The 230,686-nt window shown below is 30.6% G+C and carries 233 protein-coding genes, 3 tRNA genes, 2 pseudogenes and 1 riboswitch (1 of these 239 cut by a window edge); of the genes and pseudogenes, 97 read left to right on the top strand and 141 right to left on the bottom strand.

Annotated features, from left to right (window positions below; genetic code table 11):
* The 5 genes from IFB02_RS01190 to IFB02_RS01170 form a co-directional block, all read right to left on the bottom strand.
* Positions 1-155, bottom strand: partial view of a hypothetical protein gene (locus tag IFB02_RS01190; RefSeq protein WP_106689190.1) — the start only. It extends 469 nt beyond the left edge of the window; 155 of the gene's 624 nt are visible here — the first part of the coding sequence; its start codon is at positions 153-155; its stop codon lies beyond the left edge, outside the window.
* Positions 152-1,057 (bottom strand): hypothetical protein, encoded by a 906-nt coding sequence (locus tag IFB02_RS01185; RefSeq protein ID WP_106689189.1) that lies wholly within the window; start codon positions 1,055-1,057, stop codon positions 152-154. Before IFB02_RS01185 ends, IFB02_RS01190 begins: the two co-directional genes overlap by 4 nt.
* A 189-nt stretch (positions 1,058-1,246) precedes the next feature.
* The gene (locus tag IFB02_RS01180; protein WP_106689188.1) at positions 1,247-2,434 is read right to left on the bottom strand and encodes a peptidylprolyl isomerase; all 1,188 of its coding nucleotides are present in this window, start codon (positions 2,432-2,434) and stop codon (positions 1,247-1,249) included.
* A 37-nt stretch (positions 2,435-2,471) separates the two neighbouring features.
* Positions 2,472-3,014, bottom strand: a complete 543-nt coding sequence (gldI, locus tag IFB02_RS01175) for a gliding motility-associated peptidyl-prolyl isomerase GldI (RefSeq protein WP_106689187.1) — start codon at positions 3,012-3,014, stop codon at positions 2,472-2,474.
* Positions 3,004-4,023, bottom strand: coding sequence for a DHH family phosphoesterase (locus IFB02_RS01170; protein ID WP_106689186.1), 1,020 nt, complete (start codon positions 4,021-4,023; stop codon positions 3,004-3,006). The genes gldI and IFB02_RS01170 overlap by 11 nt, the downstream gene beginning before the upstream one ends.
* A 135-nt stretch (positions 4,024-4,158) precedes the next feature.
* Between IFB02_RS01170 and IFB02_RS01165 the strand changes: the two genes are divergently transcribed.
* Entirely contained in the window at positions 4,159-4,578 is a 420-nt protein-coding gene (locus IFB02_RS01165; protein ID WP_106689185.1) for a nucleoside-diphosphate kinase, read from the top strand.
* 91 nt (positions 4,579-4,669) lie between these two features.
* Positions 4,670-7,207: a M4 family metallopeptidase gene (locus IFB02_RS01160; RefSeq protein WP_106689184.1), complete on the top strand. Its 2,538-nt coding sequence runs from the start codon at positions 4,670-4,672 to the stop codon at positions 7,205-7,207.
* 85 nt (positions 7,208-7,292) lie between these two features.
* Here IFB02_RS01160 and IFB02_RS01155 read toward each other — a convergent pair whose 3' ends face one another.
* From IFB02_RS01155 to recF, 4 genes are all read right to left on the bottom strand, one after another.
* The gene (locus IFB02_RS01155) at positions 7,293-7,484 is read right to left on the bottom strand and encodes a cold-shock protein (RefSeq protein WP_106689183.1); all 192 of its coding nucleotides are present in this window, start codon (positions 7,482-7,484) and stop codon (positions 7,293-7,295) included.
* A 110-nt stretch (positions 7,485-7,594) separates the two neighbouring features.
* Positions 7,595-7,891 (bottom strand): DUF721 domain-containing protein, encoded by a 297-nt coding sequence (locus IFB02_RS01150; protein ID WP_191072941.1) that lies wholly within the window; start codon positions 7,889-7,891, stop codon positions 7,595-7,597.
* Entirely contained in the window at positions 7,891-8,316 is a 426-nt protein-coding gene (locus IFB02_RS01145) for a lipocalin family protein (protein WP_191072940.1), read from the bottom strand. Before IFB02_RS01145 ends, IFB02_RS01150 begins: the two co-directional genes overlap by 1 nt.
* Positions 8,316-9,395, bottom strand: coding sequence for a DNA replication/repair protein RecF (gene recF / locus IFB02_RS01140; protein WP_191072939.1), 1,080 nt, complete (start codon positions 9,393-9,395; stop codon positions 8,316-8,318). The genes IFB02_RS01145 and recF overlap by 1 nt, the downstream gene beginning before the upstream one ends.
* Positions 9,396-9,529: 134 nt before the next feature.
* Between recF and IFB02_RS01135 the strand changes: the two genes are divergently transcribed.
* The 8 genes from IFB02_RS01135 to IFB02_RS01100 all read left to right on the top strand — a co-directional run bounded on the left by IFB02_RS01135 (position 9,530) and on the right by IFB02_RS01100 (position 16,053).
* A complete protein-coding gene (locus IFB02_RS01135) occupies positions 9,530-10,309 on the top strand; it encodes a tetratricopeptide repeat protein (RefSeq protein WP_191072938.1) in 780 nt (259 codons plus the stop codon).
* A gap of 6 nt (positions 10,310-10,315) precedes the next feature.
* Complete coding sequence (gene ribH, locus IFB02_RS01130) at positions 10,316-10,795, top strand: 6,7-dimethyl-8-ribityllumazine synthase (protein ID WP_191072937.1); 480 nt, start codon at positions 10,316-10,318, stop codon at positions 10,793-10,795.
* Between the two features lie 222 nt (positions 10,796-11,017).
* Complete coding sequence (locus tag IFB02_RS01125; protein ID WP_191072936.1) at positions 11,018-11,236, top strand: hypothetical protein; 219 nt, start codon at positions 11,018-11,020, stop codon at positions 11,234-11,236.
* Positions 11,237-11,238: 2 nt separating this feature from the next.
* Entirely contained in the window at positions 11,239-11,520 is a 282-nt protein-coding gene (locus tag IFB02_RS01120; RefSeq protein WP_191072935.1) for a riboflavin synthase subunit beta, read from the top strand.
* A gap of 3 nt (positions 11,521-11,523) precedes the next feature.
* Entirely contained in the window at positions 11,524-13,395 is a 1,872-nt protein-coding gene (gene mutL, locus IFB02_RS01115) for a DNA mismatch repair endonuclease MutL (protein ID WP_191072934.1), read from the top strand.
* 3 nt (positions 13,396-13,398) lie between these two features.
* Positions 13,399-14,151, top strand: a complete 753-nt coding sequence (locus IFB02_RS01110) for a rhomboid family intramembrane serine protease (RefSeq protein WP_191072933.1) — start codon at positions 13,399-13,401, stop codon at positions 14,149-14,151.
* Positions 14,152-15,009, top strand: a complete 858-nt coding sequence (locus tag IFB02_RS01105; protein ID WP_191072932.1) for a rhomboid family intramembrane serine protease — start codon at positions 14,152-14,154, stop codon at positions 15,007-15,009.
* A 21-nt stretch (positions 15,010-15,030) separates the two neighbouring features.
* Entirely contained in the window at positions 15,031-16,053 is a 1,023-nt protein-coding gene (locus tag IFB02_RS01100) for an endonuclease/exonuclease/phosphatase family protein (protein WP_191072931.1), read from the top strand.
* 1 nt (position 16,054) lies between these two features.
* Here IFB02_RS01100 and IFB02_RS01095 read toward each other — a convergent pair whose 3' ends face one another.
* The 16 genes from IFB02_RS01095 to IFB02_RS01020 form a co-directional block, all read right to left on the bottom strand.
* Complete coding sequence (locus tag IFB02_RS01095; RefSeq protein WP_191072930.1) at positions 16,055-16,360, bottom strand: DUF6122 family protein; 306 nt, start codon at positions 16,358-16,360, stop codon at positions 16,055-16,057.
* Entirely contained in the window at positions 16,353-16,979 is a 627-nt protein-coding gene (locus IFB02_RS01090) for a WbqC family protein (protein ID WP_191072929.1), read from the bottom strand. Before IFB02_RS01090 ends, IFB02_RS01095 begins: the two co-directional genes overlap by 8 nt.
* 20 nt (positions 16,980-16,999) lie before the next feature.
* Positions 17,000-18,691 carry a signal peptidase I gene (lepB, locus tag IFB02_RS01085; RefSeq protein WP_191072928.1) on the bottom strand — a complete coding sequence of 564 codons (1,692 nt, stop codon included), beginning with the start codon at positions 18,689-18,691 and terminating at the stop codon, positions 17,000-17,002.
* A 31-nt stretch (positions 18,692-18,722) separates the two neighbouring features.
* Positions 18,723-19,085 carry a four helix bundle protein gene (locus IFB02_RS01080; protein WP_191072927.1) on the bottom strand — a complete coding sequence of 121 codons (363 nt, stop codon included), beginning with the start codon at positions 19,083-19,085 and terminating at the stop codon, positions 18,723-18,725.
* Between the two features lie 20 nt (positions 19,086-19,105).
* The gene (gene dapB / locus IFB02_RS01075) at positions 19,106-19,804 is read right to left on the bottom strand and encodes a 4-hydroxy-tetrahydrodipicolinate reductase (protein WP_191072926.1); all 699 of its coding nucleotides are present in this window, start codon (positions 19,802-19,804) and stop codon (positions 19,106-19,108) included.
* A gap of 47 nt (positions 19,805-19,851) precedes the next feature.
* On the bottom strand, positions 19,852-20,490 hold the full coding sequence (locus IFB02_RS01070; protein WP_223878861.1) for a DUF5683 domain-containing protein: 639 nt from the start codon (positions 20,488-20,490) through the stop codon (positions 19,852-19,854).
* Positions 20,480-21,388, bottom strand: a complete 909-nt coding sequence (locus tag IFB02_RS01065; RefSeq protein WP_106689166.1) for a ParB/RepB/Spo0J family partition protein — start codon at positions 21,386-21,388, stop codon at positions 20,480-20,482. The genes IFB02_RS01070 and IFB02_RS01065 overlap by 11 nt, the downstream gene beginning before the upstream one ends.
* Positions 21,389-21,391: 3 nt before the next feature.
* The gene (locus IFB02_RS01060) at positions 21,392-22,156 is read right to left on the bottom strand and encodes a ParA family protein (RefSeq protein WP_106689165.1); all 765 of its coding nucleotides are present in this window, start codon (positions 22,154-22,156) and stop codon (positions 21,392-21,394) included.
* 131 nt (positions 22,157-22,287) lie between these two features.
* A complete protein-coding gene (locus IFB02_RS01055; protein ID WP_106689164.1) occupies positions 22,288-25,146 on the bottom strand; it encodes a M16 family metallopeptidase in 2,859 nt (952 codons plus the stop codon).
* Positions 25,147-25,319: 173 nt separating this feature from the next.
* A complete protein-coding gene (gene scpA, locus IFB02_RS01050; RefSeq protein WP_106689163.1) occupies positions 25,320-27,443 on the bottom strand; it encodes a methylmalonyl-CoA mutase in 2,124 nt (707 codons plus the stop codon).
* Between the two features lie 10 nt (positions 27,444-27,453).
* The gene (locus IFB02_RS01045; RefSeq protein WP_106689162.1) at positions 27,454-28,146 is read right to left on the bottom strand and encodes a hypothetical protein; all 693 of its coding nucleotides are present in this window, start codon (positions 28,144-28,146) and stop codon (positions 27,454-27,456) included.
* A 12-nt stretch (positions 28,147-28,158) separates the two neighbouring features.
* Entirely contained in the window at positions 28,159-29,487 is a 1,329-nt protein-coding gene (locus tag IFB02_RS01040) for a methylmalonyl-CoA mutase subunit beta (RefSeq protein WP_106689161.1), read from the bottom strand.
* Positions 29,480-29,734, bottom strand: coding sequence for an FtsB family cell division protein (locus IFB02_RS01035; protein ID WP_106689160.1), 255 nt, complete (start codon positions 29,732-29,734; stop codon positions 29,480-29,482). The genes IFB02_RS01040 and IFB02_RS01035 overlap by 8 nt, the downstream gene beginning before the upstream one ends.
* A 47-nt stretch (positions 29,735-29,781) precedes the next feature.
* Entirely contained in the window at positions 29,782-30,387 is a 606-nt protein-coding gene (gene udk, locus IFB02_RS01030; RefSeq protein ID WP_106689159.1) for a uridine kinase, read from the bottom strand.
* Positions 30,388-30,435: 48 nt separating this feature from the next.
* A complete protein-coding gene (locus tag IFB02_RS01025; RefSeq protein ID WP_106689158.1) occupies positions 30,436-30,846 on the bottom strand; it encodes a c-type cytochrome in 411 nt (136 codons plus the stop codon).
* A gap of 3 nt (positions 30,847-30,849) precedes the next feature.
* Complete coding sequence (locus IFB02_RS01020) at positions 30,850-31,950, bottom strand: PQQ-dependent sugar dehydrogenase (RefSeq protein ID WP_106689157.1); 1,101 nt, start codon at positions 31,948-31,950, stop codon at positions 30,850-30,852.
* A gap of 114 nt (positions 31,951-32,064) precedes the next feature.
* Between IFB02_RS01020 and IFB02_RS01015 the strand changes: the two genes are divergently transcribed.
* A tRNA-Pro gene (locus tag IFB02_RS01015) sits at positions 32,065-32,139 on the top strand.
* Positions 32,140-32,171: 32 nt separating this feature from the next.
* Here IFB02_RS01015 and IFB02_RS01010 read toward each other — a convergent pair.
* The 3 genes from IFB02_RS01010 to IFB02_RS01000 are packed head-to-tail and all read right to left on the bottom strand — an operon-like array spanning position 32,172 to position 34,349.
* Positions 32,172-32,804 carry a transglutaminase-like domain-containing protein gene (locus IFB02_RS01010; protein WP_106689156.1) on the bottom strand — a complete coding sequence of 211 codons (633 nt, stop codon included), beginning with the start codon at positions 32,802-32,804 and terminating at the stop codon, positions 32,172-32,174.
* A gap of 29 nt (positions 32,805-32,833) precedes the next feature.
* A complete protein-coding gene (locus tag IFB02_RS01005) occupies positions 32,834-32,986 on the bottom strand; it encodes a hypothetical protein (RefSeq protein WP_165569178.1) in 153 nt (50 codons plus the stop codon).
* Positions 32,987-32,993: 7 nt separating this feature from the next.
* Positions 32,994-34,349, bottom strand: a complete 1,356-nt coding sequence (locus tag IFB02_RS01000; RefSeq protein ID WP_106689155.1) for an NAD-dependent succinate-semialdehyde dehydrogenase — start codon at positions 34,347-34,349, stop codon at positions 32,994-32,996.
* A gap of 194 nt (positions 34,350-34,543) precedes the next feature.
* On the opposite strand from IFB02_RS01000, the gene IFB02_RS00995 reads away from it, so the two are divergent.
* The 7 genes from IFB02_RS00995 (at position 34,544) to IFB02_RS00965 (ending at position 37,759) form a co-directional block, all read left to right on the top strand.
* On the top strand, positions 34,544-34,870 hold the full coding sequence (locus IFB02_RS00995) for a YtxH domain-containing protein (RefSeq protein WP_106689154.1): 327 nt from the start codon (positions 34,544-34,546) through the stop codon (positions 34,868-34,870).
* Positions 34,871-34,873: 3 nt separating this feature from the next.
* Positions 34,874-35,221 carry a hypothetical protein gene (locus IFB02_RS00990; protein WP_106689153.1) on the top strand — a complete coding sequence of 116 codons (348 nt, stop codon included), beginning with the start codon at positions 34,874-34,876 and terminating at the stop codon, positions 35,219-35,221.
* A 2-nt stretch (positions 35,222-35,223) separates the two neighbouring features.
* Entirely contained in the window at positions 35,224-35,424 is a 201-nt protein-coding gene (locus IFB02_RS00985; RefSeq protein ID WP_106689152.1) for a hypothetical protein, read from the top strand.
* 18 nt (positions 35,425-35,442) lie between these two features.
* Positions 35,443-35,877: a hemerythrin domain-containing protein gene (locus tag IFB02_RS00980; RefSeq protein ID WP_106689151.1), complete on the top strand. Its 435-nt coding sequence runs from the start codon at positions 35,443-35,445 to the stop codon at positions 35,875-35,877.
* Positions 35,878-36,966, top strand: a complete 1,089-nt coding sequence (locus tag IFB02_RS00975; protein ID WP_223878860.1) for a DNA topoisomerase IB — start codon at positions 35,878-35,880, stop codon at positions 36,964-36,966.
* 163 nt (positions 36,967-37,129) lie between these two features.
* The gene (locus tag IFB02_RS00970) at positions 37,130-37,291 is read left to right on the top strand and encodes a DUF1328 domain-containing protein (protein WP_106689150.1); all 162 of its coding nucleotides are present in this window, start codon (positions 37,130-37,132) and stop codon (positions 37,289-37,291) included.
* Between the two features lie 18 nt (positions 37,292-37,309).
* Positions 37,310-37,759: a ferritin-like domain-containing protein gene (locus tag IFB02_RS00965; RefSeq protein WP_106689149.1), complete on the top strand. Its 450-nt coding sequence runs from the start codon at positions 37,310-37,312 to the stop codon at positions 37,757-37,759.
* A 67-nt stretch (positions 37,760-37,826) separates the two neighbouring features.
* On the opposite strand, the gene IFB02_RS00960 is transcribed toward IFB02_RS00965, so the two are convergent.
* Positions 37,827-38,255 carry an arsenate reductase family protein gene (locus IFB02_RS00960; RefSeq protein ID WP_223878859.1) on the bottom strand — a complete coding sequence of 143 codons (429 nt, stop codon included), beginning with the start codon at positions 38,253-38,255 and terminating at the stop codon, positions 37,827-37,829.
* A gap of 158 nt (positions 38,256-38,413) precedes the next feature.
* Between IFB02_RS00960 and trxB the strand changes: the two genes are divergently transcribed.
* Positions 38,414-39,394: a thioredoxin-disulfide reductase gene (gene trxB / locus IFB02_RS00955; RefSeq protein WP_106689148.1), complete on the top strand. Its 981-nt coding sequence runs from the start codon at positions 38,414-38,416 to the stop codon at positions 39,392-39,394.
* Between the two features lie 65 nt (positions 39,395-39,459).
* Here the strand turns inward: trxB and IFB02_RS00950 are convergent, their stop codons facing one another.
* The 4 genes from IFB02_RS00950 to IFB02_RS00935 form a co-directional block, all read right to left on the bottom strand.
* Complete coding sequence (locus IFB02_RS00950; RefSeq protein ID WP_106689147.1) at positions 39,460-40,284, bottom strand: GIN domain-containing protein; 825 nt, start codon at positions 40,282-40,284, stop codon at positions 39,460-39,462.
* 190 nt (positions 40,285-40,474) lie between these two features.
* Positions 40,475-42,337 (bottom strand): PspC domain-containing protein, encoded by a 1,863-nt coding sequence (locus tag IFB02_RS00945; RefSeq protein ID WP_191072925.1) that lies wholly within the window; start codon positions 42,335-42,337, stop codon positions 40,475-40,477.
* Entirely contained in the window at positions 42,330-42,674 is a 345-nt protein-coding gene (locus tag IFB02_RS00940; protein WP_106689145.1) for a PadR family transcriptional regulator, read from the bottom strand. Before IFB02_RS00940 ends, IFB02_RS00945 begins: the two co-directional genes overlap by 8 nt.
* Positions 42,675-42,762: 88 nt before the next feature.
* The gene (locus IFB02_RS00935) at positions 42,763-43,209 is read right to left on the bottom strand and encodes a DUF4870 domain-containing protein (protein WP_106689144.1); all 447 of its coding nucleotides are present in this window, start codon (positions 43,207-43,209) and stop codon (positions 42,763-42,765) included.
* Between the two features lie 143 nt (positions 43,210-43,352).
* Between IFB02_RS00935 and IFB02_RS00930 the strand changes: the two genes are divergently transcribed.
* The 7 genes from IFB02_RS00930 to IFB02_RS00900 all read left to right on the top strand — a co-directional run bounded on the left by IFB02_RS00930 (position 43,353) and on the right by IFB02_RS00900 (position 48,348).
* Positions 43,353-43,811, top strand: coding sequence for a DUF4442 domain-containing protein (locus IFB02_RS00930; RefSeq protein ID WP_106689143.1), 459 nt, complete (start codon positions 43,353-43,355; stop codon positions 43,809-43,811).
* A gap of 58 nt (positions 43,812-43,869) precedes the next feature.
* Positions 43,870-44,667 (top strand): TIGR00266 family protein, encoded by a 798-nt coding sequence (locus IFB02_RS00925; protein WP_106689142.1) that lies wholly within the window; start codon positions 43,870-43,872, stop codon positions 44,665-44,667.
* A gap of 145 nt (positions 44,668-44,812) precedes the next feature.
* A complete protein-coding gene (locus tag IFB02_RS00920) occupies positions 44,813-45,010 on the top strand; it encodes a hypothetical protein (RefSeq protein ID WP_106689141.1) in 198 nt (65 codons plus the stop codon).
* 83 nt (positions 45,011-45,093) lie between these two features.
* Positions 45,094-45,465: a hypothetical protein gene (locus IFB02_RS00915; RefSeq protein ID WP_106689140.1), complete on the top strand. Its 372-nt coding sequence runs from the start codon at positions 45,094-45,096 to the stop codon at positions 45,463-45,465.
* A 56-nt stretch (positions 45,466-45,521) separates the two neighbouring features.
* Positions 45,522-46,316 (top strand): MbnP family protein, encoded by a 795-nt coding sequence (locus IFB02_RS00910; RefSeq protein WP_106689139.1) that lies wholly within the window; start codon positions 45,522-45,524, stop codon positions 46,314-46,316.
* 21 nt (positions 46,317-46,337) lie between these two features.
* Positions 46,338-47,384 (top strand): cytochrome-c peroxidase, encoded by a 1,047-nt coding sequence (locus tag IFB02_RS00905; protein ID WP_106689138.1) that lies wholly within the window; start codon positions 46,338-46,340, stop codon positions 47,382-47,384.
* Between the two features lie 22 nt (positions 47,385-47,406).
* The gene (locus IFB02_RS00900) at positions 47,407-48,348 is read left to right on the top strand and encodes a hypothetical protein (protein ID WP_223878858.1); all 942 of its coding nucleotides are present in this window, start codon (positions 47,407-47,409) and stop codon (positions 48,346-48,348) included.
* A 30-nt stretch (positions 48,349-48,378) separates the two neighbouring features.
* Here IFB02_RS00900 and IFB02_RS00895 read toward each other — a convergent pair whose 3' ends face one another.
* Entirely contained in the window at positions 48,379-49,317 is a 939-nt protein-coding gene (locus IFB02_RS00895; RefSeq protein ID WP_106689137.1) for a hydrogen peroxide-inducible genes activator, read from the bottom strand.
* A 102-nt stretch (positions 49,318-49,419) separates the two neighbouring features.
* Here IFB02_RS00895 and IFB02_RS00890 point away from each other — a divergent pair, with 102 nt between their 5' ends.
* Positions 49,420-49,899, top strand: coding sequence for a Dps family protein (locus IFB02_RS00890; protein ID WP_106689136.1), 480 nt, complete (start codon positions 49,420-49,422; stop codon positions 49,897-49,899).
* Between the two features lie 54 nt (positions 49,900-49,953).
* On the opposite strand, the gene IFB02_RS00885 is transcribed toward IFB02_RS00890, so the two are convergent.
* Together IFB02_RS00885 and IFB02_RS00880 are read right to left on the bottom strand one after the other, a co-directional pair.
* Positions 49,954-50,634, bottom strand: coding sequence for a DUF2490 domain-containing protein (locus IFB02_RS00885; protein ID WP_106689135.1), 681 nt, complete (start codon positions 50,632-50,634; stop codon positions 49,954-49,956).
* 1 nt (position 50,635) lies between these two features.
* On the bottom strand, positions 50,636-51,202 hold the full coding sequence (locus IFB02_RS00880; protein ID WP_106689134.1) for a hypothetical protein: 567 nt from the start codon (positions 51,200-51,202) through the stop codon (positions 50,636-50,638).
* 50 nt (positions 51,203-51,252) lie between these two features.
* Here IFB02_RS00880 and IFB02_RS00875 point away from each other — a divergent pair, with 50 nt between their 5' ends.
* Positions 51,253-51,588 (top strand): tRNA-binding protein, encoded by a 336-nt coding sequence (locus tag IFB02_RS00875; RefSeq protein ID WP_191072924.1) that lies wholly within the window; start codon positions 51,253-51,255, stop codon positions 51,586-51,588.
* Between the two features lie 62 nt (positions 51,589-51,650).
* Here the strand turns inward: IFB02_RS00875 and IFB02_RS00870 are convergent, their stop codons facing one another.
* The gene (locus tag IFB02_RS00870) at positions 51,651-52,043 is read right to left on the bottom strand and encodes a PUR family DNA/RNA-binding protein (protein WP_191072923.1); all 393 of its coding nucleotides are present in this window, start codon (positions 52,041-52,043) and stop codon (positions 51,651-51,653) included.
* Between the two features lie 83 nt (positions 52,044-52,126).
* Positions 52,127-53,869, bottom strand: coding sequence for an ABC transporter ATP-binding protein (locus IFB02_RS00865; RefSeq protein WP_191072922.1), 1,743 nt, complete (start codon positions 53,867-53,869; stop codon positions 52,127-52,129).
* A 151-nt stretch (positions 53,870-54,020) separates the two neighbouring features.
* On the opposite strand from IFB02_RS00865, the gene IFB02_RS00860 reads away from it, so the two are divergent.
* The 4 genes from IFB02_RS00860 (at position 54,021) to yajC (ending at position 57,065) form a co-directional block, all read left to right on the top strand.
* The gene (locus IFB02_RS00860) at positions 54,021-55,124 is read left to right on the top strand and encodes a Glu/Leu/Phe/Val family dehydrogenase (protein WP_106689130.1); all 1,104 of its coding nucleotides are present in this window, start codon (positions 54,021-54,023) and stop codon (positions 55,122-55,124) included.
* A gap of 130 nt (positions 55,125-55,254) precedes the next feature.
* Positions 55,255-56,199 (top strand): transcription antitermination factor NusB, encoded by a 945-nt coding sequence (gene nusB, locus IFB02_RS00855; RefSeq protein ID WP_106689231.1) that lies wholly within the window; start codon positions 55,255-55,257, stop codon positions 56,197-56,199.
* An 84-nt stretch (positions 56,200-56,283) separates the two neighbouring features.
* Positions 56,284-56,769 (top strand): DUF1573 domain-containing protein, encoded by a 486-nt coding sequence (locus IFB02_RS00850; RefSeq protein WP_106689129.1) that lies wholly within the window; start codon positions 56,284-56,286, stop codon positions 56,767-56,769.
* Between the two features lie 2 nt (positions 56,770-56,771).
* Positions 56,772-57,065, top strand: a complete 294-nt coding sequence (gene yajC / locus IFB02_RS00845) for a preprotein translocase subunit YajC (RefSeq protein ID WP_106689128.1) — start codon at positions 56,772-56,774, stop codon at positions 57,063-57,065.
* A 58-nt stretch (positions 57,066-57,123) separates the two neighbouring features.
* On the opposite strand, the gene IFB02_RS00840 is transcribed toward yajC, so the two are convergent.
* Positions 57,124-57,726: a YdeI/OmpD-associated family protein gene (locus tag IFB02_RS00840; protein ID WP_106689127.1), complete on the bottom strand. Its 603-nt coding sequence runs from the start codon at positions 57,724-57,726 to the stop codon at positions 57,124-57,126.
* A 176-nt stretch (positions 57,727-57,902) separates the two neighbouring features.
* Between IFB02_RS00840 and IFB02_RS00835 the strand changes: the two genes are divergently transcribed.
* Positions 57,903-60,281: a TonB-dependent receptor gene (locus tag IFB02_RS00835; protein ID WP_106689126.1), complete on the top strand. Its 2,379-nt coding sequence runs from the start codon at positions 57,903-57,905 to the stop codon at positions 60,279-60,281.
* Positions 60,282-60,468: 187 nt separating this feature from the next.
* Positions 60,469-60,550, top strand: a tRNA-Tyr gene (locus IFB02_RS00830).
* A gap of 36 nt (positions 60,551-60,586) precedes the next feature.
* On the opposite strand, the gene IFB02_RS00825 is transcribed toward IFB02_RS00830, so the two are convergent.
* From IFB02_RS00825 to IFB02_RS00780, 10 genes are all read right to left on the bottom strand, one after another.
* Positions 60,587-62,626, bottom strand: a complete 2,040-nt coding sequence (locus tag IFB02_RS00825) for a glycosyl hydrolase family 95 catalytic domain-containing protein (protein ID WP_106689125.1) — start codon at positions 62,624-62,626, stop codon at positions 60,587-60,589.
* Positions 62,627-62,721: 95 nt separating this feature from the next.
* Positions 62,722-63,168, bottom strand: a complete 447-nt coding sequence (locus IFB02_RS00820; protein WP_106689124.1) for a DUF2141 domain-containing protein — start codon at positions 63,166-63,168, stop codon at positions 62,722-62,724.
* A gap of 101 nt (positions 63,169-63,269) precedes the next feature.
* Positions 63,270-64,514 (bottom strand): OmpA family protein, encoded by a 1,245-nt coding sequence (locus IFB02_RS00815; protein ID WP_106689123.1) that lies wholly within the window; start codon positions 64,512-64,514, stop codon positions 63,270-63,272.
* A 97-nt stretch (positions 64,515-64,611) separates the two neighbouring features.
* Positions 64,612-65,943, bottom strand: a complete 1,332-nt coding sequence (locus IFB02_RS00810) for a DUF58 domain-containing protein (RefSeq protein WP_106689122.1) — start codon at positions 65,941-65,943, stop codon at positions 64,612-64,614.
* Between the two features lie 50 nt (positions 65,944-65,993).
* The gene (locus tag IFB02_RS00805) at positions 65,994-66,305 is read right to left on the bottom strand and encodes a DUF805 domain-containing protein (RefSeq protein WP_106689121.1); all 312 of its coding nucleotides are present in this window, start codon (positions 66,303-66,305) and stop codon (positions 65,994-65,996) included.
* A 5-nt stretch (positions 66,306-66,310) separates the two neighbouring features.
* On the bottom strand, positions 66,311-67,360 hold the full coding sequence (locus IFB02_RS00800; protein ID WP_106689120.1) for an AAA family ATPase: 1,050 nt from the start codon (positions 67,358-67,360) through the stop codon (positions 66,311-66,313).
* Positions 67,361-67,362: 2 nt separating this feature from the next.
* A complete protein-coding gene (locus IFB02_RS00795) occupies positions 67,363-68,559 on the bottom strand; it encodes a DUF4350 domain-containing protein (RefSeq protein WP_106689119.1) in 1,197 nt (398 codons plus the stop codon).
* Complete coding sequence (locus IFB02_RS00790; protein WP_146131266.1) at positions 68,556-69,326, bottom strand: DUF4129 domain-containing protein; 771 nt, start codon at positions 69,324-69,326, stop codon at positions 68,556-68,558. Before IFB02_RS00790 ends, IFB02_RS00795 begins: the two co-directional genes overlap by 4 nt.
* Entirely contained in the window at positions 69,319-70,260 is a 942-nt protein-coding gene (locus IFB02_RS00785; protein ID WP_106689117.1) for a hypothetical protein, read from the bottom strand. Before IFB02_RS00785 ends, IFB02_RS00790 begins: the two co-directional genes overlap by 8 nt.
* Entirely contained in the window at positions 70,241-71,224 is a 984-nt protein-coding gene (locus IFB02_RS00780) for a stage II sporulation protein M (protein ID WP_106689230.1), read from the bottom strand. Before IFB02_RS00780 ends, IFB02_RS00785 begins: the two co-directional genes overlap by 20 nt.
* A gap of 78 nt (positions 71,225-71,302) precedes the next feature.
* On the opposite strand from IFB02_RS00780, the gene IFB02_RS00775 reads away from it, so the two are divergent.
* Positions 71,303-72,049 carry an RDD family protein gene (locus IFB02_RS00775; protein WP_106689116.1) on the top strand — a complete coding sequence of 249 codons (747 nt, stop codon included), beginning with the start codon at positions 71,303-71,305 and terminating at the stop codon, positions 72,047-72,049.
* A 48-nt stretch (positions 72,050-72,097) separates the two neighbouring features.
* The gene (locus tag IFB02_RS00770; RefSeq protein WP_106689115.1) at positions 72,098-72,700 is read left to right on the top strand and encodes a trimeric intracellular cation channel family protein; all 603 of its coding nucleotides are present in this window, start codon (positions 72,098-72,100) and stop codon (positions 72,698-72,700) included.
* Positions 72,701-72,702: 2 nt separating this feature from the next.
* Here IFB02_RS00770 and IFB02_RS00765 read toward each other — a convergent pair whose 3' ends face one another.
* Positions 72,703-73,410, bottom strand: a complete 708-nt coding sequence (locus IFB02_RS00765) for a peptidylprolyl isomerase (RefSeq protein ID WP_106689229.1) — start codon at positions 73,408-73,410, stop codon at positions 72,703-72,705.
* A 7-nt stretch (positions 73,411-73,417) separates the two neighbouring features.
* Between IFB02_RS00765 and IFB02_RS00760 the strand changes: the two genes are divergently transcribed.
* Together IFB02_RS00760 and IFB02_RS00755 are read left to right on the top strand one after the other, a co-directional pair.
* Positions 73,418-74,065: an NUDIX hydrolase gene (locus IFB02_RS00760; RefSeq protein ID WP_106689114.1), complete on the top strand. Its 648-nt coding sequence runs from the start codon at positions 73,418-73,420 to the stop codon at positions 74,063-74,065.
* 40 nt (positions 74,066-74,105) lie between these two features.
* The gene (locus tag IFB02_RS00755; protein WP_191072921.1) at positions 74,106-74,909 is read left to right on the top strand and encodes a lysophospholipid acyltransferase family protein; all 804 of its coding nucleotides are present in this window, start codon (positions 74,106-74,108) and stop codon (positions 74,907-74,909) included.
* A 16-nt stretch (positions 74,910-74,925) separates the two neighbouring features.
* Here IFB02_RS00755 and IFB02_RS00750 read toward each other — a convergent pair whose 3' ends face one another.
* From IFB02_RS00750 to IFB02_RS00740, 3 genes are read right to left on the bottom strand one after another with little or no spacing between them, the layout of a single operon-like run.
* Positions 74,926-75,321, bottom strand: a complete 396-nt coding sequence (locus tag IFB02_RS00750; protein WP_106689112.1) for a lysozyme inhibitor LprI family protein — start codon at positions 75,319-75,321, stop codon at positions 74,926-74,928.
* A gap of 17 nt (positions 75,322-75,338) precedes the next feature.
* Positions 75,339-75,971 (bottom strand): hypothetical protein, encoded by a 633-nt coding sequence (locus IFB02_RS00745; RefSeq protein ID WP_106689111.1) that lies wholly within the window; start codon positions 75,969-75,971, stop codon positions 75,339-75,341.
* 2 nt (positions 75,972-75,973) lie between these two features.
* Entirely contained in the window at positions 75,974-76,468 is a 495-nt protein-coding gene (locus IFB02_RS00740) for an RNA polymerase sigma factor (protein WP_106689110.1), read from the bottom strand.
* A gap of 337 nt (positions 76,469-76,805) precedes the next feature.
* On the opposite strand from IFB02_RS00740, the gene IFB02_RS00735 reads away from it, so the two are divergent.
* The 3 genes from IFB02_RS00735 to IFB02_RS00725 all read left to right on the top strand — a co-directional run bounded on the left by IFB02_RS00735 (position 76,806) and on the right by IFB02_RS00725 (position 79,370).
* Positions 76,806-78,164 (top strand): histidine kinase, encoded by a 1,359-nt coding sequence (locus tag IFB02_RS00735; protein WP_106689109.1) that lies wholly within the window; start codon positions 76,806-76,808, stop codon positions 78,162-78,164.
* Between the two features lie 20 nt (positions 78,165-78,184).
* On the top strand, positions 78,185-78,526 hold the full coding sequence (locus IFB02_RS00730) for a 2TM domain-containing protein (protein ID WP_106689228.1): 342 nt from the start codon (positions 78,185-78,187) through the stop codon (positions 78,524-78,526).
* Between the two features lie 88 nt (positions 78,527-78,614).
* Complete coding sequence (locus IFB02_RS00725) at positions 78,615-79,370, top strand: LytR/AlgR family response regulator transcription factor (protein WP_106689108.1); 756 nt, start codon at positions 78,615-78,617, stop codon at positions 79,368-79,370.
* Here the strand turns inward: IFB02_RS00725 and IFB02_RS00720 are convergent, their stop codons facing one another.
* A complete protein-coding gene (locus IFB02_RS00720) occupies positions 79,371-80,558 on the bottom strand; it encodes an LETM1-related biofilm-associated protein (protein WP_106689107.1) in 1,188 nt (395 codons plus the stop codon). It lies immediately after the preceding gene.
* Positions 80,559-80,713: 155 nt separating this feature from the next.
* Here IFB02_RS00720 and IFB02_RS13925 point away from each other — a divergent pair.
* From IFB02_RS13925 to IFB02_RS00700, 4 genes and pseudogenes are all read left to right on the top strand, one after another.
* Positions 80,714-80,986 (top strand): annotated as a pseudogene (locus IFB02_RS13925) (DUF4331 family protein); the annotation flags it as partial.
* A gap of 33 nt (positions 80,987-81,019) precedes the next feature.
* Positions 81,020-81,958, top strand: a pseudogene (locus tag IFB02_RS13920) (DUF4331 family protein).
* Between the two features lie 107 nt (positions 81,959-82,065).
* Positions 82,066-83,349 carry a tetratricopeptide repeat protein gene (locus IFB02_RS00705; RefSeq protein WP_191072920.1) on the top strand — a complete coding sequence of 428 codons (1,284 nt, stop codon included), beginning with the start codon at positions 82,066-82,068 and terminating at the stop codon, positions 83,347-83,349.
* A 31-nt stretch (positions 83,350-83,380) separates the two neighbouring features.
* Complete coding sequence (locus IFB02_RS00700; RefSeq protein WP_191072919.1) at positions 83,381-85,603, top strand: TonB-dependent receptor; 2,223 nt, start codon at positions 83,381-83,383, stop codon at positions 85,601-85,603.
* A gap of 240 nt (positions 85,604-85,843) precedes the next feature.
* On the opposite strand, the gene IFB02_RS00695 is transcribed toward IFB02_RS00700, so the two are convergent.
* The 4 genes from IFB02_RS00695 to IFB02_RS00680 form a co-directional block, all read right to left on the bottom strand.
* Entirely contained in the window at positions 85,844-86,635 is a 792-nt protein-coding gene (locus tag IFB02_RS00695) for an anti-sigma factor (RefSeq protein WP_191072918.1), read from the bottom strand.
* A 1-nt stretch (position 86,636) separates the two neighbouring features.
* Complete coding sequence (locus tag IFB02_RS00690) at positions 86,637-87,164, bottom strand: RNA polymerase sigma factor (RefSeq protein ID WP_191072917.1); 528 nt, start codon at positions 87,162-87,164, stop codon at positions 86,637-86,639.
* Positions 87,165-87,259: 95 nt separating this feature from the next.
* Positions 87,260-87,814: a superoxide dismutase family protein gene (locus IFB02_RS00685; protein WP_106689100.1), complete on the bottom strand. Its 555-nt coding sequence runs from the start codon at positions 87,812-87,814 to the stop codon at positions 87,260-87,262.
* A 102-nt stretch (positions 87,815-87,916) separates the two neighbouring features.
* Positions 87,917-91,135, bottom strand: coding sequence for a WD40/YVTN/BNR-like repeat-containing protein (locus IFB02_RS00680; protein WP_191072916.1), 3,219 nt, complete (start codon positions 91,133-91,135; stop codon positions 87,917-87,919).
* A 98-nt stretch (positions 91,136-91,233) separates the two neighbouring features.
* Here IFB02_RS00680 and IFB02_RS00675 point away from each other — a divergent pair, with 98 nt between their 5' ends.
* Complete coding sequence (locus IFB02_RS00675) at positions 91,234-92,361, top strand: vWA domain-containing protein (protein WP_106689098.1); 1,128 nt, start codon at positions 91,234-91,236, stop codon at positions 92,359-92,361.
* A gap of 8 nt (positions 92,362-92,369) precedes the next feature.
* Positions 92,370-93,836, top strand: coding sequence for a MoxR family ATPase (locus IFB02_RS00670; RefSeq protein ID WP_106689097.1), 1,467 nt, complete (start codon positions 92,370-92,372; stop codon positions 93,834-93,836).
* A gap of 5 nt (positions 93,837-93,841) precedes the next feature.
* Here IFB02_RS00670 and IFB02_RS00665 read toward each other — a convergent pair whose 3' ends face one another.
* From IFB02_RS00665 to IFB02_RS00655, 3 genes are read right to left on the bottom strand one after another with little or no spacing between them, the layout of a single operon-like run.
* Positions 93,842-94,408, bottom strand: a complete 567-nt coding sequence (locus IFB02_RS00665; RefSeq protein WP_223878857.1) for a YdeI/OmpD-associated family protein — start codon at positions 94,406-94,408, stop codon at positions 93,842-93,844.
* An 8-nt stretch (positions 94,409-94,416) separates the two neighbouring features.
* Positions 94,417-96,057, bottom strand: coding sequence for a M1 family metallopeptidase (locus IFB02_RS00660; RefSeq protein ID WP_106689095.1), 1,641 nt, complete (start codon positions 96,055-96,057; stop codon positions 94,417-94,419).
* A gap of 8 nt (positions 96,058-96,065) precedes the next feature.
* On the bottom strand, positions 96,066-98,276 hold the full coding sequence (locus tag IFB02_RS00655) for a bifunctional alpha,alpha-trehalose-phosphate synthase (UDP-forming)/trehalose-phosphatase (protein ID WP_106689094.1): 2,211 nt from the start codon (positions 98,274-98,276) through the stop codon (positions 96,066-96,068).
* Between the two features lie 79 nt (positions 98,277-98,355).
* On the opposite strand from IFB02_RS00655, the gene IFB02_RS00650 reads away from it, so the two are divergent.
* Positions 98,356-100,161 carry a glycoside hydrolase family 15 protein gene (locus IFB02_RS00650; RefSeq protein ID WP_106689093.1) on the top strand — a complete coding sequence of 602 codons (1,806 nt, stop codon included), beginning with the start codon at positions 98,356-98,358 and terminating at the stop codon, positions 100,159-100,161.
* A gap of 36 nt (positions 100,162-100,197) precedes the next feature.
* Here IFB02_RS00650 and IFB02_RS00645 read toward each other — a convergent pair whose 3' ends face one another.
* The 10 genes from IFB02_RS00645 to IFB02_RS00600 form a co-directional block, all read right to left on the bottom strand.
* Positions 100,198-101,529, bottom strand: coding sequence for a M28 family peptidase (locus tag IFB02_RS00645; protein ID WP_106689092.1), 1,332 nt, complete (start codon positions 101,527-101,529; stop codon positions 100,198-100,200).
* A gap of 92 nt (positions 101,530-101,621) precedes the next feature.
* Positions 101,622-103,430: an acyl-CoA dehydrogenase family protein gene (locus tag IFB02_RS00640; RefSeq protein WP_106689091.1), complete on the bottom strand. Its 1,809-nt coding sequence runs from the start codon at positions 103,428-103,430 to the stop codon at positions 101,622-101,624.
* A gap of 24 nt (positions 103,431-103,454) precedes the next feature.
* On the bottom strand, positions 103,455-104,645 hold the full coding sequence (locus IFB02_RS00635; RefSeq protein WP_106689090.1) for an acetyl-CoA C-acyltransferase: 1,191 nt from the start codon (positions 104,643-104,645) through the stop codon (positions 103,455-103,457).
* Positions 104,646-104,658: 13 nt separating this feature from the next.
* Positions 104,659-107,067, bottom strand: a complete 2,409-nt coding sequence (locus tag IFB02_RS00630) for a 3-hydroxyacyl-CoA dehydrogenase/enoyl-CoA hydratase family protein (RefSeq protein WP_191072915.1) — start codon at positions 107,065-107,067, stop codon at positions 104,659-104,661.
* A gap of 2 nt (positions 107,068-107,069) precedes the next feature.
* The gene (locus IFB02_RS00625) at positions 107,070-107,519 is read right to left on the bottom strand and encodes a MarR family winged helix-turn-helix transcriptional regulator (RefSeq protein ID WP_106689088.1); all 450 of its coding nucleotides are present in this window, start codon (positions 107,517-107,519) and stop codon (positions 107,070-107,072) included.
* 144 nt (positions 107,520-107,663) lie between these two features.
* Positions 107,664-109,433, bottom strand: coding sequence for an AMP-dependent synthetase/ligase (locus IFB02_RS00620; protein WP_106689087.1), 1,770 nt, complete (start codon positions 109,431-109,433; stop codon positions 107,664-107,666).
* A 257-nt stretch (positions 109,434-109,690) separates the two neighbouring features.
* Positions 109,691-110,497: a helix-turn-helix domain-containing protein gene (locus IFB02_RS00615; protein ID WP_191072914.1), complete on the bottom strand. Its 807-nt coding sequence runs from the start codon at positions 110,495-110,497 to the stop codon at positions 109,691-109,693.
* Positions 110,498-110,563: 66 nt separating this feature from the next.
* Entirely contained in the window at positions 110,564-114,238 is a 3,675-nt protein-coding gene (gene purL / locus IFB02_RS00610) for a phosphoribosylformylglycinamidine synthase (protein ID WP_191072913.1), read from the bottom strand.
* A gap of 161 nt (positions 114,239-114,399) precedes the next feature.
* Positions 114,400-116,205, bottom strand: a complete 1,806-nt coding sequence (locus IFB02_RS00605) for an endonuclease (protein WP_191072912.1) — start codon at positions 116,203-116,205, stop codon at positions 114,400-114,402.
* A 118-nt stretch (positions 116,206-116,323) separates the two neighbouring features.
* On the bottom strand, positions 116,324-117,535 hold the full coding sequence (locus IFB02_RS00600; RefSeq protein ID WP_191072911.1) for an RsmB/NOP family class I SAM-dependent RNA methyltransferase: 1,212 nt from the start codon (positions 117,533-117,535) through the stop codon (positions 116,324-116,326).
* 103 nt (positions 117,536-117,638) lie between these two features.
* On the opposite strand from IFB02_RS00600, the gene IFB02_RS00595 reads away from it, so the two are divergent.
* A complete protein-coding gene (locus IFB02_RS00595; RefSeq protein ID WP_106689082.1) occupies positions 117,639-118,745 on the top strand; it encodes a WD40/YVTN/BNR-like repeat-containing protein in 1,107 nt (368 codons plus the stop codon).
* A gap of 30 nt (positions 118,746-118,775) precedes the next feature.
* Here the strand turns inward: IFB02_RS00595 and IFB02_RS00590 are convergent, their stop codons facing one another.
* The 7 genes from IFB02_RS00590 to IFB02_RS00560 all read right to left on the bottom strand — a co-directional run bounded on the left by IFB02_RS00590 (position 118,776) and on the right by IFB02_RS00560 (position 125,726).
* Complete coding sequence (locus tag IFB02_RS00590) at positions 118,776-119,213, bottom strand: sensor of ECF-type sigma factor (RefSeq protein ID WP_106689081.1); 438 nt, start codon at positions 119,211-119,213, stop codon at positions 118,776-118,778.
* 17 nt (positions 119,214-119,230) lie between these two features.
* Positions 119,231-119,707, bottom strand: a complete 477-nt coding sequence (locus IFB02_RS00585) for a hypothetical protein (protein WP_106689080.1) — start codon at positions 119,705-119,707, stop codon at positions 119,231-119,233.
* Positions 119,708-119,739: 32 nt separating this feature from the next.
* Positions 119,740-120,285 carry an RNA polymerase sigma factor gene (locus IFB02_RS00580; protein WP_106689079.1) on the bottom strand — a complete coding sequence of 182 codons (546 nt, stop codon included), beginning with the start codon at positions 120,283-120,285 and terminating at the stop codon, positions 119,740-119,742.
* A 267-nt stretch (positions 120,286-120,552) separates the two neighbouring features.
* Entirely contained in the window at positions 120,553-122,403 is a 1,851-nt protein-coding gene (locus IFB02_RS00575) for an ABC transporter ATP-binding protein (protein ID WP_106689078.1), read from the bottom strand.
* Positions 122,404-124,134: a phospho-sugar mutase gene (locus tag IFB02_RS00570; protein ID WP_106689077.1), complete on the bottom strand. Its 1,731-nt coding sequence runs from the start codon at positions 124,132-124,134 to the stop codon at positions 122,404-122,406.
* 72 nt (positions 124,135-124,206) lie between these two features.
* On the bottom strand, positions 124,207-125,160 hold the full coding sequence (locus IFB02_RS00565) for a glycosyltransferase family 2 protein (protein WP_106689076.1): 954 nt from the start codon (positions 125,158-125,160) through the stop codon (positions 124,207-124,209).
* A gap of 35 nt (positions 125,161-125,195) precedes the next feature.
* Positions 125,196-125,726: a DUF4199 domain-containing protein gene (locus IFB02_RS00560; RefSeq protein ID WP_106689075.1), complete on the bottom strand. Its 531-nt coding sequence runs from the start codon at positions 125,724-125,726 to the stop codon at positions 125,196-125,198.
* A 158-nt stretch (positions 125,727-125,884) separates the two neighbouring features.
* Between IFB02_RS00560 and IFB02_RS00555 the strand changes: the two genes are divergently transcribed.
* From IFB02_RS00555 to IFB02_RS00535, 5 genes are all read left to right on the top strand, one after another.
* On the top strand, positions 125,885-126,136 hold the full coding sequence (locus IFB02_RS00555) for a type B 50S ribosomal protein L31 (RefSeq protein ID WP_106689074.1): 252 nt from the start codon (positions 125,885-125,887) through the stop codon (positions 126,134-126,136).
* Between the two features lie 106 nt (positions 126,137-126,242).
* A complete protein-coding gene (locus IFB02_RS00550) occupies positions 126,243-127,418 on the top strand; it encodes a GlmU family protein (protein ID WP_191072910.1) in 1,176 nt (391 codons plus the stop codon).
* Positions 127,419-127,522: 104 nt separating this feature from the next.
* Positions 127,523-128,254, top strand: a complete 732-nt coding sequence (locus IFB02_RS00545; RefSeq protein WP_191072909.1) for a lysoplasmalogenase — start codon at positions 127,523-127,525, stop codon at positions 128,252-128,254.
* A 28-nt stretch (positions 128,255-128,282) separates the two neighbouring features.
* A complete protein-coding gene (locus IFB02_RS00540; protein WP_191072908.1) occupies positions 128,283-128,879 on the top strand; it encodes a lysoplasmalogenase in 597 nt (198 codons plus the stop codon).
* A 55-nt stretch (positions 128,880-128,934) separates the two neighbouring features.
* Positions 128,935-129,642 carry a lysoplasmalogenase gene (locus tag IFB02_RS00535; RefSeq protein WP_191072907.1) on the top strand — a complete coding sequence of 236 codons (708 nt, stop codon included), beginning with the start codon at positions 128,935-128,937 and terminating at the stop codon, positions 129,640-129,642.
* Here IFB02_RS00535 and IFB02_RS00530 read toward each other — a convergent pair.
* Genes IFB02_RS00530 through IFB02_RS00520 form a run of 3 tightly spaced genes read right to left on the bottom strand, consistent with a single transcriptional unit; the run spans position 129,626 to position 134,144 of the window.
* Positions 129,626-131,227 (bottom strand): ABC transporter substrate-binding protein, encoded by a 1,602-nt coding sequence (locus IFB02_RS00530; protein ID WP_191072906.1) that lies wholly within the window; start codon positions 131,225-131,227, stop codon positions 129,626-129,628. The two genes, IFB02_RS00535 and IFB02_RS00530, sit on opposite strands and share 17 nt — an antisense overlap.
* A 1-nt stretch (position 131,228) precedes the next feature.
* Positions 131,229-132,971 (bottom strand): hypothetical protein, encoded by a 1,743-nt coding sequence (locus tag IFB02_RS00525; protein ID WP_191072905.1) that lies wholly within the window; start codon positions 132,969-132,971, stop codon positions 131,229-131,231.
* Between the two features lie 15 nt (positions 132,972-132,986).
* Positions 132,987-134,144, bottom strand: a complete 1,158-nt coding sequence (locus tag IFB02_RS00520; protein WP_191072904.1) for an ATP-binding cassette domain-containing protein — start codon at positions 134,142-134,144, stop codon at positions 132,987-132,989.
* Between the two features lie 122 nt (positions 134,145-134,266).
* Here IFB02_RS00520 and mtaB point away from each other — a divergent pair, with 122 nt between their 5' ends.
* Positions 134,267-135,598, top strand: a complete 1,332-nt coding sequence (gene mtaB, locus IFB02_RS00515; RefSeq protein ID WP_191072903.1) for a tRNA (N(6)-L-threonylcarbamoyladenosine(37)-C(2))-methylthiotransferase MtaB — start codon at positions 134,267-134,269, stop codon at positions 135,596-135,598.
* A gap of 49 nt (positions 135,599-135,647) precedes the next feature.
* Here the strand turns inward: mtaB and IFB02_RS00510 are convergent, their stop codons facing one another.
* Positions 135,648-135,944 (bottom strand): GNAT family N-acetyltransferase, encoded by a 297-nt coding sequence (locus tag IFB02_RS00510; protein ID WP_191072902.1) that lies wholly within the window; start codon positions 135,942-135,944, stop codon positions 135,648-135,650.
* 123 nt (positions 135,945-136,067) lie between these two features.
* Here IFB02_RS00510 and IFB02_RS00505 point away from each other — a divergent pair, with 123 nt between their 5' ends.
* From IFB02_RS00505 to cls, 3 genes are read left to right on the top strand one after another with little or no spacing between them, the layout of a single operon-like run.
* Positions 136,068-136,733: an alpha/beta hydrolase family protein gene (locus IFB02_RS00505; protein ID WP_106689065.1), complete on the top strand. Its 666-nt coding sequence runs from the start codon at positions 136,068-136,070 to the stop codon at positions 136,731-136,733.
* A 47-nt stretch (positions 136,734-136,780) separates the two neighbouring features.
* A complete protein-coding gene (locus IFB02_RS00500; RefSeq protein WP_191072901.1) occupies positions 136,781-137,704 on the top strand; it encodes a lytic transglycosylase domain-containing protein in 924 nt (307 codons plus the stop codon).
* Between the two features lie 7 nt (positions 137,705-137,711).
* Positions 137,712-139,169, top strand: coding sequence for a cardiolipin synthase (gene cls / locus IFB02_RS00495; RefSeq protein WP_106689063.1), 1,458 nt, complete (start codon positions 137,712-137,714; stop codon positions 139,167-139,169).
* 37 nt (positions 139,170-139,206) lie between these two features.
* Here the strand turns inward: cls and IFB02_RS00490 are convergent, their stop codons facing one another.
* Together IFB02_RS00490 and IFB02_RS00485 are read right to left on the bottom strand one after the other, a co-directional pair.
* Positions 139,207-139,785 carry a tetratricopeptide repeat protein gene (locus tag IFB02_RS00490; RefSeq protein WP_106689062.1) on the bottom strand — a complete coding sequence of 193 codons (579 nt, stop codon included), beginning with the start codon at positions 139,783-139,785 and terminating at the stop codon, positions 139,207-139,209.
* Positions 139,786-139,788: 3 nt separating this feature from the next.
* Positions 139,789-140,673: a DUF6263 family protein gene (locus IFB02_RS00485; RefSeq protein ID WP_191072900.1), complete on the bottom strand. Its 885-nt coding sequence runs from the start codon at positions 140,671-140,673 to the stop codon at positions 139,789-139,791.
* 168 nt (positions 140,674-140,841) lie between these two features.
* Between IFB02_RS00485 and rpmH the strand changes: the two genes are divergently transcribed.
* The 4 genes from rpmH to IFB02_RS00465 all read left to right on the top strand — a co-directional run bounded on the left by rpmH (position 140,842) and on the right by IFB02_RS00465 (position 145,451).
* Entirely contained in the window at positions 140,842-141,003 is a 162-nt protein-coding gene (gene rpmH / locus IFB02_RS00480) for a 50S ribosomal protein L34 (protein WP_106689060.1), read from the top strand.
* Between the two features lie 104 nt (positions 141,004-141,107).
* A complete protein-coding gene (carB, locus tag IFB02_RS00475) occupies positions 141,108-143,960 on the top strand; it encodes a carbamoyl-phosphate synthase large subunit (protein ID WP_106689059.1) in 2,853 nt (950 codons plus the stop codon).
* Between the two features lie 133 nt (positions 143,961-144,093).
* The gene (locus IFB02_RS00470) at positions 144,094-144,669 is read left to right on the top strand and encodes an ankyrin repeat domain-containing protein (RefSeq protein WP_106689058.1); all 576 of its coding nucleotides are present in this window, start codon (positions 144,094-144,096) and stop codon (positions 144,667-144,669) included.
* A 2-nt stretch (positions 144,670-144,671) separates the two neighbouring features.
* Complete coding sequence (locus IFB02_RS00465; protein WP_106689057.1) at positions 144,672-145,451, top strand: T9SS type A sorting domain-containing protein; 780 nt, start codon at positions 144,672-144,674, stop codon at positions 145,449-145,451.
* Between the two features lie 45 nt (positions 145,452-145,496).
* Here the strand turns inward: IFB02_RS00465 and IFB02_RS00460 are convergent, their stop codons facing one another.
* From IFB02_RS00460 to IFB02_RS00410, 11 genes are all read right to left on the bottom strand, one after another.
* The gene (locus IFB02_RS00460; protein ID WP_106689056.1) at positions 145,497-146,051 is read right to left on the bottom strand and encodes a YceI family protein; all 555 of its coding nucleotides are present in this window, start codon (positions 146,049-146,051) and stop codon (positions 145,497-145,499) included.
* A gap of 39 nt (positions 146,052-146,090) precedes the next feature.
* Positions 146,091-146,462 carry a hypothetical protein gene (locus IFB02_RS00455; RefSeq protein ID WP_106689055.1) on the bottom strand — a complete coding sequence of 124 codons (372 nt, stop codon included), beginning with the start codon at positions 146,460-146,462 and terminating at the stop codon, positions 146,091-146,093.
* 21 nt (positions 146,463-146,483) lie between these two features.
* On the bottom strand, positions 146,484-147,326 hold the full coding sequence (locus IFB02_RS00450) for a DUF5777 family beta-barrel protein (protein ID WP_106689054.1): 843 nt from the start codon (positions 147,324-147,326) through the stop codon (positions 146,484-146,486).
* A gap of 10 nt (positions 147,327-147,336) precedes the next feature.
* A complete protein-coding gene (locus tag IFB02_RS00445; RefSeq protein WP_106689053.1) occupies positions 147,337-147,714 on the bottom strand; it encodes an OB-fold protein in 378 nt (125 codons plus the stop codon).
* A gap of 70 nt (positions 147,715-147,784) precedes the next feature.
* A complete protein-coding gene (locus tag IFB02_RS00440; RefSeq protein WP_106689052.1) occupies positions 147,785-148,342 on the bottom strand; it encodes an acyl-CoA thioesterase in 558 nt (185 codons plus the stop codon).
* Positions 148,339-148,590, bottom strand: a complete 252-nt coding sequence (locus tag IFB02_RS00435) for a hypothetical protein (protein ID WP_106689051.1) — start codon at positions 148,588-148,590, stop codon at positions 148,339-148,341. Before IFB02_RS00435 ends, IFB02_RS00440 begins: the two co-directional genes overlap by 4 nt.
* A gap of 7 nt (positions 148,591-148,597) precedes the next feature.
* On the bottom strand, positions 148,598-148,948 hold the full coding sequence (locus IFB02_RS00430; protein ID WP_106689050.1) for a 6-phosphogluconate dehydrogenase: 351 nt from the start codon (positions 148,946-148,948) through the stop codon (positions 148,598-148,600).
* A gap of 10 nt (positions 148,949-148,958) precedes the next feature.
* Positions 148,959-150,344, bottom strand: a complete 1,386-nt coding sequence (rmuC, locus tag IFB02_RS00425) for a DNA recombination protein RmuC (RefSeq protein WP_191072899.1) — start codon at positions 150,342-150,344, stop codon at positions 148,959-148,961.
* Positions 150,345-150,416: 72 nt separating this feature from the next.
* Entirely contained in the window at positions 150,417-151,211 is a 795-nt protein-coding gene (locus IFB02_RS00420; RefSeq protein ID WP_191072898.1) for an ABC transporter ATP-binding protein, read from the bottom strand.
* Between the two features lie 84 nt (positions 151,212-151,295).
* Positions 151,296-152,321, bottom strand: coding sequence for a FecCD family ABC transporter permease (locus tag IFB02_RS00415; protein ID WP_191072897.1), 1,026 nt, complete (start codon positions 152,319-152,321; stop codon positions 151,296-151,298).
* A gap of 54 nt (positions 152,322-152,375) precedes the next feature.
* A complete protein-coding gene (locus IFB02_RS00410; RefSeq protein ID WP_191072896.1) occupies positions 152,376-153,533 on the bottom strand; it encodes an ABC transporter substrate-binding protein in 1,158 nt (385 codons plus the stop codon).
* Between the two features lie 179 nt (positions 153,534-153,712).
* A riboswitch (cobalamin riboswitch) is annotated at positions 153,713-153,998 on the top strand.
* Between the two features lie 34 nt (positions 153,999-154,032).
* Between IFB02_RS00410 and IFB02_RS00405 the strand changes: the two genes are divergently transcribed.
* Complete coding sequence (locus tag IFB02_RS00405; RefSeq protein WP_191072895.1) at positions 154,033-155,883, top strand: TonB-dependent receptor plug domain-containing protein; 1,851 nt, start codon at positions 154,033-154,035, stop codon at positions 155,881-155,883.
* Positions 155,884-155,892: 9 nt separating this feature from the next.
* Positions 155,893-156,942: a YncE family protein gene (locus tag IFB02_RS00400; protein WP_191072894.1), complete on the top strand. Its 1,050-nt coding sequence runs from the start codon at positions 155,893-155,895 to the stop codon at positions 156,940-156,942.
* A gap of 57 nt (positions 156,943-156,999) precedes the next feature.
* On the opposite strand, the gene IFB02_RS00395 is transcribed toward IFB02_RS00400, so the two are convergent.
* Entirely contained in the window at positions 157,000-158,451 is a 1,452-nt protein-coding gene (locus IFB02_RS00395) for a S41 family peptidase (RefSeq protein WP_191072893.1), read from the bottom strand.
* Between the two features lie 109 nt (positions 158,452-158,560).
* Between IFB02_RS00395 and IFB02_RS00390 the strand changes: the two genes are divergently transcribed.
* From IFB02_RS00390 to IFB02_RS00375, 4 genes are read left to right on the top strand one after another with little or no spacing between them, the layout of a single operon-like run.
* Positions 158,561-159,070 (top strand): RNA polymerase sigma factor, encoded by a 510-nt coding sequence (locus IFB02_RS00390; RefSeq protein WP_191072892.1) that lies wholly within the window; start codon positions 158,561-158,563, stop codon positions 159,068-159,070.
* Positions 159,057-159,512: a hypothetical protein gene (locus IFB02_RS00385; RefSeq protein WP_106689041.1), complete on the top strand. Its 456-nt coding sequence runs from the start codon at positions 159,057-159,059 to the stop codon at positions 159,510-159,512. The genes IFB02_RS00390 and IFB02_RS00385 overlap by 14 nt, the downstream gene beginning before the upstream one ends.
* Before the next feature lies 1 nt (position 159,513).
* Positions 159,514-160,110 (top strand): DUF4252 domain-containing protein, encoded by a 597-nt coding sequence (locus IFB02_RS00380; protein ID WP_223878856.1) that lies wholly within the window; start codon positions 159,514-159,516, stop codon positions 160,108-160,110.
* Positions 160,111-160,115: 5 nt separating this feature from the next.
* Positions 160,116-160,658, top strand: a complete 543-nt coding sequence (locus IFB02_RS00375; RefSeq protein ID WP_191072891.1) for a DUF4252 domain-containing protein — start codon at positions 160,116-160,118, stop codon at positions 160,656-160,658.
* Positions 160,659-160,718: 60 nt separating this feature from the next.
* Here the strand turns inward: IFB02_RS00375 and IFB02_RS00370 are convergent, their stop codons facing one another.
* Together IFB02_RS00370 and purB are read right to left on the bottom strand one after the other, a co-directional pair.
* The gene (locus IFB02_RS00370) at positions 160,719-160,886 is read right to left on the bottom strand and encodes a hypothetical protein (RefSeq protein WP_158256272.1); all 168 of its coding nucleotides are present in this window, start codon (positions 160,884-160,886) and stop codon (positions 160,719-160,721) included.
* 2 nt (positions 160,887-160,888) lie between these two features.
* Complete coding sequence (gene purB / locus IFB02_RS00365) at positions 160,889-162,232, bottom strand: adenylosuccinate lyase (RefSeq protein WP_191072890.1); 1,344 nt, start codon at positions 162,230-162,232, stop codon at positions 160,889-160,891.
* Positions 162,233-162,361: 129 nt separating this feature from the next.
* Here purB and IFB02_RS00360 point away from each other — a divergent pair, with 129 nt between their 5' ends.
* Complete coding sequence (locus tag IFB02_RS00360; protein ID WP_106689038.1) at positions 162,362-163,342, top strand: DUF1028 domain-containing protein; 981 nt, start codon at positions 162,362-162,364, stop codon at positions 163,340-163,342.
* On the opposite strand, the gene IFB02_RS00355 is transcribed toward IFB02_RS00360, so the two are convergent.
* Positions 163,337-163,906: an adenylosuccinate lyase gene (locus tag IFB02_RS00355; RefSeq protein ID WP_106689037.1), complete on the bottom strand. Its 570-nt coding sequence runs from the start codon at positions 163,904-163,906 to the stop codon at positions 163,337-163,339. The two genes, IFB02_RS00360 and IFB02_RS00355, sit on opposite strands and share 6 nt — an antisense overlap.
* Before the next feature lie 36 nt (positions 163,907-163,942).
* Between IFB02_RS00355 and IFB02_RS00350 the strand changes: the two genes are divergently transcribed.
* The 3 genes from IFB02_RS00350 (at position 163,943) to IFB02_RS00340 (ending at position 167,379) form a co-directional block, all read left to right on the top strand.
* A complete protein-coding gene (locus IFB02_RS00350) occupies positions 163,943-164,416 on the top strand; it encodes a heme-binding domain-containing protein (protein ID WP_106689036.1) in 474 nt (157 codons plus the stop codon).
* A gap of 25 nt (positions 164,417-164,441) precedes the next feature.
* Positions 164,442-165,677: a glycosyltransferase gene (locus IFB02_RS00345; protein WP_223878855.1), complete on the top strand. Its 1,236-nt coding sequence runs from the start codon at positions 164,442-164,444 to the stop codon at positions 165,675-165,677.
* Between the two features lie 64 nt (positions 165,678-165,741).
* On the top strand, positions 165,742-167,379 hold the full coding sequence (locus IFB02_RS00340) for an ABC-F family ATP-binding cassette domain-containing protein (protein ID WP_191072889.1): 1,638 nt from the start codon (positions 165,742-165,744) through the stop codon (positions 167,377-167,379).
* Here IFB02_RS00340 and IFB02_RS00335 read toward each other — a convergent pair whose 3' ends face one another.
* On the bottom strand, positions 167,380-168,057 hold the full coding sequence (locus IFB02_RS00335; protein WP_106689033.1) for a Sir2 family NAD-dependent protein deacetylase: 678 nt from the start codon (positions 168,055-168,057) through the stop codon (positions 167,380-167,382).
* 37 nt (positions 168,058-168,094) lie between these two features.
* On the opposite strand from IFB02_RS00335, the gene IFB02_RS00330 reads away from it, so the two are divergent.
* Positions 168,095-168,748 carry a TrmH family RNA methyltransferase gene (locus IFB02_RS00330; protein ID WP_106689032.1) on the top strand — a complete coding sequence of 218 codons (654 nt, stop codon included), beginning with the start codon at positions 168,095-168,097 and terminating at the stop codon, positions 168,746-168,748.
* 98 nt (positions 168,749-168,846) lie between these two features.
* Here IFB02_RS00330 and IFB02_RS00325 read toward each other — a convergent pair whose 3' ends face one another.
* The 3 genes from IFB02_RS00325 to IFB02_RS00315 form a co-directional block, all read right to left on the bottom strand.
* Complete coding sequence (locus IFB02_RS00325) at positions 168,847-169,677, bottom strand: carboxypeptidase-like regulatory domain-containing protein (protein ID WP_106689031.1); 831 nt, start codon at positions 169,675-169,677, stop codon at positions 168,847-168,849.
* Between the two features lie 87 nt (positions 169,678-169,764).
* Positions 169,765-171,558 carry a DEAD/DEAH box helicase gene (locus tag IFB02_RS00320; protein WP_106689030.1) on the bottom strand — a complete coding sequence of 598 codons (1,794 nt, stop codon included), beginning with the start codon at positions 171,556-171,558 and terminating at the stop codon, positions 169,765-169,767.
* A gap of 211 nt (positions 171,559-171,769) precedes the next feature.
* Positions 171,770-172,351, bottom strand: coding sequence for a non-canonical purine NTP diphosphatase (locus tag IFB02_RS00315; RefSeq protein WP_106689029.1), 582 nt, complete (start codon positions 172,349-172,351; stop codon positions 171,770-171,772).
* Positions 172,352-172,484: 133 nt separating this feature from the next.
* Between IFB02_RS00315 and hpf the strand changes: the two genes are divergently transcribed.
* Both hpf and IFB02_RS00305 read left to right on the top strand, forming a co-directional pair.
* Positions 172,485-172,781, top strand: a complete 297-nt coding sequence (gene hpf, locus IFB02_RS00310; RefSeq protein WP_106689028.1) for a ribosome hibernation-promoting factor, HPF/YfiA family — start codon at positions 172,485-172,487, stop codon at positions 172,779-172,781.
* Between the two features lie 85 nt (positions 172,782-172,866).
* Positions 172,867-173,046 carry a hypothetical protein gene (locus tag IFB02_RS00305; RefSeq protein WP_106689027.1) on the top strand — a complete coding sequence of 60 codons (180 nt, stop codon included), beginning with the start codon at positions 172,867-172,869 and terminating at the stop codon, positions 173,044-173,046.
* A gap of 2 nt (positions 173,047-173,048) precedes the next feature.
* Here IFB02_RS00305 and rlmH read toward each other — a convergent pair whose 3' ends face one another.
* The gene (gene rlmH / locus IFB02_RS00300) at positions 173,049-173,522 is read right to left on the bottom strand and encodes a 23S rRNA (pseudouridine(1915)-N(3))-methyltransferase RlmH (RefSeq protein ID WP_106689026.1); all 474 of its coding nucleotides are present in this window, start codon (positions 173,520-173,522) and stop codon (positions 173,049-173,051) included.
* Between the two features lie 112 nt (positions 173,523-173,634).
* On the opposite strand from rlmH, the gene nadC reads away from it, so the two are divergent.
* From nadC to priA, 4 genes are read left to right on the top strand one after another with little or no spacing between them, the layout of a single operon-like run.
* Positions 173,635-174,495 (top strand): carboxylating nicotinate-nucleotide diphosphorylase, encoded by an 861-nt coding sequence (gene nadC, locus IFB02_RS00295; RefSeq protein WP_106689025.1) that lies wholly within the window; start codon positions 173,635-173,637, stop codon positions 174,493-174,495.
* A gap of 45 nt (positions 174,496-174,540) precedes the next feature.
* Positions 174,541-175,473 (top strand): YihY/virulence factor BrkB family protein, encoded by a 933-nt coding sequence (locus tag IFB02_RS00290; RefSeq protein ID WP_106689024.1) that lies wholly within the window; start codon positions 174,541-174,543, stop codon positions 175,471-175,473.
* Between the two features lies 1 nt (position 175,474).
* Positions 175,475-175,888 carry a DUF2147 domain-containing protein gene (locus IFB02_RS00285; RefSeq protein ID WP_106689023.1) on the top strand — a complete coding sequence of 138 codons (414 nt, stop codon included), beginning with the start codon at positions 175,475-175,477 and terminating at the stop codon, positions 175,886-175,888.
* A 20-nt stretch (positions 175,889-175,908) separates the two neighbouring features.
* Positions 175,909-178,362, top strand: a complete 2,454-nt coding sequence (priA, locus tag IFB02_RS00280; RefSeq protein WP_370215076.1) for a replication restart helicase PriA — start codon at positions 175,909-175,911, stop codon at positions 178,360-178,362.
* A 67-nt stretch (positions 178,363-178,429) separates the two neighbouring features.
* Here the strand turns inward: priA and IFB02_RS00275 are convergent, their stop codons facing one another.
* Positions 178,430-179,125, bottom strand: coding sequence for a LytR/AlgR family response regulator transcription factor (locus IFB02_RS00275; protein ID WP_106689021.1), 696 nt, complete (start codon positions 179,123-179,125; stop codon positions 178,430-178,432).
* Between the two features lie 219 nt (positions 179,126-179,344).
* On the opposite strand from IFB02_RS00275, the gene rpsF reads away from it, so the two are divergent.
* The 7 genes from rpsF to IFB02_RS00240 all read left to right on the top strand — a co-directional run bounded on the left by rpsF (position 179,345) and on the right by IFB02_RS00240 (position 185,801).
* The gene (gene rpsF / locus IFB02_RS00270; protein ID WP_106689020.1) at positions 179,345-179,683 is read left to right on the top strand and encodes a 30S ribosomal protein S6; all 339 of its coding nucleotides are present in this window, start codon (positions 179,345-179,347) and stop codon (positions 179,681-179,683) included.
* 5 nt (positions 179,684-179,688) lie between these two features.
* Positions 179,689-179,985 (top strand): 30S ribosomal protein S18, encoded by a 297-nt coding sequence (rpsR, locus tag IFB02_RS00265; protein WP_027878687.1) that lies wholly within the window; start codon positions 179,689-179,691, stop codon positions 179,983-179,985.
* A gap of 13 nt (positions 179,986-179,998) precedes the next feature.
* Positions 179,999-180,451, top strand: coding sequence for a 50S ribosomal protein L9 (rplI, locus tag IFB02_RS00260; RefSeq protein ID WP_106689019.1), 453 nt, complete (start codon positions 179,999-180,001; stop codon positions 180,449-180,451).
* A gap of 82 nt (positions 180,452-180,533) precedes the next feature.
* Positions 180,534-181,418, top strand: a complete 885-nt coding sequence (locus tag IFB02_RS00255) for a glycerophosphodiester phosphodiesterase family protein (RefSeq protein ID WP_223878854.1) — start codon at positions 180,534-180,536, stop codon at positions 181,416-181,418.
* Between the two features lie 12 nt (positions 181,419-181,430).
* Positions 181,431-181,901, top strand: a complete 471-nt coding sequence (locus tag IFB02_RS00250; RefSeq protein WP_106689018.1) for a DUF6495 family protein — start codon at positions 181,431-181,433, stop codon at positions 181,899-181,901.
* A gap of 183 nt (positions 181,902-182,084) precedes the next feature.
* The gene (gene hisS / locus IFB02_RS00245) at positions 182,085-183,452 is read left to right on the top strand and encodes a histidine--tRNA ligase (protein WP_106689017.1); all 1,368 of its coding nucleotides are present in this window, start codon (positions 182,085-182,087) and stop codon (positions 183,450-183,452) included.
* Positions 183,453-183,482: 30 nt separating this feature from the next.
* Positions 183,483-185,801: a T9SS type B sorting domain-containing protein gene (locus tag IFB02_RS00240; protein ID WP_106689016.1), complete on the top strand. Its 2,319-nt coding sequence runs from the start codon at positions 183,483-183,485 to the stop codon at positions 185,799-185,801.
* A 60-nt stretch (positions 185,802-185,861) separates the two neighbouring features.
* Here the strand turns inward: IFB02_RS00240 and IFB02_RS00235 are convergent, their stop codons facing one another.
* The 3 genes from IFB02_RS00235 to IFB02_RS00225 form a co-directional block, all read right to left on the bottom strand.
* Positions 185,862-191,222, bottom strand: coding sequence for a LamG-like jellyroll fold domain-containing protein (locus tag IFB02_RS00235; RefSeq protein ID WP_106689015.1), 5,361 nt, complete (start codon positions 191,220-191,222; stop codon positions 185,862-185,864).
* A gap of 210 nt (positions 191,223-191,432) precedes the next feature.
* Positions 191,433-194,084 carry a M14 family zinc carboxypeptidase gene (locus IFB02_RS00230; protein ID WP_191072888.1) on the bottom strand — a complete coding sequence of 884 codons (2,652 nt, stop codon included), beginning with the start codon at positions 194,082-194,084 and terminating at the stop codon, positions 191,433-191,435.
* 168 nt (positions 194,085-194,252) lie between these two features.
* Positions 194,253-194,326, bottom strand: a tRNA-Met gene (locus IFB02_RS00225).
* Between the two features lie 138 nt (positions 194,327-194,464).
* Here IFB02_RS00225 and IFB02_RS00220 point away from each other — a divergent pair.
* Together IFB02_RS00220 and IFB02_RS00215 are read left to right on the top strand one after the other, a co-directional pair.
* Positions 194,465-194,851 (top strand): START-like domain-containing protein, encoded by a 387-nt coding sequence (locus IFB02_RS00220; protein ID WP_106689013.1) that lies wholly within the window; start codon positions 194,465-194,467, stop codon positions 194,849-194,851.
* Positions 194,852-194,901: 50 nt separating this feature from the next.
* Positions 194,902-195,744 (top strand): aminotransferase class IV, encoded by an 843-nt coding sequence (locus IFB02_RS00215; RefSeq protein WP_191072887.1) that lies wholly within the window; start codon positions 194,902-194,904, stop codon positions 195,742-195,744.
* On the opposite strand, the gene IFB02_RS00210 is transcribed toward IFB02_RS00215, so the two are convergent.
* The 5 genes from IFB02_RS00210 to IFB02_RS00190 all read right to left on the bottom strand — a co-directional run bounded on the left by IFB02_RS00210 (position 195,741) and on the right by IFB02_RS00190 (position 200,289).
* Positions 195,741-196,301, bottom strand: a complete 561-nt coding sequence (locus IFB02_RS00210; protein WP_106689011.1) for a YqgE/AlgH family protein — start codon at positions 196,299-196,301, stop codon at positions 195,741-195,743. The genes IFB02_RS00215 and IFB02_RS00210 overlap by 4 nt on opposite strands.
* Before the next feature lie 124 nt (positions 196,302-196,425).
* Complete coding sequence (locus IFB02_RS00205) at positions 196,426-196,698, bottom strand: HU family DNA-binding protein (protein WP_027878698.1); 273 nt, start codon at positions 196,696-196,698, stop codon at positions 196,426-196,428.
* A gap of 195 nt (positions 196,699-196,893) precedes the next feature.
* Positions 196,894-197,841, bottom strand: coding sequence for a methionyl-tRNA formyltransferase (gene fmt, locus IFB02_RS00200; RefSeq protein ID WP_191072886.1), 948 nt, complete (start codon positions 197,839-197,841; stop codon positions 196,894-196,896).
* A gap of 1 nt (position 197,842) precedes the next feature.
* Positions 197,843-199,747 carry a RecQ family ATP-dependent DNA helicase gene (locus IFB02_RS00195; RefSeq protein ID WP_191072885.1) on the bottom strand — a complete coding sequence of 635 codons (1,905 nt, stop codon included), beginning with the start codon at positions 199,745-199,747 and terminating at the stop codon, positions 197,843-197,845.
* The gene (locus IFB02_RS00190; RefSeq protein WP_191072884.1) at positions 199,747-200,289 is read right to left on the bottom strand and encodes an AAA family ATPase; all 543 of its coding nucleotides are present in this window, start codon (positions 200,287-200,289) and stop codon (positions 199,747-199,749) included. The genes IFB02_RS00195 and IFB02_RS00190 overlap by 1 nt, the downstream gene beginning before the upstream one ends.
* A gap of 89 nt (positions 200,290-200,378) precedes the next feature.
* Here IFB02_RS00190 and IFB02_RS00185 point away from each other — a divergent pair, with 89 nt between their 5' ends.
* From IFB02_RS00185 to murA, 3 genes are all read left to right on the top strand, one after another.
* Positions 200,379-200,672, top strand: coding sequence for a DUF493 family protein (locus IFB02_RS00185; RefSeq protein WP_191072883.1), 294 nt, complete (start codon positions 200,379-200,381; stop codon positions 200,670-200,672).
* Between the two features lie 72 nt (positions 200,673-200,744).
* Complete coding sequence (locus IFB02_RS00180; protein WP_106689006.1) at positions 200,745-201,386, top strand: DUF4290 domain-containing protein; 642 nt, start codon at positions 200,745-200,747, stop codon at positions 201,384-201,386.
* A gap of 8 nt (positions 201,387-201,394) precedes the next feature.
* Entirely contained in the window at positions 201,395-202,711 is a 1,317-nt protein-coding gene (gene murA / locus IFB02_RS00175; RefSeq protein WP_191072882.1) for a UDP-N-acetylglucosamine 1-carboxyvinyltransferase, read from the top strand.
* 72 nt (positions 202,712-202,783) lie between these two features.
* Here murA and IFB02_RS00170 read toward each other — a convergent pair whose 3' ends face one another.
* From IFB02_RS00170 to IFB02_RS00065, 22 genes are all read right to left on the bottom strand, one after another.
* Positions 202,784-204,088 carry a cryptochrome/photolyase family protein gene (locus IFB02_RS00170; protein ID WP_106689004.1) on the bottom strand — a complete coding sequence of 435 codons (1,305 nt, stop codon included), beginning with the start codon at positions 204,086-204,088 and terminating at the stop codon, positions 202,784-202,786.
* 80 nt (positions 204,089-204,168) lie between these two features.
* On the bottom strand, positions 204,169-204,630 hold the full coding sequence (locus IFB02_RS00165; RefSeq protein ID WP_106689003.1) for an SRPBCC family protein: 462 nt from the start codon (positions 204,628-204,630) through the stop codon (positions 204,169-204,171).
* A gap of 30 nt (positions 204,631-204,660) precedes the next feature.
* Positions 204,661-205,122, bottom strand: coding sequence for a TspO/MBR family protein (locus tag IFB02_RS00160; RefSeq protein ID WP_106689002.1), 462 nt, complete (start codon positions 205,120-205,122; stop codon positions 204,661-204,663).
* Positions 205,119-205,286, bottom strand: a complete 168-nt coding sequence (locus IFB02_RS00155) for a Lacal_2735 family protein (RefSeq protein ID WP_106689001.1) — start codon at positions 205,284-205,286, stop codon at positions 205,119-205,121. The genes IFB02_RS00160 and IFB02_RS00155 overlap by 4 nt, the downstream gene beginning before the upstream one ends.
* Positions 205,287-205,823, bottom strand: a complete 537-nt coding sequence (locus IFB02_RS00150; RefSeq protein WP_370214443.1) for a glutathione peroxidase — start codon at positions 205,821-205,823, stop codon at positions 205,287-205,289.
* A gap of 3 nt (positions 205,824-205,826) precedes the next feature.
* Positions 205,827-206,513, bottom strand: a complete 687-nt coding sequence (locus IFB02_RS00145) for an SDR family NAD(P)-dependent oxidoreductase (RefSeq protein ID WP_106689000.1) — start codon at positions 206,511-206,513, stop codon at positions 205,827-205,829.
* Between the two features lies 1 nt (position 206,514).
* The gene (locus IFB02_RS00140) at positions 206,515-206,736 is read right to left on the bottom strand and encodes a hypothetical protein (RefSeq protein ID WP_106688999.1); all 222 of its coding nucleotides are present in this window, start codon (positions 206,734-206,736) and stop codon (positions 206,515-206,517) included.
* 3 nt (positions 206,737-206,739) lie between these two features.
* Positions 206,740-207,435 carry a GTP cyclohydrolase I FolE gene (gene folE / locus IFB02_RS00135; RefSeq protein ID WP_106688998.1) on the bottom strand — a complete coding sequence of 232 codons (696 nt, stop codon included), beginning with the start codon at positions 207,433-207,435 and terminating at the stop codon, positions 206,740-206,742.
* A gap of 53 nt (positions 207,436-207,488) precedes the next feature.
* Positions 207,489-207,767, bottom strand: a complete 279-nt coding sequence (locus IFB02_RS00130; RefSeq protein ID WP_106688997.1) for a TIGR03643 family protein — start codon at positions 207,765-207,767, stop codon at positions 207,489-207,491.
* The gene (locus IFB02_RS00125; protein ID WP_223878853.1) at positions 207,760-208,215 is read right to left on the bottom strand and encodes a hypothetical protein; all 456 of its coding nucleotides are present in this window, start codon (positions 208,213-208,215) and stop codon (positions 207,760-207,762) included. The genes IFB02_RS00130 and IFB02_RS00125 overlap by 8 nt, the downstream gene beginning before the upstream one ends.
* Before the next feature lie 74 nt (positions 208,216-208,289).
* Positions 208,290-209,780 (bottom strand): cryptochrome/deoxyribodipyrimidine photo-lyase family protein, encoded by a 1,491-nt coding sequence (locus IFB02_RS00120; protein WP_106688996.1) that lies wholly within the window; start codon positions 209,778-209,780, stop codon positions 208,290-208,292.
* Complete coding sequence (locus IFB02_RS00115) at positions 209,780-211,312, bottom strand: cryptochrome/photolyase family protein (RefSeq protein ID WP_106688995.1); 1,533 nt, start codon at positions 211,310-211,312, stop codon at positions 209,780-209,782. Before IFB02_RS00115 ends, IFB02_RS00120 begins: the two co-directional genes overlap by 1 nt.
* A gap of 48 nt (positions 211,313-211,360) precedes the next feature.
* The gene (locus IFB02_RS00110) at positions 211,361-212,671 is read right to left on the bottom strand and encodes a DASH family cryptochrome (RefSeq protein WP_106688994.1); all 1,311 of its coding nucleotides are present in this window, start codon (positions 212,669-212,671) and stop codon (positions 211,361-211,363) included.
* Entirely contained in the window at positions 212,644-212,781 is a 138-nt protein-coding gene (locus tag IFB02_RS00105; RefSeq protein ID WP_206078159.1) for a DUF2256 domain-containing protein, read from the bottom strand. Before IFB02_RS00105 ends, IFB02_RS00110 begins: the two co-directional genes overlap by 28 nt.
* Positions 212,782-212,785: 4 nt before the next feature.
* A complete protein-coding gene (locus tag IFB02_RS00100) occupies positions 212,786-214,210 on the bottom strand; it encodes an SDR family oxidoreductase (RefSeq protein WP_106688992.1) in 1,425 nt (474 codons plus the stop codon).
* 38 nt (positions 214,211-214,248) lie between these two features.
* The gene (locus tag IFB02_RS00095) at positions 214,249-214,881 is read right to left on the bottom strand and encodes a flavin reductase family protein (RefSeq protein ID WP_106688991.1); all 633 of its coding nucleotides are present in this window, start codon (positions 214,879-214,881) and stop codon (positions 214,249-214,251) included.
* Entirely contained in the window at positions 214,881-216,194 is a 1,314-nt protein-coding gene (locus tag IFB02_RS00090) for an ABC1 kinase family protein (protein WP_106688990.1), read from the bottom strand. The genes IFB02_RS00095 and IFB02_RS00090 overlap by 1 nt, the downstream gene beginning before the upstream one ends.
* Positions 216,195-216,203: 9 nt before the next feature.
* A complete protein-coding gene (locus IFB02_RS00085) occupies positions 216,204-216,866 on the bottom strand; it encodes a TetR family transcriptional regulator C-terminal domain-containing protein (protein WP_106688989.1) in 663 nt (220 codons plus the stop codon).
* A gap of 86 nt (positions 216,867-216,952) precedes the next feature.
* A complete protein-coding gene (locus IFB02_RS00080; RefSeq protein ID WP_106688988.1) occupies positions 216,953-217,603 on the bottom strand; it encodes an MIP/aquaporin family protein in 651 nt (216 codons plus the stop codon).
* Position 217,604: 1 nt separating this feature from the next.
* On the bottom strand, positions 217,605-218,216 hold the full coding sequence (locus IFB02_RS00075) for an arsenate-mycothiol transferase ArsC (protein ID WP_106688987.1): 612 nt from the start codon (positions 218,214-218,216) through the stop codon (positions 217,605-217,607).
* 12 nt (positions 218,217-218,228) lie between these two features.
* Positions 218,229-218,708: a DUF6428 family protein gene (locus IFB02_RS00070; RefSeq protein WP_106688986.1), complete on the bottom strand. Its 480-nt coding sequence runs from the start codon at positions 218,706-218,708 to the stop codon at positions 218,229-218,231.
* A 10-nt stretch (positions 218,709-218,718) separates the two neighbouring features.
* On the bottom strand, positions 218,719-219,048 hold the full coding sequence (locus IFB02_RS00065; RefSeq protein WP_106688985.1) for an ArsR/SmtB family transcription factor: 330 nt from the start codon (positions 219,046-219,048) through the stop codon (positions 218,719-218,721).
* Positions 219,049-219,189: 141 nt separating this feature from the next.
* Between IFB02_RS00065 and IFB02_RS00060 the strand changes: the two genes are divergently transcribed.
* Positions 219,190-220,038, top strand: coding sequence for a DUF2911 domain-containing protein (locus IFB02_RS00060; RefSeq protein WP_106688984.1), 849 nt, complete (start codon positions 219,190-219,192; stop codon positions 220,036-220,038).
* A gap of 90 nt (positions 220,039-220,128) precedes the next feature.
* Here IFB02_RS00060 and IFB02_RS00055 read toward each other — a convergent pair whose 3' ends face one another.
* From IFB02_RS00055 to IFB02_RS00045, 3 genes are all read right to left on the bottom strand, one after another.
* Entirely contained in the window at positions 220,129-220,755 is a 627-nt protein-coding gene (locus IFB02_RS00055) for a tRNA (guanine-N1)-methyltransferase (protein ID WP_106688983.1), read from the bottom strand.
* A gap of 132 nt (positions 220,756-220,887) precedes the next feature.
* Positions 220,888-222,336: a glyceraldehyde-3-phosphate dehydrogenase gene (locus IFB02_RS00050; protein ID WP_106688982.1), complete on the bottom strand. Its 1,449-nt coding sequence runs from the start codon at positions 222,334-222,336 to the stop codon at positions 220,888-220,890.
* A gap of 184 nt (positions 222,337-222,520) precedes the next feature.
* On the bottom strand, positions 222,521-223,933 hold the full coding sequence (locus IFB02_RS00045) for a trypsin-like peptidase domain-containing protein (protein ID WP_106688981.1): 1,413 nt from the start codon (positions 223,931-223,933) through the stop codon (positions 222,521-222,523).
* Positions 223,934-224,061: 128 nt separating this feature from the next.
* Between IFB02_RS00045 and dapF the strand changes: the two genes are divergently transcribed.
* The 5 genes from dapF to IFB02_RS00020 all read left to right on the top strand — a co-directional run bounded on the left by dapF (position 224,062) and on the right by IFB02_RS00020 (position 228,071).
* On the top strand, positions 224,062-224,841 hold the full coding sequence (dapF, locus tag IFB02_RS00040) for a diaminopimelate epimerase (RefSeq protein ID WP_106688980.1): 780 nt from the start codon (positions 224,062-224,064) through the stop codon (positions 224,839-224,841).
* A complete protein-coding gene (locus IFB02_RS00035) occupies positions 224,835-225,368 on the top strand; it encodes a GNAT family N-acetyltransferase (RefSeq protein WP_106688979.1) in 534 nt (177 codons plus the stop codon). The genes dapF and IFB02_RS00035 overlap by 7 nt, the downstream gene beginning before the upstream one ends.
* Positions 225,358-226,401 carry an endolytic transglycosylase MltG gene (gene mltG / locus IFB02_RS00030; RefSeq protein WP_191072881.1) on the top strand — a complete coding sequence of 348 codons (1,044 nt, stop codon included), beginning with the start codon at positions 225,358-225,360 and terminating at the stop codon, positions 226,399-226,401. The genes IFB02_RS00035 and mltG overlap by 11 nt, the downstream gene beginning before the upstream one ends.
* A 67-nt stretch (positions 226,402-226,468) precedes the next feature.
* Entirely contained in the window at positions 226,469-227,305 is an 837-nt protein-coding gene (locus IFB02_RS00025) for a DUF2279 domain-containing protein (RefSeq protein ID WP_223878852.1), read from the top strand.
* A 106-nt stretch (positions 227,306-227,411) separates the two neighbouring features.
* On the top strand, positions 227,412-228,071 hold the full coding sequence (locus IFB02_RS00020) for a peptidoglycan-binding protein LysM (RefSeq protein ID WP_191072879.1): 660 nt from the start codon (positions 227,412-227,414) through the stop codon (positions 228,069-228,071).
* Positions 228,072-228,077: 6 nt separating this feature from the next.
* Here IFB02_RS00020 and IFB02_RS00015 read toward each other — a convergent pair whose 3' ends face one another.
* From IFB02_RS00015 to dnaA, 3 genes are read right to left on the bottom strand one after another with little or no spacing between them, the layout of a single operon-like run.
* Positions 228,078-228,788, bottom strand: a complete 711-nt coding sequence (locus IFB02_RS00015; RefSeq protein ID WP_106688975.1) for an SAM-dependent methyltransferase — start codon at positions 228,786-228,788, stop codon at positions 228,078-228,080.
* Positions 228,789-228,790: 2 nt separating this feature from the next.
* Positions 228,791-229,246: a low molecular weight protein-tyrosine-phosphatase gene (locus IFB02_RS00010; protein ID WP_106688974.1), complete on the bottom strand. Its 456-nt coding sequence runs from the start codon at positions 229,244-229,246 to the stop codon at positions 228,791-228,793.
* 12 nt (positions 229,247-229,258) lie between these two features.
* A complete protein-coding gene (gene dnaA / locus IFB02_RS00005; protein ID WP_106688973.1) occupies positions 229,259-230,686 on the bottom strand; it encodes a chromosomal replication initiator protein DnaA in 1,428 nt (475 codons plus the stop codon).

Genomic DNA, 230,686 nt, shown 5'->3' with positions numbered 1-230,686 from the left:
TCTAATTCAAGTATAATTTTTTTGAACAAAGGATTTTTAATGACTTCATCCTGTAAGTTGATAGCCTTTTTTACAGTTTCGTTTTTTATTCCTTTGGTAACAGAACAACCAAAGAATAGACCAGAAATAATTATGAATAAAAATACTCTTTTCATTTTTTAAACTGTATGTTATCGATAAAGTTAATCTCATCTTCATTTGGTAACAGTAATTTTTCAACAAATTCTGTTTTGACGTCTGAATTGAATATATCAATTCCTTTTATTTCGGAATTTCTCAAAGTGAGAAAATTATCAATATCAGTCGTGGCAATTTGAGATTTTGCTAAACTAACTGTTGGTTGTTTCAAAATATCTGTCTTATTTGGTATAGGAATTCTTTGATACGAAAGTCCAAATCTCATATCTAATGAGTAGTCCTCCGTGCTTGTATAAAGATTCCCATTAACACTTAATCCATAAGCTCCACCTTTAGCTTTGACTTCAAACTTTTTATATTTCTTTCTGATTATGTTTTTCTGAACCATTCCGGTTACCACGAGTAAGTGGCATATTTCAGGGTCATTAATGATATTGTCATTTTGTTGTATCCATATTCTCATACCGGATAAATAACTCGGGTCTTGAATATTTAATAGACCAACAGCTTGGTCATATACGATGACACTAAAAAGGGATTCGTTATCGAGTTTTGAGTTTAAGAAACTTAAAAACGCAACTTCTGTGCTCAACTTTTTGTCAACAATGAAAGATTTTGTTTTTAACGGTTGCTTGATTTTAGAATTTTCGTTGACCGTTACACCTGGAATAGGGAAAGCCGAAAATTCGGCGTATCCATTATTCACGTCTTTATCACATTTACCATTTTTACTTCTGACTTCTATCACTCGTCCCAGTAGAGAATAAGGGTCGCCAATAAATGAGTCATCTTCAATAAATATTTGATTCCTCTTGATTTGAAGTAATTTATTAGCCTCTGCGATTGCTGGTGGTGTTTCAGTTTTTGCAACTGTTTCGTTCATTACTTCATTGATGTGTTTTGTTGATTTTTGTCCCATTTTGTTTTTGTTTTAGAGTTGGTTTTAATTGGTGGCAATGTAAAGATAAATCGAGTTTTCAATTCATGCTATCTATTGTTAATCACGAAGTTAGCGTTTTTAAGTAAGAAAATCAATACGTAGGTTTACGTATATTTATAAAAAAAACCACCTAAAAAAGGTGGTTTTGTAATCTTTAAAAGCGATATGTTATTCTATACCTACTAACTCTAAATCAAAAACAAGATTAGTATTTGGCGGTATACGTGGTCTACGACCGCTTGGTCCGTAACCTAAATAACTTGGTACAAATATTCTTGCTTTATCGCCAACATTCATTTTTAACATTGCTTCTCTAAAACCTGGAACTAGAGTTGCAGACTCGTTGTATATCATAGCAAATGGTTTGTAAGCGCCATTTTTTTCTGCATTTTCATTGTATTGGTTAAATTTTTTGGCAACATCTACTTGTGTTGTATAAAATAAATCACCGTTTACAAAATAACCTGTACTGTGTATTAATACTTTTTCGGTGTTTTTTGGTGTTTTACCGTTTTTCGCCTTGTTTAAAATCATAACTAATCCTGTAGGAGATTCTATAAGTTCTCCTTCAAGATCTTTATTTTCGGTTTTAAATACCTCGGCTGCTTTTTTAGCTTCTTCTTTAACACGACTTTCAGCTTCGGTTTTTAAAGCATCAAATTTTTCGCTTAGTAAAGGTTCTTCTGTAGTAAATACTTTTACAACGTCAAAAGCTTTTGCATCTGCACCTTTTCTAATAATATTAACTTGGTTAATAATTACATCTTCTAAAGGTTTATTGCCTGTTCCAACTTTTACGTTAGAGATACTGTCTTGCACTTCGATACCTTTAACTAATTCACCAAAAACGCCATGACAGCTAACTCTTGGTTGATCGCAAGCTTTTACATTTCCGTTGGCGTCAAACGCGTCAAGACTAGGGTAAGGTACTTCGGTTATAAAAAATTGTGTTCCGTTAGTTGCTAATCCGCCGGAATTAGCCATAGATAAAATACCAGGTTTGTTGTGTCTTAAGTCCTTGTAAAATTCGCTATGAAATCTGTAACCAGCGCTTCCACGACCAGTTCCTGTTGGATCGCCACCTTGTATCATAAATTTATCCATTACTCTATGAAAAGTAATACCGTTGTAAAAAGGTTTTCCTTTTAAAGAGTCTGGTAATTGTGGATGTGTTCCTTCTGCTAATCCTACAAAATTAGCAACTGTAACTGGTACTTTGTCGTAAAAAAGTTGAGCAACCATTGTGCCTTTTGTTGTAACAATCTCGGCATATAGTCCATCTTGTAAGTCTGGATATTTATCCTGACATGAAGTAGCCGAAAGGCTTGCTATTAAAGCAATAAAAAGTAATTTCATGTGTGATTTAATTAGATTCATTATACTATTATAGGTTTTAATTTTGGGTGATTTTATTTATAGTGACTTCACAAATTATTGGTGTGTTTATACCTATTTTATGTTCGTCTCCGTAATAGCCATAAGCTTTTTGTGAAGGGAAAAGAAATGTTGCTGTTTCGCCTTCTTTTAATAGTTTTAACCCTTCTCTTAAGCCAGTAAAAATTTCTTCTTGATCCATAGCGTAATTTTGGGTTTTTATTTCTTTTTTAGAATAAATGGTGTCGTTATTTAAATGCCTAACATCATAATTGAAGTTTACGATATCTCCAAAATTAGGTGTAGTTAAGCTATCGCTTTCAACTTTTGTATTGTAATAATACCAAAATCCATTTCCTGAATTAATATATTCTTTGTCTGGGTTTTTGGCTATAATGTTTTCGATTTTTTTAATTTGTTCTTGGTTTAACACCTTATTTCTAGCAACAGACTCGTCTATAAAACTACCTGTACTAACAGTAATAGGTTTTCTAGCTTCTGGACTTTTGCAGCTTGCAAAAGCAATAGTAAATATTATATAAAAGATATGATTAAACTTCATGTAAAGCAGCTTTGTATTGCGGTAATATACTAATAAATTTTTCTACGGTTTCAGAGATATTTAAATCACTTTTTCCGCCAGCAGCATTTGTATGTCCGCCACCATTAAAATGGTGTCTAGACATTAAATTTACAGAAAAATCACCTTTAGACCTCAAGGAAATTTTTATAATTCCTTGTTGTAAATCTTCTATAAATATAGCAGCTAATACTACGTTTTCTAGAGATAGTGCATAATTAACAAATCCTTCTGTATCGCCTTTTTTGTAATCAAAATTTTGAAGTTCGGCTTGAGTTAAAGTTATATACGCTGCTCTAAATTCTGGTAAGATTTTTAAGTTACTTAATGCGCAACCAAGTAATTGTAGGCGATTATAACTGTTTGTATCGTAAACTTGATTATGAATATAGGTGTTGTCTGCACCTTTATCAATTAAATTTGCAATGACTTGATGCGTACGACTAGTTGTTGAGTTAAATCTAAACGAGCCAGTATCTGTCATGATACCTAAATAAATAGCAGTTGCGATATTACTGTCTATTAAATTACAATCATCAAGCATTTCTATAAAATTATAAATCATCTCGCAGGTAGAACTCATACTAACATCGCTGTAGGTATATTTAGCATATCCATCTGGTTGTTGGTGATGATCTATCATTATTTTTAAAGCAGAGCTAGTGTTTAATATTTGTTCCATATCACCAGCACGATGAAACGCATTAAAATCTAATGTAAAAATTATATCGGCTTGCTTGATGGCTTTAGAACTTTGATCATTTTGAAGATCAAATTTTAAAATTAAATCTTCACCAGGAACCCATTTTAAAAAACTAGGATAATCATTTGGAGTTACAACGGTTACTAAATGATTGAGCTTAGTTAAATAATGAAACAGTGCTAAACTAGAGCCAATAGCATCTCCATCAGGGTTTTTATGAGTAACAATTACAATCTTTTTTGATGAAGATAGTAACGCTTTTATGTCTTTAATATCATGATTTGTCATAGCGTACGAATATACAATTTTTTAATAATTGAAATTGTTGTTTTTCTTAATAAATCCCTTACTTTTGCACAAAATTAACACGCAGGTTATTGCTGGTTAGATTTTTACAAATTTGAAAATAAACTAAATATTAAAATGGCAACTAATAGAACATTTACAATGCTTAAGCCTGATGCTGTAGAAAAAGGACACATTGGCGCAATCTTAGAAAAAATTAATGCTTCAGGATTTAGAATCGTAGCAATGAAGTTAACTCAAATGACAAAGCAAGATGCTGAAACATTTTATGCTATACACAAAGAAAGACCATTCTTTGGAGAGTTAGTAGAGTATATGACTCGTGGTCCTATCGTTGCTGCTATTTTAGAAAAAGATAATGCAGTAGAAGATTTTAGAACTTTAATTGGTGCTACTAATCCTGCAGAAGCTGCAGAAGGAACAATTCGTAAAATGTACGCTGCTTCTATAGGTGAGAATGCTGTTCATGGAAGTGACAGTGATGATAATGCAGCTATCGAAGGTGCATTTCATTTTTCTGGAAGAGAAATGTTTTAATTAGATAAAAAATTAAACATATTAACATAAAAGCCTGAGAAATTCTCAGGCTTTTATGTTATCTTGCTTTCCCAAATTTACACACCTAAAAATGAAAACAAGATTACTACTATTACTTTTTATTGTAAGTAATGCAATTTATGCGCAAACAAACAATAATACTTTAAAAAAGTTCATAGATGCGACCAATGCTTCTGTAACTTTAAACACCACTAACAACACACCAGAATTTATTATTTTTCCTTTTGATCAACCATTGGTGGTTAATGGAAATTCTGTTAAAGAAAAATCTCAGAATTTTATTAATTTAAATGCAGATCTTTTAGGGATACATCCTAATAATTTAATACTTAAAGAGACTAGAGTAGATAATTATGGAATGCAACATGTTATTTTTGATCAACTTCATAACGGAGTAAAAGTTTTTGATGGACAGTTAAGGTTTCATTTTAATTCAGATCAAAAAGTTACATCGATAAACGGGACATTAATTAGCGGGTTAAAAGTAAACTCTCAACCTCAAATTACAGCAAGTCAGGCTTCAGGAATGGCTTTACAGTATGTTTCAAATCAAAATTTAAGCTCGTCTAATGTCCCATTAATGGTTATTAAAACCAATTTATATGTTTTTCAAAAAGGATTAATAGAAAACAAAAATTTTGGCGATTACTTAGTTTATGAAGTTGAAGTTAGAAATAATAACGATGTAAGAGAATATTTATTTATAGATGCTTTTACTGGTGAAATTGTTCAACAGTTCACAGGTATGGCTCATATTAATAGACAAGTATACGAGAATAATACATTTAATTTTGTTTGGCAAGAAGGAGATGCGTTTCCAGGATCTCTAACTAATTGGCAACAAAATGAGGTTGTAGCATCAGAAGATGTTTACAATTTTTTTGAAAACGCATTTGGATACGTTTCTTATGACAACCAAGATGCAACTATGGTAACAATTAATAATAATCCAAATATATCTTGTCCCAACGCTAACTGGAATGGTGTATCCGCTAATTATTGCGATGGTACAGCAGCAGATGATGTGATTGCTCATGAATGGGGACATGCTTATACCGAGTATACAAGTGGATTAATTTATTATTACCAATCTGGTGCATTAAATGAATCTTTCTCTGATGTATGGGGAGAAACAGTAGATTTATTAAATAATTATGAGGATTTTGGTGAAGACTTATCCATTAGAACAGGTATTTCTTGTACACCTTCTTTAAGATGGAAAGTAGGAGAAGATGCAACAGCTTTTGGAGGAGCAATTAGAGATATGTATAATCCACCTTGTAATAATGATCCAGGAAGAGTTGGAGCAAACAACTATTGGTGTAGTCCAGGTGATTCTGGAGGAGTACATATAAACTCTGGTATTCCTAATCATGCGTATGCTCTATTAGTAGATGGTGGTAGTTATAATGGATATATAGTTACGGGAATAGGGTTTACAAAAGCAGCGCATATCTTTTGGAGAGCTCAAAGTCAATATTTAACACCAACATCAGATTTTTCTGTTTTTGCAGATGCATTAGAAGCTTCAGCTAATGATTTATTAGGTATTAATTTAACAGGGTTATCTACAGATGCACCAGTTGGTCCATCTGGAGAGATTATAACAGCAGCAGATATTACGCAGTTAAATAATGCATTATTAGCAGTAGAATTAAGAATGAATCCTGATCAATGTGGATTTACACCTTTGCTTTCTGAAACAACTACTTTATGTAACAATGCTACATCTGGAGCGCTTTATACTCAAGATTGGGAAAATGGTTTAGATGGATGGACTGTAAGTAATGTTCCTTCAAACCCTTCATCTTGGGAACCAAGAGATTGGGTTTTAGAACCAAATTTACCAAAAAGTAGACCAGGTACAGGTGTATTTGGAGCAGATCCTATAATTGGGGATTGTGGCGCTGATTTAGAAAATGGTATTTTAAGATTAGAAAGTCCAGTTATTAATTTACCATCAGGTGTAGCTGGAGATTTTGAATTAGCTTTTAATCATAATGTCTCTACTGAGTTTCAATGGGATGGAACAAATGTAAAGTATAGTAAAAATGGAGGCGTTTGGAAAATTGTACCTGCATCTGCTTTTACAACCAATGCTTATAATGATGTTATAAATCCTGCTTCTTCAGGTAACGATAACCCTCTTCAGGGACAAGCAGCTTTTACAGGTTATGATGAAGGTGGTTTAACTGGAAGTTGGGTAACAAGTGTTGTAAACTTTGCTAATATGAACGTTAATGCAGGTGATAGTATTCAATTACGTTTTGAAGTAGGAACAGATGGTTGTAATGGTACAGTTGGTTGGTACTTAGATGAAATTTATGTGTACAATTGTTCTGTAGATTTACTTAGTGTACAAAATTTTGAAACATTAGATAAATCTATAAGAATTTATCCTAATCCTTCAAATGGGATATTTAATATTCAAAATAATGGAAATATTAATCTTACTAGTATTGAAGTTATTGATATTAATGGAAGAGTTATTAAATCTAATACATCAACGTTTAATCAAGTAGATTTAAATGACGTTTCTAACGGAATATATTTTGTTAAGCTAAAATCAAACTCCACTACAATTACTAAAAAAGTAATTAAGAATTAAAAAGATTTAACCTTATAAACTAAAAAAGCCTTTCTAAATAGAAAGGCTTTTTTTGTAATGATTTAAATAAAATAAATATATAGAATTAAATTACTTTTACATTTACTGCGTTCAAACCTTTACGTCCTTCTTGTAGATCATATTCTACATTGTCTCCTTCTCTTACTTCATCAATAAGTCCAGAGATGTGTACGAAATGGTCTGTGTTAGATCCTTCTTCGGTAATAAAACCAAATCCTTTAGAATCGTTAAAAAATTTTACTTTGCCTTGAGCCATTGTAATAAAAAAAAATGTTAATAATAGCTCAAAGATAGAATTAATAATGTTAAGTAAAGATTATTTTTAAAATTTTTCAATAAAATTATATTTATGATGAAATTTTTTAATTATCTCAATACTATTTTATTAACTATTTCTTTTCCTATCTCTTCATTTAATAATTCTATAATTTTTTGTTTGCCATAGCTTAGTTCTTCTCTTAAAGCGCTAGAACTTAGTTGTACATAAAGTGTGTCGTTTTTTAACTCTATAGCAGTTGTGTAATTATTTATACCATTACCCATTAATTTTGCCCAGGCATTTCTAACTTGTACTTTATCTAAACCTTTTTCAAGATTATTTTCGTTTACAAAATCTTTTAAAACGTCTTGTAAGTTTAGTATGTCGTTATTTCTTTTTGCCATTAATCTAATTTAATAGGTTGGTATCTTTTATATAAATATACGTCTTTATTGTCGTTTACTACCGTCATTTCCGATTTTGAAATAGATTGTATCGTTTCTTTCCAACTGTAATACGGTGTTTTGTAGTTTAATTCTAATCCGTTTTCTGATAAATTAAAAGTGAATTTTTCTTGAAAATTTGTAGTACTATAAGTACCATCAAATTTAGGTTTCATCTTTTTTCTAACGCCAACCGAATCGTTTAATATTTGAATATAATCTACAGTTTCGTTTATTTTATAAGATTTTTCTGTACCGTTATTTAAAGTCACATGCTTTATTTCCCAATATCCATTTAGATATTGCGTATAATCCTCCTTTTTTTTACTACAATTAAAGAATGTAATTAAGCTGATTAATAATAAAATATGTTTTAAATTTTGCATTATAATTTAAAAATTTTGTAAGATTGATGTACTTGTTTTACGGCAGCTTCTGTACGATCTGCATGTGTATCACTTATAAAAATTTGACCAAAATTTTCGTCGTCTACTAATTTTATAATTTGAGCAACACGGTTTTCGTCTAATTTATCAAAAATATCATCTAATAGCAATATAGGATTAGTTCCGCTTTGCGATTTTAAACAGTCAAATTGCGCTAACTTTAAAGCTATTAAAAATGATTTTTGTTGTCCTTGACTACCAAATTTTTTAATTGGATGGTCATCTATTGTAAAAATCAAATCGTCTTTATGTACGCCAACACTTGTATATTGTAGTGCTTTATCTTTATTAATATTTTGTTTTAAAAGCGTAATTAAATCATCTTTAAAAAGATTACTGTTGTATGTTAAATTAATATTTTCGGTAGTGTTACTAATGGCTTTATAGCGCGCTTTAAAAAGCGGTACAAATGTGTCTAGAAAAGCTTTTCTTATTTCAAAAATCTCTGTACCATATTGAGACAATTGCTCATTGTAAACATCTATAGTATCTTGATTGTAGGTATGATTTGCAGCAAAATATTTTAATAAAGAATTGCGTTGCGATAGCACCTTGTTGTAATTAATAAGGTAAGCTAAATAGCTTTTGTTACTTTGGCTAATAACACTATCTATAAATTTGCGTCTAGTATCACTACCTTCAATAATTAAGTCTCGATCTGCAGGAGATATTATAACTAACGGTAAAAAACCTATATGATCGCTAAATTTATCATATACCTTACTATTGCGTTTAATTACCTTTTTTTGCCCTTTTTTTAAACTAACAACAATATTTTCTATTTCATCATTTTTAAGATATTCGCCATTTAAAACAAAAAAATCTTCATCGTGTTTTATGTTTTGAGATGCTACCGGATTAAAATAACTTTTGCCAAACGATAAATGATAAATAGCATCTAGAACATTTGTTTTTCCTACACCATTGTTACCAACAAAGCAATTTATGGTTTGGTCAAACTCGAAAGTTTTAGAGTCAAAATTTTTATAGTTTAAAAGCGAAAGCGTTTTTAAAATCATAGAAAAAAAGAAGAATTTTGTGCGATAAATAAGGTTACTTCAAAAGGTTGTGCAAATTATTGAAAAATAACAAATAAATAGGCTTTTTTTTTAAGAAGAAAATTATATTTTTGTGCGCATTAATAAATCGAAGTATGGCAACTTACAAGAAAAGAGGATACAAACCAAAGACAAAAGTTGAAAAAGAAAAAGAGGAAGTTTTTGTAGAAGAAGAATCTACAACTGCTGAAGTATTTAACACTTTAGATGAATCTGCGAACAAAGCGGAAGAGTTTGTAGAAAAAAATCAAAAAAACATCTTTTTAGCAATTGGAGTAATTGCAGCATTAGTGTTAGGATATTTAGGATACCAACAATTTATCGTAAAGCCTAAACAAGCTACTGCAATGAATGACATGTATCAAGCAAAAAAATACTTTAACGATGCAGTTACTGCAACAGTTGGGCAAGACTCTTTATACAATCTAGCTTTAACTGGCGGCGAAGGAAAATTTGGATTAACAGATATAGCAGATAATTATAGCGGTACAGATGCTGGTAATTTAGCTAACTATTATGCAGGAATGGCTTACTTAAATTTAAAAAATTATGAGCAAGCAATAGCATATTTAGATAAATTTAAAAGTGAAGATGATGCTTTAGCTCCTATGGCTAAAGGTGCTATTGGAGATGCTTTTATGCAATTAAATCAAGAAGATCAAGCTTTAGATTACTATTTACAAGCTGCTAATCTTCGTCAAAACGAATTTACAACACCAACATTTTTATACAAAGCAGGTGTTACTGCATTAAACTCTGGTAATGCATCTAAAGCATTAGAATTATTTAATAAAATTAAAGACAATTACCCAAAATCACCAGAAGCTACTAATGCAGAAGTGTTTATAGGTAAAGCTCAAGCGATGTCAAAATAATTTATTATGGCAACAACAAATTTATCTGCATACGATAAAGCAACAATCCCAAACGGAAAGCAATTTCGGTTTGGGATTGTTGTTTCAGAATGGAATGACAACATCACAGAAGGACTTTTACAAGGCGCAAAAGACACGTTATTAGAACATGGTGTAAAACCAGAAAACATTGTAATTTGGCATGTACCTGGTAGTTATGAGTTAATCTACGGAAGCAAAAAAATGCAAGAACAAATGGTCAATGCAGTTATTGCAATTGGTAGTGTTATTCAAGGAGAAACCAAACATTTTGATTTTGTTTGCGATGCTGTAGCACAAGGTATTAAAGATCTTAATGTAATGCGCGAAACACCAGTTATATTCTGTGTGCTTACCGATAATACGATGCAGCAAGCAATAGACCGTTCTGGTGGTAAACATGGTAATAAAGGTGTGGAAGCTGCTGTAGCTGCCTTAAAAATGGCTCAATTAAGAAAAGAAGCTTAGATTCTAGTCTTAGCTTACAGTCTCAGTTTACAGTCACAGTTTATAGTTTGTAATAGTTTAGTTAATATTGCTAAAAGCTAAAAGCTAAAAGCTAAAAGCTAAAAGCTAAAAGCTAAAAGCTAAAAGCAACTATTCCTTTTTGTTAACAATTTTTAGCATTCTGTAGCCAGCAATCTCTTGTAAATTCAGTATTTTTGAAATTATAAGAAATACACTTCAATATTGTTTGGTCAAAGAAAAAATAAAACATTTGCATATAAAAAGCGTTATTCTAAAGAAGATAATCATGCAACTCAATTAAAAGAAAGTATGAAATCTAGTTGGAATGAGGCAAGACCTTCTTTGTCTAGCAGAAAGAATGGAAACACCTTATTTTTATTAATAGGGTTGTTAGTATTTATTGCTATCTTAATGTATTATTTAGACTCAAAAATAAAATAGTTATGGGACTTTTATCACGACGTAAAAATAAAAAGTTTAGTTACACACCAAGATATTACAAAGGTGAAGGTAGTCCTTATGAAATAAAGCACAAATTTGACGACTTTAGAACAACAGTTGGCGATAACAAAAACCTGAAACAAAAATTTAATAATGCTGTAGAAGAACTAAAGCATAATCCAGATGAAGCAGCAAATAGAAGAATTTTAATTATTGTTGCTGTCTTGGTATTTTTATTTTTATTAATTATTGGTTTTGACCTTTCAATTTTCTTCCCTAATTAAAATATGGCAGATATAATTCAATTATTACCAGATCATGTTGCTAATCAAATTGCAGCAGGAGAAGTTGTTCAACGTCCAGCATCTGTAGTAAAAGAACTTTTAGAAAATGCTATAGATGCAGATTCTACAAACATAAAATTAATAGTAAAAGACGCAGGTAAAACTCTAATACAAGTTATAGATAACGGTAAAGGAATGAGTCCTACCGATGCTAGATTAAGCTTTGAACGTCATGCTACTTCTAAAATTAGAAATGCCGAAGATCTTTTTCAATTAAACACTAAAGGGTTTCGTGGTGAAGCTTTAGCCAGTATTGCTGCGATTGCTCATGTAGAGTTAAAGACAAAACAAGATGGTAAAGAATTAGGAACTTGTATAGAAATTGAAGGTAGCGAAGTTAAACATCAAGACGTTGTTGTTACTCCTAAAGGTACATCTTTAGCAGTAAAAAACTTATTTTTTAATATACCTGCAAGACGAAACTTTTTAAAATCTAATGCGGTCGAGTTACGCCATGTAATAGACGAGTTTCATCGTGTAGCATTAGCGCATCCAAGCATTACATTTTCTATGTATCACAACGGAAGCGAAACATTTAATCTTCCAGAAAGCAATTACAGACAACGAATTGTTAATGTTTTTGGTGTAAAAACTAACGAAAAATTAGTACCAGTTGAAGAAGCTACAGAAGTGCTAACCATTTCTGGATTTGTTGGTAAACCAGAATTTGCGAAAAAGAGTCGTAACGAGCAGTTTTTCTTCGTTAACAACCGTTTTATTAAAAGCGCTTATTTAAATCATGCTATAAATTCAGCATTTGAAGGTTTACTTAAAGATGGTGCACAACCAAGTTATTTTTTAAACTTAACGGTAAATCCGCAAACTATAGATATTAATATTCACCCAACAAAAACCGAAATTAAATTTGATGACGAACATACTTTATATGCCATCTTAAGATCGGCTGTAAAACATAGTTTGGGCCAATTTAATATTGCACCAGTTTTAGATTTTGAACGTGATGCAAATCTAGATACGCCATACAATTACCAACAAAAAAACGCTCCAAGCGTAGAAGTAGATAGGACTTTTAATCCTTTTGAAGAAGAAGTAAAGCCAATTAACACAACATCAAGTAGTAATAGTTTTTCTGGCGCAAAAACATTTAAAAAAGAAAAAGTTGCAAATTGGGAAGGATTGTACGTTGGATTAGAGTCTAATACAAATGCAATCGAAACAGATTTTAGTGAAGTTACTTTTGAAAGTGAACCTGAAACGACTTCAATTTTTGATAATGACAAGGATGTAGAGCATAAGCAAACAACCTATCAATTAAACAATAAGTTTATAATAAGTACGATAAAATCTGGAATGTTAGTAATAGATCAACATAGAGCACATCAACGTGTATTGTATGAAGATTATTTAAAACACATAACTGTAAAAGAAGGAGTAAGCCAGCAGTTATTGTTTCCTTTAGAATTACATTTTTCTAAACAAGATATTGAAATTATACAGCAATTAAAAGAAGATTTAGAAGCAACAGGATTTGTTTTTACGCATATAAAAAATGAAATTGTAGTCATTACTGGTGTACCTGTTAATGTTCCAGAAAGTGAAGTGTCAATTATCTTAGAACAATTAATTAGTGATGTAGAAAACGAAGTGCCAGATACACACTTTTCGGCAGCAGATTTATTAGCAAAATCTATGGCTAAAAGTTTGGCAATTAAAACAGGACAATCGTTAACAAATACAGAGCAAGAACACTTAGTAAATAGGTTGTTTGCATGTAAAGAACCAAGTGTATCGCCGACCAATAAAACCACATTTATTACAATGACTGTGGATGAATTAGAAAAGAAATTTATGTAAGCTATGATGAGGATTTCAGAAACTGTAAAACATCTTATAATTATTAATGTAATTATGTTTATCGGAACCGTTACTGTTGGTGGCGGAGAAGCATTTTACAATTGGTTTGCATTACATTTTCCTGCAAATGAATCTTTCAAACCTTGGCAAATCGTAACCCATATGTTTATGCATGGTAATTTTATGCATTTACTATTCAATATGTTTGCTTTATGGATGTTTGGTTCTCCAGTAGAGTATCGTTTAGGAAGCAAAAAGTTTTTGTTTATTTACTTTTCTGCAGGATTAGGCGCAGTATTATTCCAACTTGCAGGATATTACTTTAATTATATTCCAGCTTATGAAGATTTAATAGCTTCTGGAGTTACTTCAGATCAATTCATGGAAATGATGAATACAGGTAGAGTTTATAATTCTGTCTCAGCAGACTTGATTCCTAGTTTACAATCTGCTTATAATGCTTACAACAGCACTATGGTTGGAGCATCTGGTTGTATAATGGGTATACTTGCAGCATTTGGGATGATGAATCCTAATGCCGAGCTAATGCTAATCTTTTTACCAATACCTATAAAAGCAAAGTATTTTATACCAGGAATAATAATATTAGATGTAATCTCTGCATTTACTGGTCAGTCGTTTTTTAGCCCAAGTAATACAGCTTATTTAGCGCATGTTGGTGGCGCAATTGTTGGTTTTATAATTATGTGGTATTGGAAAAAAAATCAATTTAATCAAAACCGTTGGGATAGATAAATGAGTCAATTAGATCAATTAAAATATAAATATGCTAGACTAAATGTGCTAGAAAAAATAATTGTCATTAATGTGATATTATTTTTTGTGGCATTACTTTTTAGAAAAGTTATTCCTGTATTTTTTAATTGGCTTAGATTACCAAGTGACTTTTTTGAGGTAATCTATAAACCTTGGACACTTCTTACTTATGGTTTTTTACATTACGACTTTATACACTTGCTATTTAATATGATTTGGTTGTATGCTTTAGGTCGTATTTTTATGAATTTATTTAATCCAAAAATGGCTTTAAATATCTATTTTTTAGGTATAATAGTTGGAGGATTAACCTTTTTATTTGGTTACAATGTTTTTCCTAAAATATTTAATTCTAATGCTTTTTTAATTGGCGCATCTGCTGGAGTAAGTGCGTTATTAATTTTTTTATGTACTTATATGCCAAATAAAGAGATTAGGTTTTTCACCTTTAATCTAAAACTTTGGTGGATTGGAGCAGTATTTATTGCTTTTGATGTATTAGGATTGTTTAGTGCAAATTCTGGTGGAAAATTAGCACATTTAGGTGGTGCATTTTTAGGTTTTATGTATGCTAAACAACTAGTAAAAGGTAATGATATAGGTTCTGGTTTTGGAAGTTTTATGGATAAAATTGTGGCTTTTTTTACACCAAAAGAAAAATCTAAATTAAAGACCGTACACAAGCGAAAAGGTAAAGTTGCAGGTTATGAGAAAAAAGAATTTGACCAATTTAACACACAAAAAAAGATAGACTCAATTCTAGATAAGATAAGTAAAAGTGGTTATGATAGCCTAACTAAAGAAGAAAAAGATTTTCTGTTTAGAGCAGGAAAATAGTAAGTTAGAATTTTTGCAGTTATGAAAAAATTAAATTTTATCGAAAAAATAGTTTTCTTTTTCAATTCTATTGCTGCATTTTTATTGCTTTTATCTTACGTGTTACCTAAAGTACCACCAAAAACTTTTGCACCATTATCTGTATTAAGTTTAGGTGTACCACTACTAATTTTATTAAACGTTTTATTTTTTGTGTACTGGTTGCTTAAAGTAAAAAAGCAACTCATCTTATCTCTTTTTGTAATCGTAATTGGTTACTTGTTATTTGGTTCGTTATATAAGTTTTCTAATACAAGTAAAACAAACACCGTTTCTTCATTATCTATAATGAATTATAACGTTAGATTATTTAATTTATACGATTGGATTCCAGAAAAAAATATTCAATCCAAATTAACAACGTTTATTAAAGAAGAATCACCAGATGTATTATGCATTCAAGAATATCATCCGCATAAGAATATAGACTTGTCCTTTTACAAGTATAAATTTGAAAAATTAGAAGGTAAAAAAATACAATACGGTCAAGCTATTTTTTCTAAGTTTCCAATTATTAATTCAGGCTCTATAAATTTTCCAAATACAGCTAATAATGCGATTTATGCAGATATAGTAAAAGACTTGGATACAATAAGAGTTTATAATTTACACTTACAATCGTTACGTTTAGATCCTAAAGTCCAGAATTTAAGTCAAGAAGAAGGCGAAAAAATATTTTTCGGTATTGGTGAAACCTTCAAACTTCAGCAAGAACAAACAGAATTATTTTTAAGTCATAAAGCAAAATGTCCTTATAAAATGGTAGTTTCTGGAGACTTTAATAATTCGGCATTTTCTTATGTATATAATCAAGTAAAAGGCGATTTAAAGGATGCTTTTAAAGAACAAGGTAATGGCTTTGGAAGATCTTATAATTTTAAATTTTTCCCATTACGAATAGATTTTCTTTTAGTAGATCCAAGTTATAATGTTGATAGTTTTAAAACATTTGATGTACAATACTCGGACCATTATCCCATAATGACTAAGTTAAGCGTCAAATAATTTATAACAAGCAATCTACGCTATCTGCTAAAATATGTATAGTTAATCCTAATCCAATTAGCCGAGTTTTTTGAGGAATTAGCAAGAGACAATACAACACAATTGCATAATAGGAGTGAAGTGGATGAAAATTAATACTACATCTGTTAGGCGAAAAAATAGGCGTTGCTAATAAATGGTCTAAATCAATTAGCATACCTGAAATCATAATGAGATAGGCTTTTTTCCATTGGTTTTTAAACAGAAAAAGCGCAACGATAAATGGTAATATAAAATGAATTCCGTAATGTATAATTGGTTTATACATGCGTTGGTAATTCTTGATTTTCTAAATAAGTTAAAGCGTTTGTTCCTTCATTAAACAATAAGTCTAAAACACTTAAATTATCTATATATCCACATTTATCAAAAAAGACTTGTCTGTAGTTTTCAAAGTTGAAATTAGGCTCTTTTCTTGCGTTAACAAGTGATCTAAAGTCTTTTAAATTATCATGTTCTGTTTGATAACTTTCAGTAAAAGAAATATCCAAATCTAACTGAAGGCAATCGCTAACAACTTCAAAACATTTTAGATTGAAATCATAAATAAACTCGTGACGTTTTTCGAAAAGCGTAATAAATTCATCTTCATAATACTCAAAAAAAGGCGACGTACGATAAGCAGCTTCAAGACTTTTCCAGTGTATTTGTTGCCATTTTTCGGTATTACTAATTTTTACATCCTTGTATAATTGTCTGTTTTTATGACTGTGAATTATAGGAATGCTTAATTGTAATTTACCATTTGCACCATAAATGTAAGTACGATTACGGTATGTTTGTTTTTGAAAATTATCATGTTTTTCAAACACTAAATATTCAGCTTTAGCAATTGCAACACATTGTGCAATACTAGGGAAATATGTAGGATGAAGTAGAGCTTTCATTTTAAATTAAAATCAATAACCTAAGCTGTTTTCTTCTTGCGTTTTCTAAATTTATTAAATGCAAAAATACCTGCTAATACCACTAAAAATGGAATAAAATAAGAAGTTGGTTTACCTTCGCCACCAACAGTAGTAAATAATCTGTTCCAACGTATTTTGTCCAATCCTTTACCGTTGCTGTCCCAACTCATCCAAACAAAAACAGGTTTTCCAACCACGTGGTCAAAAGGTACATATCCCCACATTCTTGCATCCTGACTATTGTGTCTGTTATCACCCATCATCCAATAGTAATCTTGCTTAAAAGTATAGGTGTTCGCAACTTCACCATTAATTAAAATTTGATTGCCTTTTACATCAACAGTGTTCCCTTCGTAAGCAGTAATTATGCGTTTGTAAAGCGGTAAAACCTCTAAATTTAAGTCGACTGTCTTTCCTGCTTGTGGTATATAAATTGGGCCAAATTCATCTTTATTCCAACTGTATTCTGGAGAACGCGGGAAAATATCATTTTCAGGTTGTGCAGATAAATCTTTTTTAAGTGAAATTACATTAGGATTGCTCTTTATTTTAGCTGCTAAATCTTCGGTTAAGTTGATATTTAAAGCTTTATCTGAAAAGCCTATTTTTAATTTATCGTACATGTCTTGAGACACATTACCTTTAAATCCAATCATTTCACCATCATCTGAAACCACAGTTAAGTTAATCCCATTTTCTTTGATGTATTCTTGAATTTTTTCGTTTTCAAAAATTGATTTTTTAAGTTGAAATACTCTTGTGTATTCTGTAATTCCGTACTGATCTAAGAATTCTTGAGAGACGTTATTCTTCAATATCACAGTATAAAAAAACTGAAGTTTAGCTCTGTCCGGTAATTCGTTTTTCTTTCCGTTTATATACACATAACCTTCTTTGATAGACAAAGAGTCACCAGGTAAACCAACACAACGTTTTACGTAATTAGTCTTTTTATCTACAGGTTTGTGTCTAACTTCTCCGTAAGGATTATTAATATCTACCAACGTGTCTACCGGCCAGTTAAAAACAACTATATCATTATGCTCTATTTCTTCTAAAGCAGGTAATCTAAAATATGGTAATTGTGGTTTTTTGATGTATGAAGGAACTGTTGTTCCTGGTACAGCATCGTGTATCATCGGAACTGCAACTGTAGTTTGCGGTGTACGTGCACCATAATTTACCTTACTAACAAATAAGAAATCACCAACCAATAAAGTTTTTTCTAAAGAAGAAGTTGGTATAACAAAAGGTTGAATAAAATAAGTGTGAACAATTGTAGCAGCCACAACAGCAAATAAAATAGAACTTACCCAATCACCAAACTCGGTTAAAGGATGTAGACTTCTATTTTCTCTGTATTTTAAGTCCTTTGCGCCATAACTTAAATAGAAGTTATAAAAACCTAATAAAATAATGGCAAGGAATGTATCCTGTGAACTGTTTTTACCAAAACTTCTAGCAGTTTCTACCCAAACTACAGGAAATAGGATTAGATTAACAATTGGTAAAAATAAAAGGATAGTCCACCACCAAGGTCTGTTTATAATTTTCATTAAAACAACAGCATTGTAAACTGGCACAAATGCTTCCCAAGCTTTTCTTCCTGCTTTAACGTATAATTTCCAAGTTGCTAATCCATGTAAAAGTTGAATGACAAAGAAAAATATAATCCACTGAGTTCCACTCATAATTTTAGTTTTATTGACTAATGTCTAATTATTATTGATTAGTATTAATGTTCAAATTTGCAGTTTTTCTAGATGAAATAAAAATTCTTGTTAGCTCATCAGACTCTTTTAACAAAGATTTACATTTTTCTAAAGTAATTAAATTTTCATCTATAGAAAATTGTATCCAAAAATTACTTTCATCTATTTCCTCTATAACAATACTAATTTTTGATATAAAAGCTTTTTTTGATTGAGCTATACAGGTAGCTCTGTAATTCGCAGCTACAGATGTAGAGCATCTTATCAACTGTTTTTTAATGTGATTTCCTAAATAGCTATCAGGTAGACTTAAAGATAGTTTAATGCATCTATGTGCAAAGTTTTTTGTTCTTTCTTTTAAATCTTTAGTCATTATTCAATCAGCATTAATCATTATAGAGAAAGCACATCTTTCATAGTAAAAACACCTGTTTTGCCAATAATCCATTCGGCAGCGATTACAGCGCCTAAAGCAAAACCTTGTCTGCTGTGCGCTTCGTGTTCGATTTTTATGGTGTCTATATCGCTTTTGTAAGTAATAATGTGTGTTCCAGGAACATCAGGAATACGTTTTGCAGATATTGGTAATGTGTTTTCTGCACTTTCATCTAATTTCCAATTGGAATATTGACTATGGTTTTTTATAACACCTTCTGCTAATGTTATTGCTGTACCACTTGGCGCATCTAGTTTTTTTGTATGATGAATTTCTTCTATATCTACTTTATAATCTTCAAGCTTAGTCATCATTTTTGCTAATATTTCATTTAGTTCAAAAAAGATGTTTACACCTAAACTATAGTTAGAAGCATATATAAATGCACCTTTATTTTTTTCGCAAAGCGAAACAGCATCGTTGTATTTATCTAACCAACCTGTCGTACCAGAAATTACAGGAACGTTATTATTTAGGCAGTTTGAAATATTGTTAAAAGCAGCATTTGGTATGCTAAAATCTATAGCTACATCTGCATCTTTAATATTGTAACCGTTATCTTGACTGGTTTTTATTACAATATCATGTCCACGGTTTATGGCAATTTGTTCAATAGCTTGACCCATTCTACCATAACCTAATAATGCAATTTTCATTTTTTAATTATTTTAAAGAAGCCTAATCGCTTCAATATTTTGAGAAGTTAAAATTTAAAATTAACGGTTAGTCCAACATCACCTTGATTATCTATTTCGTTAATTTTATAATGTGGTTTTAAACTTAAATTTTCGTCTACATTATATTGTAGTAAATGCGCATCTATATTGGCATCTATTATATTTAATGCGTAAAGACCAAAGGTTACTAGAAGTGAAAGTTCTTTATTACGTCTAAAGGTTTTTTGGGCTTCGATTAATCCGTCGTCATTTATTCTTCCAAAAAACTCGTCGTCTGTATAACCAGCAAGTCTTCTTTTGTAAGCGTCTCTAACACGATTATAGTTTTTGTTGTTATAATCGTAAATAAGTATTCCTCCTGTAATGGCTCCAACCACTATAGGAATTTTCCAGTATTTTTTATTGTAAGCTTGACCTAATCCTGGTAAGATAGCAGAGTAGAAGGCTGCTTTAGAAGGTGCTAAAGGATCATACTCTTTAGGTAATTTTACTTTTTTTACTTTAGAAGAATCTTTTAAAACAACTTTATCCTTTTTTTTTAATCCGTCGGGTAGATTTTTTTGTATTGTATCGCTAGAAGTTGTATTTGCTTTATCTTCTTGAGACCAAGAAAAGCTAGATACAATCAAGCAAAAAATAGTAATGATAAAGTGTTTAGTTATCACCTTGTACAAGTTTTTTTATTCTATTAAAATCTTCTTCAGAATGAAACGGAATTGTAATTTTTCCTTTTCCGTTGCTAGAGACTTTAACGTCTATTTTATGTCCAAAGTATTCTGAAAATACACTTATTCCTTTTTTAACATACTTAGGAAGTTCTTCTTTTGTAGGTTTTGCAGGTACTTTTACTTCGCTAGTTTGGTTGTAATTACGAACTAAATTTTCGGTTTGTCTAACCGATAGTTTGTCGTTTAATATTTTTTCGTAAATCTCTAACTGTATGTCTTGATCTTCGATATTTATTATGGCACGACCATGTCCCATAGATAAAAATCCGTCACGCATTCCGGTTTGGATAATTGGATCTAATTTTAAAAGACGAAGGTAGTTAGCTATTGTACTACGTTTTTTTCCAACACGTTCGCTCATTTGCTCTTGTGTTAGATTAATTTCGTCTATTAATCTTTGATAAGAAAGTGCAATTTCTATTGGATCTAAGTCTTGACGTTGGATATTTTCTACCAATGCCATTTCTAGACTTTCTTGATCGTTTGCTATTCTTATGTAAGCAGGTACGGTTTCTAATCCAACTAATTTTGATGCTCTAAAACGTCTTTCTCCAGAAACTAATTGGTATTTTTCAAAGCCTAATTTTCTTACCGTGATTGGTTGTATTACACCTAATTCTCTAATGGAAGAGGCTAGTTCGCGCAGCGATTCTTCATTAAAATTAGTTCGTGGTTGAAATGGATTCATTTCAATTTGATCTAATTCTAACTCGACAATATTACCTATTACTTTGTCTGCATTTTTGTCTTTTGCAGATTGAATGTCGTTTTCTGGATCTTTCAGTAAAGCTGAAAGTCCGCGTCCTAAAGCCTGTTTCTTAGTTGCTTTCGCCATATATTAGGAGTTTTTTGTAATAATTTCTTTTGCTAAACTTAAATAATTACTTGCACCTTTACTAGACGCATCGTAATTAATTATGTTTTCTCCATAACTTGGTGCTTCACTTAATTTTACATTACGTTGTATAATTGTTGTAAATACCATATCGTTAAAGTGTTTTTGCACTTCGTCTACGACTTGATTAGACAGTCTTAAACGCGAATCGTACATAGTTAATAATAATCCTTCTATGTCTAGATTTTGATTATGTATTTTTTGAACACTTTTAATTGTGTTTAATAATTTTCCTAATCCTTCTAATGCAAAATACTCACATTGTATAGGAATTATCACTGCATCTGCAGCTGTTAACGCATTTAAGGTTAGCAATCCTAAAGAAGGTGCACAATCTATCAAAATGTAATCGTAGTTGTCTTTTACTTCTTCTATTGCTTTTTTTAGCATGTATTCACGTTGATCTTTATCTACTAATTCTATTTCTATTGCGACAAGATCTATGTGTGCAGGTATTACATCTAAATTAGGTGTATTGGTGTTTACAATTGCATCTTTAGCGCTATTTGTATGTTCTAATAATTGGTATGTACCAATTTCTACAGACTCTACATCTATACCTAATCCAGAAGTTGCATTAGCTTGCGGATCTGCATCTATAAGTAATACTTTTTTCTCTAAAACACCTAAAGAGGCAGCTAAATTAACAGATGTAGTGGTTTTACCAACACCACCTTTTTGATTGGCAATTGCTATAATTTTACCCATTAATTGATTTGGTTTTAATAACGGTAAAAATACAATTATTTATGAGGAAATGAAATGGAATTTGTTAACATATATAAAAAAGAGGCTTTACTATTATGTAAAAGCCTCTTTTAAAATATTGTAGCTAAATTCTATTGTTTTTCTGGGTTATGTATTCCTAAAATATAACCTTTTGTTAGAAATTTTTTAGCTGTTTTTTGAATGTCTGCTTTTGTTAAGTTATTAACTGATGTTTCAAATTCTAATAATTTGTTAGCATCATGACCTTCGTAATCTGCATTTTTTAACGTGTTTAACCAGAATCTATTTTCTTTTAAATCTTCTTTTCTTTCTAATAACTGCGCTTCTTTAATTTTTGCTAAATCTTCATCTGTTGGTCCATTTTTAATAATTTGTTCTACCTCTGCAATTGCTGCATCTTTTAATTTATCTACGTTTTCTGGTCCGCATGGAAAACTAATTGTAAAATTATACCAACCATAAGGAATTTTGTTTAAGTTGCCTCTTGCGCCAACACCATAAACGCCACCTTCTTCTTCACGAAGTTTTTCAATTAATTTAATGGTTAAAATTTCGGCAAGACTATTTAGATAGTATTCGTCTTTTTGACTATAATCTGTTTCACCTTGATAAACAATTCTAACCGAACTTTTTGGATCTGTACCTTTTTCTACAATTTTTGTATGTGATCCAGATAATGGTCTAAAATTAAACGTTTTATAATCTTCTTTTGTGTTAGTAGAAGGTAAGTTGGCTAAATATTTTTTAGCGAAAGATTTTAGTTTTTGGTCGTCTATATTTCCTACAAAATAAAAATGAAAATCTCCTGCATTGGCAAAGCGTTCTTGATACTTTTTGTAAGCTAAATCGTAATCTGCATTTTCTAACTTTTCTGTATTTGGAAAGCCTGTATATCTTGGGTTACCACCGTAAACAAATTGCGAATATTGATCCTGAAAATAAAATTGAGGACTAGCTAACATATTACCTATAAACGCTTTTTGCTTATTTATGTAAGAATTAAATGCAGATTGGTCCTTATTTAAAGCTGTAAAGTATAAATAAGTAAGCTGAAATAATTCTTCCAAATCTTTTGGCGAACATGATCCTGATATATTTTCTGTTAAGCCAGTTAATCTAGGTCTTACGTTTACTATTTTTCCAGAAAGCATTTTGCCAAGTTCTACTTTATCAAAACCATTTACACCAGCTTCTGTTAGTCCATTATTGGCAAAAACGGTTGCTTTGTAATCTTGGTCAGAGTATAACGAAGTACCACCAAAACTGAAACCGTCAAAAAGAATTTCGTCATTCTTAAAGTCGGTTTTTTTGTAAGTTACAGTAGCGCCATTACTTAAAGTTAAAGTAGTAGTATTAAGAGTAGCGTTGGTTTCTTCTTTAACAATAGTACCTTCTGGTAATAACGTTGTGATTAAAGATGAAGCAACTTCTTTGTCTTCGTATGGTTTAAGATCTGTGTTTTTTACAGATGCTAAAAGGTCTAAAACCTCTTGTTCTGTTACAGTTTTAAGGTCTTCTTTATCAGGTCCTGTTAAAACTATAACTCTGTTAGTATCTTTTATGTAAGATGAAATTAGTTGATTTACTTCTTCTAAAGTAATAGTTGGTAATTGAGCTTTGTAAAAGTTAAATTCCCATTCTATACCAGGCATAGGCTCGTTAACCAAGAAGTTTCTTATGTATTCACCTAAAAGTCTGTTAGATTCTGTTTTGTCTTTATCTTTAAAAGACTTTTCAAATCTTGCTAGAATGTCTTTTTTCGCTCTATTAAATTCGGCTTCACCAAAGCCAAATTTTCTAACTCTTTCATTTTCTTCTAACAAGGTTTTTAAGGCTTTTAATTGTCCATCTGGACTAGTCATAGCAAAAGATTGATAGGCATCTTTTGTGTCTGCCCAAGTACCACCATGAAAACTGTAACCATATACAAATGGAGGATTTTCACTATTTCTTAATTCATCTAATCTATTGTTAAGCATTTGTGAGAAAAGCGACTCTGTTATAGAATGTCTAAACTCTTCTAAAGTTGTATCTTCTTTACTGTTGTCTTTGTCCTTAAATAAAACTCTTACTTGAGAAAATGGTGCTTCTTTATCTTTTTCTATTGCTATAAAAGTTTCGTCATGATTTGGTACGTAATAAATGTCTCTATTTCTAGGATTGGTTGCTTTTGGTATTTTACCAAAATGAGATTTTATTTTTGCTTCTAAAGTAGCTACATCTATATCACCAACAGCAATTACAGCCATTAGATCTGGTCTGTACCAATCTTTATAATATCGTCTTAAACTCTCGTAAGTAAAGTTTTCTAAATTGTCTTTAGTACCAATTGGTAATCTTTCGGCATATTTAGAACCGTACATGACTTTAGGTAAATAGTTTTGCATCATACGTTCATCTGCGCCTTGTCCTAATCTATATTCTTCTAGAACAACACCACGTTCTTCATCTATGTCTTTTTCAGTAAGTAACGCATTGTGTGCCCAATCTTCTAGAATTTGAAATCCTTTTTCTAGTTTTTCTGGATCATCACTAGGAATTGGTAACATATAAACAGTCTCGTCAAAGCTAGTATATGCATTAAGATGCGCGCCAAATTTTACACCTATACTTTGAAGATAATCAACAAGTTCGTTCTTTTTAAAATTTTTGGTTCCGTTAAAGTTCATGTGCTCCATAAAGTGAGCTAAACCAAGTTGATCTTGATCTTCTAATATAGAACCAGCTTTTACTACTAGTCTTAATTCTACCTTGTTTTCAGGTTTACCGTTATTTTTTATGTAATACGTTAAGCCATTACTTAAAACGCCTTTTGTTACTTCTGGATTAAAAGGAATTTTTTCTGCGGAATTAAATGTTGAGGTTTGATTTGTTTTATGTGAAGTTTTAGTAACAGTTTGCCCATTTAATTTAAAGGTACCTGTTAACACAAACAACACCAATGTTAAGATTGATAGTGATTTCTTCATTTTTGGTTGTTTTAATTAATAATATGTAAGAAATGGTTTATAAAAATATAATTTATGTTTAATTAAATATTGAAATTAATGTTAAAATGAAAATTCATTCAATAATCTAACGAGAAGAATATTAAATTATTATAAAAAAAAAGAGCCACTTTTGAAGTGGCTCTTCTTTATAATTAATCTATCAAGATTTCTAAAATTTTAATAGCTGCATCGCTAATTTTGGTTCCTGGACCAAACACAGCAACTGCGCCAGCATCAAATAAATATTGGTAATCTTGTTTTGGTATAACACCACCAACAATAACCATTATATCTTCACGACCATATTTTTTTAATTCTTCAATAACTTGCGGTACCAATGTTTTATGTCCAGCAGCTAAACTAGATACACCTAGAATATGCACATCGTTTTCTACAGCTTGTTTTGCAGCTTCTTGTGGCGTTTGAAATAATGGTCCAATATCTACATCAAAACCAACATCTGCATAACCTGTTGCTACAACTTTTGCACCGCGATCATGACCATCTTGTCCCATTTTTGCAATCATAATTCGAGGTCTACGACCATCTTGTTCTGCAAATTTATCTGCTAATTCTCTAGCTTTATTAAAACTACTATCGTCTTTTATTTCTTTACTATACACGCCAGAAAATGATTTTATTTGAGCTTTATACCTACCAAAAATAGTTTCTAGAGCATCGCTAATTTCACCTAAAGTAGCACGTTCTCTTGCTGCTATTACTGCTAAAGCTAGTAAATTTTCTTGACCTGTTTTTGCTGCATTAGTTAAATTTTCTAAAGCTTCTTTTACTTTTTCAGTATTACGAGTTGCTTTAATTTTATTTATACTTTCTATTTGTTGTAGCCTTACCGTTTGATTGTCTACTTCTAATATGTGTAATGGATCTTCTTGTTCTAATTGGTATTTGTTTACGCCAACTATTATGTCTTGACCAGAATCTATTCTTGCTTGTTTACGTGCTGCAGCTTCTTCTATACGAAGTTTAGGAATACCAGCTTCTATAGCTTTTGTCATTCCACCAAGATCTTCTACTTCTTGTATTAAATCCCAAGCTTTTTCGGCTATATCATTAGTTAGTTTTTCAACGTAATAACTTCCTGCCCAAGGATCTACAGTTTTTGTAATGTGTGTTTCTTCTTGTAAGAAAATCTGCGTGTTACGTGCAATTCTTGCAGAAAAATCTGTTGGTAATGCTATTGCTTCATCTAACGCATTAGTATGTAAACTTTGAGTGCCACCAAAAGCAGCAGCTGCAGCTTCGATAGTTGTTCTTGCTACATTATTAAAAGGATCTTGTTCTGTAAGACTCCAACCACTTGTTTGACAATGTGTACGTAATGCTAAAGATTTAGCATTTTTTGGATTGAATTGCTTTACTAATTTTGCCCAAAGCATTCTAGCAGCTCTCATTTTGGCAATTTCCATAAAATGATTCATGCCAATTGCCCAAAAGAATGATAATCTTGGCGCAAAGGTGTCAATGTCCATTCCGGCAGCCAATCCTTTTCTAATATATTCTAATCCGTCTGCAAGCGTGTATGCTAACTCGATATCACAAGTTGCACCAGCTTCTTGCATGTGGTAACCAGAAATACTAATACTGTTAAATTTTGGCATGTTCTGGCTAGTGTATTCAAAAATATCTGAAATGATTTTCATTGAAGGTGTTGGTGGATAAATGTAAGTGTTACGCACCATAAATTCCTTTAAAATATCATTTTGAATAGTTCCTGCTAATTGTTCTGGTTTTACGCCTTGTTCTTCGGCAGCAACTATATAGAACGCCATAATTGGTAATACGGCACCATTCATAGTCATAGATACAGACATTTTATCTAACGGAATTTGGTCAAATAAAACCTTCATGTCTTCTACGCTATCTATAGCTACACCAGCTTTACCAACGTCACCAACAACACGTTCGTGATCAGAATCGTAACCGCGATGCGTCGCTAAATCAAACGCGACAGATAATCCTTTTTGTCCCGCTGCAAGGTTACGTCTGTAAAACGCATTACTTTCTTCAGCAGTACTAAATCCCGCATATTGGCGAATAGTCCATGGTCTACGTACATACATTGTACTGTATGGACCGCGTAAATTAGGTGCTATTCCTGCTACAAAATTTAAATGTTCTAAATCTTTAATATCCGATTTAGAATAAGTTTGTTTTACAGGAATATCTTCTGCGGTATTAAATGTAGAAGTTGATAAGCGTTGCTCATTTTCTTCTTTATAATTTAGTTGTATATGCTGAAGGTTTTGTCTTGACATAAGAGTTTGTTTAGTGATTATGTCCTGCGTGATCGTCTACTTTTACAGGTTGTTTTGGCTGTATAGTTGGTCTTTTATTAAAATCTATTTTGTTGTTAGATTGTTGCTTTTGGTCGTTGGCGTTAACGTCTAAAGTTGAAAAATCTAATGCATTCATTTTTGCGTAATAGTAATCTAATGCAATAAATGTTTGTAAGTAAGGATCTCTAGTGTAAGATGTGTTACTTCTTAATGCTGGACCAAATAATTGTTGGCTCATACTATTTGTGCTAACTAATGCATTAAAGGTTGTTTTTAGTGATTGATCTTTAATGTTAGTAGATAAACAATTAACAAGTTTGTTGTCATAGTTTAGTTGTGTGCCATCAAATAAATTTTTCTTGGTTTTTAAAGCCTCGAAAATGGTTTTTGTGTGTGAAGAAACCATTGATTCTAATGTTACACGATTTGCTATTGCATTATTTACAAAAGCTCTGTAAGCTCTTAGTTTATTTTTGCCTTGCGGATCATAAGTGTTTATAATATCGTTTTCAAAACTATATAGCGCTTCTTTTAGAAGCTTATCATCTTCTGTATTGCATGTTACAGTTTCTGGTTGATCTGCATATTTGTATTTAATTAATGCTGTGGTATTTTCTTCTTTACAATTGAAAATTAATGTTATTAAAAGAATATATACAAGTTTTAAAATACGTGTGTTCATTTTTTGTGGTTTTTATTCGGTTTTTAATCGTTCTTGTTCTAGTTTTTCGGCTAATCTTTTTTCTACTATTGGAGCAATTAATGTTTTTACTGGATTAGACTTTACAAAAGGGTAAAGCTCTAAATTGTCTTTCATTTTATCATTTGCGTTAGGATGTTTGTTAGTTCCTAAAAGAATTAATTCTTGATCATTAAATTGCTGTTGTTCTTTGTCTGCACTTTCTTTTATTTTTTTCTGAATTGTGCCTTCTTTTAATTGGCTTAAAAACGTACCATTAGCTTCTATATCTTTAAATAGCGTTAATGCTTTTTCTGCTAATTGTTGTGTTATACTTTCTATATAATAACTACCTTCTGCAGGATTATTTACCAGATTAAAGTAACTTTCGTTTTTTAATACAAGTAATTGGTTTCTTGCAATGCGTTGTCCAAATTGGTTTTCTTTATGATAAATAGCATCGTAAGGTAAATTAAAAACAGTGTTTGCTCCACCAAGAATAGCGCTCATACACTCGGTTGTTGTACGAAGCATATTGGTATTATAATCGTATAATGTTTTATTTCTTTTTGTAGGTATTGCATTAATTTTGCAGGTTGCATTTATATTATATGCATTACTTATGGTATTAAATAAAGCTCTTAGTGCTCTTAGTTTACTTATTTCAAAAAAGTAATTTGTACCTACCGAAACGTTGAAAACTACAGTTTTTAAATTGTTAGTATCTATTTCATTTAAATATTCATTAAGATGAGATAGGGCATAGGCTAACTGTTGTACATTATTTGCTCCTGCATTTTGATATGTAGTTGCATCTATGGTTAATGTGTTAGTTGTTTCAACAATTTTATTTATTGTCTTTAAGTCTTGTTTACCATTAATAAACCAATTTCCTGTTTTTATTAGGTGATGTATAGGATCTACTTGAAGGTTTATTTGTCGTGGTATTGCGCTTATGTAGTCGAAATCTAAAAATTGTAATTTAAACTGAATTGCTGTTGTGTTTAAATCTATATCTTTTATTAAACTTGATACATTAACGTCTTTGTTGGGTATTATAAATTGTAATGTTTCGGCACCTTTTTTTATAGCTTGAATAGCGTTTTTGTTGGCTGCTTCAGCTTGTTGAGCAAATATTACTTGACCAATTGACCATTGTTGAGGTTGTATATTTAATACCTTGTCTAAGGTGTCTTGATGGTAAAATGGTTTTACTTGTATATCGTCATTTGTTTGCCAAATTAAAGTGTCGTTGTAATCTGCACCTTTTAAGTCTGCTTGAATTTTTTGTTTCCAAGCTTTGGCGGTAATTGGTTCAAATTCAGAAAAAAGTGATTTACTCATTTGTATTAGTTTTTAGACTGTCTTGATATTCTATAATGTAAATATCTTCGTTGTCTTTTTTCATGTAATATTGTTCTCTAGCAAAAGTTTCTAGGCCATCTTCTTGGCTTAATTCTTCTATTGCTTTTTTATCTTTTTCAATTTCTTTGTAATAGTAGTCTTTTTCGTTTTCTAAATCTTCAATTTCTGAATTGTATTGGCTATGTATGATTAACGAATTTGTATCGAAAAAAGCCATCCAAATCATAAATATGATTAGAATTATTACGTATATGTTTTTAAGAAATTTCAATATTATAAACGCTCGTTAATTATAGTTTTAACAATATCTATAGCTACAGTATTATATTTATTGTTTGGAATAATAATATCTGCATATTCTTTCATTGGTTCTATAAACTGTTGGTGCATAGGTTTAAGTGTGTTTTGGTACCTGTTTAACACTTCGTCTATGTCTCTTCCACGTTCTTTTATATCTCTTTTTAAGCGTCTTATTAATCGCTCGTCACTATCTGCATGCACAAAAATTTTGATATCAAAAAGGTCTCTAATTTCAGGATGCGATAGTATTAAAATACCTTCTACAATCATCACTTTTCTTGGCTTAGTTACGATAACATCTCCAGTTCTGTTGTGTTTAATGAAGGAATATACAGGTTGATTAATTTCTTTACCAGCTTTAAGATCGATTAGGTGTTTTTCTAATAGTTCAAAATCTATAGATCTAGGATGATCAAAATTAATTTTTACACGCTCGTCAAACGATAAGTGAGTAGTGTCTTTATAATATGAGTCTTGAGACAAAATACCAACTTCACCTTCTGGTAGTTCTTTTAAAATTTGATTTACCACTGTTGTTTTACCGCAACCAGTTCCTCCAGCAATTCCTATTATTAGCATTTTAATGATTTAAAATTTTTTGAGCTTCAAATTTAAGAATTTAGTAAGTTATTTAGGTAGTATTTTTAAAACTTCTTGTTCGGTTATCAATGTATCACTATTATTTCCCCAAGAATTTAAAATATAGTTTGTAACGTCTGCAACTTCTTTATTAGTTAATCCCATTGGAGGCATTACATTATCGTAAGTTTTACCGTTAACTGTAATTTGCTTATTCATTCCTAATTTAATACCAATAATACTTTGATTTAAATTTGTTTTTAAATAATCTGAATTTGCTAATGGCGGAAACACTTCTTTAACGCCTAAACCGTCTGCCATATGACAGTTTATGCAGAAATTTTGATAGATTTCGGCACCAAAATTTATAGACGATTGTAACTCAGGACTTATTTTTCTTTCTGAAGTTTTACAGCTTACAAATAACGTGACTGTAAATATAATTACAATGAATTTCATGCGTTATTGTTTAATTAACTTGACTATTCCTAGGTTTTCTATTCCTACATAAATGTAACCATCTGGACCTTGAACAATAGATCTAACACGTCCTAAACCATCTAATAATTTTTCTTCACTAATCACTTTGTTATCTTTTATTTTACAAAGATTTAAGTATTGAAATTTAAGAGAACCAACTAAAAGGTGTCCATTCCAATCTCCGTATTTTTCACTATTAATAAATACCATTCCCGAAGGTGCAATAGAAGGATCCCAATAATGTATTGGTTGTTCCATACCTTTTTTAGAGGTTTTGTCTGTAATTTTTGTTCCAGAATAGTTTACACCATAAGTAATTATTGGCCAACCATAGTTAGCACCTTTTTTAATAATATTTATTTCATCGCCACCACGTGGACCGTGTTCGTGTGACCAAATTTGATTAGTTATTGGATGGATAGTTAAGCCTTGTGGATTTCTATGCCCATACGACCAAATAGCATGTTTTGCATTTTTTTTATTTATAAAAGGGTTGTCTTTAGGTATAGATCCATCTTTATTTATTCTGTAAATTTTACCACCATCCTTATTGATGTCTTGAGGATTTATATCTCTTTCACCGCGTTCTCCAATACTAAAAAATAATTTATCCTCTTTAAATATAATTCTAGATCCAAAATGCTGTCCTTTAGTAGTATTTGGAGTGGCTTTATAGAGTAGTTCTAAGCTGTTTAAACTGTCTTTATCTAATTTACCTCTAATTATCGCTGTGTTGCCTCCATTATTATCACCAATTGTAGATGCTAAACTAAAATAGATCCAGTTATTTTCTTTATAATCTGGATCAAGTTTTATATCAAGTAAACCACCTTGTCCTCGAACATAAATATTAGATAATCCTTTAATTTCTTTTTTAGTAGAATCTTTAAAATGAATTAATCTTCCATTTTTTTCATTTATCAGAATTGATTGATCCGGTAAAAAGGTGAATCCCCATGGATTAATTAAATCCTTAACAACAATTTGATAATTATGATTTGTATTCACTTTATTTTTATCTTGAGCACAAGATGAAAATGTCAAGCAAATCATGATAATACCTAAAATTGATTTAATCTTCATAGCGTAATATGTATTCAATATCAAAATAATTATTTTTTTTGTTTAATAATTAAAGAAAACTACTATATTTGCACCCTCAAAACAGATTTTTTGTTTTGAATTGATAACCATTTTCGGGGTGTAGCGTAGCCCGGTTATCGCGCCGCGTTTGGGACGCGGAGGTCGCAGGTTCGAATCCTGCCACCCCGACAAAAAAGCCAGAATTATTATTCTGGCTTTTTTTATATAATTATTTGATCTAAATTTTTGTACTTATCATAAAAATTAGGGTAATTAGATTTAAAAGTTTCTTTAATAAAATCTAATGGTACATCTTCAAAAGCTCCATAATCTTCTAAATAAGACATAAACTTATCATTTGACTTATTAAACTCTTGTAATACCGAGTCTTTTGTACCATTAAATTCTAGCGTATCTACATTGTATAATTTACATAGTTCTTTATTAAATGCTGGTGAGCATTTTACCCACTTATTATTATGAAAAACATCTACTAAGCCATGTGGTGCTAATTGATTTGTTCCAATTATCTTTTCTAATCGTTCTGTAGCTATATGATTTGATACTTTAGCTAGATGCAATCTTGCAGGTATATTAAAAGCTCTTAAACAAGTAATGTATACAATAGCTTTGTCTATACAATGACCATCTTTTTTATCAGCAATATTGCTAGCTTTAAAGTGTTCTTTTTTTAATCCAATATTAAAAGGAGAGTATCTCCAGTTATCTCTAACGTATATGTATAAACTCTCGATTAACTCTGTCTTAGAGTTAATATTAATAAATTGGCTAGTTATTCCTTTGATTTTTGGATTGTTAAAATCAAGAAAATAGGTTTCTTCTGTATAATTCATAATTTAAATTTACGAATTATTACATCAATTTAAAACCATTTAAAATATAATCCTGATGCAATCACACCAATTATACAAATTGCTAATGCTAAGATTACAAATTTAGTTACATTTTTTGTGGTTTTGTCTTTTTGTAAAATGTAGTCTTTTCTGTCTTCGTGTTCTTCTTTTATAAAATTCATAATTTATTTATTGGTTAATATATACTGTTTTTATGTTTACAAATTCAAGGATACCTTCTTTAGATAATTCTCTTCCGTAACCGGAAGCTTTTGTGCCGCCAAAAGGTAATCTTGGATCCGATTTTACCATGTCGTTAATAAATAAAGCGCCATCTGGTATTTTATTGATTACATCATAGATTTTAGATGTGTTCTCTGTAAAAATCATTGTGCCTAATCCAAATCTAGAATTAACAGCCAGATCAATTGCTTGATCGTTATTTTTTGCTTTTATAACTGCAGCGACTGGTCCAAAAGTTTCTTCTTTAAAAACAGGCATATTTTCGTTTACTTCTGTAATAATTGTTGGTGGATAATAGGCTTTATTTCTTTTTCCTCCATAGTATATTTTTGCTCCCATTTTTACAGAATCTTTAACTTGTTGTTCCAATTCTTCAGCTAAATCTTCTCTTGCCATTACACCAATATAAGTGTCTTCTTCCGATGGATTTCCTGATTTTAGGTTAGTGATTTCTTCTTTAAAACGATTTAAAAATTTATCATAAATTTTATCACTTACAATAAATCGTTTTGCTGCAATACAGCTTTGACCTGTATTTTGCATTCTAGCTTTTACCATTGTGGTTATATGCTTATCTATATCTGCATCATCAAAAACAACGCAAGCATTATTTCCTCCTAATTCTAATACTGTTTTTTTTAAGTTTTTTCCAGCGATAGCAGCTATATTTTTACCTGCAACTTCACTACCGGTTAATGTTACTGCTTTAAGAATGTTACTTTCTATTATATCTTCAATTTGATTGTGATCTACTAATAAGGTTTGGAAACAACCTTCTGGATAGCCAGCATCTTTAAATAATTTTTGAATTGCTAACGCTGTTCCTGTTACATTTGAAGCGTGTTTTAGTAATCCTACATTACCAGCAGTTAGTGATGGAACTGCAAATCGCATTACTTGCCAAAATGGGTAATTCCAAGGCATTACAGCTAGAACAACTCCTAATGGATCGTAACTTATAAAACTTTCTTTTGCATCTGTTTTTATGATGTTGTCTGCTAAAAAATCTTCAGCATTTTTAATGTAAAAATCACATAGCCAAATACATTTATCAATTTCGGCAATACTTTGCGATATGGGTTTACCCATTTCGGTTGTCATAAGATTGGCATATTCTTCTTTATTGTCTTCAAGTTTGTTTGCCAAGTTCTCCAAAAGAGACGTTCTTTTTTTTATTGAAACAGTTTTCCAAGTAATAAATGTTTGTTCTGCTTTATCTAGTATGTTTTCAACTTCTTTAGTTGAATGATATTTATAAGATTTAATCTCTTGATTATTATAAGGGTTTTTTGTGGTAATCATTTCTTGGTGAATTTTTATGTTAAAATTATGAATAATTCGTAATTAAAAAGATTTTATAATTCGTTTTAACAAAGATTTATCAGTTATTTTAAATTTTTATTAAGAATAATTAAATCTCTGTTTTTTAATTTTGTATAAGAGCATTACTAATAAATGTAGGCTCTATTAAATTATTAACCACAAAAAAAATTATTATGAGTAATAACACAAATTCAGCATTAGGACTATTATTAGGAGGCGCAATTGGAGCAACCTTAGGAATATTATTTGCACCAGATAAAGGTAGCAACACAAGAAGAAAATTAAGAGACGAAGCAATTGCAACTAAAGAAAATATTGCAGCAAGCGCTTTAGATTTAAAAGATCAAGTGGCTAGTACACTAACGTCTAAAAAAGCAACTTTAGATGCGCAGTTAGAAAGTGTTGTGTCTGATGCTAGTTATAAAGCCGAAGACGTAATAACAAGTTTAGAAAAAAAGCTTAAAGATTTAAAAGCAAGAAATAAACAATTACAGAAATAATATATGTCTGTTTTTGAACATATCAACCAAACATCTAGCCAAGCAATTGATAAGGGAGAAGAGTATCTAAAAAAATCTCATGAGTATTATCGATTAAAAATTTTTCAGCAACTAACATCTTCAGTAAGTTTATTAGTAAAAGCTGTTGTTGTTGGAGGATTTATCTTAGTAGGACTGCTTTTTATGGCAGTCTCTGCAGCATTAGCAATAGGTAACGCCTTAAATAGTGTTGCTTTAGGATATCTAATTGTAGGTGCAATTTTTGTATTATTTTCTGCAATAGTTTATACGTTTAGAAAACATATTAACAATAAAGTTATTACATCTTTATCTAAAACTTTTTTTGATTAATTATGAAGTATTATAAAACAGAACAGCAGATAAAACAAGATCTTAGACGCTTGCAGCTTGAAAAAGAAATAGCTTGGGAAGAACTTAAAACTTTAAAAGGCGATTTTAAAGAATCTTTACAACCTTATCAATGGATGCAAACAGGACTTAAACTATTTTCAAAATTTGGCGTAATGATGTTAGTTAGAAAAATTATTAAATAACCAAAACTATTAATCAATATGAATATTTTTGAATCCATTAGAAAAGACCATGATACGCAACGCGATTTATTGGACCAACTAGTAAATACCTCTGGAGACACCAAATTAAGAGATAATATTTACAAGAAGTTAAAAAAAGAATTGGAAGTTCATGCAGATGCCGAAGAGCGTCATTTTTATAAACCATTAATAAGTAACGATATGATGCAGGAAAAAGCAAGACATGGTATTGCAGAGCATCATGAAATTGATGAGATTATAGAAAAATTGGATAGTACAGATTACGATTCTTCAGCTTGGTTAAAGTATGCTAAAGATTTAAAAGAAAAAGTAGAACATCATTTAGAAGATGAAGAACATACTTTTTTTCAATTAGCCGGAAAGGTTTTTACACAAAAGCAAAAAGAAGAATTAGCTACGCAGTATAAAACTCACATGAGCGAAAATCTATAAGTGAAAACTAAAGCTTTAAATACAACCATTTACAATCAAATTCTTTTAGAACCAGAAAAGGTTATAGAAGAATTTGATTTGGTTTATACCAATCCTTCACACTTAAAAATTACAAGAGAGAAAGTTAAAAGTTCCTTTGTTTTCAAGCTTCAAAATAAAATAATAAATACAGAAGAAGATTTAAAACGAATACAACAATTAGTTATTCCTCCAGCTTGGCAAAATGTAAAAATATCTAAACTGGCTAATGGACATTTACAAGCTGTTGGCAGAGATGTTAAACAACGTAAACAGTACAAGTATCACCAAAAGTGGAATGTCATAAGAAACCAAACCAAATTTTATAAAATGGTTTTGTTTGCTAAGCATTTACCAAAAATTAGAAAAAAAGTAGATCAAGATTTAGATCAATCACATTGGACTAAGACCAAAGTATTAGCATTAATTGTAAAATTAATGGAAGAAACGCATATTAGAATTGGTAATAAACAATATGCGAATAAAAACAAAACATACGGTTTAACAACACTTAGATCAAGACATGTTAATACGTTTAAGGATAAAATACAATTTCAATTTATAGGAAAAAGAGGTAAAGAACATTCTGTATCAATTAGAAATAAAAAATTAATAAAACTAATTAATAAGTGTGAAGAAATTCCGGGTTGGGAATTGTTTAAATACTATGATAAAGAAGGTAATAAGCAAACTGTAGACAGTAGTTTAATCAATCAGTATTTACAACAAATTTCTGGTACACTATTCACCGCTAAAGATTTTAGAACATGGGCTGCATCAATCATATGTTTTGAAACACTTTTGGATTTAGGCTTAGCTACAACAACCAAACAAATCCACAAAAATTGTCTAACAGCAATAGACGCAGCAGCTAAAGAGCTAGGCAACACAAGAAACGTTTGTAAAAAGTATTATATACATCCAGCAATTTTAAAAAGTTATGAAGATAGAAGCATAAAAAAGTACTTCAAAATTGCACAAGACTTACCACAAAAAAATCCATATTTTACAGCTCAAGAACACGCATTAAACCAACTATTTAAATCCTACAAGCCTTTAATAAAGTCTTAAAGTAATTGGTAATCCTCTTAATACATTCTTAATTAATAATTAATACTGTTAATTGCAGTTAAACTTAGATTAAACCCTTGTTAAACAGTGTGTTTAAGCATGGTTTAAGACGTATCTTTATATAAGATTTGAAAGTCAAATCTATTAATTAATCACAGTTATTATGTTGCGTTGGACAACACTTTTTATAACCTTAGCTTTTATAGCAGCCATTTTAGGATTTGGCAATGTTGCTGGTAATTTAGCAACTATAGCAAAGCTATGTTTTTTCCTATTTATAATATTATTTATAGGATCGTTATATAAAGAAGTTACAGAGCACTAATAACAAAAACCAAAAATTATGAGTACATACACAGAACAAGTAGGTAAAAAATTAAACAACCTTTTAGAAAAAACATATGATGCAGAAAAAGGATTTACTAAAGCTGCAGAAAATGTAGAAAACAAAGCTTTAAAAAGTTATTTTACAAAAAAAGCTCAAGAGAGAAATAATTTTGGACACGAATTAAAATCCGAAATTAAATCCTTTAATCAAGAGGTTGATAAAGGCGGAAGTCTTACAGGAGACGCACATAGAGCATGGATGGACATAAAAAAAGTGTTTTCTTCAAATAATGAAGAATCTATGTTAGAAGAAGCAATAAGAGGAGAAAAAACTGCGGTAGATCAATACCAAGAAGTTTTAAATGAAACCTCATTGCCTTTAACCACTAAAAATGTATTAGAAAAACAAAAAGAAACCATAGAAAATGGACTTTCTAATATAAAAACATTAGAAGATTTGTATTAAGATTAGGTACAAACAAAAAAAAAGGTCTGAAATTTCAGACCTTTTTTTATACACAAAATTTAAATAATTAAATGTGTTTTTTCTCATCAATACCTTCAGATGTTGTGCTAAGATAAGTTCTAACATTAGAAGGTGTTTCAATTTTATAAAAAGTTTCGCCAACAACAAGAATAGGTGTAACAATTACTTCTGGATTATTTTGTATCACTTTTAACCAGTCATTGCTTGACAATGAAGTTGATTTATCAAAATTATTAGAAAAATTAGGATGCTCTTTATTAACAAGATCTTCTAATTTTAAATTTAACTTGTCACAAATTTCTACCCATTGCGTATCTGCAACTTTAGTTTTAGACACATCTATAGTTAGTACATCGTTTTTACTATCTTCTGTATAAGCTAAACACTGTTTACCTATACTATTATTAGAGTTGTAAAATAAAATATTTTGGTTTTTGTTAGTAGCTATAATACCCATGGTTTTTAAGTTTTTCATATCTTCTAAGATACTGTATTTACTATAGAATATTCTTAAAATTAATTTAAAACAATAGCTATAAGAAGATTTTATTAGTGGATAATAACTTTTAATAACTTCTACGTAAGGTTTTTATTAAAAAACCTACTTTTGCTATAGATTAAAATGAAACTAATATGTCACAAACAATAGAAAAAGTAAAATGCTTAATTATAGGTTCTGGACCTGCAGGATATACTGCAGCAATTTATGCCTCTAGAGCTAACATGAGTCCTGTTTTATACCAAGGAACACAACCTGGTGGACAATTAACAACAACTAATGATGTAGAGAATTTTCCTGGTTATCCAGAAGGAATAACTGGACCAGAAATGATGATGCAGTTACAGGCTCAAGCACAGCGTTTTGGAACAGATATAAGAAACGGATGGATCACAAAAGTAGATTTTTCTGGAGATATACATAAAGTTTGGGTTAATGATGAAACCGAAATACATTGTGATACTGTAATTATTAGTACTGGTGCAAGTGCTAAATATTTAGGGTTAGAATCTGAACAAAAATACCTAAAACTTGGTGGCGGCGTTTCAGCATGTGCAGTATGCGATGGATTTTTCTATCGTAACCAAGAAGTCGTAATTGTTGGAGCAGGAGATAGCGCTTGTGAAGAAGCTCACTATTTATCTAAACTATGTAAAAAGGTTACTATGTTAGTTAGACGTGACGAGTTTAGAGCTTCTAAAATCATGGCAGAACGTGTTAAAAACACAGAAAATATTGAAATATTATTTAACACAGAAACTGATGAGGTTTTAGGTGATGGACAAGTTGTAACTGGTGTAAGAGTTTTTAATAATCAAACCAACCAAAAACACGACATTCCTGCAACAGGCTTTTTTGTTGCTATTGGACATAAACCAAATACAGATATTTTTAAAGATTATCTAGAATTAGATCAAACGGGATATATTATTAATAAACCAGGATCTACAAAAACTAATGTAGAAGGTGTTTTTGTAAGTGGTGATGCTGCAGATCATGTATATAGACAAGCCATTACAGCTGCTGGAACAGGTTGTATGGCAGCTTTAGATGCCGAACGTTATTTAGCTGCAAAGTATGCTAACTTTGAAGTTAATACAGCAACAAATTATTAAGAAGAAACAATAAAAATAAAAAGCCGAAGATGTTATCCTCGGCTTTTTTTATGTGATAATTATAATTACTTTTTCTTTAGAATAGCATTGTCTTCAAAAGCATCTATGTTAATTTTTGGACTGCCAAAAATTTCAATTTCTGAAGTTCCGGATGCATTTATATTTAAAGTTTTTGTTGCGTTAACTTTAACTTTTGCACGGTTTAATGTTGTTGCATTTATTGTTTTAACAGTTAAATTATTGGCAATAAAATCTGATGAGTTGTCTGCGTTAAGCTCTAATTCTTGAACATCACCTTCCAATTCGGCATCTGCACTAACTAGTAAATCTACCTCTAGGTTAGATGCATTTATTAATGCTTCTAGCTTACTGTTTTCGCCTAATTCTAAGGTTACATTTTTTGCAGTAATGTTTAATTCGTTTTTAGCTTTATTATCGTTTATGTGTTTAATGTTTTGGCATTCAAGTGTTAAAAACGCTTTTGCATTATCTGTAGTAACTAAAGATAAATCGTTAAATTTTAAACTGTTACTAGAAAAAATTTCGGCATCTTCTTTAACTTCAATAGTATTTAAAGCATCGTTGTAAAATACAGTTATTTCTAATTTTTTCTCTTGAAGTTTTGCTGTTGTTTTAAATGTTAATGTACTGTCTTGAGCTATTATTTTTATGTAATCGTGTAGGTTTTCATCTGTAACTATTTTTACAGAAGTAGAATCTGCTTTAACTAATTTAACCTCAAAATCTTCTGTTAACACTAATCTGTTAAAGGCATTTACAGGTGTTGTTGCTGTAGATAATACACGACTACCTTTTACCTTTTCTTTTTTTTGTGCAAATGAAAATGTAACGGTTGTGATTAAAATACAGGCAAGTAAAAATTTATTCATTTAAAAAAATATTATTGTGACGTACAAATATAAACAAAAACCATCCCAAACTTGATTTTGTTTAGGATGGTTAATGATTTTAATGATTTTTTTGGTTGGTTTTTTTTAGATAAAAATTGTGATTAATGTATTTACTAAATACTCGATTAATGCGATCATGACTGTTAGTTTTTTGATGGATGTATTGGTGTTATTCTTTTTTTGTATTTGTAATATTTATGCCTTTATCTTCGTCTATTGTTACTTTTACGTTTTTTGTTGAGGCATCAAAAATGGTGTCGTTAATTTTTATTTTAAGATTATCTCCTTTTGCTTCAAAACCATTTTCGTTAAATTTTATTTTAGAGGTTTCTCCATCTAAATCTACATTTATTTGGATATCGTCTTCGTTATCTTCTGTTTGATCTGTCTCTGGACAATCTAAACAGGTTAAAGCGTTTCTTTCTAATTTAAAATAATGTTCTAAATGGTCTCTTAATTTTTCGTTGTAATTAGAGTTATAAGATAAATAGTCTTCTGTATTTAAATTACTGTTTACGACGCTTCCTACTGGTAAATACACAGTAATCTCTACACGTTGGTCACGTTTTGCATCTTCGTTAGGAATTATAAAGTAGTTATCCAATATAATTTGATTGTTTGAAGATGTGTAATTGTATATAATATTTTCGGCTCTTTGCTTAGCAATATCAAAACTTCTTCCTCTTGATGTTTTTGCTACTTTTACTTTTGCAACACTATCGTTAGTTGGTCTAACGTACAATCTAATGTCTTGTGAATAGGTTATTTTGTTACCCATTTCGTCAAAACCAATTTCAAAATCTCTATAATGTCTGCTATATTCTTCAGCAAAATTATCGTTGTTTTTCATTGTAATATAAAGCGTATCGTTAGTTTTTATGTTGTCTAACTTTTGATTTAGAATTACTGGCGCTTTTTCTTTATAGCTTAATCCTTGATTTACAAATATGGTTATCATACCAATTAACGCTATAAACCAAACACCAATTAATGTGTATTTAGCGACATTACTTAAAGGTTTTAAGTTGGATATTAATATTTTTAAACCTAAGTAGAATAAAAATATTAACGGAATTACAGAGACTATAAATATTAGTACTGCAAGCAGCTCAAAAGAAGCGCCACTAGAATTTGAAAGTTCTACTAGATCGCTGTCTAAAAACCTAACGTTTGCGTTAAAAAACGAACCAATTATTAATCCAACGGTTAAGGCTATTGTACCTGCAACACTAGCTAAAATAATTGATAAGGCAATTAGTTTTGAAAAGGCTTTAAATATTGCTGTAAATACAGATCCTAGTCCTTCAAAAAACGATTTACTGCTATCTTTAATCTTATTTGCCGGAATGCGTTTTACTGAGTCTGATATATTATCTGATGCTTGTTCAAAACCTTCTTTTAACTTGTCTGCATGTTTTTGAAAATCTATGTTTTTAACGTTTTCACTAACGCTGTCAAATCCGTCACGAATTTTTTTTTCAATGTTACTTATATTAACAGCTTCGCCTGTCATGGTAAGTTTTTCTGCAGTAGTTTTTGCTTCGGGAATTAAAATCCAAAGTAAGATGTATAAAAACACACCAGTTCCTGCGCCAAAAATTAAAAGTATCCAGATTAATCTAATCCAAATCGCATCTATACCAAAATAATGAGCTAAACCAGCAGAAACACCGCCAATGTAAGAGTTATCTGTATCGCGATATAATTTTTTAGATTTAGAGGTATTGGAATAGTGTTTATTATTAGGTTCGTCTTCAAAAATCTCGTCATCTACAAGATAGTCTTCAGGTTGTCCCATAATAGTAATAACTTCTTCAACTTCTTTATTGCTAATGACTTGTCTGTCGGTTTTCATTCGCTCTGTAAAAAGCTCAGAAATTCTAGCTTCAATATCGGCAATAATTTCTTCACGACCTTGCGAGTCTGTAAATGAACGTTTTATAGCCTCAAGATAGCGTTGTAATTTTAAGTATGCATCTTCATCTATATGAAAAAATATACCTGCTAAATTTATGTTGACTGTTTTATTCATTTTTAGTTGATTTAATTTTGGTTACTATGTTAACTGCATTTTGTAATTCTTCCCAAGTATTGGTTAATTCTTTTAAAAAGATTTGTCCTGTTTCTGTTAATCCGTAATATTTACGTGGTGGACCAGAAGTAGACTCTTCCCAGCGATAGCTTAATAAGCCAGCGTTTTTTAATCGTGTTAGTAATGGGTAAATTGTACCTTCAACTACTAACAACTTTGCGTCTTTTAAAGTGTCTAATATTTCTGCAACGTAGGCATCTTCATCTTTTAAGACCGATAGTATGCAATATTCTAAAACACCTTTACGCATTTGTGCTTTTGTATTTTCTATCTTCATATTGTCATGAGATTTTTATTGTTAAACTGTTCGTTGATTGATTGATTGATTGATTGATTGATTGATTGATTGATTGATTGGTCGATGATTATTTTAAAAAATGAATTGATAAAGGGTATTGGTACATCTGTCCATCTTTTGCTTTAATACTAGCGTTTATAATAAAAATAAGTTCTAAAATAAATCCAATTACAGCAATAAACCCTAAACTACCACCTAAAATAAATAGAGGTGAAGGTTCGCTTAAGTTAATATGAATACCTTCAAAAGCATTAAGTTCAAATAAATCTATATGATTAAATATTTTAAAAATGAAAAAGGGAATAAATAAAAATCCAAGTAAAATGGTATATAACAAAATGCTAATTTGAAAATTAATTGCTTGTTTACCATGGTTATCTACAAACTCAGATTTTTCTTTGTTAGTTATCCACAATACTACAGGACCAATAAAGTTTCCAAAAGGAATAATAAATCTACAAAACGTAGATAAATGCATTAAAGTTGCTAAATTTTTTTGATGATTGGTAAGCATTTTAAATGTATATAATAGTTTCTTATGCAAATATATATCTAAAAAAAGGTATTATGCAATACAAAGTACTAAAAATTAACATTTTATTAACATATGATAAAGTGGATAATTTTCGATAATTTAGCCGAAAACAAAATACAATTATGAAGCTAACAGCAAGTAAACTAAATACCTTTACCATGTTTAAATTACCATCGGCATTTTTATGTGGCGTAAGGACAAAATCTATTAACGATAAACAATGCATCGTCACAGTTAAACATAAATGGATTAATCAAAATCCTTTTAAATCTATGTTTTGGGCAGTACAAGGTATGGCAGCCGAGTTTTCTACTGGCGCTTTAATGATTGCCAAAATACAAGAAAGCGGTCATAAAATATCCATGTTGGTAACCACTAATAATGCAACATTTACTAAAAAAGCAACAGGTAAAATTACATTTACTTGTAATGATGGCGATAAAATAGACCAAGCTATAGCACAAACAATAAAGACAGGAGAAGGACAAACCATTTGGATGCAATCTACAGGTATTAACCAAGATGGAGTAGTAGTATCTACTTTTAATTTTGAATGGTCTATAAAAGCAAAACAAAAATAACATGTAACAAATTTCTAAAATTTACAACCTATAGCTGTTAATCTTTAAAATTTAAATTATGAATGCTCACGAAATAGACTATCGTATTTACGGTGAAGAAATGCAATACGTAGAAATAGAATTAGATCCAAATGAAGGCGTAATTGCAGAATCTGGAAGTTTTATGATGATGGACGATGGGATAAAAATGGAAACTATTTTTGGAGATGGATCGCAAAAAGACACAGGATTTTTAGGTAAAGTTTTTGGTGCAGGAAAACGGTTGCTTACTGGAGAAAGTTTATTTATGACTGCTTTTTATAATGTTTTACATGGTAAACGAAATGTAAGTTTTGCATCACCTTATCCTGGTAAAATTGTACCTATAGACTTAATGGAATATCGTGGTAAATTTATTTGCCAAAAAGATGCTTTTTTATGCGCAGCAAAAGGTGTAAGTGTTGGTATTGAGTTTTCTAAGCGTTTAGGTCGTGGTTTTTTTGGAGGCGAAGGTTTTATTATGCAAAAGTTAGAAGGTGATGGAATGGCTTTTATACATGCTGGCGGTACGCTAGCAAAAAAAGTATTACAACCAGGAGAAACTTTACGCGTAGACACAGGTTGTATTGTTGGTTTTACACAAGATGTAGATTATGATATAGAGTTTGTTGGTGGAATTAAAAATACTGTTTTTGGCGGCGAAGGATTATTTTTTGCAACTTTAAAAGGTCCAGGAACAGTTTACATACAATCTTTACCTTTTAGTAGATTAGCAGGTCGTGTTTTGGCAAGTGTACCAAGAGGAGGAAAAGATAAAGGCGAAGGTAGTATTTTAGGTGGTTTAGGTGATTTTTTAGGAGGTGATAATAGATTTTAAATTGGTTAATTTAACGTCTTTTTAACTGTTAAAATTTAGACTTATTAAAAATTCAATTAAAATTTTTGCTACATTTAATCTATAATTTTAAACCATTTGCCTATTCTAAAAACTACCTAATATTAAACTAAACCTTAAATTAATTATGGCAAGAGCAATGTTTGAGTACACAAAAACTGTACTTCAAAAAGTTAGTTTTGATGCAACGTTGTTTTGCAAAGAAGTACAAAAAGCCTTAGAGCGTTTGTTACCTTACGAGATTGAAGAGCTTAAAGTTTTTATAGACTCTTTAGTACAGCAAAACCCAAAACTAAATCAATGTTTAATCTATCTTGAACAATAAATATAAAGCGATCTATTAAGGTCGCTTTTTTTAGTTTTCTTCTAAAATATAAAGTAAATTTGTAGTCTATTTATAACTATAGGTTGAAACTTTTTTATACATACTTTCTCATATTTACCTTTGTAACTAGACCTTTATTTAGCGTTGCAAATTATGCGTATTATGCTCTAAATATAGATTATATCATAGAAACGTATTGTATAAATACAGATAAACCTGAATTAGCATGTAATGGTAAGTGTCATTTAGCAAAACAATTACAAAACTCTAATGATAATACACAAACTAATAATGTAAAACTGTTATCTGAAACCTTTTTACCTGTATTTTTTCAAAATAATGCATTAGTTAATTTTCCAATATTAGAAATATTAGAATTACAAAATGATATTTTCCCAATTTCTTTATATCGTTTTGATGTAAATTCAAATGTATTTAAACCTCCAATTGTGTAACAGTTACATATCAAAACACACAACTAAACAATTAGTAACTAATAAAAAATACACAAATGAAATTTTTAAAATATTTATTTGCGCTAACTGCATGCGCAATAGTTTTATCGTGCACTTCAGACGACGATAGTAATACCCAAGAAAACTTAGAAGGTCAAACAGGAAATGTAATATTAAAGTTTGATAATGGTGTTGGCGATCAGGATTTTATATTCGGGACATCATATAATAAATCTAATCAGGAATCTTTTAAAATATCTACACTAAAATATATAATTAGTAATGTTAAATTAACAGATGCAGATGGTAATGATTTTATTTATCCAACAGAAGAAAATGCATTTATAGTAAATGAAGCAAATGGGAATAATGCAGGCGAAATATTTATAAATCTAAATAATATAGATGCAGCTAATTATGTGTCTGTAACTTTTGGAGTTGGTATTGACCAAGAACGATTTGCATTAGGTGCAGATGGTCAAGGAGATTTTTTAGATTATGCATCTGATGAAGGTATGATGTGGAGTTGGGCAACTGGTTACAGATTTATTAGATTAGATGGTACATACTCTACAACATCCATTACAGACGATGCTTTAAATATACATATGGGTAGTGTTGGTACTTCTTTAGATAATTATAGAGAAGTTACTTTACCGTTACCAAATACCATTTTAGTTAGAGAAAATAAAACTCCACAAATACATATAAAAGCAGATATTCTTAAAATATTTGATGGAATTAACATTGCAGATGGATATAATCAAGTACATACAGATGCAACTACAACTCCAGTTATTGCAGGTAATATTCAGTCTATGTTTAGTATACATCATGTACATAACGAATAACAAATAAAACAATTAAGTAAAATGAAACTATTAACATATAGTTTACTTACATTATTGTTATGTCTGTCCTGCTCAAAATCTGATGAAGTTAACAAATATATTCCGGTACCTCTAGTTGTAGAGGTACCAGAAAATTTTCCAGATTTAAAATATGATTTAGAAAATAATCCTGTAACAGATGCTGGTTTTCAATTAGGAAAAGCATTGTTTTACGATGGTAGGTTATCATCAAACAACTCTATTCCTTGTGCGTTTTGTCATGAGCAAGCATTTGCATTTACACACCATGGACATAACTTAAGTCATGGTGTTAATGGTGGCATAGGATTTAGAAATGCACAACCCATTCAAAATTTAGCATTTCAAGAATCATTTATGTGGGACGGAGCAGCATCGCATTTAGATTTTCAACCTATAATTCCTATTACAAGCGAATTAGAAATGGGCGAATCTTTAAGTAATGTAATAAACAAATTAAAACAAGATCCATATTACCAAGAGCAATTTGATATTGCATTTAATGGAGGAGAAGTAAATACAGAGAATATGCTTAAAGCATTGTCTCAATTTATGATTATGATGATTTCTAGCGATTCAAAATATGACAAATATGTTAGAAACGAAGACAATGTAACTCTAACAAATTTAGAGTTAGATGGTCTAAATACATTTCAAAATAAATGTGCAAGCTGTCATGCTACAGATTTATTTTCTGATCAAAGTTTTAGAAATACTGGTCTACCAATAAATCCGCAATTAAACGATAAAGGAAGATTTAATGTTTTAGAAAATCCTAACGATTTATATAAGTTTAAAGTACCAAGCTTAAGAAATGTTGAGGTAACATATCCTTACATGCATGATGGTAGATTTAATACCTTAGAAGTGGTTTTAGAATTTTATAATTCTGGAATGGTAGACAATGGTAATGTAGATCAAAGTTTACTTAGAACAGATGGTACTTTTGGTATTTCTTTAAATAATTACGAAAAGGAAAGCTTGATAGCTTTTTTAAAGACATTAACAGATAATCAATTTTTAGAAGATGAACATTTTTCAGAATTTTAAATACATACTATTTATTAGCTTTATGATATTTAAAATAAATATTAGTAATGCCAATAATACAAATCCATGTAACCACGATACTTATTTTAAGGTCTTGTGCGATTTATGTGGTTGTACCACAAGTAGTAGTAGTTTTGGTTATGGTACATTAAGCAACTCTAATTTTATAGGTGTTAGATACATTTATCAAAATTTTGAATCCAAAAATGGAATTTTTCAAAATTCACCAATAAGTAAAGAACAGTTTAATACATACCAATTATGGGCTCAAATACCTATAAATAAGTCATTTTATTTAAGTGCTAATTTACCGTATCAACAATTAAGTAGAAATTTTAATTCTGTTAAAGAAAGTATTAACGGTATTGGAGATGCTAGTATAATTGGTTGGTATAAACACGTATTTTATAAAAAAGAAACTAACCAAGCTATAGACTACAACGCACAAAAACAAGCTACAGGTCATAGTATACAAATAGGATTAGGAGCAAAATTACCTACTGGTAAATTTGAGCAACGTCTAACAGACAATATTAATCCAGGTTTTCAAGTTGGTACAGGAAGTTTGGATGGTGTTTTTTCAATAGGTTATAATTACGGTAGTAATAAAATAGGAGTAAATACTTTGTTAAGTTATTACATTAAAGGCGAAAACAAAAATGATTACCAATTTGGTAATCAATTAAGCTACTCTGCAAATCTTTATACTGTTTTTAAAACTTCAAAAATTAATTTTATGCCTTTTTTAGGGTTTTCAGGAGATCATTTTGAAAATATTATTCAGTATAACGAAGCTATAACTAATACTAATGGTTATGTGATAAATTCTAGTTTAGGTACAGAGATTGCTTTTAAAAAATATATTTTAGGCACCAATTTTAGTTTGCCTTTAAGCCAAGAATTATTTGGTGGCAATGTCACATCAAAGCACAGATTTACTTTATATTTAAATTATGCTTTATAAAGAAAAGCGACCTTAAAGAGGTCGCTTTTTTTATTTACTTAAAGGACTAATTATTTGTACGTTTTGAAACGCAATTGCGCCTCTTACAATACCAGAGATTACATCTTGTAAAGCTTCAATAATTTGCATTTTAAGTTCGCTTTTATGGTAAATAAGGCTAACTTCTCTTGCAGGACTTGGTTCTTTAAAATATCTAAGATTGGCTTTAGAGCGTTCTGGTAAATCTAAAGTGTGTAAATAGGGTAGAAGTGTCATACCTAAACCTTCGTTAGATAATTTAATTAACGTTTCGATGCTACCACTTTCTAACTGAAATTTATCTTCGTTATGATCCTTAAATACTTTACATAAATTAATAACGCCATCTCTAAAACAATGTCCGTCTTCTAATAATAGCATATCATTAACGTCAAGATCTGTAGTTTCAATAGTTTTTTGTTTGTATAATCTGTGATTTTGTGGTGTATACGCTACAAAAGGCTCAAAATATAATACACGTTCTTTAATAGTTTCTTGCTCTAATGGTGTAGCTGCTATTGCTGCATCTAAATGTCCGTCGTTTATTCTAGAGATAATTTCTTCGGTAGTTAACTCTTCAATTTTAAGTTTAACTTTTGGATATTTTTTTACAAAATTATTTAAAAACATTGGAAGTAAAGTAGGCATAACTGTTGGGATAATTCCTAGTTTAAATTCGCCACCAATAAATCCTTTTTGTTGGTCTACAATATCTTGTATTCTGTTAGACTCGTTAACAATATTTTTTGCTTGAGTTACTATTTTTTTTCCAACTTCGGTTAATTCTATAGGTTTTTTGCCTCTATCAAAGATTAAAATATCTAATTCGTCTTCTAATTTTTGAATTTGCATGCTTAATGTTGGCTGTGTTACAAAACATTTTTGAGCAGCTTTTGTAAAGTTTTGGTGTTCTGCAACTGCTAGAACATATGATAATTGTGTAATAGTCATTATTATAGTTTAAGGCTATAAAAATATAAAATCTATCAATAAAACTTATAGTTTTAAGCAGCTTTTTTAAGCTAATTTTGTGTAGACAAATAAACAACAACAATGAAATTAAATAGTTTAGGATTAGATCCACAGAAAACCAAAGAGTTAGCTAGTCAATTAAATGTATTACTAGCAAATTTTCAGATATATTATCAAAATTTAAGAGGTATACATTGGAATATTAAGGGGAAAAACTTTTTTGATTTACATATTAAATTTGAAGAGCTTTATACTAACGCTAATGTAAAAGTAGATGAAATTGCCGAACGTGTTTTAACCTTAGGCGAAACACCTTTACATACCTTTGATGATTATGTAAAAGTAGCCAAAGTACCTGTTGGTAAAAATATATCTAAAGATGAAAATGCAGTACAATTAATTGTAGACTCTTTAACAGAATTACTAAAAATAGAACGTCAAATATTAAACGCAGCTAGCGAAGCAGATGATGAAGGAACCAACTCTATGATGAGTGATTTTATATCGGAACAAGAAAAAACTGTTTGGATGATGAATGCTTGGTTAGGCAGAAGTATTTAATCGTTTTTAGAAATTAATTAATAGCAATTTTAAAGCAGCCTTAGGCTGCTTTTTTTATAGCACTAAATACCAATTTAAGGTAAGCCAATACCTATTGCGTGTTGTATTATTTATAAAATTATTAATTCTGTATTCTATACCAAATTCTAATTTATTATTGTCTTTAAATACATAACCAAGGTTTGGTGTTGCTCTAATTTCTAAATCGTAATTATTAGATTGAAAATTATTTAAATACTCGTTACTAATTTTTAGATACCATTCTTTAACATCAATTGTTTGTCCGTTTAATGGTAAATCCAGTGTTATTCTATATCTAAATCGCCATCTAGTAGCGTTGTGTTTTTCAAAAGTTTGATCACTAGAAAATCTATGTCCTAATCTAAATTGATCTAAGCTATTTACCACTGTAAATTGTTGTATGGTACGTTTTACAACTTCATCTTGAGTAAATCTTAGTAAAAATCCTCCAGCTATTTTATTGTTTAAACCTACTTTTTTAGAGGTTATAAATGCAGCATCTGTATGGACATATTCGTAACCATTATTGATGTTAGAATTGGTGATTCCAGAAGCAAACAATTGTCTAAATTCTGTTTTAAAATTTAATTGCCAATTGTTATTTAGTTTTTTGCTTAAGTTAACCGTTGGTAAAGTCCCAATTTGATAAGCATTTTGTGCATGACAAATTGTAGTTGCTAAAATCAATAATAATAGAATAAAAAGTTTTTTCATTTTAAAACTCTAAATTATCTGTGTTTCTAAAAACTATCACATCGCTTTTTAGCATGTTTCCTTCGCTATCAAACAAAATTTCTAATAGTTGTTTACCATTTTCTGTTTTTACTTTTACAACAATTTCATAATTAATTGTAATGTGGTTTAGGTTGTTGTTAAAGTAATTTATTATTTGTTTTGAAGTACCAACGTATTGTACTTGTATCTTTTTTAGTTTGTGTTTTAAATAGTTGGTTTTAAGGTAAGTTGTTATAGATTTTAAAACCGAAGTTTTAATATGAGTTGCTTTTTGTTGCACTTCTACATCTTGTAAGGTACCATCCAAATTAAATTCTATACTATATTTTTTATTTTGATACTTTGTTTTTGCTTCTATAGATTGTGAGTTTAAGTTCTCTTCTTTGTACCACTTTATAGTGCAATTTGGTGTAATTTGATTTACTAATTGTTTAGCAGTTTCGGGAACATTTTTATCGCTAATTCTTGATTCTTTTTCAAATTTTTGTTGAGAAAAAGAAACGGAAAGTACTGTTAAACTAAATAGAATTGTTAGAGTAAGTTTCATTATTATAACTTAAATTGCGTTGTAAAGATAAGGATTAACAAAACTAGTTTATGGATAAAATTATTCAGTTTGAAGATTTTCAAAAGATAGATTTACGGGTAGGAACAATTATCGAGGTATTGGATTTTCCTGAAGCTAGAAATCCTGCGTATCAATTAAAAATTGATTTTGGTGATTTAGGGATTAAAAAATCGTCTGCTCAAATTACTACAAAATATACTAAAGCCGATTTATTAAACAAGCAAATTGTTGCTGTTGTAAACTTTCCTAAAAAACAAATTGCAACTTTTATGAGCCAATGCTTGGTTGTTGGTGCTGTAATTGGTAAAGATGTAATCTTATTACATCCAGAACATAAAGTACCTAACGGAAGTACTGTAAATTAAAAAGAGCACAATTTAATTAATAAATGTGCTCTTATAGTAAAGTTAGTTTAGTAATAGTTATTTTAGATATCGTCAAAGTCTACATCTGTAAATCTACTTTCTGCACTTTCAGAAGTTGATGCTTCTGTTGCGTCTGTATCATTGTCAGACATGTAGTCTTTCTTAAAATCTTTTTGGTGACGCTCGCTAATAACTTCATCTCCTTTTTCAGAAATAATATAATCTGTCATTTCTTTTAAGATGTCATTAAAGTCATTAAAATCTTCTTTGTACAAATAGATTTTATGCTTTTTGTAATGAAACGATCCGTCTTCGTTAGTAAATTTTTTACTTTCTGTAATAGTTAAATAATAATCATCTGCTTTTGTGGCTCTTACATCAAAAAAATACGTACGTCTACCTGCTCTTAGCACTTTGGAAAAAATTTCCTCTTTCGTCATCATCTCGTTATTCATAGTTATGAGTTGTGTTTGTTAATTAATTCTTAACCAAAAATCAAAAAAAAAGTTGAATGACACAACAATTTGCTTAATTCTTTTTACTTGGTCGTTTTTAAATAAAGTTCTTTATAGTAACCATCCATATTTATTAGTTGATCGTGCGTACCTTGTTGTGCAATTTTACCATCGTCTAATACTATGATTTGATGTGCATTTTTTGCTGCAGATATACGATGACTAACAATTATTGTAGTTTTTCCTGTAGTTACTTTTTTAAGGTTATTAAGTATTTTTTCTTCTGTTTCTGTATCTACCGCAGATAAACAATCGTCAAATAACATGATTTGAGGTTGTTTTATTAATGCTCTAGCAATAGACACACGTTGTTTTTGTCCTCCAGAAAGTGTAATACCACGTTCGCCTAAAACAGTATCATATTTTTTATTAAAGTTTAGTATGTTTTTGTGTACTTGTGCTTGTTTGGCAGCTTCTACAACTTCTTGGTCTGTAGCGTTTTCTTTACCAAATTTAATGTTGTTATTTATAGTGTCACTAAACAAAAAGGCGTCTTGTGGTACATAACCAATAGCTTGTCTAAGACTATCTAAGTTTAATTGTTGTATAGCAGTGTTATCTATGGTTATTGTGCCATTTTGTACATCATATAATCGTCCAACTAAATCTAATATGGTCGATTTTCCAGATCCAGTTTTACCAATAATTGCTAGTGTTTCTCCTTGTTTAATTGAAAAGGATACGTCTTTTAACGCTTGTATGTTTGTATCGTCGTAAGTAAAGCTTACGTTTTTAAAAGCGATATCTCCAGAAATATAACTTGGGTTTGGATTTAAATTTTTAATTTCTGGCTCGGTTTTTAAAAACTCGTTTATTCTTTTTTGCGATGCTTCTGCTTCTTGTACAATAGAAGTAACCCAACCAACCGTCGCAACAGGCCAAGTTAACATGTTTACGTACATTATAAATTCAGATATTGTCCCTAATGTTATTTGTCCAGCCATATATTGTTTACCACCAAAATAAATCACTACAACATTACTTAGTCCAATTAATAAAATCATCATAGGAAAGAAAAATGCTTGTATTCTTACCAAACTAAGTTGCTTTTGTTTACTGGTTTCAGACAGATCTTCAAAGTTAGTATAGGTTTGTGGCTCTATTCCGTAGGCTTTAATTACAGATATACCGCTAAAAGTTTCTTGAGAAAATGTAGAAAGTTTAGATAAATACTGCTGTACAATCGTACTTCTTTTATGTATTTCTGAACTTATTTTATAAATAATTACAGATAGAACAGGCAACGGTATTAAGGTATACATTGTTAGTGTAGGCGATTGCTTGTACATAAATATAATAACTACAACAAATAAGGTAAGTGTATTAATACTATACATTAATGCAGGACCAACATACATACGTACTTTACCAACATCTTCGCTAATACGATTCATTAAGTCTCCAGTTCTATTTTTTTTATAAAAATTAAGAGAAAGCTTTTGGTATTGTTGGTAAACTTCATTTTTAAGATCAAATTCTATATACCTAGAGACATTAATTAACGTTTGTCGCATTAAAAATGTCATAATACCAGAAAATGCAGCAGCACCAATAATAATTAAAATATAAGTTAATAAGGTACTTTTAAAAGTATCTAAATCGGTATTAGGATTTTGAATTTGTTTATTAACCACATCTATAATAGATCCAATGTATTTAGGAACAAATACAGAGAAAATTTTTGAAGCAACAGTAATTATAACTCCAATAATTATACGAGTTCTATACTTATAAAAGTACTTGTTAAGATGTTGTAATTCTTTCATTTAGAATTTTCGGGATAAATTAATTTTTTTGAAATATTCGTATTTTAACTCTAATATTATTGGTTTAATATTAATAATAAACTAATTTTGCACTCGCATTTTACAAATATTGTAATTTGTTTATTAGGTTCTAATTAATATTATTTTAAAAATGATTTCAGAATTAATCAATACAAATCAATTACAAAAAGCAGATCCTGTTTTTGGACAACTATCTTTTGATAATCACGAACAAGTTGTTTTTTGCAACGACAAAGATACAGGTTTAAAAGCAATTATTGGGATACATAATACAGTATTAGGTCCTGCTTTAGGAGGAACCAGAATGTGGCAGTATGCAAATGAATGGGAAGCATTAAATGATGTATTAAGATTATCTCGTGGTATGACGTTTAAGTCTGCTATCACAGGATTAAATCTTGGTGGAGGAAAAGCGGTTATAATTGGCGATGCTAAAACCCAAAAAACTCCAGAATTAATGAAACGTTTTGGTGAGTTTGTGCATAGCTTAAGCGGTAAATATATTACAGCTGAAGATGTAGGTATGGAAACTTCAGATATGGATTTAGTTAGAGAAGTAACTCCATATGTAACAGGTATTTCAGAAGATAAAGGTGGCGCAGGTAATCCATCACCTATTACAGCTTATGGTGTTTTTATGGGAATGAAAGCTGCTGCAAAATATAAGTTTGGAACAGATGTTTTAGAAGATAAAACAGTAATTGTACAAGGTATTGGTCACGTTGGAGAATCTTTAGTAGAGCATCTAACTAACGATGGCGCTAAAGTAATTATAGATGATATTAACCAAGAGCGTTTAGAAGCTATTAGCAAAAAATACGGAGCTGTTATTTATAGTGGTGACAATATTTATGCAGAAAATGTAGACATTTATGCACCATGCGCTTTAGGAGCAACCATTAACGATGCTACAATAAATACTTTAAAAGCTAAAGTTATTGCTGGAGCAGCTAACAACCAATTAGCAGACGAGTTAAAACATGGTAGATTATTACAAGAAAAAGGTATAGTTTACGCACCAGATTTTTTAATTAACGCTGGAGGAATTATAAATGTTTATGCAGAATTAGAGAACTACGGTAAAGCCGAAATCATGCGTAAAACAGAAAATATCTACAACACAACTTTAGAAATATTAAGTAATGCCGAGACTAACGATGTAACTACACATCAAGCAGCATTAAATATTGCACAAAGTAGAATTGAAGAAAGAAAAAAAGAAAATCAACTATAGGTTATACTAATATTTATAGTATTTTTGCAAGGCGAAAGACAATACGTTTTTCGCCTTTTTTAATCCATAAAACCGATCATTTATTTTAATAAATGTCACTATAAATACATAAAAAAAGTTCTTTGTAATGATGCTAAACAGAAGACATATTCGTGTAAAAGTAATGCAAACGTTATATGCATTTAATGGTACAGAAAGTGATGATTTTTCTAAAGACCAAAAATTTTTACTTTTCAGTATAGATAATATGTACAATCTTTATTTACTGTTAATGTCTTTATTAATAGAAATAAATAAAAAAGCGACTACACAGTTAGAGATATCTCAAAAAAAAATATTAGCTACAGACGAAGAAAAAAATCCAAACAAAAAGTTTATAAACAACCAACTAATCCAGTTAATAGTCAACAATGAAGTTTTAAAAAACGAAATTGAAGAAAAAAAAATTAATAACTGGCAACTAGATGACGAGTATGTAGATTTACTTTATAAAGAAATACTAAAAAGTGATCTTTACAAAGACTACATGGCTACAAAAACAGCGTCATTTAAAGAAGATAAAAACTTTATAATAGACATTTATAAAGAAATAATAGCGCCAAACGATAAGCTTTACGACTATATTGAAGATAAACACATTACTTGGTTAGACGATGTGCCAACAGTAAATACATTTATCTTAAAGCAATTAAAAAAGCTAAAAGAAACAAGTGATGCACATTTCCTAAAGCCAAAATTATATAAAGATTTAGACGATAAAGAATACGCGATAAAGCTGTTTAAAAAAACATTGCTAAACCAAACTGCATTAGCAAAAGAAATTTCTAGTAAAACAAGTAACTGGGAAACAGATCGTATAGCAAGCATAGACATGGTATTATTAAAAATGGCTATATGTGAATTATTACACTTCTCATCAATACCAACAAAAGTTACAATTAACGAGTATTTAGAATTAGCAAAAGAATACTCAACACCAAAAAGTAGCATATTTATTAACGGTATTTTAGATAAGTTATTAAAGCAATACGAAGACGAAGGAAAATTAAATAAAGTAGGAAGAGGATTGATGTAGTAAAAAAATATTAGTACATTTACCATTCTAAAAATTTAATTTAAAGCCAATCAGGCTAACAATAACAATTAAAAAATATTAATTATGAAAAAAGTACTTGTAGTATTAAGTGCAATTTGTCTAGTAGGATTTACATCATGTAAAGAAGACGCAACAGCAAAAATTGATGCAAATAATGTAGCTGAAGCTGCAGAAAGAGATGCAAAAGCTAACGTGTTTCCTGTAATGGAATTTGACAAAACAGAACATGATTTTGGAGAAATTGAATCTGGTACTCCAGTAGAAACTGTTTTTACTTATAAAAATGTTGGTGAAGCACCATTAGTAATTACAGACGTAAAAAGTTCTTGTGGATGTACAATTCCTAAAGACTGGTCAAGAGAGCCATTAGCTCCAGGAGAATCAGGAAAATTTACAGTTAAATTTAACGGTAAAGGTGCTAACAAAGTAACTAAAGTAGTTACAGTTACTGCTAACACTAAAACAGGAAGAGAAACTGTAAGAATTTCTGCATTTGTAAAAGCAGATCCTAACGCAGCAGTTAAAAATGCTGGACCTGTAGCACAATAATTATGGGAGAATTAGGAAGTTTTTTACCAATAATTTTAATGTTTGCTGTGGTGTATTTTTTTATGATTGCACCTCAAATGAAACGTGCTAAGCAAGAAAAAAAGTTTGCAGCAGAATTAAAACGTGGTGATAAAGTAATTACAAAAAGTGGTTTACATGGTAAAATAGCAGATCTTAATGACAAAGACAATAGCTGTATTATCGAAACTATGTCGGGTAAATTAAAATTTGATCGCTCTGCAATTTCTATGGAAATGAGTAAAGCGTTAAACAATCCAACAGCAGTAAAAAAGTAAATTTACTTTTAAATAATATTAAAAAACGACCATCTAAATTTAGATGGTCGTTTTTTTATTAGCAATTCTTGTATTTATCGTGTAAACCTTTTTGAGCTATAATCATAGGAACAATTTTATCCAATCGTTTAAGTTTTGTTACTTCACGTTTAGCTTCCAAAATATAATTACAGTATTCTTTTTGTTTAGAAGGACTTAAGTCATTAAAAGCAGATTTCAATTTGTCATTCTTATTAAAAGCTTCATTTAATAATTCAGGTATTTTCACATCCTTTTTTAAAGTTTTACTAGGTTTAATTTCTTTACCAAGCTTTTGGTTTTCAATAGCTTCTTTTATATAAGATAATATTAAACTCTTTTTAATAGAATTGTTTGTGTCAAATCGCATTTGTCGTAATGCTTTTGTCTTACCTTCTTGAGCATTACCTAAAGCATTGGCTTCATCTTTTAAAAAAACACCATTAAAAAACCATAAACAAAAATGATTTTTAAATGCACCTAAGCCAACAACATTTTTACCATTAATAGAGTAGGTTGGTGCATTCCATTTGATATTCTCTTCAAGTTCAGTACTAATAAGTATAGATCTTAGTTGTATTAATTCGTCTTTAAAATGCGAATTATTTTCAATGTATTCTTCTACAGTTGTTACTTTTTTCACAAGTTTTATATTAGTTAGTTATCAAACAAAGTAATAAATTAAAATTTAACAGTAACTAATTAACTGTGATTCAATCCAATGAATTATTTTATTTATATTTAGTCTAAATAAACTTTGTTTTATTAGGATTGAGATATATATTTGCGGCATTATTTAAAACCAATCTAAATAACATTATGCTTAAATATATAAGTTTATTATTAGTCTTTAGTGTGCAATTAGGTTTTGCACAATCAAAAATCACCGGTAAAATTACTACTACCGATAATCAAATTATTCCTTTTGCAAACGTAACAATAGATGGTACCTATAAAGGAACATCTGCAGATCAAAATGGGTATTATACCTTAGGAAATTTAAAAGCAGGTAATTACAACATTAAAGTATCTTATGTAGGATATTCACCTGTAACAAAAGCAGTAACTTTAGAAGAAAATCAAACACTAAATCTAAATTTTGAATTAGAATTAAATACAGATTTAGATGAAGTTGAAGTTTTTGGTAATCGTTACAAACATCCTGATAAAATTGAAGCTTTAACAAGATTACCTTTAGCGCCTTACGAGCAAATTCAAAGTATTTCAATTATATCTGATAAGTTAATCACTCATCAAGGTAACTTAACTATTGCAGATGCTACAAAAAACGTACCTGGTGTATATACTTTTGCTACTTATGGTAATAAAAGAGAAAGTATGTCTTCTCGTGGATTTAGAGGTATTCCTATATTAAAAAATGGAGTAAGAGTACATTCAGATTTTAGAGGAGTTGGTGTTTTAACAGATATGCAAGGTGTAGATAACATTCAAGTTTTAAAAGGAGCTGCTTCTATTACTCAAGGTGTAGCAACAGATTTAGGAAGTCCTGGTGGAGTTATAAATCTTGTTACAAAAACACCTAAGTATGTTTTTGGTGGTAATGCATCTTTGCGTGCAGGAAGTTTTGGACAAGCAAGAACAACCTTTGATGTTTATGGACCACTTACAAAAACAGAAAATACTGCGTTTAGAATTAATGGTGCATTAGAACGAGCAGATAGCTTTAGAGAAGGTGTTTCTAGTGACCGTTTTTATATCAATCCATCTTTTGAATGGAAAGCAGACGATAAAACAACTGTAACGTTAGAAATGGATTATTTTGAAGATAGTCGTACACCAGATTTAGGTACTGTTAATCTTGGTGAAAACGATCAAAATAATATTTATGATTTACCAGATAACCAATTTTTAGGTTATGAAAACGATAAGTCATTAACCACAAACGCAACATATTCTGTTAGAGTAGATCGTGTTTTAACAGACAAATTAAGTCTTAAAGGTGCATTTTATAAATCAAGCTTAGATTTAGATGATAAAGGTGCTAGTTTAGGTAGTGTAATAGAAGATGTAAACGGTAACCCAGTTTACAACCAACGTGTTAGAGGATATTCTGTGTCTACAAGAAGCGATGATAACAGTGTTTTACAATTTGACTTAATAGGTAATCAATTACAAACAGGATCAATATCACATACTTTTCAAGTAGGATTTGACTATCGTACAACTAGCTTTAGTACAACGTCACAACGTAATTCAGCTATAGATACAATAGATGTATTTACATCAAATGCACATACATTACCATCAGATTTAGGTTTTTCTAGCGTAAATGTTGGTGGATCAAAATCTAAAGCAATTGGTTTTGTTGCTCAAGATGTTATAACGATAAATAAGTGGTTAAAAACATTTTTAGGTTTAAGATATAGTAAAACACAATCTATTACAGAAACCGAAACAACAGAAAAAGATGCGTTTAATCCATTAGGAGGAATCATAGTTTCGCCTTTAAAAAACATCAACGTATTTGCATCGTACACAAATAGTTCTTACCCAAGAACAGCTACAAGATTAGATGTAAATGGGAATGAACTAGGAAACGAAAGATTTGATCAATTTGAAACTGGTATAAAAACCAATTGGTTAGACAATAAATTAAGATTCAACTTTACATTCTTCAAAATAAATAATAAAGATATTAACCTTCCGGTTTATGATGAAAACTGGGTTGCAACAGGTTATTATCAAAAAGGAGGAAATGATGAACGTAAAGGTATTGAAGTAGAATTAAGTGGTAGAATTTTAGATAATTTAGAAGTTATTACTGGTTACTCTTATATCGATGCGCAATACAAAGAACATACGTCTTTTGTATATGGTTCTGCACCTTTAAACACACCAAAACATACTTTTAATGCTTATGCTAATTACAATTTTAAGCAAAAGCTAGAAGGATTATCAGTTGGAGCAGGAGTATATTACACTGGAGAAAGACCTATAAACGATTGGAGCGCAGGAGCTGTTACACACGAAGGTATTGTACCAAATCAAGAACCATTTAACATAGACGCCTATACACAAGTTAATGCGCAAGTTGCTTATAACATTAACCAACACTGGAACTTTAGATTTTTACTAAACAATGTATTTAATGAAATAGGTTACAATGCATACAGAACAAGATTTATCAACCAGACAGATCCAAGAAATTTTGCTGGTGTTTTAACGTACTCGTTTTAATCTTTCTATTAATAAAATTTAATAGTATCCTATATTAAATTTTCATTTATTTGTTATAAAGCCTCTATTTTTAGAGGCTTTATTTTTGGTAATAGCTTAAAAATCAATCCCGTTTAAATTTTTTTAAAAAAGGATTAAATTTTGCTTTGTTTAGAATGTTTTCTTAAATATATTTGCTGTCGGTTTTGGGGAGATACTCAAGCGGCCAACGAGGGCAGACTGTAAATCTGCTGACTATGTCTTCGCAGGTTCGAATCCTGCTCTCCCCACAAAAAAAGCGTTCTATTTAGAACGCTTTTTTTAGTTTATGGTTTAATTACAAATGTCTTTTTATCTGGTCCAATACCTTTTAGGGTTAAAGATTTCCATTGTTTAGGTAATATTGCATTTTTCTGTTCAATACCATTATCTGTAATATGTAAACCACCAAAACCAAATAAAACGGTTTGTAACATTCCGCCAGCACCAGTTGCAAAATAAGAATTGTTAGAAACAGCTGTTTCAGATAATGCACCAAATGGTGTTTGTTGATTGGGTTGGTAGCTTTGCTTAAATAATCTAAAAGCATTATCTGCATCTCCTAATCTAGCGTACAGTACTGCAAAAATAGATTTTCCCATTGCTGGACCTTCTATTGCTAATTTGGGTTCATAATACTTTAAATCTTGTACAATTTCTTCTTGGTTTGACACGATATTTAATGGATAGGAAAGTAGGTTTACATCGGCTTGTTTAATAATGTCTCCGTTATAATTGGCATGTTCTTTAGTTGTGCCATCTTTCATTTTTAAAATTCTAATATTATTAGCAACGTCTTCCCAAGCTTTATCTTCGTTTAAATTTAATTCTTTAGCTGCTTTTATAGCATATTTTAAAGCTGTTATTGCTGCACCATTTGTAAATGCATTATCATTTACATTTGGAGCAAACTCGTTTGCACCAACTACATTGTTAATTGAATAAGATCCATCTGTGTTTTTAGTTACGCGACTAACCCAATAATCTGCAACTTCTTTCATTAAAGGATATCCTTTTTCTTTTAACCATTGTTTATTTTTGGTTACACGATAATAGTTCCAAAATGCAATACCAATATCTGCAGTTATGTGATGCTCAAAAGGACCAGTTAAAGCAAAAGGTGGCGTTGCTTCTTCTCCTGTATCATCGCTTTCCCATGGGAACATAGCGCCTTTATAACCGTAATTTATTGCTTTTTGTTTTGCTGGTTCTAATAAATTAGATCTATAATTAACAAGTGATCTTGCGATATCTTGATTTAAAACTAATAAAGGTGGAAACATCCATAATTCTGTATCCCAAAATATGTGACCGTTGTATGGTACTTGTAACGATAAACCCATTGGCGCAATACTTAGATTAGAATCGCCTCTTCCAAATGCATAAAGGTGATACAACGCCAATCTAACATCTAATTGTGATGTTAAATCGCCTTCTATAATAATATCTCCTTCCCATAATTTGGCCCATTCTTGCTTGTGTCTTTGTAGTAGTACGTCTCTTGAATTTAATAGGTTGAAAATAACCATGCGTTCTGATTCTGATTTAGGATCATCAAAATCTTTTGTAGTACATTCTGCACCAGTCCAAGCAAATTCTAATGTTTCACCTTTATCTAAGTGTTTTTTAAATGAAAGCGTGTTTTCGTAATCACTTGTAATTTTATGATGTAGTTCTGGTCTTTGATTTTCTCTAGAAGAGTTTATGTTATGCCATATAAATGTACCTGAAGTAGCTACTTTATGTTTTTCAAAAGGACTTACAGCTACAGATTGTAAAATTGGCATAGTAGTTTCATTATCTTTTAAAATTTGAAACTTATGTTTAGGTGTTTTAAAGTTTTTAGGTGTAATTATTTTACCAAATACTTCTACATCAATAGCTTTTAACGGTTCTATTTTAATATCTATATAGCCTGTATATTGTAAGTGACGTAATGCATAAACGGTGCAATGTATTTTGGCTTTGTCTTCAAATTGAAAAGAAGTTGTAAATGCAGCTTCTTTCATATTCATGTTTTGTTGCCAATTAGAAATGTTGTTTTGGGTAATTTTTTCGTTGTCAATGTAAACATCTAGATTGCCAAAATTCATTCCGTGTAAAATTTGGCTAACTTCTAAATTTGGGTCTACATCATAAACATTATTTAGAACAATGTGTTTAATTTGAAAAGGCGCTTTAGAACTAAGCATACCTATTCTTCCGTTAGCAATAGCAATTCCAGTATAATCTGCATTTACATCTGTTGTTCTAATATTCCATCCTTTATCTTGAGCATTAAGGTTAAATACAAATAAGATGAATAATAATAGAATGTGGTTTCTCATGGGATAAGTTAGTTTGTTAGATCTTAAAATTAAAAAAAGCACATTAGAAATGTGCTTTTTTGTTCGGTTTTTTGATTGATTGGTTTTTTGGATGGTTATAGTCTGATGTTTAATTCTAGATCCTTATCTGTTATTGTAAATTTTGCTTCGTTATAAATTGGCGGACCAAACGACATAGGATTGTTGGACATACCATAATCTTCTATTGGCATACCATTATCAAAATCCATTTGTTTATTATCATTTTGATCGTGAAGTACTAATATGGCATAAGTACCAGGATTTACGTCTTTAAAAGTGATAGTAGCTTTTCCATTAACAATTGTAGTCATTTCGTTTTTTAAACCAGGACCTTTTAACCATGTGCTATTTGTATGAAGTCCAAACATAACATGACCGTTATTGTTTTTTAGATTGTCTACAGTAACAGTAATAGTGTTAGTAGTTTTTTGGGTTGAAGATTGCGCTACAGCTACAAGACTTACTAATGTAAATAGAATAGAAAGGCTACAATTTTTTAAAGTGAAATAAACAGTTTTCATAATTTAAGGTTTTGTTGTTATTTGATGGTTCAAAATTGCAACAAAACCTTATGGTTTAATAATTTAAACTTCTGAACTGTAGAAAATTAATGACCAATTGTTTATTTTACTGGAATAACTTCTACACGTCTGTTTTTTTGTCTGCCTTCTTCTGTGTTTGTAGTATCTACTGGATAAGCTTCTCCAAAACCTTTAGCGACTAATACATCTGGATTTACACCTTTACTTACCAAATAGGCTTTTACAGTATTTGCTCTTTCTTGTGATAATTTTAAGTTTGTTTGATCTGAAGATGTATTGTCTGTGTGACCAGAAACTAAATACTTTTTAAATGATGCTTTTTTAATAAAATTAGCCATGTTATCTAAACTAATCTTTCCGTCTTTATTAATTTCAGCTTTACTTAATTCAAAATAGATTAAAACAGGTTTTAAGGATTTTAAATCATCTGCAGTGTAAGCTGTATTTTGTTTGCTTTTTGGACAACCGTTATCTGCACCTTTTACTTGCGGACATTTATCATATTTATCTGGAACACCATCTTTATCCAAATCTGGTAAAGGACAACCTTTAGATTCTTTTTCGCCTTTTACTAAAGGACATTTGTCATAAATATCTGGAATACCATCTTTATCTTGATCTGGACAACCATTAAATTCTCCAGGTGTATCTGGACAATTATCTTCTTTATCTGGAATGCCATCATTATCTGTATCTGGACAACCTTTAAATTTTGCTAAACCAAACACATTAGGACATAAATCTTCTTGGTTTACAATACCATCGTTATCACTATCTGTACCACCAAATTTAAAAATAATACCAGCTGAATGTTGGTAGTGGCTAAGCCCATAATCTTCAAACGCATGTTTGTAAATACTTTGTGCTGTAAATCCAAAATTATATGTTGCCCAAATATTTACACCAACACCAATATTTGCTGTTCCAGCACCAATTTGGTCTAACCAAGTATATCCGCCACCAAATGTAACATAAGGATTTAATACAAAACTATTGGTTAAATTATATTTAAACATTCCATCTATAGATATGTACGGAAATTTTTGATCTTGATTTATATGATGCTGATTTATACTATTAAGAGACACTAAAGTCTCTACAGACCATTTGTTATAAATATGTCTTGCAATACCAAATTTAAAACCAGCAGGATCCATATTCCAAGTTTTAAATTTACCTTTTTCGCCAGGAAGCATTCTTACAGGATTATTTACCGCATTTGTACTTAAACTAGCAGTCCAAGGAGAGTATTTATCCTGAGCTATAGTTGTATTAGTTAAAAATAAAGGGAGAATTACAATTAGTAGTAATACTAAACGTTTCATGAGTTTTTTAGTAAATTGATTAATAGCAAAGCCAATATAAACTAAAAAAACAAATAATTAAAAAGAATTAGATAATAGGTAATTGTTACCGATGTACTTATAATAAACCTCGTGCTTTAATCTCTAAATATTTATTAATTGTATCTAGCGTAAGGTTGTCTGGAGTTGTTAATATGGAAGCGATGCCGTACTTTTTTAGTTCGTTTACGATAAGTCGTTTTTCAAATGCAAATTTCTCTGCAATTACTTTATCGTAAGTATCTTGAATTGTTTGAGCAGGCGTTTTTATAAACTGATTTAGCTCTGTGTTTTTAAAAAATATAACTACTAATAAGTGTGATTTTGCTATACCTTTTAAATAAGGTAATTGCCTATTTAAACTATCTAATGTTTCGAAGTTTGTATAAAGTAAAATTAAACTTCTATGAGTTATATTTCGTTTTATATCTGCATATAATCTACTGTAATCACTTTCAAAAAAATCGGTATTTACGTTGTAAAGCGCTTCCAGAATTAAATTCATTTGAGATGTTCTTTTTTGTGCTACAACTCGGTTTTCAACTTTTTTAGAAAATGTAAAAATACCTGCTTTATCGTGTTTTTTTAAAGCCACGTTAGATATTACTAAAGACGCATTTATTGCATAGTCTAATAAGGTAAGTTGGTTAAAAGGCATTTTCATTACGCGTCCTTTATCTATTACCGAATAGACTGGTTGAGATTTTTCGTCTTGAAATTGATTAACCATTAAACTACTTCGTTTTGCAGTAGCTTTCCAGTTTATGGTACGCAAATCGTCACCTAAAACGTAATCTTTAATTTGTTCAAACTCCATAGTATGACCTAACCTGCGTACTTTTTTTATTCCGTATTGAAGTAGGTTGTTGCTAAATGCGATTAGGTTATATTTTTTTAACTGAATAAAACTAGGATAGTTTGGTACCATTTGTTGGTCTGAAAAAGCAAATCTTCTTGCAATTAAACCAAAGAATGAAGTTGCATAAATATTTAATTTACCAAAATGATATTCGCCACGTTCTACAGGTCTTAATTGATATTGTAGTTTTGTGGTTGATGTAGGTTTTAATGTTCTAGTTATATTAAAATTTCTAACTTGAAATTGTTCTGGAATTTCGTCTATAATATTGATGTTTACAGGAAATGTGTAAAAATTTTCTATAATTAAATCTATATTGTTTTGATCGCCATTAGAAAATTTTTCTGGTAAATTACGGTTAGCATTTATACCTTTTTTTGCAAAGAATAATAGTATGGTATCTAAAACAGTTAGTGCTACTAAGCAAAGTAATAATAATGAAACTATATTTAGTAATCTAGGAAACAAAAAGCTAACCACATACAATATCATTATGGCAATGCATGCATAGAAAAAACGGTTTTGTATGTAAAATGGTTTTAAGAGTTTCATCTAATTATTCTTCTATGAGATATTATGATTATTATTTTTTTTGTATAAATCTAATTTTTTGGATTTGGTCCAAATTGATTTACTCCATATTCACTATTTCCTAACAACATTACAAAAATGTAAAATGGTATAAATTGATACCAACCATTATTACCTCTATCATGACATCTTTTAGCACCTTGAGCAAACAGAAACCAGAATAAAGGAATTACTATAATCAACCCAAGAATCTGCGGAATTTTATAAAAATAAATGTTTTCGATTATGTTGAATGTTAATCCAAAAATTTTACAAATTAAAACACTTATTATAAATTCAGTTCTTCTAATTCTACCATGAAAAGAAAATGGATTTTTGAACATATAAATTACCTCGGTATTTCTACAGCTTCTATAATTTGCTTTATGATTTGTTTACTTGTTACGCCTTCCATTTCGCGTTCTGGTGTTACAATTACACGGTGTTGTAAAACTGGTATTGCAGCTTGTTTGATGTCTTCTGGTGTTACAAAATCGCGACCATTCATAGCAGCAAAAGCTTTACTTGCTTTTAAAATGGCTATAGATGCTCTTGGTGATGCACCTAAATATAAAAATGGATTACTACGTGTATTTACAATGATATCTGCAATGTATTTTATTAGATGATTTTCTATAATGATTTGATTGACCAAATTTTGAAATTTGGTGATTTTTTCTTGACTTAAAAAGGCAGTGATTTTATCAATTTTCTTTTCTCCTTTTAAGGCATGTTCACGATTTAAAATTTCAATTTCGTCTTCTAGATTTGGATAATCAATATCTATCTTAAAAATAAATCTATCTAATTGCGCTTCTGGTAATCTATAGGTTCCTTCTTGTTCTACAGGGTTTTGTGTAGCAAGTACAATAAATGGTAAATTCATAGGATATTTATTTCCATCTATTGTAATTTGGCGTTCTTCCATAACTTCAAAAAGTGCAGCTTGGGTTTTTGCAGGAGCACGATTTATCTCGTCAATTAATACCATGTTTGAAAATATTGGACCTTTTTTAAATTCAAATTCTGATGTTTTCATATCAAAAACAGAAGTTCCTAAAATATCACTTGGCATTAAATCTGGTGTAAATTGTATACGACTAAAGTCTATATCTAAAGATTTTGCCAATAGTCTTGCCGATATTGTTTTGGCTACACCAGGAACACCTTCTATTAATGCATGACCATTAGCTAACAATGCAGCAATTAACATGTCTATCATGTTTTTTTGACCAACGATTACCTTGCTAATTTCTTCTTTTATTTGAGTGATACCTTCTTGTAACTCGGTTAAATCTATACGGTTGGTAAAGTTTACATTATCGTCAAATTGCTGGTTATTACCTTCAGTTGTATTTAAATCTTCAGGGTTTTGGTTGTCTTGATTAAAATCTTCCATAATTATTTGGTGTAAAAATCTTCTATTTGCTTATTTAAGTCTAATAAATCTGCTTCGGTACAATTTTGCTTTGCTTTTAAATGTACTATGGATTTTACTAGTTGTTTTATTTGTTTAATGTCTTTTCCAGATTTTTGGGCTAATAGTTTAGTAAACTTTTGATCCAAAATTTGTGTGTCTAAAAAATACACACGTCTTATATACTCTAAAAAATAGGTTATCTTTTTGTCTATAAGATTGTTGTGATCTTTAGTTTCATAATACAAATTACCTATAGTTTTTGTAAACGCTACTGTAGTGTTTTCATGAGGCTTAATAACTTTTACTATACGTTGTCTTCTTTTTGCATTAAAAATTAAAAACAGGACTAAAGACATTAAGGCTAAATACCAAGCATATCTTAATGCTGGTTGACTTTTTATAAACCTTAATTTAGAATGGTCTAAATTGGTATTTGTTTTATTTAGAGAATTGTAAAAAATAGCATCTTCTTGCAGATAGGATAGCGTAGCTTCTGCATATTTTTTATTGTCTTTATGTAGTAGGTTGTAATTAGTAAATGCAATAGGTTGAAGGTGTAAAATAAACTGACCATTAATATGGTCTATTTTTATAAAGTTAGGAAACGCAACACTATCAAAAATTTGATGTCCTAGTACGGTAGAATTTTCAGATTTTAATTTTGAAAAGTGAAAGTTGTTTATGCCACGATCTATAGTGATACTATCGTTTTTAAATGCAGAATTAGTTAAGGTAAATTTAGCGTTACCTTTTACATCGTATAAATTATTAGTTTCAAAACCTAAAGTGTCTTTTAATCTCTTAGGGAAATAATTAGTAGACATAAACACAGTATTACCATGTGAGGCAAAATCTAACAATTCTTGAGCAGAAGTTTCGTCCATTTCACTGTACTGCGCGACGTGAACAAAATTACCTGTTACATTATAGGTTTTTTCTTCCCAATCGTATTTTGAATCAAAAAACTCGTAAGGAGTTTGTTTGATATCTTGAAAGTCCTGATTTTGAAATACGTTTTTAAGCTCTTCATGCAAAATATAAGTTCCAAACGGAATTTTATGTTTTTCATTATAAGTTGGTGTCCAGTTAATTGGTCGCTGTCTGCTTAATTCTATAAAAGTAATTGCACCAAAAAGAAGCACTAATAATCCTATGTAAATTTTTATAGTTTTATTCATGCTTTTACATTATTTAAAAGATTAGTAAATGCATGTTTAGCTTTATTAAATTGCGATTGATCTACATTAAACTCGCCATACCAAATGTAATTATATAGGTAAGAGGTATAAGCAAATTGTTTAGAGATTTCTACGTTTTTAATCTCGTATTGGTAATCGCTATTGGTTTTTTCGGCATCGTATTCTATAATTTCTTTTTCGCTTAAATGCTTAAGCAACCATAAATAATAATATCTTACGGCAAGTCTAAAGTTATTATTGTCTTCTGCTTCTTTAATTAGCGATTTAAAATCTGCTTGATGAATATTTGCTGCAATATCTGTTACCGGAATTATATTTTTATCAGACGATTTACCAAAAACCCAATGTCCTTCTTTATTAATTATAGCTTTAAAAATAAAGTATATAACTAATATGAATATTATTACACCTGCAATTTTTATTGAAATATCTGTAATTCTAGAGGCTTGACCAGCATTTTTTATATTAAATAGGTTTTTAAAAAAATCTGAAATAGATTGTTTAAAACGTGTCCACCAACCAGATTTGGCTTTGGTTTGAGAATAATTAAAATTATTGTCGTTGTATTTTTCTTTTAAATTATTAAAAGAAATAGGTTGTATGGCTTTATTATCTGTTGCAACAGAATCTAAACGTTTTAAATAAGGATGATCCTCATAAATAACGTCAGACTGTTTTTGTTGCGCATTAAGGCTAACAACAGTCAAGCAACAAACTAATAAATATTTAAAAAATGTATTATTCACCAGATCCAATTTGATCTATTACGTTATCAGAGCTAATGTTTTCGTTCATTTCTTTTAAACCATAATACACAATACTTTGATTAACTTGTATAATGGTTTGCAACGTTGTACTAACTAAAAACGAAACAAAAAATATTACCAAACTTAAAATTATTGTTCCTGTAGACATATCTTCTAATCCAACAGGTTGTTGTATAGCTGTCATACTTTGTACACCTTGAATAATGCTTTGTACAAAACCTATACTTAATTGTACAACATAGGCTATTAAATAAAAGATACCAATACAACCAACTGCATGCCAAAATTTGCTAGATATTAATCGCCAAGCGTAACCAAAACTATCCCAAAAATTTCTTTTATTATCTAACATTTCTAACAATGTCATGTGATATAAGGTGGCAAATAAGGCTACTAAAAATGGTATTCCTAGTATACCAACTATTGTAATTGTTAGTACAAAAGCAACAATACCAAATAATAACACAAGTGGAATAGCAAGTATAAACCCAAATACTAAAAAGGCAAAAAACTTTCCTGTATTAGCTTTGTAAACATTTAAAATATCGTTTAATGTAAAGTTTGTTCCTTTATGCTTTTCATATAATTTGAAATAAATAGGAGTGAATGCGTATATGATTATCCAAAAAAGAATAGATAGCACAACAACACCTATTATGGTCAAGATAAATAAAGCTAAGTTATCGTTTGCAAATTGATCTATTTGCAAGCCATTATTACCATTAATAGTAAAATTATAAATTAATGCTTCTGTATAAGTTTTAGATACATAGTAACTTATTAATCCTAAGATTAATATTAATGCGCCACTAATACTAAAAAAGTTAGTAAAAAAGTGTTTTCCGTTTTGTTTTAAAAAGGTAAACGTATCTTGAAAAAACGAATTAAAATCTCTAGTTTGGTATAATTGCATGCTCTTTTTTTGCTTTTTTATGAACTATAAATGGATAAATTAAATAGTAAAATGAAATTAAACTTAATGTAAAAAGTATAATGCCTATAGATAACCAATTAGGCATTACATTAGAGTATCTTGTAACGTAACCTTCTAAAATTCCAGCAGCAATAGTAAAAGGAAATGTGCTAATTAATATTTTAACTCCAGTTTTAACTCCGGTTTTAAAAGAAATCATTCTAGAGTATGTTTTAGGAAACAATATACTTGCGCCTAAAATAAATCCAGCAGCACCTTCTATTACAATTGCAAATATCTCCATAGCGCCATGTATCCAAATACCTCTAACGCTTTCCCAAAACACATCTTCTTTAACAAATAAATATTGAAAAGCGCCAACCATAATACCATTTTCCATCATGATATATCCAGTACCAATTCCACCAAAAACACCAAATACAAAAGAGGTTATACCTACATAAAGATTATTTAAGGTAATACCAAAAGCGCTTCCCCAATTACTACCACTTTTATAAATAGCTACAGGATCGCCTTTTTCTATATTTTCTAAGGTTTGGTTTACATATCCATCACCTAAAACTAATCTTATAAACGCATCATCATACTCGGCAGATAAAGCGCCAATAGCTACAAAGCTTAAAAAAATAATAAAAGCGTAAGCTAGATATCGTCTATATTCAAAAAGAATTAACGGGACTTCAGTTTTCCAAAAATGAATAAATCTATTAGTGTCTTGTCGCTTAGTTTTATAGATTTTTTGAAACGCTTTTGCAGCCAGATTATTTAAGTATAAAACCGTTTTACTTTTAGGGTAATAGGTTTGCGCGTAGGACAAATCATTAACCAATTGTGTGTAAAGTGAGGCTAATTCGTCTGGGTTTTTTAGATGTTTTCCAAAAATAGCTTGTTCAAATTCAAGCCATTTTTCTTTGTTGGTTTTGATAAAAGCGACTTCTCTCATAAAGTAACCAAATCTACATATTTTTATTTTAAAACTACTTTTAAGCGATAAAAAAATGATTACATTTGGTATATCTTTATGGTCAATATATCTATAAATACAACCCAAAACGTTAATATAAACTTTGAAGCTGCAAGTGTAGGAGAACGCTTACTTGCATATTTAATAGATTGGGTAATAAAAATAGCCTATGCTATTGTTGTGTACCAATTGCTTTTTAAAGCTTTTAATTTTGAATCTTGGGCAAAAGACATGGACCAATGGTCTGTTATGGCAGTTGTAGTCTTTTTTTACTTGCCGGCTATATTTTATTCTTTAATTTTTGAAGCATTGCTTGATGGACAAACACCAGGAAAACGTGTAATGAAAATTAAAGTAGTAAAAATAGATGGTTATCAAGCAGCCTTACCAGATTTTGTAGTACGCTGGTTTTTTAGGATTGTAGATCTTAATTTATTATCTGGAATAATTGGGTTAATAGCAATTATAAGCAGTGATAAAAACCAAAGAATTGGAGATATGACTGCAGGAACTGGTGTTATAGCATTAAAAAACAAGGTGAATATTAGCCATACAATTTTAGAAGAATTAGATACCGATTACATACCAACCTATCCAAATGTTATTAGATTATCAGATAACGACGTTAGAATAATTAAAGACACTTTTTTAACTGCTAAAAAATCTAAAGATTATGCAACTTTAATTAAACTAAGAGAAAAAGTAATAGAGGTAATGGGGATAAAAAATCAGTTAGAGAGTAATGATATTCAATTTATATCAACTGTGATAAAAGATTATAATTACTACACACAAAACATGTAATCTTAACAAATTGCTATAAATATCTTCACAATCTTAAAATAGTTTTTAATGTTTTACATCATCGATATATTAGGTACAATTGCATTTGCTATTTCTGGTGTACTTGTCGCATTAAATAAGCGTATGGATGCTTTTGGTATATTAATTATTGCTTTTGTAACAGCTGTTGGTGGAGGAACGTTAAGAGATGTTTTAATAGGAGAAACGCCTGTTAGTTGGATGAAAGACATGAATTACGCTTACCTAATTTTTGGCTCTACTGTTTTTGCTGTAATCTTTAGAGATAAGATAGATTATTTAAGAAAATCTTTGTTTTTATTTGATACCATAGGGATTGGACTTTATACAGTTTTAGGAATTGAAAAAGGAATTTCTGCCGATTTACATCCCGTAATTTGTATTTTTTTAGGCACGATGAGTGCTTGTTTTGGTGGTGTAATTAGAGATATTTTATGTAACGAAATTCCTGTTATTTTTAGAAAAGAAGTCTATGCAACAGCGTGTATTTTAGGAGGAATCACTTATTTTACAGTCAGTCAATTACCTTTAATCACAAACTTTGTGTTTGTCATTTCTGGACTAGTCGTTATAATAGTTAGGCTGGTTGCAGTTAGATTTAAAATTAGCTTACCTAGTTTGTATAAAGATTAACTTTATTCTAAAATGCGAACTGTTTTAATATAAACGTTATGTAGTGGCCAATCGGCTTCATCTACTGGCACAGCATTTATTTGATCTACAACATCTAAACCAGAGATTACTTCTCCAAATATGGTGTAATTACCATCTAAATGAAACGCGTCTTGTTGGGTAATAAAAAACTCGAAAGGAGATGCTAATTTATGCGGATTGTCAATATCGCTACTAGGCATAGATATAACGCCACGATGGTGTGTAAATCCTCTTTTAGTATCTGTTGGTAATAAATAATGCCCAATATCTCTTCGTCGTTTAGCTACTTTAGCATCGTCGGTATTTCCTCCTTGAATAATAAAATTTTTAACCACACGATGAAATTGAGTATCGTCAAAAGCACCAATCTTTGTTAGATAAATAAAATTAGCACGATGAAACTTAGTTTTGTCGTAAAGTAAAATATCAATATCGCCTTTATCTGTTGTAATTCTAACTTTATTTTCAGGATTTTCTTTTTCATATTCTAAGAAAAAGTCCATCGCATTTTCTTCGGTTAAAAAAGGATATTTCCTCTTAGATACTGTATCTTTTTTTACACTATCAACCTCTTTTTTAATAGAATCTTTTACTTGAGTAGTCTTTAAGGTGTTACTTTTAGTCTTAGATTGCTTATCTTCACAATTAAATAAAAAAACAAAACAACTAAGTAAAATTAATAGGCGCATTTTTAAAATGAATTTTAATGAATTTATCATAGCATTGCCAAAAATAAAAAATATCCCACTACCAGCCGAAGCTTCTCAGTTTAAAATGGCGCCACCATATCGTGATAAATTAATTAAGCAACAAAAAGATAACATAAAAAACGCCAGACAAAGTGCTGTAATGGCATTGTTTTATCCAGATATTAAGCAACTTACAAAGCTGGTTTTAATATTGCGTAAAACTTATAAAGGTGTACACTCGGCACAAGTAGGTTTTCCTGGAGGAAAAGTAGAACACGAAGATCAAAATCTTTTGCAAACAGCTTTAAGAGAAACCCATGAAGAAGTTGGCGTTTCACCTAATGTCATAGAAGTTTATAAAGAATTATCGCAAGTATACATTCCGCCAAGTAATTTTATAGTACAACCATATTTAGGTATAGCAAAGCAAACACCAAAATTTATTAAACAAGAAACAGAAGTAGAAGATGTACTAGAAGTTTATCTAGCCGATTTGTTAGACGATTCTAATCTTACTAATAAAGTTGTAAAAACCAGTTATGGTGTTGAGGTAGAGGTACCTGCATATTTATTAAATAATCATTTAGTTTGGGGCGCAACAGCTATGATGCTAGCCGAAGTCAAAGACTTGTTAAAACAAACGTTAAAACTTTAATGTTTTGTTATATTTGTAACCTCAAAAAAACTAAAACACTATGGGATTATTTAAAAAAAATCCTTTTGGACATATACTTTTTATAAAAAAATGGCTAATTAGAATCTTAGGTCTTTTAACGCATAGACGTTATAGAGGCTTTAACGAATTACAGATTGAAGGTTCAGAAATTATTAGACAAATACCTGATACTAACGTTTTATTTATTTCTAATCATCAAACATATTTTGCAGATGTAATTGCAATGTTTCATGTATTTAATGCCGCATTGTCTAACAGACAAGACAACATTAAAAATGTAGGTTACTTATGGAATCCTAAATTAAACATGTATTATGTTGCAGCAAAAGAAACCATGAAGTCTGGATTAATTCCTAAAATATTTGCCTATACAGGATCTATTAGTATAGAACGTACATGGAGAAGTAAAGGTCAAAATGTAAACAGACAAGTTAAAATGAGCGACATAACCAACATTAAAAAAGCATTAGACGATGGTTGGGTTGTAACATTTCCGCAAGGTACAACAACACCTTTTAAGCCTATTAGAAAAGGAACTGCTCATATTATCAAACAGTATAAACCTGTAGTTGTTCCTATAGTAATTGACGGTTTTAGAAGAAGTTTTGATAAAAAAGGATTAAGGATTAAGAAGAAAAACGTCTATCAAACTTTTGAAATTAAAGAGACTTTACAAATAGATTATGAAAATGAATCTATTGCAGATATTGTTGAAAAAATCGAATACGCTATAGAGCAACATCCTTCATTTTTAAAGGTAATTCCTGAAGAAGAATTATTAGCTCAAGAAGAGTTAAATAAACAAAGAGAGTTTTTAAGTTAAGTCTTTTTTAATAAAGCTATTTTAATTTAACCGAACCCTTACAAACATCACCTTCTTCTATACCAGTAAGCCATTCCTTTAAGGTTTGTGTTCTTTGTTCTGTTAAAGATTTTAAATAATAGGATACACACATTGGGTAGACGCTACCGTAGTTATAGCCTTTATTTTCCTTAGGAAATTTCATGTCTAATTCTGCATCTCTAAATTGTATCCAAAGTCTTTGAGATATTTTAAGTTTTTCAATAAACGCTGTATCTGTTTTATATTCAGTTAAAATATTTTGGTATACATTGTTAAGTGTTTTATCTGCTTCTATATACGCTTGTTTAGCAGTAATGTTCATTTCTTGTTGTGTTTGTGAGACACTAAAAAATGAGGTAAAAAACAAGATGGCGGTAATAAATAATTTCATTTTAAATTTCTAAGAAACTAAACTTCTATCTTTTTAAGTTCTTTATAATTTCTATTCAATCGTTTTAATAAGATACCGTAAAGTAGCTTGTAAAATAACCAAATTACCAATGCAAAAATTAGTGTAGCAATTACAAAACTAGTAATCATTACTGCGTATTGCTTAGTTGTAAAATGCTGTAGTTGCGCAACAAGTTCTGGATCGTGAGTTGTGGTATAACTAAAGGCAAAAATCATTGATAAACATACCATTATTAGGTTATAAACCACATAGTATTTAACTACTTTTCTGGTTTTAAGTATGTTTTTCATTAACGTTTTTGCATTATCTGTAACAGATATGCTTTTGTACGATTTAAATAACAGATATACAAAAGCTACAATTACTACGTAGGTAAAAATTGTAATGCCAATAAACAAACTATCTTCATACATACTGTCAAGTTTTTGCTTATAATTATCAGACATTACCATAGGTAATGTATTTATAAGTACCCAAAAAATAAGTTCGGCTATACTAATATAGAATAGTGTTTTTACAATATTAGAAGATTTTTTATGTAACATACAATATAAATCTCCAGCCGATTTTTTTTCGAAAGCAGTATTACTTTTCTGCCAATCTTTCTTTAATAATTCTAATTCATCCATAGTTACGGATTTAAAATAGTTTTAAGCTTAGTTTTTACTCTATTCATTTTCACTCTTGCATTAACTTCGCTTATACCTAAAGTGTCGCTAATTTCCTTGTAATTTTTATCTTCCAGATACAAAAAAACAAGTGCCTTTTCAATATCATTTAATTGGTGTACAGCTTGATACATTAGTTTTAATTGTTCTTCTTCTGTACTATCATATTCTTCTGCACTAATTTTAAATTGTACGGCATCAAACTCTTGTGTTTGTATTTTACGTTTAGACTTACGGTACAATGTTATAGCTGTATTAAGTCCTACGCGATACATCCAAGTTGTAAACTTACTGTCGCCTCTAAATTTTGGGAACGCTTTCCATAATTGAATTGTTATTTCTTGAAACAAATCATTATGCGCATCATAATTATTTGTGTAAAGTCTACATACTTTATGCACAATATTTTGATGTTGCTCTAAAAGCTCGACAAATTTATGTTCTGATGGTTTATCCAATATAATTTAGTTAGTTACTTTATATGTAGCTGCAATAATTGATTTGTTACACAAATTTGAGATTTTTTTTATCCTGTTACAATTCATCTTAAAAAAATAACAGTTCGGTATTTCACTTTTTAAAAACTTAAACTCTTGATAGATATTTGCCTTGTAATTAAAACCAACTATCATGTTTAAATTAATTTTAATATTAATAATTATGTTTACAAATACAATTACAACTAATAATACAAAGAGTTTTAAGGCAAGTAAACATAAACATTTTACTACCTTTAATCAAAATGTAGACTGTAAGTTAGTAAGTAATTTAATGTGTAATTAAATAGAATTTAAAATGCTTAAATTTTTAAAAGAAATAGCTAAAGCCTTTTCTATAGGTGTATTAATTTTTATGGTAAGAGGTATTTTTATGCTTGCCAATAATACAACTGTAGCTTTTGATAAAGCATTGGCTTTAGAGTTTTTTTATAATCAATTGTTTACCGTGTGTTTATACTTGGCTAACGCTTATTTTGTAAGCTATATGTTGGGTAAATACAAGCAAGATTTATTTAAGCTTAATCACCTTTTAGTAGCATTAATATCTTCAATTTGTATATCATTAATCACTATTTTTTTACTAAGATTTTTAATAATCGTATATGGTTTTAATCAAAACACATCTTTATTTTTTCAAAACGAAAAAATGGTGTTTTATTGGATGTCTTTAACCATATCTGTAGTTATAACAGCTATTTTTTATACGATTTACTATATAAAATCTAAGCAAGATACTAAGGTAAAAGAGCAAAAAGTAATAGCAGGAACAGCAAGTGCGAAGTTTGATGCTTTAAAAAATCAATTAGATCCACATTTTTTATTTAATAGCTTAAATGTATTAACCAGTTTAATTGAAGAAAATCCAGACAAAGCACAACAATTTACAACTAGTTTATCAAAAGTATATCGCTATGTTTTAGAGCAAAAAAATAAAGAATTAGTAACTGTAGATGAAGAGTTAAAATTTGCAAGAACTTACATGTCTTTATTAAAAAACAGGTTTGAAGACAGTATAGTTTTTGAAATACCAGAACAAGCCAATAATCCAGAAAGTAAAGTTGTACCATTATCATTACAACTATTATTAGAAAACGCAGTAAAACACAATGTAGTAACAAGTAGCAAACCGTTACACATAAAAATTTATGAAACTAATGGTAATCTAGTTGTAGAAAACAATCTTCAACCTAAACAAATTTTAAAAAAGAGTAGTGGTGTAGGATTAGCAAATATTAGACAACGTTACCAGTTATTAACAAGCAAAAAAGTAATCATCAATCAAAAAGCAAACAGTTTTGCAGTAGCAATACCTATGCTAACAAAACAAATATCAGTTATGAGACAAACACAATTAACACAATCAAAAATGCACGATAGTTATACACGTGCAAGACAACATGTAGAAGAATTAAAAGGATTTTATTTTAGTCTAGCAGCCTATTGCGTAGTCATTCCTAGTTTAATATTTATATGGTACAAATTTACTCCATTTACAATCCAATGGTTTTGGTTCCCGATGTTTGGTTGGGGATTTGGTCTAACCGTACAAGCCTTTAGAGTATTTGTAAATAATGGCAAATTTGGACGCAATTGGGAAAAGCGTAAAATAGAACAATTTATTAGAGAAGAAGAACAAGAAAACCGTTGGAATTAATCACCAAAACATTAAAAATTATGAAAAACACAGATATACAACCATACAATGATAACTTTTCAAAACAAGAGTTTTTAAAAGAAGAAGCCTATTATAGAGCTAAAGAAAAAGTAAAAAAAATAATAGGATTTTATTGGCACTTAGCAGTTTACATCGTAATTAATGTGTTGATTATTTTAGTAATAGTATTAAATGGCGGACCTTTATGGCACTTTGGTACATTATCTACACCATTATTTTGGGGCGTAGGTTTATTATTTCATTTTCTTGGTGTATTTGGACCTAGAGTGTTCTTCGGAAAAGATTGGGAACAAAGAAAAATTAAAGAGTTTATGGATAAAGAAGAATCTATGTGGGAATAGTTAGTTTTCAGTAAGTGATAAGTAGTAAGCAGTAAGCAGTTTATTGCTTCTGTAGCCAATCATCAAACAACCATCAAAAACAATACAAATGAAAGTTATAATTATAGAAGATGAAAAACCATCTGCAAGACGATTGCAACGTATGTTATCTAATTTAGATGTAGAAGCAGAAACACTTTTACATTCTGTTGAAGAATCTATAGATTGGTTTAATAATAATGTACATCCAGATTTAATATTTTTAGACATACAATTAAGTGATGGTTTGTCGTTTGAAATTTTTGAAACTATAGAAATTAACTCGGCTATAATTTTTACCACCGCTTATGACGAGTATGCTTTGCAAGCTTTTAAATTAAACAGTATTGACTATTTACTTAAACCAATTGATGTTGAAGATTTAGAGCAAGCCGTACAAAAGTATAAATCGCGTTTACCACAAAAAACAAATCTATCTATAGATTTTGAAGACATAAAAAAACTATTAGTTAACCCAATAGATAGAACTTATAAAAAACGCTTTTCAATAAAAGTAGGTCAGCATATTAAATTAATTAATACAGACGAAATTGAATGTTTTTATAGCGAAAACAAAGGAACATATTTACACACAACAGATAATCGTAGTTATTTGTTAGAACACTCTTTAGAGGCATTAGAAGACGAAATAGATCCAACGCAATTCTTTAGAGTGAACAGAAAGTTTTACGTCAATATAGAAGCTATTAAAGATATTATAAGTTATACCAACTCTAGGTTACAAATAAAGTTAAAAACCTACAATGAAAGCGAAGTTATTGTAGCTAGAGAACGCGTTAAAGATTTTAAGGAATGGTTAAGTTAACTATTCCTTTTTTTCTTCATCTTCAATACGATTATCGTCAAAAGCACTTGGAAGTAGTTTAGGTATAAACTTTACAACTAATGGTAAAAGTAATGCGCCGCCAGGTAATAAAAATATAGCTAGACTTGGTATAGATTTAAAAATATCCAACAGTTGTTCTTGTACTTTTTTTTGTTCCTCTTTATTTAATTCTCTAATGGTAGATTGTGATAAGAGTAAAACTAATTCTTTACTTTCTGTAAGCTCTTTAGTTAATCGTTTTCCGTTTCTTCTTATTAGTTTTAAAACAAAATTAGACGAGTTGTCATAAAATGTTTTTACTATGTTTTTAGAGCCTAATAAAGGGACATCTTCTTTATATTTTACATAAAACTCTGCAATACTATTTTCGGCTTGATTTACATGCAATTCGTTTAAGTTTAATTGCTTACCAAGTTGTGCTAAAAAGTTAGCTTCACTTTTATCTAAAGTAGCGTCTGTCCATGTTGCCATAGCAGCAAGATCTAAACAATATCGGGCAAAGATTTCGGTTTCAATTTTAGACATAGCATCGTCAAAGCTAAGTACTTTTTCGTGTTCGTATCTTGCAGATTGTTCAAATAAATCAATTAAATTTTTATCGTAATCTGTTTTGTTTTGTTTAGAGTTTAACGTGTTAATTACAATACTTTCTATAATAATTTCGTGATTTTTTAAGAAGTCGTCTGTAATTTTTAAATCGTTTAAATAATTTTTAAACGCTAATACATCTATAAATAAAAGTGCATTAGTTATAAAGTAATTAAAGCTTTTGTTAAGTAAATTATCATCTATTTGTACGCGTTTATTAATTAAGCGTTCAACTTTGTCTTCTTTACTTCCGCTACCTAAAAGTATTTCAATAAACGATGTTTTTTTTTCGTTTAAAGTATTGTAAAACTGGTTTACATCTGTAAAAAAATCGTTTTTACTTGTACTATTTTCATGTACAATTAACAACGCAATAATTAGATTTATTTTACAGATTTCTTCTGTTTCAAAGTCTTTATTTTCTATAAGTTTTGCTACAATTTCTACATTGCTTCCGTATATAAAACCACAATTTCTAAATGCTTCGTAGTAGTTGTCTATACTGGTGTTAGCAAGTGTTTGACTTGGGTTTAAAACCTTAATCAATTTTTTAATCCAACCTGTAGCCGATGGGTTCATTTTTTTCTAGTTCAAAATTTTTGATAAAGATATAGTATTACCGGCATATTTAGGCTTCATTTTCATTTTAACAAAATTTTAATAAAACCTTATGTTAAAAAACTGCGTAGGTAAGATTGAGAACCAAAAATAATAATTAACAAAAATCTCAGACTATGAAAAATTTCAAACTTTTATTAAGTGTAAGTTTAGTAGCAATCTCTGGTTACTTTTTACTTTCTGCAGATCACATAGATGCGCCAGCAGTACAAGGTACATCAAGTGATATTACAGACTTTTATGCCTTTCAGGGAAGCAATACTAATAATTTAGTATTTGCAGCAAATCTTCAAGGACTTTTAAGTCCAGCAAACACAGCAGACGCTGCTTTTGATGAAAATGTATTAATCGAATTTAATATCGATAATACAGGAGACAATGTAGAAGATCTTGTTATTCAAGCCATTCCTAGAGATGGTAAAATGTACTTTTTTGGACCATTTGTTCCATCTAGTACAGGATTAAACAGTATGATTGGTGCTAGTGCAACACAAACTGTTGTAGACATTACTCCTTATGGAGAAGAAGCAATTATTGCTACTAACGGTAACATTAGTGCGTTTGCAGGACCAAGAGACGATCCTTTCTTTATGGATTTTGCTCAATACGGAGAGATTATCGCTGGTAACGCTTCTGGTTTTAATAATCCAGGATCAGACACTTTTGCAGGATCTAACGTGTTATCTGTTGTAATTGAAGTTCCTAAATCTACAATTGGAGGAACAGGAACAATCAATACTTGGGTAGAAGCAAAAACTAAACTATAATATTAACCATAAAGACAAATAAAAATGAAAACTATAAATAAAATTTTAAGTGTAGCTTTTGTAGCATTAGCATTTGTAAGTTGTTCTAGCGATGACGATGCAATGATGCAAGACAATAATCAATACAATCAAGAACCAGATTTTTCTGGAACTTATGGACAAACAGATCAAATGGGTAGACCAGCTGTAAATACAGTATTTGTGTCTTCTTCTTCAAAAGATATGTTTAACACAACTATACCATCACAACAAGGTGCAAATTACCAATCTATGTTTGAAACTAACTTAACAGGTTTAAGTCCAGCATATGCAAATCCTGGTGATCAAAATGCATTAGGTTTAGATGCTCCAACTTTTACAGGTCTATTAGCTACAGATGTTTTAAATGTATCTTTAGACGGAACAACTACTTTCTTTGATGGTACAAATGTATTAACTGGTCGTGCTTTAGCAGACGATGTTATTTCGGTAGAACTACTACTTATTTTTGGAGGTGAAGATGGTACAGAAAACCCAACACTTTCTAATGACAATGTAGATGCTAATGATAAAGAATTTTTATCTACATTTCCTTACCTAGCATCTCCTTGGTAATCTAACTAACTAAGGAGTATAACCCAAAATACTCCTTAGTTTTTCTTCTTTATTGTAAGAACACAAACAACAAACAACAAACAACAAACAACAAACAACAAAAAACTATGAAAACTAATATTATATTGTTATTATTAACAGTACTTTTAACAAGTAGTTGTAAAGACACGCAAAACAAAATCACGCAAACTTCAGATTACGATATCTATCTTTCAAATCCAGAAAATACATCGCTTAAAAAGATAGAAGCCGATTATAATTTCTGGAAAACTAAGCTTAAAAATACCCCAAATCAATATCCATATTTAGCTAAAATTGCTAGCGCAGAAAGTAAACTATTTGCAGCGACTGGAAACATTGATTATTTAAAAAAAGCTGAAGAAAACTTAGTGAAATTAAATACAATTACTAAATATAACAATGCTGGTTACTTACGTAGTTTGGCAAGAAATTACATCTCGCAACATAAATTTAAAGAAGCTTTAGACGTACTTGAAAAAGCAAAAACCAATGGAGAAAACCTTAAAGGCACTCAAAAAATGCTTTTTGATGTACATTTAGAACTTGGTAATTATACCGAAGCAAAAGACTACTTAACCAAAGTTAAAGATTTAAGTGATTTTGGTTATCTAATCAGATTATCAAAATGGAGTGATCATAAAGGCGATTTAGCTTCGGCAATAAAATATTTAGAAAGAGCACAGACAATTGCAGAATCATCTCAATTGGCTGAAATTAAACAATGGACTTATACCAATCTAGCCGATTTTTATGGTCACGACGGTCAAATAGAAAAATCTTATAACAATTATTTAAAAGCCTTACAATTAAATCCTGATGATGCTTATGCAAAAAAAGGAATTGCTTGGATTGTTTACGCACACGAGAAAAATCCAAAAGAAGCAAAGCGTATTTTAGATAGGATAGAAGCACATCATCAATCACCAGATTACCATTTGTTTAAAGCAGAATTAGCAGAATTTGAAGGTCTTGATGAACAAAAAAATATGCACTTAAAAACATATCTAGATGAGGTTAATAATCCAAATTACGGTGATATGTATAATGTGTACACATCTAAGTTATTGGCAGACAGTAATAACGAAAAAGCTGTACAATTAGCAAAAATTGAAGTGCAAAATAGACCAACACCAATGTCTTACGATTTATTGGCTTGGAGCTATTTTAACACAGGTAAAAAGGAAAAAGCTCTAGAAATTATTGATACTTTTGTGGCTAACAAAACTTTTGAACCAGAAGCGCTTTTCCATATGGCAAAAATCTATAAAGCAAACGGACAACAACAAAAAGTAGCAAATCTTAAAAATGAATTGCTAGAAAGTAGTTACGAGCTTGGACCAGTAACCACAAAACAGGTGTCGCTACTTTAAGTCAAAAACAAACAAACTAACAACAAAAAACATGAAAAAAATATTATTACTTTTTGTAATGATAGGGATAACTACATCCTTATCTGCACAAATTAAAGGAACAGTAGTAAGCAATAATCAACCCGTAGAAAATGCTTACGTATATAATCAAACCTCAAAAAGTCATTCGCATTCAAATCAGTTAGGTCAATTTGAAATTAGTAACACTAACGTTGGCGATATACTATTAGTTGGACTTTTAGGTTACGAAAAACAAGAGATTACTTTAACTCAAGATATACTTAATAATCTAATTATTGACTTAAAACCTAAAGCATTTATGTTAGACGAGTTGGTATTATCACAACCAACCGATGTTTTAAATAGTATAGTACAAATAGATTTAGAAACTAATCCAATAAATTCTTCTCAAGAAATTTTAAGAAAAGTTCCAGGATTAATCATTGGTCAACATGCTGGTGGCGGAAAAGCAGAACAATTGTTTTTACGCGGTTTTGATATAGATCATGGTACAGATGTAGCTTTAAGTGTAGATGGTATGCCAGTAAATATGGTATCTCACGCTCATGGACAAGGTTATAGTGACTTACACTTCTTAATACCAGAAACTATTGAGAAAATTAACTTTGGTAAAGGTCCGTATTACTCAGATCATGGTGATTTTAATACAGCTGGTTTTGTAGACTTTAAAACGAAAATCAGCTTAGAAAATAGTACTATTAGTTTTACAGCAGGACAATTTAATACCTTACGTACCTTAGGATTATTCAATCTATTAGATAAAAAAGCATCACAAAATGCTTATGTAGCTTTAGAATATATAGAAACTGATGGACCTTTTGAATCACCTCAAAATTTTGACCGACTTAACCTTATGGGTAAGTACAATGCGTATCTAAACGATAATTCAAAAATAGGATTTACAGTTAGTCATTTTACAAGTAAATGGGACGCATCAGGTCAAATTCCAGTTAGAGAAGTTAATAATGGCAACATTTCCAACTTTGGAGCTATAGACGATACAGAAGGCGGTTACACCAGTAGAAGTAACGCCAATGTACAATTTAGTACCATTTTAGACAATGATATTGCTATGCAAAGCAATGTATTTTACTCTAAATATAATTTTGAATTATATTCAAACTTCACCTTCTTTTTAGAAGATCCTGTAAACGGTGATCAAATCAAACAAAAGGAAAATCGTGATATTTTTGGGTTAAATACTCAATTTAGAAAAGCAGTAAACTATGATAATTTTGACGTTAATTATACTGCTGGATTAGGTTTACGTTTTGACGATATTAAAGATATCGAGTTATCACACACTTTAAATAGAAAAACAACTTTAGATTATATCCAATTAGGAGATGTGTATCAACGTAATATGAATGCTTTTGTCAATACTGAAATTGACTTAGGAAGATTTAGTATTACTCCAGGTTTAAGATTAGAGTATTTCAACTTTCAATATAATAACAAATTAAGTGAAACTTACGATTTGCAAACAAATACAGAAGTTGCTGTGTTGCCAAAACTTAATTTTCAGTTTAATCAAAACGAAAATTTACAATGGTTTTTAAAATCGGGAATAGGTTTTCATTCCAACGATGCTAGAATTGTTTTAAACAACGAAGTTGATAAAGCTTTACCAAAAGCGTATGGTGTAGATTTTGGAAATATCTGGAAACCATCACAAAAAATTGTACTTAATACAACGTTGTGGTATTTGTTTTCTGAAGAAGAATTTGTTTACGTTGGTGATGCCGGAATTGTAGAGCCTAGCGGAAAATCTGAACGTTATGGATTAGATTTAGGCGTAAGATTTCAGTTAAACGATTATTTCTATTTCAATACAGATGCAACGCTTACAAAAGCAAGAAGTCTTGAGGCTGAAAATGGTGAAGATTACATACCATTAGCGCCAGATTTTACTTTGGTTGGTGGATTATCGGTTAAAGATTTTCATAAGTTTTCTGGAGCAATTAACTATAGATATGTTGACGATAGACCAGCAAACGAAGATAATAGCGTAATTGCTGAAGGTTATTTTGTAACCGATTTTAACTTAAACTATAATTTTAATAAACACTGGAAACTTGGTGTTATTATTGAAAATTTATTTGATACAGACTGGAAAGAAACTCAGTTTTTAACAGAGTCTAGATTACAAAATGAAATTGCGCCAGTAGAAGAAATTCACTTTACTCCAGGAACACCTTTTAACTTTAAAACAACGTTAAGTTATTCTTTTTAAAAAAAATATAAAATTTTAAAACCTTACTATTCAAAATTACGTAGGTATAGTAGTTATCGATATTAAGGGAATTGATGACTAAAACTAACAAGTAAGTTTTGTGCTATGAAAAAGTAAGGTTTGTTTTTTGTTAGTTTGTTAGAAATGTCTAAAAGATTATGCTTTTGGGCATTTCTTCTTACAAAAAAAGCACTTCTATTAATTTAGAAGTGCTTTTCGTATTTTATAAATTAATTTATTCTAGTTAGCAGCTAAAGCTCCTAATGTGTATAGTTGTTCTAATGTTGGAGATACACTTCCTCCAGCAGGTTCTAAAGTAATACCAAACGCTTGAGATTTATTAGCGTTTTCTAATTTAAATATTTTGTTGTCGTCTTGTAAAAAGTCGTCTATTGTACCTAAACTAGTTGGCGTTAGTGGATCTAATATTAATGACCATACTTGGTATACCTTACCTTCTGGTGGCTCTGGTAAGCCTTGTAAATCTAGGTAAACTTGATCGTTAGATTCGTCCCAATACACTGTTGCATAGGCATTAGGAAAAGCAGCTTGACCTTCTAAAGGCACTTTAATGATATTTCTATCTCTTATTACGTTAAGTAGATTTTTAGTTTCGGCTAACTTATCTCTAGATTCTTCAATCTGAATTTCTAAAAACTCTTTTTCAGTATTTATTGTTGTAATATCTGTTTCTAGCTGTTGTTTTTGGTTTAAAGTCCAAAATAATCCAGCACCAACAATTACAGCAGCTGCCCAACCAGAATATGTAATCCATTTAGATGTTTTATTTAATGTAACAACTTTAGAATTAGTATTGGTTAAATGATTTTTTATTAATTCGTAATCTATAGGTCTATCTGGAGCAAGGCTATTTGATAGTTTAATTAATGCAGCTTCTATTTGTAAAACTTCCTGTAAAATTTCAGGATGTTTTAGCATTAAATCGTAGACGTCTTTATTTTCTTTTTCAGAAAGTTGTCCAGCTACATAAAGCTCTAAAATTCCAGATGATATATAACTATTTATATCCATATTATAATACTGAGTCTCTTAATTCTTTAATACAATTTCTATTTCGGGTTTTAATAGTTCCTATTGGCATGTTTAGCTCTTCAGAAGCTTCTTTTTGAGTAAACCCTTTAAAATAGAGTAATTCGATTATTTTAATACACTTATCTGCTAATTTATCTACAAACTTTTTAATGCCTATTGCATCGGTTTGATCGTTTAAATTGTCTTTAGTGTGCAATATATCTACGAAATAATCCGAGTTAAGGTTTTGTCCGGACTTTTTAAAAGCTTTAGATCTTGTTTTATCTATAGCTGCGTTACGCGATATATTTAGTAACCACGTAAAAAACCGACCTTTGCTTGCATTGTAAGTATCTGCTTTTTCCCAAGCTTTAATAAATACATCTTGCATAATTTCTTCAGCTATTTCATGATCTCTAACAATGTTAAAAATAACACCGTGCATGCTTTGATTATACATGTTGTATAATTTTTCGAAAGCTTTTTCATCTTTCTTTTGAAATTGGGAAACTAAATAGTCTAATTGCATATAATTAATTTAAATTTTGAGGCCTTATAAATATAAGGATAAAAGCAAAAAAAAATCGCTGTTAGGCGATTTTTTTAATCTTTTAAAAAGTTATTCTATTCTATAATTCCACCACAACTAACGCGTCCGCCAGCAGCTCCTGTTGGTTGTGTTGTAAAATCGTCTGTACCAGCGTGTACAATTATAGCTTTACCTAATATATCTTTATTTGGATCGCCGCAACCAATACACCATTGGTCTGTTTTAAGTGTCTTAGTAGCGTGACCTTTTTCATCTGCGGTTAAATTACCAATATCTCCTTTGTGATAACCTGTATCGCTTCCCCATTTTCCGTGATCAGATCCTGTTGGATTCCAGTGTCCACCAGTACTTTTTCCATCGTCTGAAGAGCAATCTGCTTTTTCATGAATATGAATTGCGTGCGTACCAGGCTCTAAACCACTTATCATAGCAGTAAACTCTACAACGCCATCAGTTTCAGTAAATACAGCAGATCCAGATACATTACTACCGCTTTTTGGTTCTAATTTTAATTTTACTTTCTTAGCGGTTTCTGCTACTGTTTTTTTAGTATCTGTTTTTTTATCGTCTTTACAGCTTACAAAAATTCCTATTGAAAGAGTAAGTATAAATAGGCTTATTTTTTTCATTATTTATAGTGTTTATGGTTAGAAAATGAAAGTTAAGTAGATATTAAAGTTTATGCAAATATCATTAGTTAATAATTCTTTAAATAAGGTTTCTTTAAGAATTTAATCTATTGAAAAGGTCTTAATTTCATTTATAGGTTTTGTCATATTTATTTTTTGAATGGTTTGATAATAAGGTTTAAAAGTATCGTTAAAGAATAGGTTTGTTTTTTCTAAAGCGTTTTTTAAATCTGTTTTAACGTGAGAAATTAAGGTTTTCTCAGTATCTGTAATTCCAGTTTTTCTTGATCCAACATACCATCTAGCTTTACTTAACCTGTCTGACACACTTACGTCTAAGGTCATTGTAATACCTTGTCTTTTATCCTGCTTACCAAGATAAATATCTAAAATTTCATCTATTTTTTTAATAATGTCTTTAGATGCTTTTATTTCTTCTTCATATTTATCTTTATCTAAATCGGTAAGTTCGTTTTTATATTTTTTGGCTAAAGCTTTATTTTCTACAAGTTGTTTTGTGGCGTCTGCAGCAATTTGTTGCAAGTGTTCTAATTGCTTTAAAGTATTGTAAATATCATTGATATGTGCAGTTGAAACCTCTAATCTTGGATCAGATTTTACCGTAATTGTTGTTTCTGAAATTTGATCACCGTATTCTAAAACAGCTTTATAAGTGCCTGGTTTAACATCAACTCCGCTAGGTTCACTTTTTCTTTTTCTTGTTGAACGCGAAGGTCTATCTACACCTTTTTCATCCATATACCACGTCCATTTTTGTAAGCCTTTTTCTTTAGGTGCTTTTTGTTTTAAAGTCCTAATTAGCTTGTTGTTGTCATAGATTTTTAATGAAATTGAATCCCATTTGATCTCTGTTTTATTTTCAGTTTCTAGACTATCTTCTTCAGCTTCATCATTGTTTTCTTCGTCTTTAGTGTCTTCCTTTTTAAAGTCTTTTGGATTAATAAAGTAGCTAAAACGTGCGCCGCTACCACGGTTTTCACCATTAAACATCGCGTCTGCACCAAAACGACTTCCAGTTGGTTGTTGGTAAGCAGCTTGATAAGCAGTTGGAGGATTAAATAAAGTTATGGTTTCTGTTAGTGTGTTTTTATTTTTTGCAATTGCTCTTAACGGTCTAATATCGTCTAAAACCCATGCAGCACGACCAAAAGTACCAATGATTAAATCATGCTCACGAGGATGAATTACCAAATCTTTTACAGATGTAGTAGGGAAGTTGTTCGTCCATTTTGTCCATTGGTTTCCTGCATCTATCGATATGTATAAACCATCGTCTGTTCCTAAAAACATAAGGTTTGGTTCTTCTAAATCTTCAATTATTGCTAACGCATAACTTTTTACATCATTTTGGTCTACAATACGTTGCCAAGTTTTTCCGTAGTTTATTGTTCTGTAAGCATATGGTGTATAGTTAAAACGTCTGTAATCGTTTGCTACTAGCAATGCTTCACCTTTATTTTTGTCGCTTGCTTTTATCTGTGCAATCCAACTTCCTTTTGGTAAACCAGGTAAGTTATTAGATACGTCGTTGTAAGTTTCACCACCGTTTTGTGTGATATGCACTTTACCATCGTCTGTACCAACCCAAAATACATCTTTTTCTACAGGAGACGGTTCTATAACTAATATTGTACAATGGTTTTCTGCACCTGTTGCATCCATAGTTAATCCACCACTTTCGTGTTGTTTTAGTTTTTCTGGATCATTAGTGGTTAGGTCTGGCGAAATTACTTCCCATGTTAAACCTTTGTCTGTGGATTTATGTACAAACTGACTACCAAAATAAATCGTGCTATTATCAAAAGGATCTATATTTATGGCAGCATTCCAATTAAAACGAAGTCTTACATCTTTATCTGGATGTGTTGGTTGTACGGTATAATTATTACCTGTTTTCCAGTCGTAACGACTTACATATCCTTGTTGACTCATGGTCCATCCATATTGTGAGTTATCTCTATCAGGGATAACATCAAAACCATCTCCAAAACTTATTTCTTGCCAATAACTGTTACGAATACCTTGTGCTTTCCATACATAAGCTGGTCCGCGCCATGATCCATTATCTTGCATTCCGCCATAAACGTTATAAGGAAACTCATTATCAACATTAATATGATAAAATTGCGCCACGGGTAAATTGCCAATAAAGCGCCAATTTTTTCCGCCATCTTTGGTAATATTAAGTCCACCATCATTTCCATCAATCATAAAATTACCATTATTAGGATGAATCCACCATGCATGATGATCAGGATGTACACCATTATCTACACCATAAGCAGGCATTAATTGATTAAAATTTTTACCGCCATCTTCAGAAACGTTTATATAAGTAAACACAGAGTAAACACGGTTTTCATTTTCTGGATCTACATAAATTTCAGAATAGTAAAAAGGTCGGTTACCAATATCAGATTTGTCGTTTATTTTTTTCCACTTAAAACCACCATCTTCACTTTTATAAAGCGCATTTTTTTTAGCTTCAACTAAAGCATAAATAACATTAGGTTTATTTTTTGCAATCGCAACACCAATACGACCTAATTCGCCTTTAGGGAAACCATCTTCATCGGTTATTTTTTTCCAAGTTTCTCCACCATCATGGGTAATGTGTAAGCCAGAACCTTCGCCACCAGATTTAAAGAACCAAGGATCGCGTTTATGTTCCCAAAGCGCGGCAATTAATTTGTTAGGATTTGATGGATCCATGACTAAATCTGCAACACCAGTTTTGTTATTTGCAAACAATATTTTGTTCCATGTTTTTCCACCATCGGTAGTTTTAAAAACACCACGTTCTGGATGTTCTCCCCAAGGACTTCCAATAGCGCCAACATAAACCGTGTTAGGATTAGTTGGATCTACAATGACGCGATGGATATGTCTTGTTTTTTCCAATCCCATAAGTTGCCATGTTTTTCCAGCGTCTAAAGATTTGTAAATTCCATAACCGCCATTTAAACTATTTCTAGGATTTCCTTCACCAGTTCCTACCCAAATCACGCTAGGATTTGATTGTTGTATAGCCACAGCACCAATAGATGCAGTCGCTTCTTTTTCAAAAATAGGTTCCCAATTTATGCCACCAGAAGTAGATTTCCAAAGTCCACCAGAAGCAGTTCCAACATACATTACATCTGGATTTTTATGTACAACATCTATAGCAGTTACACGACCAGACATTCCACCAGGACCAATATTTCTAGGTTTCATATTTTTAAATAAATCCAAGTTTATTTCTTGAGAAAAACCTGATAACGAAATCATTAAGAGTAGTAAAAGGGAAAGTTTTTTCATTGTAATAAAATTAGTTAGGCATAAAGTTAAACAACAAAATATTAAAAAGCTGTTAAGGCGTTTAAATTCATTTTAAAATATTGTATTTTTATAGTGCAATGAAAAACGAAAAAACACATAGAAAAGGCTTTGTTTTTAAACCTTACGAAGCACCTTCGCAAACACCTTTCGAAAAACTTTTTGAAATTTTTAAAGAGTTAATTACACATACTTCTGGTGATTTTGATGAAGCTATAGATTGGTTAAGACAACTTGATGACGAGTATAACTTAACCACAGCAGAGTATACTATAGACGATTTTATTGAAGACCTTAAAAAGAAAGGTTACATAAGAGAAGAAATTAAACCTGACGGAAAAAAAGGTAACGCCATCACTGCTAAAACCGAAAGAGCTATTAGGCAATCTGCTTTAGAGCAAATTTTTGGGAATATTAAAAAGAGTGGTAGCGGAAACCACAAAAGCAAGAGTATTGGAGTAGGAGACGAGCATACTGGCGATTTTAGAGCATACCAATTTGGTGATAATTTGGATAAAGTTTCGGTTACTGAAAGTTTGAAAAATGCGCAAATCAATCATGGTATTGGTAATTTTAATCTTACTGAAAACGATTTGGTTGTAGAAGAAACTAACCATAAATCACAAATGAGTACCGTATTAATGATAGACATTAGTCACAGTATGATTTTGTATGGTGAAGACCGAATCACGCCAGCTAAAAAAGTTGCTATGGCGTTAGCCGAATTAATAACTACCAGATACCCAAAAGATACTTTAGATATTTTGGTTTTTGGTAACGATGCTTGGCCAATAAAAATTAAAGATTTACCATATTTAAATGTTGGTCCGTATCACACAAATACAGTTGCTGGTTTGCAATTAGCAATGGATTTATTAAGACGAAAACGAAACACAAATAAGCAAATTTTTATGATTACAGACGGTAAACCAAGTTGCTTGCGTTTACCAGATGGGACTTATTATAAAGATAGTAACGGACTAAATCCATACATTACCAATAAGTGTTATGCTATGGCGCAACAAGCCAGAAAATTACATATCCCAATCACTACATTTATGATAGCTCAAGACCGTTATTTAATGCAATTTGTAAGAGAGTTTACGCAAGCCAATCAAGGAAAAGCATTTTATACAGGCTTAAAAGGTTTGGGCGAAATGATTTTTGAGGATTACGAAACCAACAGAAAAAAAAGAATTAGAAGATAAAAGCTAAAATGAAAATAGAAAACATAACAACTTTAGGAGAACTAAAAAAATCAGGTTATCAATCTAAATCTATAAAAGATGAATTAAGAGATAATCTAATAGAAAAAATAAAAATTAAAGAAACCATTTTTAACGGTGTTCATGGTTATGAAAACACAGTAATTCCAGAATTACAACGTGCCATTTTATCAAGACATAACATTAATTTGTTAGGATTACGTGGTCAAGCAAAAACACGATTAGCACGACTAATGTTGACTTTGTTAGACGAATATATTCCTGTTGTTGAAGGTAGCGAGATTAATGACGATCCGTTACAACCCATTTCAAGATACGCTATTCAATTAGTTGAAGAAAAAGGAGACGATACACCAATTAGTTGGTTACATAGAAGCGAGCGTTTTGCCGAAAAATTAGCAACACCAGATGTTACCGTAGCAGATATTATAGGTGATGTTGATCCCATAAAAGCAGCCAATTTAAAATTAAGTTATGCAGATGATCGTGTTATTCACTACGGAATGATTCCACGTGCTAACCGTTGTATTTTTGTGATTAACGAGTTACCAGATTTACAAGCCAGAATACAAGTAGCGTTATTTAATATTTTGCAAGAAGGTGATATTCAAATTCGTGGTTTTAAGCTAAGATTGCCATTAGATATGCAATTTATCTTTACCGCAAATCCAGAAGATTATACAAATAGAGGTAGTATTGTAACGCCTTTAAAGGATAGAATTGGCTCGCAAATATTAACGCACTATCCTAATGATATAGAAACCGCAAAGACTATTACACAGCAAGAAGCAAAATCAGATACGAGACAACAAGAGGCTATTTACGTACCAGAATTAGCAAAAGATGTTTTAGAACAAGTAGTTTTTGAAGCAAGACATAGTGATTTTATAGACGAAAAAAGTGGAGTGAGCGCACGTTTAAGTATTACAGCTTATGAAAACTTATTAAGTGCTGCCGAACTAAGAGCATTAAAAAATAATGATGAAAAAACAGCTGTGCGATTATCTGATTTTCTAGGAATTATCCCTGCAATAACAGGTAAAGTAGAGTTGGTTTATGAAGGCGAACAAGAAGGCGCAGCAAATGTGGCTTATAATTTAATTGGTGAAGCGGTTAAAACATTGTTTATTCAATATTTTCCTGAAATTGAAAAACTTAAAAAACCAGATGATATTGGTCCATATGATGATATTGTATCTTGGTTTTTTAACCAATCTGATGGTTTTGAGTTACTTGATGATTTAAGAGATAAAGAATATAAATCGTTACTAGAAGCTGTTTCGCCTTTAGATGATTTAATTGCAAAACACCAATCAAATTTAAGCAAAGAAGATAGCTACTTTATGAAAGAGTTTGTGCTTTGGGCTTTAGTAGAATATAAGCAATTGAGTAAATACAGATTTACAAAAGGAATTCAATTTAAAGATCCTTACGGAAGTTTTATTAGTGGTATTTAATAAAGTTACCAATCACTACGAGATTTAATATTAGCATCGCAGAGTTTTATAATCTCTGCGATTCTTTTTTGTCTAGTTTCATCAAGTTTAGCTTGGTTTAACCAATATAAATAACTTTTTCTATAAGAAGGCGCAAAGTTATTATAGTTGTCTAATGCTTGAGGATTTGTATTAAATGCTATTTGTAAATCTTCCGGAATAATACCGTTTTCTACATCATCTAGAGCAGTCCAACTTCCGTTTTGTTTAGCAGTTTTAATGGTGTCTAATCCACTGTTGTGCATTAAATTTTCTGCTTTCAACTCAACGATATATTTTTTATTCAAAGCACTCCAAACACTTTTTGGATTTCTAGGTGAAAAGCGTTGTCTTCGTTTTCCGTTTCCTAAACTTTTAACGGTACTATCTATCCAACCATAACACAAAGCTACTTTTACAGCTTCTTCCCAACGCATACTTTCGTTTTCATGGTCTACTTTAAAGAAGATTAAGTAAATACCAGAGGAAGAATTGTGGTTATCATGTAACCATTCTCTCCAGTCGTTATCTGTTTTAAAATAATGTTCTTCCAAAATTGAAGTTAGATTTTTTCAACATTAAGATAAAAATCTTTCTTTACACTAATTGAAGAATTAGATGAAGGAATTTTAATAGTTTTCCATTCATTAGTTGGGTTGATCCAATGTTCTTTTTCAACAATATTAATTAGTAAAGGCATTTTAAAATTGTCTACAGTATTAGAAAATCTGAATTTTAGAGTTTTATTTTCAACCTTGTATTCAAACACAGGAATTTTAGTTGTGCGTAAATATTGATTAAAGAAACCTGTTAAATCTAAACCAGTTTCTTCAGCTAAACAATTTTCAATTTGTTGTGTTGTGACAGTTTGGTGATAGAATTTTTTATTTAACGTCCTTAAAATCTGACGCCATTTTTCGTCGTTATTCACCATAGTTCTTAAGGTATGAAGCATATTAGCACCTTTGTAATACATGTCTCCAGATCCTTCATTGTTTACATTGTAGTGTCCAATTAATGGTCTGTCGTTTTGTATGCTTCTTCTTGTTCCAATCACATATTCCGATGCAGCTTGTTTACCATAGTAATAATCCAAAAACAAACTTTCTGAATATGCCGTAAAGCTCTCATGAATCCACATATCGGCAATATCAACGTTTGTAATATTGTTGGCAAACCATTCATGTCCAGCTTCATGAATAATGATAAAATCAAATTTTAATCCCCAACCTGTACCAGACAAATCGTTACCTAAATAGCCTTTTAAATATTGATTTCCGTAGGTAACAGAACTTTGATGTTCCATACCTAAATATGGTACTTCAACTAGCTTAAAACTATCCTCGTAAAATGGATACGGACCAAACCAATGCTCAAAAGCTTTCATCATTTTTGGAGCATCTGTAAAGTGTGTTTTGGCTTTGTCTAAATTGTAATTTAGTACGTAATAATTCATGTCTAAATTACCTTTTTCACCTTTATAAACTTCTGAAAAATTAGCGTAATCACCTATGTTAATATTAACTCCGTAATTATTAATTGGGTTATTTACAAACCAGTGATATGTTTTTGTTTGATCATCTTTTTGTTCAACTTTTCTAAGTCTTCCGTTGGAAACATTCGTTAATTTTTCTGGGACATTTACACTAATAAGCATGCTGTCTACCTCGTCATACATATGATCTTTATTTGGCCACCAAACACTTGCACCAAGTCCTTGACAAGACGATGCTATAAAATGATTACCGTTTTTATCTTTTTTCCAAGAAATACCGCCATCCCAAGGCGCACGAACAGCTTCACGTGGTTGACCTTCATAATAGGCAACGATGCTATTTACTTCTCCTATTTTTTGAGTGTTTTTAAGTGTGACAAAATGAGCATTTCCATCATGTTTAATATCAAGTTGTTCTCCATTTTGAGTCACTTTAGTCAACTGTAAAGGCGGTTGCAAATCTATTTGCATGACTTGATATGGTTGTAACACTTTGTATTGAATGGTGTTTTTACCCGAAATTGTTTTGGTTTCTGGCTCTACTTTTATATCTAAATGGTAATACGATAAATCCCACCATTCGCGTTCTGGTGTAATGCTTCCGCGAAGTGTATCTTGTCGAGTAAAATCTTTCTTTTTATGAAGTAATTGTGCGTGCGATATTGTAAATGCCAAGCAGCAAAAAGCAAATGTGAAAATTGATTTCATTTAATAAATTATTGTTGCGTAAAATTAACTAATAAATCTCTGACTTTGTCTGTATCTTTTACGTAATATTTTGCTTTTGTTTTTTTAAATCCAACTTTAACAGAATAGGTGTTTTCTGGTAAATCTTCAAACATATACTCATCTGTCCAATCATCACCAATTGCAAACACAAAATCGTAGTTAGCTTTTGTTAACCAGCGTGAGGTTGCACGACCTTTGTTAACGCTACTACTTTTAATTTCGATGACTTTATTTCCTTTTAAAACAGATAAATCGTTGTTAGCAATTAAATGTGTTAGAACTGTGTTTAATTCTATAGTTCTTATTTGTGCTAATTCTGGATCGGCTTTGCGGTAATGCCAAGCTAACGAGTATTTTTTTTGTTCGATAAATGTTCCAGGAGTACGATCTACAAAGGTTTGAAGTATAGGCTGTATGTTGTCCATCCAGTTAGTTTTTAAGATTTCTAACATTTGCCAATCGTCTTTTTTAGCCTTTAACCATACACCATGATCTGTAATTAAATTGTAAGATTTTTCTGCAAACCAGTCTTCAAAAGTTTCGCGATCGCGACCACTAACAATAACTACATCTGTATTCTCTGTTTGATTTAATTGGTCTAAAAGCTGTATTAATTTATCGTCTGGTTTTGCATCTTGAGGATTGTCTTTAAATCCAACCAAAGTACCATCATAATCTAAAAATAAAAGCTTTCTTTTAGCTTGTTTAAAGTCTGAAATCATAGTTGCTTGATGGTCTTCATCCATTTTTTTTGCAACAATTGTTTTACCTATTTTTTTGGTGTCGTTTAAGGATTTCATAAACTCTTCTGCCCATTTTTCTACGCTGTAACGTTGTAGACGTTTTTGAAGAATTTTTATTCTTTTAGATTGCTCTTCAGCAGGCATTTCAATAGCATGTTTTAAAGTATCAGCAAGCTGTTCGAAGTTATTAGGATTAATAAGTAATGCTTCGTTCATTTCTTTAGATGCACCAGCCATTTCACTTAAAATTAAAACACCATCTTGATTTACACGTGTTGCGATGTATTCTTTAGCAACAAGATTCATACCGTCTCTTACTGGCGTAATTAATGCAATTTGTGATGAGGTGTATAAATCTATTAAATTATCAAAAGGCATAGATCTATAAAAATACCAGATTGGCGTCCAACTAACGGTAGAAAATTCTCCGTTAACACGACCAACAAGTTCGTCTGTTTCTCGTTTCAATTTTTGATATTGAGGCACGTCAGAACGTGACGGAACAGCCAACATTACTAACCTTACTTTTTCTTTAAACTGCGGATATTTGTTAAGGAAATATTCAAAAGCGCGAATACGATTTGGAATACCTTTGGTATAATCCATACGGTCTATAGATAAGATTAATTTGGTATCTGGACCAGCTTGAATATGATCATCTAAACGTTTTTGAAGCTCGGATTTTTCGGTATTTGATTGATTTAAATGAGAAAGCGCTGCGTTATGAAATTTATTATAATCTATTCCCATTGGGAATGAATCTACCTTAACAACACGGTCTAAATATGAAATTTCGTTAAACTGAACATCTAATCTTAAAATTCGTTTTACCGAACTTAAAAAGTGACGCTCGTAATCATACGTATGAAACCCTAAAAGATCGGCTCCAAGCATACCGTGCAGCAATTCTTCACGCCAAGGAAATGTTCTAAAAATTTCATAAGACGGATAAGGAATATGTAAAAAGAAACCAATGGTTGTATTTGGTTTTTTGTCTTTTATAAGCTTTGGCAGTAACAGTAATTGATAATCATGTACCCAAACTGTGTCACCATCTTCGATATTTTCTAAAATAACATCGGCAAATTTTTGATTAACGGTTTTGTAAGCTTCCCATTGGTCGTTATCAAACTCGGTATATTCCATAAAATAATGAAATAAAGGCCAAAGGGTTTTGTTGCTAAATCCGAAGTAAAAATTGTCTACATCATCTTGTGTTAACGGAACTGTCGCGCATTTTGCTTTAGTAACTTCTTTATTCACTTGATTAGACAAGTCTTTATCTAATTCTTCTTCGGTCAATCCAGACCAACCAATCCAAATACCATTTCCTTCTTCATGAACCGATTTTAAACCTGTTGCTAAACCACCAACACTAGGTTTTATGTTTAAAGCATTATTCTCTATTTTAACTTGTAATGGCAGTCTATTTGATACAATAATTGTTTTATTCATTAGGTTTTGCTTTGGTTTAAAGATTAGATTTTCGTTAATTTAATGAAAAATAGATAGTAAACATCATAAAACAAAAGATTTGGGAAATAATTTAGATTACGGTATAGTAGGAAATTGTAGAAGTGCAGCATTAATATCAAAAACAGGATCTGTAGATTGGTGTTGTTTGCCAGAGTTTGATTCGTCCTCAGTTTTTGCTAAATTATTAGATGCTAAAATTGGAGGTGAATTTGAAATATTGGTGTCTGAGGATTATCATATAACCCAAGCGTATATTGATAAAACCAATATTTTGGTAACCACTTTTACTAACGGAAAGGATTGTTTTGAAGTTCATGATTTTATGCCAAGATATCATAAACAGAATGGTGGTTATTATTATCCGCCTGAATTAATTAGGTATTTTAAATTAATCTCTGGACAGCCAAAATTTAAAATTAATTATAATCCTAAATTAGAATACGCTAAAGGCGAAACTAATACTTACATAAAACCAAATTTTATTGCTAGCTTAACTTATGGAGATAAGTTTGACACGTTATTTTTATATACATCCTTTGATAAACAAGCAGTATTGGATAAAGAGTTTATTTCTTTAAAAACCAATGGGTTTTTCTTAGTTGGTTATAATGAAAAAATATTTGAACCAACCGTTGAAAATATATATTTAGAACATCAACGCACCAAAGTATATTGGTTAGATTGGATAGATAAAACACCAAAATATAGACAATATAACGCAGAGATTTTAAGAAGCGCATTGACATTAAAATTATTATCCTACGATAAATCTGGTGCTGTACTTGCAGCAGCTACAACATCTTTACCTGAAACTATTGGTGAAGTAAGAAATTGGGACTACCGTTTTTGTTGGATTAGAGATGCTTCTATGGTGATAAAAGTAGTGTCACAATTAGGTCATAAAAATATGGCTAAGCGTTATTTAAATTTTATTATTGATTTGATTCCTGATAAAGATGAAAAACTGCAAATCATGTACGGAATTAACAAAGAAAAAACATTAACCGAATATAGTTTAGATCATTTAAGTGGTTATCAAAACTCTAAACCTGTACGTGTTGGTAATGCAGCATATAAACAAAAGCAAAATGATATTTACGGTATTTTAATGGATGTAATCCATCAACAATTCGAAATATTTTCTGTAGATATTGAAAATACTGAACAACTTTGGACAATTACCAAAGGAATTGTTTGGGTAGTTAATAAACACTGGCAAGAACCAGATAAAGGGATTTGGGAATTTAGAGGAGAAGATAGGCATTTCACTTTTTCTAAAGTGTTATGTTGGGTAGCTATAGATCGCGCTATTAAAGTTGCCGAAATACTAAATAAAACCCATAAACTTAATAAGTGGAATATTATTAAAGATGACATTAAGAAGGATATTTTAGATAATGCTTGGAACGCTTCTGTTAATGCATTTACACAATCTTATGGAAGTACAGATTTGGATGCATCTGTGTTATTAATGGAACCTTATGGATTTATAGATGCTAAAGATGAAAAGTATGTAAATACTGTAAAAGCAATAGAAAAAGATTTAAGTAATGATGGTTTACTTTACAGATATAAAAATAAAGACGATTTTGGTTTACCGTCTTCTTCATTTACAATTTGTACGTTCTGGTTTATAAACAGTTTGTATAAGATAGGCGAGGAGGAAAAAGCTAAAGCTATGTTTGATAAGCTATTGTCTTACAGCAATCATTTAGGATTGTTTAGTGAAGATATAGACTTTAAGACTAAGCGTTTGTTAGGTAATTTCCCGCAAGCGTATTCACATTTAGCTTTAATTGAAACAGCGATTAACTTGTCTAATGTTACAACAGATGAAAAAGTAAAAAGTAGTATAGCTAATTAAACAAAAAAAGGACTTCAATTTTGAAGTCCTTTTTTATTATCTAAATACTTTATTAGGAAAAACAACGGGACTTTCAAAACCGTCTTTTCCTACAGCAGCAATCCCAAAAAAGAAGTTATCTATAACAATACCTTCTAAAGTAAATTCGGAAACATCACCTACATATCTACTATAATCCCAAGTAGGAGAAGTAGTGTCTCTCCAATATATTTTATAACCAATTGCACCTTCAACTTTATCCCATTTAAATTTAGCTGAAGGTTCTACAATACCACCAATAGCAACGTTTTTTGGAGCTGGCGGCGCAGAAGCTAAACTAGCCATGTTTATAGCATTAACAGCAGTTAGTTTTTTAGCATATTCAAAATTAACGTGATCAATTACATCACCATATTTAATTCCGTTTTCCTCACGAATATCTTGATGTTGTTGATTGTAGTTTTCATGTGCTTCCATAATTCTAATACCTGCAAAACCTAAATCGTTAAAAGGTCTGTGATGTCCACCACGACCAAAACGGTCTAATCTATAAACCATCATAGGATTCATTTCTGGCATATATGTTTTTACTGTTTTGTGTACATATCTAGCTAATTGTCTTGATATACCATCAACTTCGCCACCATAAAAACGTCTAAGTTGTCTTTCTCTTTCTGTTTCGTTTGCAGGAACAGGTTCAGAAAAAATTCTGAAAGTACGATTGTCTATTACTCCATCAACTCCTTTGATATTTCCAATCATGTCATTGTTAAGTATACCAATAATATCCCAATTGTTTTCTTTAGCATAATTAGCTAAACCACTACCTCCAAAAAGACCTTGTTCTTCACCGGAAAGACCAACGTAAACAATACTACTTTCAAATTGATAATTAGAAAGGACTCTTGCAGCTTCAATAGTTCCAGCCATACCAGATGCATTATCATTTGCTCCAGGAGCATCAGTGGTAAAGTCCATAGTATCACTAGCTCTAGAGTCTATATCTCCACTCATTATAATATATCGATTAGGATATTTTGTTCCTTTTTGAACCGCAACAACATTTACAACCCAAGCATCATGTGGTACACGATTATTACCATCTTTATTCACAAAATCTTTTTGATAAAAAACATTAAGACAGTTATTACAGTTTTTAGATATAGTTTCAAATTCAGATTTTATCCAACGTCTTGCGGCTCCAATTCCTCTAGTATTAGAAATAGTATCACTAAACGTATTTCTTGTTCCAAAACTTACTAATGTTTGTATATCTTTTTCTATTCTTTTTGCTGAAACAGAATCGATAATATCATAAATCTTTTGGCTAGTTTGGCCTATAGAAAAGTAAGTAAATAACAGTAGAGGAAGAATAATTATTTTTTTCATTTTAGAATTTTTCACTAAAATACTAAAATAAAAAGCTGATTCAAATACTTGAACCAGCTTTTAAAATTAAAACTAAAACTCAATTAATAAAATTAGAAACAATACTTGTTTTCCGCTTTTACTTTTTCTGCAATTTCATTCCTTAATGCTACTACATTAGGGAAGTTTTGATACTTAGTGAAACGTTTAAGTCCCATAAGCATCATGCGTTGTTCGTCACCTTCTGCAAAAGAAATTATAGCTTCTTTTCCTTTAGTTTCTATAGTTTCTACTGCGTGGTATAAATATAATTTTGACATAGCAATTTGTGTAGCTTGTGCATCTTCGCCAAAGCGTTTTGCATTTTTCTCTGTACGTAAAATTGCAGATTCTGCCATATAAACTTCAATTAAAATATCTGCTGCAGCTGCTAATAATTGTTGGTGATTCTCTAAATCTGGTCCAAATTTTTGTACTGCTGCTCCAGCAACCATTAAAAATACTTTTTTAAGCTTAGCAATCATTGCTTTTTCTTCTGAAAGTAGAGCAGAATAATCTGGTGTATCAAAAGAAGGAATACCCATTAGTTCTTCCTGTACTTTCATTGCAGGACCTAATAAATCAACATGACCTTTCATCGCTTTCTTTACTAACATTCCAACAGATAATAATCTGTTAATTTCGTTAGTACCTTCATATATTCTTGCAATACGTGCGTCTCTCCAAGCAGCTTCCATTGGTGTTTCTTCAGAAAATCCCATTCCACCAAATACTTGTATACCTTCGTCTGCACAATTTTGTACATCTTCTGATACTGCGACTTTTAAGATTGAACATTCTATAGCATATTCTTCTACACCTTTAAGCTCTGCTTCTTGATGTGTATTTCCTGATGCTTCACGAATAGCAATACGATCTTCAATATTTTTTGAAGCTCTATATGTAGCAGATTCACCTACATAAGTGTTAGTTGCCATTTCTGCTAACTTTATTTTTATAGCTCCAAAGTCTGCAATTGGAGTTTTAAATTGTTTACGTTCGTTAGCATATTGAACAGCTGTAGTTGTGATACGTCTTTGAGAATCTAAACAAGCAGCTGCTAATTTAATACGACCAACGTTAAGTGCATTCATTGCGATTTTAAATCCTTCGCCACGACCTGCTAGCATATTTTCTGCAGGAACTTCAGTATCATTAAAGAATACTTGACGTGTAGAACTTGCGCGGATTCCTAATTTATGTTCTTCTTCACCTAAAGTGATTCCGTTAGGATTATTTTTATCATATTCTACGATAAATCCTGTAATGTTTTTATCGTCTTCAATTCTAGCAAAAACTATCATTACGTTACAGAAACCTGCGTTAGAAATCCACATTTTCTGTCCGTTGATTTTGTATGTTTTACCATCTGCAGAAAGCTCTGCAGTAGTTTTACCAGAATTTGCATCAGATCCAGCACCAGGTTCGGTTAAACAATACGCACCAAACCATTCACCAGATGCTAATTTAGGTACATATTTTTGTTTTTGTTCCTCTGTACCGTATAATGTAATTGGCATAGTACCAATTCCAGTATGTGCACCAAAAGCAGTACTAAAAGATCCTGTACCAGAAGAAATATAATCACAAGTTAAAACTGTTGATACGAATCCTAATCCCATTCCGCCATAAGCCTCAGGAACAGCAACGCTTAAAAAGCCCATATCTCCAGCTTTACGCATTACTTCTTCTGTTAAAGCATAATCTTTAGCTTCAAAACGAGGTTTGTTAGGTATAATTTCACGGTCATTAAACTCGATAACCGATTCTTTCATCATTTGTTGTTCTTCTGAAAAATCTTCAGGAGTGAAAATATCTTCACAATTTGTTTCTTTTACTAAGAATTGACCGCCACGTAGGATGTCTTTTTCAGTTTCTGCCATTTTATTGTATTGTATTAAGTTCTTCTAGTTTAAAAATTCAAAAATTCCACAAGCACCTTGACCAGTACCAACGCACATGGTTACAGCGCCATATTTACCTTTCATGTCACGTTTGCGCATTTCGTCAAATAATTGTACTGATAGTTTTGCACCTGTACATCCTAATGGATGACCTAATGCAATTGCACCTCCGTTAACATTTACGATATCTGGATTTAAATCTAACTCTCTAATTACAGCTAATGATTGTGATGCAAAAGCTTCGTTAAGTTCTATTAACCCTAAATCAGATTGTTTTAATCCTGCTTGTTCTAATGCTTTTGGAATTGCTTTTACTGGTCCAATTCCCATAATTCTTGGTTCTACACCAGCAGCAGCGTAATTTACTAATCTTGCAACAGGCTCAAGATTTAATTCTTTAACCATATCTTCACTCATAACCATAACAAATGCAGCACCATCACTCATTTGAGATGAATTACCAGCGGTTACACTTCCGTTCGCAGCAAATACTGGTCGTAATTTTGCTAAAGCTTCTACATTAGTCCCTTTTCTAGGACCTTCATCTTTTGTTACAGTGTATGTTTTAGTTGCTTTTTTACCGTTTTCATTTAAATAAATTTGCTCTACATCTATTGGAACAATTTGATCTTGAAAACGATTTTCTGCTAAAGCTCTTAAAGCTTTCATATGTGAATTGTAAGCAAATTCATCTTGATCTTTACGAGATACTTTAAATTGATTAGCAACTGCTTCTGCAGTATTACCCATTCCCCAATAATAATCTTCGTGACCAGCTTTTACAGTGTCGTAATTTAGTTCTGGTTTAAAACCTGTCATTGGTACACTACTCATACTTTCTGATCCACCAGCAATAATACAATCTGCCATTCCTGCTTGGATTTTAGCAGTTGCAATACCAATAGTTTCTATTCCTGAAGAACAAAAACGGTTAACGGTTACACCAGGAACATCTACACTGTTTAATCCGATTAATGAGATAAAACGTGCCATATTTAAACCTTGCGATCCTTCTGGCATTGCGTTACCAACTATAACATCGTCAATACGTTTTACGTCAAGATTTGGTAATTCTTTCATCATGTGCTGAATCACTTCTGCACCTAACTCGTCTGCTCTTTTAAAACGGAACACGCCTCGTGGTGCTTTACCAACTGCTGTTCTGTATGCTTTTACTATATATGCTTGTTTCATTTTTGTCTGTTTTCTAATTACGAAGTGGTTTACCTGTTTTTAACATGTGCTGAATACGCTCTAAAGTCTTACGTTCTGTACATAGACTTAAGAAAGCTTCGCGTTCTAGATCTAATAAATATTGCTCACTTACTTTAGTTGGTTCTGATAAATCACCACCAGCCATTACGTAAGCTAATTTGTTAGCTATTTTTTGATCGTGTTCACTAATGTAGTGGCTTGCTTCCATTGCATCTGTTCCTACTAAGAACATACCTAATGCTTGTTTACCAAGTACTTTAATGTCCTTGCGTTTTACAGGTTGCGTGTAGCCTTGATCTGCCATTAATTTAGCGTGTGCTTTAGCTGTAGCAATTTGTCTGTCTTTATTAACAACAACAATATCTTTTCCTTTTTGTAAAACACCTAAATCAAATGCTTCGTAAGCTGAAGTTGACACTTTTGCCATACCGATAGTTAAGAAATACTCTTGAAGTGTATTTAACTCAACATCACCTTTTTTGAAAGTATCTTGAGCTCTTAAAGCCATTTCTTTAGATCCGCCACCACCTGGAATTACACCAACTCCAAATTCAACTAATCCCATATAAGTTTCTGCAGCAGCAACAACTTTATCAGCATGAAGTGATAATTCACATCCGCCACCAAGTGTCATACCATGTGGTGCAGAAATAGTAGGAATAGAAGAGTAGCGCATGCGCATCATCGTATCCTGGAAGTACTTGATCGCCATATTAAGCTCGTCATACTCTTGTTCTGCAGCCATCATAAAAATCATTCCGATGTTTGCTCCAACAGAGAAGTTTGCACCTTGGTTACCAACCACTAAACCAGCAAAATCTTTTTCAGCTAAGTCTATTGCTTTATTTAAACCAGCAAGCACGTCGCCACCAATCGTGTTCATTTTAGATTGGAATTCAACATTTAAAATTCCGTCACCTAAATCTTCAACAACTACACCAGAGTTTTTGAATACCTCGTTAGATTTTCTGATGTTATCTAATATGATGAAACTATCTTGTCCTGGTACTTTTTCTTGTGCTTTCTTATCAATATCGTAGAAATACGTAGCTCCATCTTTTACTGTGTAAAACGATGTGTTACCAGAAGCAACCATATCATTTACCCAAGCTGCTGGTGTTTTTCCTTCAGCTTTCATAATTTCAAGACCTTTTTCTACACCAATTGCATCCCAAATTTGGAAAGGACCATGTTCCCAACCAAATCCAGCTTTCATTGCATCATCTATCTTATATAATTCGTCTGAAATTTCAGGAATACGATGTGATACGTAAGCAAACATTGCAGCGAAGTTTTTGCGATAAAATTCACCAGCTTTATCTTTTCCTTTTACTAAAATTGGAAAACGGTCGATGACTTTATCTACAGTTTTTGTTAATTCTAGAGTAGGGAAAGAGGCTCTTTTTTTAGAGCGATAGTCTAATGTATCTAAGTCTAATGATAAAATTTCGCTTTTACCATCGTCTGTTTTAACTTTTTTATAAAATCCTTGACCTGTTTTACTTCCTAACCATTTGTTTTCCATCATGGTATTGATGAAATCTGGTAATTTGAAAAGCTCATGTGCTTCGTCATTAGGACAGTTGTCGTAAATTCCGTTAGCTACATGTACTAAAGTGTCTAATCCAACAACATCTACCGTACGGAAAGTTGCTGATTTTGGACGACCAATAACAGGACCAGTTAATTTATCAACTTCTTCAACAGTTAAGCCTAATTCTTTTACTTGATGAAATAACGATTGAATACCAAAAATACCAATACGGTTACCAATAAAAGCAGGCGTATCTTTAGCGATTACAGATGTTTTTCCTAAAAATTGTTCACCATAACCGTTTAAGAAGTCCAAAACGTCTTGAGATGTTTTAGGTCCAGGGATTACTTCGAATAATTTTAAGTAACGTGCTGGATTAAAGAAGTGCGTTCCGCAGAAATGCTTTTGGAAATCTTCGCTGCGTCCTTCACTCATAAACTTAATAGGAATACCAGATGTATTTGATGTAATTAAAGTACCTGGTGTACGGTGTTGTTCTAGTTTTTCAAATACTTGCTTTTTAATGTCAAGTCTTTCTACAACTACTTCCATAATCCAATCTACATTTGCCACTTTTGCAATATCATCTTCAAGATTACCAGTTGTAATTCTGTTTGCAAAATCTTTGTGATAGATTGGTGATGGTTTAGATTTTAATGATGCAGCTAATGCAGTGTTTACAATACGGTTTCTTACGACCTTGTTTTCTAAAGTTAATCCTTTAGCTTTTTCGGCATCGTTTAATTCTCTTGGTACAATGTCTAATAATAAGACTTCAACACCAATATTGGCAAAATGACAAGCAATACCGCTTCCCATAATTCCTGATCCAATAATGGCTACTTTTTTGATTCTACGTTTACTCATTTTTACGAAATGGTTTCTTTAGTATATATTTTTTTATTAGAAATTAACTCGTTTATCGTGTCTGACACTTCATAGAAATGTTTTAGTTTCTCTTCTGAAACGTGTGCTCTAATCGTTTCATTAAAAATTAAAACACGTTCTTTAGCGTCTTTTCTTTTTTCTTTTCCAAACTCAGTAAGATGGATTAAAACACCACGTCCGTCGTTTGGGTTAGGTTTACGTTCTATCAAACCTAATTCTTCCATACGTTTTAATATTCTTGAAAGACTAGTTGCTTCCATACCCATAATTGGGCCTAAAGAAGTAGAAGGCGTACCGTTTTCTTTATCGATACTTAATAATGTAAAACCAGTCGCCATAGTTGTGTCAAACTTTGCAGCTTCTTCGTTATACATTTTGTTTACTGCTAACCAAGTGGTTCTTAGCATGTAATCTATTGTTCTGTCTTTCATTTTTTGTATTAAAATTCTTTTGAAGGTTTTCAAAGATAGTAAAATTTATTATGCGTGCATAATAAATTTTTAAAAAAAATTATGATATTAATAAAAAAAGCCATCTAAATTTTAGATGGCTTCTTATTTTGTATTAAAAAATGATTAATTATAAATTTTATCATAAAGATCTTTATAGATATTTTTAATAATGTCTCTTTTCATTTTCATGGTTGGCGTTAATTGTCCACCATCTACAGACCAAACATCTTGAGTAAGTTCAAAACGTTTAATTTGTTCCCATTTTCCAAAACTTTTATTGCAATTGTCTATTTCTTTTTGGATACGATCTATTACTATTTGAGATGTAGCAATTTCTTTATCCGATTTTCCAATATTATTATGTTTTCTATCAATCCAATCTCTGATAAATTCGAAGTTTGGTTGTATGATTGCTGCTGGCATTTTTTCGCCTTCACCAACTACCATTGCTTGCTCAATAAATCTAGATTGTTTTAGATCGTTTTCTAATAGTGTAGGTATAACGTATTTTCCTCCAGAAGTTTTAAACATTTCTTTTTTACGACCAGTAATTTTTAAGAAACCATCTGGATCGATTTCTCCTTTATCGCCGGTATGAAAATAATCTCCAGTCATTACACTAGCTGTTTTTTCTGGATCTTTGTAATAGCCTTTCATTACGTTTGGTCCTTTAATTAGGATTTCACCATCTTCGGCAATTTTTACTTCAACGCGATCTATTGGTTTTCCAACTGTCCCTACTTTAAAGTGATTGTCTCTATACATACCTACAGATACAACAGGAGATGTTTCGGTTAAACCGTAACCTTCCATTACTTTCATTCCTGCTGCACAGAAAATTCTTGTTAGTCTAGGTGATAAAGCAGCACTACCAGAGACCATTGTAGTTAGTTCGCCACCTAAAGCAGCTCGCCATTTACTAAAGATTAATTTGTTGGCTATTTTTAATTTGAATTCATACCAAGCTCCGTTTTTACCATATGGTTCCCATTGTTCTCCTAACTCTATCGCCCAATGGAAAAGTTTACTTTTTATACCACTTAATTCTGAGCCTTTAGCATATATTTTATCATATACTTTTTCTAATAACCTAGGAACAACACTCATTAAATTAGGTTTAATATCTTGAGCATTTTCTGCAATTTTATCTATTGCTTCTGCAAAATAGATACTGGCTCCAGCGTATTGATAGATGTAAATTAAAACACGTTCGAAAACATGACATATAGGAAGAAAACTTAATACTCTAGTTTCTCCAGTAGAAATTGGTAATCTAGGAATACTGTTTAATACATTGCTTGTTATATTATCATGACTAAGCATAACGCCTTTTGGTCTTCCTGTTGTTCCAGATGTATAGATTATTGTTGCTAAATCGTCTGGTTTTACAGCGTCTTTTCTAGCTTCTACTTCTGGTTGATTACTTTCATCTTTTCCTAATTCAAAAAGTTCTGAATAATGTTTACAGCCTTCAATATGATCAAAAGAATAAACCTCTTTTAATTTAGTGTTTTGTCTTACTTTGTTTATTTTTTGTAATACTTCTTCGTCCGAAACAAAGCAATATATTGCTTCACTATGATTTAAAACATACTCATAATCTTCTGCTGAAATCGTAGGATAGATAGGAATATTTTGTGCTCCTAATTGTAAAACACCAATATCTACAATATTCCATTCTGTCCTATTAGTAGAAGAGATTACTGCAATTTTATCGTTTTTGTTGACACCTAATTTTAATAACGCGCGACTTAAAGCATTGGCTTTGTCTATATATTCTTTTGTTGAAGTTGCTTCCCATTTACCATTTTTTTTGGTAACTAAAGCAGCGTTAAGATTGTGTTTATCAAGTTGATAGTAAGGAAAATCGAAAAGTCGGGTTACTTGAATCATTATTTAAAATAAAATTAAGAGGATTGCAAAGTATAAAAATTTCAAACGATTTCGAAATTTAGTTTAAAAAAAGGAGCCGTAAATTGCGGCTCCTTATGCGCTAATTGATAGCTTGAATTAATGCTATTTCTATATTTATTTAATAACTAACTATTTTTAAATGAATCCCTTAACTTTCATTTAAATTAAATAAAACGCATAATTCTATGCTAATTTATATAATTAATTATTAAAAATCTTGTAAATTATCGTAAATATTAAATTGATAAATATTTTTTTATCAATGTGTTATCTCTCTTAATATACTCAGTTGGTTTTACTTTCATGAATAATTTAAAATCTCTATTAAAGTGAGATAAGTCATAATAGTTGTAGTAATCTAAAGCTTCGTTAAAATCTATTATTTCAGATTCGTAAGCTTTCATTAAATGCCAAAACTTATAGAGTTTTATATATTTTAAAGGTGTTAAACCAACGATTTTTTTAAACTGAATTTCTAAATTTTTCTGCGAAATTGTTAAGTATTCTAAAACTTCTTCGACGCTTATTCTTCCTTTTTTTTGGTGAATTAAGTCTATAGCAATATCTACATAATTGATATTTTTATTGTCTTTAACAGGAATACTAAATAGTACTTTTTCTAAATTTTTAGCAATTTCTTTAGAGCTATCTTCTTCTTTAAAAACATGAATTATTTTATCATGTAATAGTTGACAAAAATCTTTTAACGGTAAATGAGAATCTGTGATAGAAGACATTTGTTTACCTAAAATTTTGTGTAAAAACGTAGCGTGAAAATTTGCACCAAAAACTCTTACAGGACATGTTGGAATAAACTCGTAAGACCTATAAGACTGACCACATACAACTAAGCCGTTTTCTAGAAAAGACTTGTTGTTTATAACGACTTCGTGTTTTTCATCTGAAAAAAAATAGAGTAAATGACTTTGCGCTGTTGGTAATAAATTACCCACTAGAGGCATGTCTTTTTCTTCGATTTCAAACTCGAAAAAGGAGGTTATAAATTTGTTAGGTTTTTGACAAAAAATACGTTCAAACTTCATGATTATAATTTTTCACACTTAACACAGGCGAAAAATAATAAAAAAAGTATGAATTATCCTACGATATTAGTTGTTTTTCTTTTCAATCCATTTTCTAGCATCTACAAATGCTTCTATCCATGGTGATACATTATCGGTTCTATTTTCTTCGTAATTAGCCCAATTCCAAGGAAATATAGATCGCTCTATATGTGGCATAGTAACAAGATGTCTTCCGGTTTTATCACAAAGCATAGCCGTATTGTAATCTGATCCATTTGGATTGGACGGATAATTGTTGTATCCATATTTTGCAACTATGTCATAATTATTTTCCTGTTCAGGTAAATTAAATTTACCTTCTCCATGACTTATCCAAACACCTAAAGTAGTTCCTGCTAAATTACGTAGCATTACAGAATTATTTGGTTGTACAACAACAGAAGTAAAGGCGCTTTCATGTTTTTTAGAATTATTATGAACCATTTTACCATGAATCTTATGTTCTGGATTTATAAGTTCTAACTCCATAAATAACTGACAACCATTACAAATACCAACAGAAAGGGTATCTTCTCTTTCAAAGAAGTTTTTTATAGCTTTGTTGGCTTTGTCATTATATTTAATTGCTCCAGCCCAACCTTTTGCAGACCCTAAAACATCACTGTTAGAAAAACCTCCAACAGCACCTAAAAACTGAATGTCTTCAAGAGTTTCACGACCAGAAATTAAGTCGGTCATGTGCACATCTTTTACGTCAAAACCAGCTAAATACATCGCATTAGCCATTTCGCGTTCAGAGTTACTTCCTTTTTCTCTTAAAATAGCAGCTTTTGGTCTATTTGTATATTGATTTGCTTTGTAAATACTTAAATCGCCAGTAAATTCTTTTGGGAAATTATAAGTTAAAGGTTGTTTAGCATAGTTTTCAAAACGTGTTTTTGCTAATCCATTAGCTGTTTGTTTTTCATCTAATAAATATGAAGTTTTGTACCACATGTCTCTTAATCTAGAAACTGTCATTGTGTACACTTCATCATTATTAATAATACTTAACACATCGCTAGTAGATGTTTTTCCTATGTTGAAAAACTCAATATTAGCATTGTTTAAAACAGTTTCAATTGAATGGTCAGAAGCTTGGAAAACTATTCCCGAATTTTCAGCAAAAAGTAATTTTATCGTGTCTTTTTCATTTAAAGAAGAAAGATCAAGCTCAGCTCCTAAATTGATATCTGCAAAGCACATTTCTAATAAGGTTGTGATTAATCCACCAGAAGCAACATCATGACCAGCAACAATTTTTTGGTCTTTTATTAATTGTTGAATCGTGTTAAATACCGTTTTTACATAACCAGCATCTTTAATGTTTGGTGCATCATTTCCTACTTTATTTAAGATTTGAGCAAAACTACTTCCACCTAATTTAAATTGATCTTGTGATAGGTTAATGTAGTAAATATCTCCGCCATTTCTTCTTAAAACAGGCTCAATAACATTAGTGATATTATTACAATTTGCTGCAGCAGAAATTATTACAGTTCCAGGAGAAATAACATCGCCATCAGGATATTTTTGCTTCATAGATAATGAATCTTTTCCTGTTGGAACATTAATGCCTAAGTCTATAGCAAATTCTGAAATTGCTTGAACAGCTTCATACAATCTTGCATCTTCACCTTCATTTTTACAAGGCCACATCCAGTTTGCTGATAAAGATACCGACTGTAAACCATCTTTTAATGGTGCCCAAATAATGTTAGTTAAAGCTTCGGTAATACTATTGCGGCTTCCTGCAACAGGATTTATTAATCCTGAAATAGGCGAGTGACCTATTGATGTTGCAATACCTTCTTTTCCTTTAAAGTCTAATGCCATTACACCAACATTATTTAATGGTAATTGTAATGGTCCTGCACATTGTTGTTTAGCAACTTTACCACCAACACAACGGTCTACTTTATTGGTAAGCCAATCTTTACAAGCTACAGCTTCTAACTGTAAGACTTGATCTAAATAATGGTAGATTTTGTCTTTATCGTAAGCGATTTCATTGTAATTAGAAGCTACAGTTTTATCTGTCATTATAGTTTTTGGCGAGCTTCCAAACATATCTTCTAAAGCTAAATCCATTGGTTTGTCACCATTGGTTTTAGACTGGAAAGTAAAACGGTTATCGTTTGTTACATCACCAACAGTATACATTGGTGAGCGTTCGCGCTCGGCAATTTTGTTTAAAGTTTCGATGTGTTTTTCTGCTATAACTAATCCCATTCGTTCTTGAGACTCGTTACCAATAATTTCTTTAGCAGAAAGTGTTGGATCTCCAACTGGTAAAGCATCTAAGTCTATTTTTCCACCAGTATCTTCAACTAATTCGCTTAAACAATTTAAATGTCCGCCAGCACCATGATCGTGAATAGAAACTATAAAATTCTCGTCACTTTCTACCATACCGCGAACAGCGTTAGCCGCACGTTTTTGCATTTCTGGGTTAGAACGTTGTACAGCGTTAAGTTCTATTCCTGAAGAAAACTCACCTGTATCTGCAGAAGAAACTGCAGCTCCACCCATTCCTATACGATAATTTTCTCCACCAAGAATTACAATTTTATCACCATTTTTTGGTGTGTCTTTTAATGCTTGGTCTGCTTTACCGTATCCAATTCCGCCAGCTTGCATTATTACTTTATCAAAACCTAAAGCTTTAGCATCTTCTTTGTGTTCAAAAGTTAAAACAGATCCGCAGATTAACGGTTGTCCAAATTTGTTACCAAAATCTGAAGCACCATTACTAGCTTTTATTAAGATATCCATTGGTGTTTGGTACAACCATTTGCGTTCTGGAAACGCTTTTTCCCAAGGACGATTGTCTTCTAATCTAGAATACGAAGTCATGTAAACTGCTGTTCCAGCTAAAGGTAAAGACCCTTTTCCTCCAGCAAGTCTGTCTCTAATTTCTCCACCAGATCCTGTTGCAGCACCATTAAAAGGCTCGACAGTAGTAGGGAAGTTGTGTGTTTCCGCTTTAAGCGAAATTACAGATTCAAAATCTTTAGTTTGATAAAAATCTGGAATGTCTGCACGTTTTGGTGCAAACTGTTCTACGACTGGACCTTTTATAAAAGCTACGTTATCTTTATAGGCAGAAACTATATCGTTTGGATTAGTTTCTGAAGTCTTTTTAATTAATTTGAAAAGTGATGTTGGTTTTTCTTCACCATCGATTACAAATGTACCGTTGAAGATTTTGTGGCGACAATGTTCACTGTTGACCTGTGAAAAACCAAACACCTCTGAGTCAGTTAATGGTCGTCCTATTTTTTTAGAAACATTTTCTAAATACTCTACTTCTTCATCACTTAAAGATAAGCCTTCTTGTATGTTGTAAGCCGAAATATCTTCTATGTTTTTTATAGCTTCTGGTTGAATATTTATTGTGAAACTATCTTGAGTTAATCCATTAAATTTTTCTGAAATCATTGGATCAAATTCTTTGAAATCTTTAGAACAAGATTCAAATTCTTCAATTCTAATAATGCCTTCAATACCCATATTTTGGGTGATTTCTACTGCGTTGGTACTCCAAGGAGTAATCATAGCAGCACGTGGACCAACAAAAAAAGCATCTAAAGATGCTTGTTCTATTTTAGGTTGGTTGCCAAATAACCACGTTAATTTTTTTATAGTTTCGGTTGATAATTCTTTTGTTGCTTGAACAGCAAATACTTTACTGTTTTGGTTTCCGAAGAAATGAATCATTATATTTAGTTTAGTGTTGTTTTTAAAGGTGTAAATTTAATAGATTTAGTTTTAAGAATTAACTAAAATGTAGACTATTTTTTTAAGTTATTCACGTCTTTATTAACTAAAAAAGCGACTTAATAAGTCGCTTTTTAAAGTTGAGATTTTTTACTAATTAATTAGTTTCTAATTAATTTTTTAGTTGTATTTCCTTTTAAGGAATTTAATTTAATGATGTAAATTCCGCTTTTTAAAGCTTCGATATTTATAGCAGAATTAGTTTTTGTAACACTACCATTTAATATTTTTTTACCTAATAAATCATAAACTTCAAAAGTTGTATTTGTATTTACAGCGATATTTAAAGTTTTTCCTTTTACTGGATTTGGGTATATTTTTATTTCATCTTCTTTTTGAAACGTGTCTGTTCCTAAAGTAGAATAACATGTCCAACTTAAATCGTCTATTCTAATTCTATTAGAAGTTGAATTACGAAGTTCTACCACAACATTCCCATCTACATTAATATCACTTATTACAGTAGTTGTAGAGCTTGTGTTGTCACCACTATATGGAATAACATCTTCTAAAACACCATTTACATAAAGATCAAGTGTACCTGCACTACCACTAAATGTTAATTGAGTAGTCACAGTTAAAGAACCAATTCCGCCACTAATTGAAGGAGACGTTAAACTACCTGTTCTTACACAAATAGCTCTTCCATTTAAAGTTTGGTCTGTTCTTGCATCTGTTGCTGTCCATCCATCTGTAACACCATCGTTACCTGTCCATGTTCTTGTAGCGTAAGAACCTTGGTTGCTTGGTATATTTTCAAAATCTTCAGATAAACAATCACTACCAGTTGGTGGACCAGCAAGCGTTGTTAAACAATCTTGATTACTTACAGTAGATATATTTCCTGCGCCATCTAAAGCATAAATTGTAAAACAATAATTTGTGTTACTGCTTAATCCATTTACAGTGTAAGTAGTAGCTGCGGATGCTGTATTTTCAGCAAATGTACCATCTATGTAAATATCATAAGAAACTACACCTGTATCGTCTGTAGCAGCTGTCCAACTTAAATCTATTGAAGATGAAGTTGCATTAGAAGCTACTAAATTAGTTGGGTTAGATGGTGGCGTAGTATCATTACTTGTATATATACCCCAAATGTCTTCTGCTGGAGTTCCTCCCCAAATTAAAGTTGCTAGATATGGCTCGTCTATAAAAGGATTTCTGTTTCCTTGTGCAAAACTGTTAGATGTATTTTCGTGATAATCATTTCTAGCTACTTCTATTGCAGAAACAGGATCTGCAGCATTCCACTCTAATAATAAATTAATCATATTAGAATCTACACTGTTAGTTGTTCCTACAGCTACATTAGATGGTAAACATTGGCTACCATATCTTAAATACATATACATCATCATTCTAGCGACATCACCACGCCAATCTGTACCACCTAAAGATGCGTCTCCTGGATACCAACCGCCAGTAACGTTACTTGAATTACCACTTCCATCTGCAAATAATTGACTTCCTCTAGAGTTGTTTCTTTGTACATCTGTTGGTCTTAAATGATGCGCATCTGAACCTGGTCCAGAAGTACCAAGATCTGGATTACCTAAAGACTTTGGATAGGTATGTTCTCTGTTCCAATCACCTACATTACCACCATTACTATTCTTATTCCTAGATAAATCGTTGGTAATATTTCCGTCAGAACCATCTTCCCAACCATACAGTAAAAGTACATTATTTGCGTTATTAGGATCTTCGTCTGTAGCTCTACATGCTTCCCAAACATTAGCATAACTTAAGAAGTTGGTATGCATGTTAATTGTTTTTGTAGCAAGCTCGTCTCTTAAAGCTAAACCTGTTAAATTTAAATTAACATCGTTATAATAAGCTTGTTGAGCATTTAAAACATAACTACTTAAAAAAAGCAGTAGTAAAATCGGGTAATTTTTTTTCATTTAAATTTTTATTTAAGTCGTAATATACTATTAAATAGTTTTTTTAATATGTTGTATCTTCAAAGATAGTTTAACACTGGTTTAATTACAATAATATTCGATTAAACGTAAATTGTAATTAGTTTCTTTTTAATAAAGCCATATAAAATCCATCAAATCCTGATTGATGCGATAGAATTTTTTCTTCTTTTACAAAACTAAACTCTTTTCCGTGATCTGATGCTAAGAATTTTTTAACTTGTTCTTCATTTTCAGAAGGTAAAATAGAACAAGTAGCATAAACTAATTGTCCTCCAGATTTTACCATTTTAGAATATGAATTTAGAATTTCTGATTGTGTTTTTTTAATACGTTCTAAAAATTCAGGTTCTAACTTCCATTTTGCATCAGGATTTCTTCTTAAAACACCTAATCCAGAACAAGGCGCATCAATTAAAACTCTATCGGCTTTATCATATAATTTTTTAATCACTTTTGTAGAGTCTATATGTCTTGGTTCTACATTATGCGCACCATTACGTTTTGCGCGACGCTTTAATTCTTTTAGCTTATTTGCGTAAATATCTAAAGCTATGATTTGCCCTTTATTTTCCATTAAAGAAGCAAGGTGTAACGTTTTACCGCCAGCACCAGCACAAGTATCTACTACACGCATACCAGGTTCTACTTGCAAAAAGTCTGCCACTAATTGTGACGATGCGTCTTGTACTTCAAACAATCCATCTTTAAAGGCTTGTGTTGTAAATACATTAGCGCGTTCTTTTAATTTTAACGCATGAGGATAACCTTTAATATACTCGGTTTCAATGTCATTATCGTGTAGTATATTTTGAAGGTCTTCTTTTGTTGTTTTTAAGGTGTTTACTCTTAAAATAACATCTGCTTGCTCGTTTAAGGCTTGGATTTCTTTAGTCCATTTGGCTTCTCCAAGTTCTTTTAAAGCAATGTTATCTATCCAATCTGGAATAGACTCTTTAATTTTTCTAATTTTAGAAAGCTCGTCAAAACGACCTTTAATTTTTCGAGTTGGCGTGTTTTCAAAATACTTCCAATCGGGTAATTTAATACCTTTTAAAGTTGCCCAAACTGCAAACATACGCCAGATATCATCTCTGCTAAAAGGTTCTTTTACGTTAGCAATTTCGGCATATAAACGCTTCCAACGTACGATGTCGTAAGTGGTTTCGGCTACAAAAGCACGATCACGACTTCCCCAACGTTTGTCTCTTTTTAAAAGTTGTTGTACTACTTTGTCTGCGTATTGTCCTTCGTTAAAAATTTGAAGTAAACCATCTACGGTAGCAAAACATAAGTTTCTGTGTAAGCGCATATTTTAAAATTTAAAAGCGTGCAAAGTTAAGGTTTATCTGTGGATTTTGAATGACTTTGTTAAATATTTCAATTTGCTTTTCTATTTTTATTGAAAATTATTAATGATGAAATTATCCCTTCAGTTTATTATAGCCTTCATATCACTGCTAATTATCTTTAATTGTAAATCTTTAAAAGATGAAAGTCCTATTGAAAAGGAAGTTGAAAATTTTACATCTGTTGAAATTGAAACTTTAATTGAAGATACTACTTTAAATGTGAGAGCTTTAGAATATTTCGATACTAATAAATCCTTTGGTTTTTTGACTTCAACAGGTAATTTTGGAGCAATACTAACAAGAGATAATGATTATGATAATAATGAAATTAATAAAGTAGTGTATCCAACTTTTGTAGACAGTACTAATTCAAAATTAAATTTTAGATCTTTAGCTTTAGTAAATAATTTTGGTTTTGCATTAAGTATTGGTAATCCAGCTTTGCTATATCGAATAGATTCTGAAGGAGAAATAGATTTGGTCTATCAAGAAAATCATCCAAAATCTTTTTACGATTCTATGGAGTTTTGGAATGACAAAGAAGGTATCGCCATTGGTGATCCAACTGATGATTGCATGAGTGTAATTATTACAAGAGATGGCGGAAATACCTGGTCTAAATTACCCTGTGAAGAATTACCAAAAGCCAATGAAGGCGAAGCTGCATTTGCTGCAAGTGATACAAACATTGCTATAGTAGGCGATAAGACTTGGGTAGCAACAGGAGGAAAGTCTAGCCGAATTTTATTTTCGGCTGATAAAGGAAAAACTTGGAACGTTTTTGAAACGCCAATTATACAGGGAAAAGAAACTACTGGAATGTATAGCTTGGATTTTTATGATGAAAATCATGGTTTTGCAATTGGTGGCGATTATACAGATGCAGATGCTAATCAAAAGAATAAAATTGTGACTAATAATGGCGGAAAAACATGGGAAGTTGTTGCAGATGGAAGAGGACCAGGTTACCGTAGTTGTGTACAATATGTGCCAAACAGTAGTGCACAACAATTAGTTGCGATAGGTTTTAAAGGTATAGATTACAGTGCAGATGCAGGACAAACTTGGAAACATCTTAGCGATGAAGGTTTTTACGCACTAAGATTTTTAAACGATAGTACTGCTTATGCTGCAGGAAACGGACGCATAAGTAAATTGAGTTTTAAATAAAAAAAACAGCCATTTGGCTGCTTTTTTTATTTAATTTTTTCGCATTTCACGATGTCTGCCTCTATATTCTTCAATGATTTTACGCTTAAACGTACGCTCGGCATGCATTAATTTTACTATTTTTTTATAGCTAATAATTTTAGAAAGCTTATCTACTAAGTTTTTTTCACTTTTTAATTTGGCTTCTTCAAAGTCTTGCATTTCTTTAAGTAAAGATTCTGCTTCTTTTTCAGATAATTTTTCGATGTTAATCTCTTTTCTTTTTGCTAAAGACGATTCGTAGATTTTATGTTTTTCGTCTTCGTGAGCATTGTAAATTGGCCAAAAATTTTCAGCTTCTTTAGTGGTTAAATTTAATTGCTCTGTGATGTGAGCTACTTTTAATGCTTTAAGTTTTTCTCTTTTGTCTTGTGCTATACTTGTGATTGAAAACAAGATTGAAAAAAATAATATGATTGATGTTTTCATGATATTAATTCGTGTGTTTATTGATCTAATAGGTCTTCAATTTCAATTTCATCTAGATAGTTATCTATTGAAGTTGCATTGTAGTTTATAAAATCTGTTTGAGATAATTGTTCTGTGTCTATTAAGCTATTTAAGTCGTTTAAATCAATTTCGTCTATAATATAAGTTTCTACAGTTTCTGTGTCTAAACTGTCAAAAGTTATTGGTGTATTAAATAGATTTAAATTGAAAAATAAAACAACCATAGCTGCAATACTTGCTATTGTAATTATAGTTTTTTTGTTAATTAACTTAATTACCTTAGGTTGTTGGGTTTTGCTAATTATTTTATCTTCAATAGTTTCAAAATAATTTTCTGGTATTTTAAATCCAGAATTTTCACAACTATTTTTAATACTAATTTGAGACATAATTTGATCTTCTATTGTATCAAAATAGGCGTTAGGTATTTTAAAACCTGATTGTTTAATGGTATTTAAGTTTTCTTTTTTCATCTTTTATTTAGACACTAATTTTGTTTAAAGGTTTAATCTTTAGTTAAATAAGCTTCTATTTTTTTTACTGCTAAGTGATAGGATGCTTTTAATGCACCTTCGCTAGTATCTAATATGTTTGATATTTGGCTGTATTTAAGGTCTTGAAAGTATTTCATGTTAAAAACCAGTTGTTGTTTTTCTGGTAATGTAGCGATTGCTTTTTGAAGTTTGATTTGAATAGTGTCTCCTTCAAAATACACATCACTTTCTAAGCTTCTAAGGGCATTATTATTTGCCTCTTCACTAGTTATTTGTTGTCGTTTTGCAATTTGTTTTAAATGTGTTAAAGATTCATTTGTAGCTATACGATATAACCAAGAATATAGCTGACTTTCACCTTTAAATTTATCTATGTTTTTAAATACTTTTATAAATGTATTTTGCAATACATCATCTGCATCTTCATGAGATTTTACTATATGTCTAATGTGCCAATATAATCGCTCTTTATAAAGTGATATTAGCTCTTTAAACCCTTCGTTTTTTAAATTGGGTTTTTGCAATTTTGATAACAGTAAAGTCTCTTTGTTTGTCATTTATGTCTTTTAGACTATAATTTTATGTAAAGGTTTAATTAGAATACTATTTTTTTTAATATTTATAACTGTTTGTTTTATAGATTAATAGATTTATTTTTATCGTTAAAATGTTTGTTTTTATTGATGAAATGCGTGATTTTTTTGTAAAGTAAGTTTATATGTGTTAAATTTGTCTTAAATAGGATACTTATGTTGTTAGTCGTCCCCAAGTCTAACAATGGACAAAAAAAAGGATAAACATTTGTTTATCCTTTTTCTTTTTAATTATTCAAAGCTTTGCATATCTACTAGCTTTTTATACATACCGTTTTTGGATAATAGTTCTAGATGTGTACCTTGTTCTATAATTTCACCTTTTTGCATTACGATAATTTGATCTGCATTTTGTATAGTAGATAATCTATGCGCTATGACAATAGACGTTCTGTTTTTCATCATATTTTCTAATGCGTCTTGTACTAATCTTTCACTTTCTGTATCCAGAGCAGATGTTGCTTCGTCAAGAATCATAATTGGCGGATTTTTAAGAACAGCTCTTGCAATACTTAAACGTTGTTTTTGTCCTCCAGATAATTTATTACCTGCATCACCAACATTAGTTTCTATGCCATTAGGTAGTTGGCTAACAAATTCCCAAGCATTTGCTATTTTAAGCGCATTAATCACTTCTTCATCTGTAGCATTGGATTTACCTAATAGTATGTTGTTTTTTATGGAGTCATTAAATAAAATTGAATCTTGAGTTACTAACCCAATTAATTGTCTTAAAGATTTTAAATCTATTTCTTTAATATTAATATTATCTAAAGTTATTTCACCTTTATTAATATCGTAAAATCTTGTTAGTAAATTAGCAATAGTACTTTTACCGCTTCCAGATTGACCAACTAAAGCAACTGTATGACCTTTTGGTACATCTAAGTTGAAATTTTTTAACACCAAATCTTTATCGTTATAAGAAAAGTCTATATCCTTAATCTTGATTCCAGAGTTTAATGTTTCTAATTTTAGAGGATTAGTTGCTTTGTAAAAATGATCTTCTTGATCAATCAGCTCAAACACTCTATCTGCAGCAGCCAAACCATTTTTAACAGCATAAGATGCTTTAGATATAGCTTTTGCAGGTGTTAAAATATTATAAGCTAATCCCATGTAGGCTAAAAACTCTGATGCAAGTAACACAGGTTGACCATTAGGTAACTTGTCTATTAACACCATTTTTCCTCCATACCATAAAAGTGCACCAATGGTTAATATGCCTAAAAATTCGCTTAATGGTGAAGCTAAGTTATTTTTATTTCCAATAGCTACTCTTAGTTTGAAAATTCTATTAATAGAATCATAAAAAGTAGATTTAATTTTTGATTGTGCATTATAACTTTGGATCACTTTTAAACCACTTAAACTTTCTTCAACCAAAGAAATAAAATAACCAGACTCTTTTTGAGCTCTTGTTGATTTTGATTTTAAGCTTTTACCTATTTTAGAAATGATAAACCCAGAAATTGGAATAAAAATAAATACAAAAAGCGTTAGTTTAAGACTTATCTTTAACATGATAGCAATGGTAAAGATAATTGTTAATGGTTCTCTTACGATTAACTCAAAAATTAAAAAGAAAGAGTTTTGTAATTCTCCAATATCTCCTAGCATTCTAGCCATTACGTCACCTTTTCTTTTTTCAGAATAATATGAAATAGGTAAGGATAGAATTTTATCAAACATTTTTATTCTTAAATCCTTTAATACGCCATTTTTAAAAAAGGTTAAATTGTAAGCTGCTAAATAGTTAAACAGGTTTTTTAGTAAAAAAGTAATGATAACTATCGCAATTACAAGTAATAGTGCAAATTGAGCGCCGTTTTGTTTTGTAATTTCAGAAATATAATAATACAGTAAATCTTTACCATAAGACGTAATCTCTAAAATTGAAGTATAGACAGGTTTTTTTACATCTTTTTTAGTTTCGTCAAATAAAACTTGCATCATTGGTATTAATGCAACAAACGAAAGCGAACTAAATAGTGCAAATAGAATATTAAATATGATGTTAGAAATGATATTCTTCTTGTAGGCTTTTGCGTACGGAATAATTTTTTTTATGCTTTGTTCCATCTAATTAAGCTGCATATCTTTAATGATTGCGTCTATCTTGCTTTCCAATTTTTGTTCCGTAGTTAAGAAGTCTGACACATTGTCTAGGCTTGTATTTACACTAATGTAAAACTTTATTTTAGGCTCTGTACCACTTGGTCTTAACGCAATTTTACTACCATCTTCTGTGTAGTAAATTAGAACGTTTGATTTTGGTATTTCTAGTGTTTCTGTAGTGTTATTAGTTAAATTTTTAGCGATTGAAAGCTGATAGTCTTCTACACGTACAACTTTAGAACCATTAACTTCTGTTAAAGGGTTTTCTCTAGCATCAATCATCATTTGTTTAATTTCTTGCGCGCCTTCAATACCTTTTTTAGTCATTGATATTAGTCGTTCTTTATAAAAACCATGTTCTGCATAAAGATTAATTAATTCTTGGTAAAAACTACTACCGTTTGCTTTGGCTTGTGTAGCAATTTCTATAGCCAAAAGGGTAGAAGTTACAGCATCTTTATCACGAACAAAATCGCCAACCATAAACCCAAAACTTTCTTCTCCGCCACCAATAAAATCAAGATTAGGAAAGTCTTTAATCATCTTAGCAATCCATTTAAAACCGGTTAAGCCAACTTTGCATTCTACATTATATGCGTTACCTAAAACAGACATCATTGGTGTAGATACTATAGTGCTACCTATAAATTGATTGCCATTAATTTTATTGTTGTTTTTCCATTGCTTTAAAAGAAAATCTGTCATTAAAACCATGGTTTGATTTCCGTTTAAAAGCGTCATTTTATTATCAAGATCTCTAACAGCAATACCTAATCTATCACTATCTGGATCTGTACCAATCACGATATCTGCATTAACTTTTTCAGCTAAATCTAGTGCCATTTTTAAGGCAGCAGGTTCTTCTGGGTTTGGTGAAGCAACCGTTGGGAAATCGCCATTTGGTTCGCGTTGCTCTTCAACTATATGTACATTTTTATAACCAGCACGTTTTAAAGTTTCTGGAATTGTGGTGATTGATGTACCGTGTAAAGACGTAAATACAATATTAAAGTTGTCTTTAGCGTCTTGGCTAGTGTTAAAACTTCCGTTTTTAACAGATGCGTTTATAAATACATCATCTACGTCTTGTCCTATATAATTAATATTAGCTTCGTTAGCTTCAAAATTAATTTCGGAATATTCTAAGTTGTTTATTTCTTCAATAATTTCGGCATCTTGAGGCGGAACTAATTGTCCGCCATCTTGCCAGTACACTTTATAACCGTTGTATTCTGGCGGATTGTGTGAAGCGGTAAGAACTATTCCACAGTGACAATTTAGATGTTTTAAAGTGAAAGAAAGCTCAGGCGTAGGACGCAAGTCTTCAAATAAAAAGACTTTAATTCCGTTAGCCGAAAATACATCTGCAACTACTTTAGCTAAAGTTTTACTGTTATGTCTACAATCAAAAGCTATAGCAACTTTTATATCTTGATTAGGAAAACTTTTATGTAGATAGTTACTTAAACCTTGTGTGTTTTTTCCTAGTGTATATTTATTGATACGATTTGTGCCAATACCCATAATACCACGCATTCCACCAGTACCAAATTCTAAATCTTTATAGAAACTTTCTTTTAATTGATCTGGTTCTAATGCAATTAGATTTTTAATGTAATCTTGTGTGTTTTTATCAAATGTTGGTGTAAGCCAAGTGTTAACACGTTTTAATAATTCTGGTTCAATGTATCTCATAATCTACGTAATTGAATGCAAAAATAAGCAATTGTAAAATGCTTAAGATTTGTGTTTAAGTAAATCGAAAAATTATTCTTCTAAATTTAAAGATTCTTTTATTAAATATCGGGTTTTGTTATTTTTTTGACGTAAAATAATTTCGCCTAAAAAACCTGCAATAAAAAATTGCGAACCCAATATCATTGTTGTAAGCGCGATGTAAAATTGTGGTCTTTGTGTGATTAGTCTTCCGTATGGATTAAAAAACAGTTTATCTATACCTAAATAAGCAGCAAAACCAAAACCAACAATAAACATTATAACGCCTAAAGCGCCAAATAAATGCATAGGTCTTTTGCCAAACCTAGAAATAAACCAAATGGTTATTAAATCTAGAAAACCATTAATAAAACGTTCTATTCCAAATTTGGTTTCACCGTATTTTCTGGCTTGGTGTTGTACTACTTTTTCTCCAATATTAGTAAATCCAGCGTTTTTAGCTAAAACAGGAATGTAACGATGCATTTCGCCGTTAACGTCTATATTTTTAACAACATTTTTGTTGTAAGCTTTTAGCCCGCAATTAAAATCATTAAGTGTAACACCAGATGTTTTACGTGCAGCCCAATTAAACAGTTTTGAAGGTAAGTTTTTAGTTAGTTTGTTGTCAAACCTCTTTTTCTTCCAACCAGAAACAAGATCAAAATTTTGTTTGGTAATCATGTTGTAAAGCTCTGGAATTTCTTCTGGATTGTCTTGTAAATCTGCATCCATAGTGATAATAACATCACCTTTAGCTTGCGCAAAACCTGCGTGTAATGCTTGAGATTTTCCGAAGTTTTTTAAAAAACGAATACCTTTTACGTTAGGATCTTCTTGTTTTAAATTACAAATGGTAGTCCAGGATTGGTCTGTACTACCATCGTCTATAAAAAGTATTTCATAAGAAAAACCATTGGATGCCATAACATTAGCAATCCAATGGTGTAATTCTTTTAAAGAGTCTTGTTCGTTAAGTAGTGGTATGACTACTGATATATTCATAATTCGATTTGAAAATTATTTCAAATATAGAATTATTATGCGTTATCATCAGACTTTTTCATTATTAATGCAGCAATAAGACCAATAATACTATAGATAACTAGCTGTATAACTAAAGACTGTAACACACTACCAATACTAAACTGGTTAGGTTGTTCTCTCATTTGCTCTACAGTTTGAATTATAGATTCTTCCGGAGCATTCCAATTTCTCATAGTCTCAGCAGTTGCTTCAATAGTTTTTTCTTTTAAAGTAATTGCAGCATCTGGATCTATAAAATTAAATAATACAATAGATACAATACTAGCAACAACTAATCCTAGTAGAATGGTAATAAAGTAAGCTGTAAAACCTTCTTTTAAAGAAATAAATCCACCTAAAGCAGATTTTGTTTTAGAAATAGATACAATTCCAAAAATTACAATAGCAATTAAAAGTCCAATTCCAATCCACCATTTAGTAAGTAATTCTAAATTTACAGCGTAAGCAATTACGTAAACTAAAGTTAATAGTAATCCTAAATAAAGTCCATTGTTTGTTGCAATAGATTTGATAGATTTTTCCATAATGTTTTTGATTTAAGTTAGTTTTACCAAGTTAGTATAAATATGTCTTAAAATGTTACATATTTATTTAAATAAAAATATTTGAAAAATTTGTTGTTGATTTGTAAAATTTACTTAAATTTGCACCTCGAATTTAGTAAAGATAAAAGCATTTAGCGATGAAAAAAGATATACATCCAGAAAATTATAGAATGGTAGCATTTAAAGACATGTCTAACGAAGACGTATTTTTAACAAAGTCTACTGCTGATACTAATGAAACTATTGAAGTTGATGGTGTTGAGTATCCATTAATTAAAATGGAAATTTCTAGAACGTCTCATCCTTTTTACACAGGTAAATCTAAGTTAATAGATACAGCTGGACGTATTGATAAATTTAAAAGCAAATACGCTAAATTTAAAAAATAAATTTAGTTTAAATCATATTATAAAAGCCTTTCATATTATTTATGAAAGGCTTTTTTGTTATAACAACTTTAGTTATTTTTAAATCCAAGAACTAAATAAAAGATAAATGAATTACATTTTATTTGATGGTACTGTTAGAGAGCAATTATTACCATTTACATATACTAGACCAGTTGCAGATATTAGAGTAGGTATTCTTACTATTAGAGAAAAATGGGAAACTTTTTTAGAAACTACAACTACAACAGTAACAGAAGATTATTTATCTGAAAAATACCCTATGGTAGAAATGGAAGAAAATATAATGCTTAATGCTGCATATTTACCTAATCCAGAAATCGTAGAGTTAATAAAAAATTTAGAAGAAAATCAAGCGATTTTTAAAGATGAAGATGTTATAGCTTTTTTTACAAAAGAAATGCAAGATGATATAGATTTTGATTCTTTTGAAGCTATAGAATTTGAAAATGATATTATTAAAATAGAACATACTTGGGATATATTTTCTAAAAACGGAGACGCCATACAACAGGATTTTGATTTGTTAACTGAAGGAAAAACATCAATGCCAATTCCAAGCTCTAATAATGTTATAGCTCCAGAAAATATATTTATAGAAGAAGGTGCAAAATTAGAATTCACTACATTAAATGCGTCTTCAGGACCAATCTACATTGGTAAAAATGCCGAAATAATGGAAGGTTCTATCGTTAGAGGACCATTAGCATTATGTGATAATGCTGCTATAAAATTGGGAGCAAAAATATATGGACCAACAACCATAGGTCCGTTTAGTAAAGTTGGAGGAGAAGTTAATAATAGCGTATTATTTGGATATTCTAACAAAGGACATGATGGATTTTTAGGAAATTCTGTATTAGGAGAATGGTGTAATTTAGGAGCAGACACAAATAATTCTAATCTTAAAAATAACTATGCTGAAGTAAGATTATGGAGTTATCAAACAGAAGGTTTTGCTAGAACTGGTTTACAGTTTTGTGGTTTAATGATGGGTGATCACAGTAAATGCGGTATAAATACAATGTTTAATACTGGTACTGTTGTTGGTGTTAATGCAAACATTTTTGGAAGTGGTTTTCCAAGAAATTTTGTACCAAGTTACAGTTGGGGCGGATCTTCAGGTTTTTCTACTTACTTAACCAAAAAAGCGTTTGAAGTAGCCAAAGTAGTTATGTCCAGAAGAAATATCGAGTTTACAACTCAGGATCAAGAGATATTAGAGCATGTTTTTGAATTAACTAAAAAATACCGTAACTATTAATTTTATTTAAAAAAGAAATAAATAAGAAAAATATTACATCTAAATTGTAAAATATTTTGCTTCAATACTTTAATTAATGTATTTTGCTGCTCATTTTGCCCCAAATGAAACAAAATATTTTCAAAAATTTTAAATATTTTACGCTTCTTTATTTATTTGTTTTAGTGATTGACACCTTTGTTAAAAACTCTGACTATAAATACTCTTTAAGGTATATTACCAAGCCTCTTTTGGTAGTATTATTAATTGTATTCTTTTTAATAAATAATAAAGAAAAATATAAATCCGGATTTTGTTTAGTCCTTGGTGCTTATATACTATTTTTTTTAGGCGATATACTATTAATAGGTAATGATACTAAATTAAAATTTGCAATTGGTGGTACCTTTTTTGGTATAGCAAAAGTGCTTTTGTCCATCAGATTTACTAATACACAAGATTTTGAAATTAAAAAGTTATTACCATTTTTAGCGTTTTGTTTTGTTTACATGAGTGTTATTATGCTTTTTATTTATAATAATCTTAAATTTTATTTTATTCCATCGTTATGCTATTTATTGGTGGTAATGATGATGGGACAATTTGCTTATTTGCGTAAAAAAGAAGTTAATAATACAAGTTATTATTTAGTACTTTTTGGTGTGTTTTTTTCGATGTTATCCGATGGAATTACTTTTCTAAAAGTATTTTACGATTCTAAAATACTTTACCATACCATTACTATAATGTCTTTTTATGCGATATCTCAATTTTTAATTGTAGTAGGCATTGTAAAAGAAACGTCTAGTCTAACAAAATTAAAGTTACAACGTGTTAAAAGTAAAACTGATAAATAAAGCTTTTATCCTGCTTACTATAATTTTTGTGTTAGTCTTACTTATAGATATATATGTAAAACTATATTTGCCAATTGTGCCTTACAGGTATATTTCTAAACCATTTGTTTTACTTTCTTTAATGGTATTAGTTGGTTATTGTGACTATAAAAATCCAAAATCAAAACAATTGTTGTTATTAGCTTTAACTACTTTTCTTATTGGAGATATTTTAATTATAAATCATTTAAATCCAGTAAATTTTGCTTTGAGTATGCTGCTTTTTGTCGCAGGAAAGTTGTTATATTCTATTTTATTTACACATAAAGAAGACTTTAAAATAAAGCGTTTAATACCTTTTTTTGTGTTTTGTGTGTTAGTAATAGCTTTCGTTTTTAATTTTATATATCCTAGACTAGGTAATTATTTTATACCTGTAACTTTATATTTTATTATTACGTTGATAATGAGTCTTTTTGCTTATATTAGGTACGGAATTGTAAGTAAGAAAAGTTATACAATGGTTATGTTGGGTATTTCTGTTTTCTTAATTTCTGAAATAATTATGGTCTTTAAAACGTTTTATGATGTGTTTCCGTATCAAGACTTTTTAATTATGTTTTTTATGGTATTGGACAATATTTAATTATTACAGGTTTATTATTCCAATTTGCAATTAAAGGTACCGATAGAAAGTATAAATGAAATCTATTTTTAAAAATACTACACAATTTACCATACTGTATTTTACTGTGCTTTTTATTGACATTTTTTTAAAAGAAATTGAAAGATTTTTTTATTTAAGAATGTTTACTAAAGCATCGGTCTTGCTATTATTAATGGTGTATTTTTATTATAGTAGGCAAGGTGTTTTTAGGTTTAGAGATAAATTATTTTTATCCGGTTTAGTCGTTTTTATGATTGGAGATTTTTTTCTAACACTTTACCAAACCATGGAATTTTATATTCTAGGAATGATTCTTTTTATTATTGGTAAATTAATTTATACAGCTAGATTTTCTAATCAAAATGATTTTAGTACAAAAAAGTTAATACCTTTTTTTGTTATTATTTTTTTCTATATAGTCTTTATAACTGTTATGGTTTATGATAATTTAGGAGACTTTTTTATACCTGTGCTAATATATCTGTTTGCTTCAATGATATTAGCATTATTTACTTATTTGCGTAAAGATGTAGTTAATAATATTAGTTTTCTAATTGTTTTATTAGGAGTTATAAGTAGTGTGTTTTCAGATAGTATTACTGTACTTCAATCTTTTTACGATCAAGATTTTGGGTATCATCAATATACTATAATGTTTTTTTATGGCTTATTTCAATACCTTGTAGTAATAGGAATAACAAAAGAAGAGTTAATTTCAAACGAAATTAAGCCTCATCTTTAATTTTTTTAACTCGTTTTAATTGAAGTAAGTTAATAGGATTACTTCCTAAGCCTTTAATATTTTTTCTAGTAAATCTAATAACCTCGTCATAATACAATGGTACTATTGGTGCGTGATCTATAATTATACTATCAAGTGTTTTATAAATTTGTTCTCTTTGGTTTATATCACTTTTTAAAAAGCTTGATGTATATAAACTATCGTATGTCGCATTATAAAAATGTGTGTAATTAGGTCCGTTTGGAGCAAAATTTTCACCGTAAAATAAAGAAAGATAGTTTTGTGCATCAGGATAATCTGCAACCCAACTAGCTCTAAATAAATCTAATTTACCATTAGCTTTTCCTTCTTTTAAAGTAGACGCAGGAATAACATCTACATTAACAGTTAAACCAATTTTAGTTAATTCGCGTTGTATGTACTCGCAAAAAATTAAATAATTGCCTGTTGTTGTTATGGTTACTTCTGGTTGTTTATTGGTTGTAGCTTTATAGTTATTTACAAGCTGTTTTGCTTTTTCAGGGTTATAGGTAAAACCGTTAGTTGTACTGTATCCAGGTAAGCCTTTTGGTATAAATCCGCCATTTGCTGGTATACCAATACCGTTTCTAAGATATGTAATCATCTTTTCGCGATCAAAACCATAGTTTATGGCTTCTCTAATGGTTTTAGATAAGATTTCATCTTTATCGCTATCTAAGAAAAACGCAAGGTATTCGGTATTTAAGTAAGGTCCTTTAATCACGTTTACTGTAGAATGGTATTTTGATCTTAAATCACCTTTAGTAGTTAAAATTTCATCTTGATAAGACGCGTCTAAACTGTTTAAAAAATCCAAATTACCTTGGGTAAATTGCATAAATTCACTTTGTTTGTCTGGTAAAAAGGTAATGGCAATTGCTTCTAAATAAGGTAATTGTGTTCCGTTTTTGTCAGTTTCAAAATAATTATTATTCTTTCTTAAAACTAGTTTGATGTTTTCTTCCCAACGTTTAAACTTGAATGGACCAGTACCAATTGGGTTTGATCTAAAATAAGAACCGTAATGCGTTACAATTTCTTTAGGTACAACGCTGCAATACTTCATTGTTAATAAGCCTAAAAATGCAGGAAAAGGTTGCTTTAATTGTATGATAAACGTACTATCGTTTTTAGCTTTAAAATGTTTTACTTTATTAAAAACCCATTGTCCAGAAGAGGCTAATTTAGGATCTAAAATACGATTAAAACTATATTCAAAATCTTGCGCTTTTACTGCTCTAGTATTATTTTTAAATAGTTTATGTTTATGAAAATAAACATTGTTTTTTAATGTGAATGTATATTGTAATCCATCTGAAGAAATGTCCCAACGTTTGGCTATACTTGGTATAACATTTAAGCTATCATCCATTTCTACCAATCCATTAAATAGTTGATTTACTGCCCAAATATCTGCATTGTCTTTAGCAAATGCTGGATCTAAAGATCCAATATTTTTATGCTCGTTATATCTAAATACTAAGTGATCTTTATTTTCTTTTTTAGATGAAGAACACGACCAAATTATAATGGCTAATGTAATAACTATAAAACGTCTAATCATACTAATTTTCTGGTGTTGAACGCCATTTTAAAATGTTTTTACAGAACAAGTAAATAAATATTAATCCTAGCACAAAGATAATGTAACTAGACCAAATCCCTAAATAATCAAATAAGGTATGGCAATATTCTTCTCTTTCAGAATATTTAGGATATAAATCACGACATCTATCGCTTTGATGCATAGTTATTATAGCAAGTATTAATCCTAAGTAAGGTGTGATTCCTATAAGGCATATGTTTAAAATTATAGCAGCAATTTGTTTTTTAATTCTGGTTATAAAAAAGATGCCTAAAACAAGAAGTATAGTGCCAATTATCCAAATAAAATAACTTATAAAATACTCTATGTCTATACTGTTATGTCTTGTGGTATAAGCTACAGCAGCTGTAACTAAGGATACAAATATGGTTAGAATAATAGAACTTACAATTGTAAATAAAATAGCTTTTAAACTTGTAACTCTAAAACAGAAAATGACTAACGCAATAAAAAACGAAATCCACATAAAAAAATGAACTTCTTCACCTAAAATTGGGTTGCTTTTTATTGAATTTATATTATCAAAAGCCTTCTTTAAATTATCCGATTCGATATAATAATTGGTAAATAATTTTGCTTGATAATCTTCAAAAATTGAATTATCCACATTTTTTAAATACCTGTAATTAACATATGGTTTTTCGTTATGTATAAGGTTTTTAATTTCAAAACCTACTGGATTGTAAATTAGATCAAACCAAGTGTTTGCATTTAAATTGTTTTGTATTTTATAGGTTTTGGCTATATCTAAAAACTGATTTAAAATAGATTTAATTTCTTCAGGATTATTTCTGTTTAGAAGCTCGAAATTTTCTTTTTGTATATGTGGTTTTAAAGATTTGTTTTTATATCTAGTCTCGTATAAATCGTAATCGTAACTAATAATTTCAGAATACCCATTATTGGTAGTTTTGTTAAAAAATACATTGGAATAATTATAATAATTAGGCGCAACGGTTTTAAGTTGGCTAGAAAGATCGATAACACTATCCTTAAACGTATAGGTAATTTGATTATTTAAATTAACATAGTAAAGATAATTTCCAATTTTATGTGGCTGAAAATCTTCTGTGTCACTATAAGTTTTAGTCTTTAACGAATAAAACTGATAGTTTTTACCAAGATTTTTAATAACAGGCTTATCAAAGTTTATTTTGTCATAATTTGTCTCGCAATACACATTGTTAAATGGTTCTGGATAGACAATTTTATCTATCGTATAATGACTTAAATTATGCGAAAAAAACACACTTGCCTTGTTAGCAATGCTTATGTCTTGATTATAAGAAGCATCAGGATATTTATAATTTATGTAGTTTTTTACACCTAAATTAAACGAAAAATAATAGCTAATACTTGTAATAATAATCACAAAATAGATTATAAATTGTTTAAATAATTTAAATGCTGTAAATGGGTAAAAGTTTTTAAATGCATTGTTTTTAAACATAAAAACAAGCCACAAAACTAACATGACTATAGAGATCATTAAACTAAAGTAAATGGTACCGTTTTCAAAAAAAATACCAGAAGCTCTATAGCTATGTAACGTTTCAGGATTAGAAAGCGCAAACCAACCAAATATGTAAAAAATAATGTGAAGTACTAGTGCAGAACTTAGCATCCAAATCACTTTTGTATTCCATAACGTTGGATAACGTTCTATCAGATAGTTGTTTATTTTAAAAATGAAAGATTTCATCAATATTAATTTAGATTATGAAACAAAAAAGCGTCTTGTAGATTTAGAAATATCCCTTATGTAAGTCACATTAACTTTATTAGATCCTAACACATCTAAAACCTCATAAAACATGGTGTTTGCATTAAAATAGGCGATAAAAACACCACCATTAAAAACTAATTTTTCTAAAGCAATTGGCGTAAATATTTCTTGCAAGGTAGCTCTGCTAGTATTGCAATCTATTTCTACAATTAATTGTTTATTTATGTCTTGTTCTACTTTACTATTGTTGTTATCTGTGTACTTACCATTTTTTAAGTAAATCACTTTATCAGATACTTTTTCTACCTCGTAAAGTTGTTGAGAGCTAAGTATAAGTGCAATAGGATTGTTTAAAGAGTTGCAAATAGATTTTAAATCTTCTAAAATTACCTGTTGTGCAAGTACATCTAAATTAGCAAGAGGCTCATCAAGTAAAAGTAATTCCGGTTGTCTTAAAAGCGTTCTGGCTAATTCAAACCGCATTTTGTAACCAGAAGATAATTCGCTCCATTTTAAATCTTTATAATCCCAAAGTCCAAGTCTGCAAATCATCATTAAAACTCTAATTTCATTCTCTTCTGGACTTATATTGTAATTAGATAAGACAAATTTTAAATTATCCTTTAGGCTACCATACCATTTTTGAGTACGCTGTGGTATATAAACTAAACTAGATCTTAAATCAAAAGTGGTTTTTATAGGCTTGTCAAAATTATATTCTAAACTACCGCTAGTATGCTTAATTTCTTTAGCAAGAACACGTAATAAAGTAGTCTTACCATTACCGTTTTCTCCAACCAAGCCATAAACATTTCCTTTGTTTATAGAAACGCTTATCGGACCTAATTTAAAAGCATTATTACCGTAGCTTTTAGTAATATTTGTAGCAGTAACAATAGGTTTAAACGTATTGTATGCAGTGACATTTATTAAGGCAATTTGTTCTAATACCTTTAAACATTTGCTAATAAAAATGTCGTCTTGGTTAGGATGTTTAGATTTCCAATCTGTAAGATTAATAATTTGCTTGTAGATGTCTAGGTTTTGAGTATCTAAAGCACAATCCATTAATTTGCGATAACCTAAAACAGTATCTTTATTTTCAAAAAAAACAAAAACATCTTTAAGTCTTTTTTCTAGTGTAGACATATAATTTTTAAAGGATTAAACGCTTTTTATAGCTAAAAAAAATGCGTAATTTTGCAATCACAAAATATAATTGCATTAGGTAAATATAATAATTCTTACCAAGCATTAAACACTATTTTATTTTGAATACCAAAAAGAAAGTTGGCTTTTATACATTAGGTTGTAAACTTAATTTTTCTGAAACATCAACTATCGCAAGATCTTTTAAAGATGAAGGTTTTGAGCGTGTAGATTTTAATGATGAAGCAGATATTTATGTAATAAACACATGTTCTGTAACCGAAAATGCAGATAAACGTTTTAAAACCATTGTAAAACAAGCACAAAAATCTAATCCAGATGCTTTTATTGCAGCTGTAGGTTGTTATGCCCAATTAAAGCCTCAAGAATTGGCAGATGTAAATGGTGTTGATTTGGTGCTTGGTGCTACCGAAAAATTTAAAATAACAGATTACCTTAACGATTTATCTAAAAACGATTTAGGAGAAGTACATTCTTGCGAAATCGAAGACGCAGATTTTTATGTAGGATCGTATTCCATAGGCGATAGGACACGTGCATTTTTAAAAGTACAAGACGGTTGCGATTATAAATGTACTTATTGTACAATACCTTTAGCAAGAGGAATTTCACGTAGTGATACCTTAGAAAACGTACTTAAAAACGCCAAAGAAATTTCCGAGCAAAATATAAAAGAAATTGTATTAACCGGAGTAAATATTGGTGATTACGGTAAAGGTGAATTTGGAAATAAAAAACACGAACATACCTTTTTAGAGCTAGTAAAAGCATTAGATCAAGTTAATGGTATAGAACGCTTACGTATATCTTCCATAGAGCCAAATCTATTAAAAAACGAAACGATAGATTTTGTATCTAAAAGCAACACATTTGTACCACATTTTCATATACCATTACAAAGTGGGCATAATGATATTTTAAAGTTAATGAGGCGACGTTACATGAGAGAATTGTATGTAGATCGTGTCGCTCAAATTAAACAAGTTATGCCTCATGCCTGTATTGGAGTAGATGTAATTGTTGGTTTTCCTGGAGAAACAGACGATCATTTTTTAGAAACATATAACTTTTTAAACCAATTAGATATTTCTTATTTGCATGTGTTTACTTATTCTGAAAGAGAAAATACAGTAGCAGCAACAATGGAAGGTGTCGTGCCTAAAAATGTAAGATCTAAAAGAAGTAAAATGTTACGTGGATTAAGTGTTAAAAAACGTCGTGCGTTTTATGAGTCACAAATAGGAACAAAACGAACAGTACTTTTTGAATCTGAAAATAAAGAAGGCTACATACATGGATTTACAGAAAATTACGTAAAAGTAAAAACACCATGGAATCCAGAATTAGTTAATACTTTACACGAGGTAGAATTAACAAAAATAGATACAGATGGACTTGTACGTTTTGAGTTTTTAAACTTAGAAGTAGCATAAAAAAAAACCGAAGCAATTGCTTCGGTTTTTTTTTAAAATAAATTGCAAATTATATTCTTACACCAACAGGTAATAATCTTTTATATTGCCTATTTCTTCTAATAAATTTTGCAATGTAAGGACTTGTAGGAACAACGCTTAAGTTTCTTTCTTCGATGTTTTCAAAAACTAATTTTAAAAAATCGTTTTTAAACTGGTCGTTATCTAGCGCTTCAGGTACAATTAATTTTGTTAAAAAGATCTTTCTTTCTTGTAAAGAGTATTCAATTTTAGCAAAATGATCATCCATCTTCAGTTCAAATTGACGTAAAAAATCATTGTCAACAAGCTCAGCTGCATCAATCATATGTATAAAGTTTTATTAATTATCAAGGAAGTTTCAAAAATAGTACCAAACTATTTTATAGCTTTACACTGCAAATGTACGAAAAATTCTAAAATAAATTTACTTCAAACTTGTTAAAACCTTATGAATCAGGAGATAATACCAGTTTATTTTATGCCAGGAATGGCAGCCAATCCGACCATTTTTGAATACATAAAATTACCCGAAGATCGTTTTAAAATCTATTGGCTATCTTGGAAAATACCATTAAAAAACGAAACACTTCAAGAGTATGCAAAACGTATGTGCGACGATGTAAAACACGATAATCCGGTGTTATTAGGAGTATCTTTTGGTGGTATTTTGGTACAAGAAATGTCAAAACATATTAAAGTTAGAAAGCTATTTGTAGTGTCTAGTGTAAAAACTAAACATGAATTACCGCGACGTATGAAACTGCTTAAAGCCACAAAAGCTTATAAATTATTACCAACGCAGTTAATGAGTAATGTAGAATTGTTAGCTAAATATGCGTTTGGCGAAACCATTACAAAACGTGTAGAGTTGTACAAAAAATATTTATCTGTTAACGATAAAAGTTATTTAGATTGGGCAATAGAACAAATAATTTGTTGGGAACAAGATCAACCAATACCAAACGCCATTCATATACATGGCGATAGTGATATGGTTTTTCCTTGTAATCATATTCAAAATTGTGTAAAATTAAAAGGAGGAACACATATTATGATTATAAATAAGTACAAATGGTTTAACGAAAATTTACCAAAACTAATATTAGATATATAATTAAAAATCAAATAAAAAGCTTAATTTTAAACAAAAAGAAAAGGATAATGAAGATTATAAAAAACGCATTAGCACTAGTAGGATTATTAGCAATAGGAGCGTTGTCTATTAACGCTATGCAAGAAGCGCCTACAGACGAAAATTTTGAAAAAAAATTGATAAACGATTATAACGTTTACGCTTTACAAGTACCAGATTATATGGATTTTGCAGGAGAAGAAGTGCCATTATCAAATCCAGATATTTTAGAACGTATGGATAGAGAGCTATTAGTAAATACCTATTGGCAATCTAATGGATTATTAATGTTTAAAAGAGCAAAAAAATACTTTCCTATTATCGAGCCTATCTTAGCTAAACATGGTGTTCCAGACGATTTTAAATATTTAGCCGTAATAGAAAGTGGTTTAACCAATGCAAAGTCACCAGCTGGAGCAAGTGGTTTTTGGCAAATTATGAAAACTACTGGAAGAGAATACGGATTAGAAGTAAACGATAATGTAGATGAAAGATATCACTTAGAAAAAGCAACCGAAGTCGCTTGCGATTACCTTAAAAAAGCAAAAGAAAATCTAGGAAGTTGGACACTTGCTGCAGCAGCTTACAATGCAGGTAATGCTGGTGTTTCTAGACGTTTAAACGAACAAAAAGTTAATGGGTATTATGATTTGTTATTAGGTGAAGAAACAGGTCGTTATGTATTTAGGATTTTAGCGTTAAAAGAAATTTTATCTAATCCATCAAAGTATGGTTTCAATTTTAGAGATAAAGATTTATACTCTAAAGTACCAACATATTTGGTAGAAGTAGACACAGCAGTAACAGATTTTGCAGGTTTTGCAAAACAATTTGGTATAAATTATAAGATTTTAAAGCTTCATAATCCTTGGTTAAGAGAACCGCATTTAAATAACAAGTCAAGAAAACAATATTTTATAGAGTTGCCTAAAGAAGGTTATTATAAAAACTAACTAGTTTATGCTAGCATTTTTAACAGATCATTGGTGGACAATAGCTATTGTTATAAATTACATATTAGCATTACTAGCAGTTGTCACAATATTATTTAAATCTATAAACCCAACAAAAACACTAACATACATTATCGTATTGTTAGTGTTTCCTTTTTTTGGACTTATAGTATATTATTTATTTGGGCAGGAATACAGAAAAAATAAAATCTTTAACCGTAAAGACGTACTTAACAATAACCTTATTAAATCTATAAATAGTAAGGTAGAAATTAAGCCAGAATTTTTATCAAAATATGAAGCAAATGCAGAAGAAGAACAAGTAAGATTAGTACAGTTACTTCAAAAAAATGATAAATCACCATTAACTCAAAACAATGAAGTTGAAATAATTTTAAACGGAGAAAATAAGTTTGAAAAATTATTTCAAGACATAAAACAAGCAAAAAAACATGTGCATTTAGAATATTATATTCTAAAGGACGACAAGATAGGTACAAGATTATTAGATCTTTTATTAAGTAAAGCAAAAGAAGGTGTAGTAATTAGATTAAGTTATGATGATGTAGGAAGTAAAATTTCATCTAAAATGAAAAAATTACTTAATCAATCAACTATACAACACCATGCATTTATGCCTGTATTATTTCCAAAATTTACAGGAAAGATGAATTATCGTAATCACAGAAAAATAGTAATAATAGACGGAGAAATAGGCTATGTTGGTGGTGTAAACGTATCTGATACGTATGTTAATTATCCAGAAAATAAAAATTATTGGAGAGATACACATTTAAGAATAGAAGGTGAAGCAGTATTTTCTTTACAAACACAATTTTTAACCAATTGGAACTTTGTTGCAGAAACCGAAGTTAAATTAGACCGAAGTTTTTTTCCTTCTAAACCAATAGATAAAATTATACCAATCCAAATAGCAGCAAGTGGTCCAGATACAGATTGGGCAAATATTATGGAAGCCATCTTTTTTTCTATAGTAACTGCCGAAAAATATGTATACATAACAACTCCTTATTTTATTCCTAACGATCAAATAATTACTGCAATGCAAGTTGCTGCAAAAAGTGGAGTAGATGTTAGATTATTAATTCCAGATATTTCAGATTCTTGGACGGCTCAACATGCAACAAACTCTTACTTAGAGCAATTGTTTGAGGCTAATATTAAAATTTACAGATATACTAAAGGATTTATTCATGCAAAAACTATGGTTGTAGACGATATATTTACAACTATAGGTACTTCAAATATGGATTACAGAAGCTTCAATATTAACTTCGAAATTAATGCACTTATTTACAACGAAGAAAAAGCAAAAGAAGCAAAACAAATCTTTTTAGACGATTTAAAAGATGCTAAAAACATCACTTTTGAGCAATGGACAAATAGACCAAAGATAGAGCGATTAAAAGAAGCCTATTGTAGGCTTTGGGCACCATTATTATAAAAAAAACCGAAGCATTAGCTTCGGTTTTTTGTTTTTATTATCTGCTTCTTCGTTTTTGTGCTCTTAACGATCCGCCTTGTCCGTAATGTTGTTTAGGCATTTGTGCTTGTTTCATGTTTTGTTTCATCATTTTTATTTGATCTGTTAACATGCCTTGTTTATCAAGCTTTTGTGCTTCGGCTAATAATTTTGTAGCTTCTTGTTTTCTTCGTTTAGAAAACGCTATTCCAGCAAGGTTGAGTTTAGCCATAGCCATATCATGATCCATAGATAAACCTAAATTAACTGCGTTTTTAAAGTAACGTTCTGCTTCGCTAATGTTATCTTGAGACACCATAATTCCGTTTAAAAAATTATAGTAACCTTGTTGTTTTCTTACTAAAGCAGCTTCTGGATTTTTAATTTTATCTAACCATTTTTTTGCGCCATCAAAATCTTGTTTTCTTAATCTTAAAAAGGCAAGTAAAATAAATTCGTTTTTAAAATATAAGAATAAGAACACTAAAGATAATAGGATATACATAATACCATTACCAATTTCGCCTTCTATAAATTGCCAGATTGCAACTCCAAAAATTCCTACTGCTAATATTAATTTAAATACTTTATTGTACATGTTTTATTGTAAAGGTTTATAAATTGTTGTCGATGTAATTGTTGTAGGTATATCTACATTTTCCATATCTTTCATTATAGATATTCCTTTTGCTACAGAAGTAATTGTGGCTTCTTTAGGCCAACCAGATTGTTTATCTGCTAATACCGTTGTGTCTTGCGTACCTTGAAGAATCATTGTAATATTATCTTCTGTGTTTTTTAAAGCAATTGTGCTTTTTGCGGTAATTTCGTTAAAGCTATTAGACGCTTTAAAAGTCCAGTTGTTATTAGAAGTTAATTCTCCTGTATATTTATTTTTCCATGTATCTCCAATATTTAATTTTTTATTTGGATACATGTAAGTAAATTGATTTAAGCTTTCAATTAGACTTTGACCACCAAATTCTTTTCTCATAGATTCTTTTACAACTTCTTTTGTAAAACTATCAATGTCTAAATGCCCAATCATATGTTCTATAAGGCTATCTGTTCCTTTTAGGTTTACAATTTTACCAGATTTAAGCATGTTAATTTCTAAACTAGATCGGGTTAAACCTTTAAAAATTTGTCCTTCAATATCATCTGCCGAAATTTCTTTTTTAGTGTCTACATTGTAAATTGGACCTGCAAGATTAGAAGTTGTTTTCATATAAAACGACTCGTATTTAAAGTCAATAATATAAGAGCTGTCCGTCTTTTTTTTCACGTAAAAAAGATAATCTCCGCCAAGATTATTGATTATTTTATGTTCTTGTTCGTTCATTTTTTGAACGATTTCTTGTTTTGAATCTTGAGAAATTCTTAAAGAATCTCCTACTTTTAAATTAAAACCTAAATAGGATTGTGCGTTTAAAACACTTGTAAATCCTACAAAAGCTAATAAAACAGATAGTTTGGAAAAAGTCATTAATTTATGATTTATAATAGTCTTGCAAAGAAACTAAAATTTTCTTGAAAAATATTTTTAATTTTAGGTTTGTCAAATAAAAAACCCTTTGTATATTTGCGCTCAGTTTTGGAGAAAAACCAAAATGCAATAAAAATTACAAGTTTCAGATTTTAAAGATAATATACAATGAGTAAAAGAACGTTTCAACCATCAAAAAGAAAAAGAAGAAATAAGCATGGTTTTAGAGAAAGAATGGCTTCTGCTAATGGTAGAAAAGTATTAGCGCGTCGTCGTGCTAAAGGAAGAAAGAAATTATCTGTTTCATCTGAAATCAGACATAAGAAATAATGATTAACAATTGTTAATATATAAAAGGCGTTGCTTAGGTGTAACGCCTTTTTTTATATCTAATAATGATTATTTTTGAATAATAAAAACAACACACACTAAAAATGCCTAAAAATCCAAAATTAAAATCTATCCTTATTATAGGTTCTGGTCCAATTATTATCGGTCAAGCATGCGAATTTGATTATTCTGGTTCTCAAGCTTTAAGATCGTTAAGAGAAGAAGGAATAGAGACTATATTAATTAACTCTAATCCTGCAACAATCATGACAGATCCAAAAATGGCAGATCATGTTTATTTGTTGCCTCTTAATACAAAATCTATTGTTAAAATACTTAAAGAACATCCTCAAATTGATGCTGTATTACCAACAATGGGAGGACAAACTGCTCTAAATTTATGTATTGAAGCTGATGAAAAAGGGATTTGGGAAGATTTTGGAGTAGAAATTATAGGTGTAAATATTGATGCTATTAACATCACAGAAGACCGAGAAAAGTTTAGAGAGCTAATGCTTGAAATTGGAGTAGGTATGGCGCCACAAGCTACAGCAACTTCATTTTTAAAAGGTAAAGAAATAGCTCAAGAATTTGGTTTTCCGTTATGTATTAGAGCATCATTTACTTTAGGAGGCGCAGGAGCAGCAATTGTTTACGACGAAAAAGAATTTGACGAAGCTCTTACCCGCGGTTTAGAAGTATCACCAATACATGAGGTGATGATTGATAAAGCCATGATGGGTTGGAAAGAGTATGAGCTAGAGCTTTTAAGAGATAAAAATGACAATGTTGTAATTATCTGTACGATTGAAAATATGGATCCAATGGGAATCCATACCGGAGATTCAATCACAGTAGCTCCAGCAATGACGCTGTCTGATACTACGTTCCAGAAAATGCGTGATATGGCAATAAAAATGATGCGTAGTATTGGTGATTTTGCTGGTGGATGTAACGTCCAGTTTGCTGTAAGTCCAGATGAACATGAAGAAATTATTGCAATCGAAATTAATCCACGTGTATCTAGATCTTCTGCATTAGCAAGTAAAGCAACAGGATATCCAATTGCAAAAATAGCAGCAAAATTAGCTATAGGTTATCATTTAGACGAACTTCAAAATCAAATTACAAAATCTACTTCAGCTTTATTCGAGCCAACTTTAGATTACGTAATTGTAAAAATACCACGTTGGAATTTTGATAAATTTGAAGGATCAGATCGTACTTTAGGACTTCAAATGAAAGCAGTTGGAGAAGTAATGGGTATTGGTAGATCTTTTCAAGAAGCCTTACATAAAGCCACTCAATCACTTGAAATTAAAAGAAATGGATTAGGCGCAGATGGTAAAGGTTATAAAAATTACGACCAAATTATAGATAAATTAACTAACGCAAGTTGGGATAGAGTATTTGTAATTTATGACGCAATTCAAATGGGTATTCCGTTAAGTCGTATTCACGAAATCACAAAAATAGACATGTGGTTTTTACGTCAGTACGAAGAGTTGTACCAATTAGAAAAAGAAATTTCGACGTATACAATAGATACTATAGAAAGAGATTTATTATTAGAAGCTAAGCAAAAAGGTTATGGTGACAGGCAAATTGCACATATGCTTAATTGTTTAGAAAGTCAAGTATATAATAAAAGAGAAGAATTAAACATCAACCGTGTATACAAATTAGTAGATACATGTGCTGCCGAGTTTGAAGCAAAAACACCTTATTACTATTCTACATTTGAAAATGAAGTTGAAACTGCAGATGGTAAGCGATATGCAGATAACGAAAGTATAGTTACCGACAAGAAAAAGATTATTGTTTTAGGATCTGGACCAAACAGAATTGGTCAAGGTATTGAGTTTGATTACTGTTGTGTGCATGGAGTATTAGCAGCTGCAGAATGTGGCTACGAAACTATAATGATAAACTGTAACCCAGAAACTGTGTCTACAGATTTTGATACCGCAGATAAACTATATTTTGAACCAGTATTTTGGGAACATATCTACGATATTATTCGTCATGAAAAACCAGAAGGTGTTATCGTTCAATTAGGTGGTCAAACTGCATTAAAGCTTGCAGAAAAACTATCTAAGTACGGTATTAAAATAATAGGAACAAGCTACGAAGCGTTAGATTTAGCCGAAGATAGAGGAAGTTTTTCTAAACTATTAAAAGAAAACAATATACCATATCCTAAGTTTGATACTGCCGAAACAGCAGAAGAAGCTCTTAAAGTTGCAGATAAATTAGACTTTCCAATCTTAGTACGTCCATCTTATGTACTTGGTGGACAAGGAATGAAAATTGTGATCAATAAAAAAGAATTAGAAGAACACGTTGTAGATTTATTACGTAGCATTCCTAATAATAAATTATTATTAGATCATTATTTAGATGGTGCAATAGAAGCAGAAGCAGATGCTATTTGTGATGGTGAAAATGTTTACATCATAGGTATAATGGAACATATAGAACCATGTGGAATTCACTCTGGAGATAGTAATGCAACGTTACCACCTTTTAATTTAGGTGACTTAGTAATGCAACAGATTAAAGATCATACAAAAAAGATCGCATTAGCATTAAACACAGTTGGTTTAATCAATATACAGTTTGCAGTAAAAGACGACACTGTGTATATAATAGAAGCTAATCCGCGTGCATCTCGTACAGTACCATTTATAGCAAAAGCGTATGGAGAACCTTATGTAAATTACGCCACTAAAGTAATGTTAGGAGAGAAGAAGGTAACTGATTTTGAATTCAACCCTAAATTAGATGGTTACGCTATAAAACAACCAGTATTTTCATTTAATAAATTCCCTAATGTTAATAAAAAATTAGGACCAGAAATGAAAAGTACAGGTGAAAGTATCTTATTTATAGATAGTCTTAAAGACGATGAGTTTTACGATTTATACGCTAGACGTAAGATGTACTTAAGTAAATAAACTTTTATACTACATTAAAAAAAGCCTTATTTGAACAAATGAGGCTTTTTTATTTATAATAGGTCTTTATTGGTAATTATTTAAAGTTAAGGATTTAATATTAGGAATATTACATAAAAAAAATTATTTTTAAATGAAAAAGAAAATTGCTATGTATAATTTTAAATTTAAAACTAACTATTTAATAAGGGCAACACTTATTATCTCTTGTTTGTTTTTTAATTATAATGTCTATTCTCAAACAGACATTTTTGAAATAAGTAGAACAGGATCTATTGAGGACATTGAAACACTTTATTCTAAAGATAAAAATTTAATTAATCAAAAAAATGAACAAGGCTATACTCCATTAACAATAGCTTGTTATAATGGTAATTCTAATGTTGCATTATTTTTAGCCGACAAAGTAGAAGACATTAACGGAAATTCTAAATTTGGTACGCCACTAATGGCAGCAACCTACAAAGGTTATGACAAAATAGTTAAAATTTTATTAGACAATAATGCAAAAACAAACCTTCAAGATTCTCAAGGAGCAACTGCAATGCATTATGCTGTACTGTTTAGAAATTATAAAATAATTGAATTACTTATAAATTCTAATGCAGATTTTTCTATCAAGAATAATGTAGGTAAATCTGCTATGGATTTTGCAATAAGTTATAATGACGATACCTTAAATAAATTGTTGAATATTAATAAAAATTGATTATGAGAAAAATTACTTTATTACTTTTTTTAATTACTGCGCCATTTGCATTTAGTCAATCATGGACAACAGGTGCTGTGTCTTTGGCAGCAGATTATACTGTACAGTTTGATATAGACTCTGGTACAGGATTAGTAACTATGACTATGATTGGGCCTGATAATGTTTGGTTAGGTGTTGCGCCTGGAGTAGCATCTGGAAACAGCATGGGTAACTTAGGTGATGATGCTGTTGTTTTTAATTCAGTTGGTTTACAAGACAGAAATATGCCTTCTGGAACAGGAACACCAAATTTAGATGGTAGTCAAGATTGGACTGTTAGTAGCAATACTACAGCTGCAGGAGTAAGAACTTTAATAGCAACAAGAGCTATTAATACTGGAGATTCTAATGATTATGTATTTCCAACTTCTGAGACTACATTTCCTTTATTATGGGCTAAAGGATCTAGTTTAAGTTTTGGATATCATGGAAGTACTAAAGGTGGTGCTACAGCAACGACGACGTCTACTTTAAGTGTGGATTCTTTTGAAAATTTATCAAACGTAAAATTATATCCTAATCCAGCTTCAACACAACTTAATTTAGAATTGCCTAGCTTTAATACAGATGAATTAAGTATTGAAGTTTATAATGTTTTAGGAAAAAGAATTTACACAACATCTATCAATCAATTTAAAACAAGTATAGATGTGTCAAACTGGAATAATAGTATTTATTTAGTTAAAGTAATTTCTAAAGCTAATAATAAATCTATAACCAAACGATTTGTAAAGATTTAAAACATATTTACTTATAAAAAAAGCTTTCCAATTGGAAAGCTTTTTTTATTTCTTTTTTAAAGGGAAATTATATTCTATTTCAACTTGTTTAGAAACTTTATTGCTTACCACTTTTGGTATGTCTATGTCAAAATCTTCTACGTTGACTTTTAAAGTTCCTGATAGTACAATTTCGTTATTGTCACTTAAATAAATAGTCATAGGTAAATTTGATACCGCTTTTGTTTTTCCATGAAACTCTAACGTACCATTATAATACACTTTAGTTTTAGTTTCATTAATATTATTAATATCAAAGTCTATTATTTCTCCTTTAAAATTTGCTTTCGGATAGTTGTCAGATTCAGCATAATTTTCATTAAAATGTTCTTCCATTAAGGCGTTTTTAAATCTAAATCCTTTTACAAAAACTAAAGCTGCAAACTGCCCATTTTCAATATTTAAAATTACTGTAGTCGAATTGTTTGTAGCTTTAACTTCTTCAAAGGAAGGAACTGAAGCTTCAAAAGTTACATGACCTGTTTTTGTTAAATATTTATCTTGACTAATACCACTTATAGTAAAAAGTAGTAATGTAAAAACTATTAATATTTTTTTCATCTTTATTTTTTATTAGAGGAAACAAAAAGTATTCCAATGTTAGTTTTCTAATAAACCATCTGCAATCCATTGTTCTACTAAATCAATAGAGTTTTGTGGTAATCTTGGTCCGCCTAAAGGCATTGCTCCACTTTCACTAGCTTGTCTAGAGATTCTGTCTAAAAGATTATTTTCAGCAGATGCTTTTACATCTTCATAGTTAACAAGACTGTTTGGCGCACCATTTACAGGTGGATTATCATGACAAAACACACAATTGTTATCAATTATTGGTTTTATATGTTCTGTATAGGTGATAAGTTCTCCTTGTTGTACTGGACTTACATCTGTTAAGTCGTCCTCACTATTATTTGAGCAGTTAAAAGCAAGAATAGTTACAATTACAGCTATTAAAAATGTTCCTTTTTTCATATTTTTTCTTTTTTCATTTTTTTAAAATCTTCTACTAAGGTTAAAACCAAAATATATGTCTCCATCAGACCATTCTCCTGTTGCTTGTCCTAAAAATCCATTAGTATTCATTGCTTGAGAATTGGTGAAATGCATTTGAAAAACATGTCCACCAGTTTCTAAATCTATTCCTATAGATAAAGGATTTTTAAAAGGTGAAGTACTAGATCTATTTAAATGCCAACCATAATCTGCATTTAATGACCAGCGTTTACCTAATTTATATCTTGTACCCATTCCTAAAGCATATTGTGTATTATCTTGGTTATTATCTAAAACAAAATTATCGTGGAAGACAGTAGGAGCAAGCTCTAAAGAAAGTTTGTCACTCACTTTTCTTGCTATTAATACTTGTGTAGTATAGCCTAATCTATCATTAAATTCTAATTTAGGATAGTTATTTTTGTCTAGTGCTGTATTAACTAATATAGAGTTGTAGCCAACTATAGTAAACGGAAAATTATCACTTTGTCTTGTAAGTCTATATTTTATTGCACTTTCGTATATTTTCTGAAAAGAACTTCTTGAAACACTAATGTTAATTGCATCATTTATTCCGTAAATAAAGTTTAGTCTGGTTACCGCATCGTCTAAACCAAAAAAGGTTTCTAATCCATTTTCTAAGCTTCCAAAACGATGGGCAACTACAAATGTAAATTCCTTTTTTGCAACTAATTTAGTGGATTCAAAATTTACAATTTTAAGTCCTTTAAATGTTGCTGTTGCGTAATTATTATCTTCATCGCTATCTATTTCTTCTAATAAATCGTCTTGAGAGAAGCAAAATATAGGTAAGCAAAATAGAAGTAAAAATATTTTTTTCATAAATTTAAAATTAGTTAGTTAAAGTACATTGGTCTAGTTTAATTTCTTCTAATAAATCGTCGTAGCCAATAAAACGACCTTTAATAGTACAAGTGGAATTTAATTTAATGTTTACCGGTTTAGGCATGCTACAAAACACTAAATTGTTAAGTGTAATATAGTTTGTATCTATAGCTGTTACTTTTCCAGAAACCTCAATGGTTTGGTCTAAAAATTTTTGTTGAGCAGCAGAAGGATTATCTTGGAATTGCTTTTTTAATAAGTTAGCCTCGATACTAAATTGGGCTTTTTCGTTAGCAATGTTTCTATGGTCTTGGTAGATGTAGTTGTAAGTGAAAAATAAGCCTATACAAATTAGGCCTAAAAAGATTAATATCTTTCTTTTCATAGCTTTAAATTTTTCTTTTTTAACTAAATTAACATATTTTTTGCAAATACTTAATTTAAAAGAAAAAAAATTAGTAATCTGACAATTCTATTTTAACCTTGTATTTATCAAGTATTGGTAAGTAATCTACATGCGAGAAATCTTCACTGTCAAATTCGTTTTGACGTTGTTTTTTAGTTTCCATTCGTTTAATGGCTTTTAAAAAACGTTTCACTTCATTTTTATCATTTAAAATTAGACCAGGAACTTTTTTAGAAGTTCCGTCATTATTTTTTGCAACCATAGTAAAGTAAGATGAGTTGCAATGTTTTACAGCTCCAGTTTGTATGTTTTCAGATTCTACTCTAATACCAACTACCATAGATGTATTACCTACAAAATTTACCGATGCTTTCATGGTAACAAGCTCGCCAATTTCTATTGGATTTAAAAAGTCTACAGTATCTACACTTGCAGTTACACAGTAAGTTTCTGAGTGTTTTGAAGCACACGCAAACGCAATTTGATCCATTAAATTTAAAATGTAACCACCATGAATTTTTCCTCCAAAATTAGAGTGTGAAGGTTGCATTAATTGCGAAATACTTACACGAGATGCATCTACTTTTTTATAGGATTTATTACTCATAATTGTTGTTGTCTAATATAAATTTCAATGTCTTTTTTGTAGTAAAACCCAAATACAATAAAAATTAACCCAAATATAATTGCACTAACAGTAATAACTGTTTGTAACTCTTTATTACTTGTTTCTAAAATAGGTTGAACAATAGATTCTAGGCCTAATGAAAGTAAACTTGCACCCAATATAAAAACAAAAATATATCTAGCTCTTAATAGCCATCTATTAATTGTATATAAAGTTTTATTAGACATTTAGATGTTAATTACGCTCTTTTTCTTCAACTTTAGTTATAAAATATTTAGTATCACCAAGCCAGAAAAAACTTTGATAACGCTCTACATAAGATAGTTTTACAAACTGACCTTGATATTTATTTAAATCTTCAATAACTTGAGATTTTCCTTTTTCTACAGAAAACTTAAATATTTGCGCTTCGCTAACACCTTGACTTATTTCGCCTTCCCAAGTTTTAAACATGACACCTTTTTTACTAAACTTTACGAGTTCTCCAGCTCTAACGCCTTCGCTGTAAGGTACAAAGTAGATAAAGGCAAAGTAGCCTATAACTATTAAAAGGATTACTATAATGGATTTAATTAAGAATTTCATATAAATAATTTTAATCGTCGCTATGCGCTCGTTTTACAATATTTTCTGGTAACGATTTTTTGGCTTTAGCACCTAATTTTTTAATTTTTTCTACACTGGTAATTAAGTTTCCTCGTCCTTCTACTAACTTATTCATTGCAGAAGAATAGTCCTTTTTAGCATCGTCTAACTTTTTACCAACTCCGGTTAAATCTTTAACTAAACCTTCAAATTTATCATACAATGCACCTGCTTGACGTGCAATTTCGATAGCATTTTGTTGTTGCTTTTCGTTGTTCCACATACTATCTACCGTTCTTAAAGTCGCCAATAATGTAGACGGTGTTACAATTACAATATTTTTCTCAAAAGCTTTGTTGTAAAGCGTATTATCTTCATTTATTGCTATTGCAAATGCTGGTTCTATTGGGATAAAAAGAAGAACAAAATCTGGCGATTCTATATCGTATAAATCTTGATAATTTTTTTCAGATAATTGCTCGATATGTTTTTTTATTGAGTTTAAGTGCGCTTTTAAAAATATTGCGCGTTCGTCTTCATCTGCATTAACATAGCGTTCGTAATCGGTTAAAGACACTTTACTGTCAATAATCATTTTTTTGTTGTCCGGTAAGTGTAACACGACATCTGGCAACACGCGTGTTCCATCTGCACGAGTAAAACTTTGCTGCACAAAATACTCGCGGTCCTTTTCTAAACCAGATTTTTCAAGAACACGTTCTAGTACTAATTCGCCCCAATTTCCTTGCATTTTACTATCGCCTTTTAATGCTCTAGTAAGGTTTGTGGCTTCTTTAGTCATTTGTTGATTTAGGTCTTTTAAGCCCAATAATTGTTCTTTTAAAGCACTATGCATGCTTATGCTTTCCTTTTGTGTGTCTTCAACTTTTTTCTCGAAGGTTAGAATTTTCTCCTGTAAAGGATTTAAAATATTCTTGATATTTTCTTTATTCTGCTCTGTAAATTTATTTGATTTTTCTTCAAGAATTTTGTTAGCCAATAACTCAAAATCTTTACGTAATTGTTCTTGTTGTTGCGCTAACTCTTCATCACGTTTTAAATTTTGTTGTTGAAGGTTGTCATATTCTGTATTACGTCTTGTAAGTTCTGCGTTTAAAAATTCTTTTTCGCGTCTAATGTCTTCACGCTCGTTTTCGGTTTTAGCAATTTGTTGACGTAATTCATTTAATTGAAGATTAAAAGCCTCGTTTTGTTTTTGGTTTTCACTTTCGTGAAAGGCTTTAAAGTCGTTAAATTGTTGCTGAATATTGGCATTTCTTTCCTCTAAAGTACTTTTTTCGCTTTTACTTTTTAGTTTGGTAAAAAGCATACCCAAATAACCGCCAATAGCTGCCGAAATAAGTATCGCTATAATAAGAATGATGTTATCGCTCATTTAAAAAATTGATTTTTTCAAAGATAAAATAAAGTTATAAGTTGAAATCTACAAGTTAAAAAGTTTTCTCAACTATTTCTTCACTCTAAAACTTCCTGTTTTTTCATCAAAAACAATCAAATCTTTAGGGAAAAGACTTTCAAAAACACCTTTTGAAATAAGGTTACATGGTTGATCAGAAACCACTTGGTCTTTTGTCATTACAACCATACTGTCACAAAGTTGAATGGCTAAATCAATCTCGTGAGAAGAGAAAATAATAGTTTTTCCAGTATCTACAGTTAATCGCTTCAAAAGTTTTAAAAGATATGCTTTGTGATACATATCTAGATGCGTTGTTGGCTCGTCTAAAATAATAATTGGTGTGTCTTGCGCTAAGGCTCTTGCAATCATTACTTTTTGTAATTGTCCGTCACTAAGCTCGTAACATTTTTTATGTTTTAAACTGTCTATATTAGTTAAGGTAATAGCATTGTTTACTGCATTTTTGTCATTGTCTGTAAGATTACCAATCCAATTGGTGTATGGTTGTCTTCCTAAAGCAATTAGTTCTATTATAGAAAGATTTTTAGACGACACAGTTTCGGTTAATACAACACTAAGTGTTGTTGCTAATTCTTGATTATTATAACTCTTTAGCGGTTTTTCATTAATAAAAATATCACCATTTAAAGCAGGTTGTACTTTGGTTAGTGTTCTTAATAATGTAGATTTTCCTATGCCATTACCGCCAACAATAGCAATTAATTCACCTTTATTTAGATTAATGTTTATGTTTTTAGCAACAGGAGTTTCTTTCTTTTTAGACAAATAACCAATGTCTAAATTTTGGGTTTTTAGGATGATATGTTTATTTAATTCACTCAAATTTTGTTTTTATGGATTCCGCATCTAGTTCGGAATAACAAGTCTTTTTATCTATGTTCTATTTTCTATAGTCTATTCTCTAATCTAAAATATCATTTTACGTTGTCTAACTAATAACCAAATAACAACTGGCGCACCAATAAGCGCAGTAATAGCATTAATAGGTAATGTATATTCGCTATTTGGTAATTGGGCGATACAATCGCAAATTAACATAATTATAGCACCAATTAATAATACAGCTGGAATTAATACTTGATGATTAGACGTTTTAAAAAGTTGTCTTGTAACATGCGGAATAGCTAGTCCAATAAAAGCAATTGGTCCTGCAAACGCAGTAATTGTACCAGCTAGCAAACTAGTCGCTAAAATTATTATTAAACGGCTTCTCTTTAAATTTATACCTAAACTTTTTGCGTAGTTATCACCTAGTAATAAGGTGTTTAATGCTTTTATAGATGCTATTGTAAATACTAAGCCTATGCTGTATAAAATTAAAAATAAGGTCACTTCATTCCAATCTAAATCACCTAAGCTACCAAATCCCCAAAATATGTATTGTTGTAACTGCTCTGCTGTACTAAAATAAGATAGTATACTTACAATTGCAGCTGTAATACTACCAAACATTAATCCAATGATTAGAATAGCCATAGTGTCTCTTACCTTGTTGGAAACTAGTATTACAAGTAATAAGACTAAAAAGCTACCCAAACTTGCAGCAATTACTAAACTCCATTTACTAATTAAAAACGCAGCTAAAAATCCACCAAAAACCGAACTTCCTAAAATAACCAAAGCAACACCAAGACTTGCACCAGAAGTAATTCCTAAAACAAATGGACCAGCTAAAGGATTTTTAAATAAGGTTTGCATTAATAAACCAGAAATACCTAAGCCAGAACCAACTAAAATGGCAGTAATCGCTTTAGGTAAACGGTAATTTTGAATGATGTATTCTTGATTAGAAAATTCTGATGATTTTACTAAAAAACTATCAATTATAGTAGAAAATGAAATCTGTACAGATCCCAAACTAATGTTTAAGATAAAACATAGAATTAGAGCAATTAAAAGAAATAAAAACGAATATTTGTAATTGGTTTTCATATAGGATAAAGACCTTGCCTGATTTTTATAACCAGTTTAGTCTAAAGTAAGTAATTATTTTAAAGGTTTAAAAAAGTAAGGCTCGTAATCGTTTAAAAGCTCTGGATGACCAATTTTTATTAAATCTTTTAATACTAAATCAGGTCTAGCAAAACCAGTTTCGTAATATAAAACGCCACCAGTTGGACCAACGGTATTTGTAAAAGAAAATACAGATTTTGTTTTAAACGCTTCAAAATTTGAGTAATGCGCATTAGCATCTTCTAAAGATTGTAACGAGTTATAATATGATGGACTAATCCATAAATTGGCTTGTTTAGCTTTTTCAAAAACCGCTTCAAAACTAAGAGATAAACTACCAGAAGCATTTGTGTTAGCATATAAATAATCTAAATTGGCGTCTTTAAGCAATTGTGCTTCTGTACTTGTACCACTTGGTAAATACCACACATCTTTATATAATGCACCACTAATTACTGTTGGTTTTTTTGTAACCGTTTTTGCTAATTGTTTTGCCTTGTTGTAATTAGATTCTATAGTATTAAAAATAGAATCTGCTTGCTGTTGTTTGTTAAAAATAGCGCCAAATAGTTTAATCCATTCGGCTTTTGCAAGTGGTGATTTTTCTACCCAATCACCATTATAAATTACTGGTATATTTGCTTTTTTTACAGTATTTAAGGATTTACTTGTTCCGTCTACTCCAAAACCTATTACTAAATCAGGATTAAGGTTAAGTAATACTTCGGTATTAAGACCTTCATTTTTACCTAATTCTTTTACTTGACCATTATCTATACGTTGTCTAGTTTGTTTGGAAGACACATAATCTGTACCAGGAAAACCAACAAGTGTTTCGGTTTTATCTAATAATTCTAATGCAGGAATATGAGTTGTAGATGTTACAACAATTTTTGTGACTGGAGTTATTATTATGCCGTCATATTCATCTTTTAAAAATGAAGTTTTAGCAATGTTTTCTTTTGAAATTAAAACGTATTTGTATGTTTTATCAGCTTTAGGCCAAGGATTTTTTATTTCTACAACTTTAAAATTTTGATTATCAGTAATGGTAAAACCTTCGGCATATTTTAAATTTAAAGCTTCTGATGTGTTGCTAGGTAATTCTAAAATGTCTTCTTTTTTCTGCTTGCAAGATCCTAAAGCAATAAAAGAAATTATTAAAAGTATATAGTAGTGTTTATGTAACATTTGTAACTGTTTATTACTAGAAAAGCTTCTATTTTTATAAAAATATTATTATGAGAAACGCTTCAAATTTAACAATATATATAGTAGCAGGTATTATTATTCTTCACTTTTTATTAGGCTTTCTTTTTTTGATTTATAAAATGAATAAGAAAAAGTAGGTCACTATTTAGATTTAAATTACTTTTGCAAAGAATTTTGGTTCTGTTATAAAATTTATAACAGATTAAAAGGGAATCTGGTGCGTAGATTTACGATTTTTGATTTCAGAATTTAGATTAATTGAATGGTATTATAATTACTTCTAACTTCAAGCTTCATACTTCGTGTATTTACAATTCCAGAACTGTTCCCGCAACTGTAAGCTATAACGCTTGTTATTACACTTCATGTCACTGTCTTTTTTAAGATGGGAAGACCGAATAACAAGACGCAAGTCAGGAGACCTGCCAAATTCTTAATTTATAATTAATAACCTTCGGGAAAAAGGTTTTTAAGGTATATGAGATTTTTATATAGTTTAATTTTATTAGGTCTTTGTAGCGTTTATGCAATAGGACAAACCCAAAAAGATTCTGTTTTAACTTTAGAGACAGTTGTGTTAAGTGATGTAAAATTACTTAAAAATACCTATGGTTTTAAAACCACAAAGCTTAAAGATTCGGTATTAGAAAACGATTCTAAATCTTTTACAGATGTATTAAGATTTAATAGTAATATTTACTTTAAAGAGAATGGTTACGGTATGGTCGCTTCACCATCTTTTAGAGGAACAAACGCTTCGCAAACTGCTGTAATATGGAATGGGATTTCTATTAACTCTCAATTAAATGGGCAAACCGATTTTAATTTAATAAACACAAATAATTTTGATCAAATTGTAATAAAAAATGGTGGCGGAAGTGTGCAATATGGTAGTGGCGCTATTGGCGGTAGCATTCATCTAAATAATACATTAGATTTTAGTTCGCATTTTGAACATCAAGTAAGATTAAATTACGGAAGTTTTAATACCCAAAAAGCAAGTTATACAACCAATTACGGTAATTCTAAATTTGCTGCAAATTTTGGTTTTCAGTATGTGACTTCAGATAATGATTATAAGTATTTAGATACAGATGACGTTAATGAAAATGGCGCTTTTAATAACCTAAATTTTAATTTGAATTTAGGGTATTTTATTTCTGATCATTCGATAATTAAATTATTTCACCAATCTTTTATTGGCGAAAGAGAATTGTCAGGTACTTTAAATACAATTTCTAGAAGTAAATATTTAGATGAAAATTTTAGATCCATGTTAGAATGGACAACTATAGGTAACACGCTTACATCTAAAGTAAAACTTGCGCACTTACAAGAATTATTTAAATTTTACCAAAACAAAACTGCAGATAATTATAGTTTTGGTAAAGTAAATACATATCTAATCAAACATATTTTAGATTACAATGTTAGCAACAAACTAGTTTTAAAAAGTATTTTAGATTACAATTATTTTGAAGCAGATGGAAGTAGTTTTGGATCACCTAATCGTAATGCCTTTTCTGCAACAGCAATAGCAACTTACAAGCCAAATGCAAAATCTGCAATAGGATTAAATATACGACAAGATGTTACGTCTGGATTTAAAAGTCCATTACTGTTTTCGGTAGATGGAAGTTATAGATTTAATACTAATTATAAAGTCTTATTAAATGCCTCTAAAAACTTTAGAGTACCAACATTTAACGATTTGTTTTGGCAACCTGGTGGCAATCCAAACCTTAAACCAGAAACGTCTTATCAAGTAGATTTAGGTCATCAATTTTCTTATAAATGGGTAACATTAGACCTTAACACGTATTATATTAAAAATGAAAATTTAATACAATGGAAACCTAGTAACTCTGGTTTTTGGTCGCCAATAAATATAGATCAAACACATAGTTATGGAGCAGAAGTAGGCCTTACTGCAACAAAGTCTTTAGGGAAACATCAATTTAAATTTACAGGAAATTATTCTTATACAATTTCTGAAAATACAAAGACCAAAAAACAACTAATTTATGTGCCAAAACATAAAGCAACTTTAAGCTTGGCATATAATTATAAAAGATTGTCTTTTTATTATCAGCATCTGTATAACGATATGGTTTTTACAACATCAGATAATTTAACAGGACCATTTTATAGTTTACCAGATTACGATATAGCAAACACTGGAATTAATTATCAGTTAATAAAAAATAAATCACACGACTTAAAAATTGGATTGGATTTCAACAATGTTTTTAATGTAAAATACAACAATGTTGCGTTTAGACCAATGCCAAATCAAAATTATAATATTCAAATACACTATAAATTTTAATAACAACTCATGAAAAAACTATTGTATTCAATCTTAGGATTATCCTTATTATTCTCTTGTTCTAATGATGATGATGGCACAACAACACAAGAACCGTTAGGCGATTATGAAAACGGAATAATTGTAAGTGCTGAAGGCGGACCTGCTTCTGTATCTTATATTTCTAATGACTTTTCTACTTCAGAAAATCAAATTTATTTTAATGTTAATGAAGAAAATCTTGGTGTTTATCTTCAATCAATAGGATTTAATAATGATAAAGCTTATATCATCCAAGATTCTGGTACAATTACCGTAGTAAACCGTTACACTTTCGAGGTTATTACAACAATAACAACAGGATTAACAACACCAAGATATATTGCATTTAACGGTGCAACTGCTTATGTTTCTGATTGGGCAGATCCATTTACAAGTACAGATGATTATGTGGCTGTTTTAGATTTAAATTCTTACACAGTTACAAGTACAGTAGCAGTAAGCGAAGGACCAGAACAAGTATTAGTTAATAATAATAAGGTTTATGTATCGCATAAAGGTGGATATGGCGTAAACAATGAAATCTCAGTAATAGATACAGCAAATAATTCTTTAGAAACTATTCAGGTTAACGATGTACCAGATGAAATGGCAATAGATACTCAAGGTCACTTAGTGGTATTAAGTTCTGGTGCTAATCAATCTTGGTTAAATCCGCCAGTAGAAACTTTAGCATCTATCTCTAGAATAGATTTAAGCACAAACACAGTTATTACAAATATCGAATTTGCAGAAGGTGAGCATCCAAGTTTAATGGCTTATGCTAATGGATCTACTTACTATATTTTAAATAATAATGTATACAGTTTAGCAGACAATGCAACTGGTTTACCAACCGAATCTCAGTTTTCTATTTCTGCTAGTTATGCCTACGGTTTATCTGTAAATGCCTCTAATTTATTTGTTACAGATGCTAGTTTTACAGAGCAAAGTACACTATTGGTTTACGATTTATCAAACGGAACTTTATCTGAAAGTTTTAGCGTTGGTACTGGTGCTTCTAAAATATATTTTAATTAATTAGAATTGAATCATAAATAAAGCCTCAACATAATCTGTTGAGGCTTTTTTTTTTATTTAAAAGTTTGGCAGTAAATCTGTTTCTAAATACATATTTGTTCCTGTTGGTTTATGTGAATTAGAATAGTCTAAGATTTCTATAGTATGTATTGCAGTATTGCCAATTCTGCCATTTCCTGTTAAGTGCTGTATAGCTCTTGCAAGTAATGGTTCGTCTTGCTGACCTAAAACACCTAAATTTGATAAGTCTTCATCTAGAATTATGTCTGGAATTAATCCATTTGTATAATCTGAAAATCCGCTTGCATTTTCATTTATACCAACAATGGGTTGCATTGCCCAAGTATGATTTGGGTTAATTGCACCATTACAGTTTGAATTTGGTGGTAAAAATGCACAATCTGGATTATCGTATAATGTTATAGAAAATTCATTTTTTCCTCGTGTATTATTTCCTATATGTATAACTTCTAAGTAAGGATCTAAAGCATTTATAACAAGTTCGCTAGCAGAAGCAGAAGTGTTTTGCGCTAATATGTAAACTTTGTTTAGTCCTAAGCTGTTAATAGCATTACCATTAGATAAGGTTTGTTTAAAATATCTTGTAACATCTTCGTTAGTAAAATTAGCTTGTATTTTGGCATTCCATTGTTGTTTTAAAAACACGTCTGAAGTACTATTACCGCTTATCATACTTCCAAGATGAATAGCAGAATTTACGCTTCCGCCAGGATTATATCTTAAGTCTAAAACAAGTTGATCAATACCTTCGGCTACAAAACCTGCAAAGACTTGGTTTAATGCATCATCGTACTCACTTAAAAAGCGATTGTACATTAAATAACCAACTTTAATACCATCTACTTCAAAAGTGTTAGAAATATAAATTGGGTTTTCTTGATAAACTTCTTTTGTTAATGTAATAGATTGTCCGTTTTGCACCAATACATCATTTGCATCATATTCTGCAAGATTAATTGTATAAGTATCTACGTTAGAAAAAATTAAGCTCACATAATTGTTTACAGTTAAGGTTGTACCATTAACAGCGGTAAATAATTGTCCTCTAAAAACATTATTTTGAGCCGCGTTAGAGTTAGGTAAAACATATTGTACATAACCATAAACATTTGGTCCGTTATCTATAAGACCAAGACCAAATTCCATACCGTTACTTTTGGTTACACCGTTTAAAGCATTATTAAGCTCAAAATAATCATCAACAATCCAGCTAAATCTATCTTCGTCACTTAAAGAGGCATAAAATAGTTGATCTGGACTAGCAAATGTATTTAAGTAATCTTGATACGCTTGATCTGTATTAAATCTATTATCTGCAAGATCTGGTGCACTATCTGTGCCTTGCCAATAATACCAAAGGTTTAAACCTTTCCAAACAAAATCTTTTATTTCGGTATCTGTAATTGGTGTGTCATCATTATCTGTGAAGCAACTAGTAACGACTAACAATAGTAATCCTAAAAGGGTTAATTTGTAGTTTAATTTCATGATTTTCATTTCAATTTTTCATCTTAAAATTACTTATTTTACGATTAACAAAAAAAGATTGTAACAAAATTTATAGTTAGTCGTCGTAATAGAAACCACCAAAACCAAAATGACACAAACCGAGTTTTTAAATACTGTATTACCTTTTAAGGATAAAGTTTTTCGATTAGCAAAACGATTACTTGTATCTAAAGAAGAGGCAGAAGATGCAACTCAAGAAGTGTTATTAAAGTTGTGGAATAATAAAGGGAAAATTTCTAACTATAAAAATGTAGAAGCGTTTTCTATGACAATGACAAAGAATTTTTGTTTAGATAAATTAAAGTCCAAACAAGCACAGAATTTAAAAATTATTCATAGTAACTACCAAGATCATACGGTTGCTTTACAAAAACAAGTCGAGTTAAACGATAGTCTATCTTGGGTTGGAAAAATTATAGAAAGTTTGCCAGAACAACAAAAAATGGTTGTTCAACTAAGAGATATAGAGCAATATGATTTTGAAGATATTGCTAAAATGCTAGATATGAAGCCAACAGCAATACGTGTAGCCTTATCTAGAGCAAGAAAAACAATTAGAGAAGAATTAACAAAAACACATAGATATGGTGTTAAATAAAATAGAACAATTACTAGAGAAGTACGAAAACGGAGAAACAACGCTTAAAGAAGAAGCACAGTTAAAAGACTATTTTTCTAACGCAACTGTAGCGCCTCATTTAGAGCATTATAAAGCAATGTTTACATATTTTTCTGTTAATCAACAAGAAACGTTTAATAAGCAACTACCATTAAAAACTAAGAATAGAATAAACTACAAGTGGTTAAGTGTTGCAGCAGTTATAGCGTTAATGGTTGGATTTTATTTTAACCAATCACAAACCATCACAGAGCAAGATAAATTAGATTATGCACAAGCAAAATCGTATTTACAATTAGTCTCTAAAACATTAAATAAAGGTACAAATCAAGTTAACTATTTAAACGCCATAAACAAAGCTGGCATGCAAGTTGACTATTTAAAAGAAATTAATAACCCAATTCAAAGAATTTACAAATAAGATGAAAACAACAACTAAAAACACTAATACAATGAAAAAGTCAATATTAATAGCAATTGTAGCACTTTTAATGCTACCGTTATCAGGAATGGCGCAAAACGTTTTTGATAAGTACAGCGATAATGAAAATGTAACATTTGTTTCTATTAAGCCTAAAATGTTTCAAATGTTAGCAAAAATGGATATAAACACAGACGATCCAGAAGCACAAGAATACATAAACATGGTTAATAGCATAACTAGTTTTAAAACTATGGCTACAGATAATAAAACCATTTCTACAGATATTGCAAACTGGGTAAAATCTAGAAGCGCATCTTTAGAAGAATTAATGGTAGTTAAAGACGATGGAGTTAATATGACCTTTTATGTTAAGCAAGGTAAAGACGCAGATCATGTTAGTGAATTACTAATGTTTATAAATGGTCTAGATGCAGTTACAAAAGATAGTAACATAGAAATTAATGGTAAAAAAAGAACTTTAGAAACCGTTGTAATTAGCTTAACAGGAGATATTGATTTAAATCAAATATCTAAGTTAGCTAATAAAATGGACTTACCAGGAGGAAAAGAATTAGAGAAAAAAAGTAAAAAATAAGACTTATGTATTTTAAGTTAAAAACAGTAATAAGTCTTCTTTTATTAACTATAACCTTGGTAAGTTGTAAAGATCAAAATTCTATACAAACCTATTTTGTAGACCATCAAGAATTACCAGAGTATTTATCCTTAGATGTATCTGCAAAACTAATAGACCTTTCTAAAGTTAATTTAACTAAAGAACAAGAAGAAGCTTATAATTCTATACATAAATTAGATGTGTTAGCTTATAGAATTAATGACGAAAATCTTCCAGCTTATCAAACCGAATTAGATAAAGCAAAAAAGGTTTTTAAAAATGAAAAGTATGAAGAGTTAATGGAGTTTAAAGATAACGGCATTAGCTTTAAAATAAATACCATTGGAAATGATGATACAGTAGACGAGTTTTTAATTTTAGCAAACTCTAAAACTATGGGATTTTCTGTAGTTCGTGTACTTGGCGATAACATGAAACCAGAACAATTAGTAAAACTAGTGACTGAGATTCAAAATGCAGATGTAGATGGTACTCAACTTAATCAATTATTTGAATACTTTAAATAATTAGTAAAGTTAAATGTTAATTAAAAAGGCTTATCGTTTGATAAGCCTTTTTTTATAGTGTTACATCTTGTCTTTATTAACTAAAAACAGATTAATAATAGTTAACATAAACAGTAAAATTAAAACAGTAATGACTATTGGATTTTCTAAAAAATTAAAAAGTCCAGCAACAAAAAAAATAAATAAGGTTAGACCTGTTATAAATAATGCTGTTTTATCTTTTAACATAATTAAATACCAGTATAATTACTTGGTGTTATAGCTTTTAATTCATCTTTTATTGTATCAGAAACCTCTAAGGTATCAATAAAATTAGAAATAGAGTTTTGGTTAATAGTTTCGTTAGTTCTTGTTAATCCTTTTAAAGCTTCATAAGGATTAGGATAACCTTCACGTCTTAATATTGTTTGAATAGCTTCTGCAACTACAGCCCAATTATTTTCAAGATCGGTTTTAAATTTACTTTCATTAAGTAATAATTTACCTAAACCTTTTAAAGTAGAAGCAAAGCCAATTAATGTATGTCCAAAAGGTACACCAACATTACGTAAAACCGTACTATCAGTTAAGTCACGTTGTAATCTAGATACTGGTAATTTTGAAGATAAATGTTCAAAAATAGCATTGGCAATTCCTAAGTTACCTTCAGAGTTTTCAAAGTCTATAGGATTTACTTTATGTGGCATTGCGCTACTACCAACTTCACCTTTTTTAATTTTTTGTTTAAAATAATCCATAGATACATACGTCCATATATCTCTATCTAAATCTATAATAATAGTGTTTATACGTTTTAAACAATCAAAAAGAGCCGCCATATGATCATAATGCTCTATTTGAGTAGTTGGAAAAGAGTGTTGTAAACCTAATTTTTCTTGTACAAATTTACTACCAAAAGCTTTCCAATCTATAGCTGGATAAGCAACTTTGTGCGCGTTGTAATTACCAGTAGCGCCACCAAATTTAGCAGCACTTGGTATATCGTTTAGCAGGTTAAATTGTTCTTCTAATCTTACAACAAATACTAAAATTTCTTTACCTAGCCTAGTTGGAGAAGCAGGTTGACCATGCGTTCTTGCTAGCATTGGTACATCTTTCCAATCTTCGGCTAATTTTTTTAATTCATTTAAAACATTAAAATATTCTGGCACATAAGCATCATTCATTGCTTCTTTAATGCTTAAAGGTATTGCCGTATTATTAATGTCTTGAGATGTTAATCCAAAATGAATAAATTCTTTATAATCAGATAGATTTAAAGCATCAAATTTTTCTTTAATAAAATACTCTACAGCTTTTACATCGTGATTAGTAACTTTTTCTATATCCTTAATAGCTTGTGCATCTTCTGCACAAAAGTTTTTATAAATAGCTCTTAAATCTTCAAAAACAGAATGATCTATAGTTTGTAGTTGAGGTAATGGTACTTCGCAAAGCGCAATAAAGTATTCAATTTCTACAAGAACACGATACTTAATTAAGGCTTCTTCAGAAAAATAATGTTGTAGTTTTTCTACTTTACTTCGGTATCTTCCATCTATAGGAGATATAGCATTTAATTGGCTTAAAGACATAAATTGGTTGTTTTTTTAACAAGCCATAAATATAGGTTTTTTATAGAGAAGACTAAAGTTTTATAGTTTAAGAATTTGATAATTATTAAGCTGTAATTTTTAATTATCTTAGTACAAAACTTAATTTAGATGAAAATTTTAAAATCCCTTTTATTTACATTAATAAGTATTACCATGACGGCGCAATCTTATAAAAAATCCCAACCATTTACGCACACATATTCAATTGTTGCAAGAGATACTGTAACAGGCGATATTGGTGTTGCAGTACAAAGTCATTGGTTTAGTGTTGGTAGTGTTGTTACTTATGGTAAAGCTGGTGTTGGTGTTGTTGCAACGCAATCTTTAGTAAATCCTTCTTATGGACCAAAAGGGTTAGAATTAATGGCGCAAGATATGTCACCTAAAATGGCATTAGATAAATTGATTAATCAAGATGAAGGTAAAGCTTATAGACAAGTTGCATTTTTAAATGTAAAAGGTGAAGTTGCAACACATACGGGAGAATTATGTATTGCTGAAGCTGGACATATAAACGGAAAAAACTTTTCGGTTCAAGCCAATATGATGCTTAAAAACACGGTTTGGCAAGCTATGGCAAATGCGTTTAATACAACTAAAGGAAATTTAAGCGAACGTATGCTTGCAGCAATGAAAGCAGCCGAAGCTGAACAAGGTGATATAAGAGGTAAGCAAAGTGCAGCTATGTTAATTGTAAAAGAAAAAGCTACAGGTAATAGTTGGGAAGATACTGTTATGGATTTAAGGGTAGAAGATCATAAAAATCCTATTGAAGAATTAGAACGATTGATAACCATACATAAAGCATACGATTTTATGAATAAAGGTGATTTGGCTATGGAAAAAGGCGACTCTAAAGCTGCCGAAACCTATTACCTTAATGCTCAAAAATTATTTCCTGATAATTTAGAGATGAAGTATTGGTACGCGATAAACCTGCTAAATAATAAAGAATTTGAAAAGGCTTATCCAATCTTAAAATCAATTTTTAAAAAAGAAACTAATTGGAAAACCTTAACACCAAGATTGGTAAAAAGTAAATTGCTAAATATCAGTAAGCAAGAATTAGAACATGTAATGCAATTATAAATTTGTATTTAACTTCTTTAAAATATGTTTTGCTCTGGCTTTAAAACCAGAGCTTTGCATTTTAAAATCCTTTTGTAAAATTAAAATTAGTTCTGGATGTATCCAGTCGTAATCTTTCCCAAATAAAAATAATGTGTTCATTGCGTAAGCTTTAGGAGCAATTTTTTGATCTGTAATCATATAATCAAAACTAACTTCTATAATGCGTTCTTGATGCGTTTTAGTTAATGCGGTTTTAATTTTGTTTTCCTGTTTACTGTAAAAAGCAGTAGCAAGATATTCGCAAATTTTAGCAATAGGTCTAACTGCCGAATCTAAATGTACCTTATGCATTTGTGCAGTAAACTTATCTAAAAAGGGTATAATTACATCTAGATTTTCTTTACAAACAAACTCTAAAACCCAAGCAGCTCTTGGCGATACTTTGTCGTCTACAAGCATTAAAATATCTATTAGTTGATCCATTAAAGACGTATCACTAATTACCATATTGGCGTAAAACAATCGTTTTTCTCTAGAATGGTTTACATAATTTAATTCTTCGTAAAGCTGTTGTGTAGTCAAAGATTTCTTATTTTTAAACTTTAAAGTTAGAAAAAAATGAAATTAGTAAAGAAAATTCTTTTAGCGTTATTAGTAATAGTTGTTATAGCTCAATTCTTTTCACCAGAAAAAAACCAAGGAAACACAGAAGATTTAACAGCGTTTTTAAATGAGACTAAACCTAATCAAGAAGTAACAGCAATTTTAAAAACAGCATGTTTTGATTGTCATTCTAGTCATACAAATTATCCATGGTACAGTAAGATTACACCAGTAAATTATTGGATGGCAGAACATGTAAATGATGGTAAAAAACATTTAGATTTTTCTAAATGGGAAGATTATTCGTTAAAAAGAAAAGACCATAAATTTGAAGAATTAATAGAAGAAGTAGAAGAAAAACATATGCCTTTACCAAGTTATACTTGGACACATACAGATGCCAAATTAACCGATAGCCAAATAAAAGCTATCGTAGATTGGGCAGAAAAAGTAAGAATTGGTTATTCTCTAGCTCCAAAACCAGAATAAACCTGCTATTAATCCATATATTAGTTTGAAAAAATCCCTCTTAATCATTGGTTTTGTATGGCCAGAACCAAACAGTTCTGCAGCAGGAAGTAGGATGTTACAACTCATTAATATGTTTTTAAAAGCAAATTATGAGATTACATTTGCAACAACCTGTGTAAAAACAGAAAATGCATTTGATTTAAAATCTATAAAAGTCAAAACAGAAACTATACAATTAAACCATTCTAGTTTTGATACTTTTATAAAAAAATTAAATCCAAGCGTAGTCATGTTTGATCGCTTCATGACCGAAGAACAATTTGGATGGCGTGTATCACAACAATGCTCAAATGCATTTAAAATATTAGATACAGAAGATTTACATTTTTTACGAAAAGGAAGGCACGAAGCATTAAAAAATAACGCTTTTTTTGATATTTCTTACCTCCAAAACGATTACGCAAAAAGAGAGATTGCAAGTATATTAAGATGTGATTTAACTTTTATTATTTCTCAAGTAGAACAAGATATTTTAATCACACAATTTGGTATAAAACCAAATCTATTACATTATTTACCATTCTTGCTGGATCCAATTTCAATAGAGGTGCAAAAAGCTGTGCCTAATTTTAAAGAAAGAGCCAACTTTATTACTATAGGTAATTTTTTACATGAGCCTAATACAGATGCCATAGGTTTTTTAAAATCTGAAATATGGCCAATAATTAGGCAAAAATTACCAGATGCACAAATGCATATTTATGGTGCTTATGCAGCACAAAAACATAAACAATTGGAAGATAAACATCAAGGGTTTTTAATTAAAGGCTATACAGATAATGTATCCGAAGTTGTAAAAAATGCAAAAGTTTTATTAGCTCCATTAAGATTTGGAGCAGGATTAAAAGGAAAACTAATAGACGCTATGCAAAATGGTACACCATGTATTACAACTACGATAGGAGCAGAAGGAATGTATGGCACAATTAGAGACACTAATGCGTTTATAGCAGACGATCCAGAACAATTTGCTAAACATGCAATAGAATTGTATACCAATAAAATTTATTGGCGAGGTAAGCAAAAAAATGGATTTATGATTTTAAATACGCTATATGATAAAAATATATATTTAAAAGACACCATAGAGACTATAGAAAACCTACAAGCAGATTTAGTTGCGCATAGACAACAAAATTTTATAGGACAAATGTTAACCCATCATACCTTACAAAGTAACAAGTACATGAGTAAGTGGATAGAAGAGAAGAATAAGTAAAAAAATAATCACTTCACTTTAGATTTTTATTACTTTCGCAACCCAAAATAAAGGGTAATTAAATATGATTTCAGTAGATAATTTAGCGGTAGAATTTAGTGGTACAACGTTATTCAAAGATGTGTCTTTTGTAATTAATCCAACCGATAAAATTGCTTTAATGGGTAAAAATGGCGCAGGTAAATCTACAATGATGAAGATTGTAGCTGGCGTACAAAACCCAGCTAGAGGTCATGTTAGATCACCAAAAGAAACTGTAATAGCATATTTACCTCAGCATCTTTTAACAGAAGATGATTGTACTGTTTTTGAAGAAGCAGCAAAAGCTTTTAAACATGTTTTTGAAATGCGAGATCAAATGGAACAGTTTAACAAAGCATTAGAAACTAGAACAGATTACGAAAGTGATGAGTATATGTCTATTATAGAGCAAGTTTCAGATTTAGGCGAAAAATACTATGCTTTAGAAGATGTAAATTATGATGCCGAAGTCGAAAAAGCTTTAAAAGGTCTTGGATTTAAACCAGAAGATTTTACACGCCAAACTAGCGAGTTTTCTGGTGGATGGAGAATGCGTATAGAATTAGCAAAAATCTTACTTCAAAAACCAGATTTAATTTTATTAGACGAGCCAACTAACCACATAGATATAGAGTCTGTAATTTGGCTAGAAGATTTTTTAGTTAATAAAGCCAATGCGGTAATGGTCATCTCTCATGATAAAGCTTTTATTGATAACATTACCAATCGTACCATAGAAGTTACAATGGGACGTATTTACGATTATAAAGCCAACTATTCGCATTACCTACAATTGCGTGCAGATAGACGTAGTCATCAATTAAAAGCCTATCAAGAACAGCAAAAATTTATAGCCGATAATATGGCTTTTATAGAGCGTTTTAAAGGCACCTATTCTAAAACCAATCAAGTTGCTTCACGCGAGCGTATGCTTGAAAAATTAGAAATTATTGAAATTGACGAAATAGATAATTCTTCTTTAAAACTTCGTTTTCCGCCAGCACCAAGATCTGGAGATTATCCTGTAACTGTAAAAGATGTATCTAAATCTTACGAAGATAAAGTAGTATTTAAAAATGCTAATATGTCTATTGCAAGAGGTGAAAAAGTGTGTTTTGTTGGTAGAAATGGTGAAGGTAAGTCTACTATGATAAAAGCCATCTTAAATCAAATAGAAGTAGAAGGTGATTGCCAATTAGGACACAATGTAAAAGTGGGTTATTTTGCTCAAAACCAAGCAGCATTATTGGATGAGGATTTAACTATTTTTCAAACAGTAGACGAAGTAGCACAAGGCGATATAAGAACGCAAATAAAAAATATTTTAGGTCGTTTTATGTTTAGTGGCGATGATATTGATAAAAAAGTAAGTGTTTTATCTGGTGGAGAAAAAACTAGATTAGCAATGGTTAAATTACTTTTAGAGCCAGTAAACTTGTTAATCTTAGACGAGCCTACAAATCATTTAGATCTTAAATCTAAAGATGTATTAAAAGAAGCATTATTAGAATTTGATGGTACACTAATTTTAGTATCTCATGATCGTGACTTTTTACAAGGTTTATCCAAAAAAGTTTTCGAATTTAAAGACCAAAGAGTCATAGAACATTTTGAAACTATAGATGCTTTCTTAGAAAGAAATCGAATAAAAAATATAGCCGAAATAAACTTATCTAAATAATTATTTAACCATAGTTATAAAATCCTTAATTCCATTTGTAGCTGTTTTAGAAATCACTTTAAGCGAATGTGTACTTCTAATATTTGGATTAGGATCTATGTAAAAAGAAGGTGTGTTTTGTGGTACATAATGCATTAAGTTTGCAGCAGGATAAACCTGTAAAGAGGTACCAATTATTAATAGAATATCTGCTGTTTCGCAAATAGAAATGGCTTTATTAATTAAAGGTACATCTTCGCCAAACCATACAATATGTGGACGTAATTGTATGCCATTTTTATCTTTTGTACCTACAATAATATCTTCTGTCCAATCAATAACAGATTCATTATTTTCTATATTTCTAGCTTTAAACAATTCGCCATGTAAATGTGTAACATTACTGCTGCCAGCACGTTCATGCAAATCGTCAACATTTTGAGTAATTATAGAAATTTTAAACTCATTTTCTAACTGTGCTAAAGTAAGATGCGCATTATTGGGTTGTACGGTTTTTAATTGTCTACGACGTTGGTTGTAAAACTCTAAAACCAAATCTGGATTATTTGCAAATCCTTGCGGCGAAGCAACTTGCATAACATCATGTCCTTCCCAAAGCCCGTTTTCATCTCTAAAGGTTTTTAAACCACTTTCTGCGCTCATTCCTGCGCCAGTTAATACGACTAAATGTGTTTTCATTTTAGCAAATTACTATTTTAAATTATATTTGAAAACTATGATAGATATAAAACTTTTAAACCATTTAGAAAGCTATTTAACCGCAAAGCGTTTACAGCGTTTTAATAGCGTTTTAGACCAACGAACAAAACATTTTACCGTTGCAACAGAAGATGTTTATCAATTACATAATACAAGTGCAGTTATAAGAAGTTGCGATGTTTTTGGTGTACAAGAGGTTAATATTGTTGAAGAAGTTAATACTAAACGTATTGACAGAGAAATTGCAATGGGCGCACAAAAATGGGTAGATTTAAATAGATTTCATTCTGTAAAAGATTGTATTTCTAATCTAAAAGCTAAAGGTTATCAAATAGTTGCAACGACACCACATGCAGAGGATTGTGATTTATATGACTTTGATGTTACTAAAAAGTCGTGCTTTTTCTTTGGAAGAGAAACCGAAGGTTTGTCTGACGAGGTTATACAGCAAGCAGATTGTTTTTTAAAAATACCAATGGTTGGTTTTACCGAAAGTTTGAATATTTCAGTAAGTGCTGCAATTATTTTACAACATGCGACTTCAAAACTTAAAAAGACAGAAATTGATTGGCAATTAACCGAAGAAGAAAAGTTAGAAAAACGATTAGATTGGTGTAAAAAAACGATTAAAAGTTATGATGAAATTGTAGTGCGCTTTTATTCTTATTAGGCAAAAGGCAAAAGGCAAAAGGCAAAAGGCAAAAGGCAAAAGGCAAAAGGCAAAAGGTAAAAGGCAATAATCTATAACTAAAAACTAGCGACTAGCATCTAAAGTCGTTTTTTACGAGTTCTGTTAAGTACTTTGTACTCTTCATAACATTCGCTAATAGCATCTAAAATTTGAAGATCGTTTGCTGTGTTTACAAACTCTTCAGAGTAGTTACATTGACTAACAATTTCATCTAAATCTACACGTGTAACACCTAATAATGCAGTAAGCATATCACGATCAAATCTAGACGCTAATGTATTTCTAATATTATCGTCTTCTTTCATCTTTTTTAACTTACGCAATTCGCCACCTTTTTTACTAAAGGTATTGTATAAAAAGTCTAAAGGATTAAATATAGATCCTAATACCTTATTAATAGCATTAGGTTGTTTTTTACCGGCTTCATAACCTGTACTTAAGCCATTTATACTATATCTGTAATTGTTATTGGTATTAACTTGTTTTATGTCTACTTCTAGGTAACCTGTTAATTTTAGCTCGGTTACCACAACTTCTTCTAACGCTAAAGCAAGCTCGGTTAAAGTAATTGTAGATTTTTCTATTTTATTTAACCAGTCGTTAGTGACTTTTACTTTAACAGATTTAAATCCTAGATAGGATAAGTGTAATGTGTCGTTAGCTTTTGCACGAAGTTCAAACTCACCATCTTTATTTGTAGCAGTACCAATAACTTGGTTTAGATTAACAACATTTACATTTTCTAAAGGTTGTCTTGTTGTTGCGTCTATAATGATACCACCAACAAAATTATCTGAAATTACTTTTGTTGAGTCTACAGTTGTTGAGGTTGTTTGGTCTTTTTTGTTTTGAGCAAAACTAAAGTTAAGACTTAAAACAACTATTAAAAAAGCTAAAAATTGTTTCATTTATATATTTAATGCACTAAAAATACTAAAGAAATCGCTAAATCATAGCGACTTCTTTAATATTTGACTAAATATTAACAAAAAGGTTTAACGTCTAGAACGTCTTGGTCTACCGTGAGTAGATTTAAATTCAGATTTATCGCGGTCTGATCGTCTTCCTTTTTTAGGCGCACTATCGTTACTACGTCTAGAGCGTTTTTCAGAATTATTATTGTCGTTTCTTCGTCTTCTATTGCCTCCATCACGACGGTTTCTATCGCCTCTTTTGCGATCTCTTCTTCCGCGATCTTCAGTAATTTCAACATTAATAAATCGACCGTTTTCTTTGTAATCTGTAAAGAATTCTAAGACTTTATCTTGGTGCTCTTTTTCTGTATTAAAAAATGAAAAACTATCTTTTACATCTACTTTAAATACATCGTCGCGACCTAATTGTAATACTTCTTTTAAATAGTCTTTTAATTTCATCCAGTCGTAACCATCTTTACGACCAACGTTTATAAAGTATCTAGTAGAATTACCACTTGATTCACCACGATTACTATCGCTGCTACTAGCTTCTACATTTAAGTTTTTTGAGTTTTTGTAGTAATTGAAAAATCTTGAGAATTCTACAGAGAAGAATTTTTTAATTAATTCGTCCTTAGATGTATCTTCAAAAATTTCGTTTATGCTAGGTAAATATGCGTCTATTTCGTGATTAATTTCGGTATTATGTACTTTATTAGCTAAAGACATAAGTTGTACTTCACAAATTTCTATTCCGCTTGGTAATTCTTTTTTATCAAATTGGCGTTTTATAATACGCTCTATACTTTTAATTTTTCTTACCTCACTTTTAGAAACTATTACCATAGAAACTCCTGTTTTACCAGCACGACCAGTACGACCAGAACGGTGTGTGTAGGTTTCGATTTCGTCTGGTAATTGGTAGTTTATTACGTGTGTAACATCATCTACATCTATACCACGTGCAGCAACATCTGTTGCTACAAGCATTTGTATTTGATTGTTTCTAAAAGACTTCATTACCAAATCACGTTGGTTTTGGCTTAAGTCTCCATGTAATGCGCCAGCGTTGTATCCATCTTCAATAAGTTTTTCGGCAACTTTTTGAGTGTCTCGTTTTGTACGACAAAATACTACCGAAAAAATATCTGGATTTGCATCTGCTAAACGTTTTAAAGCTAAATAACGATCTCTAGAGTTAACTAAGTAATACTCATGTGATACGTTAGTAGTACTTTCGTTTTTATTACCTACAGTAACTTCTAAAGGATCTGACATAAAGTCTTTTGCTATTTTAGCGACTTCCTTTGGCATTGTAGCACTAAATAACCAAGTACTTTTATCTATTGGTGTGTTAGCTAATATATCATTAATATCTTCATAAAATCCCATGTTAAGCATTTCATCTGCTTCATCTAAAACCGCGTATTCAATTTTAGAAATATCTACTAGTTTACGGCTTATCATATCCTTCATTCTACCTGGTGTTGCAACAATAATTTGCGCACCACGTTTTACTTGTTTTGCCTGTTCTGTAATGCTTGATCCACCGTAAATTGCAGTAACGTTAAGTCCGTTTAGGTATTTACCGTATAGCTTCATCTCGTTAGTGATTTGAAGACAAAGTTCTCTAGTAGGTGATAAGATTAATCCTTGTGTTGTACGACTACTAGGATCTATTTTTTGTAACATAGGAAAACCAAAAGCAGCAGTTTTACCTGTTCCTGTTTGTGCTAACGCGACTAAGTCACGATCGCTTTCTAATAAAATAGGAATTGCTTTTTGTTGTACTTCACTTGGTGTTTCAAAACCTAAGTCGTTAATGGCTTGTAGCAAATCTGCATCAAGTCCAAGTTGTTGGAATGTGCTCATTCTAAGTATTAAGTATTCAATTGCATAATTATTGGTGTTACCTAAAGAAGCGCATTGAACTTACTTAACCCTAAAACTTCTAGTAACACATCCTCTCTCTGAGGAATATTTTCTCAAAAACCAGTTTGAGTTTCAGCGTGCAAAGATAGTGTTTTATTTGAGAATTAATATATTAAGTTAAAAATTGTTTAAGTGCTTTAAAATAAATGGTTTATATATCGATGTTGTTTAAAAATTTGACCAGTGATTGTACAGCTTTACCACGATGACCGATTTTGTTTTTTAATTCTAAATCCATCTGCGCAAACGTATCTTGATAATCTTCTGGTTTAAAAATAGGATCGTAGCCAAACCCTTTTACGCCGTGTTTTTCGGTTGTAATTTCACCTTTACAAATTCCTGTAAACGTATTTAATATATTGTTTAAGTGTAGTGCAATTACTGTTTTAAATTGGGCATTACGGTTAGGTTTGTCTTTTAAATTACTAAGTAATAAATCCATATTATCATTTGCATTGCGTTGTGGACCAGCATACCGTGCACTAAAAACTCCAGGTTGGTTATTTAAAGCTTCAACTTCTAATCCTGTATCATCTGCAAAACAGTCGTATCCATAGTTGTTTTTAATATACTCTGCTTTTTGGATAGCGTTACCTTCTATGGTATTTTGGGTTTCTGGTATATCTTCAAAACAACCGATGTCTTTAAGACTAAGTAGTGTGATTGTATTGGGAATTAATTGTTGTACTTCTTTTAATTTATTTAGATTGTTGGTTGCAAAAACAAGTTTCATTAGGTCTTAAATTTAAAAACAAAGTTATATTTTTTTAATAGGATTAGGCTTTATTATTATATGATTTTTGTCATTTTTTAGATGCCTGATAAGTCGTAAATTTGAATATATATGAATCTTTAAACCTAATATTATGACTGTAAATATTCAATACTTACATATGTTAAATAGCGAATCTATTAACACTTATGTCACAGATAAACTTAAAAACTTATCACAAAAATTTGATTGGATAATTAATGCCGAAGTACATTTTGATAAAAGAAATAATCCAACACAAGATAAAATTTGTAAAATAGAATTAAGCGTACCTGGTCCAAGGATTTTTGCTACTTCTACCGAAGATAATTTTGAGCAAGCTGTAAAGCATACTATTAAAGATCTTGAAAAACAACTTAAAAAAAGAAAGCAAACATTTGCAAGCTATTAATTTACTATATTAGAAAGGGTTGTAATGTTTTAAATATTACAACCCTTTTTTTGTAACGTTTTAAATTTAATAGCGTCATATTTGTATGAAACATTTACTTATATACAACGCAATTATTTGGGCAACGGTTATTTTATTGTCTGCTATTTTATTTAAAGATCATGAAAATTACAACATCTTTTTTATTGTAATTATTGGATTATCTACAGTATCTAATGGATTTTTAAGTAAATTTAAAAAGACACAAAATACTTGTATTAAATAGCCTTATCTATGGTGATAAGGTTCGTTTTTTAAAATGGTAAAACCACGATATAGTTGTTCTATCATAAATAAACGTACCATTTGGTGCGAAAATGTCATTTTAGATAAAGATACTTTTCCTCTTGCAGCATTGTATACATCTTGGCTAAATCCATACGGTCCACCAATTACAAAAACAAGTTGTTTTATACCAGAATTCATGTGCTTTTGAAGGTAGTTTGAAAATTGTACACTATCGTATTGTTTACCGTTTTCATCTAACAAAATTAATACGTCTGTAGTCGTTATTTTGGATAAGATAAGTTCGCCTTCTTTTTGTTTTTGCTGGTCTTCGCTAAGATTTTTAACTTTTTTTAAATCGGGAATTATCTCTAATTCAAACTTTATGTAAAATCCTAAACGTTTTGTGTAATCGTCAATAAGTAATTGTAGTTGCTTATTGTCTGTTTTTCCTATAGCAAGTAATTTTATAGTCATGTTCAAATTTACGATTTAAGATTCTGGAAAGATAAAAATTAAGCTTAAATTTCATAAATGTATAATCTAATTTCCATATTCAATTTACTATTTTTACACAAAACAAAATATAATGATCAGTCAACAACAATTTGATAAAGAGATAGAATTAATTATAGCCAACGCCATTAGAGAAGATGTAGGAGATGGTGACCATAGTAGTTTAGCATGTATTCCTGCTACATCACAAGGTAAAGCCAAGTTATTAGTTAAAGACGAAGGTGTAATTGCTGGTGTAGAGTTTGCTAAAAAAGTATTTCATTTTGTAGATCCTAAAATGGAAATAGAAACTTTGATAGAAGACGGAAGTCATGTTAAATACGGTGATATTGTATTTTATGTTACAGGTGCGTCTCAATCTATTTTAAAAGCCGAACGTTTAGTGTTAAATGCCATGCAGCGTATGAGTGCTATTGCTACAAAAACAAGAGAATTTGTAGATCTGTTAGAAGGTACAGGTACTAAAGTATTAGATACGCGTAAAACAACGCCAGGTATTAGAGCATTAGAAAAATGGGCTGTAAAAATAGGTGGCGGAGAAAATCATCGTTTTGCATTATACGATATGATTATGCTTAAAGATAACCATATAGATTTTGCTGGAGGAATTACAAAAGCAATAGATAAAACTAAACAATATTTAAAAGACACAAACCGTGATTTAAAAATTATTGTTGAAGCTAGAAACCTTGATGAAATTAAAGAAATATTAAAATCTGAAGGTGTTTATCGTATTCTAATAGATAATTTTAATTATGAAGATACTAGAGAAGCAGTTAGATTAATTGGTGACAAATGCTTAACCGAAAGTTCTGGAGGAATTAACGAAAATACCATTAGAGATTACGCACTTTGTGGTGTAGATTACATTTCTTCTGGAGCGTTAACACACTCGGTTTACAATAAAGATTTAAGTTTAAAAGCAGTAGATTAAATTAGTTAGCAATAGAAGTTACTTAAAAATTTCATTTAATAAATTATGTCTAAAGCTATAGAGGATAAACTAAATAAAATTCCGGTAGTAAACTTATTAGTTAAGTTAATGAGTAAAATAAAACTACCAGGTTTAGAAGGTTTATCATTATATGATTTGATAGAATTATATGTGATTGGTATAGCAAAAGGCGCTTTAACAGCTAGAGCAAGTGCTATTGCATATAGCTTTTTTATGGCGTTATTTCCGTTTTTATTATTTGTTATAATTGTAATTCCGTTAATTCCAATAGAAGAGTTTCAAAATGATTTTTTAGTATTTCTAGAATCTGTTTTACCGCCAACTACAACAGATTTTTTCTTTGAAAATATTTTCGAAAATTTAAAAACCAGCAACCAACAAGGCGGATTATTATCTTCTGTGTTTGTGTTATCTATTTTTTTAATGGCAAATGGTGTAAATGCACTATTTTCTGGCTTTGAAAAATCGTATCATGATCAATTAACACGTAATGTAGTCAAGCAGTATTTATACGCTTTAGGAATTGCATTAATATTATGTTTTTTACTAATTGTAACCGTTGCAGTTTTAGGATATTTTCAAATATATGTATTAGCGCCTTTAAGAGATCGAGGTTTTATTAGTAATAGAGATATCGGTTTTTGGGCAAGTTTTGCGCAATACGTGTTCTTTATAATAATGGTGTATTTAGCAACAGCTGTTTTATATTATTTTGGAACAGCAGAAGGAAAAACGTCCAAGTTTTTCTCGGTTGGTGCATTATTTACAACATTGCTAATAATGGTGACTTCGTTTTTATTTGGAATTTACATAGAAAATTTTGCAAAATACAACGAACTTTATGGATCTATCGGCGCATTACTAATATTGCTTTTTTATCTTTGGTTAAACGCCAATATTTTACTGTTAGGTTTTGAGCTTAATATTTCACTAAAACAACTTAGAAAAAGTTTTTAAGATGAAAACATACATCACATTATTACTCTTGTTTTTCAGTTTGTCAATATCTGCTCAGGATATTTTTGGCGAATGGCAAACAATTAATAACGAAGGTGAAAAAAAATCTGTAGTAAAAATATATGAGGAAAACGGAGTTGTTTACGGTAAAATAGTCAAAATAAATGACCAAAATAAAGTAAATGCTTTGTGTACAAAATGTGAAGGCGAAGATTATAACAAGCCAATCTTAGGATTAAAAATTATAAAAGATGCAGTGAAAGATGGCGACTATTACAAGCACGGAACCATCATAGATCCTCAAAATGGTAACACTTACAAATTAAGACTCGCAATAAATGAAAAAGGACAACTTCAAGTAAGAGGTTATCTTGGATTTATATATTCTACACAATACTGGGAAAAAGTAAAATAACTTTTTAAACAACAATTAATTTGCATTTTATAGACGTCATTTTACCAATTCCGTTAGAAAAACGCTTTACTTACAGTATAACGCAAGCCGAAAGTGAGTTTTTACAAATCGGTATGCGTGTTTCTATTCCGTTTGGTAAAACTAAAATCTACACAGGAATAGTCGCAAATATCCATCAAACTGCACCTTTAATTTATGAGGCAAAAGAGATACATCAAATTTTAGATGAAGCGCCAATAGTTACACAGCAACAGCTTAAATTATGGCAATGGATTGCTAAATATTATATGTGTACAGAAGGCGAAGTTATGCGTGCAGCCTTACCAAATGCTTTTTTATTAGAAAGTGAAACAATTATAAGTCCTAACAAGAATAGCGTTATTAATGATGAAGAATTAAAAGACGACGAATTTTTAATTTACGAAGCCTTACAACATCAGTCATCGCTAAAAATTCAAGACATATCAAGTATTTTAGATAAAAAAAATGTGCTTCCGGTTGTTAAACGATTAGTCGAAAAAGAAGCTATAATTCTAAATGAAGAAATTTACGACAAATACAAACCAAAGTACGTAAGATATGTCAAGTTAAGTAACCAGTATACTTCAGAAGCTGCTTTAAATGCATTACTAGACGATCTTAATAAAAACGCAACCAAACAAAAAGAGGTGATTTTAAATCTCTTTTCCATTTCTGCCAAAACTAAAAAACCGGTTAAGGTTTCAGATTTGATAGAGGTTAGTAAAACAACGTCTTCAACCATTAAAACTTTAATTGATAAAAATATATTAGAAGATTATCATATTCAAACCGATCGTATTCAATACGAAGGAGAAGATAATGAAGACACAAAACAGTTAAACCAATACCAAACAGAAGCGCTTCAGCAAATAAATACAAATTTTGAAAGTCAAAATGTAGTATTGCTTCACGGTGTAACATCTTCAGGTAAAACCGAAGTTTATGTAAAACTAATCGAGAGTATTGTTGCGCAAGGAAAACAAGTCTTGTATTTACTTCCAGAAATAGCATTAACAACGCAGTTAGTAAGTCGTTTACAAGATTATTTTGGAGAGCAAGTGGCGGTTTTTCATAGCAAATATTCGGCACACGAGCGAGTAGAAGTATATAATAATGTTTTAGAAAACTCTAATAAAGCAAAGGTAATTTTAGGAGCGCGATCGTCTATATTTTTGCCTTTTAATAATTTAGGATTAATTATAGTAGACGAAGAGCACGAACAATCTTTTAAACAATTTGATCCAGCACCAAGATATAATGCAAGAGATGTTGCGGTAGTTTTAGCGTCTTTGTTTAATGCAAAAACAGTGTTAGGAAGCGCAACACCAAGCTTAGAAAGTTATTACAATGCAACCGAAAGTAAATATGGTTTAGCGGAAATTAAAAGACGTTATAACAATGTGCAAATGCCAGATATAGAACTGGTAGATATAAAAGATAAGCACAAAAGAAAACGCATGAAAGGTCATTTTTCTGATAGGTTAATAGAAGAAATGACAGAAGCATTAGAAGAAGGATTACAAATCATACTTTTTCAAAATAGACGTGGTTATTCACCAATTGTAGAATGTACAACTTGTGGTCACTCGCCACAATGTCCTAATTGCGATGTAAGTTTAACCTACCATCAATATCGTAAACAATTACGATGTCATTATTGTGGTTATGGTATAGCGATGCAACAAAAATGTATGGCTTGTGGTACACCAGATTTAGATACAAAAGGGTTTGGAACAGAGCAAATAGAAGCAGAGGTAAAGCAGCTTTTTCCAGAGGTCAAAGTTGGTAGAATGGATTTAGATACTACAAGAGGTAAGTTTGGTTACGAAAAAATAATTACAGCTTTTCAGCAACAAGAATTAGATGTTTTAGTTGGTACGCAAATGTTGACTAAAGGATTAGATTTTAGAAATGTTAAATTAGTAGGTATTATGAATGCCGATAATATGCTTAATTTTCCAGATTTTAGAGCGCACGAAAGAAGTTTTCAATTAATGCTACAAGTGTCTGGTAGAGCAGGAAGAACATCGCAAAGAGGTAAAGTATTAATACAAACCTATAATCCTTATCATAAAATACTACAGCAAGTCTCTACCAACGATTACTTGGCAATGTATAAAGAGCAGTTAGACGATCGTTATAATTATAAATATCCGCCTTTTTATAGATTAATAAAGATTACTATAAAACATCGTGATTACAATAAAGTGAATTTGGCTGCAGATTGGTTAACAAAAGCGTTGGTGCAATTATTTAAAAACAATGTTTTAGGACCAGAATTTCCGCCAGTATCAAGAATTAGAAATCAGTATCATAAAAATATATTGATTAAAATACCACAAGGACAACATTTAGGGAAAACAAAAGAAGCTATAAAAAGGGTAGAGGCAAGTTTTAATGCAATTGGAGATTTTAAATCTGTACGCCTAATAATGAATGTGGATAATTATTAAATAGATGTCATAAAAAATCCCGTTTCATTTTCTGAAACGGGATTTATAATTATGAGTAAGTATTTAATTAAATGCTATTTAAAGCTTCGACTAATTGTGTTTTCTTGTTTCTACTTAACGGTATTTCATAAGCGCCAACTTCTACATTCTTACTATTAAATCTGTCAATTTTATCAAGATTTACGATGTAAGATTTGTGTATTCTTAAAAACTTTCCTTCAGGTAATTCTTTTTCAAAAGCTTTCATTGTAGATAATACTACAAGGCTAGTATCTTCTGTAACAAGTTTTACATAATCACCAAGTGCTTCAATCCATTTAATGTCTTTTATGTAAACTTTACGTTTTTTAAGATTACTCTTTACAAAGATATGTTCGCCTTCTTCTTGGCTATAATCTTGCTTAAGTTTATGTTGTTCTACCGCTTTTTCTACTGCTTGTGTAAAACGATCTCTAGAGATTGGTTTTTGTAAATAATCTGTAGCATCGTAATTAAAAGCTTTAAAAGCATACTCTGTTTTTCCAGTCACAAAAATAATTTGTGGCTTATTATTAAGTACGTCTAATAATTCAAAACCATTAAGAACAGGCATTTCTATATCTAAAAAGATAAGATCCACCTTATGTGTATTAAGACCGTTTTTAGTTTCTAATGCACTACTATATTCAGCAATTAGGTTTAAATTATTATTGCCTTCAATTAGTTTAACTATTGACAATCTTTGAATTGCCGAATCGTCCACAACTACACAATTTAATATCATAGCGTATGTATTTAGGTTAAGTTATCGACAATAGTACAAAAAATTCGGTTAAAAACCAAAAAACATCGGTTAACTGTTTTTTTTAATAAAACTTTAACTTTTTTCGATAAAGTGTATTTACTCATTGTATTTATAAGCTATTATTTTACTGTTATTATTGTGAGATTAAATAAAAAGAACTATTTTTGCACTCATTTTTAACAAATAAAATAGATTTTTATGAATCATTATGAAACTGTTTTCATCTTAAATCCCGTTTTATCTGAAACTCAGATAAAGGAGACAGTAAAGAAATACGAAGATTTTCTTGTTTCTAGAGGCGCTAAGATGATATCTAAAGAAGATTGGGGATTAAAGAAGTTAGCTTACCCAATTCAAAACAAAAAAAGTGGTTTTTATCACTTATTTGAGTATCAAGTAGCAGGAGAAGCTATTGAGCCATTAGAATTAGAATTTAGACGTGACGAGCGTTTTATGCGTTACTTAACTGTAGCAATGGACAAACATGCTGTTGCTTGGGCAGAACGTAGAAGAGAAAAACTTAAACAAAAAGCGTAATCATCATGGCAAGTATCGAACAACAAGCAAAAGGAAAAAAAGAAGGAGAAATTAGATATTTAACTCCTTTAAATATAGAAACTAACAAGACTAAAAAGTATTGTCGTTTTAAAAAGTCTGGTATTAAGTATGTAGATTACAAAGATGCAGACTGGTTATTAAACTTTGTTAACGAGCAAGGTAAAATTTTACCAAGACGTTTAACAGGTACATCTTTAAAATATCAAAGAAAAGTGTCTGTAGCTGTAAAAAGAGCTCGTCACTTAGCATTGTTACCATACGTAACAGATTTATTAAAATAAAAATATCATAACAATGGAACTTATATTAAAACAAGACGTTGAAAATTTAGGATTTAAAGACGATGTTGTAACAGTTAAGAACGGTTATGGTAGAAACTTTTTAATCCCAACAGGAAAAGCTGTTTTAGCAACAAGCTCTGCTAAAAAAGTTTTAGAAGAAACTTTAAAGCAACGTGCTTTTAAAGAAAAGAAAGTAGTTGATGAAGCAGAAACTTTAGCTGCTAAATTAAACGAAATAGAAGTAAAATTAACAGCTAAAGCTGGAGCAGGAGATAAATTATTTGGATCTATCACTAATGCAGACTTAGCAGAAGCTTTAGAAAAAGAAGGAGTATCTTTAGATAAAAAATTCGTTTCTATAGCTGGAGGAAATATCAAACGTACTGGTCAATACGAAGCTACGTTACGTTTCCACAGACAAGTTGTAAAAAACTTTACTTTTGATGTAGTTGCAGAAGCTAACTAATTTCAAAATAAACATAATTAAAAAACCGTTTGGATTAGTCTAAACGGTTTTTTTAATTTAATTAATACCTATAATTTATATCGTGTCTTTAAATAAAATATTATTAGTTGTAATACTATTATTAGGTTATTCGTGTAAACAAAATAATAGTACAGCATCTACTCAAGTAAATCCAAAAAGTAAATCAATCTTATTAGAAAAGTTTGCTTACACCAAATCCGATACAACTATAATTAGTGTGCATCGTGGTGGAAAAGGATTAAAAAATTATCCAGAAAACTGTCTAGAAACTATTAAATATATTAAAGATAGCATTAATGCTATTTTTGAAATTGATATTGCACAAACCAAAGACAGTATTTTGGTGTTAATGCACGATAATAGTTTAGACAGAACTACAACAGGAACAGGTAAATTAACAAATTACACTTATAAAGAATTACAAAACTATAATTTAGTAGATGACTTTGGTAACATTACTAATTATAAAATTCCGACATTAACATCTGTGTTAGAGTTTGCTAAAACACACAATATTGTCCTAACATTAGACAAAAAAAGAAGTGTAGATTACAGTGCAATTGTAAAACTTATAGATCAATTACAAGCGCAAGATCAAGTTGTATTAATTACTTACGATATAAAGCAAGCCACACAAGCTTATCAATTAGCACCAAATTTATTATTATCAGTTTCTGCAAGAAATTCTAATGAATTAGATTGGTTGCTAAATTCTAAAATACCAACCCAAAATATGTTAGCGTTTACAGGAACTAGGCTTTCTTCAGATAGTTTATACCAAGCCATACATAAAATAGGAGTAAAAACTATATTAGGTACATTGGGGAATTTAGATAAACAAGCTCAAGCAAAATCTGATACATTATATAAATATTGGAAATCTAAAGGAATAGATGTAATTGCAACAGATAGACCGTTTGAAGTAGCAAAAGCATTACAAAATTAAACTATTATAAAAATGAAATACGCAAGACTAACAAAAGAACAATTTGAAGAGTTGCACCAAGAATTTATCAATTTTTTAGCCACACAATCTATCACAGCAGATGAGTGGCAAACTATAAAAACCGATAAACCCGAAGTAGCCGAACAAGAGCTAGATGTTTTTAGTGATTTAGTTTGGGAAGGCGTATTAACTGCAGCAAAATATTTAGAGCATATATCGCCTCAAAACATCCATTTATTTGCCTTAAACGAAGATCATATGCATCTTATAGGTATAAAAATAAATAAAGAGAATCTAGATGTTACAACAGCTGAAGGATTTGAATGGTTACGTAATAACTTAATGGATGAAAATGTAGAATTTGCTCAAGCACGAAAAGATTATACAGAAGATAAAAATCAAGACATTTTTAAACTTATTCAACAAGGTAGTATAATTACAAAAGGCGAGTTGTACGAGTATATGAACAATTTAATAAATTAAAATTGTCAAAAATTAATAGCTACTAATCCTAGTAATTAACTTTCGTTATTTGTAACTAAACTACTATTTTTGTTATTGTTTTAACAAGATAAACATAAATCAATTTATCGCATTTAGCTTGTCTAAGTGAGGTATATTAGAAATAATCATTAAAATAAATTTCTGCTAGAGCAGAAAGTTAATATGGCACAAAAACCAAGCATACCAAAAGGAACCAGAGATTTTAATCCAGAAGAAGTCGCAAAACGAAACTATATTTTTAACACGATAAAGTCAAAATTTGAGCGTTTTGGATTTATGCCAATAGAAACACCAAGTTTTGAAAATTCAGACACTTTAATGGGTAAATATGGTGATGAAGGTGACCGTTTGATTTTTAAAATATTAAATAGTGGTGATTATCTTAAAAAAGCAGATCAAAAGGCTTACGACGAAAAAGACTCTAATAAATTAACGTCAAGTATTTCAGAAAAAGCCCTTCGTTATGATTTAACCGTACCATTTGCAAGATACGTGGTACAGCACCAAAACGAGATAGAATTTCCTTTTAAACGTTATCAAATGCAACCGGTTTGGCGTGCAGATAGACCACAAAAAGGACGTTTTAGAGAGTTTTATCAGTGTGATGCAGATGTAGTTGGTAGTAATAGTTTGTGGCAAGAGGTAGAACTAGTGCAACTTTACGACGAAGTTTTTACAGCTTTAAAATTAGTAGGCGCTACAATAAAAATTAACAATCGTAAAATTTTATCAGGTATTGCAGAAGTTATTGGTGCGAGCGATAAATTAATAGATTTTACGGTCGCATTAGATAAACTTGATAAAATAGGTGAGGAGAAGGTAAAAGAAGAAATGCTATGCAAAGGTATTAGTCCAGAAGGTATAGCAAAACTTCAACCTTTATTTTCGTTATCGGGAGATTTTGGAACTCAAGTAGAAAGTTTAACGTCAATTTTAAGTACTTCTGAAGAAGGAAAAAAAGGAATAGAAGAGCTTCAATTTATAAATACAGCAATTTCTGAGCTTGGTTTAAAATCGGCAATACTACAATTAGATGTTACTTTAGCTCGAGGATTAAATTACTATACTGGAGCAATTTTTGAAGTTGCAGCACCAAAGGTAGCAATGGGCTCTGTTGGTGGTGGCGGTAGATACGATGACCTAACAGGAATCTTCGGGATGAAGGATGTAAGTGGTGTAGGTATTAGTTTTGGGCTAGATCGTATTTATTTAGTGATAGAAGAGCTAGATTTATTTCCAGAAACAATTACAAAATCAACCGAAGTTTTATTTATCAATTTTGGTGAAACAGAAGCGCTATATGCATTAAAAGCTATTAACATTCTTAGAGATAAAGGTGTAAATGCTGAATTGTATCCTGATAATGCTAAAATGAAAAAGCAAATGAATTATGCCAACAAAAGAAATATTCCTTTCGTAGTAATAGTTGGAGAAAAAGAAGTGGAAAACAACACTTTTGCTTTAAAAAATATGTCAACAGGAGAACAGGAAAGTGTTAATTTAAATCAACTTACAGATATATTTAGTTAAAAGCCTTATCTTTAGACTTTTGCTATTTAAATGAAAAATCTGCTTTTTTCACTAAATTTATTATTTACACTAGTAATATTTGGTCAAAATCAAGCAAATAATTGGTATTTTGGTCAAAATGCTGGTCTTAATTTTAGTTCCGGTAACCCAGTCGCTCTTACAGATGGAGCATTAAATACTCCCGAAGGATGTTCTACAATTTCGGATAGTACTGGAAATCTATTGTTTTATACAGACGGCATAGATGTGTGGAATAAAAACCATAATTTAATGCCTAATGGTTCTGGTTTGCTTGGAGCTAGTTCTAGCACTCAATCAGGAATTATTGTTCCTCATCCTGGTGATAACAACTTATATTATGTCTTTTCTTTAGCAGAAATAGCTGGACCTAATGGGTTGAGGTATAGTTTGGTAGATATGTCACTAGATTCTGGATTAGGAGATGTAGTAGTTGCACAAAAAAATGTGCTGTTGTATACACCAACTTCTGAAAAAATTTCTGCTATAAAACATAGTAATGGTAATGATATTTGGGTTGTTACTCATGAAGGGAATTCAAATAAATTTGTAAGTTACCTAGTTACAAACAGTGGAATAATCATGATTCCAGTGGTAACAGAATTAGGTCACTCACCAATAGATGTATATGACAATATAGGTGCAATGAAAATTTCTCCTGATGGAACAAAAATAGCTGTAGTATATTCATCTGAAGTTTTAGAGTTGTTTGAGTTTAACACGACAACAGGAAAGCTAAGTAATAATATTCAAATAACAGATTTTAATCAAGGTTTATCATTAAGTTATATTTATGGAGTAGAGTTTTCTTCTAATAGTAAATATTTATATGTTTCAGAATCTCAAGATGGAATAATTCAATTTGATGTGTCCAGTTTTAATTATAATGATATTTTAAATTCTAGATACGATATTGCTACAAATGGGATGTCATTTGGAGACTTGCCTCATAGTGCATTACAACTAGGTCCAGATAAAAAAATATATGTTGCTCATTTTAATAATGAGTATTTAGGTGTGATCAATAATCCTAATTCTCCGGGTAATCAAGTGGATTATGAATATAACGGAGTTTTTCTTGAAGGTGGTATATCTAAAGCTGGTTTGCCTCCTTTTATTCAGTCATTTTTTTATTCTTATATAGAAGTGGCAGATAGTTGTTTGGGTGATAGTACAGCATTTTCTATCAACGGAAGCCAAAATTTTGATTCTGTTTTATGGGATTTAGGAGATGGAACAATTTCAACTCAACAATCTTTAGATCATTTGTATAGCGCTTCTGGTACTTATCAAGTAGAACTTACTATAGTAGATGGTACAGATATAATTACGCAAACAAAAGAGGTAACAGTACATGATCTTCCAGAAGCAAACATTCCAACAGATATTATTTTATGTTCAAATGTTTTAGGAGATCCTTTAGATCTCACTTCTCAAAACCAACTTATTTTAGGAAATCAATCAAATTTAGAATTTGATATAACCTATCATTTAAGTTATCAGGATGCAGAGGATGGTTTAAATGCTATTTTGTCACCATTTCAAACTGAGCAAAGTGAAACAACAATTTATGCTAGATTGTTTAATTTAAATAATTCAAAATGTAATTCTATTACTCAATTTCAAATAAAGTATGAGAATAGTCCTGAATTTGAGTTGTACGAAAATTGGTATTTGTGTGAAGGGCAAAATGTTACAATTTCTTTATCTAATAATTTTGATAGTTATTTGTGGTCAACTGGAGAAGTGTCAAATTCTATAACCTTGGAAGCTACTGGTGAATACTGGGTAGAGGTTTCTAATATATATGGTAATTTAATCTGTACAGAAACAAAATTTTTTAACGTTATAATTTCACAAGTTGCACAAATTAATAGTGTTGAGATAAGTGATTGGACCAATAATGATAATACTATATCGATAGAAGTAGAAGGGTTAGGAGATTATTTATATTCTATTGATGGAATAAACTATCAAGAAAGTAATCTTTTTTCTAATGTAAAACATGGGGATTTAACGGTTTATGTTAAAGATAAATATAATTGTGGAACCGTAACTAAAGATGTTTTTTTGCTTTACTACCCAAGGTTTTTCACTCCAAATGGAGATGGTTTTAATGATAATTGGCTTATAAAAAGTCTTGAAACCGAAAGTGATTACACAATTGATATTTTTGATAGATATGGGGTATTAATAAAACAACTAAATTCTCAAGATAATTTTTGGGATGGTACATTTAATGGATTTAAAATGAATTCTGATGATTATTGGTTTGTTTTAACACTTTTAAACGGAAATATGTATAGAGGTCATTTTGCTCTAAAGCGTTGACAATAAAAAGCCAAAACAATACTGTTTTGGCTTTTTTAGTTTAGTTAGGTGAGGGAAAGTTTATTCAATTAATACTTTTTTGCTTATCTCACCATTTGTGGTTTTAATATTGATAATATAAGCACCACTACTTAAATTACCAGGATTAATAGCAATGTAATCTTTAGTTTTTAATTCTTGATCAATTATTTTTTGACCTAAAATGGTTAACATATTGATAGAGGTTAATTCTTTTAATTTAGGGTTGTTTATTACGATCTTATCTAAATTGTTATCATAATATATGTTTACATCTTCAATTTGTTGGATGTCATCAATTCCTAAAGTAGAAGATGTGCTAAATACAAGGCTAAATCTACTTAAATATTCTCCCGAAGGAAGGTTTATAGTAAAATTATTAGCTCTAATATCATGATAAAGATTTGTTGTGTTATCTAAAATGTAAATATTTAAATTATCTGTTACATTCTCTAAAGCGTCTATTGTAAACGTGTTATCTCCTGTACTATCTACATGTAATCCAATTGGAAGTATAGTATTTTCGTTAATCACATCTGTACCTTGAATGATAAATTTTTTGTTTTCAATCATCCAGTACATATCATCCATTTGATTTTCAGTGGTTTCACCATCATATCCCCAATCATGACCTGAAGTTGCATTTGGATCTTGAGTAACAAGTAATTGTCTGTGAATACCATTTACAGTATTTATACCTAATCTTATTTTAAGTCTATCGTCTACGTTGTAAACCGAATTATTATTAGTGCTTGAATTTCTTACAAAAATAGAAGAACTAGAACCTTCTTTTTCAAATACACGCTGAGCATTATTAAACCTAATTACACCAGAAGCCTCACTTTTTACAAAAAATCCTTGACCTACAGGGATAAATCTTCCAGGTAATTTAGATGGAGTTCCGCCAGTACCAACTAAAGGATCGTTTGTTCCGTAGGTTGCAGCAGGAGTAGCTCCAGATAAATTATAAGTTGCGTATCCTCCTTGGTATTCAGCTAATACATGTGATCCTCCGCCCCAATGTTCCCAGTAATATAATGTTCCTGTTGTTGCACCTGGAGCTTCTATTGTTGGAGCATTATCCATTATGAACTGATGAGCATCTATAGAAGACGCATAAGGATTTCCTACTAAATATTCGTTATCTATAGTAATAGGTAGAGTAATATCGCCATTATTTGGTTTACCTTGATAAACATAATTTTGTTCTAAAGATACATTACCACTTGTGTTTGCTACACCTTTCATGGTGTAACCTTCTCCAGGAGATAAAGATCCTGTACTACGAATGTGTTGCCAATCTGAGTAAGCTCCTGATTGATTAGCGTATTTCCATATCCAATAATCTGCGATTCCAATAGGAGAGCCATTTGTACCGTCATAACTATTGGTAATAAAGTTAATAGCAGTTGGAGTAGCAGGGTTTGAGCCATCCATAAAAATATCTGGTAATGTGTAATTATTGTTATTCGTAGTGTTGTTAGATATTCCTACAGGAGATGCCCAATAATTATACGTATATAAATCTTGAGTACCTTGTTGATCGCGTTCTAGTATTCCTGAGCTTGTTGGATCTAAATCACTATCGGTTGTTTGGATTAGTTGAGATTCGCCTTCTAAATCAATTTTTCCGTCAATTTTTAGATAATGTGTAACGGTTAGTCCATTGCCATCAAAAGTCGCTGTGTTTCCGTTTAATTGTAATTCATTAGCGATTACATTTAATCCTAAAACTGTACGATTTAAATTGTTGGTAACTGGTAATGAAGAATTATCCATGCTTATATCATGAGACGTTTCAACAATATTCCAATCAATTGTAATATTTGGGTCTACAATAGAAGCTGATCCAGGTATATATTGTTCGTTACCGTTAGCCCAAGTTGTATTGTTTACCCAGTTTCCGTTTGCTGTAGTTGTGTAAGGTAATGGAGCAGATTGTATCTCTAAACTAAATTCTGAAGGTTCTGTTAAGCTTCCTCTGTTTCCGTTCCCAGAAACATCATTTAAATGAGTTCCTATGTAAGAATTCATGTTGTAATATGCTAACAGATTTGTCCAATTCACTATTGCTATTTCGTCTTTAGTAACTGTGTTTGGTAAAACATCACCATTAACCATGTTAGCATTTTCAACTAATTCTTGATTCATCACATATCTGATTTGATCTATAGTTAAAGCTGAATCCCATATTCTAATTTCATCTATATCACCTTTAAAAAAGTCTATGATATTAGATTTGTCTATGTAAACAGCACCAATTGCTAGTGATGAGCCATTTGGAGTAGACGATGTAATTACTTTAGTAGTGTCTAATACACCATCTATATATAAGTTTGCAGTTGTACCATCATAAGTTACTGCTATATGATGCCAAATATTATCTGGTAATTGTGTGTTAGAATCAATTCTATCTGTTGCATTTGTTCCTACTGAAAATGCTACGTTATTAGTATTGGTTAAAAATAATTTATAACCAACTGTACCATTGTTTTTAGCTAGAATAGTTTTGTCTGTTCCAAGATCGTTTGCGCCTTCAGGTTTAACCCATGCTGAAGCAGTAAAGCTACCAGCTAAATCTACTTTATCACCAATATTTGTATAGTTATCTGTTCCGTCAAAACCTAAATGTCTATCTTCAACTTCCTCGTGTGCTATTCCAATGGTAAAGTATTTTGTACCGTCAAAGTCGTGAGTTCCTTCTCTGGTAGGTAACCCGTTAAAGGTTGAAGGGTCTAAAAATACAGTTGTTAGATTAGTTGTAAAAGCAGGATCATCTGCTACAAGCATTACGTATGCATCATTACCAGTTAATGGTGGTAAACCAGCAAGATCACTTTCAAGAACAGAAAGTTCTACAGTACCTACGTCATCTCCTGCAGTTTCAACAATTTTCCAAATTCTGTTCATTACATCTGTTACTGTAGTTACAGTTGCAGGACCTAAGCTTACTACAATTGAAGTAGAAGATGCATTTGTGTCTAATCCATTATTTCCCCAAACTAAAAACTCGTTAGAAGTGTTAAATGTTTGAGTGTTTAGATTGTTAGTAAGTTCAGTATTAGTTAGCGAAAATGCTACAATAGAACCATTGTTAACACTTTTTGATTGTTTTTGGTATAAGTCTGAATCATCATCTCTACCAATGCCAGCAATATCATAGTTATATCCTGAATTTGCAGATACATCCCAAATTACATTTCCGTCTGACGCTACATAATCTTGAGAAATACCATTTACACCAAGTGTAATACCGTATTTTATAGCTAAGTAGGTTTCGATTCTATTTCTTTGAGGTGATTCGTCATTTCTTGAAGAATAGGTGATAACTTCAACTATTCTTCCGTCTAAACTACCTTTGTAACCTTCACTACGACCAAGCCAGTAATTTGCATTATCTACAGTGCCAAATTGAGGAACACCAACTTCTGTATTTACTACATCATTATTATTGTAATATAGCTCGTAAGCAGTAGGAGATGCATTGTTGTTGTGTCTAGCGTTAATAATTCCAACATTATCGTAATTAATTGTAGTGTTTACTTGAGCTACACCATAACCTCTATTGTTAACAGGAGTTGATCCAGATGGAGTAGTACCATGTGCGTAAGACAATACTTCGTCTGTGTATCTAATCGAATATCTTCCTAGTCCAATTCCTGTACCGTCTGTTGCTTGAGTAGATGTGTCTGAATCTGCACAAAATATATCCATACTTGGAGTAGAAGAGGTTACACTAATATCTGGTATAACAACTACATACATGTCATCTGAAAAGTAACCAGCAGCTCCAGCCATAATATTTCTAGATGTATCAGCATATGTGTAGTCTACAGGCGCATTTGTGTAATCATTATCAAAATCTACAACAGGATTAAAATTTACATTATAATCTGGATGATCCCAATAAGTTGGTTCTTGACCAGCTGTTGGTACACTTGCATGATTAGTGTTTGCTTGATCGTACCATGTTGTTAGTGCTTGTCCGTTAGAAGAACCTGCACCGTCATTAGCTTTAAGCCATAATTCTAAATCTACAGTAACGCCACCAGGACCTTCTGCAAGCGGAGTTGCACCATGACCTTGAATGTAAAAAGTGAAAGGGTTTTCGTTAGAATCATTGTTAGCAATACTAACGATAGCTGTTCTTAAGCCATTTGCAGAAGGGTCAAAAGTTATATCGAAAGACGTATTGTTTCCAGATGTAATTACGTTGGTTGGTGTAGCTGTTAGTGTAAAATCTGAAGCATGCGGTCCCGAAATTACAACATAAGGAGCAGCATCAGTTAAATTTAAATCTAATAATCCAGTATTTCTTATTGTAAAAGTGTGTGTAGAAGATCCGCCAGCTACATTAACACTTCCATAATCTGTATCATCTGCTAAAGAAGGAGAGTTATCTCCATTTAAAATATCCGTACCATTACCTTCAACAGCAATTTCTGGTAACGGAGTTGTAACTGCAGTTAAAGATATGTCATCTATAGCCATATCGCTTCTAAAGTTTCCGCCTGTTGTACCAGATATTCTTATCGTTATAGTTTGTCCAATATATGGTGATAGATCTATATTAGCTTGCGTCCAAGCAGTATTGCTACCTGTATGTTGTTGTCCTGTTCTAGTAAATAAATTAACAGGGTAAGTAGTACCGTTATTTGTACTTAGATCAACATTTAATGTACCCATATTATTACCATACATATGATAATAAAATGAAAAGTTAGCAGAAGAAGCAGCTGTTAAATCAAAACAGGGACTAATTAAATCTCCTGTGTTATTGAAATTACTTGTTGCTTCTGTGTATAAATACCAATTTCCTCCATTAGCGTTATTAGGTCCTGTATTATTAGAAGGTGTTCCGTTTTGGTTTCTTGTCCAATCAAAATTATCTGTTGCACTTTGTGACCATTGTCCAATTCCGGTCTCAAAAGTTTCGTTGTAAGGAAAAGTACTAACTATTGCACTACATGAACTAGCACAACCACCACTTACATTAAAGTATAATGTTGTACCTGTAGGACTTGCACTTGCACCAGAATTAGTTAATACTGTTGTTCCTCCAGATGTGATTGTAACATTGGCTGCACCATTCCAACCATCATTATAAGTGTCGTACATTATTATATAATAGTTATTACCGTCTGGTAAACAACCTAAAGATGATGTTGTGGAATACGCATCGTTACAACATCCAGAGTAACCGTTATCTATGGTTGCAATTAATGTATTAGAAGGATCGTAGATTTCAACTCTATTTTCTGAAGACCAATTTGGCCAGTTAACAGAAACATCTACAATAGATGTTTGCGCAAAAGAAAATAAAGACATGAATAGCAATAAAACTAAGGGAGAAATGTTTTTAATTTTTTGCTTTATTGAACTTTGAAGGGTAAAAGTTTTCATAAGCGGGCTGATTAAGGTTTGGGACTAATATTAATATCAACTAAACCTATAAAAAAGTATGACAAAACGCAAAAATATTCGATGAAATGCAATTTTAGAGTGAAAAATATTAAAATTTTCGATAAAGTGTTTAATAAATCAGATAAATGATTAATTATTCAATTTATTTTAAAATTTTATTGAGCGTTTTCTTACTTGTTTATAAATCAATTATTTGATTAGTTTTTTGATAGATTTGGTTTTGCTTATTAAGTCTTCAATACTCATAAAATAAGTACCGTTTTGTAGATTTTCTAAATAATTTAATTCTATTTTATTATTAATAGGAGTAATTTTTTCTTTAGAAATTAATAGTCTTCCATTTATATCAAATAATTTAATATTTAATGTATTTGATGTTTCTGATTGAATTGTAATTGAAGATTTAAATGGATTAGGGTATATTTTAAAATCTAATACATCAACATCTGCTAGTCCTAATGTAGATATTGTTACATTTATGGTTTCAGATTTTTGATTATTACCACAATTTGGGTTAGTGCTAGTTAACGTAACTGTATATTCTCCAGATGTCATGTAAGTGTGAACAGGATTTTGATCTGTACTTGAATTACCATCTCCAAAATCCCATAAATAACTAGTCGCATTATTGGATGTGTTATTAAATGTTACTTCACCGTTATTAAGATTATTTATATCTGAAGTAAAATTTGCAATAGGAGAAGGATTAACAATTGCATCAATTTGTGCTCTAGCACTTTTAATATTTCCAATTTTCCAATCATAGAAAAAATAATAATAACTTGTTCCTGCATTACTATCTATAATAGATATGCTTCCGTTTGTATAAGGAAAATTTACATTTGCATTGTTTCTGTATAATCCTCCTGTACTAAAGTTTTTTCCAACTAAACGTAAATTATTAGCTACTGGAATTTCAAAATTTAAGTCTACTGTATTTAAACCAGCGTTAACAAAAACTATAGCAGAATTTAGAACTTTAGTTGTTTCATCTTGTAATTCAATTTCAATTTCTCCTGCATTAGCAGCGTTAACAGTAACTTGTTCAAGTAAAACAGATTCGGTACAATTAAAAATTAAATATCTTCCAGAAGTGGTATGGTTAGCTCCGTTAGAATTATAATCTAAGTTACCAACGTTGGATTTGCTAATTACATCTTCTACGTAATAACTTGTTGTTGTACTTAAAACAGGAGTTGTATAAGAGTTACCTGTTGCAATTGGTGCGGAAGAGTTTTCTGTTTCGTACCAATTTAATGTGCCACTTCCATTTACTGTAAGAGTAACAGAGCCAGAATCACAGATTGATTGATTATTTCCTGTTGGATTTGCAGTAGTTGCTGTTAATACTACATTTTGAATGGTTTTATTATTATCTGAAATTGTAACCGGAATGGTTTGAGCAATGTAACCTGGAGCGCTATACGTAACATTATAATTTCCAGCTTTTAATAATTTTTGGTAATCACCTAAATCAGCATTAGATAACCTGAAAGTGTTAAGTCTATCATGTCCAGCAATTTCAATTTTTGCTCTTATTGGATTTCCAGATTGGTCTGTGATAGTGCCTTGTAAACCATAAGTAGCTTGTTTCATAAAGTCTAATAAAGCTTGTCTATTGTAATTCCATAAAGCAGGAAGATTTGCACCAGAAACCCATTTTACATCAGATAATTCTATGGTTACTTCTTTATCTTGATGATAATAATTCATAAAATCTTGTCTACCACCATAAACGCGGTACCATTCTGCACCGTGAGTTACACCAGGACTTGGATATACATTAGAATCTTCATCATCTACCATATAGCCAGAAGGACTATTGTTTTGCGCGTTTGTTGCATATTCTACACTTATATATTCGTAATAGTCACCATCTGCATGAGTGTATTCGCTAACATAAGCATTGTCGTATGGGTAATTTACAAGTTCTGTTCCGCCATGAAAATTTGCCGAAAGCACAAAATTTTTAGATTTTGCAAAGTTTATAAAAGCTAAAGTTTCATCTTCATAAATTCCATCGTAATGTAATCCTGCAACATTATCAGGATAATTTCGGTTTAAATCTTGATTGTTATCATTAGCTCTTCTTGGACTTGTTATAGCGTCTGTATCTCCTAGTCTATAAGATCCGTCAGGATTAGCATTTGGATTAATGTAAATTTCCAAATTATCTACAAGATTTGTTACTTCTGGATCTGTTCCGTAATTATTTAAAAGGTAATCAATAAGTCTTATCATTAAAGGAAATCCAGCTAACTCATCACCATGCATAGTAGATGTGTAGAAAAATTCTGGCTCTTCTTCGTTTGTGTTTACATTATCAGAAATTTTTAATACCCATAATTCTCTACCAGATACTGTTGTTCCAATACTTTGTAAAGTACACAAATTAGGATATGTATTTGCAAAATATTGCATTTTTGCTGTGTATTCTGAATATCTTGGGTATGCGTCCCAAGTTGTATCCCAAGCAGCCATAATATTACTAGATCTTGCTTGAGTTGATAATCCAGCTTCGTGAGGATTAAAAGACAGCTCATTATCTTCTTTGTTTACTGTAAAAGGTAAATTGTAGGACAAGAAGGTGTTAAATGTAGTTTTATTTGCATATGCTTCTACAGTTAGATTAGATCTATCTATGGTTTTGTGACCGTAAGAAAGCACTTTAGAGAGTTCGATTACTTGTTGTTCGGTATTTGCTGTAAAATTAAAGCAAACTTCATCTTTTAAGTTTAAATAATGAGTAGCTTTTTCTAGATTGGTTTTTAATCCTTTTTGTCCGTAAGCAATTGAAATTAAGAATAATTGCACTAAAAAGACAAGTGTAGATTTTTTCATTTTGGTTAGTTTTTTTGGGATAATAATTAGCTTGTGTTGGTGCTAATATATATAAAAACCATCAAAAAAATCCATGAAATGCATAAAAATCGGATTAAAAGTAATTATTTAACTTAAAATTAACATTGGAAGCAAAAAAAAGACTCACAATTTTGTGAGTCTTTTTAGTAGCGAGGACGAGATTTGAACTCGTGACCTCTGGGTTATGAATCCAACGCTCTAACCAACTGAGCTACCTCGCCATATTTTCGAGGTGCAAATATAAAAACATTATTTATGCTTGCAAACATTATTTATAAAATTAAATATTTTTTAAAATGATTTCTAAACTTGTTAATTAATGTATATATTGGGCAATAATAAATTTCAAGAAAAAATACATGGAAGAAAAAATAAAGTATGAGTTAGAATTTCCTATTCATGCATCACCATCGCTTATTTATCAGTACATTTCTACGCCTTCTGGATTGTCAGAATGGTTTGCTGATAATGTGAATTCTAGAGGAGAATTATTTAAATTTATTTGGGACGGAGCAGAAGAACAAGCAAAACTTTTAACAAAAAAATCTGGAGAACGTGTTAAGTTTAGATGGTTAGACGATGAGGATGAACCTTTTTATTTTGAAATTAGAATACAAGTAGACGAAATTACCAAAGATGTGTCTTTAATGATTACTGACTTTGCTGAAGAAGATGAAGTTGAAGAAGCTAAAATGTTATGGACTAATCAAATTTCAGATTTAAAACAAGTCTTAGGATCTGCTTAATTTACTAAGATTTAAAGTATATTTGTCCCAAAGAAATTTGGGATTTTTTTATGATTAATTTTAACGGAAACATACAAGAAAATAACACAGTAATAAACAATAATAATCGCGGTTATGCTTACGGTGATGTAGTTTTTGAAACGATTAAATCTGTTCATGGAAAATTGTTGTTTTTTGAAGATCATTATTTTAGATTAATGGCTTCGATGAGAATTATGCGTATGGAAATTCCTATGAATTTTACCTTAGAGTTTTTACAAGATCAAATATTAAAAACCTTAGAAGCTAATCAATTATCAAAATCTTCTTCTAGAATAAAGTTACAAGTAAATAGAGTAGAAGGTGGATTGTATAATCCAGAATCTAACGATGTAGAATATATTATTTCTACTAAACAATTGGATGAAGATTTTTATTTATTAGATAATGATGATTATGAAGTAGATCTATTTAAAGATTTTTATGTTGCTCCAGGTTTACTTTCGACATTAAAGACTAACAATAAAGCTTTAAACGTAATAGGAAGTATTTATGCTAAAGAAAATAAATTAAATAACTGTTTATTACTAAATACTAATAAAAGTGTTGTAGAGGCTTTAAATGGTAATGTTTTTTTAGTTAAAGGTCAAACTATAAAAACTCCACCAATTGAAGATGGTTGTTTAAAAGGTGTCTTAAGAAAACAATTAATTGAAATAATAAAGCTTATGGATAACTTTACCATAGTTGAGGAGTCTATTTCACCTTTTGAAATTCAAAAAGCAGACGAGATGTTTATTACAAACGTTATTACAGGTATACAGCCAGTAACTAAATACCGTAAAAAACTATTTACTAAAGACGTCTCTAAACAGTTGTTACAAAAGTTAAACGTAAAAGTTAGACTAGGTTAGTTGTAACTAGGATTTTCTGGTGCATTTGACCAAATAGAATAATCGCCACCTAATTCTAACATTTTTTCTTTCCAAAAAGTTTCATAATCTTTTTCGATTATATCTTTTTCGTAGGTGTTTTTGGTTACAACCCATGCATTAGATTTTAATTCTTCTTCTAATTGGTTTGTTTCCCAACCAGAATATCCTAAGAAAAATTTAATATCGTTTTGATCAATTTCTTTATTAGCTATCAAATCTGCAACTACATTAAAATCTCCTCCCCAAAATATGCCTAAAGATATTTCTACACTATTAGGTATTAAGTCTGGTCTCTTATGGATAAAATATAGGTTGTCCTGTTCTACAGGTCCGCCATTATAGACTTTAAAAGAAGCGTCTAATTCTGGAATAAGATCGCTAATGGTATAATTTAAGGGCTTGTTTAAAATAAAACCAATAGATCCTTCTTTGTTGTGATCTGTTAGTAAAACAATAGAACGGTTAAACGAAATATCGCCTATAATTGATGGTTCTGCAATTAATAAATCACCCTTTTTTGGTTTTGTTGTAGTCATATTTTAAAAGGATTGTTTTAATAAATGTAATATTATTTTAAATAAAAAACAATATTATAAAGGTTTTATACTAAAAAAGCCTTCTTAAAAAGAAGGCTTTTTTGTGTTTATTTTAAACAAATGACTAGTTTACAGCATTTGCTAAATCAGAACCTGCTTTAAACTTTACAACGTTTTTAGCTTTGATTTTGATAGTCTTACCAGTTTGAGGGTTTCTTCCTTCTCTTGCAGCTCTTCTAGTAACTGACCAAGATCCAAAACCAACTAAAGAAACTCTATTTCCTTTTTGTAAAGCTCCTTCAATTTCGATTAATGCACACTCTAAAGCTTTTTTAGCTGCTGCTTTAGTAATACCTGCGTGTTCCGCCATAGCGTCGATTAAATCTGTTTTGTTCATAATTTTAATTTTAATTATTAATAAATAGGTTGATTAAACATATTTTTTGTTAAATCCTCTACAAATTTATACGGATTATGCTACTATGCAAGTAATAGCAAGGGAAATACCCATATTTGTTAATAAGTTGCGTGTTTTGTTAATAAAGAAGCTTGTTTTTTTGTGATTTAGTGTAAAATCAATAATAATAAGGCTTTACAGCATTTTTGCATTTTCTTCTAATGTAAATCCATTTAATAAAGATTTTACATCCATTAATCGTTTACCTGGTAGCTTAATTTCAATTATATTTATAAATCCTTTATTTACAGCTACTTTAATTGAGGATTTGTCAAAAATAATGCTTCCAATTGTTAAATTATGATTTTCAATTTCTTTTTCTGTTTGATAGATTTTAACGTCTAATTTTTGATCTCCGTTTTCTAAAATAGACCAAGCTGCTGGATATGGACTTAATCCTCTAATTTGATTGTAAATTTGATCGATGTTTTTGTTCCAATCTATTTTACAGTTATCTCTATTTAATTTATAAGCTGTTTTAATTGTAGCATCTTCTGGTTGAGGTATTGTTTTTACTTGTCCTTCTTGTATAAGTTTTATGGTATCTATTACAAGGTCGCTACCAATAAGCATTAATTTGTCATGTAAACTTCCTGCGTTTTCTTTAGGATTAATTTCTACTTCTTTTTGTAAAATCATTTCTCCTGTGTCTATTTTTTCATCTATAAAAAACGTAGATACACCTGTTGTAGTTTCACCATTAATTATAGCCCAATTTATTGGTGCTGCTCCACGATAGTTTGGTAATAAAGACGCATGTAGATTAAATGTACCGTATTTAGGCATATCCCATACTACTTTAGGTAGCATTCTAAATGCAACTATTATTTGTAAGTTGGCATTTAGGGATTTAAGTTCTTCTAAAAACGATTGATCTTTTAAGTTAGTTGGTTGTAATATATGTAATCCTTGTTCTTTTGCATATTTTTTTACTGCACTTTCATTAAGTTTTCTTCCTCTTCCCGCAGGTTTATCTGGAGCAGTAATAACGCCAACTACATTAAATTTGTTTTCTATTATTTGTTTTAGGGTTGCAACAGCAAAATCTGGTGTACCCATAAATACGATTTTTAAGTCTTTCATTTTATAAATGTTTTAATTTATATGTGTTGGTATTTGTTATAGTGATTATTTCTTGTTCTAAAAGCTCTTTTAGGCAATTGTTAATAGAGTTTTCGTCTGTTTTAATTAATTCGAATAATTCTCGGCTTCCTTTTGCACTATGTTCTAATAGTGAAATAATTTGGGTTTTTAACTGTTTTTGATCTAAGGTAGTTGTTTTGTTTTTGGACTTTATGCATACAGAACATATTCCACAATCTTTAAGATTTTTTTCTCCAAAATAATCTAACAGTTGTTTGCTTTTACAAACGTTATTATTGTCTACATAATTAAGGACAGCTTTAACTTGATTTACTTTTAGTAAATGTTGTTGTTTAATTGTTTTAGAAATTCTGTTTATAGTTTTATCATCTTCTCTTGGTTCTATAAACGTGATTTGCGCATCTGTTTTTATAACATTTAGGGTTATTACATGATCTTGTTCTAATTGATTTAATATAGCATATATCTGTTGTAGGCTAACATTGGCTTTATTAGCTATAATAGATGTATTTATTTTTGTTACATGATCAAAAATACCACCATAAGTCCTTAAAATAGACTTAACAACAATTGCTAAGGTTTTATGTTTTTCTAAATAATTAAATAACGCTTGATTTGGTAATATAAATTGAACTTCTGTTTGATTATTAAATTGTTTAGTAAGCGTAATTATACTTGTTCTATCTAATATTTGCAATGCATTATAAGCAACTAAAGCATTAAATTTATATACAGAACAAAAATGATTAAAGTTAAATTGAAATGTTTGAAAACTGCCTTCTCCATAAGAAATTTGAAAATAGTTACTCAACTTCCTGTAAATGGTTTTAACAACATCTACTGTTGGTAAAATTGAAATAAATTGCTTTTCAAGAATAGCTTTATCATTTTTATTTTTTAATATTACTGCATAGGCTTTATTGCTATCTCTCCCTGCACGACCAGCTTCTTGAAAATAATTTTCTATGCTATCCGGCAGATTTAAGTGAATAACGGTTTTTACATCTGGTTTATCAATTCCCATACCAAATGCATTGGTTGCAACCATTACTTGTTTTTGATTATTAATCCATTGGGTTAGATGTAAATCTTTTTCTGTGTTATTTAATCCACCATGATAATAGGTGCAACTAATGTTTTCTTGTTCTAAAAACTGACAAATCTCTATAGTTGCTTTTCTATTTCTTACATATATTATAGAAGATTGTTTATTTTTATTTAAAATAGCCTTTAATCTAAAGTGCTTGTCTTCTTCTTCAAAAACCATATATGCAATATTAGGTCTGTAAAAAGACTGCTCGAAAATTTTAGGACTAATAAAGTCTAACTCCTTAACAATATCCTCTTTTACTTTTGGTGTTGCGCTTGCTGTTAATGCAATAACATTAACAGTAGGTTGTAACTGCCTTAATATATTTATGTTTTTATAGGCTGGTCTAAAATCGTTTCCCCATTGGCTTATGCAATGTGCTTCATCTACAGCAATAAGATTAACATTCATTTGCCTAATTCTATCTTGTACAAGCTCTTGTTGTAATCGTTCTGGTGATAAGTATAAAAACTTGTAGTTGCCATAAATACAGTTGTCTAAAATAGTATCTAGATCTTTGGTATTAATTCCACTAGTTAAAGCAAGTGCTTTAATACCTTTGTTTTGTAAGGCTCTAACTTGATCTTTCATTAAAGCAACTAAAGGCGAAATTACTATGCAAATACCATCTTTAGCTAAAGCAGGAACTTGAAAACAAATACTTTTTCCGCCACCAGTTGGTAATAAAGCAAATGTATCTTCGCCATTTAAAACAGCGTTTATTATATCTTCTTGTAAAGGTCTAAACGATGAAAATTTCCAATAACGCTCTAATATGTTTATTGGATGTTGCATTACAAAGCTTTTACAACATTTAGTATATGATTGGCTCTTTCTTCAATGCTTCCAAAAGGAACATCTTGTAAGTGATAGTCGTATTTTTTATAAGTATCTAATAAGCTATGATGAATTTTTTTTGCTTGTTCAAAATTTTCATAACGTTCGTTATCACTTCTAAAAATTTCTTGCCAAGGAGCAAGAATAAAAACATAATCGTACGTGTTATTTTGGCAAGAAGTGATAAAGTTTTCCGGATACTCTTCGCTAGCATAATCCATGTAAGCCACAACATCTGGAATACCTCTATCTAAAAACACAAATTCATTATCACTATTAGCAGCATTAACATATTGTTGTTCTCTACCTTTTAAAAGTAATTCGCTAAATAATAAAGGTTTAGTTAAAAAAAGTTGTTCAATGCCATCTTTTCTAGCATCTAAAATGACTTGTCTCGAGATTTCTTCATAACAAGCATAACCACGTTTTTTAAGCTCGTTAATAATAGAAGATTTACCAGTTCCTGGTCCACCAGTAATGACTATTTTTTTTGTAATCAATGTAAAAGTATTTAGGTGTAAAAATCGGAATTAAATTCTTTAAAAAAAAATGTAAACAAAATGGTATATTTGCGACTTATATTTATACTATGAATAATACACCAAATAAAGACGAATTTTACGCAAAGTTAAAAAGCCAATTGCAAGATACAGCATTGTGGCCAACAGAGTATTTATATAAATTTATTGTTCAGACAGAAAAAACTAAGATAGAACATGTTGAAGTTATTTTTGATAATATGGGAGCAGTAATTAATACTAAAGAGTCTAGTAACGGTAAATACACTAGTGTATCTATTAGTGTAAAAATGAAAAATCCAGACCACGTTATAGAAAAATATAAAGAGGTCGGAGAAAAAATTGAAGGAGTGATTAGTCTTTAGTTTTTTTTTGTATTTTGCGGTTGCATTAGAAACTTCAATGCATAAGATTTAAAATACTATTCCTTTTTAATTTTGATAGATAATTTAGAGTATAACACAGAGCGTGAACATTTAATTATTCCAGAATATGGTAGACATATTCAAAAAATGATTAACTACGCAAAATCAAGAGAAACAAAAGAAGAACGCAATAAATTAGCCAAAGCAATTATAGCTGTAATGGGTAATTTGCAACCGCATTTGCGTGATGTTCCAGATTTTCAGCATAAACTTTGGGATCAACTTTTTATCATGTCTAATTTTGAATTAGATGCAGATTCACCATTTGACAAACCATCTAAAGAAGAATTGTCAGGTCGACCTGTACCATTAAGATATCCTCAAAATTTTCCTAAGTACCGTTTTTATGGTAATAACATCAAAACAATGATAGATGTTGCAAACACTTGGGAAGAAGGAGAAATGAAAGAAGCATTAGTTTATACAATTGCTAATCACATGAAAAAATGCTTCTTAAATTGGAATAAAGACACAGTAGAAGATCAAGTAATTTTTGATCATTTATTTGAATTATCTAACGGAAAAATTAATATCAAAAACTCTGAAGAAGATTTAACAGACGCCAACAGTCTTATGAAAGCTTCTAGCGGAAAAAAATATTCCAACAACAAAAAAGGACACAAAAAGAATAACCGTAACCGAAAAAGATACTAAACACATTTATGGGAACATTTAAAATTGAAGGTGGACACCAATTAAAAGGAAGCATTCAGCCTCAAGGAGCAAAAAACGAAGCATTACAAATTTTATGCGCAGTACTTTTAACTCCAGAAAAAGTCACCATAAATAACATTCCAGATATAATTGACGTAAACAAACTAATTACGTTATTAGGAAATTTAGGTGTTAAAGTAGAAAAACTTTCTGAAGGCACTTACAGTTTTCAAGCCGATCAAGTAGATTTAAATTATTTAGAATCTGCAGCATTTAAAGAAGAAGGTCGTGGTTTACGTGGTTCAATAATGATTGTTGGACCATTATTAGCACGTTTTGGTAAAGGATATATCCCAAAACCAGGTGGCGATAAAATTGGTCGTCGTCGTTTAGATACCCATTTTGAAGGATTTATAAATCTTGGCGCTAAATTTAGATACAACCGTGAAGATTATTTTTACGGTGTAGAAGCAGATAAATTAGTAGGAACCGATATGCTTTTAGACGAAGCATCTGTAACTGGTACAGCAAACATTGTGATGGCTGCTGTATTAGCACAAGGAACTACAACAATATACAACGCAGCTTGCGAGCCTTATTTACAGCAATTATGCAAAATGCTTAACAGAATGGGCGCAAAAATCTCTGGCGTTGGTTCTAATTTATTAACTATTGAAGGTGTTGATAGTCTTGGCGGAACAGAGCATACCATGTTACCAGATATGATCGAAATTGGTAGTTGGATTGGTTTGGCAGCAATGACAAAGTCTGAACTTACAATTAAAAATGTAAGTTGGGATGATTTGGGACAAATACCAAACGTCTTTAGAAAACTAGGAATTACTGTTGAAAAACAAGGTGATGATATACATATTCCAGCACATACAGATGGTTACGAAATACAAAACTACATAGATGGTTCTATTCTAACCATAGCAGATGCACCTTGGCCTGGTTTTACTCCAGATTTATTAAGTATTGTTTTGGTTGTAGCAACACAGGCTAGAGGAGAAGTACTAGTACACCAAAAAATGTTTGAAAGTCGTTTATTCTTCGTGGATAAATTAATAGATATGGGCGCAAAAATTATACTTTGTGATCCGCATCGTGCTACGGTAATTGGTCATGATTTTAAATCAACCTTAAAAGCAACAACCATGGTGTCTCCAGATATTAGAGCAGGAATTAGTTTGTTAATTGCTGCACTTTCTGCAAAAGGGACAAGTACAATTCATAATATAGAGCAAATCGATAGAGGTTATCAAAAAATAGTAGAACGTCTTAAAGCTATTGGAGCAAAAATTGAACGTTTAGAAGGCAATTAATTTTAATTGATTCCTGAAAAAATAAAAAGCATCTAAATTTAAATTAGATGCTTTTTTATTAAATACTTTTTTTTAAGATACTGCTTCTTTGTAAACCTTTAAGCAGCGTTCTCTTGCAGCTTTATGGTCTACAATTGGTTTAGTATAAGTTAACTTTTGATATTCTGGAACCCATTTTTTAATGTATTTGTGTTCTTTATCAAACTTATCAATTTGTGTGGTTGGATTAAAAATTCTAAAGTATGGTGCTGCATCTACACCAGATCCTGCAACCCATTGCCAGTTACCAACGTTGCTTGCCATTTCGTAATCGTGTAATTTTTCGGCAAAATAAGCTTCGCCCCAACGCCAATCTATTAATAAATGTTTGCATAAAAAACTACCAACTAACATGCGTACACGATTGTGCATAAAACCAGTTTCGTTAAGCTCTCGCATGCCAGCGTCTACCAAAGGATAACCAGTGTTTCCAGATTTCCAAGCTTCAAATTCTTCTTTGTTATTTCGCCATTTAATATTGTCGTATTTAGACTTAAACGCATTGGTTTGTGTTTTTGGGTAATGCCATAAAATTTGCATAAAAAACTCGCGCCAAATTAGCTCTTGCCAAAAGATTTCGTTTTTTTCTGCAATTGCTTTTTTCACCATTTTACGTACGCTAACGGTACCAAATCGTAAATGCGGACCAAGTTTTGAAGTCGCGTCTTTGGCAGGGAAATTTCGTTTGTCTTCGTATTCTTGGATTAACGTTGGTGTTACTTTGTAATCTGCAATTTTTTGTGAAGACGTTTTAAATCCCATGTCAGAAAGCGTTACATTTGGCAATCTTGTATTTTTTACCAAATTGTCTAAATATTCGTTAGTGTAATAGATGTTGAGGTCGTGGTTTTTAAACTTTTCTTTCCAAGTACGCATGTATGGTGTGTAAACCACGTATGGATCGCCATCTTGCTTAACAACTTCGTCTTTTTCAAAGATAACTTGGTCTTTAAAGGTTTTAAAATTGATATCTTTTTCTGCTAAAAAGTTTTCAATTTCGTTATCACGAGTTTTGGCGTAAGGCTCATAATCGTGATTGGTATAAACGGTATCTATTTCATAATCTTCTACTAACTGTTTAAAGACGTCTTTTGGCGAACTATAAAACATAGCAATGCTACTGTCACGTTCATCTTGAAGCGTTTTACGCATGCTTTGCAATGTATTAAAAATGAAAGTCACTCTTGCGTCATCTTCTGGTAATTCGTTTAAAATTTCTTTATCAAAAATAAAGATAGGTAACACAGGTTTATCTGCTTTTAAAGCATTGTAAAAGCCTACGTTATCGTCTAATCTAAGGTCGCGTCTAAACCAGAATATATTTAAAGGTTGTTTCATTTATTAGTTGTTGAAGTATTTAAAAGTTTTAAGTGTCTAGAGTTGTAAGTATTTAAAGTTAATGTTTTTTGTCTATCTGATTAAAATTTACCAAATAGTTCTTCTAGTTTTTTGGTACGATAATCAAAGATTTCTTTCAGTTTTGGTTTAACTAAAACAGGATGGACTAATTGTCCTAAAAAGCCCATTGGGACTTTATAATCGATAATGTCTTCCATTTCTACGCCGCCATCAATTTCTTTAATAAAATGCTTGTGATGCCACAGTGAATATGGACCAAAACGTTGTTCGTCTACAAAATATTCGCCATCAATAACATGAGTAATTTCCGTTACCCATTTTGTTTTAATTCCTAAAACTGGTGTGACAATATATTGAATGATTTGACCGGCAAACATTGGTCTATCTGCTCCAGAAAGTATATGAAATCCCATATAATCTGGAGTGATGACTTTTAAGTTTTTTGGATCTGACAAAAAATCCCAAGCTTCTTGTTTTGTGATTGGTAAATTTTGTTTTTGATGTAATCTGTAAATTTTCATATGTATTGTTTTCCGCGAAAGCGAAATCTTTTAATTGTTAAAAAGAATGTAGGCGTTTAAAGACGTTGCGATTAACAGCCAAATCATATATGGTAAGAGTAGTAAACTTTTGGTTTTCATTATTTTTCTAAAGCTGAAGAAGATATAAAACACAACAATGGTTAGAAGTATTATAGTAATTAATCCAAGTAAAATTAAATGTTGGTTGAAGAAAATGAAATTCCAAATAATGTTTAAAAACACTTGAATGCTAAAGGCTATTTTTACTTTTTCAGACGTTAATTGACTAAATAAATAAGCCATATAAACCGAAAAACATATCATAATAAACGACCAAGCTACACCAAAAACCCAACCTGCTGGCGTCCATGGAGCTTGATTTAAGTTGTTATACCAGTCTGATCTTGGTCCATTATTCATTAACCAACTGCCAAGACCTAAACTTCCAAAGTTAATAAACAGAAAAAAGACTATTTTTTTTAAAAGACTCATTGTTTTAATGCTTCTATTTTATTCATCACTTCTTGAGCTTCGGCATAAATTTGATCACTTTTGGATCTGTTAATGGTAGATAATCTATGCCATTCTTTCATCAGTTTTTCGTACTTCAGTTGAAGTTTTTCTATTTCAGATTTCGATTTAAATAGTCCAAACATTTATCTAAAGTGTTTTAAAATTTTGTTGTTGTTAGGTGAAGTCACTGAAAAATAATAATCGACTAAATGTCCTTCCGGATCTACTAAATATTTCTGAAAATTCCATTTCACCTTAGAATCTTTTGTTCCGTTTTTAGACTTTTCTGTTAGCCACTCGTATAATGGATGTTTGTTAGAGCCTTTTACATCTATTTTTTCTGTAATTAAAAATGATACGCCGTAATTAACTTCACAAAATTCCAATATTTCATTACTTGTTCCTGGTTCTTGTCCTCCAAATTGGTTGCATGGTACACCAATAATGGCAACCTTATCGCCATATTGCTCATGTAGTTTTTGTAACTCTTTGTATTGAGGCGTAAATCCGCATTTTGAAGCCACATTTACAAAAAGAATATGTTTTCCTTTAAATGCATTTAAATCTATGGGTTGACCTTGTAAGCTATTGATTTTTATGTCGTAAATGGAAGTCATATTTATTTCAGGTTTTGTAGACATTGCGCAAAAAGTGATTAAGAATGCTTTTAATACGTTCATTGATTATAATTTAAAACTAACAATACCACAATCTAATTTAAACACTTGACCAGAGACTGATAATGATTTATCCGAACATAAGAATGAAGCCATATTAGCAACTTCTTCTGGTTGTAAATATTTTTTTAATGGATGACGATCGCGCATGTTTTCTTCTTGTTTTTCATTACGCAATAGTTTTGACGCTAAATCTGTATTAGTCACAGTTGGCGCTACAGCATTAACTCTTACAGTTGGCGCAAGTTCTGCACCAATAGATTTTACAAGTCCTTCTACAGCACTTTTTGAAGCTGCTACACTTGCATGAAAAGGCATTCCTAAATCTGTAGCCACAGTACTAAATAATACAATTGAAGGATTAGTGCCTTTTTTGATGTTATCTAAATACTTTTGAATTGTTTTTACAGCACCAATAACGTTAATTTCAAAATCTGCTCTAAAATCGTCTAATTTTAAACGTCCAACAGGCTTTAGGTTAATGCTACCAGGACAATATATTAAATAATCTATAGGCTGTTCTAAATCTGGTAAATCTTCGTTTAAAACATCGCAGGAATGATGTGTTAGGTATTGATGAGTAAAATCAGGCTCATTCCTGCTAATGTTTGTCACTTTGTGTGTTTCTAAAAACTGTAAAGCAATTGCTTTTCCTATGCCTTTACTGCCTCCAACAATGACTAAATGTTTCATTTTAAATTGAAATTTTTGTTGGTAATCGTTTTTCTACTTTACGCTTCATGGCGGTAAGGCGTTTCATAATATCCATTATTTTCTCGTCTTTTTTCTTTTTATAAATCTGATTTAATTCTAAAATTAAAGTTTTGGCTTGTCTTGAAATTTTTACGCGGTCACTTGTAGATAGAGATCGTAAACTTGTTTGTTCAAATTCTAATGCTTTTTCTATTGTACTCATAGCTTATTGTTTTAAATAGTTTTGCAATTCGGTAATTTTTTGGGGATTATTAAATTGTCCACTGTAAAAGGTCGTAACAGTAGCAGAAGTATCATCTTTTACGCCTCTAGAAGACACGCAAAGGTGTTTTGCATCTATGATAACTGCAACGTCTTCGGTATTTAAAATTTGTTTTAAGTCTTCGCCAATTTGGTTGGTTAAACGCTCTTGTACTTGAGGTCTTTTGGCATAATATTGAACAATTCTGTTTAATTTAGAAAGTCCAATTACTTTACCTGAAGAGATGTAAGCTACATGAGCTTTACCTATAATAGGTACAAAATGGTGCTCGCAGTTAGAGTAAAACGTAATGTCTTTTTCTACTAACATTTGATTGTATTGATATTTATTATCAAACAATGCAATTTTTGGTTTGTTAGCAGGATTTAATCCAGAGAATATCTCGTCAACATACATTTTAGCAACACGTTTTGGCGTGCCTTGAAGTGAATCGTCTGTAAGATCTAGACCTAGAACGTCCATTATTTCTTCAAAAAGGATAGAGATTCGCTCTTTTTTTTCTTCATCAGAAATTTTAAAAGCGTCTTTTTTCATCGGAGTTTCTAAACTTGTAAATAGGTGATCGTCTCCAATATCTTCGACAGTAAAACCGTTAAGATTGTGACCATTTGTAGTCATTTTTAATTTTTCTTTTTTCATAGCATCTTTTTAATTGCTGTTTTCAATTTGTATTGAAACAAAGCAGGTTATATCTATCTTTTAGATATTTTATTATGTGTAATTTGTTTTTGTCTAGAGCATTTAAATCTTCCAGATTCAAAAGATCTAAGTTTTTGGTGCTTAGTAGCTCTTCCTTGAACGCGTTTTCGCCAAAGTCTAAAGCTACTTGGTTTCATCTCTCTACGCATCAGATTGATAACTTCTTGCTCTTTTAAACCAAATTGAAAAGCGATAGCATCAAAGGTAGTGCGATCTTCCCAAGCCATTTCTATTATTCTATCAATTTCCCTTATCGTCAAATTCTTATTCATTATATGGTATTGTTGAAAATTGTGCATCAAAATTTATTTTTTGGTCCAATAATTTTTTGAAAAACACTTTGTTCTCCTTATAGGTTTTGTTAGGTCTAAAATGAACAAACTTACCATCTGCATGTATGCTTGCTCCGTTAATTTTATATATAACAAGTTTATAGTAAGGTATTACCCATGTAAATCGCTGTAAACCTTTGCCTATATGTATTAAAACACCTTTTGGTCTTAATTCTAAACTACCATAATTAACATCACTAATGCGGTTTACAATAGCCTGTAAGTTTGGGCTAACTTCATCTATAATCATACGTTTAGAACCAACACCTTTTAATTTAAATGCTTCCCAAAGATTAAAAGGTTTGCCAACAAGGTCATTTATTTGTTGTATAATTTTGTTGTCTTTGTATGTTGTGTTGTAAAGCAATTTGATAAGTTCTTTTACCAAATATACAAAATGTTTAATCTTTATTAAAAAAAGTTAAACATTATTTAACACAATTTTTTGATAGTAGAATTATTCTAGGTTTGATTAGAATTAATCATCCTATTACGGTTGCTTAATGTATGTCGTTTTAAGATGCGAAGACTATCTTGTTTTACAAGTGTATCATCTTTCATTTGCCATAAAATATCACTTGCTTGTTTACGCGTTTTCTTTTCATTGATAATAGGTAAAGGATAGTCTTTACCCAATTCAAAACCGGTAATTTGTTGGTCAAAATAGCTCATTTCACTAGGATTATGAATAAATGGCGCTTCCAAACTTGCTAATTCTGGAACCCATTGTTTTATAAATTTGCCTTCAGGATCGTGCTCCAGACTATTTTTTAATGGATTGTAAATGCGTAACATATTAATTCCCGTTTCGCCAGCTTGCATTTGTATTTGCGGATAATGTATACCTGGTTCAAAATCTAAAAATAAACTCGCTAAGTGTTCGCTTAAATCTTGCCAAGGTTGCCAAAGATTATGTGTGAAAAATGAAACCACTAAAGCACGCATTCTGAAGTTTAAATAGCCCGTAGCATTTAAGCAGCGCATGCAAGCATCTACTAACGGAAAACCTGTTTTGCCTTCTTTCCAAGCATTTTGAAATTCAACGTTTACAGGTTTTTTAAGTTGATGAAAGCCTTTATTTACACTTTTAAATTCCATCGAATGTTCCATTTCAAACTTTTGGATAAAGTGTGCTTGCCAACGTAAACGCGACACAAATGCGTTTAAATGTCGCTTGTTTTTACCTTTTTCTCTTTCAATTCCAGCTGCATTAATAACTTGTTTTATAGATAAATTTCCCCAAGCAATGTAAGGCGATAATCGGCTACAACCTGTTCTGGCTTCTAAAGGTTTCGAGATATGGAACATGTAGTTTTTATAGCGATTTTTGAAGAACGATTGCATGTATTTTATTCCTGTTGTTGTTCCACCTTTTTGAAAATTTTTATTGTGAATAGTTTCTGCTGAAACGGTTTTAAACTGAAGTTCTAAAGCTTCAATTGAAGTAATACTTAATAACTGATTTTGTTTTGGCAGAAACTGAAACTCTGGTTGTATCATAAAACGGTCCCAATCTTCAAACCAAGTATTACGATTTCTTAGTCCGCGTTGCACACCATTATTAATATTTTCTATCCAAGTTATTTGTTGAGTTCGGCAAAATTCCGCGAAAGCGATATCTCTTTTAAAAGTTGAAAGTATACCTGTTTCCATATGTGAAAACACGTGTGTAATATTGAATTGCTTTTGAAGTTGCTCAACTGTATTTTCAATAGAATTATTGACGATTAAAACTTTGGAATTATAAGGTTTTAGTTGCTGATTTAAATCCTCTAAAGACTGTTTTACAAAATCCCAATGACGTTGGCTGTAATGTTTATCTTGAAGTAAAAAATCCTCGAAAGTGTAGAGGAGAAGCACGCTTTGGTTGGTGTTTATGGCATTGGTAATGGCTTCGTTATCCTGTAAACGAAGGTCGCGTTTTAACCAAACTATGCTAAGGTCGTTTTTCATTAAAAATTATCTGGGTTTTCAATAATACTTTGTGCACGTTTTTTAATATTTACAAGTTGGTGTTTATCCATTTTGTCTAGTAAACTGTACATCATTCCCATACGACGGTTATTGCCTAAAATGCTGCGTTTATCATCTAAAAAGTTCCAGTATAAGCTGTTAAACGGACACGCTTTTTCGCCTAATTTTTCCTTTTTATCGTAATAGCAATTGTCACAATAATTACTCATTTTGTTGATGTAACTTCCGCTGGAAACATACGGTTTTGTAGCAATTTTTCCGCCATCTGCAAATTGGCTCATGCCACGCGTATTGGGTAATTGTACCCATTCTAAAGCATCAACATAAATACCCAAATACCATGCATCAACATCGTCAGGATTTATTTGTGCGAGCAACGCAAAATTACCAGTCACCATTAAACGCTGTATGTGATGCGCGTAACCATTATCAAGACTGTTGGTTATGGTATTTTTTAGGCAATTCATTTTGGTGTTTCCTGTCCAATAAAACTCCGGAAGTTTATTGGTGTTTTCTAAATGATTTTCGGTTTTGTAATCTGGCATTAAAGCCCAATACATACCGCGCATATACTCGCGCCAACCAATGATTTGACGAATAAAACCTTCAACTTGAGAAATATCAATATTGTCACCATGTTTGCGCCAATAATTTAAAACAGTATCCACGATATTTTTTGCTGAAATAAGCTTGATATTCATCGCAAACGATAGTCGCGAATGGAATAAATAGACTTCGTCCGTGTGCATAGCATCTTGATAATCGCCAAAATGAATGAGCAATTCCTCACAGAAATATTTAAGTTGATCAAGCGCTTGTGCTCTAGTTATTGGATAACTAAACGTTTTAGTATCAAACTTACCTATGGTTTTGATATCGCTGTTTTCAAGTAATTCAACAATATCTGAAACATCATTTTTAAAATATTTATAAGTCGGAATTTGATGTTCGCCTTTCCATTTATTGCGATTGCTTTTGTCGTAGTTCCATTTACCGCCTTCAGGTTGTTTTCCAGCCATTAAAATGTCGTGCTTTTTACGCATATCACGGTAAAAATTCTCCATTAAATATTGCTTTTTACCTTTAAAAAAGTCTTTTAAATCATTGCGTTCGGTGTAAAAATGTTCTGTTGAAAACGCTTCAGATTCAATATCTAAAGATTCGCAAAATTCTGATAATTGTTGGTCTACACGATACTCATCTGGTAATTGGTATTGAAATTTTTCAATCTCGTGTTTTTTGATGAGTTGTTTTAAATTTTCTACTAAATCTTGCGTATTGTCTTTATCGTCTAGTTTGTAATAGTCAACTTTAAAATTATTCGCTTTAAGGTGACTTGAAAACGCACGCATTGCAGCAAAAAAGCCAATTATTTTTTGAATATGATGCGTTACATAATCGGTTTCTTGGCGCATTTCAAATAGACAATACACTACATTTTTATCATTGGTTTTATACCAACTGTGTTTGCTGTTTAATTGATCGCCAAGTATAAGTCTAAGTGTTTTCATGAAATTGTTTTTAGTCTTCGACTGCGCTCAGACGGACATATATGTGTTTTAAAATAAAGTGTCTTGCAACCACAAACGCTGGTATTTACAGTTACTATCGTAGCGATTGGCTTGAAGTTTGACGTTAAACTTTCGGTCCCTTGGATCGTTACCAACGCCAGCAACATACATCCAATTACCATAATTGCTGTGCACATCGTAATCAAGAAGTAAACTCTCAAAATACGCTGCACCTATGCGCCAATCTAATTCCATGGATTTTGCAAAATAACTCGCTACATTTTGTCTACCACGATTACTCATCCAACCAGTTTTTTTAAGTTCGATCATATTCGCATTTACAAAAGGTTCAGGTGTTTTACCGTTTATCCAGTCGTTAATTTTTTGCTGATTTTTAGACCATTGGTAATCTTTGTTTAAAATTCCGTCGATTTTAAAGATTTGATTGCCAAATTTTAAAGAAACATATTTAAAATAGTCGCGCCAAATAAGTTCGAAAATAAGCCAATAGGTAGAATCGTTTTTAAAATGTGTTTTCTCGAACTGTTTGACTTGATAATAAATATGTTTAGCAGAAATGCTTCCGTTAGCTAACCAAGGAGAAAATTTTGAGCTAAAATCTTTACCAATCAATCCGTTACGAGTCTTTTTATAAACGCCTAATTTTTTAGTGTTGAAAAAATAATCTTCTAAACGTTTCAATGCTTCAGTTTCTCCACCTTTAAAAGAAAACGCAGAATTTGGGTGCACTTCAAAATCATCAAAACCTAAATCAGAAAGTGATGGAATTGAAGTTAGGTTTTCTATACTTTCTTTATTTACTTTTTCTGTTGATGAAGAAGTTTCTTGTCTAATTTCACTTCTTTTTTCACAAGCTTTTCTAAATTCGGTGAATACTTTAGGTAGTTGTTCTATACTGAAAGGAATATCTTCTGGATGATATAAAAACTGATTGTAGTTTGTTGAAATCTGAATGTGTTCAGGCAAATTTTCTTTCACCTTACTAAACACATTAACTTCTTCTTGCGTCCATTCTTCTTGTAAAAAAATATGGTTGACTTTATAGTTTTCTACCAAATCTGGAATACAATTTTCAGGTTTTATGGTATAAACGAATAATGGAATATTAAGTTGAGCTAGATTACTTTTTAAATCGGTTACAGTATCAATTAAAAATTTAGCTCTGTATTTTTCGGTTTTTTTAAAGCCTAACTGATCAACTTCAAATTGTCTTGGATCAAAGCAATATAAAGCGATGACACGATTATTACTTTTAATAGCGTTAGCTAATGACGAATTATCGTGAATTCTTAAATCGTTTCTAAACCAAACTAGGCTTGTGTTTTGTTTTTTCTGCATTTTTCGCTACAATATTTTACGTTGTTCCAATTTTTCTCCCATTTTTTTCGCCATGTAAAAGGTAGTTGGCAAACGGGACAAGTTTTTGTTGGTAAATGTTGTTTAGCTATTCCTTTAGGCATTGGCTAATTTGTTTATCATTCCGTTAAAAATAAATCCATGAAATGGTAAAACGCTATACCAATACAATCGTCCAGCAAGACCTTTTGGTCTAAAAGTAGCACGTTGGTAAACTTTACCTTTTGCAACTTGAAACTCTAACCAAGCTTCTCCTGGTAGTTTCATTTCGGCAAAAAGGATAAGGCGTTTTTGATCTTTATCGGCTAACAATACACGCCAAAAATCTAAAGCGTCGCCTGTATTAATTTCGGTTTGATTGGTACGACCACGACGTAAGCCAATGCCACCAACTAATTTGTCTAAATAACCTCTGATTTTCCACAACGTTGTACCGTAATACCATCCATTTTCACCACCAATTGCCCAAATTTTTTCAAGCGTTCGGTTTTCATCTCTTACCTGTCTTTCTTTTATGTCTTTAAAGCATCCAAATTTTGGAACTTTAAGGTATTTGGTTGAAACTCTTTTTTTGTTTCGGCTACTTATAAAGGCGTCTTTCCAACTGGAAATAATTTCATTTCCTTCAATTTTCACAAACGCATGTTTTACCGCTTCTTTGTAAGAAATAGGTTTGATATCTAAAAAAGTATTGATATTACTTTGTTTACCAATAATTTCTATTCCCATACTATTTACTAGAGAAGACGCTAATTTATACGACGTAGATGTTACAAAATACAACCAATAACTAGAAAGTTTTGGCGTCATTACTGGAACTGTAATAATGTATCGTTTTAAATTTCTAACCTGTCCAAATTGCAAAAGCATGTCTTTGTAAGTTAAAATTTCTGGCCCAAAAATGTCGTGAGATGTGTTGTACAATTCTTCTTTACCAAGTCCTTTGGTTAAAAACGCTAAAACGTCTCTAATGCCAATAGGTTGCGTTTTGGTATTTAACCATTTTGGCGCAATCATTACAGGAAGTTTTTCGACTAAATCTCTAATAATTTCGAAACTTGCGCTACCAGATCCAACAATAATTCCTGCCTTAAAAACGGTTAATGCATAAATGTTAGATTTTAAAGTGTCCTCTACGTTTTTTCTGGATAATAAATGTTTTGAGAGTTTAGTATCGTTGGTGATTCCGCTAAGGTAAATGACTTGTTTTACGTTAGTCGTTTCGATATAATTTTTGAAATTAACTGCACATTCTTCTTCTAATTTATGAAATTTGTCTACCGAATTTGACATAGAATGTATCAAATAATACGCTGCATCTATGTCCTTAGGTATATTTTTTAAAGTATCTGGTTTTAAAAAGTCGGCTTCGATAACATGAAGGTTTTTCTCGTCAGAGTATTTTTTTTCAGTTCGTAATTTTCCGCGTACAGCGCAAACAACGGTATGACCTTGCTCTAACAGTAACGGGATTATGCGCTTACCGATGTAACCTGTTGCTCCTGTTACTAATACTCTCATATTTTGGTTTTTAATGGTTAGTTTATAAAGTGTAATACTTATTGGTTGCCAACTGCTGTTTTAGGTCTTTGGTATTCTAATCGTTTTTCTAGAGTTGGAATAGCGTAAGTATCTAATCCATTTATGGTTGCAACCTTAGCTTTAGAAAGGTTTACAAAGCCATCATTTTCTAATAAATTATCGTTGATAAACAGGTTTTCAATTTCACCTAAAACAAGAATCGTGTCGTTTTCTTTAATGAAATATTCTTGTATAAATTTCATTTGAAGTTGAACAGGTGCGTCTTTTACAAAAGGTGCAAAACATTCATTTTTATATTCTGAATTGAGATTGGTCACTTCAAATTCTGAAATATTTGCATCGTATTTAGCCGAAGTATGATGCGCATCTTCAATTATTGATTTATGAATGTGATTAATCGTGTAAACGCCAGTTGCTTTTATGTTTTCGTAAGTGTTGCGTAAAACGGTTGTTGGTCTGCAAAAAAAGCCTAAAAGTGGCGGATTGCTACCAACGTGCGTTACCGAACTAAACACTGCAACGTTCTCGATATTATCTTTAGATTTTGTACCAATTAAATTAGCACTTTTAAATCCAGAAACGCTATTGATAAGGTTTATGCGATACAGATGATGCATTTCGTCTATGTGTTTTTTACTGAAATGCTTCATTATTTTAAATTTTGAAAGTTATTGATTTTGATGTCTTTAGCTTTTAAGTCGAACATTAAATTGTACAATCCAAAAAACGTACGGTTAATGTAAATAAAATGCTTAGATCCGCGATTACCGTTCATTTTTCTTAGTTCTGTGCTTTTACTGTAGCGTTGTCCCATTTCTGAAATAGCATTGAAAAATTCGGCGTCCGAAAAATCAAATGTATCGACATGAAAAGGTTTGGTGAATAGACTTAACAGTTCATGAAACATCGCCGAAAAGAACTCTAATTCTTCTTTACTATCATCTTTACGAAGTATTTCTAATTGAAACATTTTTTCTGTAAAAATAGATTGGTCTTCAAGACTTTCTTTTTGAGCTAACTCAAAATACGGAACGTAAAAATCCTCAGGAACTGTTTTCATGCAGCCAAAATCCAATGCAATAAGTTCGCCATTTTTAGACACTAAAAAGTTTCCGGGATGCGGATCTGCGTGTACTTTTTTAAGCACATGCATTTGGTACATATAAAAATCCCAAAGCGCTTGACCAATTTTATTTGCTACTTCTTGATTGGTATTGTGTGCAGTAAATTCAGAAAGGTGTTCGCCTTCCATCCAATCCATAGTAATGATACGCTCAGAAGACAAATCTTCGTAATACTCAGGAAATTTAAGGTTAGGAATGTGTTTACATGCATTTACAATTTCTTTACTTTGCTTAACTTCTAGTATGTAGTTAGTTTCTTCTACTAATTTATTTTCTACTTCTTTAAAATACTTATCGCTGTCTTTGCCTTTAATATTAAACATTTTAATAGCAATAGGTTTTACTAAAGCCAAATCGCTAGAAATACTTTCGGCAACACCAGGATATTGAATTTTCACAGCAAGTTTTTTCCCATCCTTTTCGGCTAAATGTACTTGTCCAATACTGGCTGCATTAACCGAATTAAGATTGAAGGTGTCAAAGATTTGGTTTGGTAGTTCACCAAAATATTTTTTAAACGTTTTTTTTACTAAAGGCGCGGATAATGGCGGCACAGAAAATTGCGCTAATGAGAATTTTTCTACATAGGCTTGTGGTAAGATGCTTTTTTCCATACTAAGCATTTGAGCCACTTTTAAAGCACTTCCTTTTAATTGTTTTAGGCTATCGTAAATATCTTCGGCATTATTTTTATTTAAATTTTCTTTAGCTTCTGCTTCGCTTTTAGTGATTTTGTCACCGTAGTATTTTAAATAATTAACACCAACTTTAGCTCCAGTAGATACTAATTTAGTAGCACGAGATATTTTTGAAACCGGTATTTTATCTATAGTTTTCAATAGTAATTTTTATTTGATGTCCATTTGGACTTTTTCTTTGTATATAAATTTTCCAAAATCTATCAAGCTTTTTAATGGCGCAATGTTTAAAACATCAAAGCTTGTATTTACAGATTTTTCGATAAAAATGTCTGTTTTTTCAAAAGATGCAGATGTGTCATCCATCCAAAATTTTAAAGTTAAAAGCAGTTGCATCCAAGCAGATTCTTGTAATGCTCTGTCTTGTAATTTATCTATTTGTTCTTGTTTGGTCTCGATTAGTTCGATACCTAACTGATGGATGTAATGCGTAAAATGTGATTTTAAATCTTTTAAAATCACATAGTTTTTAAGCTTGTTTTTATGCTGATTTAATGCATAAATAACATAACTTCTGTTAGCTGTTAAGTTTTCAAAAAAAGTGAAATAAAAACTTAGTAGTTTATTTCTAGGTTCGAAGTTTTGATAATCTTCGCTTGCTTCTAAAGCGTTTATGGTATTATCAAAAAAGGCTTTGAAGATACCTTTTTCTATAGCTTCAAAGTTACCAAAGTGCTCGTAAAATTTAGACTCTTCAAAATTATTTTCTTTTGCGAAAGCGTAAACAGTTTTAGGTTGCTTGTTGTGTTCTAGTACATAATCCATATAAAATGAGATAATGTTACTAGCTGATATATTTTTCTTTTTTGCCATTATATAAAAATTTAATAGCATAAAGATACAAAATGTTTAACTTATTAAAAGAATAGTTAAACAAAATTTAACAACACTTTGAATTATTATTTTGTTGTCTTGAAAGAATTATGGAGAATTACTGCAGAAACAGCACCTAAAATATGAGCAAAAATATATGAGACTACATGAGATAAATGACCAGTAAATAGAGCAGGAGCAATGGTGCGAACAGGATTCATAGAAGCTTTTGTCACTGGTCCAGCAAACATAGCTTCTAATAAAATAATACCACCAACTGCGATACCAGCCATAATGCCAACTTCTTTGCTGCCTTTAGCTATATTTATAATTACTGTCATTAAAATAAACGTAAGTATAAATTCTAAAATGGCAGCTTTATAGTTAGGAAAACCAGTTGCAGGAATACTTTCTCCTAAAGTTTTACTTTCTGGAAAAAGAAACCAAAGTAGAGCGATTGCTAAAGTTGCTCCGATTAATTGAAAGAAAGCATATTTAGGAACTTCTTTCCAAGCAAACGTTTTTGCAACAGCAAAACCAATAGACACCGCTGGATTAAAGTGTGCACCAGACGTTGCGCCAAATGCATAAATCATTGCCATTACAATTAATCCCCAAACGGAAGCCACGCCAACGTGAGAAATGCTTCCGTTTGTAACTTCGTTAATGGTCATTGCGCCACAACCACAAAAAATCATAGCAAATGTGCCAAGTAGCTCGGCAATATATTTTTTCATTTTAATGCTTTATTTGATTAAAAACATATTTCATTTCTGTAGCAATTTGATGGGAACGTTCTAAATATTTTTGATCTTGTAAATCGGTATTATCAAATAATTTTGGGTCTTCGTAAGTGATTGGTATACGTTTTTCGGCACCAGGAATAAATGGGCAACCTTGATCTGCGCTAGAGCAAGTCATAATTGCAGCAAAGTTTGATTTTGGATTAAACTTATGATCGTAAGTTTTAGAAAATCCAATAATTGGATGTGAATTGTTATCAAATTTTATACTGTAAATAGGATTGTTTCCTTCAGTTAGTGTTTCGATTTCAAATCCTGATTTTTCTAAAGTTTCAGCCACTTTAGGATACATTGCAGTAACTTCTGTTCCGCCAGAAAAACACGTAACATTTTCAATTTTAAAATAATGCGCTAAAGTTTGAGCCCAAATTTGTGATAAATGACTGCGTCTAGAGTTATGCGTGCAAATAAAATTAATGGTAATTGGCAAGTTTTTATCTACTTTATCTTGTATAAAAGATACAAGAGGTTGTAAAGTTTCTTTTCTGTCTTTAAATATTGTATTAGTATCTAAAGTTTTAATAAGGTCTTTGATTTGAGTAGTCATGATTACATTGAATTAACAGCAATTACCATCGGGAGAACAGCAAGGTTCGTTATTTAAATCTCTAAGGTTTATTTTCTGTTTTGGTTGTTGATTTTCAGGTATGCCACACTTGTCTTTAGCTAAACAATCTGTTTGTGTAGAGGTTAAGTTAAATATGCCATTATCAAATTCAAGTCCATACTTTTCTATACTATTTTCGCCTTGATATTCAACTTCGATGTCTAGATCTTTTAGGTTGAAAATATCTTCAGATAATTCTATAATATGAATCAGTTTTTCAGGATGTAATCTGTGATCGTAATCATTGGCATTCCACAGTTGAAAATTTACTTTACGTTCTTGTCTTACGGTTCCGCCGCAATCAATAAAATGTTTGGTGGTTTTACCAACTTCAGTCACATGAAAGTGTCTAGGCACTAATTGTCCGTTTGGCAATTTAAAAGCAATGGTATTTAATTGCTTAAGATGATTTTTTATGTCTTTTAATGTCATTTTTTATGTTTTAGCAACAACTTGTGTTGTTAGATTCTGTATTTAAAAATGCCGATATTGCAGTTTGCATTTTTGTCCAATTGTCTTGATGAATACAATAACAAACGCTAGTACCTTCTATCGTTCCTTGGATTAATCCTAAGTTTTTTAATTCTTTTAAATGTTGTGAAATTGTTGGTTGGGCTAAGCCAATTTCTTCTACCAAATCACCACATACGCAAGCATTAATTTTAAATAAATGTTGAATTATAGCTACTCGTGCAGGATGACCAAATGCTTTAAAATATGAAGCAAGTAGATTTTGCTGGTCTGTAAACATTTCGGTTTTGATTAATCCCATAATATATTTGTATATTTGTTTATAGCAATATTACGATTAATAAAATTAGCCGACAACTTTTTTTTCATTTTAAGGTTTTATTAACAAACTACAGATACGCATTGATTAATTTTATATTTGAAAACTTAAAACCAAAACATAATGAAAAAGTTATTTACTTTATTACTTGTTTTAACAGTTAGTTTTACTGTTAATGCACAAATTGAAACACCACAACCAAGTCCTTCACAAAAGATAGAGCAGAAGGTAGGTTTAACAGATGTGACTTTAGAATACTCTAGACCATCTATGAAAGGGAGAACAATTTTTGGAGACCTTGTTCCTCACGGAAAATTATGGCGTACAGGAGCAAATAAAAATACTACAGTTACTTTTAGTACAGATGTTACTATTGGAGGAAAAGCTGTAAAAGCAGGTACTTATGCTATTTTTACTAAGCCTAATGCTAATAATTGGGAAGTATTATTTTATAGTGATGCAAACAATTGGGGAACACCACAAAATTGGGATGAGAGCAAAGTTGCAGCTTCTGTTACAACTGAAGTTTACGAAATCCCAATGAACATAGAAACGTTTACAATTTCTTTTGATGATTTAACAAACGATTCTGCTGTAATAGGTATTATGTGGGAAAAAACATATGTTGGTGTAAAATTTGAAGTTCCTACAGATAAAGCAGTAACAGCTGCTATTACTAAAGTTATGAATGGTCCATCTGCAGACGATTATTATGCATCAGCACGTTACTATTTAGAATCAGGTAAAGACATTAATCAAGCTGTTGTTTGGATGGATAAAGCTGTAGAAATGACTAAAGACAATCCAAGATTTTGGTGGTTACGTCAGCAATCTTTAATCAAAGCAAAAGCTGGTGATAAAAAAGGAGCAATAAAAGCTGCAAAAGCAAGTTTAGAAGGTGCTGAAAAAGCAGGTAATGCAGATTACATTAAAATGAATAAAGACTCTTTAAAAGAATGGGGAGCAATGTAAATTTAGATCTTTAGATAGTTAGATATCTAGATTTTAAGATAAAAAAAGCGCAATTGGTTAGATTGCGCTTTTTTATTTTATATGGTAGAATTAACTATTTCTATTTTTGTTTAATTCATCTTGTAATTGACGTCTCACTTTTTGCTCACGTTCTAAAGCATTACGTCTGTGTTCTTCAAATTCTTCTTCAACTTCAGTTAACTTTTGTTTTGCTTCTTTAGTTATAGCATTACTATTTTTAAATCTAAAAATGAAGAATAGTAAGAACGCCAATAAACCAGCAATTATTGACCACATTAATACATTATAACCACTTTTACTCATTGCAATTCCAAATAAAGACATGCTGTCTTTTTCTTCATTAGTAGCTTCTAAGTTTGTTTTTGTAGTACTTAAATTAGTTTTAAGTTGGTCTATTTCTTCTTTTTGGGTAGTAACTGTTTTTTGAGTGTTTAATAATTCAGATTTAACAGCTTTTAAAGAGTCTAATGTGTGCGATTTTAACTTGTTTAACCAATCACGTTTTATGACTTCGTAAGTATTACCTCTGTCATCTCTCCAATTACTTGATTTTTGTATGACGTATTCAAATTGATTATCTAACGTTCCAGAATCTAAAGAAAGATTATCTTCTTCTGTAGTGTCTTGAGCAATTACTGAAATTGAAACTGTAAAAAATAAGAATAAAGCTGAAGTTAAGTTTTTGTATTTAAACATGTTAAGTTTTTAGTTTTAAGAAATTGTTTGTGTTTTATTTTAAAATCTTATCCATTAAGCGCCTTAAAGATAGCAAAAAGCCTCACAATTGCGAGGCTTTTCTATATACGTTTTTAAAATGTGTTTTGGATTTTAATAATATGTAAAACGTCTAACTTTAGCAATATATTTTGCTAATCTTATCACTTGGTGACTATATCCATACTCATTATCATACCAAACATAGATCACTGCATTTTTACCATCTTTTCTTACTATAGTTGCTTTACTGTCATAAATTGAAGGTGCAGAACTACCTATAATATCACTAGAAACAAGCTCGTCACTCATTTCGTATTTTATTTGTTCTACTAAATCACCTTCTAGAGCATATTTTTTTAATGTAGCGTTAATACCTTCTACAGATGTTTCGGTATCTAATTCTAAGTTTAAAATAGCTAAAGAACCGTTTGGTACAGGAACACGTATAGCACTTGATGTTAATTTACCTTCAAAACTTGGTAGAGCTTTAGATACAGCTTGTCCAGCACCAGTTTCTGTAATAACCATATTTAAAGCTGCAGCACGACCACGACGGTATTTTTTATGAAAATTATCGACTAAGTTTTGATCGTTTGTATAAGCGTGAATAGTTTCTAAATGTCCGCTTTTTACACCATAAGTATCTTCAATAGCTTTTAAAACTGGAGTAATAGCATTAGTTGTACAAGATGCTGCAGAGAAAATATCTATTTGATCTGGATTGTTTTCTAAATGATTTACACCATATACAATGTTTGGTATACCTTTACCTGGCGCAGTTAATAATACTTTGTCTGCTCCTTTAGAGTTTTTTAATCTAGTTAAGGCTTCTTTATCTCTAAATGCACCTGTATTATCTATAATTAAAGCATTATTAATACCGTAAGTTGTATAATCTATATCTTCTGGTTGGTTTGCTGCAATAATTTTTACTGTAGTTCCATTAATTATTAAAGCTTCATTTTTTAAATCTGCTCTTACAGTACCAGGAAATTCACCATGTACAGAATCGTTACGTAATAAAGAAGCACGTTTTTCTAAAACGGTTTGATCTAATTTACCGCGAGTAACAATTGCACGTAAGCGTAATTGACTTCCTTTACCAGTTCTAGTCATTAACTCTCTAGCTAGTAATCTACCAATACGACCAAAGCCATATAATACAACGTCTTTAGGAGTTACATCTTCTTTTTCTTTTGCGTCTTTTAATTTTTCGGCAACAAAAGACATTGCATTGCTGTATTTTTTTTCTTCTAAATGAAACTCGTAAGTAAGTTTACCAATATCTAATTTTGCAGCAGGAACATCAAGTGTTTTAATAGCTTGAGCAATTTCTACAGAATCAAAAATAGAGATAGGTTTTTGCACAAATTCGCCAGCGTATTCATGAAGATTTAAAATTTCAGAGACATTTCTGTCTATAAGCTGATTTCTAAAAAGTACAAGCTCTATTGATTTGTCATACCATAGATCGCTTACAATTTTAATAAATTCGACTGTTGCTCTTCTTCTGTCTGCTTGAAAAGCTAATTCGTTTTCGTAGGTTTCGTTAATCGACATTTTATTGTATTTAGTAATGTGTTGTTTAATTTATGAAACTGAATAGGTTAACAGTATTCAATTTTCATAATTTTCGGCAAAAGTATAGATTTCAAACGTTTTCGTAAAACAAAAAGTGATAAAAAAATAAAAGCACTTCAATTTTACATTGAAGTGCTTTTAAAACAAGATATAAAATTAAGATTTATCTTAATCCATAGCGCGTTTTTTCTCCTTTAGAATTTATTAGCTCGATACTTAAAGGTTTGTAAGGATCTCTATTTTCTAATATAGTTTTAACATCGTCTACTGAGTTTACCTCTGTGTTATTAATTGCTGTAATGATGTTTCCTTCTTCAATACCTTCGCTTATTAAATATTCTTTATAAGTACCATTTACTTTTGTGATTTTAACACCATTATCTAATTTAAACTTTTTAAGATCTTTAGGTTTTGCATTTTTAATTTCGCCAATCACAGGTAATATATAACGGTTGTTTTTTAATAAAGTAACTTTTACATCTTTAAGTGTTCCATCTCTTAAAATAGAAACTGTGACAACATCATTAGGTCTTTTTGTATTTAAAAAGCCTCTTAAGTCACTAAACTTATTAATTTTAATTCCGTCTATAGATTTGATAATATCACCACTTTTTAGTCCAGCAGCTTCTGCGCCAGTATCTTCTTCTATATCGTCAATGTAAAACCCTTCGGTTTCATTAACGCCTAACTTTTCGGCATAATTACTATTTAAAGTACCACCAACAACACCTAAAATACCGTTTTGTACATTACCAAATTCCATAATATCTTGCACCACTTTTTTTGCAATGTTACTAGGAACAGCAAACGAGTAACCAATGTAAGATCCCGTTTGAGAGCTAATAGCAGTATTAATCCCAACTAATTCACCTTTGGTATTAACTAATGCGCCACCAGAATTTCCAGGATTTACAGCTGCATCTGTTTGTATAAAAGATTGTGTGCTTTTACCACTTAAATCTCTTGATTTTGCACTAATAATACCAGCAGTAACTGTAGAAGTTAAATTAAAAGGATTACCGACAGCAAGAACCCATTCGCCAATTTTGGCCATATCACTATCACCAAAGGTAACGTAAGGTAAGTCTTGGTTTGTTTCTACTTTAAGTAAAGCGATATCTGTATTTGGATCGGCGCCAACTATGGTAGCTTCAAGAGTTTGATTATCGTTTAAAGTAACACTTAATTGTTCAGAATCTTCAATTACGTGGTTATTAGTAATAATGTAACCATCTGGAGATATAATAACACCACTACCAGTACCAAGTTGTCTTTGTTGTGGTATTCTACCATAAAATAAGTCTTGTAAAGTTGGCTTAGCATTGTTTAATGCTACGTTTTTTACGTGTACGACAGCATGTACAGTTTTTTCTGCAGCTGTAGAAAAGTCTATATTTTCGGCAGCAGCAAGAGAAGTGTTTGTACTACTGTAATTTGTTGGTAAAAACGATGGTTGTTCTACTTCGTTTTGTGTTGCAATTGTTTGTTCTTCTTTTTCAAGAAAGGTTTTATAAGTTCCAAGAGTAATTGCGCCTCCTAATACTGAAACTAAAACCAATGTTAAAAACTTCTTCATGTTCAATTTAGTTTAGAATTATTAGAATAACGATTAAAATTAATTAAATATTGAGTGGCTATTTCAACTTTAACTACTATTTAACAACATAAATAATACTATATTTGTGTTTCCAATTTTAGCCAAAAATGACTGTAAAATTTTATAAATATCAAGGTACAGGAAACGACTTTGTTATTGTTGACAATAGACAAAATGTATTTGACAAAAATGATACCAAACGCATTAAGTTTTTGTGTGACAGACGATTTGGCATTGGTGCAGATGGGTTAATTTTGCTAGAAAATGACAATACTTCAGATTTTAAAATGGTCTATTACAACGCAGATGGAAACGAAAGTACAATGTGCGGTAATGGTGGACGTTGTATTGTTGCTTTCGCGGAATTTTTAGGCATATTTAAAAATACAACCACTTTTAATGCTATAGATGGAATGCATACTGCTAAGATTGAAGACAATTTAGTTTATTTACAAATGAAAGATGTAGACACTATCCAAAGGTTTTCTACGCATCATTTTTTAGATACTGGATCACCACATCATGTACAGTTTGTAGAAGATTTAAAGACGTTTAATGTAAAAGCAGAAGGAGAAAAAATACGTTATGGCGCACCTTACAATCAGGCTGGTAGCAATGTTAATTTTGTTGAAAAAATCAATCAAAATACATTTGCTGTTCGTACTTATGAAAGAGGCGTAGAAGACGAAACTTTATCCTGCGGAACAGGTGTAACAGCAGTAGCAATTGCGATGTATGATTCTGGAGAAAGTACATCAAACACCATTAATCTAAATGTAGAAGGCGGACAATTAAAAGTGTCTTTTGACAAAGTTGGAAACACCTATAAAAATGTAATGTTAATTGGACCTGCAACTCAAGTTTTTAAAGGAGAAATAGAATGCTAACATTAACAGGAGAACATATTTATTTACGTGCTTTAGAACCTGAAGATTTAGAATTTATTTACCAAATAGAAAACGACGAATCCATTTGGGAAATAAGCAATACCATAACGCCTTATTCCAAATATTTAATTAAGCAATATCTAGAAAATGCCCATAAGGATATCTATGAAGTTAAACAGTTACGATTAGTTATATGCAACAATTTAGATAAAACAATTGGACTGATAGATTTGTTCGATTTTGATATAAAGAACAAACGTGCAGGAATTGGAATATTAGTAAAATCTGAAACCGAAAGACAAAAAGGCTACGGTAAAGAAGCTTTAAAACTTTTGGTTAATTACAGTTTTAAACACTTAAATTTACATCAATTATATTGTAACATTTCAGAAGACAATACAGCAAGTTTAACTCTTTTTAAAAATCAAGGATTTAAAGAAATAGGCTTGAAAAAAGATTGGAATCTTACTAACGGATCATATAAAAATGAATATTTATTTCAACTTATAAATAACAATGTATATTAAAAAAATACTTACAGCAATTGCACTTATAGGCTTAGTTATAGCTGGTTATTTTGCTTATTTTGTGTATAATGCAATGTTTAAGCCTAATACGGCATTTAACAATGATGTCGCTTACATTTATGTACCTTCTAACGCAACATACCAAGACGTTAGAGAACAATTAGAACCTTTATTAAAAGATATTGATAGTTTTGATGCATTAGCTGCACAAAAAAAATATACAACTCATATAAAAGCGGGTAGATTTCCTGTAAAAAAAGGAATGAGTAATAACGATATTATAAACTCTATAAGAAGTAATAACTTACCGATAAAGCTAAGTTTTAACAATCAAGAACGAATAGAAGATTTAGCAGGTCGTGTAGCTCAACAAATAGAGCCTGATAGTTTATCTTTACTTAATGCGATGTTAGATAGTAAATTTTTAAAGGATAAAAATTTTACTAAACAAACCGTTTTAAATATGTATGTGCCAAATACATATGAGTTTTTTTGGAATACTTCTCCCGAAGCTTTTAGAGACCGAATGTTAAAAGAATATTACCGTTTTTGGAATGATTCGCGTCAAGCAAAACGAAAAGCATTAAAGCTATCGGTAAACGAAGTATTAACAATAGCTTCTATAGTACAAAAAGAAACTGCTAAAATAGACGAAAGACCAAGAGTTGCAGGTGTATATTTAAATAGAATTAGAAAAGGTTGGCCTCTTGAAGCCGATCCTACTGTGATTTATGCTAAAAAATTACATGAAAATAATTTTAATCAAGTTATTAAAAGAGTGTTATACAAGGATTTAGAAATAGACTCAAAATATAATACTTATAAATATCCAGGTATTCCACCAGGTCCAATTACAATGCCAGATGTTTCTGCGATAGATGCTGTTTTAAATCCAGAAAAACATGATTATATGTTTTTTGTTGCAGATGTATCAAACTTTGGATATCATAAATTTGCTAAAACTTTAGCGCAGCATAATGCAAACAAACGTTTGTATACCCAATGGATTAGTCGTCAAGGAATAAATAGATAGGTTGTATAAATTTTTAATTTTTGCTTTCTTTACTTTAAGCTTTGTTAATGGACAAACAAAGTCAGATTTGTTTTTTACACCAAGTGACACGTTACATGTAAAAAGAAAAAATGCAGTAATACTAACAGAAAGTACTCTTGGCGGATTAACATTATTAGGCTTAAATCAATTATGGTATTCAGACTATGAAAGGTCTAAATTTCATACCATTAATGATAATTCAGAATGGTTTCAAATGGATAAGCTAGGACACACATTTACAGCTTATCATTTAGGAAGATTTGGTGCTCAAACATTAAATTGGGCAGGCGTAAGCAAGAAAAATCAGTTAATTTATGGTGGCTCATTAGGGTTTATGTTTTTAACTGGAGTCGAAGTTTTAGATGGATTTTCTGAAGAATGGGGATTTTCTTGGGGAGATTTTTTTGCAAATGCTACTGGAAGTAGTTTATATATTGGCCAAGAGTTGCTTTGGGATGAGCAACGTGTGACTTTAAAATATTCTTTTTCTAAATCAAAATACGCTAATTTAAATCCAAATAAGTTAGGAAGCTCGTTTACAGAACAACTACTTAAAGATTATAATGGGCAAACGTATTGGCTTAGTATAAATTTATATTCGTTTTTTAAATCTAGTAAAATACCTAAATGGTTAAATGTTGCAGTAGGATACAGTGCAGATGGATTATTATATGGAAGTAAAGAGTTGCAGCAAAATTTTTTTCCGGATCAAAAAAGACAACGACAAATTTTACTTAGTCTGGATCTAGATTTAACTAAAGTAGAAACCAATTCTACGTTTTTAAAACAATTTTTTAATGTAGTTAATGTTATAAAAATCCCGTTTCCAACACTTCAATTTAACTCTAACGGACACGTTACAGGACACTTAGTCTACTTTTAACAAACCTTAACATATTGATTTTCAGTATTAAATAATTTGTTGTATATTTGCACGCTGAAATTTTAACCAGAACTGCAAAACTGCATTTGGTTATAAATCTAAACAAATGAAAAAAAATATTGGAAAGATATTATCGCTAGTACTTACAATATCAATTTTATTAATTGTTGTTTTTTACAATACAAACACTAAAATTGTAATAAAAAATTCAACTCCAATTGTAGAAAAAGTTAACAATCAATCTTCCGATTTAGCTTCTTTAGAAGTAAAACAACTTAAAGAGCAGTACACACCACATTTAGGAAAATCTTTCGCAGGATTTAAAGAAGCTTTAGGATTTAAAGAATCGCAAAACAATTACTTTAGAGTTAACAAATTTGGTTACTTAGGAAAATATCAATTTGGTAAAGGCACTTTAAAACTAATTGGAATTTATGATCCAAATTTATTTTTAAATACTCCAGAATTACAAGAAAAAGCATTTATAGCAAATGCACAGCGTAATAAATGGGTATTAAGAAGAGATATTAAGCGTTTTGATGGAAAGTACATTAATGGAGTAAAAATCACTGAGTCTGGTATTCTTGCAGCTGCTCATTTAGCTGGTCCAGGAAGTGTGAAAAAGTATTTAAGAAGCTATGGTAAAGAAGGATTTTCTGATGCTTTTGGTACGTCTATCAGATATTATATGAAAAAGTTTTCTGGTTACGATACTTCGTCTATTAAACCGTTAAAAAAAGTTAAAGTTTCTTATAAAAGAGCTTAATATTTTTTAAGCCTTATGAATTATAAATAGTGTTGGTCTTTTATGTAGATCAACGCTATTTTTTTTCCATTGTAAAACAGTTTGAGTTTTTATATATTCACTATCTAAAGTAATATCGCAAGCGACACAAATTAAGCAATCACTACTTAACGTATTGCATAGATCTTCTAATAGTTTATTATTTCTGTAAGGTGTTTCGATAAAGGATTGAGATTGATTGTAATCTTTACTTAAACGTTCTAATCGTTTGATTTCAGATTTTCTCTCGTGTTTATCAATTGGTAAATATCCATTAAAAGCAAAGGATTGTCCATTCATTCCAGAAGCCATCATAGCTAGTAGGATAGAAGATGGGCCAACTAACGGAATAACTTTAATGTTTTTTTGATGCGCTAGTTTTACAATATCTGCTCCAGGATCTGCTACGCCAGGACAACCAGCATCTGATAATAAACCAATTGTTTTACCTTCTAAACAAGGTTTAATAAAATTAGGTAAATCTTCAGGTTGTGTATGTTTATTTAATTCGAAAAGTGTTAAACTTGGTTGAGATTTTTCAGGAGAAATACTTTTAATAAATTTTCTAGCAGCTTTAGAGTTTTCAACAATAAAGGTGTCTAAACTATCAATAATTGTTTTTACTTGAGACGGTAAAACATCAAAAGGGTTAGTATCTCCTAAAGTATTTGGTATTAAATAAAGTTTTCCCTTATCCATTTTTATAGACTATTTAAACGATTGGCAATAATTTCACAAGCATTATCTAGCATGTTGTAAACATTTTCAAAACCTTTATCGCCACCATAATAAGGATCTGGTACATCTAAGTTTTTATCAGGAAAACTTTCGTTTAGAATTAGTTTTACTTTTTCTATTTGTTGATTAGATTCTGCTAAAGCAATTATATTTTGATAATTTGAGTTGTCCATAGCATAGATAAAATCAAAGTCTTCAAAATCTTGTCTTGTAAATTTTCTTGCGCGTTGGTTAGTGATGTTTAATCCATTTTGTCTTGCTACAGCAATAGACCTTGGATCTGGTTTGTTACCAACATGGTATGCTGCTGTACCAGCAGAATCTACAATAAAATGACTATCTAATTTTGATTTTAAAATACCTTCTGCTAACGGAGAACGACAAATGTTTCCTAAGCAAACCATCAAAATTTTAGTCATAAAATTTAAAATTTAAACTGAAAGTTTTTTATTTAAATCCTCTACGTATTTTCTAAATTGTTTGTCTGTAGAAGATAAGTTGTCTACAGTTTTGCAAGCATGTAATACTGTAGCATGATCACGTTTTCCTATTTGCGAACCAATACTAGCTAAAGAAGCTTTGGTATATTTTTTTGCAAAAAACATAGCTAATTGTCTAGCTTGTACAATATGTCTTTTTCTTGTTTTAGATTGTAGTGTATCTACATCCATTTGGAAGTAGTCTGATACAATCTTTTGTATGTAATCTATTGATACTTCGCGTTTTGTGTTTTTAACAAACTTTTCTACAACTTGTTTAGCTAGATCAATATTAACTTCCTTTTTATTAAATGAAGATTGAGCAATTAAAGAGATTATTGCACCTTCTAATTCTCTAATATTAGTTTTAATATTTTTTGCAACATATTCTACTATATCGTCAGGCATTTCAACACCATCTCTATATAGTTTGTTTTTTAGAATAGAAACTCTTGTTTCAAAATCTGGAGCTTGTAATTCAGCAGATAATCCCCATTTAAAACGAGATAATAAACGTTGTTCTATATCTTGCATATCTACAGGCGCTTTGTCACTTGTTAAAATAACTTGCTTTCCGTTTTGATGCAAATGGTTAAATATATGGAAGAATACATCTTGTGTACCAGATTTACCTGATAAAAATTGTACATCGTCAATAATTAATACATCTACTAATTGGTAAAAATGTATAAAATCATTTCTGTTATTCTTTTTTACTGAATCTATATATTGTTGTGTAAATTTTTCAGCAGAAATGTAAAGAACAGTTTTCTCTGGATACTTATCTTTAATATCCACACCAATAGCATGTGCTAAGTGTGTTTTCCCTAATCCAACGCCACCAAACACTAATAAAGGATTAAACGATGTTCCTCCAGGTTTAGCAGATACTGCTAATCCAGCACTTCTTGCTAAACGGTTAGAATCTCCTTCTAAAAAGTTTTCAAAATTATAATTAGGATTTAATTGAGATTCTATCTTAACATTTCTAATTCCAGGAATTACAAATGGATTTTTAAGTTCAGGATTCTTATTGTTTAAAGGTACATCAACATCTTGAGATTTTACTGCAGTACGACTAGTACTTGGTATTTTCTCTGTAAATGGTTGTTTGTTACCGTAAGTGTTTTCCATTTTAATAATGTAAACCAACTTAGCAGTATCACCTAACTCTTTTGTTAAAGCAACTTTTAATAATTTAACATAATGCTCTTCTAACCACTCGTAAAAAAATTTACTTGGGACTTGAATACTTAAAGCATTATCTGTAAGCTTTACCGCAACAATTGGTTCAAACCAAGTTTTATATGCTTGAGGTTGGATGTTATCTTTTATAAACAGGAGACAATTATTCCATACCGATTGCGCAGTTATACTCAT

The organism is Mesoflavibacter profundi, assembly GCF_014764305.1.
In the GTDB taxonomy this organism is placed as follows: domain Bacteria; phylum Bacteroidota; class Bacteroidia; order Flavobacteriales; family Flavobacteriaceae; genus Mesoflavibacter; species Mesoflavibacter profundi.
This window is presented reverse-complemented; position numbering and strand designations above follow the sequence as displayed.

Coding starts and splice junctions, on each gene's coding strand:
- IFB02_RS01155 (WP_106689183.1), bottom strand. CDS start 7,484: ATGGCTCAAGGCAAAGTAAAATTTTTTAACGATTCTAAAGGATTTGGT.
- IFB02_RS00240 (WP_106689016.1), top strand. CDS start 183,483: ATGAAAAATCTGCTTTTTTCACTAAATTTATTATTTACACTAGTAATA.
- IFB02_RS00685 (WP_106689100.1), bottom strand. CDS start 87,814: ATGAAAAAAATAAGCCTATTTATACTTACTCTTTCAATAGGAATTTTT.
- IFB02_RS00750 (WP_106689112.1), bottom strand. CDS start 75,321: ATGAAATTATTTATTACCGCCATCTTGTTTTTTACCTCATTTTTTAGT.
- fmt (WP_191072886.1), bottom strand. CDS start 197,841: ATGAAAGACTTAAAAATCGTATTTATGGGTACACCAGATTTTGCTGTT.
- IFB02_RS00795 (WP_106689119.1), bottom strand. CDS start 68,559: ATGAATAAAACTATAAAAATTTACATAGGATTATTAGTGCTTCTTTTT.
- IFB02_RS00165 (WP_106689003.1), bottom strand. CDS start 204,630: ATGAAAATTTACAGATTACATCAAAAACAAAATTTACCAATCACAAAA.
- IFB02_RS01005 (WP_165569178.1), bottom strand. CDS start 32,986: ATGAATTTTATAAAAGAAGAACACGAAGACAGAAAAGACTACATTTTA.
- IFB02_RS00595 (WP_106689082.1), top strand. CDS start 117,639: ATGATGAAATTATCCCTTCAGTTTATTATAGCCTTCATATCACTGCTA.
- IFB02_RS00340 (WP_191072889.1), top strand. CDS start 165,742: ATGATTTCAGTAGATAATTTAGCGGTAGAATTTAGTGGTACAACGTTA.
- IFB02_RS00130 (WP_106688997.1), bottom strand. CDS start 207,767: ATGAATAAGAATTTGACGATAAGGGAAATTGATAGAATAATAGAAATG.
- IFB02_RS00445 (WP_106689053.1), bottom strand. CDS start 147,714: ATGAAAAGAAAGATATTAATCTTTTTAGGCCTAATTTGTATAGGCTTA.
- IFB02_RS00530 (WP_191072906.1), bottom strand. CDS start 131,227: ATGATTAGACGTTTTATAGTTATTACATTAGCCATTATAATTTGGTCG.
- IFB02_RS00850 (WP_106689129.1), top strand. CDS start 56,284: ATGAAAAAAGTACTTGTAGTATTAAGTGCAATTTGTCTAGTAGGATTT.
- IFB02_RS00525 (WP_191072905.1), bottom strand. CDS start 132,971: ATGAAATCTTTCATTTTTAAAATAAACAACTATCTGATAGAACGTTAT.
- IFB02_RS01145 (WP_191072940.1), bottom strand. CDS start 8,316: ATGCAAAATTTAAAACATATTTTATTATTAATCAGCTTAATTACATTC.
- folE (WP_106688998.1), bottom strand. CDS start 207,435: ATGAAAAAAGAAAAATTAAAAATGACTACAAATGGTCACAATCTTAAC.
- IFB02_RS00035 (WP_106688979.1), top strand. CDS start 224,835: ATGCTAACATTAACAGGAGAACATATTTATTTACGTGCTTTAGAACCT.
- IFB02_RS00535 (WP_191072907.1), top strand. CDS start 128,935: ATGAAATCTATTTTTAAAAATACTACACAATTTACCATACTGTATTTT.
- IFB02_RS00890 (WP_106689136.1), top strand. CDS start 49,420: ATGAAATTAAATAGTTTAGGATTAGATCCACAGAAAACCAAAGAGTTA.
- murA (WP_191072882.1), top strand. CDS start 201,395: ATGGGAACATTTAAAATTGAAGGTGGACACCAATTAAAAGGAAGCATT.
- IFB02_RS00640 (WP_106689091.1), bottom strand. CDS start 103,430: ATGGCAGAAACTGAAAAAGACATCCTACGTGGCGGTCAATTCTTAGTA.
- IFB02_RS00985 (WP_106689152.1), top strand. CDS start 35,224: ATGAAGTATTATAAAACAGAACAGCAGATAAAACAAGATCTTAGACGC.
- IFB02_RS00045 (WP_106688981.1), bottom strand. CDS start 223,933: ATGAAGAAGTTTTTAACATTGGTTTTAGTTTCAGTATTAGGAGGCGCA.
- IFB02_RS00400 (WP_191072894.1), top strand. CDS start 155,893: ATGAAAAAACTATTGTATTCAATCTTAGGATTATCCTTATTATTCTCT.
- IFB02_RS00940 (WP_106689145.1), bottom strand. CDS start 42,674: ATGAAGATAGAAAATACAAAAGCACAAATGCGTAAAGGTGTTTTAGAA.
- IFB02_RS00605 (WP_191072912.1), bottom strand. CDS start 116,205: ATGAAAAAAAATTACCCGATTTTACTACTGCTTTTTTTAAGTAGTTAT.
- IFB02_RS00910 (WP_106689139.1), top strand. CDS start 45,522: ATGAAATTTTTAAAATATTTATTTGCGCTAACTGCATGCGCAATAGTT.
- carB (WP_106689059.1), top strand. CDS start 141,108: ATGCCTAAAAATCCAAAATTAAAATCTATCCTTATTATAGGTTCTGGT.
- IFB02_RS00965 (WP_106689149.1), top strand. CDS start 37,310: ATGAGTACATACACAGAACAAGTAGGTAAAAAATTAAACAACCTTTTA.
- IFB02_RS00725 (WP_106689108.1), top strand. CDS start 78,615: ATGAAAGTTATAATTATAGAAGATGAAAAACCATCTGCAAGACGATTG.
- IFB02_RS00860 (WP_106689130.1), top strand. CDS start 54,021: ATGATTTCAGAATTAATCAATACAAATCAATTACAAAAAGCAGATCCT.
- IFB02_RS00680 (WP_191072916.1), bottom strand. CDS start 91,135: ATGAAAAAACTTTCCCTTTTACTACTCTTAATGATTTCGTTATCAGGT.
- IFB02_RS00675 (WP_106689098.1), top strand. CDS start 91,234: ATGAAAAACGAAAAAACACATAGAAAAGGCTTTGTTTTTAAACCTTAC.
- IFB02_RS00170 (WP_106689004.1), bottom strand. CDS start 204,088: ATGAAACAACCTTTAAATATATTCTGGTTTAGACGCGACCTTAGATTA.
- IFB02_RS00695 (WP_191072918.1), bottom strand. CDS start 86,635: ATGGATATAAATAGTTATATATCATCTGGAATTTTAGAGCTTTATGTA.
- IFB02_RS00625 (WP_106689088.1), bottom strand. CDS start 107,519: ATGAAAGACAGAACAATAGATTACATGCTAAGAACCACTTGGTTAGCA.
- IFB02_RS00585 (WP_106689080.1), bottom strand. CDS start 119,707: ATGAAAAAAGAAAACTTAAATACCATTAAACAATCAGGTTTTAAAATA.
- IFB02_RS00780 (WP_106689230.1), bottom strand. CDS start 71,224: ATGAGAGAAGTCGCTTTTATCAAAACCAACAAAGAAAAATGGCTTGAA.
- cls (WP_106689063.1), top strand. CDS start 137,712: ATGCTAGCATTTTTAACAGATCATTGGTGGACAATAGCTATTGTTATA.
- IFB02_RS01060 (WP_106689165.1), bottom strand. CDS start 22,156: ATGGGTAAAATTATAGCAATTGCCAATCAAAAAGGTGGTGTTGGTAAA.
- IFB02_RS00275 (WP_106689021.1), bottom strand. CDS start 179,125: ATGATATTAAATTGTGTAGTTGTGGACGATTCGGCAATTCAAAGATTG.
- IFB02_RS00150 (WP_370214443.1), bottom strand. CDS start 205,823: ATGAACGTATTAAAAGCATTCTTAATCACTTTTTGCGCAATGTCTACA.
- IFB02_RS00765 (WP_106689229.1), bottom strand. CDS start 73,410: ATGCGCCTATTAATTTTACTTAGTTGTTTTGTTTTTTTATTTAATTGT.
- IFB02_RS00380 (WP_223878856.1), top strand. CDS start 159,514: ATGAAAACAACAACTAAAAACACTAATACAATGAAAAAGTCAATATTA.
- IFB02_RS00405 (WP_191072895.1), top strand. CDS start 154,033: ATGAGATTTTTATATAGTTTAATTTTATTAGGTCTTTGTAGCGTTTAT.
- IFB02_RS00825 (WP_106689125.1), bottom strand. CDS start 62,626: ATGAGAAACCACATTCTATTATTATTCATCTTATTTGTATTTAACCTT.
- IFB02_RS00370 (WP_158256272.1), bottom strand. CDS start 160,886: ATGTTAAAAGATAAAACAGCATTATTTATAACAGGTCTAACCTTATTT.
- IFB02_RS00455 (WP_106689055.1), bottom strand. CDS start 146,462: ATGAAAAAAGGAACATTTTTAATAGCTGTAATTGTAACTATTCTTGCT.
- IFB02_RS00570 (WP_106689077.1), bottom strand. CDS start 124,134: ATGAGATACATTGAACCAGAATTATTAAAACGTGTTAACACTTGGCTT.
- IFB02_RS00930 (WP_106689143.1), top strand. CDS start 43,353: ATGAAGCTAACAGCAAGTAAACTAAATACCTTTACCATGTTTAAATTA.
- ribH (WP_191072937.1), top strand. CDS start 10,316: ATGGCAACAACAAATTTATCTGCATACGATAAAGCAACAATCCCAAAC.
- IFB02_RS00635 (WP_106689090.1), bottom strand. CDS start 104,645: ATGAAACAAGCATATATAGTAAAAGCATACAGAACAGCAGTTGGTAAA.
- IFB02_RS00755 (WP_191072921.1), top strand. CDS start 74,106: ATGGGATTATTTAAAAAAAATCCTTTTGGACATATACTTTTTATAAAA.
- IFB02_RS00520 (WP_191072904.1), bottom strand. CDS start 134,144: ATGTCTACACTAGAAAAAAGACTTAAAGATGTTTTTGTTTTTTTTGAA.
- IFB02_RS00945 (WP_191072925.1), bottom strand. CDS start 42,337: ATGAATAAAACAGTCAACATAAATTTAGCAGGTATATTTTTTCATATA.
- IFB02_RS00065 (WP_106688985.1), bottom strand. CDS start 219,048: ATGGGATTAATCAAAACCGAAATGTTTACAGACCAGCAAAATCTACTT.
- yajC (WP_106689128.1), top strand. CDS start 56,772: ATGGGAGAATTAGGAAGTTTTTTACCAATAATTTTAATGTTTGCTGTG.
- IFB02_RS01045 (WP_106689162.1), bottom strand. CDS start 28,146: ATGAACACACGTATTTTAAAACTTGTATATATTCTTTTAATAACATTA.
- IFB02_RS00660 (WP_106689095.1), bottom strand. CDS start 96,057: ATGAAATCAATTTTCACATTTGCTTTTTGCTGCTTGGCATTTACAATA.
- rpsF (WP_106689020.1), top strand. CDS start 179,345: ATGAATCATTATGAAACTGTTTTCATCTTAAATCCCGTTTTATCTGAA.
- IFB02_RS00155 (WP_106689001.1), bottom strand. CDS start 205,286: ATGTTTGGACTATTTAAATCGAAATCTGAAATAGAAAAACTTCAACTG.
- IFB02_RS00550 (WP_191072910.1), top strand. CDS start 126,243: ATGAATTACATTTTATTTGATGGTACTGTTAGAGAGCAATTATTACCA.
- IFB02_RS00315 (WP_106689029.1), bottom strand. CDS start 172,351: ATGAAACTTGTTTTTGCAACCAACAATCTAAATAAATTAAAAGAAGTA.
- IFB02_RS00330 (WP_106689032.1), top strand. CDS start 168,095: ATGATAGATATAAAACTTTTAAACCATTTAGAAAGCTATTTAACCGCA.
- IFB02_RS00630 (WP_191072915.1), bottom strand. CDS start 107,067: ATGAGTAAACGTAGAATCAAAAAAGTAGCCATTATTGGATCAGGAATT.
- IFB02_RS00490 (WP_106689062.1), bottom strand. CDS start 139,785: ATGTACAATAAAGTATTTAAATTAATATTAGCAGTAGGAATTTTTGGA.
- IFB02_RS00900 (WP_223878858.1), top strand. CDS start 47,407: ATGATATTTAAAATAAATATTAGTAATGCCAATAATACAAATCCATGT.
- dnaA (WP_106688973.1), bottom strand. CDS start 230,686: ATGAGTATAACTGCGCAATCGGTATGGAATAATTGTCTCCTGTTTATA.
- IFB02_RS00700 (WP_191072919.1), top strand. CDS start 83,381: ATGAAAAAAATATTATTACTTTTTGTAATGATAGGGATAACTACATCC.
- IFB02_RS00110 (WP_106688994.1), bottom strand. CDS start 212,671: ATGCAGAAAAAACAAAACACAAGCCTAGTTTGGTTTAGAAACGATTTA.
- IFB02_RS01165 (WP_106689185.1), top strand. CDS start 4,159: ATGGCAACTAATAGAACATTTACAATGCTTAAGCCTGATGCTGTAGAA.
- rlmH (WP_106689026.1), bottom strand. CDS start 173,522: ATGACTATAAAATTACTTGCTATAGGAAAAACAGACAATAAGCAACTA.
- IFB02_RS00220 (WP_106689013.1), top strand. CDS start 194,465: ATGGAAGAAAAAATAAAGTATGAGTTAGAATTTCCTATTCATGCATCA.
- IFB02_RS00320 (WP_106689030.1), bottom strand. CDS start 171,558: ATGAGCACATTCCAACAACTTGGACTTGATGCAGATTTGCTACAAGCC.
- IFB02_RS01055 (WP_106689164.1), bottom strand. CDS start 25,146: ATGAAGAAATCACTATCAATCTTAACATTGGTGTTGTTTGTGTTAACA.
- IFB02_RS00745 (WP_106689111.1), bottom strand. CDS start 75,971: ATGGATGAATTAGAATTATTAAAGAAAGATTGGCAGAAAAGTAATACT.
- IFB02_RS00500 (WP_191072901.1), top strand. CDS start 136,781: ATGAAGATTATAAAAAACGCATTAGCACTAGTAGGATTATTAGCAATA.
- rpsR (WP_027878687.1), top strand. CDS start 179,689: ATGGCAAGTATCGAACAACAAGCAAAAGGAAAAAAAGAAGGAGAAATT.
- IFB02_RS00430 (WP_106689050.1), bottom strand. CDS start 148,948: ATGAAATTCTTAATTAAATCCATTATAGTAATCCTTTTAATAGTTATA.
- IFB02_RS00505 (WP_106689065.1), top strand. CDS start 136,068: ATGAATCAGGAGATAATACCAGTTTATTTTATGCCAGGAATGGCAGCC.
- IFB02_RS00880 (WP_106689134.1), bottom strand. CDS start 51,202: ATGAAACTTACTCTAACAATTCTATTTAGTTTAACAGTACTTTCCGTT.
- IFB02_RS00060 (WP_106688984.1), top strand. CDS start 219,190: ATGAAAAAGTTATTTACTTTATTACTTGTTTTAACAGTTAGTTTTACT.
- IFB02_RS00865 (WP_191072922.1), bottom strand. CDS start 53,869: ATGAAAGAATTACAACATCTTAACAAGTACTTTTATAAGTATAGAACT.
- IFB02_RS01105 (WP_191072932.1), top strand. CDS start 14,152: ATGAGTCAATTAGATCAATTAAAATATAAATATGCTAGACTAAATGTG.
- purL (WP_191072913.1), bottom strand. CDS start 114,238: ATGATTCATTTCTTCGGAAACCAAAACAGTAAAGTATTTGCTGTTCAA.
- IFB02_RS01025 (WP_106689158.1), bottom strand. CDS start 30,846: ATGAAATTCATTGTAATTATATTTACAGTCACGTTATTTGTAAGCTGT.
- IFB02_RS00735 (WP_106689109.1), top strand. CDS start 76,806: ATGCTTAAATTTTTAAAAGAAATAGCTAAAGCCTTTTCTATAGGTGTA.
- IFB02_RS00730 (WP_106689228.1), top strand. CDS start 78,185: ATGAAAAACACAGATATACAACCATACAATGATAACTTTTCAAAACAA.
- IFB02_RS00875 (WP_191072924.1), top strand. CDS start 51,253: ATGGATAAAATTATTCAGTTTGAAGATTTTCAAAAGATAGATTTACGG.
- IFB02_RS00120 (WP_106688996.1), bottom strand. CDS start 209,780: ATGAAAAACGACCTTAGCATAGTTTGGTTAAAACGCGACCTTCGTTTA.
- IFB02_RS00055 (WP_106688983.1), bottom strand. CDS start 220,755: ATGTTTAAATACAAAAACTTAACTTCAGCTTTATTCTTATTTTTTACA.
- IFB02_RS00335 (WP_106689033.1), bottom strand. CDS start 168,057: ATGAAAACACATTTAGTCGTATTAACTGGCGCAGGAATGAGCGCAGAA.
- IFB02_RS00810 (WP_106689122.1), bottom strand. CDS start 65,943: ATGAAACTCTTAAAACCATTTTACATACAAAACCGTTTTTTCTATGCA.
- IFB02_RS01020 (WP_106689157.1), bottom strand. CDS start 31,950: ATGAAGATTAAATCAATTTTAGGTATTATCATGATTTGCTTGACATTT.
- IFB02_RS00325 (WP_106689031.1), bottom strand. CDS start 169,677: ATGAAACAATTTTTAGCTTTTTTAATAGTTGTTTTAAGTCTTAACTTT.
- IFB02_RS00760 (WP_106689114.1), top strand. CDS start 73,418: ATGAATTTTAATGAATTTATCATAGCATTGCCAAAAATAAAAAATATC.
- nusB (WP_106689231.1), top strand. CDS start 55,255: ATGCTAAACAGAAGACATATTCGTGTAAAAGTAATGCAAACGTTATAT.
- IFB02_RS00195 (WP_191072885.1), bottom strand. CDS start 199,747: ATGCAACATCCAATAAACATATTAGAGCGTTATTGGAAATTTTCATCG.
- IFB02_RS00600 (WP_191072911.1), bottom strand. CDS start 117,535: ATGCGCTTACACAGAAACTTATGTTTTGCTACCGTAGATGGTTTACTT.
- IFB02_RS01120 (WP_191072935.1), top strand. CDS start 11,239: ATGGGACTTTTATCACGACGTAAAAATAAAAAGTTTAGTTACACACCA.
- IFB02_RS00215 (WP_191072887.1), top strand. CDS start 194,902: ATGATTAATTTTAACGGAAACATACAAGAAAATAACACAGTAATAAAC.
- IFB02_RS01180 (WP_106689188.1), bottom strand. CDS start 2,434: ATGAAATTACTTTTTATTGCTTTAATAGCAAGCCTTTCGGCTACTTCA.
- dapB (WP_191072926.1), bottom strand. CDS start 19,804: ATGAAAATTGCATTATTAGGTTATGGTAGAATGGGTCAAGCTATTGAA.
- IFB02_RS00100 (WP_106688992.1), bottom strand. CDS start 214,210: ATGAGAGTATTAGTAACAGGAGCAACAGGTTACATCGGTAAGCGCATA.
- IFB02_RS00575 (WP_106689078.1), bottom strand. CDS start 122,403: ATGGAACAAAGCATAAAAAAAATTATTCCGTACGCAAAAGCCTACAAG.
- IFB02_RS00990 (WP_106689153.1), top strand. CDS start 34,874: ATGTCTGTTTTTGAACATATCAACCAAACATCTAGCCAAGCAATTGAT.
- IFB02_RS00450 (WP_106689054.1), bottom strand. CDS start 147,326: ATGAAAAAAATATTTTTACTTCTATTTTGCTTACCTATATTTTGCTTC.
- IFB02_RS00250 (WP_106689018.1), top strand. CDS start 181,431: ATGAAATACGCAAGACTAACAAAAGAACAATTTGAAGAGTTGCACCAA.
- rplI (WP_106689019.1), top strand. CDS start 179,999: ATGGAACTTATATTAAAACAAGACGTTGAAAATTTAGGATTTAAAGAC.
- mutL (WP_191072934.1), top strand. CDS start 11,524: ATGGCAGATATAATTCAATTATTACCAGATCATGTTGCTAATCAAATT.
- IFB02_RS01010 (WP_106689156.1), bottom strand. CDS start 32,804: ATGAATTATACAGAAGAAACCTATTTTCTTGATTTTAACAATCCAAAA.
- IFB02_RS00580 (WP_106689079.1), bottom strand. CDS start 120,285: ATGACAAACAAAGAGACTTTACTGTTATCAAAATTGCAAAAACCCAAT.
- IFB02_RS00905 (WP_106689138.1), top strand. CDS start 46,338: ATGAAACTATTAACATATAGTTTACTTACATTATTGTTATGTCTGTCC.
- scpA (WP_106689163.1), bottom strand. CDS start 27,443: ATGTCAAGACAAAACCTTCAGCATATACAACTAAATTATAAAGAAGAA.
- IFB02_RS00775 (WP_106689116.1), top strand. CDS start 71,303: ATGGTCAATATATCTATAAATACAACCCAAAACGTTAATATAAACTTT.
- IFB02_RS00390 (WP_191072892.1), top strand. CDS start 158,561: ATGACACAAACCGAGTTTTTAAATACTGTATTACCTTTTAAGGATAAA.
- IFB02_RS00970 (WP_106689150.1), top strand. CDS start 37,130: ATGTTGCGTTGGACAACACTTTTTATAACCTTAGCTTTTATAGCAGCC.
- IFB02_RS01000 (WP_106689155.1), bottom strand. CDS start 34,349: ATGATTACCACAAAAAACCCTTATAATAATCAAGAGATTAAATCTTAT.
- IFB02_RS00115 (WP_106688995.1), bottom strand. CDS start 211,312: ATGAAAACACTTAGACTTATACTTGGCGATCAATTAAACAGCAAACAC.
- IFB02_RS00870 (WP_191072923.1), bottom strand. CDS start 52,043: ATGAATAACGAGATGATGACGAAAGAGGAAATTTTTTCCAAAGTGCTA.
- IFB02_RS00470 (WP_106689058.1), top strand. CDS start 144,094: ATGAAAAAGAAAATTGCTATGTATAATTTTAAATTTAAAACTAACTAT.
- IFB02_RS00205 (WP_027878698.1), bottom strand. CDS start 196,698: ATGAACAAAACAGATTTAATCGACGCTATGGCGGAACACGCAGGTATT.
- IFB02_RS00050 (WP_106688982.1), bottom strand. CDS start 222,336: ATGTCGATTAACGAAACCTACGAAAACGAATTAGCTTTTCAAGCAGAC.
- IFB02_RS00230 (WP_191072888.1), bottom strand. CDS start 194,084: ATGAAAAAATCTACACTTGTCTTTTTAGTGCAATTATTCTTAATTTCA.
- IFB02_RS00435 (WP_106689051.1), bottom strand. CDS start 148,590: ATGTCTAATAAAACTTTATATACAATTAATAGATGGCTATTAAGAGCT.
- lepB (WP_191072928.1), bottom strand. CDS start 18,691: ATGAGTGGAACTCAGTGGATTATATTTTTCTTTGTCATTCAACTTTTA.
- IFB02_RS00460 (WP_106689056.1), bottom strand. CDS start 146,051: ATGAAAAAAATATTAATAGTTTTTACATTACTACTTTTTACTATAAGT.
- mltG (WP_191072881.1), top strand. CDS start 225,358: ATGTATATTAAAAAAATACTTACAGCAATTGCACTTATAGGCTTAGTT.
- IFB02_RS01150 (WP_191072941.1), bottom strand. CDS start 7,891: ATGGCAAAAAGAAATAACGACATACTAAACTTACAAGACGTTTTAAAA.
- IFB02_RS00885 (WP_106689135.1), bottom strand. CDS start 50,634: ATGAAAAAACTTTTTATTCTATTATTATTGATTTTAGCAACTACAATT.
- IFB02_RS00835 (WP_106689126.1), top strand. CDS start 57,903: ATGCTTAAATATATAAGTTTATTATTAGTCTTTAGTGTGCAATTAGGT.
- nadC (WP_106689025.1), top strand. CDS start 173,635: ATGATCAGTCAACAACAATTTGATAAAGAGATAGAATTAATTATAGCC.
- IFB02_RS00185 (WP_191072883.1), top strand. CDS start 200,379: ATGAATAATACACCAAATAAAGACGAATTTTACGCAAAGTTAAAAAGC.
- dapF (WP_106688980.1), top strand. CDS start 224,062: ATGACTGTAAAATTTTATAAATATCAAGGTACAGGAAACGACTTTGTT.
- IFB02_RS00085 (WP_106688989.1), bottom strand. CDS start 216,866: ATGGCAAAAAAGAAAAATATATCAGCTAGTAACATTATCTCATTTTAT.
- IFB02_RS00980 (WP_106689151.1), top strand. CDS start 35,443: ATGAATATTTTTGAATCCATTAGAAAAGACCATGATACGCAACGCGAT.
- IFB02_RS00560 (WP_106689075.1), bottom strand. CDS start 125,726: ATGGAAAAATCTATCAAATCTATTGCAACAAACAATGGACTTTATTTA.
- rmuC (WP_191072899.1), bottom strand. CDS start 150,344: ATGAGCGATAACATCATTCTTATTATAGCGATACTTATTTCGGCAGCT.
- IFB02_RS00805 (WP_106689121.1), bottom strand. CDS start 66,305: ATGTTCAAAAATCCATTTTCTTTTCATGGTAGAATTAGAAGAACTGAA.
- IFB02_RS00015 (WP_106688975.1), bottom strand. CDS start 228,788: ATGGATAAGGGAAAACTTTATTTAATACCAAATACTTTAGGAGATACT.
- IFB02_RS00285 (WP_106689023.1), top strand. CDS start 175,475: ATGAAAACATACATCACATTATTACTCTTGTTTTTCAGTTTGTCAATA.
- IFB02_RS00070 (WP_106688986.1), bottom strand. CDS start 218,708: ATGACATTAAAAGACATAAAAAATCATCTTAAGCAATTAAATACCATT.
- IFB02_RS00375 (WP_191072891.1), top strand. CDS start 160,116: ATGTATTTTAAGTTAAAAACAGTAATAAGTCTTCTTTTATTAACTATA.
- IFB02_RS01170 (WP_106689186.1), bottom strand. CDS start 4,023: ATGACAAATCATGATATTAAAGACATAAAAGCGTTACTATCTTCATCA.
- IFB02_RS00690 (WP_191072917.1), bottom strand. CDS start 87,164: ATGCAATTAGACTATTTAGTTTCCCAATTTCAAAAGAAAGATGAAAAA.
- IFB02_RS00010 (WP_106688974.1), bottom strand. CDS start 229,246: ATGACTAAAATTTTGATGGTTTGCTTAGGAAACATTTGTCGTTCTCCG.
- IFB02_RS00140 (WP_106688999.1), bottom strand. CDS start 206,736: ATGAGTACAATAGAAAAAGCATTAGAATTTGAACAAACAAGTTTACGA.
- IFB02_RS00510 (WP_191072902.1), bottom strand. CDS start 135,944: ATGATTGATGCAGCTGAGCTTGTTGACAATGATTTTTTACGTCAATTT.
- IFB02_RS00235 (WP_106689015.1), bottom strand. CDS start 191,222: ATGAAAACTTTTACCCTTCAAAGTTCAATAAAGCAAAAAATTAAAAAC.
- IFB02_RS00770 (WP_106689115.1), top strand. CDS start 72,098: ATGTTTTACATCATCGATATATTAGGTACAATTGCATTTGCTATTTCT.
- IFB02_RS00820 (WP_106689124.1), bottom strand. CDS start 63,168: ATGAAAACTGTTTATTTCACTTTAAAAAATTGTAGCCTTTCTATTCTA.
- IFB02_RS00095 (WP_106688991.1), bottom strand. CDS start 214,881: ATGAAGCATTTCAGTAAAAAACACATAGACGAAATGCATCATCTGTAT.
- IFB02_RS00655 (WP_106689094.1), bottom strand. CDS start 98,276: ATGAATAAAACAATTATTGTATCAAATAGACTGCCATTACAAGTTAAA.
- purB (WP_191072890.1), bottom strand. CDS start 162,232: ATGTCTTTAAGCCAATTAAATGCTATATCTCCTATAGATGGAAGATAC.
- IFB02_RS00415 (WP_191072897.1), bottom strand. CDS start 152,321: ATGAAAACCAATTACAAATATTCGTTTTTATTTCTTTTAATTGCTCTA.
- IFB02_RS00705 (WP_191072920.1), top strand. CDS start 82,066: ATGAAAACTAATATTATATTGTTATTATTAACAGTACTTTTAACAAGT.
- IFB02_RS00440 (WP_106689052.1), bottom strand. CDS start 148,342: ATGAGTAATAAATCCTATAAAAAAGTAGATGCATCTCGTGTAAGTATT.
- IFB02_RS00395 (WP_191072893.1), bottom strand. CDS start 158,451: ATGAAATTAAACTACAAATTAACCCTTTTAGGATTACTATTGTTAGTC.
- IFB02_RS00360 (WP_106689038.1), top strand. CDS start 162,362: ATGAAAATTTTAAAATCCCTTTTATTTACATTAATAAGTATTACCATG.
- IFB02_RS01090 (WP_191072929.1), bottom strand. CDS start 16,979: ATGAAAGCTCTACTTCATCCTACATATTTCCCTAGTATTGCACAATGT.
- IFB02_RS00385 (WP_106689041.1), top strand. CDS start 159,057: ATGGTGTTAAATAAAATAGAACAATTACTAGAGAAGTACGAAAACGGA.
- IFB02_RS01100 (WP_191072931.1), top strand. CDS start 15,031: ATGAAAAAATTAAATTTTATCGAAAAAATAGTTTTCTTTTTCAATTCT.
- IFB02_RS01065 (WP_106689166.1), bottom strand. CDS start 21,388: ATGGCGAAAGCAACTAAGAAACAGGCTTTAGGACGCGGACTTTCAGCT.
- IFB02_RS00555 (WP_106689074.1), top strand. CDS start 125,885: ATGAAAAAAGATATACATCCAGAAAATTATAGAATGGTAGCATTTAAA.
- IFB02_RS00075 (WP_106688987.1), bottom strand. CDS start 218,216: ATGACTACTCAAATCAAAGACCTTATTAAAACTTTAGATACTAATACA.
- recF (WP_191072939.1), bottom strand. CDS start 9,395: ATGATTTTAAAAACGCTTTCGCTTTTAAACTATAAAAATTTTGACTCT.
- IFB02_RS01110 (WP_191072933.1), top strand. CDS start 13,399: ATGATGAGGATTTCAGAAACTGTAAAACATCTTATAATTATTAATGTA.
- IFB02_RS01160 (WP_106689184.1), top strand. CDS start 4,670: ATGAAAACAAGATTACTACTATTACTTTTTATTGTAAGTAATGCAATT.
- IFB02_RS00210 (WP_106689011.1), bottom strand. CDS start 196,301: ATGACTACAACAAAACCAAAAAAGGGTGATTTATTAATTGCAGAACCA.
- udk (WP_106689159.1), bottom strand. CDS start 30,387: ATGCTAATAATAGGAATTGCTGGAGGAACTGGTTGCGGTAAAACAACA.
- IFB02_RS00545 (WP_191072909.1), top strand. CDS start 127,523: ATGAAACAAAATATTTTCAAAAATTTTAAATATTTTACGCTTCTTTAT.
- IFB02_RS00565 (WP_106689076.1), bottom strand. CDS start 125,160: ATGAATATATCAGTAGTCATACCACTACTTAACGAACAAGACTCTTTA.
- IFB02_RS01135 (WP_191072938.1), top strand. CDS start 9,530: ATGGCAACTTACAAGAAAAGAGGATACAAACCAAAGACAAAAGTTGAA.
- IFB02_RS01040 (WP_106689161.1), bottom strand. CDS start 29,487: ATGAGTAAATCACTTTTTTCTGAATTTGAACCAATTACCGCCAAAGCT.
- IFB02_RS00895 (WP_106689137.1), bottom strand. CDS start 49,317: ATGACTATTACACAATTATCATATGTTCTAGCAGTTGCAGAACACCAA.
- rpmH (WP_106689060.1), top strand. CDS start 140,842: ATGAGTAAAAGAACGTTTCAACCATCAAAAAGAAAAAGAAGAAATAAG.
- trxB (WP_106689148.1), top strand. CDS start 38,414: ATGTCACAAACAATAGAAAAAGTAAAATGCTTAATTATAGGTTCTGGA.
- IFB02_RS00720 (WP_106689107.1), bottom strand. CDS start 80,558: ATGAACCCATCGGCTACAGGTTGGATTAAAAAATTGATTAAGGTTTTA.
- IFB02_RS00960 (WP_223878859.1), bottom strand. CDS start 38,255: ATGAAAAACTTAAAAACCATGGGTATTATAGCTACTAACAAAAACCAA.
- IFB02_RS00080 (WP_106688988.1), bottom strand. CDS start 217,603: ATGAAAAAATATATTGCCGAGCTACTTGGCACATTTGCTATGATTTTT.
- hisS (WP_106689017.1), top strand. CDS start 182,085: ATGGCACAAAAACCAAGCATACCAAAAGGAACCAGAGATTTTAATCCA.
- IFB02_RS00950 (WP_106689147.1), bottom strand. CDS start 40,284: ATGAATAAATTTTTACTTGCCTGTATTTTAATCACAACCGTTACATTT.
- IFB02_RS00920 (WP_106689141.1), top strand. CDS start 44,813: ATGGCAAGAGCAATGTTTGAGTACACAAAAACTGTACTTCAAAAAGTT.
- IFB02_RS00645 (WP_106689092.1), bottom strand. CDS start 101,529: ATGAAAAAAATAATTATTCTTCCTCTACTGTTATTTACTTACTTTTCT.
- IFB02_RS00785 (WP_106689117.1), bottom strand. CDS start 70,260: ATGCAATTATACCAAACTAGAGATTTTAATTCGTTTTTTCAAGATACG.
- IFB02_RS00590 (WP_106689081.1), bottom strand. CDS start 119,213: ATGAAAACATCAATCATATTATTTTTTTCAATCTTGTTTTCAATCACA.
- IFB02_RS01185 (WP_106689189.1), bottom strand. CDS start 1,057: ATGGGACAAAAATCAACAAAACACATCAATGAAGTAATGAACGAAACA.
- IFB02_RS00305 (WP_106689027.1), top strand. CDS start 172,867: ATGAAACATTTACTTATATACAACGCAATTATTTGGGCAACGGTTATT.
- IFB02_RS00410 (WP_191072896.1), bottom strand. CDS start 153,533: ATGTTACATAAACACTACTATATACTTTTAATAATTTCTTTTATTGCT.
- IFB02_RS00020 (WP_191072879.1), top strand. CDS start 227,412: ATGAAAAAAAATATTGGAAAGATATTATCGCTAGTACTTACAATATCA.
- IFB02_RS00995 (WP_106689154.1), top strand. CDS start 34,544: ATGAGTAATAACACAAATTCAGCATTAGGACTATTATTAGGAGGCGCA.
- IFB02_RS00145 (WP_106689000.1), bottom strand. CDS start 206,513: ATGAAACATTTAGTCATTGTTGGAGGCAGTAAAGGCATAGGAAAAGCA.
- IFB02_RS00615 (WP_191072914.1), bottom strand. CDS start 110,497: ATGAAGTTTGAACGTATTTTTTGTCAAAAACCTAACAAATTTATAACC.
- IFB02_RS00160 (WP_106689002.1), bottom strand. CDS start 205,122: ATGAGTCTTTTAAAAAAAATAGTCTTTTTTCTGTTTATTAACTTTGGA.
- IFB02_RS01095 (WP_191072930.1), bottom strand. CDS start 16,360: ATGTATAAACCAATTATACATTACGGAATTCATTTTATATTACCATTT.
- IFB02_RS00925 (WP_106689142.1), top strand. CDS start 43,870: ATGAATGCTCACGAAATAGACTATCGTATTTACGGTGAAGAAATGCAA.
- IFB02_RS01080 (WP_191072927.1), bottom strand. CDS start 19,085: ATGACTAAAGATTTAAAAGAAAGAACAAAAAACTTTGCACATAGATGC.
- IFB02_RS00815 (WP_106689123.1), bottom strand. CDS start 64,514: ATGAAACGTTTAGTATTACTACTAATTGTAATTCTCCCTTTATTTTTA.
- IFB02_RS00465 (WP_106689057.1), top strand. CDS start 144,672: ATGAGAAAAATTACTTTATTACTTTTTTTAATTACTGCGCCATTTGCA.
- IFB02_RS00670 (WP_106689097.1), top strand. CDS start 92,370: ATGAAAATAGAAAACATAACAACTTTAGGAGAACTAAAAAAATCAGGT.
- IFB02_RS00350 (WP_106689036.1), top strand. CDS start 163,943: ATGAAATTAGTAAAGAAAATTCTTTTAGCGTTATTAGTAATAGTTGTT.
- IFB02_RS00620 (WP_106689087.1), bottom strand. CDS start 109,433: ATGATTCAAGTAACCCGACTTTTCGATTTTCCTTACTATCAACTTGAT.
- hpf (WP_106689028.1), top strand. CDS start 172,485: ATGACTGTAAATATTCAATACTTACATATGTTAAATAGCGAATCTATT.
- IFB02_RS00485 (WP_191072900.1), bottom strand. CDS start 140,673: ATGACTTTTTCCAAACTATCTGTTTTATTAGCTTTTGTAGGATTTACA.
- IFB02_RS00800 (WP_106689120.1), bottom strand. CDS start 67,360: ATGGAAGATTTTAATCAAGACAACCAAAACCCTGAAGATTTAAATACA.
- IFB02_RS01035 (WP_106689160.1), bottom strand. CDS start 29,734: ATGATTTGGATGGCTTTTTTCGATACAAATTCGTTAATCATACATAGC.
- gldI (WP_106689187.1), bottom strand. CDS start 3,014: ATGAAGTTTAATCATATCTTTTATATAATATTTACTATTGCTTTTGCA.
- IFB02_RS00290 (WP_106689024.1), top strand. CDS start 174,541: ATGTCTAAAGCTATAGAGGATAAACTAAATAAAATTCCGGTAGTAAAC.
- IFB02_RS00935 (WP_106689144.1), bottom strand. CDS start 43,209: ATGCTTACCAATCATCAAAAAAATTTAGCAACTTTAATGCATTTATCT.